Below are 230,686 nucleotides of genomic sequence, written 5' to 3'. Positions count from 1 at the left end.
GCGTCGGGATGGGTTCGGGGGCAGCCGAATCCGCAGGAGGTCCCGGCGGCGGGTCACCGGGCGGCGGTGCCGGAAGGGGTTCGCGGTACGGGTAGCGGGGGTCGCCGGGGTTACCGGTGATGGCGTCGGGCAACGTCAGGTGCGGTTCACCGCCCTGCCCGGTGCGTGGGTACGGCACCGGCAGAGCAGGGATGCCGGGCTGGCCGGTGGGCGGGTCGGTCAACTGTGATGGTGGCAGCACGTTGGGGTCCAACCCGAGGTCGGAGAACGCCGCGTCGACGAAGGGCTGCACGAACTGCCCAGGCAACAGGTTGGTGATGTAGGACTTGATGAACGGTCCCGAAGCCGTCGTCTCACCGATGTGCAACACGTAGTTGCCAAGAAGTTTGAGCGCCTTCTGAACTTGCTCCTTCCGACCGTCCACGATCGTCAGCACGCCGTTGAGTTTGTCAAGGGCCGGCCGCAGGGTCGTGCGGTTGTCGGCGATGAAACCCGACAGCTGCGTCGCCAACGCCGAGATGCTGTGAGCGAGCTCGTCCAACGCGCCACTCTGCGTTCGAAGTTGGGCAAGCAGCGCGTCGGTGTTCTTGATCAGGCCGACCACCTGATCGGCGCGTCCTGCCAATACGGTGGTCGCCTTGTTGGCGTTGGCGAGCAACGAGCGGAGCTCGGCGTCGCGCTTGTCGAGGGTTTCCGACAGGCGCGCCACTCCGTCGACCGCGACCTTCAGGTCCGGCGGGGTGTCTTGGAACGTTTGAGCCAGCGTGGCCAGCGAGTCCGACACCTGGTTGGTGTTGAGGCCCTCGACCGTGGTCGAAAGATCGCCAAGTGCGTCGGGAAGCTCATAGGCCGGCGTGCTTCGCTCGACTGGAATGGGCCCGGTCAGTGTCCCATCGCCACGAGAGGTGATGCTGAGGATCTTGGCTCCGAGCACGCTCTTGGTCTTGATGGCCGCTTCAGTCCGGTCGCCGAGGCGAACGTCCTTGTCCACCTTGAACGTCACCAGCACCCGCGACCCGTCCAGGTCGATCGAGGCGACGTCGCCCACCCGAAACCCCGACACCAGCACTGCTGCGCCGGTTTGCAGGCCACCGGCCTCGGCGAAGTACGCCGAGTACTCGCTGTCGGGGTTGAGGAGTGGCAGCTTGTCGTACTGCAACGCCGCGGCCACCGTTGCGGCGGTGACGGCCACGCCGGCGACACCGATGATCACGCGACTGCGCTCGGCGAACGGCTTCATCGCGGCGCACACCGACCTGAGGTCTGTCCGGCTATTTTGGTGTACACCGGCTGGCCGCCCTTTCCGTTGAACTTGAACACCAGATCGCAGAGATAGAAGCCGAGGAAGTCGCCGTATATCGCCTGCCTTCCGAGGATTTGGTAGGCGTCGGGCAGTGTGTTGAGCAGGTCGTCGAAGTACTCGTGATCGGCCACCACGATCCCCGCGGCCCGGTCGGTTTCGGCGACGACCTTCTGGGCCGGCGGACGGGCCTGCTGTAGCAGGTCGGCGACCGTGCCCGCGGCGGCGTTGGTATGGGCCACCGAATCACTGATGTCGGTCTTGCGGTCGGCGAGCCCTTGTACTAGCTCCGACAGCGATGTGACGGCTTTGTCCAACTGAGTGGTTTGATCGCCCAGCGATCCCAGTACGACATCCAGATTGCTGATGACCTGCCCGATCAACTCGTCACGATCAGCCAGTGTGCTTGTCACAGCCGCTGTTTGGGCGAGAAACGAGTTCACCGTCGTACCCTGGCCCTGGAAAGCCGCAATCAGTTGCCCGCTCAGCGCATTGACCTGCTCAGGATCCAGTGCCCGAAAGAGCGGGCGGAACCCCCCGATCAACGAGTCGAGATCCAAGGCGGGCAGCGTCCGATCGGTGGGAATCGTCTCTCCGGGTTTCAGCATTTTCACCCCGCCGGCGCCCTCCTCCAAGGACAGGTAGCGGCCACCGAAGACATCGGCCCACCGAACGGCGGCTCTGGTCCCCTCGGTGAGGGTCACCGAGTCGGCGGCGGAGAACTCGACCGACACAACGGAACTGTCTTCGATGGAGACACTCTTGACCTGTCCGACCTCCACCCCTGCGATCCGCACGAAGTCGTCCTTGGCCAGTCCCGACACATCTGTGAACGTCGCGCGGTACGTCCTTTCGTCTTGAAATCGCATCTGCGCGAAGATCAGCATCATCGCGAAGAAGCCCAACGCGCACACCAGAGTGAAGATCACCAGGCGCCCTACCGCTCCAGCCAGATTGTCCTTCATGGCTGTTCGCCTCCCGGCGCGGCGTCGGAGCCGGGGGGAGCCGGTGGTGTCGGCAGCCCGGGGTAGAGCGGCGTGCCGTCCGGTTCGTACAGCGGGGCCCCGTACGGCGGAGCCCCCGGATAGGGCACCGGCCCGATGGCCGGCGGTCCTTCGCCGCGCACGCTCGTTGGCTCTGGCACCCCGCGGGTCACAGGTAGGAAGTTGACCCACCAGGGATGCCCGATCCCCGGGTTGGGCCGGATGTCTGTGCCTGTGCCCCACCCTGTGTTCGTAACGAGTTGTCGCACAGGGAAGTTCTTGGTCGCGTCCGGAAGTGATCCGCAACTCGGCTTGCCGCCCGGGCCACCTTTCGCGGCGATGATCGGTAGGTTGTCCGGATATCGGTATGGGTCGTCGCCGAGCATGATGCCCGAATCCATGACCCAGGTGCGCCCGTTGCCGCCCATCTGTTCATAGCCACCGTTGTCCAGGAACCACTTCGCGCCCACCAGCATGCACGTGTAGACCGGGTCGTACTTCAACAGCAGATTGGTTGTCGGCGCCGCGGTGTTGACCGCCCGCACCACGTTGTCCTTGCTCGACGCCAGCACGTCACTGCCCGCCTGAGCCAGTCCGGTGGTGCTCAGCAGCAAGACCTCCAGATCTCTTGCTTGGTTCGTCACAGTGGTGCTGGTGGTGCTGGCCGAGCTGAGGATGGCCAGAATGTCCTGTGCCGCTGCGCCGTAGGCGTCACCGAACCCCTTGACGGAACGCCAGTCCTGCGCAAGGGTGTCACTTCGCGGATTGAGGGTCAGCAGAACTTGATTGGCGTCGGTGGTGGCCCGTCCGATCTGCTCGCCCCGACCCCCCACTCCTTCGGCTAGAGCACTCAACGTGGCATTCAGCTTGGCCGGGTCGATCTGCTTGATGATCCCGACCAAGTTCTCGAATACCGTGTTGACCTCGGTGCTGACGTTGGCTGACCGCAATACCGCGCCCGCCTTCAGCCGCTCGGGGCTGGGGTCGGGCGGCGGTATGAGTTCCACGTACTTGACGCCGAACACCGTCGTCGCCTTGATCTCGGCCACCACATTGGCTGGGATGCTGCCCATCTGGTCGGGAAAGAGCTCCAACGTCAGGCTCACCGGTCCGGATGTGCGTTTCAGCGAAGCGACCCGTCCGACCTCTACCCCGCGCATCTTGACCCGCGCACCGGGCTCCATGACCAGACCCGATCTGTCCGACGTCAGCGTGACTCGGTCATAGGAATTGAACGAACCGGCATACATCGCCGAGCAGACCATGACCAGGGCAACCACGGTGACGATCAGAAGGACTGTCCACCACCCTGGGTGGAGTTGGCGTGATCTGCGAACCGAGTCCATACCGCTACCCGGTCACGTGGAAGTTGCTGGATTGCCCGTAGAGGGCCAGCGATACGAACACGACGACGAAGCACGAACTGATCAGCGAGGTACGTACCGCACGCCCAACCGCCTCCCCTACGCCGGCAGGGCCGCCCGACGCCGTGAATCCGTAATAGGTGTGTACCAGCATGATTACGATCGTCATGCTGATCGCCATGACGAACGACCAGAGGATGTCGGTGGGGATCAGGAACGTGTTGAAGTAGTGGTCGTACACGCCAGTCGACTGGCCGTAGATCGCCGTCGTTGCCACCCGGGCGGACAGAAACGCCATCAGCACCGCAACGCAATACAACGGGATCACGACAAGTACTCCCGCCAGGACCCGCGTCGCCGACAAGTATGCGATCGAACGAATCCCCATGACCTCCAACGCATCGATTTCCTCGTTGATCCGCATGGCGCCCAGCTGTGCGGTCGCTCCCGCGCCGATGGTGGCGGACATGCCGAACGCAGCAGTCAACGGCGCGACGAGCCGCACATTGAACAGCGCAGAGCCGAAGCCGGTCAGCGCCTCGACTCCGACATCAGCGAACTGGTTGTACCCCAGTATTCCCGGCAGCGCGCCGGTGGCGATGTTCAGGAATGCGACGATGCCGATCGTTCCGCCCATTACCACCAAAGCACCGGTACCCAGACTCATTTGAGCTACCAGGCGCAGAGTCTCGACCCGATATCGGAGGGTTGCGTCGGCAAGCGATCCCATTGTGGTGAAGTAGAACTGGGCCTGGGTACCGACGCGGTTCCACCCACTCACCCAGCGCCGCAGCACCCGACGCACACGCGGCGCGCGCCTACTGGGGACGGCGATGCTCACAACGTCACCTTGAGGCCCACCGCGGTCGCGATGACGTTGATGACGAACAGTGCCATGAACGAGTACACGACCGTCTCGTTGACGGCATTGCCCACGCCGGCCGGCCCGCCTCCCACCGAAATGCCTTTGTAGCAAGCGATCAGCCCTGCCGACAGGCCGAACAACGCCGATTTGACGACGGAAACCACCACGTCGGTCGGCCCGACGAGCACGGTCAGGCTCGCCACGAATGCTCCGGCAGTGACGTGCTGGGCGAGCACGGAGAACAGGAGGGCACCGGTCAGCCCCACCAGGATCACCACCGACGTCAACGACAAGGCCACCACGGTGGCTGCGAGGACCCGCGGCACCACCAACGCTTGAATCGGATTGATGCCCAGCACGCGTAGAGCGTCGAGTTCCTCACGAATCGTGCGGGAGCCCAAGTCCGCACACATTGCGGTAGCGCCGGCACCGGCCACCACCAAGACCGTCACCATCGGGCCGACCTGCGTCACGGTTCCAAGAGCGGCTCCGGCACCGGTGTAGTCGGCGGCCCCGAACTCCATGAACATGGCGTTGAAGGTGAACACCATCAGTACCGAAAAGGGGATTGCCAGCATCAACGTCGGCAGAATCGACACTCGCGCCACAAACCACGTCTGCAACAGGAACTCTCGCCATGCGAACGGCCGCCGCGGGATCAAGACCAGTGTGTCGAGCGCCGTCGCGTAGAAGCCTCCCACGGCGGCAAATGGCTTGGCGACCACGCCCGCCGCCCCGCCGAACACGCTTCGATCTTCAACGGCCACAAGCCTGCTCCTGTCGAAACTGCGAACCGAGCCCGATCACAGTGCCACCCCATACGGGATGGGCCTGTCTTCGTTGGCCCACTGCCGTTCCATCTCGGAATTGGGCGGGGGCGGTACGAGTCCCTGGACGTGCCAGAGGTCCGTCGGGGTCTCGTTGATGTGGACGGCCCAGTCGAAGCCCCGCTCCTTGACGAAGGGTGCCAGCGTCTCTTCGATCGCCGCCATGCACGCTGCGCGTACCTCCGGGGTGTGCATCTGCCGGGCGATGTGGTCGATCCTGATTCGCACGAGGTTGTTCGTCGGCGGTCCACCGACGAATACCGAGTTGGTGCTGTTCTCGTGGAAGATGACGACGACATAGAACTTGGGCAGGCCCGCATAGTCCACGTAGATCGAGGTGATCGCCTCGGACAACTTCGCCTTGTCCCCGTCGCTGTACGCGTGCTCGGGGGCGAAGATCTCCCAGTAAGTCATTGGCCATCCCCCATAATTGACGCGAACGTAGCCACGATTTTCGGGGCGAAGACTTCGCTGGACATGAACCAAGCCCTCCTGTTGTGGTCTCGGCGACAACGGTAGGAAGGTGTGCGCGTCGTCTCATAGAACCGTCGCGCCACGTCCCGGTACAGGAGTGCCGCGGTATGCGCGGCGAGCGGCAATTCGCCTGCGCGCCCCATGTAGTCAGACACCCAGCGACGATGAACCGATACCGCTATGCCAAACCCTGTGCGTAGCAAGTCATCTCAACGACGACTGAGAGTGACCGCCCCGAATCGGGGTCGGGCAAATCCCGCGCCATTAACCAGGGCATCGTCGAAGTTGTGTTCGCCAAACCATCAATCGCTGGGATTGGCAGCAGCGCTACGAAGCTGCGAAGGCGACGTATCGAACCATCTGTGCACCGCACGTCCGAGGCTCGATTGTTCACGCAGCCCCACCCGCGACGCGATCTGCGAGAACGACAGGTCGGTCTTGGTTATCAGATTCAAGGTCTGCGTCTGCCGAACCTCATCGATGATCTCGTGGAACGTTCTGCCCTCTCTGGACAGGAGTCGCTGCAGGCTACGCGGATGGAGATTCAACAGACGCGCAACCTTGGCCAGATCGGGGCTCTCGTAGGCAAGGTTGTCGGCGACGATCTCTGCCACTACTTCGGAGACCGGTAATTGCTTGTGACCGAAGTGTGTCTCCAGGTAGTCGATCGCAATGTCCCGAAGCAACTCGCTGCCTCCGGTGACGGGCTCCGCGAGCAACCGACGCGGTATTCGGAGAACGGCGCTCGCGGCACCGAACCTCACCTGCGCCCCGAAGAAGTCCCTGTAGACGGCCTCGGATGCCAGCCGAGGATGAGGAAGTTGCACCGATCGCAGCCCGTACGGCCCGCCACCGTTTATCAGAACCATGACGCGATGCACGATCCCGATGCCGTAGTCGGTGGTTTGAGGCGAGGCGTTCGGCGTCGACAGCTGGAAGCGAAGCCCGATCACCTCCGCATCTCCTGACGGATCGTCGATCGGCTCGAGGGACATGGCCGGGCTGTGAACGAACAAATAGCGTTTCGCACAGTCGACGGCCTCGCCGATCGTTTGAGAGTTTTCCATTGCAATCGCAACAGGACCCAAGAAGTGCAGCTCCTGCTGTGCCGCCATACGCAAACCGAAGTCGGGGACCCCGAGTTCAGAAGCAGCGTCCTCGAGGAGGCGCTCGAGGAGCCGAACAGTGACAAACGTGTCACGCCGGGCGATCTCGTCCTCGTCCAAGCCGGTTGCGGCAAGAAGTTCTGGGCCAGGGCCACCCAAGGCGCTTACGAGAGCGGCAAACCCTCGGAGCGTAGTCGCCCGGATGGGCACCTCGGTGTCTCGCAAGACAAATCCTTGTCGTCTGAGGACAAGTAATGACTGATGTATCCGGGCAAACTACAGCATCTGAGACCCCGTCGAGGCCGACTCGCAAAGCCGGCCGATGCGACGACGCCCAGCCAGATCAGGAGCAGCACTCGGGAGGCGGCAGTCCGTGACACCAGCGCAAACGACCTTGCCCACTCGTGAGGGAGCGCCGCCCGAAGAGCAGGACTTTCATTGGCGGGCCGCCGTTCTTGACCGCATTGCCGGTATGGACGTGCGGCGCAAGGAATGGGTGTCGAACTTTGGCTCCTTCAGGATCCGCGACCTCGGCGACCTGCTCATCACCGATTGGGAGTGTCCCCAGATCGAGGGAGTTCGGGGCAACAATTTCGTGCGTCGCGACGATGATGCATTGCTGCTCTTCACAGCCTCCGCAGGCGAACAAATCATCGAATGCGTCGACCGGACCGTCGTGCTTCGACCCGGAGCGGTTCTCATCACCAGTACCCGCGTCCCGTGGCGATTCGTGATCCCGCATCACCTGACGAAACAAACGATCAAAGTGCCCATGGCAGCGCTTTCCTCCTTCGACACGGGGAGCCATGTACCCAGTTGCCTCCTCATGGAGACGGCGCAGAGCCCACTCGCCGGGATCTTCCAGGATTTCCTCATCGGCATCGACCATCAATACGGCCGCATGTCATCGACGGAGATCGAGGCGGCTCGCACCGCCCTACTCACCCTGATCGCCGGGATGATCCGCGCAAGTGAGTACTCGGATCTGGGCGACGGCGACCTCCAGCCGCTGCTGCGGCGACAGCTGGAGACCTGGATCGTGGACCACCTCTCAGCCGGCGCCGTCAAGGTCCAGGATCTGGCTGCGGCACACAACGTTGCGCCCAGAACCGTTCACCGCGCATTCGAAGCAACCGGCGACACCGTCGGATCCATCGTCCGAAAGCACCGCCTGGCCGCCGCCAGAGCCGATCTCGTCAACACGAACCTCTCGATCGCCGCGATCGCGCACCGCTGGGGATTCTGCGATGCCAGCCACCTCGGTCGAGAATTCCGGCGACACTTGTCGTCGTCGCCGGGCGACTACCGCGAAGCCCACGGGACTCGCCCCAACCTGAAGATGGTCAGGGCTTGAATGGTGTTGCGCGGCAGCCGATGACGGTCCCCGGCTGCGTCTCATCGGTATCCCACACCGAATACCTCTGAGTATCGTTGACTATACTCACCTGATGACCATCGTGCTGGTACATGGAGTCCCCGAGACGTCTTCGGTGTGGGACCTGCTCGTCCCTCATCTGTCGCGCGGCCCGATCATGCGGTTGACTCCCCCCGGCTTTGGTGCCCCGGTTCCAGTCGGCTTCGGTGCGACCGTCCGCGAATATCTGGACTGGCTGATCGGCGAGCTGCAGCCAATCGTGGCTGCCGACGGGCCCGTCGACCTCGTGGGACATGACTGGGGCGGCGTGCAAGCCCTGAACGTCGCCATGACGCGCCCGGATTTATTGCGCACCTGGGTTTCCGATGTTCCCGGGCTGCTCGACCAGGACTATGCCTGGCACGCGCGGGCGCAGACGTGGCAACAGGAGGGCGACGGCGAGGAACTACTTGCAGGTTGGCTGGCGGTCGGACCCGAGGCGTTCGCAGCGCAGCTGAGCGCGGTAGGGATGGACCCACGGGTAGCGCAGCACGTCGCAGTCGGGTTCGACGAGGTGATGGCCGATTCGATCCTGCGGCTCTACCGGTCGGCCGTCCAGCCGGCGATGGTGAAGCTTGGCGCGGATCTGGAGAAGGCCGCCGCGGTTCCCGGGCTGGCGTTGATACCCACCGAGGACCACATGGCCGGTCCCGTCGGCGATGCGCAGAGGGCAGCCGCCCGCAGTGGAGCCCGCATCGAGGTCCTCCATGGTCTCGGGCACTGGTGGATGACGCAGGACCCGGCGCGCGGCGCGGCCGCGCTGAACCACTTCTGGGAGAAGGTGTGATCACAAGGGCCCGCGTTGGCAAGCCTGACCGCAGCCCGACGGGCGGCTAACACCCGGCACTTGCGCGCGAGTCGGCGCCTGTAGCTACCGCTTGGCGCTTGGATACCACCGCCGGGCGCATGTGTTCTATTTCACAGTAGACGTTGGCCCCTACCGTGGGCTTGTGTCGCCGCAGTACGCGCGAAACGACGAAGTCCTTAGCAGGGACTGATTGAGGTGCACCGATGTGGATTGTCATCACCAATGACGGCCGACGACTGGCCGACATCCGCTCGGAGGCCGACGCGCGCCGTGCGGTCCACAGTTTGGGCGTGACGCAAAAGCGCGGCCCGTACTCCTGGGACGTTGTGGACCACCTCGGGAATCGGTTCGTCGCAGAGGTCAGGCGGCGAGGGCGAAGCTGATGCAATTCTGCCCCCACGCGACTGCCCCAGTCCTGACCGACCGCCACCGTGAGACGACAGAGCCTCGGTGACCGCAGTGCAAAACGAACGAGAAACGTACCTGGCGTGGGCACTCATCGAGGCCGCCAAGCCACACATGAGCGTCGGTGAACGCAATTTCGTGTTTGTGACCGTCGGCGCTGGCGACACGTTCGCAGCGATCCGCAGCCTCGTCAATCTTCTTGCTGCCAAGCGCATCCCGTTGCGTCCACAGGTCGTGCAGCTGTGTAGAACATGGCTCGATGGCTACACTGCCCACGACGAGCACGAACACCTTCGTGGCATTATCGAAGGCTTCTTGATGCCGCATGCCATTCAAGCCCATACAGCGCTCCGGCGACTGCCTGCGCGCCCGAAACACCTTCCGCTGCCGGTTGTTTCGCGCAACTAGCTGACGAATTACTAATTCGCCACCGGTCGGTATCCGGCAGACCCAGGTCGAGCAGCTTGCCTGAGAATGCGCACATCGAGCCGGCGGTGGAATAAACTTGTCGTCATACTTGATTTTCTTGTCTAGACTGTAGATGCGCCGTCGGTGCCCGAGAGGATGACCATGCCACGTGATGAGTTTCCAGACGCCACGTACACCACCACGTGGAGCAACGGCCGAGGCGAGGTTCGGTTCTTCACTCGGGCCGATGGCTCCCGGCTGCGCTACTACACCGCAGGCGCTGGTCCGGTCTTGGTCCTTACCCACACCGTTCGCACCCAACTGGACTACTTCCAGCGTGTGATTCCGCTGCTGTGGGACCACTACACGATCTATGCGGTGGACCTTCCAGGGATGGGATGGTCCGACATCGTCCCGGGGGCGTCTTACGAGGAGTCGGATCTGCGCTCCGCGCTGGTTGAATTCGTCGGTGGAATGGATCTTCAGAAGGCAACGCTTGCAGGTGAATCCCTCGGGGCAGCGCTCGCATTGTCCGCATCGATAGACCTGAAGGACCGGGTGAGTCGAGTCGTAGCGTTCAACAGCTACGACTACCCCAGCGGTCTCGAGCGCGGCAACTGGCTCGCCCGGTTCATCGTCTCCAGTGTGCGGATGCCTGGATTAGGGTCCGTGTTCGCCACGATCGAGCCACGGCCCATCATGCGGACAGTGATGCAAGGTGGCTACGTCGACAAGGCCAAGTTGCCCGAGGACTTCCTGGACGAACTGTTGAGAAGCGGTCGTCGCAAGGGATACTCGAAAGTGGCCCGCGGAATCTACCGCAGCCTCAAGAGCTTCAACCGGGCCCGCGGCCGGTATCCCCAAGCCTCCGCGCCAGTCACCCTGGTGTACAGCGAACGTGACTGGTCTCGGCCCACCGAGCGAGATCAAGTCGCCAGTGCATTGACGAACGTTCAACGGATCACTCTGCCGGAAACCGGTCACTTCTCCTCGATGGAGCGCCCCGATGACGTGGCGCGGATCTTGCTGGACGCCATGTCCGGGCGGCAGCCCGAGATTCATGGCAACGATCACCGAATCCCGTTGGGCGAGTGACATGACTCGGGCATCACGTACTTGATGGGCAACAACGTGATCGCGGAAACCATGCTCCGTCACCATCCCGGCATCATGCTGGATGCCCCACTGCGCATCGCGATCTACGAAGACGCCTCCGGCCGCGTCCACCTCAGCATGGATCAACCGTCGAGCAAATTGGCTCCGTTCGGCGACGCCCACATCGCCGAAGTCGGCGCCCAGCTGGACGCCAAAGTCGCTGAGCTGCTTCGACTCATGTCGCTGCCGGTGCCGCCCGAGCTGACCGCCAACTAGAACGCAACTCGGCCTAGAGCTTGCCCGTCCTCAAATCCGCACTGCCCTTGAGGATTGAGGAGTCCAGGCTCCAGTTCTCCGGTTGGACCCGCTCCCACAGGCTGCCCTTGCCGAGCTCTCTTCCCAGCTTGTCTTCTCGTCTGAACCACTCCTCGGCGCTCTTTATCCTGTTCGGGTGGATCTCGTCGAGCAGGGCATAGTCGCGGCTGATGAACCGCGCTTTCCACATGTTCCAGAACCCGGTGAAGTTGTCTCGGAAGCTCATGGTGCTCTTGTCATTGGGGTCGGCGTTGTAGCCTGCCGGCTGGTCCGCCACCCCGTTGAGTGAACCACCCCAATAGGTCTCGAGATCCGTGTCGATGTACTGGGCGCGACGTCCCGTCACCTTTTCGAATGCCGCTGCGACGTCGGTGTAGGTCATGTCGGCGATCGCGGTTTCGAGGTTCATGCCATTGGCGAGGCGGGGATGGTCGAAGAGCCAGCGAACGTAGAAGCCGCAATCGTCCAACGCCACGTGCGGAACCGCCCCTTGGCCCAAGGGAACTCGCCACGTGACCACACCGTCCTCGACGCTTGGGGTCATGGGCGTCAGCGGCGAGATGGCCATTTCGATGTAGGGTCCCGACGTGAAGATCGCCGCACCCATCCTGTTCCCGTTGGATTGGTTCTGCGACAAGATCCATTCGGCCATGCGGCCCTTGCCGTCGTAGTGGCCAGTGCGGAAAGTGGAGTCATAGCCTGATTTCTTGAGCGCGTAATCGAGGTTTCCGTAGACGAAGAACTTGATGCCCTCCTCGAGAGCGATCTCGTAGCTGCGGATGGCCCAATAGGTTTCGGTCTTCTCGCCGGTGTTGAACCCGTCGATGTTGACGAAGGCCCCGTCGCATCCACGGAACCCCTCGCGCAGGACGTCGTCATCCGCGAACGAACCTTCGACGATGGAGACGTTTCCGAGCGCGAGCAGGGCCTTGGCCCGAGACGAGGTGGCGTCACGGGTGAGGACTCGAACCGAGTACTTACCGTCGGCGACGAGGTCACGCACGATCGGCATGCCTTGAGCGCCGGTACCGCCGATGACGAAGATGGTGGACATGGTCTCTACAGACATCGCGGTCAACTCCAGAGGCTGGTGGCCGCGACGACCTCGGTCGCGGCATGCATTTTGAGTAGCTGCCAGCTGGCTCGCAAGCAGTTACTGAACCGATCGGTCCCAAAACCGATATTGGATCAATCGGTTCAGTAAGTCAAGTTTCCCGGTAGCATTGCCGTTGTGGGCCGGGTGAAGCAGTTCGACGACGTGACCGTGGTACGCGCCGCTCGCGACCTGTTTTGGCAGCGCGGCTACGCCTCAACCTCCTTGGCGGACCTGGAGGCGGCGACTGGACTCAGCCGTTCCAGCCTGTACCTGACCTACGGCAGCAAGCGAAGCCTGTTCGACCGCACGCTTCGGAACTACCTGGACGAAATGATCTGGCCGCTGCTTGCGCCCATGGAGGCCGCCGGAGCCGGCCGCGAGGAGATCGTCGGCTACTTCTTGGCCCAAGCCGCCAACCTTGCGGGTCCGCCGCAGTCCATCCTCACCCACGGCTGCCTGATGGCCAACACCTCAACGGAGCTGAATGCGCTCGACGCCGAGGCCGCCCAGGTCGTAGTTGAGTACCGTAACCGCGTGCGGGGGGCCATCTTCCACGCGTTGGGCGGGATGGCCGAAAGCGTCCACGACCGCGAAGCCAAAGCCGACATCCTGACTGCCACCCAAATCGGCGTCATGATCACTGCGCGGGTCAACCCGACCGCGGCAGCGAAGCTGGCCGAGACGATCGCGGCCGACGTCAAGAGTTGGTGAATCCAGCGAGCGCTCGGCTCAGTGAGGCGATGACTCCGGCAACACCGATGCCCCCAAGACGTCGCAACACGAGCAGGGCGGCGTGCAGTTCGGCGACCTTGCTCGTCGTGGGCCGGCCCATGCGCTCTTCGGCTCGATGCACCCTTTGCAGGACCGTGTTCTTGTGAATTCCCAAGGTGCGCGCCGCGGTCGTCAGACTCCCTTGCGCGTCGAGAACAGCCAAAAGGGTGGCGCGCTCGCTGCGCTCCTTCGCGTCGTCCCGTGCGAGATCGCCGAGCTGAGCGGCAACGAAGGCCCTCGCCGCATCCATGTCGCGTGAAATGGCATCCACCAACGCAACATCGCTGAACTCGGTGACGGACGGCGCCGTGCGCCCTGACAGTTCGATGACCCGGCGCGCGCGCAGAGCCTCGAGGTGGGAGGTGCGAAAGCCGGCAGCCCCCGGATGCGGCGAGCCCACCGCGATGTGAACGTTCTTGCGTTCACCGGGAAACTCCGTCGCCAGGTCCGTGAGTGAAGTCCGCACGTCCCCCGTGATCGATGCCCACCCCCACACTGCGAGTGGCCCCTCCGCCACGACGAGTGAATGACTCACCCCCAGATGCCGACCAACCTGCCTGGCGACTCCCTCGAGGTCGACGCCACGGTCTGCGGCCCAGCACACAAAACCGATCTGGCGACCGGTGAGCCGGTGACTGAGCACTCGTTCGGCCCGAGCGAGGTCGACGCGTTCGCTGGCGAGCAGCGCCCGCACGACGTCGTCGCGCTCGGCTCTTGCCTGGTTTTGGCGTCGGTCGAGCTCGGCGACGTACTCGGCTGCCACCAGACTGGAGATGCGGTCGATGTATCGAAACCCGTACCGCTCGAGATCGACGAAGGTTCTCAGCGCCGCAGCGGGGTCGTCGATCCTGTCACTGAGCCAGTCGGAAAGCTTCTCGGTGAAGTACTCATGACCCAACCGGTAGAACCGCAACATCACATCGACGCTGTGCCCTCGCGATGCCATTGCCCGCGCGTGTTCGAGCGCAGTCACAGGCGCCTGGGCAGCCGCGACGTCAATCCCATGACGGAACATCGAAAGTACCGCCTCGAGATTCGACGAACACGACCCCAGGGTCAGGCCGCGAAGCTCGGCATCTCCGCCGACCTCCGGGATCCGCTCGACGATGTACATCTGCATGTCCTCGGCCAAGCTGGACACATTCGCCAGCAGAGACGCAGCGAAACCCCTTCCCACGTCCGCGCCGCGGGCCGGCTCTTGCGCGTCCATGTCTGCACACTAACGACGACCACACCGGTAGACCTGACCATTCACCATTGCGCAACGTGCTGGCAGCCTCGGTAGTGGCGGAGTTCTTGCCTCAGGGGCGGGAGGCCGACCGAGTTGGATGTGCCGGCAGCACACGGAAGAGGGCTGCGAGGGCCTTGTTGACCGACACCGGTCCTTCGTACGTTGGCATCTCATCCCGAAGCGTGGAGGACTCCGATGTCGACGACGACTGAACACTCCCAACCCCCGGCAGCTGCCTCACCACATGCCTTGCCTGATCCCGGCGAACAGGTTCCTACGTTGTCCTGGCCGATCGTCGCCATCTTCATATTCGCGCTTGCGCTCTTCGGCGCATCGACGTGGGCTGCCCTCACCGACGCGCTGCCCGCGATCGCCACCATCGCCGCGAGCGCGGCAGCGATCTTCGTCCTGTTCACGGTCCTGCACGACGCGTCGCATTACTCGATCAGCTCACATCGGTGGGTCAACGTTGCCTTCGGCCGCGTGGCGATGTTCTTCGTCTCACCGCTGATCTCCTTCAAGTCGTTCGCGTTCATCCACATCGAGCATCACCGCAACACCAACGATGGCGACGCCGATCCCGACCACTTCGTCAGCGCCGCGCCCTGGTGGCAGCTGCCCATCCGCTTCCCGGCAATGGATCTGCCCTATATCGGTCTCTTGGTGCGCAACGTCCGTCGGCGCCCTCGTGGCGAGCTTGTCGAGACGACAGCGTTGATGACCCTTTCGGTGGCGGTGATCGTGGCGACCGCGTTCACCGGAGATCTGTGGACGCTCGCGCTGATCTACCTGATTCCCGAGCGGGTCGCCATGTTCGTGCTGGCGTGGTGGTTCGACTGGCTACCCCACCACGACCTGGAAGACACCCAACGCGAGAACCGCTACCGCGCGACGCGCAACCGCGTCGGCTCGGAGTGGATCCTGACTCCCCTGCTGTTGTCGCAGAACTATCACCTGGTCCACCACCTACACCCGTCCATCCCGTTCTACCGCTACGTCGCGGCCTGGCGACGCAACGAGGCGGCCTACCTCGAACGTGATTCGGCGATCAGCACCGTCTTCGGGCAGCAACTCGACGCCCCGCAGTACCGCGAGTGGAAACGTCTCAACGGCAAACTCGCTGCGCTGCTGCCAGTTCGAATGCCGCGTTGCTCCGCCGCGCGCCATGCCAGTACCTACCCGATCCCCGTCAAGAGCGTCGAGGCCTTGACTCCGGGCAGCGTCAAGGTCACCTTCGACGTCCCCGATCACCTCAACGGCGAGTTCGAGTTCCAAGCGGGCCAACACCTGACGGTCAAACACCGCATCGGCGGGAAGGAAGTGCGACGAAACTACTCGATTTGCACGTCGGCCACATCGGGGGATCTGGCGATTGGCGTGCGGCACATCGACGGTGGCGTCTTCTCGACCTTCGCGGTCGAAACACTGCGAGCCGGCGACGTCTTGGAGCTGATGACGCCAACGGGTAGCTTCGGCGCACCCCTTGACCCGCTCGCTCGGCGCGACTATGTCGCGGTGGCGGCCGGGAGCGGCATCACGCCCATCCTGTCGATCATGCGCACCACCATGGAGATCGAGACCGAGAGCCGATTCACCCTCTTCTACGGCAACCGCACCGCAGAGTCGACCATGTTCGCCACCGAACTCGACGAGCTCGAAGCTCGATACGCCGACCGGTTGCGCATCTTCCACATCCGCTCGGCCGAGGCGCACCACCCTGCCTCGCTGCGTGGCCGCATCGACCTGGCGATGGTTGAACGGCTGCTCGCCGGTGACTCCACCTCGATCGACCGGTGGTACCTGTGCGGCCCAGCCGATCTCGTCACGACGATGCGCGACGGGCTCGCGTCTGGCGGGGTTCCGGCGGAGCGGATCCATCTCGAATTATTCGGCGGGACCAAGCAATCCGCGCACGCCGATGACTACCCCAAGGCCGAAGTGACCATCACGCTGTCCGGCGCGGATCACACCGTCGAACTCTCGGCGGGTGAGACCGTGCTCGAATCGGCACTCAAAAACGACATCGACGCGCCGTACGCCTGTCTGGGCGGCGCATGTGGCACGTGCAAGGCCAAGGTCACAATCGGAGCGGTATCGATGGAACAGAACTTTGCACTCAACGCAGCCGAGCTAGAGGCGGGCTTCGTCCTGACGTGTCAATCCCATCCCACCACGCCGGCGGTCGCAGTCGATTACGACGGCTGAGCCGACGCGTTTGCATTGATCGAGTACTGCCAGGGGGACTGCGTCGCGATGAGTTTTGCCCTCTGGGGCAGTCTGATCTCCATGGGCACACTCATCTATGGCTTCAACGTGTCGGTGGACGGGTACATCGCCGACGCGCGAGGCAGCATCGACTGGTCCGAGCCGAGCGAAGAACTACATCAGTACTGGAACGACTACGAGCGGGAGACCGCGCTGTCCTTCTACGGTCGGCGGCTCTACGAACTGATGTCCGCGTACTGGCCGACCGCTGACAAGGATCCGGACGCCACCCCCATAATCGTCGACTACGCCCGCGTCTGGTGCGACATGCCGAAGGTCGTGTTCTCACGCACCCTGGAGTCCGTCGACTTCAATTCCCGCCTGGAACGCGGCGACCCCGTCGAGGTGGTGACGAAGTTGAAAGCCGAGACGGACGGCAGGCTGGAGGTGGCCGGTGCGACGCTGGCCGCACCGATCGTGCAGGCCGGACTGGTGGACGAATACCGGATCGTGGTCGCGCCCATCGCCGTGGGCGGCGGCATCCCGTTCTTCCCATCCCTGCCCTCATGGATCTCGCTGCGACTGTTGGAGAACCGCACCTTTTCGTGTGGCACGGTCCTGCTGCGCTACGCGGCGAAACACGACTGATCGGGCGTACGAAAGTACCGACTACCCAAAGAGTTCCGCGGCCGCGGCCGTCCGCACCGCATCGGTGATGCGGGTCACCACCGTGCTGTCGAGTTTCCAGCACTGCCAGAACAGCGGCACGTCCAAATGCACCTCGGAGATCCGCACGAATGATCCGTCGGCCAGCTGCGGGGCGGCCAAACTCACCGGGTACATGCCCCAACCCAAACCCGCCCGCACGGCGGCCCCAAAACCCTCCGCCGTGGGCACGTAGTGGACGGGCCGAACGATGTCGCGCCGAAATGCCCTACGCACCAACTGGTCCTGCAGCGCATCGTCGCGATTCCACGCCAGCGATGGCGCTGAAGACGCCGCCGAGGCGATGAAACCGTCGGGGAAATGGCGGTCGACGAACGACCCGCTCGCGACGGGCACGTAGCGCATCACGCCAAGCGGAAGCACGCGGCAGCCGGCGACAGGTGCGCGTTCAGTGGTCACCGCGCCCATCGCGACGCCCTCGCGCAGTAGCCGCGCCGAGTGGTCCTGGTCCTCGATCCGGATGTCGAACAGGATGTCGTCGAGCGAGCCGAGTACGGCGGTGAACCAGGTGGCCATCGAATCCGCGTTGACGGCGACGGCAATGCGCGTGGCTTGCCCGGCACCACCACCCATCTCGGCAAGTGCCTCGGACTCGAGCAGCGCGGTCTGTGCCGCCAGCCGAAGCAGTGGCACACCGACAGCCGTTGCAGTACACGGCTTCCCGCGGATCACCAGCACCTGCCCGGCGCGCTGTTCGAGCGCCTTGATGCGCTGGCTGATCGCCGACGGGGTGACGTGCAGCCGCTCGGCGGCCGCATCGAAGCTGCCGAGCTCCACCACCGCTGCAAACGCGGCTAGCTGCTGACCGTCCAACTCCACATTAGTGATGGTAATGGATGCTGGATCATCATTAGTGCATCTGCATCAAAGGCAACAGCCCCTGGGGCCCGCGCAAATGACGGGTATACCGGTCGGTGTACATCGTGAAAGCCAGATGCTACGGTCGCTCCAGTAGTAAACCAATCGGTATATAAAGGAAGCGATCATGGCAGACACCCTGCGCATCTCCCCCGACGCCGGCCGCGGCGGCATCTTCCAACGCTTCGTCCCCGAAGCCCTCGCCTTCCGGGAGGCGTGACACATGGCCGCCTCCAAGAAGACTGCCCTGCTGGATTCGGCGATAGCCACGGCGGTTACCCGGTACGCCAGCAAGGCGAACACTTGGTTCTATCGCCGCACCGGCGGACGAGTCGGCGGCAACTTGCGACTCGGCGCCGGATTCCGCAAACCGGCACCGACACTGCTGCTCGAACACCAGGGCCGCAAGTCTGGCAAGACCTTCGTCTCACCGCTGATCTACATCGCCGACGGCAACGACGTGATCGTCGTTGCGTCAGCTGGAGGACGGACGGAGAACCCGCAGTGGTACCGAAACCTGCTGGCACATCCCGATGTCTACGTCCAGATCGGCCCCGACCACCGGGCCGTTCGAGCCGTCGTCGCCAACGCAAGCGAACGGGCGCGGCTCTGGCCACGCCTGGTGGACGCCTACGCCGACTACGACTCGTATCAAAGTGGGACCGAGCGGGAGATCCCCGTGATCATCTTGCAGCCGCGCTATCGCTTCTCGAGCGTGGCGAGGGCGCGCTGAACCTTCGCGTCTCCCGCGAGTTTCGCGTCGGAGAGCGGCCCCGCCACGCCTCGAAGCGCGGCGACCGGCTTCCAGCGACCGGGAACCATGATGGAGGCTTTTCTGCGTTCCAGCCCGTCGACGATCGCGTCGGCCGCCGTAGTCGGTTGGATCCGCTTCAGGATGAACTTCGGCATCGCCGACAGCAGAGCCGATAGGTGGGGATCGGCGTCGATGCCCTGCCGGATCATGTCGGTCTCGATCAGCGAGAAGTACGCCGTCATGGCCGACGCTCCGTGGCTTGCCAGCTCGACGCGAAGGCCACGACCGAGCTGCTCGACCGCAGCCTTGCTCATCGCGTAGGGAATGGCACCCGCCCCGTTGAGGTAGGCGAACACCGAACTGATCAGCACGATCTGGCCACGGCAGCTGATCACCGACTCCAGCGTCGCAGCCACGGTATTGACGACTCCCGCGACGTTGACCGACATGACACCCGCCACTTGGTCGGGGGTGAGCGTGCGGAACGTGCCCCCACGGCCGAGAACACCGGCGTTGGCGATCGCGACGTCGACCCGACCGAACTCCTCGTGTGTTCGAGCCACCGCCTCATGGAGGGAATCCAGCTGGGTGACATCGCATTTCAGCGCCAACGCTTTGCCGCGTGGGAGCGTCGCCACTACCCCTTGCGCTGCGGCTGGATCGACGTCCGCCAGAACGACTCGGGCTCCGCGTCGGGTCAGTGCGGTGGCGGTTGCGGCGCCAAGGCCGCGACCGCCACCGGTGATGAAGACGACCTTGTCGGCGAGCGAATAGTTAGAGGCCACGTTTGCGCCCGATCGATACGGTGCCGTTGCGTCGCAGCATGGCGATCGTGGTGGCAATCCGTCCGCGACCGAGGTCGGGTGCGAGGCCCGCGCCGACGCGATGCAATTGGTCGGTGTGCCAGGAAATTTCGAGAATCCCGTCGACCGACTTGAGGTCCATGAACCGGCCCAGGACGCGCCGCATTCCGGCCCGCACGTGATGCGAGGGCAGAGACTCGGCGCGCCCGGCGAGAATGACGTCGGCGGCGTCGGTCGTGGTCGCAGCGGGCCGGCCCAGGCCGACGACGTCGCACTCGCCGCTGTCCACCGCGTCGTTCATGGCGACCCGGGACCGGAACCCGCCGGTGACTGCGAGCGGAATGTCACCGGCCACGCTGCGCACGGTGCGGGCATACTCCAAGAAGTAGGCCTCTCGTGCGCGGGTGCTGTCGGCGGCCTTGCCCATCATGGCGGGTTGTTCGTAACTGCCGCCGCTGACCTCGATCAGGTCGACGCCCTCGTTCGCCAACGCCGCGACCACTGCGCGGGATTCCTCTTCGGTGAATCCGCCCCGCTGGAAGTCGGCCGAGTTGAGTTTGATGCCCACGGCAAAGCTCGGTGACACTCTGGCGCGGATGCGCCGCACGACTTCGAGGACGAAGCGCATCCGCCGCTGCGGGTCGCCGCCCCACTCGTCGTCGCGCTGGTTGGACAACGGCGACAAGAACTGCGCGACCAGGTATCCGTGCGCGCCGTGGATCTGCACACCGTCGAAGCCCGCCGTCTCACACACCAACGCGGCGGTGGCGAAACGCTCGATGATGTCTTCGATCTCATCGGATGTCAGCTCCCGAGGGGTGGCCGCACCGGGGAAGTTCAGCGGCACGGGGCTGGGTGCCACCGGAGTATGCCCGATGTCGAGCGGATTGGACTGGCGCCCCGGGTGATTGAGCTGCACCCAAATCGGAACACCGGCGTCCTTCGTGGCCTTGGCCCAGCGGGATAGGGCGTCCAGGTTGCGTTCGTCCTCGATCACGACGTTGCCCGGCTCGCCGAGTTGCGTGTGATCGACCATGACGTTGCCCGTGACGATCAGCCCGTACCCGCCTTCGCTCCAGCTGGCGTAGAGCCGCTCGAGCCGCCGGTCGGGCGAGTTCTGCTTGTCGGCGAGCCCTTCGTTCAAGGCCGCCTTCATGATTCGGTTGGGCAACACCTGCCCACACGGCAGGGTCAGCGGGTCGTGCAGGGAAGTCATGAAGATGTTCCTCTCGGGTGTGCTGTGCGCAGCGGAGCCTTGTCCGTCTTGCCGACGGCGTTCTTGGGGATGGCGTCCATCACGGTGATCGACGTGGGGCGTTTGTAGCCGGCGAGCTTGCGCGCGCACAGTGCTTGCAGCGCTTCGGGATCGATGGTTCGGCCGTCTCGAGGTGCCACGTAGGCGGCGACTGTCTCGCCCCATTTGTCGTCGGGCACGCCGATCACGGCCGCCTCCAGCACAGCGGAGTCCTCGGTGAGGACGTCCTCGATTTCCTTGGGGTAGATGTTCTCCCCGCCGCGGATGATCATGTCCTTGGACCGGCCCACCAATGTCAGGTAGCCGTCGGCGTCGAGGTGGCCGACGTCGCCGGTGTGCAACCAGCCCCCGATGATGACGCGCGCGGTTTCATCGGGGCGGCCCAGATAGCCGCGCATGACGTTGGGGCCGGCGATGATCACCTCACCATCGACGCCGGTCGGTACATCGGCACCGCCTTCGTCGACGATGCGGATGCGCTGACCCGGGAACGCGACCCCCACCGTGCCGGTCCGGCGTTCGCCGGCGACCGGGTTGATGGTGGACGCACACGTTGCCTCCGAAAGACCGTAGCCCTCGATGAGGGGGAATCCGTACCGAGCCTCGAAGCGGCGCAACAATTCCGCGGAGGCAGGAGCCGCACCACAGATGCCGAACCGCACCGACGACATGTCGGGGCGAAAGTCGTCCGGCGACGCAGCGAGCAGGGTGTAGATCGTGGGCACCGCAGAGAAGAACGTCGGTCGGTGGTGCTCGACCGTGTCGAAGAACGTCTGCGGATCGAACCGCTCGGCGATGACGACACTCGCGCCGGCCAGCAGCGGCATCAGCACGCTGACCACGATGCCGTTGACGTGGAACAGCGGCAGGATCAGCAGCGACCGATCCGCACGCCCGATACCGAGCGCTTGGCATCCCATGTCGGCCATCGCATCGAGGTTGGCGTGATCGAGCATCACGCCCTTCGGCACGCCGGTGGTACCGCTGGTGAAGATCAACAGCGCCAGCGTCGACGGACCGACGTGCGGTGACAAGTCGGCCTCGAGACCTTGTTGACGCAAGTCACTCACGGTCAGGGTGTGCACGATGCCGGGACCGGGCGCGCCGTCCTCGGCGACGAGTACCTGCGCGCTCGCCGCCTCGAGCTGCCGGACGACCTCGGCCTCGGTGAGGCTCGGGTTGACCGGCGTGACCGTGGCACCCAACCGCCACGACGCGAACATCACCACCACGAACTCGACCCGGTTGCGCAACTTGATCGCAACGACGTCGCCGGGACCGATGCCAAGCTCGTGGAGCTGACCGGCCACGGCCCGCACCCGCCGCAACAGGACAGCGTTGGTCAACGACGCGGTCGCATCGGATACTGCAAGCCCATCGGGGTTCGCCTCGGCGCGCGCGTCCGGTAGTGAAGCAAGTGTCATCGCGCTGCCCCCACCGGCTGCAGTTGACGGCTGAGGAACTCGACTTGATCGCGCACCAACGCCTCGAATGGCTCGCCGAGATAGAAGTCGAAGTGACCGGCGTCGTAGCGTTTGATCTCGCCACGGGGGGCGGTGCGCGCGTATCGCAAGGTTTGGGCAGGAGGCGTCACGCTGTCGGTATTGCTGACACAGAACAGGATTGGGAACTCGATCTTCCTTGCCGCCCGTCCGGGCCGGTACGTCGTCCCCGTGGGAGCGAATCGCGCCGCGACCTCGTTCCGGAACGTCGACTCCGGCGGCACCAGCGCCTCGTAGCCAGGAAGGGCGTCCGGCGCATTCATCAGGGCCACGGAGCCAGGGGGCCCGGCGAGTGGAATCATCACCGGAGGCCTGCGCAGGACCATGGAAGCGAGGTCCTTCGCGACGACGGGCAAGGTCTTCAGCGATCCAGCGGGGCCCAGCGCCAGCGCGGAGGCAACCCCGTCGGTGAACGGGCACTGTGCCACCGCTGCCTTCAGCTCGGGATGACGGGACGCCACGGTGATGGCATGGCCGCCACCGAAGGAGCTGCCCCAGACGCCAATTCGGGTGCCGTCGACATCGGGGCGATGCTTCACCCAGTCGATGGCCGCGTCCCAGTCGGCGAGCTGCCGCTTGATTGACAGGAGCTGGCGCGGATGCCCGCCACTGTCGCCGAAGTGGCGGTACGTGAAGGCCAGGGCCGCGATGCCAGCCTGCGCGAACCGTTCGGCGAAGGCGTCCAGGCGCATCTCGCGGATGCCGCCGAGGCCGTGGCCGAGGATCACCACGGGCGGCGCCGTGACACCGGTGGGTAGGTAAAGCCAGGCAGCACAGCGGTCTTCGCCAGAAGTAAACGTGACGTCGAAACGGGTGAAGGGTGGCGCGGTGCTCACTTCTTCAGCGCCCCGTTGGTGCTACCGACCCTAGGCACCCGGCCCGCTTCGAGCGCCTGCGCGTAGGTGTCCGGGCGGTACAGGGGAAGCTCTCCGGTGGCGTCGGTATCCGAAAGGTATTGACGCATCAGCTCTTGACCGGCCTGGGACTGGTCCGCTGGGAAGAACTCGGTCCGCTCGACGTGCAAACCGTCGGCCAGCGCCATCGAACCACCGAAGTACACCGCCCTCTTGATGCCTTCGACCGATCCCTTGGTCCGCTTGCCGAAGTACTCGGCCAGCTCCGTCGCCCGCACAACCACCTCGTCAGGCGCTACCACGTCGTCGACGGCGCCGTTGGCCAGCGCCTGCGCGGGTGTAAACGGCTTGCCCTCGAGGATCGCGACCAACGACTTGTGGGTGCCGATCAGCCGCGTGAGTCGTTGGGTGCCGCCGCCCCCCGGCATGATGCCAAGCAGAACTTCCGGCTGGCCGATGAAGAAGTCACCGTCGGCCATGACGCGCAGATCGCATGCCCAAGCGAATTCGGCTCCCAGGCCCAGGGCGGAACCGTTCAGTGCCGCAACGAAGATCACGCCGCTGGCGTTCATCTTCAAGAAGGTCTCATGCAAGCGGTCGAGCTGACCCGCTCCGCTCAGTGGTGTTTTGTCCACCACAGGTCCCGGGATACCGGCGCGGTCGATACCCCTGGCCACCCGCAGAGCGGCCGCGGCGCCCCGTCGGCCCAGCTTTGGCTTCACGGCCCCGGCTTCCTGCAGCCAGCGCACGTCGGCATGGCTGACGAACCGCCCGGGGCGCGCGCCGGTGAACACGACGGCATGGACGCTTGAGTTGCGGCCGACGCGGTCCACCAATTCGTCGAGCTCATTGGCGATTTCGAAGCCGAACAGGCTGTGCGGGCCACCGTCGACCCGCACGATCAAGGTGGTTCCGCGATCCTCGATGTCGAGGTGATGTGTCATGGCTGCCGCCTTCGTGGAGTTCGTGAGTGGACTATGCGATAACGAAGTTATGCGGATACTATAACCAAGTTATCCCACCTGTGGCAAGGGTCACGTAGAGCGGAGTCACCGAGAACATGGCGTCGGACACGTCGGGACACTCGACACTCGACGGCGTGCCGGACCGGCTCGTTCAGGCCGCCATCGACCTCCTGGCGGAGCTGGGTCCGTCGGCAATCAAGGCGCGTTCGGTGGCGTCGGCCGCAGGACTCTCGACGATGGCCGTCTACCACCACTTCGGGGGGATCCCCGAGCTCACCCGCGCTGTCATCGACCGCGGATTCGACCACTTGAGTTCGGCGTTTTCCCAACTGCCCACGACGGATGACCCGATCGCGGATCTGGCCCTCCAGGCAGTGGTGTGCCTTCGGGTCGCCCGCGAGAACCCGCACCTCTACGACTTGATGTTCGGACTATCGACCCGTGCGACGTACCGACCGCTGACCGATCCGGACGTCCGAATGAGTGGAGGTGCACCGGCCTTCCAATGTGTCTTCACTCATGTCGCGCTGGCGTGCGCACGGCTGGTGAGCTCCGGACGGATCAGGCCGCAAGATCCCGACGTGGTGGCCGCTCAGTTGTGGAGTTTCGTGCACGGCTTCATCACCCTCGAACTCGGTGATCACTTCGTGCAATTCCCGGACACCGTCAGGCAGGTATTGCTGCCCCTCGGCGTGAATCTCTCGGTCGGACTAGGTGATACACGGGAGCGCGCCGAGGCCTCGCACGAAACCGCCGCGCGCCTCTACGAGACGATGACCTCAGGCGCGCAGTGACGTGAAGGCTCACGCGGAGCCCTTGGTCACCTGCTGTATCGCATCGATCGCCGCGGCATGAGAGGCGTTGGCGGCGTTCGGTTCACCGCCGAGTCCGACGAAGATGTTGACCATCATCGGCTGTAGAACCTGCCGGACGGGATCCGAGAACTGGACGAAGTGATCACCCAGTTCGAGCGTGATGAATCCGTGGACGGCGCTCCAGAATTGGGGGGCGATGGTTTCGGCATGTTCGTCGCTGCGGATGCGGCCACTGCTCACCAACTGGGTGCATGCCTCGACCAGGCTCGCGTAGATCGTTTGGAATTCCCCCGAACGTCCGCTCGGGACGGAGCGTGCGGTCTGTTGCGGCCGATAACTCCCGCGCGTCGACAATCCGAACATCAGGTCGTAGAGGTGGGGATTGTCCTGCGCGAATCTGCGATGCGCCAACGCCATCGCGAACAACGCGGTCACCGGGTCGTCGCTTGACGGTGCGTCGAGGAACGCGCGACCCAGGTCCTGGAACCCCTTGTCGACGACGGCTTGCAGGAGTTCGGGCAGTCCGCCGAGGTGGTAGTACACCGCCATCGTCGAAACCTGAGCGGCCTCGGCGACCGATCGGGCCTTTATCTCCGACGGGCCCTTCTCGGCGAGCAACGCCGTGGCCGCCTCGACCAATCGCTCCACGACCTGCTCCGGCGCCAGCCGTGCCACGGCCTCCTTGCGGGGTTTCGGCATGCGCCGCGCACCTCCCAGCTAGACGGCCCAGAACTCGTAAAACGAGGTTACAAGCACCGTCGCGAGGCCGTCCAATGGCACTCCGTGCCGAACCGCCGCTCCTTTCAGAACCAGCTAGCTTGGGCCTCGACGGTTGTGCGGTCAAGGCGGGCCAGCAGATCGAACTGAGGGCCGACCTTCGGTAGCTCGTAGGCGTAGAAATACTGCGCTGCCGCGCGCTTTCCGTCGTAGAAGTCGCCGTGATGGTCACTGGCGGCGATCAGCTGCTCGAGCCAGATCCATGCCATCACGACGTGCCCGGCCGCTTCGAGGTAGATCGTCGAGTTGGCCAGGGTGGTGGCGACATCGCCTGCTCCCCAGAGGGTTGCGGTGACGTCGACCAACCGCTGCACGGCGAGGCGCAAGTCGTTCGCGTACGCCGCGGTGTCGTCGGACTCCAGTGCCTTGTCGATGGTCTGGTTGATCCGCTCGGCAAGTAGGGTCAACCCGGCGCCGTCCTGCATCACGACCTTGCGGCCGAGCAGGTCGAGGCCGTGAATGCCGTGCGTGCCCTCGTGGATCGCGTTGAGCCGGTTGTCGCGGTAGTACTGCTCGACGTCGAATTCCTTGGTGTACCCGTACCCACCGTGTACCTGGATGGCCAGGCTGTTGGCCTCCACGCACCACTGCGAGGGCCAGCTCTTGGCGATCGGGGTGAGGACCTCCAGCAGCAGATGCGCGCGGTCGCGGTCGGCGCCCGTGGTGGTGCGCTCCTCGTCGACGAGCGTCGCGCAGTACAGCCCGAGCGCCAACGCGCCCTCCACATACGACTTCTGCGCCAACAGCATTCGCTTGACGTCGGCGTGCTCGATCAGCGCCACTGGCGGACGGCTCGGATCCTTGGCATCGACCGGCCGGCCCTGAGTGCGTTCCTTGGCGTAGGCAAGCGACGCCAGGTAACCGGCGTACCCGATCGCCATCGCCTGCATGCCCACCTGGTTTCGAGCCTCGTTCATCATGTGGAACATGTAGGCCAGGCCCTTGTGCTCCTCACCGACGAGGTAGCCGACGGCGCCGGGTTCGTCGGCGGCCGTGAAGCTGCCGTCGCCGAAGTTCAGCAACGCGTTGGTGGTGCCGTGGTTGCCCATCTTGTGGTTCAGGCTGACCAGGGCCACGTCGTTGCGAGTGCCGTCGGGCAGGATCTTCGGGACGATGAACAGCGAGATGCCCTTCACGCCCGGGCCGCCGCCTGGCGTCTTCGCGAGCACGAGGTGCACGATGTTCTCGGTCAGCTCGTGGTCGCCGCCGGTGATCCACATCTTCGTGCCCGTCACGCGGTAGGTCCCGTCGTCCGCGGTGACGGCCTTGGTCGTGATGTCCGCCAACGACGAGCCGGCGTCCGGTTCGGACAGGCACATGGTGCCGAAGTAGCGCCCCTCGAGCATCGGGCGTACCCAGGTGTCGATCTGTTCCTCGGTGCCATATTCGGCGAGCAGGTTGGCGTTGCCGATGGTCAGGTTCACATACGCCGTCGTGCTCGGGTTGGCCGCACGGAAGAACGACAGCGACGCCTGCGCCATCACCATCGGCAGCTGCATTCCGCCGATCTCCTCGTCGAAGGAGCCCGCCATCAGGCCGGCTTCGGTGAACGTGTCCAGCGCGCTCTTGACCTCGTCGATGATTACGACCTTGCCGTCGGGCCCGATCGTCGGCTGGTTCTGGTCACTCTTCTTGTTGTGTGGCGCAAAGCGTTTCGTCGCGATATCGGCCGAAAGGTCCAGCACGGCGTCGAACGTGTCCCGGGAGTGTTCGGCGAAGTGGTCGTGCTTGGTCAACGCGACGACGTCAAGCCACTCATAGAGCAGAAAGTCGACATCGCGGCGCGAGAGGAACTCAGCCATGTCGGTAAAGGCCTTCCGATTCGATATTAGCGATCGCTCATTTTATGAGCGCTCGCTAATAATGCACTTCGCGTCGGTAGGTGTCAAACTCGTGTAGGATCACCGACCGTCATGACCATCGATCGAGGCGCAGATTCCGCGGCGGCGGAGCGCATGCGGCGGGCCGCGATCGACGCGTTCGCGGAGTCGGGCTACGGCGGCACCTCGACGCGGCAGATCGCCAAACGCCTCAACATGAGCGCGACGGCCATGTACCCGCACTACCGCTCCAAAGAGGAACTCCTCTACGCCATCGCCCTCGAAGGCCACGGCAGCCTGCTGGCCGCGCTGAACGAGGCCGACTCCCCCACGGCGAGCTTCACCGATCGGTTGCGCGCGGTGGTGGCCGCGTTCGCCTCCTGGCACGCCGAGAACCACAAGCAGGCCCGCGTGGTGCAGTACGAACTGCATGGCTTGACGCCTGCCCACTACCGCAAGATTGCGCCGTTGCGTCATCAGGTGACCGACGTCATCACCGAAATCGTCGCCGGCGGTGTCGCCGCCGCCGAGTTCCACGTGGACACCGTCGACGAGGTCGTGATGGCCATCTCGTCGCTCTGCGTCGACGTCTGCCGGTGGTTTCCATCCAAACAACATCGCGACGCACACAAGCTCGGCGAGGTCTACGCGAGAATCGCCGAACGACTGGTGAGCTGAGCTCGAACGCGACGACCAAAACCGGCGAGGGTGGGGTAACTTCGTTATAGAGTCGGACCATGGAGTGGACCGGCGCGCGCTACGCGGACAAGCCGACTGCGGAAGTGCAAACATGGATCGACGCGCCACCAGATCGGGTGTGGCGCCTGGTCGCCGACATCTCTTTGATGCCCGAGCTCAGTGACGAGCTGCAGTCGGTCGAATGGGTCTGCGACGAGGGATCGCCCTCGGTTGGCGCGACGTTCCGCGGCCACAGCAAGCACGATGCCCTTGGCGAATGGTCCACCCTCTGCCACATCGTCGAATGCGAGCCGAATCGCGTATTTGCCTGGGCGGTAGAAGATCCCGACGAGCCGACCGCGACATGGCGGTTCACCCTCGTACCTGAACGCGGCGGAACCTCTCTTACTCAGTGGATGCAGATGGGCCCCGCCCGCTCCGGTCTCAGCTTTGCGATCGACGCGATGCCCGACAAGGAGCAGAAGATCGTCTTCGTCCGGATGCGCGAGTTCGAGCAGTCGATGACCCGCGTGGTGGCACAGATCAAGGCGATGGCCGAGGACCAATGATGCGCGTCGCAACCACGGTGGAAGCCAGCCAGCAGCCTTGGCAAGAAACCTGCGAGTTCGTCGTCGAGGCAGAGAAACTCGGCCTCGACATCTGCTGGGTCGCCGAAGCGTGGGGGTCCGACGCCCCGTCAGTTCTCGGCTTCCTCGCGGCTCGGACCGACCGACTGTTGCTGGGATCGGGAATCTTTCAGGTCGGCATCCGCACCCCGGTCGCGATTGCGATGACCGCCCTCACGCTGGCCCGAATCTCCGACGGGCGGTTTCTGCTCGGACTCGGCTCGTCGGGCCCCCAGGTCATCGAAGGTCTGCACGGCCAGCCCTTCGCCGCCCCGCTGACACGAATGCGGGAAACCATCGATGTCATCCGCCAAGCGTTCGCCGGAGACAAGATCGATTACAGCGGCAGCCAATTCACGATTCCCCGCCCCGGCGGCCACGGCCGTCCGATGCGCTTGTCACTTCCCCCCAATCGCGACATCCCCATCTACATCGCGTCGATGTCGCCCAAGATGCTGGAACTCACCGGCCAAGAGGCCGATGGCTGGCTTGGGACCAGCTTCGTGCCGGAGGGCTCCGATGCGTACTTCGCACACCTCGACGCCGGCCTGGCTGGCTCCGGCCGTACCCGCAGGGATCTCGACGTCTGCCAGGGCGCGGAAGTGGCGATCCTCCGCGACGACGACGCAGTCGCCGCGCACGTCGAAATACGCAAGAAGGAACTGGCTTTCAGCCTTGGTGGGATGGGATCGTCGGGCGTCAACTTCTACAACAACGCCTACAGCCGGCAAGGCTGGGCCGACGTCGCCGCCGAGATCCGCGAGCGCTGGCAAGCCGGTGATCGCGACGGCGCGAGTGCGCTCGTCACCGACGAGATGGTGCTCGGCACGACGCTGATCGGCACGGAGGCGATGGTTCGTGACCGCCTGCGGGTGTGGCGCGACGCCGGGGTGGACACCGTCCGGCTGTATCCGGCAGGTGACTCCACCCACGAGAAACTCGACACGCTGGCACGCGCCATCGAATTCGTTCGCGCCATTGGGTGAGTCGCTACCCGAGGAACTCCAGCGCCTGTGGGACGAACTTCTCGTGCCACTGAAAGACGCCACCGTGGCCGGAATCCGGGTAGATCCGCAGCGAGGCGTTCGGTAGACGGTGGGCAAGGTCGAACGAAGCCCTCGTCGGGAGCATCCGGTCGTCTTCACCGTTGGCGACGAGTACGGGATGGTCGATCGCGTCCAGGTCCATCGGGGCTTGCGCGCCCCAGCGGTGAATCGCGAGCAACTGCGCGGCAACTCCGCGTGGCGAGGTGGGATTGACGCGGTCCTGCGAGCGTTCCGCGAGCCGGCCCATGTAGGCCGTCGCCGCCGCCTTGCCGTTGGCCGTCCTGGTGAAGAAGAGGTACGGCTTGGGGTCGCTGTGGGTGAGCAGCCCGTGCGCCATGTCGCAGAGGAGCCGCCTCGAGAACTTGCCGACGCCATCGCCGCCGGCGGGGCCCGTGCCAGCGAGGATGAGCCTGCGGACCAGTGCGGGCCGCTTCGTCACGATGGCCTGCGCGATGAAGCCGCCCAGCGAGAAACCCATGAGGTCGACTTGCTCGAGGCCTAGTGCGTCGATGACGGCGATCGCGTCGTCGGCCATGGCCGAAACCGTTGTGGGCGTGCGGCCTTTGGTGCCGCCGACACCACGGTTGTCGAACGTGATCACGCGCCGCTCTGATGCGATCCCGTCGATGACGCGGGGGTCCCAGTCATCGATGACGGCCGTGAAGTGATGCAGGAAGATCACGGGCACCCCGGTGTTCGGCCCGAACTCGCGGTAGGCGAACCGTGTGCCGCCGACCTCGACGCCCTTCGTGGGCGACGTGTTCGCACTTCTGATTTCGGTGTGCTGACTCATAGCGTGACGACGACCTTTCCGGCCTTGACCTTGCCGCTCTCGACGTAGGCGAGCGCCTCGAGGGTCTGGTCGAACGGGAACGTTCTGTCGAGAATCGGGCGCAGGTCGCCGGAGTCGTACAGGGCGGCGAGCCTGCGGAGCTGCGAACCACTGGCCTTCATGAAGAAGAACGAGTACCGCACCCCGCGCTTCTTGGCCGCCCCGCGGACCTTGCGGCTCAGGAACGACAGCACGAATTCGAAGGGCTTGGGCGCGCGGAGCTGTTTGGCGAAGCCGGCATCCGGTGGGCCGGCGACGCCGATCGCCAGGCCGCCGGGCTTGAGGACCGTCAGGGACTTCATCAGGTTCTCCCCGCCGAGCGAGTCCAGCACGACGTCGTAACCCGAGAGGACCTGCGAGAAGTCCTGCTTCTTGAAGTCGATCACGACGTCCGCTCCGAGGTCGCGGACGAGCTGCTCGGTCTCGGCGGTCGTCGTGGTCGCCACGTGAGCGCCGAGGTACTTGGCGAGCTGAATCACGGTGGACCCCAGCCCTCCGGCGCCCGCGTGTACGAGGACCTTCTGCCCTGGCTTGACCTGAGCCTTCTCGACGAGGATCTGCCAGGCGGCCAACGCGACCAGCGGCACGGCGGCCGCCTCCTGCAGCGTGAGTGACGCCGGTTTGAGTGCCACGTCGTTCTGATCGATCGCGATGTACTCGGCGAAGGTTCCGATCCGCAGATCGCGGGGGCGCGCATACACTTCGTCACCGACCTTGAAGTCGCGGACGGTCGCACCGGCCTGGGTCACCACACCGGCGACGTCGTGACCAATCACGAAGGGCGGCTTGTACTTCAGCAGTTGCTTGAACTCGCCGTTGCGGACCATCTTGTCCAGTGGGTTGATGCTGGCCGCGCTCACCTTGACCAGGACGTCGTTGCTGCCAACCTTCGGTTCGGGAACCTCGGTGGCTTGGATGGTGTCCTTGCCGTACTGCGTGACGACGAATGCCTTCATGTCCGTTCACTTTCATCTTCAGATCGAGCGGAGGCATGGGCGGTGGTTCGGCGTCGAGCGCCGGCCCAGCCATCCCTCCATGGCCATAACTTCGTTATAGACAACTGTAACTTCGTTATGGCTATTCCGCAATGGGCCCCGGGGTTCGTCGACGAGCTGTGCGGAGCGCTATCGAGCAGCGGTTTCGATCGCCGCAGGGCTGGGCGCCGAGGTTGATGGGCGTTGCGCAACCGGCACGATCTGGTCATGCCTTCCCAATGCCGCGACCTCGCGCTCGAGGGTCGGCGTCACCTGAGCCGCGAAGCGCCGCATCCACGGCCATGCCACCGGTGAGTTCAAAGCAGCCTTCGCCCAGTTGGCCACCACGACGGCGCGCGGCACGTACACGCGGCTGCGCCGGCGCGCCAGGCCGTTGACGATCGCCTCGGCCGCGCGGTCCACGCTCGTCGTCACGTTGCCGGGGTATGGCAGCCGCGCCCGCAGGCCCTGGAATGAGGGGATGTCCGCCTCGGCGCCGCGGACGAGGTCGGTGTCGATCCACGAAGGGTGGACGAGCCCGACCGTGATGCCGAGGTGCGCCACTTCCTGGCGGTAGGCCAGGGCGAGCATTTCGACGCCGGCCTTGCTGGCGGCATAGGAGGCCAGCCCGGCGATCGGCGTGAAGGAGATCGCCGAGGCGATGACCATCGCATGACCCCGGCTGCGCTCCAGGTGAGGCGTCGCGTACTTCAGGGTGCGGAAGACGCCGTTGAGGTTGATGTCCAGGACACGCTCGAACGACGCCTCGTCGGCCTGCCGCACGGTTCCGTAGGCGGCGACACCGGCGTTGGCGACGACGAAGTCGATGCCCCCCATGACCTTTGCGCAATCGTCGATCGCCGCTCGCAACGAGGCGCCGTCGCGCACGTCGGCCTCTCGCCACGATGCGCCTGCGCCCAGGTCATCGGCGAGGGCGCGCAACCGATCGGGCTCGAGTCCGATGAGGGCCACGCGGGCACCTCTCGCGGCGGCAAGGCGCGCCACCTTCTCCCCGATGCCGCGTGCGGCTCCGGTGATGACCAGCTTTCGACCCGACAAGTTACGACGCATGAGACGAATATAACTTCGTTATAGACGAAGTGCAATAGCGCACAGCCGGTTCAGCGTGTAGTCGACCCATTGGGTCAGCCGGCGTTCGGCGTAAGCAGGAACTTCTCCCCCGTCGCCTGCTTCACGTAGGAGTTGAACGCGTCGGGGTGCAGCATGCCCGCCAACGACACCTCCTGGGTGTACGAGCTCGCGAACGTCGTGGTGAGTTCTGCCGCTACCCGGGAGCGGAGCCGGACCAACGTCTCCAGACCGGCGCTCGCGAGGAAGGACGAAACCAGCCACCCGCCGACACCCCACGCCAACCCGAAACCCTTACCGAGGGTGACCGGGCGGGGGTCGAGGCCGCCGTAGATGTAGACCTGCTTGTGGACGGACGAGCCGTATGGCGAGTAGTCCAGTTCCGTCGTCGCCTGGGTCGCCCGCTCCATGGCGCTGAGGATCTGATTCGCGAGTGGCCCGCCGCCCGTCGCGTCGAAGGCCAGCGTGGCCGACGTCGCCTTGATGGCCTCGGTGAGGTCGGTCGCGAACGACGATGACGACGAGTTGCAGACGTGCACCGCTCCGAGCGATCTCAGGAGTTCCTCCTGCTCCGGCTTGCGGACGATGTTGACGAGCGGCACACCATCCTTGAGGCAGACCTTGACGAGCATCTGACCGAGGTTCGACGCGGCCGCGGTGTGCACCAGACCCGAATGACCTTCGCGGCGCATGGTTTCCACCATGCCGAGAGCCGTCATCGGATTCACGAACGACGAGGCTCCATCCTTGGCCGAGGCACCGTCGGGCAACACCAGACACGAGGCAGCGTCCACCAGTCGGTACTGCGTGTACATGCCGCCGCCGACGACGCCAACGGTCTTGCCGATCAAGGCCTGTGCCGCGGGCGACGAGCCAGCGGCCACGATCGTGCCCGCCCCTTCGTTGCCGACGGGCAGCGATACGTCGACTCGCGAAGCCAATCCGCGCTGAGTGCCCTCGATCAGCGGTGCGGTAACGACCGGGCGCTCGGGCGTGCCCGCGACCGTCGCGGAGTCCATGTCCGCGGTGGCGACGAGCACTCCCAGATCGGAGGGATTGATCGGTGACGCCTCGATGCGCACCAGCACCTCATTGGCGGCCGGGGTCGGAACCGGGACGTCGTGCAAGGACAGTTCGAGTTGTCCCTGCGATGTCACCAGCGAACGCAATTCCAGTCCACTATCGGGTAGATCGACGGCCATGGTGGTTTCCTCAATGTCGTTGTGGGTTCAGAAACTGCTGTGTGCGCGAATCAGCCCATGCTCGCCACATGCGAGCGGTACCGCGGCGGGACGCGGAAACCGCCGAGGATTTCGGTGAGCAGTGCTGCGAATTCGACGGTGGTGCGGTCTCCCCCGGCAGGGCCCATCGCCTGGATGCCGATCGGCAGGCCGGCGGCATTTGTGGTGATGGGCATCGTGGTCGCCGGAGCGCCGGCGATGTTGGCTACAGCGCTCCACTTGGTCTGATCCCAATACGAGTGGGCGACGCCATCGACGTCGATGACGCGACCGAAGCGGTCGTGGTCCTTGCCGTGGTGACCTGGTGCGGCGGTGGGTGTGACGGGCAGCAGCAGCACGTCGAATTCCTTGAAGAATCCGACCCAGCGCTGTGCGATCTCCCGTCGCGCCGCATCGCGGAACAACCAGGCCCGGTGGCTTTGGATCGTCCCGCGCAGAGCGGCGGACGCGTCACCGCGCGGGCTCATCAGCGACCGCAGGGCAAGCGCGCCCGCGAACTGCGGACTCATCGTGGACCGGTCGACCGAGAATGCGGCCATCACCAAGCTCAGGAACAGGTCGTGTGAGGTCGTGAGATCTACAGGGAGACTCGCGGGTTGCTCGACGACCGAAGCGCCGGCGTCGCGCAACGCGGTGACGGCGTCGTGGATGGCTCGGTGGGTGTCCCTGTCGACGGGTCCGGCGGGGTCGTCAACCCATACCGCGACCCGGAAGTCCTTGAGTGCCGTCGCGCGTGGCGGGGCAAGCGTGTAGGTGAATCCGCCGTCGGGGTTCAGGGGGCCGACGGTGGCTTCCAGCGCGGGGATGATGTCGCGGGCGCCACGCGCCTGCACACCGGCACAGGCCATGTCAGGCTCACCCCACCGCCCGGGATCGCCAGGGCCGCCGGGGATGTGGCCGGCGAGCGGAACCGACTGCCACGTCGACTTGTGGCCGTAGAGACCACAGAAGTGCGACGGAATACGAGTGGAGCCGCCGATTTCGGAGCCGTAGTCGAAGCTCGCCAGGCCCGCTGCGGTCGCGGCGGCACCGCCTCCGGCCGATCCGCCGGAGGTCCGCGACAGGTCCCACGGGTTGTTCGTCCGGCCGAACACGGGATTACTGGCTTGGACGTCGGCATTGCCCGTTGGCATGTTGGTCTTGCCGAGGATGATCGCGCCGGCCCGGCGCAACCGGGCGACGGCCTCAGCATCCTGCGTCGGCACGTAGTCGGCGAGGTCGGGCCGACCGCAGACCGTGCGCATCCCCGCCGTTTCGTAGCTGTCCTTGATCGTGATCGGCAGCCCATGCAGCGGGCCGAGCGCATCCCCCCGGGCGCGGGCGGCATCGGCTTCTGCGGCCGCGCGGCGCGCGGCGTCCGGGTCGACGGTGACGATCGCGTTGAGCGGCGTGTTGTGTTCCTCGATGCGGGACACATAGAGGTCGACCAGTTCGGCGCTGGACACCTCCTTGGCGTCCAGCGCGGCCAGTTGGTCGGTAGACGGCAACCAAGCGAAGTCATCGGGGGTTGAGGAGGGCACGGCCATCCCTTTCTCGTGGATCAATAACGCGGGTATACCGTTCGGTATACTTGACTACTTCGGACCATAGTAGACCGACTGGTATATTGCAAGGTATGCGCGTACGCGATCGACTCACGTCAGCCACGGCCACGTTGATGCAGCGCCACGGAGTGGCGGGCACCGGCATTGCCGAAATCTTGGCGGCAAGCGGCGTGACTCGGCGGTCGATCTATCTCAATTTCCCCGGCGGCAAGGCCGAACTGGTTGCCGCGGCCACGCGTTCGGCGGGAGACGAGATGACGACCATGTTGCGGGACTTCGTCGCGCAACCGGATCCGATCGCGGCGTTCACGCGCATGTGGAACGAAGTCCTCCTCAGTACTGACTTCGAAGGCGGCTGTCCGATCGTGGCAGCAGCATCCGGTCGCGATGAATCTCCCGAGGCCGCCAGGACGGCCGCCGAGGTATTCGCGGAATGGGCTCAGCTGCTTGCCGAGAGGCTGACCGACGATGGCGTGAAACCTGCTGCAGCCCAGTCACTGTCGACGACGATCGTCGCCTCGCTCGAAGGCGCCGTCATTCTCTCCCGCGCTGCGCGCTCCACCGAGCCACTCGAGCAGGTCTCCCATCACCTCGATGAACTCATCGCCGCCCACCGTCCGACTCAACGAGGTCGGCGCACGCGCAATTGAACCTCGGGCGGCGGGCGCGTGACTCAACAGCGCGGCCTTGGTGCCCATCCGCCAGCTAGAGAGTCATGCCGGAAGTACACCGATAGGTTTACACGCCGCGCAGAGGCGTGTATCGTCGGCTTTCACGGGTAAACCGATCGGTTTATCTGGAGTGGCGACGTCGCGTTGAGGTGGCGGTCGACCTGGCAAGCAGCCTCGTTCTACCTGTAGATCGATCGGCTTAGCGATGGGAGCAAATCATGGTCAAGAGACAACCCGTAGTGCTAGTCACGGGAGCCTCCTCCGGCATCGGCTCGGCTGCGGCCGCGGCGTTCGCCGCCAAGGGCTACGAAGTATTCGGCACCGGCCGCAACATCGGTCGGATCCAACCGACCGCCGGTGTGGAGTTCGTCCAGCTCGACGTCACCGACGACGACTCGGTAGCGAAGGCGGTTCAGACGGTGATCGACCGCGCCGGCCGGATCGACGTGCTGGTCAACAACGCAGGAGCACTTCTACTCGGTGGCGCCGAAGAGACGTCGGCTGCGCAGGCACAAGACTTGTTCGACACGAACTTCTTCGGCGTCGTTCGCATGACCAACGCCGTCCTACCACACATGCGCGCACAGGGCGGCGGACGCATCGTCAACGTGGGTTCGGTCGTCGGCTTCGTGCCGACTCCGTACAGCGTCTTCTATTCCTCGTCCAAATATGCACTCGAGGGCTACTCCCAAGGACTCGATCACGAATTGCGGGAGTTCGGTATCCGCGTCACGCTCGTCGAACCCGGTTACACCAACACCGCGATCGACTCCGCAGTATGGATGGGTGATACGCCAATCCCTGCGTATGCGGCTCGTCGGGCGCAGGCTCACCAAGAGATGACCGAAAGCATTGCCAGCGCAGACTCTCCCGAAACCGTCGCGGCTGTGATCGTCAGAGCGGCGTCAGCGAGTTCGCCCAAGCTGCGGTACCCGGCTGGCGGCTTCGCGCGCGTGATGACGCGCGTTGTTCGATATGCCCCTGCGAGCCTCTTGGACAGCGCGATTCGTCGCGCCACCAAGCTGAACAAGGCTGCCGTTACTCCAGGCACCACCACTGCGAACACTGCTCGCTAGGCCAGCCAGCGCGGTTGGAGGACCATCACCGGTCATCCACGCCACCAACGCCGGAACCGAACGGCAACCCGTCGCACCCCACAACCCGTCGCGGTCGATCTCGGCGACGATCTGCACGAGCTGACCGTCGATCGCGTTGCGCTGACCGATCAACTCCGACACCTCGTCCAACAACACATCAATAGGCTTGGGAGCGTTCACCTCAGGAGCGAAAGACTCTGCCGGCGAAGACATAACACCAGCAAAGCAGAAGCCACCGACAAAAAACGGACGCCCAAACCACGCGCGATCCACCCCGCGACTGAGCGGCCGAACGGGCGGCAGAGAGGCGGCCAACAAGGATCTGTTGTTATTCCTCCAAGGCCTGTAATGAGGCCGGCGGCAAGAGTTACATTGTCGAGGCGAGCCATCGCAGGGAAGCGGGCACGCCATGGCAGATCACGATGCTCGGACCGAACACGCCGAAACCGAGCCACGCCCTGCGGCGGCACGTTCGTGACCACCGAGCACTTCGCCCTGCAGGGAGCGCGCTCGTCGATGGTCGCAGAGGCGACTGGTCGAGCAACGATGTTCATCGGCGCGGTCAGCGGGGGCTTGGTCGCTCTAGGCTTGATCGCCACTGCCGCCGGCGTCACCACGGCGTTCTACGCCTTTGCCCTCATCCTGTCCCCCACACTGGCCTTCGTGGGTCTGGCGACGTTCAACCGGACGCTGCAATCCGGTGTCGAGGACTTGGCCTACGCAATCCGAATCGCGCGGCTGCGCGGCTACTACTTTCAGCACGCGCCGGAACTCGTCGACTACCTGTTCAGCGTCCCGCCAGAGGAACGGCTGCGGTTGCAGGGAATTGGGGGTGGGCGCTGGCAGATGTTCCTGACCATCTCGGCAATGATCGGGCTTGTCACGGCCGTACTGGCCGGCTCAGCGGCCGGGTTGCTGGCAGCCATCATCTCGGATCGCTCGCTCCCCGCGGCGCTCACCGCCGGTGTGTTGATGGCCATCGTCGTGTTCGCCGCACTGCTCCGCTTCCAGGTCACGACCTGGAAGCGGGCGGGGGCGGTGCTGCGCGACGACGTGTGAGCGACGGCCGCTGGAGCGTGCTATCCCACCTGCTCAATGCGTGGCCTTGCCCAGATGGGTTTCGAACCAACGAGCTGCGGCGGCGGTGACGCGATCCCGGGAAAGGTGCGGCCAGTACACCGCATAGTGTCCCCCGGAAATCATCACGAGCTCCTTGGGCTCAAGCGCCGCCTCGTAGGCTTCCAGTGCGAGCGAAGGCGGAGTGGTCTGGTCGTCGCTCGCGACGACCATCAGCAAGGGTGTCGGGCTGATGCGGCGCATGAACGGACGCACGTCATATGCCAGCGTCCGTCCCGTCGATCTGACGGTCACGCTGTTGATCCATCCATCGGCGGGGCCTTGCGGACCACCCACGAGGTACTCGTAGTCCGCACGATCCTCGAACAGGACGGGATGGTCAGCCGGATCGGTTGGCATCCGCACCAGCGGCACCCGGCCTGGCTCCTCACCGTTGAGCCTTCCCTGCCTGTCCAGGTTCACGCTGTGGTTGATCGCGGCGAGCCCGCCGTGGCCGCTTCCCAGTACGAATTGTTCGTAGCCGGAGATGAACGGCACCTGGCTCACGACGGCTTTCACCCGGCGGTCCATGGCGGCCACGACGAGCACGCTTGCCCCGCTGAAGCTTGAGCCCCACAAGCCGATTCGGTCACTGTCGAGCGCTGGATGCCGCTCCACGAAGGACAGGGCCATCTGCATGTCTCGGTCTTGCGCGACCGGGTCGATGTCTTGGCGCGGCTCCCCGTCGCTGCTGGCACACGTCCGCTGGTCGTACAGCAGCACTCCGAATCCCCGAGCGACGAAGGCGTCAGCGACGGTTTCGAGGCGGGTGATCGACGAGGTGAATCCGGGACTCATCACGATCGTCGGATGCGGCCCCTCGGAGTCCGGGGTCTTCACCCAGCCACGCAACGTGACGCCGCTGTCGGCCCGAAACTCGATGTCTACCTTCACCGATGTGGCTACAGCTTGTTCGTTGAGACTCATTTCTTCATTCCTCCGTTGTCGAGAGCATCGATAGAACTATTCGGTTCCAGCGGGTTTCGGGTAGGGCCGTCATGTGGACAGGTCAACGAGAACCTTGCCGGTGATTCCGGATTCCACTGCGCTGTGGGCATCCGCTATGCGCTCAAGCCGATAGTGGTGAATGGGCAACCCCTTGGCTACACCCACGCCGATCACTCCGGCTGCGAGTGCCCTGTCGATGGATGCGACGGCGTTGTCGAGAGCGGCGTCGGTCATCGTGTAAAGCAACACGAATTGCCAAGTGACGCTTCGAGTCATCTGGGATCGGACCGGCATGACCACCTCGTCCCCACCGTTGTTGGCGTAGACGACGACCAGCCCGTGCGGCGCGAGGACCGCGAGGTCCAGGCCGACGTTCGTGGACGGCGAGACCTCGACGACGATGTCCACCCCACCCGGTACGAGCCGCCGTATCTCGGCGGCAGCGTCCTGCGTGCGGTAGTTCACGACCATGCGGGCACCGGCGGCCCTCGCGAGGCGGGCCTTGGCGTCGCTGCTGACGGTCGTGACCACGCTCGCTCCGGCCCACGTTGCCAGCTGGATCGCCGCATTGCCGACGGCACCAGCTCCCCCGGCGACGAGCACAGTGACCCCTGCGAGCACCCCCGGTCCAAGCCGAGTCGGCCCTCCGGCTTGGAGTGTCAGCGCGTGATGCGCGGTGATGAAGGGAACCCCGAGGCTCGCGCCCAACTCGAGCGACGCCGTGTCGGGGAGGGGGCGGACGTGTCGGGCCGGAACCGTGGCGTACTCCTGCGCGGTCCCCTCCAAGCGCTTGAAGGCGACGAGCCACAACCACACCCTGTCCCCGGGCGCGAGGTGCTCGACGCCCGGGCCGACGGCGTCCACGATTCCGGCACCGTCGAGGTGCGGAACCTGAACCTGCCCTTCGGGGATCGGCATGTGGATGCCGCCGGTGCGGGTCTTCCAGTCGGTCGGGTTGACGCCCGAGTAGTGGATCTTTACCCGAACCTCGCCAGGGCCCGGATCGCGTGTGTGTCGGTCGACGATGCGGAGCACTTCGCGACCTCCGGTGACTGCGTAACCGGCGGCTCTGTTCAATCGAGACATGCACCCTGATCCCTTCGGCCGGGCCAATGTGGGCGTGGGGTCAATTTAGGCCGCCGACGCCTGACGCCGCTCGTGCAGAAACGCCAATCGCCCTCTGCGCGCTTGTGACGAGGTAACAATCGCCCGTTGGGGACAGTCACTCGGTGTCGGAACGCCGTATCCTTGATATTGCTTTCCCCACAAGGCAATTGGAAGCGATTGAGCCGACGAACTACTTTGGTGTAAACCGACCAGTTCACATCCGGATTGTGATGGGCTAGCTTTTTGGTACACCGATCGGTATGGTTCGTTGCAGTACCTCACCATGACCTGAAGTTCGACACGAGAGAAGAGAAACATGCCTTCCGTATTGGTTACCGGCGCCGGCAGGGGCATCGGTCTAGCGATCACCGAACACATGAGCCAACGAGGGTGGGACGTCTACGCCACCGCTCGATCCGACAGCGCCCTGAATAGCCTCGATCGGTTGTCCAATGTCCATCCGATTGCCCTCGACATTGCCGACAGGGCCTCTATTGCAAAGCTTTCCGACCAACTACCTTCCGCGTTGAACGGCGTCGTCAACAGTGCCGGCATCATCGTGAACGGACCAGTCGAAGGACTGTCCCTCGACGACTTGTCCCGCCAGCTCGACGTGAACGTGACGGCGCAGATCGGCGTGACACAGGCCGTCCTTCCCAAGATTCGTGAGGCCCGTGGACGCATCGTGTTCATGTCGTCGCTCAGTGGGTTGATCACCACCCCTGGCACCGGTGCCTACTGCGCATCGAAGTACGCCGTCGAGTCCTTGGCCGACGCGCTGCGCATGGAACTGCGCCCGTGGAAGATCCCCGTCTCACTCATCGAGCCGGGGCCGATCCGCACCGACATGTGGGGCGACATGCTCGACGAGCACGATCGCATGGTTGCGAAACTGACCGACGAGCACCGGGCTCTGTACGCATCACACCTCGCAGGGTCGCGAAAGCTACTGGGCCGCCTGCAGAAACTCGCCGCCGACCCCAAGAAGGTCACCAAGGCCGTCGACCATGCATTGACGTCGAAGCGACCCAAGCGTCGCTACATTCTCGATGCCGCCAGCCGTGCGCAGAAGGCTCTGGTCGCCATCTCGCCCACCGCGATCAATGACGCTGTCCTGGCGGCGGCCACCACGTCGAAGTGAGCAACAGCTCAGGGACCTAGTCGCCGACTGCCAGGTCGATGAGCGTTTGGGCAGCCTTGCGGGCGTGCGTCCACGGCGACGGGTCGTCGAGTGAAGTGGACAGCGAAGCCGCGCCTTCGTAGAGCACGGCGAGCTGGTTGCCCAGCAGCTTCGGGTTGCTTGCCCCGGCCTGTCTGGCGATTTTCACGAGGCCGTTGATGTAGTTCTGCTTGTGTTCTTGGACGATGCCGTGAATCTCGGGCATGGCGTCGGCCGCCTCGACGGCCGCGTTGTGAAACGGGCAACCGCGCATCTGGCCGTCCGGCGATGGAGTGCTGAACAGGGAGAGTAGACGCGCGCGGGGTGTTCGATTGTCGGCGTCAGGTCCGGGTTGGATCGGGTCACCGACGGCCTGCTGAATTGTCCGCAGATACTCTTCCACCACGGCCGTCTTACTCGGGAAGTGCTGGTAAAGGGTTCGTTTGGAAACCGATGCCTCACTGGCCAACCGTTCGACCCCTGTGGCGTTGATCCCCTCGCGATAGAACAAGTCCATGGCAGCCTGCATGATCCGTGGGCGTGCACCACGGCCGCCACGGCCGTCTCCCCCGGTCGTCGGCTTTGCCTGACGTTGCGTAGTCATACGTGAAGCATACCGATAGGTGTACCTAACCCACAAAGCGTGCTCGCGCAAGGCGTGCCGGGCGATTGGGACCTGGTATTGCGGGTTGGGGACGATCCGTGACGCTGGGTTTGTTCAGGCCTTGATGCGAAGCACGCGTTTGCCGGTTACCCGCCGGGTGCCGACGTCGCGGTAGGCCTGCCGGACATGGTCGGTGGTGAATTGATACACCTCGGCGATGGGCACCTTGATGTCCCCGCCGGCGACCAGGTCGGCCAGGGCAGACCACACGTGCGGAGTGTCGGCCTGCTCCTGAGCATCGGAGTGCACGCCGAAGCGGCGGACCGCGTCGAAGTCGATCAGGGTGTTGATGCGATGAGGTTGAACTCCCAGATCGACTGCCATGGCGACGTTACCGGCGCCGAAGGTGTCGATGAAGCCGTCGATGCCACCCGGGGCAAGCGCGCGAAGCTGACGTGCGAGGTCCGGTCCGTACTGCACCGGACGGATGCCCAACGCGGCCAGCCCCTCGAAATTGGCTGCACTGCACGTTCCTATTACATCTGCACCCCGCAGTCGGGCGAGCTGGCCGGCATAGATACCGACTCCACCGGCCGCCGCGGATACCACGACAGTCTCGCCTGCCTGCGGATCTACCGCGGTCACCGACGCCCATGCGGTGGCGCCAGCTCCGGCGATGGTGGCGGCGGCTTCCCAAGTCAGACCGCTGGGCTTGAGGGTGACGCGCTGCGCTCCCAGTGCGACGTACTCTGCCTGTGCTCGGCGGGGAGCAAATCCGAGCACCTCATCACCGATCTTCAGATGTGTTTCGCCCCCGCCTAATTCGACGATCCGCCCGGCGAAGTCATTCCCCTGACCTTCAGGAAAGTGTGCCGGCCACCTGTCCGCGTAGTGTCCTTCGCGAATGCCGATCTCACCGGGGTTGGTGGCCGTGGCGACTACCTCGACCAGGACCTCCTCGGGTACTGGCACCGGGCGGGCAACGTCAGTGACCTCAAGCACTTCCGGGCCGCCGTAGCGGGTGAATCTGACTGCTTTCATGACAGCTGCCCAGCCTGCCCCGGGCTCTGGGAGAACATGTAGTTGCAGATGCGCCAACCCGCGGACGTGTTGCGGAGCACGAACAATTCGCGGAAATAGCTGGGGATGCGCGCGCCTTCGGCCACGGTCGTGACCATGACGGGCTGCTCGCTACGCACCACGGCGAATCCGTCGTGCACCTCAGCCGATTTCACTTTCAGCCTGACCTCCATGCTGATCTCGGTAAAGGTGTTCGTGTAGAAGGTGTCGATCGCCTGTGACCCGCGCAGGCTCGGCAAATTCTCGGGAATGATCTCGGCGTCCTCGGCATACAAGGACAGGATCGCGTCCTGGTCCTGAGCCACGAGCGCGCGCCCGTAGGCGTCGACCACGGCGACGGCGTCGGCGGTGTTGGTGTCGTTCGTCACGAGATGCTCCAGTCGGTATGCCCGCCGGCGGCGGGTCAGAAATTTGGTGGACATGGAAACCTTTTCAGATATTGGTTTCCATGTCAACCAACTGAGGTAGAGTGATAGCTGTGACGGACTGGCTCGATGAGGACGAACAGCGCGCCTGGCGCGGCTTCGTGAACATGTGGCTGCACCTCAACGGGGCGTTCGGCGAGGACTTCGCCGCGGCGGGGTTATCCCAGCCGGATCACGTGCTGCTCGTACCGCTGTCGGAGACCCCTGATGGTCGGATGCGCGCCCGCGACCTGGCCCGAGAAGTCGGCTGGGACAAGAGCCGACTGTCCAAGCACGTCGGCCGCATGCAGCGCCGCGGCCTAGTGCGAGCGGAAGGCTGCCCCACCGACGCGCGCGGCTCGGTCGTCGTGCTCACCGACGACGGGCGGGCCGCGATCGAACGGGCCGCGCCCCAACATGTGGCGACCGTGCGCAAGCTGTTCATCGACAAGCTATCCGCCGCGGATCTGCGCGCCCTGACCCGCATCTCAAGGAAAGTCCTCGACAACTAGGGATCCGGGCAAGTCAGCGGTCGGGGCGGTTGAGTCCGTCGAGGATGAGGTCGCCGAGTTCGGCGAACGCGTCTCCGGCAGACAGGCCGGTGGTGCGCAGGAGCTCGCCGGACTGGACGGCGTCGATGGCCACCGCGACGACTTGAGCGGCAAAGGGACCGTTGATATTTCGAAACGCGCCGGCCGTCACACCGTCGTCGATCATCTCGTGGACGCGGCGGGCGGCGGCTTCTGAGTTGCGGCGGTAGATCCGGGCCGTGGGTTCGTAGCTGACCATGTCGTCGTAGAACGCTGGGGAATGGCGGCGCATCGCATTACCCACCCCGGCCAGGTAGGTCCGAATGCGCTGTGCTGGGTCAGACTCGGCAGCGACAGCTTGTTCGATCTCCTCTGCCGCGGTGCTGAAGAAGTGCCGGGTGACGGTCTGAACCAGCTGGTCCTTCGTTCCTCCGACGCCGTAGAGGGTGGCCTTCGAGCAGCCGAGCCGCTGGGCCAACTGATCCATGGTGATCGAGGTGAAGCCTTCGGCCAGCACGATGTCACTGGCCTGAACCAGCAGTTCCTCCAGGCGGGCGGTGTCGACGTTGCGTCGGCGCGGACTGCTCCGCGGGGGCCGCCCTCGCGCCGCGGAGATCGCCATGGCCTCGAGTCTCGCACGAGCGAGCAGGCCCTTGAGATACGAAACACTGTCGGGTACGTTACATATGTCATTCGTACCCGACGACGTACCCAACGAGGGGATCTCATGGCCAGGGGCTCAAAGGTCGAGCTGCGCATCAGTGAGCTCGTCGATATCTTTTCCGCGCCCGACGCCGATCCGGCCTGGTTGCTGTGCGACCGGCACCCCGCGGAGTCGATTGCATTCACCCTGGTGGAGCCGGACGGATCGTGGTCCGATCTGACCTACGGCGAGCTGCGGAAGCGTTCCGAGCGGTTCGCCGGCGTCCTGACCGGCCTTGGCGTGGGCCGAGGCGACCGGGTGGCAACCCTGATGGGCAAGAGCGCCGATCTGGTGACGGTGCTGCTGGGAATCTGGCGCGTGGGCGCCGTCTACGTGCCGCTGTTCACGGCTTTCGCGGCTGACGCGGTGCGCTCACGCATGCAAGGTGCCGGAGTGAAGCTCGTCGTTGCCGACGCCGCACAGACCGCCAAGGTCCCCGACGGCGCCTGGAAGCTCCTGGTGGCCGGCGACGCCTCAGCCGAACCCGTGTCCTCGTTCGGCGTCGCAATGTCTGCGGCGTCTCCGTTCACGGCGAGCACCGCCATCGGGGGCGACACAGCGTTCGTGCACATGTTCACTTCCGGCACGACTGGAGCGCCGAAGGGCGTCGTGCACCCGCTGCGGTACGTGGCGGGGTGGCAGGCCTACCTCGAGTTCGGTCTCGGTGTCCGCGCCGATTCGGTGTACTGGTGCGGCGCGGACCCTGGTTGGGCTTACGGGCTCTACGCGGCGATCGTCGCGCCGATGGCGCTGGGCCTGCGCAGCGTCCTGCAGCGCGGCGGGTTCGACGCCGCCGCGACCTGGTCGACCATGACCACACTGGGGGTCACCGACTTCACCGCCGCACCAACGGTGTTCCGGGCGCTGCGCACCAGCGACATCCCCGTCCCGGATGGGTTGCGTCTGCAGCGGCTGTCCAGCGCGGGCGAGCCGTTGACCGCCGAAGTCAACGAATGGGCGCAGCCGACAATGGGTTTGACGGTGCACGACCACTACGGGCAGACCGAACTCGGGATGACGATCGGCTACCCACATCACCCCGATGTAGCGGTCCCGGTGGGGGCGCAATCCATGGGCGTCGCCTTCCCCGGCTGGACGGTCACCGTGCTGAAGGAAGGAACCAGCATCCCCGCCGAGGGCGGCGAACCCGGACTACTCGCGATTGACCTGGCCGCCAGCCCGCTGATGACGTTCACCGGCTACGCCGGCGGCCGCTCCAGCACTGATCGGTTCACCTCCGACGGCACGTTCTACCTGACAGGCGACCTCGCCGTCAGGTCGGCCGAGGGCACCCTGCGGTTTTCCTCGCGCGACGACGACGTGATCATCATGGCCGGATATCGGATCGGCCCCTTCGACGTCGAATCGGTCCTCGCCCAACATGATGCGGTCGCCGAATGCGCCGTCGTCGCCGCACCCGACCCGGTGCGTGGCGAGGTGATCGAGGCGTTCGTCGTCCTGCGTACCGGCGCCACTGCTTCCAACGACCTCGAACGGGAGCTGCAGGACCACGTCCGCACCCGCTACGCCGCCCACGCCTACCCACGCAAGGTGCACGTGGTGACCAGCCTGCCCAAGACACCCAGCGGCAAGATTCAGCGCGCCGAACTGCGCCGCCAGCTGCGCGACGCCGCGACCCAGGCCGCACCATGAGCGCCCAGACGGCAGAGGTGCTGCGCGTCGAGCAGCACGGCGCGGTCCGCACATTCCTGCTCAACCGGCCTCGACAACGCAACGCGCTCAACGCCGAACTGGTCGACGCACTGAGCGCCGCACTGACCGACGCCGAACACGACCCCGCCACCCAGGCGATACTGATCACCGGTGCCGGGCCCAGCTTCTGCGCCGGCGCCGACCTGCGCCACCTCCTGTCCCTGCACGACGCCGGCCAGACTCCCGTGCCGTTTCTGCGCACGGTGTCCACGCTGACCCGCCGACTCGAAACCAGCCCACTTCCGATCGTCGCGGCGCTGCACGGCCATGCCGTTGCCGGCGGCCTGGAGATCGCTCTAGCGTGCGACGTCGTCATCGCCGAGACCGGCACGTTGATCGGCGACGGGCACGTCCGCAACCACCTCGTCCCCGGCGCAGGGGCCAGCGTTCGGATGCGGGTGAGGCTCGGTGACGCCCTCGGCCGCTGGCTCGCCCTGACCGGCGAGCTGCTCCCCGCGGAGAGATTTCTCGCCGCAGGATGGTTACACGCCGTCGTCGACTCCGGGCACGGCGCGTCCGAGGGCCGGCGACTCGCCGAGATCCTCGGCGCGGCAGCCAATCCCGCGCAATCGGCGTACAAACTCCTGCTCGCCGACCTCGACGAAACGCCGCCCCTCGAAGCCGGCCTGGATCGTGAGCTCGACGCCTTCGACCGGCATTGGGCCCATCACGACGTGCCACATGCGCTGCGCAACTTCTTGATTCGACCGGCAGCCGGCTAACCACCCTCTGAAAGGCAACCCTCATGAACCGCTACGACGGACACGTCGTCCTGGTCACCGGCGCCGGCCAAGGCCTCGGCCGCGCCATGGCGCACCGCTTCGCGGCAGAAGGCGCCGCGGTGATGATCGGCGAGATCAACCCGACCACCGGTAACGAACTCGCCGCCGAATTGACCGCCGAACACGGCATCACCGCCCAGGCCCACGCACTCGACGTCACCCGCTCCGAGGACGTCGACGACTGGATCCGGCACGTCCATGTCGAGTACGGCCGCATCGACGCGCTGGTCAACAATGCCGGCATCATCCGCGACAACCGCATCACCGACATCAGCGACGCCGACTGGCACGCCGTCATCGATACCAGCCTGTCGGCCAGCTTCTTCACCATTCGCGCCGTGCTGCCGATCATGCGGGAGCGCCGCTACGGCCGCATCCTGTCCTTCTCCTCGATGAGCTGGCGGGGCAACTACGGACAAGCGAATTACGTTGCGGCCAAAGCCGGCATCGTCGGCCTCACCCGCACCGTCGCGCTCGAGGGAGCCCGCCACGGCATCACGGCCAATGCAATCGCACCTGGGCTGATCGAGACGCCGATGCTGGCATCCATGAACGGGCCTGCTCGCGACAAGCTCGTAGCCAAGGTCCCGCTCGGCCACACCGGCAGTCCAACCGACATCGCCGAAGCCGCCGCGTACCTCTGCTCGCCCGCAGCCGGTTACGTCACGGGCGTCGTCCTCGACGTCGACGGCGGCCTCGGTATCGGATCCTCGATACGCTGAGGTGCCGCGCCGCTCAGGCGGTCGCAGGAATGACCGGCAGCACGATGTGCGACGCACGCGAGCCGTCGTGGAAGATGCGCTGCTGGGCCGGGCGGAACGTCGTCGCCGTCTGCGGGGGCTCTCCGGTGTTGAGATTGCGGTCCCAGCGAGGGAAGTTGCTCGAAGTGACGTGGATCCGGATGCGGTGTCCCGCACGGAACAGGTTGCTCGTGGACCAGAGATCGATCTCGTACTCGCCGATCGTGCCCGGCTCGCCGTTGATGCGAAGGATGCCATCGGTGATATTGCGTGAAATACCTTGTGCATCAACGTCGCACAGCCGGACGACCCAGTCGGTGGAGGGCGCGTCGGTGGCCGCGAACAGCGTGGCTCGGACGCGTCCGGTCACCTCGACATCCTGCGCCAGCGGTTCGCTGGTGTAGACCAAGACGTCCGGGCGCTGCTCGGCGGTGGCCTGGTCGAACGGTCCCGCGGGAAATTCGGTGGCCATGACCAGGTTTCCTCCGCGAGTGAGGACGGGATCGGCGGGGTCATAGACGTAGGTGTCGTATTGCTCATTGGTCCCAGGTGCGTCGAGGCTCAGGGCTTCCTTGGCGCGCAGGTACCACGGGGTGTCCACCGCCCGGGCGGGCGGCCATTCGTTCTCGTCGCGCCACGTGTTGGCGCCCATCACGAAGATCTTGACCGGCGGCTCATCCATGAGGCCGGTGTCCTGTTCGCGCAACCAGTGATCGAACCACCGCGTCTCGAGATCGGTCAGCGAGTACTGGCCCCCGACCAACGCCGGGGAGGAGGCCAATCCGAAGTTGAGCTCGCCTATCGGGGACGGCAACTCGCTCAACACGTGCGACCACGGGCCGACGACGAGCTTCGTCGGCACACCGCGTTCTGCCATGGCCACGTGATTGTCGAGAGCCCCTTGCAGGAAGACGTCATACCAGCCGGATACGTTCAGGCTCGGCGCCGTAACCGCGTCGTGACGGCCGGCGACTCGCGAGAAACCAGAAGTGTCAGGATCATCGAGCGCGCGCTGCGTGCCGATGTCGGGGCCACCGTAACGATCGATCAGGGGCAGGCGACCCGCGGGCAATTCCCAATAGGTGCGCTCCGCCAGGCCGTCGAAGTCGGCGAGCAAGCCACCCAGTGCCTGGAGCAACTCCACGCCAGCCAGCCGCTTGGGGAGTTCGCCAAGGCCGGTGAACAGCGTCCACCACGCGTTGAGCCCGAGCTCGATCGCTCCCCCGCGCATGAACAGGCCGTCGTTTGGGTCCGACCACGTGTTCTGCGGAACGATCGCGCGCAATTCCGGTGGTCCGTCGACCGCCGCACTCCACGACGTGTTGCCGGTGTAGCTGACGCCGAACATCCCGACCGCACCACTGCTGCCGGGGAGCGTGGCAGCCCATCGCACCGTGTCGTGACCGTCGCTCTGCTCGTAGGTCCAGGGACTCCACTCCCCGTCCGAGGCGAACCGACCGCGGGTGTCCTGCTGCACCACGATGTAGCCGCGAGACACCGCGAGCAGGGTGTCCAAGGGGAGGACGCCTATGAGCCCGCGTTTGCCATAGGGAATGCGCTGCAGCAAAACCGGAAACGGACCCGCACCGGCCGGACGATAGACGTCTGCTCGCAGGATGGTGCCGTCCCGCATCGGAACCGGAACATCGAAGTCGATCTCCACATCGGCCACGGCAGTCTCTCCCTTGAGATAGGTGACTCACGGCATCAGCGGTTCGTTGAATCGCTGGGGCCCGCTCGACCAGACGACATCGCGTCGTCGGACCGTCATGGGTACGTTAACAGGTACGCTCGTACCCTGCAACGTCCTGTCGCCGGCGGAATCAAGAGGCTCGTTGCATCGATGGGCGTCAGCCGACGTGCCAGAGTCCGGTCGCCAGATCGAGTGTCTCCTCAGCCAGTGCTTGATCGGATCGTGCGAGCGAGCGCATCCATTCGACGGGCGCTCCGTCGGCATCGTGCAGACGCAGGACCACCATCAAGACCGGGCTGCCGACGCTGACTTCGAGGTGGTGGGCCGTCACCGGGGTGGCGCTGGTGGCAAGTACTTCCCGTCGCATGGTGGCAAGGTCGATGCCCTGGTTTCGGAGCATGGCGACCATGTGCTTGCTCTTGAGATCGGCCAACGTGTGTTGTTCACCGATCGCGGGCGGTTGTACGTGATGGGTTACCACGACTGTCTTTCGCCCGACGCTGATGGACCGCACGGCCTGCCACAGCAGCGCGCCGGGTTCGAGCCCGAAGAAGCGACACGCTTCCGCCGGGGCAATGTCGATACCCCGATTGATCAATTTGTGTTTCATCGCGATGGGTGAATCCTCGGGCGGCGGAAACATATTCAGGGTGCGGCCGCCTGGCCGCTCAGGGGCGATGAAGTTGGCCTTGCTGCGCCGGCCCCGTCCCCGCTCGACCAGACCCTCCCGGGCTAGCCTGTCTAGCGCCGCACGCGACGTGATGGCGCTGACCCCGAAGCGGTCTGCCAGTTCGCGCTCTCCTGGGAAGCCGTCGCGGCCGATCCACAGCCCATCGAGGATCTCGGCACGCAGTTGGCGATAGATCTGGACTTGCATGGGAATGTCGGCATCGAGAATCTCGGCACCGGTATCGACCTGCGAGGAGAAGGGGATCGTCGACATGACCTCATCCTCGCAGGCCGGGTGAAGTGCGGGTCTCACTCGTCAGCAGTCCCTACGTGTGGTCGCCGACCCATGCGTCGATCAGATCAGCCAACTCCGGCCGCGCTTCGGGTCGATCGGTGAAGTAGTGGTTGCCCTTGATCGTGTGGCGAGTCTTGTCCGGCGAGCCCAGTGAACTGAAGATCAGGTCGGTGTCGCTAGTGAAGACACCGGTGTCGCCGGATGCATCGATCACCAGCGCGGGGGTGGTGATCTTTGGCCCTTGAACCTGGATGCGGAACTGTGAGTCGTCGATACTCCACATCGATAGCCAGGTGCGCAGGGTGCTGACACATCCCAGCGCGAACGTCCCGTAATTGGCCCGCTTGGGATCTCCGATCCAGCATTCGGGCGTGTTGCGATCGGAGGGCTCGATGGCGCCGTCGACGAACCGCAGATCTGCCCACAACCTGGGCACAGTGAACAGACGATCGAAGGCGGGGCTCGATGGAGTGGACAACCGGTCGAGCTCGGCGCGAGCCCATGCACTGATCTTGCGGTTGCGCTCCAGTTGCGCTGCCCGATATAGGGATTGGAATTTGCGGCTATAGCTTGGGCCGTTGCGTTCGTCGTACATGTCGAGGTCGGGATTCACCGCCAAGGGATCGTTCTCGTCGGTGACGGACGGGTCGATGAAGGCGACGTTGAGGTCTGGCCGACCGGGGTGTGAGGCCACGGAGATGTAGAGGTCGCCGGCCGCCAGATCTTGGGCGGCAGCGCACGGGGGTGTGTTCGGGGCGGGACGCAGGTGCGGTTGCAGCGCTTGGGCCTGGTAGGCGGCCATGAGCGCGCCGCCGCCGGAGTTGCCGATCAGCACTACCCGCTCGACGCCGGCCTGCTCGCGTAGCCAGTTCACGCCGGCGCCGATCTCCGCGACGGCGTGGTCGAGGAGGAAGTGTTGTTCGTTGCCCCGGAATCTGGTGTTCCAGCCCAGGAACCCGTAGCCCCGTTCGGCCAGCAGCGGGCCCAGATAGTGCTCGGTGAAGTCGAGGTTCACGTGGGTGGCGATGAAGGCCGTGGTGGGACGCTTACCCGACGGGGCGACGTAGACCCCCTGCAGCGGATGTGCGCCGAAGGCGGTGGTGGGGAAACCGGTCGGCGAATCGAGGGTGACGAATTGACGATCGAGGGGCGGGCTGGGCATGACGGTGTACTTCCTATCGCGAAACGACGTGTGCAGGACGGCCATTGGGTTGTGCCGCTGACTCTTTGAGGTAGTCGTGGACGAGCGTGACCGGTGCGAGGGTGAGGTCGGTGAGGATGTGGCTCGCCGAAAGGACTTCGAGCACGGGGAGATCCGCCAACGGTGCGAGCGCATGTTGGAACAGCTGAAGCCGGGCGGGGCCGATCCATGCCTCCTTGACGGTCAGATCGGTGATCTGCGTGCGGATGAGATCGGCCACGCGTGGCCGATAGTCGTAGCCCGCAACGAGCTTGACCATGAAACTGGGTACCGTGATCTGGGCGGCTGCTTCGGCGGGATCCATCCGGTGGTGCTTGTAGCCCATCGTCGCGGTCGCCACCCGCAGTGAGCCGATGTCGAGGGTGCCGACCAGCGCACCGTGATCGACGTAGAGTCGTGGCGACCCGACAGTCTTGGGGTAGGCCGAGAGTTCGCGGCCGGCGGCGATGGCCGGGAAGTTGTCGAGGTACATGGCGTGCAGGTACTCCCCCCGCTCGCCGTCGAAGGTGACCTGCGGGGCTACGCCGGCCTCGGTGTAGGGGCCGAACCCGCCCACGTCCCCCATGTGCATGACCTCGAACCGGACGATCGGCTCGTTGACGATCAGCGGCTCGGGCACCGCCGCCCGTAGGACGTCGGGGTCGGTGCGGTAGAAGATGTTGAGGTACTCGCGGTTGTAGAACCTGTTGGCTGCCAATGGGTATGGTGGACTGCCCAGCGGGGTCGACAGGTGGTTCAGCACGTGGTGGGCCAGCATGGTCAGGCCCCGCGCCAACTGGATAGGTAGTCCGGCTCATCGCAGGCCAGTGCGCCTTCACCGACGGCGAGTGGGCGGAAGGTGTCGACCATGACGGCGTGCAGGGACTTGATGTCGACGAGGCCGCGGTTGTACGCCTTGACGGATCCCTCGAGTTCGCCGGTGTGGGGGCCGTGAATGAATCCCGCGGGATGCCACGTGACGGCGCCTTCGGTGATGCCGTGCCCGCCGCGTCCTCCTGGTGCCGCTAGCGGGTGGAACATCAATTCGTCGGAGTCGACGTTGGCATGGTTGTAGGGAACGATGACGGCGTCTGGGTGGTATTCGACCTTGTGCGGGACGAACGCGCAGACCACGAAGTGCGGACCTTCGAATGCCTGGAAGGTTGGTGGCGGCTGGTGGATGCGGCCGGTGATCGGCTCGAAGTCCGCGACGTTGAAGGCGTGTGGGTACAGGCTGCCGTCCCAGCCGACGACGTCGAACGGGTGGTTGGCATAGGTGTATCGGGTTCCGCCCGCACGGTGTCGGACCAGGACGTCGACATTCTGGTCCTCGACGATGTGCGGTTCGGTGGGCGCGCGCATGTCACGTTCGCAGTACGGCGCATGTTCGAGGAACTGCCCGCGTTCGGAGACATAGCGTTTCGGTGCGCGGATGGTGCCGGTGGACTCGACGATCAACAGCCGCAGCGGCTCATCGCCGGTGGGCACCCATCGGTGCGTGGCCGAGGTCGGCATGACGACGAAGTCGCCGGTACCGACCTCGAGCACACCGAAGACCGTCTCACAGCGCGCTGATCCGGATTCGACGTAGTACAACTCGTCACCGATCGCGTTGCGATACAGGGGGCTCGGCTTGTCGGCGGCGACATAGGAGACGCGAACGTCGGGGTTGACTGCCAGTAGGCGCCGGCCGGTGACCGGATCGCCACCCGCGTCGAGCTTGTGGGTCTGCAACAGCCGCGGCATCAGCGGGTAGTTCGGCTGGGTCTGCTCGGTCAGGTCCCAGGGGTGCACGGCGACGACGTCACAGGGTGAGTTGTGGTGATAGAGCAGCGCGGAATCGGAGGAAAACCCTTCGATTCCCATCAACTCCTCGCGGAACAGGCCGCCGTCGGGTTTGCGGAATTGGGTGTGGCGCTTGCGCGGGATGTCTCCCACGGCGCGGTAATGGGGCATGTCGTCTCCGTGGTCAGATGCGGGCGTCAAGCCAGGACGTCACGATGTCGCCGGCCTTCTCCCGCGGGTTGTAGTCGATCGGCGAGGTCGGTAGCAGGAACAGGTAGTGGTGTGCGTATTCGAGTTCGACGAATGTCTTGTCGCCTGAGGGGATGCGGGAGAAGATCTCCTGCTGTTCTTCGGGGTAGGCGTCGGTGTCCCCGAGTGGGGCCAGCACGAGTGTGGGCACCGTGATGTGTTCGGCGGCATGCGTCCACTCCGCTTGTGCAGAGAGCCCGCTCCACGTCGACAGCCACGCGCGCGCGGTGACCAACCGTCCCAGCGCGTGCGGACCGTACGATCCGCGCAACGGGTGGCCGGCCGAGAAGATCGACCCGGGCATCCGGTGATTGGGGTGGATGGTCGGGTCGAGATGCGCGGGGTTCGCGACGGTCCCGTAGACGCTCAGGTAGGGGGTCATCAGGGCACGCCGTGCCGTGGGCGTGCCCAACTCGTCGATGTCTGCGGCGGCGCGTGCCGCCTCGTAGTCGGCGATCATGGTCCGGGCGATGACATCGATGCGATGGGTGCGGGCGCGCTGTGCGTTCCAGTATTTGGCCAGCCAGTCGCGGTCGTAGCGGCTGGGTTCCGGGAAGGGTCGGTAGCCGTTGGCCGGATTGAACATGTCCAGCTCTGGGTCGATGGCCAGCGGGTTGGATTCGTCGACGATGGCCGGGTCGAGCATGGCGCGCATGATCATGCCTTCGCCGGCGTGCGGCGCGAGGGCGATGTAGAAGTCGGCCGCGGGCATCTCCTCGTCGGCGAAGCCCGTCGGCGTACCGTACGGCGCGAACTCGATTCGATCCTGCGGCGCCAGGGACGCCTGCCACTGGTAGTAGGACAACAGTGACGTGCCGCCGCTGCTGCCAATCAGCACGACGTTCTTGAAGCCGCGGTCTTTGAGCATCCGGATTCCCGCGGCGGTATCGCGCAGGACTTCCTCGTGCACCATGTCGGTGTCGTTGTTGAGTGCCCGGCTGGTCTGACCCCACACGGCATAGCCGGCATTCAGTAGATACGGGCTCAGGTACTGGCGGCTCTGGTTCTCCCGCGGATGCATGAACACCGCAACGGTTTCCGGCTGCGGGCCGGGCGGCAAGTGCAACAGCCCCCACGAGAACGCGCGGTCGGACGCGGTGATGTCGATGAACTCGCGTTGGGTGCCGGCGGGTAGCTGATCCATTCGGTAGGCGTTGATGCTGCCGCGCACAGCGCGTTCCGAATCCACGAAGAGCTGCGGTTGCGGAATGGACGCGGTGCGCGGTTTCGGCGCCGTCGTTGCGTGGGTCATGGTGTTCTCCGAATTCGATCGACGAAGCCGGCGGACACCTTGATGTCGTCCGATCCCGGCTAAATCACATATTCACATACGAAGTATTGCTTGTCAACGAATTTGTGGCTACCGTGAGCGACGCCCCGACCCCGGTGGCACGCAAGAGGAGATTTCAATGTCCAGTCATCGCATCGGGCTGCTGGTGCCAAGCTCCAACACCACGATGGAAACCGAGGTTCCCGAAGTGCTGAGGCGCGTCGGCGCGGCCACCGGAGAGCAATTCACCTTTCATTCGGCTCGCATGCGAATGAAGACCGTCGAGCCCAGCCAGCTCGCGGCGATGAACGCCGACGCCGATCGCGCGACAGCCGAGCTGGCCGACGCCGCCGTCGACGTGATGGCCTACGCCTGTCTCGTCGCGATCATGTCTGCCGGTCCCAGTGCGCACCGCGAGATCGAGTCCCGGCTGACCTGCATCGCAGCCGAGACGGACGACCCCATCGACGTCGTGTCCAGCGCGGGCGCACTCGTCGAAGGCCTGCATCAGCTCGGCGTGAAGAAGACCGCGATCATCACGCCATACGTCAAATCGCTCACCGCACAGGTCGTCGACTACATCGAGGCCGAAGGCATCGAAGTGCAGGACGCGATCAGCCTCGAAGTCGACGACAACCTCGCGGTGGGACGGCTTGACCCCACCCAACTCCCCGGCATCGCGCGCGATCTCGACACGCGCGGGGTGGATGCGGTGGTGCTGTCGGCGTGCGTCCAAATGCCCTCGCTGCCTGCGCTTCCCGCCGCTGAGAAGGTTCTCGGGCTGCCAGTCATCACCGCGGCGACGGCAACGTCGTGGAAGATCCTGCAGATCCTCGGACTGAGAGCGCTGGCTGACGGAGCAGGCGCGCTATTCCGCGGCAATTCACCAATCAAGGAGTCGTGACTCGTGTTCATCACCACAGTGGTCATCGGTGGTGCATTGGCCGCCGTTTACCTCGCGGCCGGATTGCTCAAGGCAATCGCGGCTCCTCGGACTGTCGCGCAGACTGCTGAGTTGAAGATCGCACCGGGCTCATACCGGCTCATCGGCGTTGTTGAACTTTTCGGCGGAGCCGGTGTCGTCATCGGACTCTGGCTGCCTTGGCTGGGGATTGCCGCCGGAGTCGGCCTGGGCCTCATGATGATTGGCGCCATCGCCGCGCACCTGCGGGTGGGTCAATCACCGAAGCAGGCGGTCCCCGCGTTGGTGGGCGCCGCGCTGGCCGTCAGCTACGTCGTTCTTCGGGTTCTCAGCGCCTGATGGTCAGCGACTGAGCGGCATGCGCCTGCCCGGAATCGACGTGCAGCGGCGGCCGCCGTATAGGACTGTTGGCGCCGCATCCTTGGTGCTGGTAATGGTTGCCGCTGCGTTGGTGTGGTTACAGTTCCGTGGCGTGCTGGCTTCGACGACGCGGGTGACACTGCTGACTAGCCGGGCAGGCTTGATGATGGATCCGGGATCCAAGGTCACCTATAACGGCGTGCAGATCGGCCGAGTTGCCGCCGTCGACCAGATCAGTGACGGCACGGTACGCGGAGCCAGGCTGACCCTCGCTGTGGATCCTAGATACCTCGAGTTGATTCCCGTGAACGTCGATGCTCACATCACCGCTTCGACCATCTTCGGTGCAAAGTACGTGTCGTTGTCTGCACCGACGGCGCCTGCGCCCCAGCGGCTCAAAGACCTCGACGTGATCGATGTGTCCTCCGTGACCACCGAAGTGGACACCCTGTTCGAGACGATCACCTCGATCTCGGAAAAGGTCGATCCGGTAAAGCTGAATCAGACCTTGTCCGCAACGGCGCAAGCACTCGACGGGCTAGGCCACCACTTCGGGCAGTCGATCCTCGACGGCAACGACATCCTCGCCGAGCTCAATCCTCAAATGCCCCAGATCCGGTACGACATCCATCGTTTGGCCGACGTGGACGATGAGTACGCGAAAGCGGCACCAGACCTGTTCGCCGGCCTTCAGAACGCGGTCAGCACCGCACGAACGCTCAATGACCAACGCGGAAACCTTGATCACGCGCTGATGGCCGCGATCGGTTTCGGCGCCACCGCCGGCGACCTTGTCGAGCGCAGTGGTCCCTACCTGGTCCGTGGCGCCGCTGACTCGGTAGCCACCTCGGGCCTGCTCGACGAGTACAGCCCGGAAATCTTCTGCACCATCCGCAACTACCACGACGTCGCACCGAAAGTAGCTGCCGCTTCCGGTGGTAACGGTTACTCGGGGATCGCCCGCGTCGAGTTGGTTGGGGCGGGAAACCCCTACGTCTACCCGGACAACCTGCCGCGGATCAACGCGCGCGGCGGCCCAGAAGGCCGGCCCGGCTGCTGGCAACCGGTCACGCGCGACCTCTGGCCGGCGCCGTATCTGGTGATGGACACCGGCGCCAGCATCGCGCCCTACAACCATCTCGGACTCGGTCAACCCATCCTGATCGACTACGTGTGGGGACGCCAAGTCGGAGAGAACACCATCAACCCATGAAGGACCCCACCGTGACTCGAACACCGGCCTCGCCCAACGTGTACATCCGCGAGGGTGGGTCGGGATCCCCCACACTGTTGCTGTTGCACGGGCTCGGCGCTACGGGCGACGTATGGACGGGCGTCACGGCACTATTGGAACAGCGATGGCCGGGCAGTTGGATGGTGCCAGACCTCCCTGGCCATGGCCGGTCGGGACGCCTTGACCGCTACACCTATTCGACGATGGCGCACGCGATCGCCGATGCGTTGGATGTTCGGGAACCGCTCTGCATCATGGGGCACTCCCTTGGCGGCGTACTGGCCATGATGCTCGCATCAGATGAGTTCGGTGTCGACGTACGTTCGGTGTGCGCACTCAGTGTCAAACCCGATGAGTGGCCTGAGGAAGCGATGTCCGCCGCGGTCGCCATCGCCGCCATGCCACACCCATCGTTCGCCACCAAATCCGAAGCGATCGATCACGTCCTGAGTTCACTCGGTGAAGTCGACGACCTGACAGCGTGGCCCGCCGAAGCACGGAATTGGTGGGCCTCCTGCGTGCTTGAAAACGAAGGCGGGTGGGCGCCGGCGATGGATCAAGGCGTTTACGCCGTGGGGCCGCACGAGATGGACGAACTCTTGGCGCGATGTCGCGCGGACCTTCTACTTGCCGCAGGAACGATGGATCCGCTCTGCCCTCCCAACGCACTGCGATCACTGCATCCGAACGTGGTGCTCCTCGACGGGGAAGGGCACTCCCCCCATGTTCGGGATGCCAACACGATGTGGCCCCTGCTTCAGCACTTTCTCGACGGCTCGTGCAAGTGACGGCCGGTCAGAACACGGTGGACGCGGCGGCGTGGGTGCGTGAGCACTATGCGACCGGCACTGATGCACTCAGCGTGGAAGGGTTCGTGCGCGACTTGGCCGATGACGTGCGAATGGTCAGCCCTGCAGGCGAACTAAGCGGACTTGCCGCCGTCCGCGCCAGCGCGCGGGCGCTCTTCTCCGTGCTCAGCGCACTGCGGCATGAAATCCACACCGTCGCAACGCCTTCACCCAGCACGATAGTCGTCGACGCCACCGTCACCTATTGGTTTCTATCGGGTCATCAGACGTCGTTGCCGGCGGTGACGACGTTTCAGATGCGGGACGGGCAGGTGGCAATCATTCACTTGGACATGGACATGACCGCCCTACGACCGGCCACATGAAGAATGACGTGTCACCCGGCGCTTGGTGCGTGAACTCGCGACCGTTCCGAGTCGGCTGGCGCAGTCCGTTCGGCATCGGCGAGGAAGGCCAGAACGCTGGCGGCGAATTCGTCCGGGCACTCGATCTGCGGCATGTGACCGACGCCCGGGAACAACCGAGTCTGTGCATGCGGGATGAGTCGACTGGCCGCGTCGAGGTGGTGGGCGGGCAGGATGCGGTCGCGGTCGCCCCACAGGATCAGCGTGGGCCGGACGTGACGCGTGGCCGCGTTGATCAGCTCGGCACGCCATTCGGCCTTGATGCCGCGTCGGGTGCCAAGGTGGCGGGCAATCTCGAGCGTGACGATGCCGGGGTCGGGTTGGCCGGCGATGGCCAACGCGTGTTCGATTCGCCCCTTGCTCGCCAAGGTTCGGTCGACGTAGAGGAGGCGTTCGGTGAGGGATGCGCCGCCGCGCGTGGTGCGTCGAGTCATGAGCTCGCCGACGGTGGGAATTGCCATCAGCCGCAACGGGATCGCGACGTCGGCGCCGAAGCCCGCGCCGTTGCTCAGCACCAGACTTGCCACCCGGTCCGGATCGAGACTCAGCAGTTGCAGCGCCACCGCGCCGCCCAGAGAGTTACCGATCACGTGCAGCGGGCGCCGTTCGCCCAGAACGTCGAGGGTGTCGAGTGCGCCGCGCGCGAGCACCTCGAGCGTGGTCGGTTCGGCCGTGCGGGCCGAGAATCCGAAGCCCGGCAGATCGAGCGCGATGATCCGATGGGCTCCGGACAGGCGCGGGTATTGAAGCACCCAGTCCTCGAGGCTGCGGCCGATTCCGTGCAACAGCAGGACCGGCGGGCTCGCCGGGTCGCCTTCGACACGGACGCGGGTGCGTCGGCCGTTGACCGAGACGATGACGGGGGCGCTCACCGGGCGGCCACTTCGAGCGGGGTCACCGTCGAGTTGACCGCGGACTCGGTGAAGCTCAGCACGGCGTCGTCGACCGGGCCGCGCCGCAACACCGAGCGATCCAGCGCGTACTTCGTGTGCGCGACCCACGGGGCAGCCGGGCCTTGGCGCGGCAGCATGTGCACTGCGCGAGCGAGATATCCCGATTCCATGTCGAGCAGGGGCCGCGTGTCAGCGGTCCCCGACTCGCTGACGGGGGTCACGGTCGCATAGCCGTGCCGGTCCATGTGGGCTAGCAGGCGGCACAGGTGGTCGGCAACCAGGTCAACCTTGAGAGTCCACGAATTGTTCGTGTACCCAAGGAGATACGCGAAGTTGGGCACTCCGCTGACCATCATCGACTTGTATGCCACCCGATCGTGAACGTCGACTTTTTGTCCATCGACGTGCAGGTCGATCTTTCCGAAGGGGACGACGTTCAGTCCCGTTGCGGTGACGATGATGTCGGCGTCGAGTTCATTGCCCGACTCGAGCAAGATTCCCCGCTCGGTGAACCGCACGATGCGGTCGGTGACGACCGACGCCGCGCCCCGGGAGATGGCGTTGAACATGTCGGAATCGGGCACCATGCACAGCCGCTGATCCCATGGGTCGTAGGCCGGTTTGAAGTGCGTGTCGACGGCATACCCCTCGGGCAGTGCGCGTGCGTTGACCCACCGGATCACCTTCCGCATCAAACCGGGGTAGCGCTTGCTGAGCGTGTAGATCAGATGCTGACGATTGACGTTGATCTTCCGCGTGATTGCGTATGCCACGGTGTCGGGCAGTAGTCGGCGCAGCCTGTTGGCAAGCGCGTCCTGGCGGGGTATCGGCAGGACATAGGACGGTGATCGCTGCAGCATCGTGACGTGCCTGGCGGTGTCGGCCATCGCCGGCAGCATGGTCACCGCCGTGGCGCCACTGCCGATGATGACGACCTCCTTGCCGGCATGGTCGAGGTCCTCGGGCCACTGTTGGGGGTGGACGATGTCGCCCCGGAAGTCTTCTCGGCCGTCGAAGTGGGGGGTGTATCCGCCGTCGTAGTCGTAATAGCCTGCAGCGGACACCAGCATGGCGCAGGTGACGTCGAACTGCTTACCGTCGCCGGCGCGCTCGAGCGTGACGGTCCAGCGCGCCTGCTCGCTCGAGAAGTCAGCGCGAAGCACCTTGTGGCCAAGATGGATGCGGCGATCGAGGTCGTACTCCGCAATGGTCTCGTTCAGGTAGCCGAGGATCTCGTGGGCGTCGGCAATCGCGTTGTCCCTCGCCCACGGTTTGAATTCGAAGCCGAAGGTGTGCAGGTCGGCGTCGGACCGGATGCCCGGGTAGCGGAACAGGTCCCAAGTGCCCCCGATCGCGTTGCGTCTGTCGACGATGGCGAACGTCCGGCCGGGCTGCTTCATGACCAGGTGACAGCCCAGCCCGATACCGGAGATGCCGGCACCGACGATCAGCACGTCAACGTGATCGAATGTCGTTGGGACGGAGCGCAATTTGCTCACTTCGGAATCCTGTTCCTCATCGGGTTGGCCGGCTACTACGGTGGACGCGCGAGACGACGTGTGGAACGATCGACATGTCGCCCACTGTGTCCGTGGGCACAATTTAGGGCGCCGATGAGGCCGCCCGCTCGTGCAGAAACGCCAATCTGGCGCCCCCCGCTTGTTACGCGGTCACAATCGGCCGTAGATTCGCCAGCATGGAGGTCGAGTGGCCACCGGTGCGCGAACCCGGCGCACAGCGCGTGTGGCGCGATGTGTTGCAGCCCATCGCCGCAGAGATGCGCCGTTCTGTCGCCGAACTCACCGCGCGAACGGTGTCTCACATTCAGGCCGAGGCGCCCGAGCTGTTGCCGGATGCCCAGATCGTCGAAGAGGCCCGTAACGGCACCGAGGAGAGCCTCACTCAGCTGGCACAGCTCATCGAACTCAGTGCAGACCCGAGACGGCTCGAGCCGCCGCCGTCAACCCTTGCCTTCATCCGCTCCGCGGTGTGGCGGCAAGTCCCGCTCGCCGACAACATGCGGTTCTATCGGTTGGCCCAGGAGCAGGTGTGGCAATGGTTCTTCGCACGTATCACCGAGACTTGTCCCGACCCGGGAGACCTGGCGACCGCGCTGGAGTTGACCACCCGATTCTTGTTCGCCTTCGTTGACGGTGCGACGGTCCGCGTCGACGAGGCCTACGAGATCGAGCGCGAGACCTGGTTACGAGGTGCCGCCGCAGCGCGAGCCGACGCGATCGACGACATTCTCGCCGATCGTGAGCACGACGGGCAGGCGGCATCGAAACGGTTGCGCTACGACGTGGGCCGCCACCACCTCGGCGTCATCGCCTGGGTTGACCATGTGCCCGCAACGGGTGATGCCCTAGCGCTGCTCAACGAGTCGCTGTCTCGTGTGGCCCGATCGTTCGCCGCGGAGAGCAGCCTCACCCAACCTACTGGGTCGCTGGTGGTTGCGGCTTGGTTCAGCAGTCCCCGCGCCTTCCCGACGGATGAAGTGGCGATCGTCGAAAGTGGCTGGGAGTCAAACTCTTTGCCCGACGGGCTCAGTATCGCGGTGGGTGAGCCCGGCCACGGTCTCGCGGGTTTTCGCCGCACTCACATTCAGGCCGGCCACGCGCGAAGGGTGGCATCGTTGGTCGCGCCCCACGGTGGGCCCGTCACTCGGTATCGAGACGTCGCGGTGGCGGCGCTCTGCACAGCGGACGGCAATCACGCCGCGGCCTTCGTCGGCAGTGTCTTGGGGCAGTTGGCCGCCGACGACGACGTCACATTTCGGCTGGCGACGACGCTCGCCACCTACCTACGCGAAAATCGAAGCCGCACCAGGACCGCCGCGCTGCTCGGCGTCCATCCCAACACCGTCAGCTACCGAGTCCGCCAAGCCGAGGAACTGTTAGGCCGTGACCTCGCCGGCGATCTTCTCGATCTCCAGGTGGCACTGGAACTCTTGCCCGCGCTGCGAAGACTCGAGTAGCCCCCGACCACACCGATTGGTTTACATCACCACGCAGAGTCATGTAGCGTCGTCGATCAACAGTACACCGATCGGTTTATTAGGAGTAATCGTGACGCAGCAACATGGTGGCAGTCGGCGAGGATTGCAGCGGACACTAGCGGTGCTCGCGGCGGTACCGATGGCCAGCGCGATCGGGGAAATCGTCCGTGGTGCACAGGGAGTTCCCGGCGGTTCGCCGGCTGTGGTGCCGACAGTGGACAGCTCGCTGCGCTATGCCAACGTGTTCAAACTGGCGGTCGGACCGGTCATGTGGTCTCAGCTCGCCCGCGTCGAGCAGTCGTCGACCGTGACTCTCGCATTGTCGACGATCTTCGTCGGCGGCCTCGTTCGAGTTCGGTCATGGCAACAGAGCGGGCGCCCGCATCCCATCACGGTGTCGGCGATTGTGCTCGAAACCGTTGGAGTTCCGATCCTGCTTGCCTGGAAGCGGCGCCTCTCTACGAACGCGGCTTGACGGCGGCCTGATCGATCAGCGCCTCGGCCGTCGCCCGAGCCCTCGCCCACGGCGCCGGGTCGTTCAGCGACGTGGACAGTCCGGCCGCCCCCTCGTAGAGCAGCGCGATCTGGTTGCCGAGCATGTCCGGGTCCGCCGCCCCGGCCGCTCGGGCCAGTTCGGTGAGGCCAACGATGTAGTCCCGCTTGTGCAGGTGGACGATATCCTCCACTCCGGGCATCACCCCAGCAGCTTCGACGGCGGCATTGTGGAATGGGCAGCCCCGCATCCTGCCGCCGTCGGCATCGGTGAGTTCGAACAGGGCAAGCAACTGCGCCCGGGGCGTGGCATCCGGCGTCTGCGCCGACGTTTCCTCACCCTCCCCCTGCTGCCGCAGCTGGCGCAGGTATTCCTCAACGAGGGCGGTCTTGCTCGGAAAGTGTTGATACAACGTCCGTTTGGACACGGACGCCCGATCGGCGATCAAGTCAACGCCTGTCGCGTTGATGCCCTCGAAGTAGAACAGCTGTGCCGCCGCAGCCAAGATTCGTCGACGCGCGCCCCGGCCTCCGCGGGTAGTCGATTCCTTCTCGGTGAGCGACGTCATAGTTCGAGTATACCGAACGGTTTACAAATAGGCGAGCGGCGTGCTAGCGTCATCGACAGAAGTACACCAATCGGTTTACCGCAAAGGAAGCGATCATGGCAGACAAACGAGTCACCCGGAACGACCCCGTCACTCACGTGCACCCAGCGTCCAGTCATTGGGGCGGCACCTCGTACAAGAACGCGCCGACCAAGTCGGTCTCGGTGGGCGGGACCCGCTTCGCCTACCGCGAGCTGGGCATCGATTCCGGTGTCCCGGTCATCTTCCTCAACCACTTGGCCGCCAACCTCGACAACTGGGACCCCCGCGTCGTCGACGGCATCGCCGCCAAACACCGCGTCATCACCTTCGACAACCGGGGCGTGGGCGCCTCTGAAGGCAAGACCCCCGACACCGTCGAAGCCATGGCACGAGACGCCATCGCCTTCATCAAGGCACTGGGCTTCCCCCAGGTCGACCTGCTCGGCTTCTCGCTAGGCGGCATGGTCACCCAGGCCATTGCCCAACAAGCCCCCACCCTGATCCGCAAGATCATCCTCGCCGGCACCGGACCCGCCGGAGGCGAAGGCATCGTCAACGTCACCAAGATCACCTACCTCGACACCGTGCACGCCCTCACCACGTTCAAGGACCCCAAGGAACTGCTGTTCTTCACCCGCACCCCGCACGGCAAGACCGAAGCCAAGGCGTTCATCAAGCGCTTGAAGGAACGCACCGCCGACCGCGACAAGGCTATCGCCATCCGCGCCTTCCGCACCCAACTCACCGCGATCCACAGCTGGGGCCTGGCCAAGCCCGCCGACCTCTCCGTCATTCAGCACCCCGTGCTGGTCGCCAACGGCGATGACGACCGCATGGTCCCCACCAGCAACAGCTACGACCTGGCGCGCCGGTTGCCGAACGCCACCCTGCGCATCTATCCCGACGCCGGACACGGCGGCATCTTCCAATTCCACGACCGCTTCGTCCCCGAGGCCCTCGCGTTCCTGGGATCGGTGAACGCATGACGTCGCTCGCCGGTCAGACGGTTCTGGTCACAGGCGCCAACCGCGGCATGGGGCGCGAATACGTCGCGCAGCTTCTCGACCGCGGAGTGGCGAAAGTGTATGCGGCTGCTCGTAATCCGCACACGATCGACGTGGTGGACCCGCGGGTGGTTCCGGTGCGGCTCGACGTCACCGATGCGGCTTCCGTCGCCGAAGTGGCTGCGGCCGCGTCCGACACGAGCGTGCTCATCAACAACGCGGGCATCGCCCGCGGCGCCTCGGTCCTATCACCGGACGCCACCAAGCTCCGCGAGGAGATGGAGACGAACCTGTTCGGTCCGCTGGCGATGGCCTCCGCCTTCGCCGATCGGATTGCCGAGCGGTCGGGGGCGATCGTCAACGTCTCGTCGGTGCTCGCGTGGTTACCCGTCGGCGCCAGCTACGGGGTCACGAAGGCCGCGATGTGGAGTGCGACGGATTCCATGCGCACCGAGCTCGCGTCGCGTGGCGTGCAGGTGGTCGGTGTCTACGTCGGCCTCGTCGACACCGACATGGCGTCGTTCGCGGATAGCCCCAAGTCCGACCCCGCCGACGTGGTTCGTCAAGTACTCGACGGCATCGAGTCCGGCGCCGACGAGGTGCTGGCCGACGAGATGAGCCGCGACGCGCGTGCCCGGATGAACAAGCCGATTCACGAGCGCTTCAGCGCGTGACGAAGACGGGACGATCATGAAGGCATTCGCGATCGATCGCTACAAGAGCAAGGACGGCGGTCGCTTCGTCGACATGCCGCAGCCTGCGGTCGGGGACGACGACGTCCTCGTTCAGGTGCATGCGGCCGGCGTGAATCTGCTCGACGCCAAGATCGCGTCGGGCGAGTTCAAACTCATGCTGCCGTACCGGTTCCCGCTCATTCTCGGCAACGACGTGGCCGGAGTCGTTGTTCAGGTCGGCCCCCGCGTACGGGGGTTCAAACCGGGCGATGAGGTCTACGCGCGGCCGGACAAGGACAGGATCGGCACCTTCGCGGAGTTCATCGCCATGCACGAACGCGACGTGGCGATCAAGCCGGTCCGACTCAGCATGGAGGAAGCGGCGTCCATTCCGCTGGTCGGTCTGACCGCGTGGCAGGCGCTCGTCGAGATGGCGGATCTGCAACCCGGACAGAAGGTCTTCATCCAGGCTGGCACCGGCGGTGTCGGCACGTTCGCCATCCAACTGGCGAAACACCTCGGCGCGACGGTGGCTACGACGGCGAGCTCCGCCAACTTCGAATTGGTGAAATCCCTTGGCGCGGACGTCATGATCGACTACAAGAAGGAAGACTTCGAGACCATGCTGCACGGCTACGACGTCGTGCTGCACAGCCAGGATTCCGAGACCCTCGACAAGTCGCTGCGCGTGCTCAAACCGGGCGGGATGCTCATCTCGATCTCCGGGCCACCCGACCCGGCCTTCGCGAAGGAACTCGGCTTGCCGTGGTACGTCAAGCAGATCATCCGCGTCTTGAGCTTCGGTGCGAGGCGAAAGGCCAAGCGGCTCAAGGCGGGTTTTCGGTTCCTCTTCATGAGGGCGGAGGGCGCTCAGCTGAGCGAGATCACGTCGCTCATCGATCGGGGCGTGATTCGTCCGGTCATGGACAGGGTGTTTTCGTTCGATGAGACCAAGGCGGCGGTGGACTACGTCGAAGCGGGACGCACCAAGGGCAAGGTCGTCGTCAAGGTGAGGTAAGCCGGCGCGCTGCCACGATCTGCGTGCTGGTTGCGCACCTATGAGCCACCTGTCACCCGCCGCCATGAGGCCAGATCGCCCCACTCATCGGGTTCGTCGGCCGGGTAGCGATCGTAGGCCGCGTAACTGGCGTCAACCTCTGTCGATCGATGACGGGCAAGTAATGCCCCGAGCGCCTCATCAATCAGGGCCGCATCGGTGCTCCCTGGACGCACGTTGCGCGCACGGTTCAGCAGCTGAGCATCAACCGTCGTGCTCAGACGTATGCGATCCACTTCGTCATTATGCGCTGGTCACCGGCCCTGTAGCAGGATGTAGCACATTTCGCTACAGTGGGGTTCATGGCCAAGACGATCGCACAGCGCGACCTACGCAACGAGAACGCGAAGGTGATCGACGCAGTCACTGGCGGCGAGACGTTCATCGTCACACGCAACGGCGAGCCGGTCGCCGAGCTTCGCCCGCTGCGTGCAGGCAGGCGCACCTTCATCACACGCGACGAAGTCGCGGGGTTGGCGACCGCCGCGGTGCGCATTGATCATCGGCGCTTCCGTGACGACCTCGACCGACTGATCGATCAAGGGCTGTAGGCGATGGCGGGCCTCCTGGACACGTCGGTGGTGATCGACTGGCACGACCCCGGGGTGATTGCCGCGTTACCCGACGAAATGGCCATCTCTGCCATCACGGCGGCCGAACTCGCGGCCGGTCCATTGCTCGCCTCGACGCCGCTCGAGGCGGCCAAACGCCAGGCCCGGCTTCAGGAGGTCGAGTCGAGGCTCGAGCCGATCCCGTTCGACGGTGCCGCTGTGCGCAGCTACGGACTCGTCGTTGCGGCCGTGGTGCGCCGAGGACGAAGACCGCGAAGCAGATTCGCCGATCTGTTGATCGCCGCAACGGCGCACGCAAACCAACTGGATCTCTACAGCCGCAATGCCGACGACTTCGCCGGCCTCGAGGAATTGATCCAAGTCGTGAGCGTCTAACACGGATGCCTAAGCCGCGTCATCGCCGCCAGAACAAGTGGTGGATCACACCGCTGGGGCTGGGCACGACGTCATGGTGGAACCGGTCGTTCAGCTCGTCGGGTGACTCCCAGAGTCGCGACCCCGAACCGAGTTCGACGTTCGGTGAGACTGCCACGTGCAGGGTGTCGACGAGGTCGGCGTCGAGGAACTCGCGAATGATGGTGGCCCCGCCGCCGAGGCGAACGTCCTTGCCCTGCGCAGCTTCCCGGGCTTGCTCGAGGACGGTGGCCGGGTCACCGTCGACGAAGTGGAATGTCGTGTCGGACAGGCTGAACGACGGACGCTCATGGTGCGTCATCACGAACACCGGGGTGTGGAACGGCGGCTCGTCACCCCACCAGCCCTTCCATTCGTCGTCGCGCCACGGGCCGCGCAGGGGGCTGAACTTGTTGCGCCCCATGATCTCGGCGCCGATGTTGTTGGCGAAGTCGCGGGTGAGGTAGTCGTCGAGGCCACGGCTGCCGCCAGGGTCGGTGCGGTTGGGCCAGCTGGCCGTGGCGCCCGCCCACGCGAACATGTCACCGGGGTCGGCGTGGCCGAAGGGCCGCTCGAAGCTCTGGTTCTCCCCCGCACCGAAACCGTCCCGCGAGACGTTGAAGTTCTGGACTTTGAGCAGCTGGGTCACGCGGGTTCCTCCGGGTTCGTCGACGGTCGATGAATTGGACCGCGCCGGCAGGCGGAACTCATCGCGGACGTGTCCGGCCCACCCAGCACCATGCCGTTTGCGGTCCTATGGGCGTTTTCTACACCAGGGCTGCGAGTTCCGGCCATGAGCCGGTATGCACGACCATGGCGTCGAAAATGCGCATAGGCCCGAAAAGGTCTATAGCGCGATGTGACGGCTGCGGCAGCCGGCCCTCTCGACCAGTCGGCGTCGACCTCCGTGACTTCATACAGGGTCCAATGCCACCAGGCTAGGGCGGCGTGGGACGCATCCGTCGTCACTACGATCAACCTGTATGAAACAGTCCCCCGCTGCGGAACTGCGACGCCGTGACCAGCTCAGCGACTTCCTGCGCACACGCCGTGCGCGGTTGACGCCTGCTGACGTCGGGATGGCAGCGGGCGGCCGGCGCCGAACCCCCGGCTTGCGGCGCGAGGAGGTCGCCGCACTGGCAGGGGTCGGGGTGTCGTGGTACACCTGGCTCGAGCAGGGCCGCGACATCACGGTCTCCACCGCGGTGCTCGACGCAATCTCCACGGCGCTGCGCATGAGCGAGCCGGAGCGTATCCATCTGTACATGCTGTCCGGCCTCAACCCTCCGCCACCCGGCGGACACCGCGGCTCCTCGGTGACGCCGGAGTTGCTGAATCTGATCGACGCGTGGCTACCGCGCCCGGCGATGCTGCAGGATCGGCATTGGAATCTGCTTGCGATCAACGACGCGACACGAAACGTGTTCGGCTACACCGACGCCGACCACAACTGCCTCATCTCGTTCTTCACCAATGCGCGCTACCGCTCCATGTATGCGCACTGGACGTCAGTCGCACCGGGCGTCGTCGCAGCCTTTCGAGCCGACGCGGCACGGTATCCCGACGACCCGGAGTTTGCGCGCGTCGTCGACGATCTCAGTGCCATCAGCCCCGACTTCGTGACACTGTGGGGGCGTCACGACGTTGGCCCCCACGTGCAGGCGGTGAAGGCCGTGCAACACCCCGACGCCGGAGACCTCGTGTTCGACAAGACGACGCTGGCCCTCGCGGATCGCCCCGACTGGCAGCTGGTCATGTACAACCCCCGCCCGGGTTCGGGTACGCAGGAGCGGATCGAGCGGCTGAACATGACCACGACTGCGGCCACGTCTACTCCTGGAACTTCTTGATGAGGGCTGCCAACTCGTCGAGGTAACGCAGCGCATCTGCCTCCTGCGCACCGGCATCGCGGAAGAACACACAGTGATCGATCCCGCCTTCGGCCAGGATGGCGAGCTCGCGCTCGCCCAGTGGGGCGACGGTGCGCAACTGCTCGGTGCCGAGAAAGCCTCGTTGGTCGGCTCCGATCAACGTGACGGGGATCCGTCCGCGGCCCTGCATGGCGGCCCGTTGACGAAGCTCCGCCACTCGAGTCACCAGATCCTCCGGACGGCCGACGAGATTCGGAGCCCAGCCGTCGCCGTACTCGAGCACCCGATCGAGGACCGTAGGGCCATTGCCACCGATCAGAACGGGGACGTGTGGCCGCTGGATCGGCTTCGGCCAGGAGTAGATGGGATCGAAGTCCACGAATTCGCCGTGGAATTCGGCTTGCTCGCTGGTCCAGATCTCCTTCATCGCAAGTACCCGTTCACGCATCAACGCCAGTCGGGTCTTCGGCTCGGTACCGTGGTTGCGCATCTCCTCGTGGATCCAGCCGGCGCCCACACCGAGCTGGAATCGACCTCCCGAAATGTTGTCGAGGCTCGCTGCCTCCTTCGCAAGGGTTATCGGGTCCCGTTGGACGACAAGCGCGATGCCCGTGCCCAGGACTAGCCGCGTGGTGACGGCCGCGGCCGCAGCCAGCGCTACGAACGGATCGAGGGAGCGGTAGTAGTCCCGCACTGGAAGGTCACTTTCCGGAGGGGTAGGCCCGTTCACCGGCATATGCGTGTGCTCGGCGACGAACAGTGAATCGAACCCGCGTTCCTCCAAGGCCTGCGCCAACGCGGTGGCTGGAAGGCCCTCGTCCGTGATGAACGTGCTGACTCCGAACTTCATCGCCGCCCCCGCCGGTGCCGCCTTCCAGCGTCGCGAGCATTGCTTTGCGTCATGCACTCAGCGTGCCGATCGCTGGGCGCCACCAACAGTGCGCAGTCATCATGGGACCGCCACCACCACGGTCCGCCAGCCTTGGTCTCGGAACTTGCGCCGACGCGTTTCAAATTCGGCGCACGAAGATCTACACTCTTAGTAAGGTGACTAACTCACGCCGCGACGCTGCTGCCCGGCCCGGTAAGCGAGACCGATTGGTCAGCGCAGCCTATGAACTGGTGTATCGCCAGGGCGTCGTACGAACCACGCTGGCGGACATCGCCGAGGCGGCCGACGTACCGCCGGGCAACGTGTACTACTACTTCAAGACCAAGGACGACATCGTCGAAGCAGTGGTGGACGCACACGTCCGGCAGATCGCATCCACGCTCGAGGAGCTCGAGCGTCGGCATCGCACCCCAAAGGCTCGGCTCAAGGGGCTGATTCGGTTCCTGGCGCACCATGCAGACTCGACCGCCCGCTACGGCTGCCCACATGGAACGCTGGCATCGGAGCTGGGCAAGCGAGACGTGGCAGTCGACCCGCTCGCGGCCAGCTTGATGCAGGTCCAGCTCGACTGGGCCGAGCGGCAGTTCACTTCCATCGGCCGACGGGACGCCCGCGACCTGGCCGTCGAGCTGCTGATCGCCTACCAAGGCAGCGCGGTCCTCGCCAACGCGCTGGGACGACCCGAACTGATGACGCGGCAAACCCGACGGCTCGAGAAATGGCTCGACGCACTCGACGCGTGAACAGGCCTGATCCACAGCACCTTTGACCAAGGAAAGAGGAAAGCACATGACCGACCTATCCGCCTTCAGCGAGGTCGCCGCCGCCGACCAGGGGCTGTGCGTATTCACCACGTTGCGCGGCGACGGCAGCGTGCAGGCGTCGGTGCTCAACGCCGGCGTGCTGCCTCATCCCCTAACGGGTGAGCAGGTGGTAGGACTCGTCGCTGCCGGACGCTCTCGCAAGCTGGACAACCTGCGCGCCGACCCGCGGGCCACGATCGTCGCCCGGGCGGGTTGGCAGTGGGCCGCCGTCGAAGGAACAGCGCAGTTGATCGGGCTCGACGACCCCCACCCCGAGGTCGCCGACGAGCGACTGCGCCTGTTGCTCCGCGAGATCTTCACTGCCGCAGGCGGAACCCACGACGACTGGGACACCTACGACCGGGTGATGCGCGAGGAGCGCAGGGCCGCCGTCCTCATCACACCCACCCGCACCTACTCCAACCCGGCGTGACCACCTCGTCTTCATGACGCGTGACGACGTGCTCGACCACTGCGGAGGCCTCCCCGCAGCCGTCGAGGACTATCCGTTCGGCGACGGCCTCGCCGTCTTCAAGGTCGGCGGCAAGATATTCGCGCTCATTCCACTCGCAGCCGACCCGCCCAGTGTCAGCCTCAAGTGCGACCCGGACCTCGCGCTCCATCTGCGTGACCGGCACCAAGCCGTTCGCCCCGGATACCACCTGAACAAGCGCCACTGGAACACCGTCGACCTGGACGGGTCGATCGACGACGACGAGTGCCGCGAGATGATCGACCACTCCTACGACCTCGTCGTCGGACGGCTGACGAGGGCGAAACGCGCCGAACTCTTCGGCTCGTAGGACCGTTTGCCACAGACGCGCGGGGGTATTTCCTCAAAGGGTGCGACTACTCAAGGAGGAAACATGGAAAGTCGTGCGAAGGCGCTGGGCCACGCCATTCACCCGATGCTGATTCCGTTCCCGCTCGGTTTGCTGGCCACCGCGGTGGTCTTCGACGTCATCTACCTGATCACCGACAAGCCCGGGTTCGCCATGGCTGCCGCGTACGCGATCGCGGCAGGCATCATCGGCGGCCTGATCGCCGCCCCGTTCGGCTGGATCGACTGGTTCAAGATCCCGCCCAATTCCCGGGCCAAGCGCATCGGTCTGGTGCACGGGCTCGGCAACATCGTCGTGGTCGTGCTGTTCGCGATCAGCTGGCTGCTGCGCGCCAACAACTTCGGGTGGGAGCCGAACGCCTGGGCGCTGGTCTGCAGTTTCGCCGCGGTGGTACTGGCTGTCGGTACCGCCTGGATGGGCGGCGAGCTGGTGGAACGCCTCGGTATCGGCGTCGACGAAGGAGCCAACGTCGACGCGCCGAGCTCACTGACCAACAAGCACGTGAGCGCCTGAAGCTTCCGCTTTGGCGAACTATGCGCAGCGCAGCCGGTTCACGTAGCCGCGCAGCTGAACCGGGTCCGTGCACGCGGTGGCGTCGTAGACCTCGAGCCATTCGTGCAGCCGCGCGATGATGTGGCCGGGCACCACACAGGCCCCGTGGAAAGCACCTCGAACCATGTCGTCGATAGCCATGTCGCATTCGCCGGCGCCCAACTCGAGGGCGATCACCCTCTGATCGCTCCACGGCAGATGGGGGCAGGTGCATTGCGCCAGCTCGTCCGCCAGCGCCGAGACATCACGATGATCCATGCCTTCAAACCGTAGGCATCGATGCTGAGAAGCCTCTGAACGACAGGTGATTTCGAGTTGAAGAGGGTTACCCATAGGCGCGGATGATCTGACCCGTTCCCGTTCCTTCGACGCATCCGACGTAGTGGTCGACGAGCACGGTCATGGGCACCGCCCGCAACCCCGGAAATAGGTGACCGAACTCATCGGCGGAATCCTCGACCATCGTCGGGCTCACCGCGTTGACGCGGTAGCGGCCCTGCAGTTCCATCGCCGCGGACAGGACGAAGCTGTGCAGCGCACCGCTGACCACGCCACCGGAGGTGACGCCCTTCGCCGCCTGGTCGGCGAAGACGCCCGACGTCAGCGTGAACGATCCACCAACGTTGACGTAGTGCTGGCCGATCAACACCACGTTCGCCTGGCCGAAGAACTTGCCGCGCATGTTGGCGAGCAACTGCTCTTCGGTGAGCGTGTCGAATACGTCGAGCGGCCCCGACGCGGCGATCCCGACCACCGCGTCGATGTCGGGCGTTTGTTCGAACATCGAACGGATCGAATCAGCGGAGGTGATGTCGACCCGAACGTCGCCCGAATTCCTCCCGGCGACGATGATGTCGTGCTCGCCAGCCAGTGCCGGCGCGAGTCGTCGTCCAATGGTTCCGGCTCCGCCGACCAGCAGGACTCGCATGGGTCGTTTCCTTCCGTCGATACAAATCTGTCTGACAGCTAGGCAGCCTGTGCTATACACGGAGTGGAGCTTGGTCAATGCCGCCGACCGGGCCGGCACTTTCGAGGAGGTCCCCGTGTCCGTCGTCGTGCTGACCACCGGTGGCACGATCGCCAGCGCCCGTGGCCTCGGTGACCGCATTGCCCCGATCAACCCCGGGCATCACGCGTTGCATTCCATCGTCGATTCCGACGCAGTGATCCGCGACGTCATGGCCGTCGATTCCTCGGCGATGTCCCTGCCGCGGATGGTCACCATCCGCGACGCAGTCACCGAAGCGTTCGACGATCCTCGAGTCGAGGGCGTCGTCGTGCTGCACGGCACGGACACGCTCGAGGAAACCGCTATGTTCCTCGACCTGTTTCATTCGGATCCCCGCCCCATCGTCGTCACCGGCGCCCAGCGTCCCGTCGACCATCCCGACCCCGACGGCCCGCACAACGTGCAGGCCGCCATCGCGACCGCGCGCCGGACCGACGCCCGCGACCGCGGCGTGCTCATCGTCTTCGGCAATCGGGTACTTCCGGCACGGGGAACGCGGAAGGCACACACCACTCGGCTCGACGGCTTCGAGCACTATCTACCGACCCCGGAGACCTCCCGGGCAATCCTGCGCTGGCATCCGGACGTCGCCCAGATCCGCGTCGACACGATCGCGCTGTATCCCGGCGCCGACCGCCTCCACATCGACGCGAGCATCGCCGCCGGTGCACGTGGAATCGTTCTGGACGCCATGGGATCCGGCAATGCCAACCCGAACGTCCTGGCGGCAGTCCGGCAATGCATGCACGAGGGCATCGCCGTCGTGGTCACCAGTCGCGTACCCCACGGTGTCGTCGAGCCGATCTACGGCGGCCATGGTGGCGGTCACGATCTGGCCGCGGCCGGTGCGGTCGTTTCGTCGTGGCTACGCGCCGAGCAAGCGCGAATCATGTTGATCGCCTTGCTCGCCGGCGGTGCCGATCATCGACGGATGCTCAGCGCATACGCCGATGTCGTCGGCATCGGTGATCAGCGTTCGGTCTGCAGCCTGCCCTAGAGGCGGAGCCCTGTTGACAGTCTGTGAACGCCACGGGCACTGTTGTGGCTGTGAACCTGCCTGATAGGTGGACAGATCGTCCCGGCTTGATCCAGCGGCGCAACGCCGCCGAGTCGGTATTCGAGGATCTGTGCACGGCCATCGAAAACGGCGACCTGCCGGTCGGGTTCAAACTTCCGCCCGAGGCCGCACTCGCCGAGCGCTACGGGGTGAGCCGCTCGGTGATCCGGGAGGCCCTGCGCTCCTGCCAGACCCTGGGACTGACGGCGACCAAGACCGGCTCGGGCACCGTCGTCGTTTCGTCGCACCCGTCGTCGCCGCGGTACGGCAAGTTCTCGGCCCGTGACCTCGTCGAGGCCCGGCCGTACATCGAGGTGCCCGCCGCCGGGTGGGCGGCACGTAGGCGCACCGACGCTCAGCTGGCCAACCTCACCCGCATCAACGACGAAATGCAGGCCGAAACCGATCCCGCGCGGTGGGTTCAACTCGACAGCCAGTTTCACCTCGGCATCGCCCAGGCCTCCGGGAACGAGGTCTTCGCAACCGTCGTCGCCGCCATCCGGGACGCGCTCACCGAGCAGTCCCGCATGCTCAACGCCAGCATCTCCCAGCGCCGCGCATCGTCCAACGTCGAACACGGCAAGATTCTCGACGCCATCGCGTCGGGCGACTTCGCCGATGCCAGCGACTGCATGCGCCAGCACCTCGACAAGGTCGAAGACGCCGTCACGAAGCTTTCGGGGCAGTCCACCAGGTCCTGACCGGTCCCCCTTGCGTGTGACCGCGATCAAGTCTTGACTCATTGAGTGACGAGTGACACACTCTCCGGTATAGCTGTCTGACAGCCAGGCAGCCAGTCCGCTTCTACCAACTTCTTCAGACGACGACGGGAACTCGATGGCCACGCTGCCCAGTACTTCCGATCCGACCCCACCCACGGCCGCCAGCGACCGTCTCACTCGCGAAGACGAGGGCTATCACAAGGGCCTCAAACCGCGGCAGCTGCAGATGATCGCGATCGGCGGCGCCATCGGGACCGGCCTGTTCCTCGGCGCAGGCGGCCGGCTCGCGTCCGCCGGGCCCGGCTTGTTCCTCGTCTACGGGGTCTGCGGCATCTTCGTGTTCCTCATCCTGCGGGCACTGGGCGAGCTGGTGCTGCACCGTCCGTCGTCGGGCTCATTCGTGTCGTATGCCCGCGAATTCTTCGGCGAGAAGGCAGCTTTCGCGGTCGGCTGGCTGTACTTCCTGAACTGGGCCATGACCTCGATCGTCGACACCACCGCGATCGCCACCTACTTCCACTTCTGGAAGGCGTTCAACGTCGTCCCGCAGTGGACACTCGCGCTGATCGCGTTGGTATTGGTGTTGTCGGTCAACATGATCTCGGTGAAGTGGTTCGGCGAGATGGAGTTCTGGGCGGCACTGATCAAGGTCGTTGCCCTGATGACGTTCCTGGTCGCCGGGACGATCTTCCTGGCCGGTCGTTACAAGATCGAGGGCCAGAGCACGGGATTGAGCATCTGGAACCAGCACGGCGGGTTGTTCCCGACCGGCGCGCTGCCACTGCTGATCGTGACGTCGGGAGTGGTATTCGCCTATGCCGCTGTCGAACTGGTCGGCACCGCGGCGGGTGAGACCGCCGAGCCGGAGAAGATCATGCCCCGGGCGATCAACTCGGTGGTCGCCCGGATCGCGATCTTCTACATCGGGTCCGTCGCCCTGCTGGCGCTGCTGCTGCCCTACACCGCCTACCACGCAGGCGAGAGCCCGTTCGTCACGTTCTTCTCCAAGATCGGCTTCAACGGCGCAGGCGACATCATGAACATCGTGGTCCTCACCGCCGCGTTCTCCAGCTTGAATGCCGGGCTGTATTCGACGGGGCGGATCCTTCGATCGATGGCGATGAACGGCAGCGCACCGAAGTTCACCGCCCGGATGTCGAAGAACGGTGTGCCGTACGGCGGAATTCTGCTGACGTGCTTGATCTGCCTGTTCGGCGTCGCGCTCAACGCATTTCAGCCGGGTGAGGCCTTCGAGATCGTGCTGAACATGGCGGCGCTGGGCATCATCGCCTCGTGGGGGACGATCGTCCTGTGCCAACTGCGGCTCGTCAAGATGAGCAAGGCGGGGCTCATGCAGCGACCGAAGTTCCGGATGCCCTTCACGCCCTACAGCAGCTACCTCACGCTGGCGTTCCTGGTCGCCGTGCTCGTACTGATGGCGTTCGACGCACCGGTCGGCACCTGGACGGTCGGAACGCTGGTGATCGTCATCCCGATGTTGATCGGCGGTTGGTACCTGGTGCGTGGCCGCGTGCTGGCGCTAGCGCACGAGCGCATGGGTTACACCGGCGAGTTCCCCGTCGTCGCCAACAGGCCCATCGACCCCGACAACATGCCAGGATGACGAACTACGTGAACACCCGCATCGAGCACGACCTGCTGGGGACCAAAGAACTACCTGCGCAAGCGTATTGGGGAGTGCACACCGCCCGCGCGGTCGAGAACTTCCCGATCACCGGTACCACGATCGGACGGTATTCGGACCTGATCGGCGCCCTCGCGGTGGTGAAGCAAGCCGCCGCGCGAACGAACGCGGACCTCGGCTTGCTCACCGCCGCGCAGGCTCAGGCGATCGAGGCGGCGTGCGAGGAGATCTGCGCCGGAGGTCTCGCCGACCAGTTCGTCGTCGACGTCATCCAGGGCGGCGCGGGCACGTCGACCAACATGAACGCCAACGAGGTCATCTGCAACCGGGCCCTCCAGATCATGGGCCACGATCCCGGCGAGTATCAGTACCTACACCCCGCCGATCACGTCAACATGGGTCAGTCCACCAACGACGTGTATCCGACCGCGCTGCGGCTGGCCACCATCACCGCGTGCGACGGGCTCGACGCCGCCCTGGGCGGACTGGTGGCGGCGTTCGAGGAAAAGGCGGTGGAATTCGAGCGGATCGTGAAGATCGGCCGCACGCAGCTTCAGGACGCCGTGCCGATGACGCTCGGTCAGGAAATGCTCGGCTACGCAGTCACTCTCGGCGAAGACCGCCTGCGCCTCGCCGAATCGACGGCACTGCTGCACGAGATCAACATGGGCGCCACGGCCATCGGCACCAGGCTCAACGCCCCGGCCGGCTACGTCGACGCGGTATGCCAGCACCTTCGCCTGATCACCGGCCGCCCCTTGACGACGTCGGTCAACCTCATCGAGGCGACGCAGGACACCGGCGCTTTCGTGCACGTGTCCGGCGTGCTCAAACGGATCGCGATCAAGCTGTCGAAGATCTGCAATGACTTGCGGCTGCTGTCATCTGGGCCGCGCGCCGGTCTGAACGAGATCAATCTTCCTGCGATGCAAGCGGGTTCGAGCATCATGCCGGGAAAGGTCAATCCGGTCATCCCCGAGGTGGTCACCCAGGTGTGCTACGCCGTGATCGGCAACGACCTGACGATCACCATGGCCGCAGAAGCGGGACAGCTGCAGCTCAACGCCTTCGAACCGATCATTGCGCGTTCCCTGTTCGACAGCGTCGCGCAGCTCACCGCGGCCAGCGGTGTGCTGGCCACCCGCTGCGTCAACGGCATCACCCCGAACGTCGAGGTCATGGCAGGCCACGTCGACGCATCCATCGGTCTCGCCACCGCGCTCAACCCATTCCTGGGGTATGCCAAGTCTTCCGAGATCGCCAGGGAGGCGCTGGCGACCGACCGCAACGTCGCCGACATTGCAATCGAGCGTGGTTACCTCTCCGAGGTGCAGTTGCGGCATATCCTGACTCCGGAACGCCTGGCCAACCTCTCTGTCGAAGTCGCCCCCGACTTCGCCGGTGTTGGCGACCACGCCGTCACGGAAACCGTTCGCAGAGAGGTGCTTCGATGAGTCGCAACCGATACGCCGCCAGGCCGCCGCTATACGGCATGGTGATGGTGTTCCTCGCCATGACCATCGTCGCGGTCACCGCCTACCTACACATCGGGTGGTGGTCGATCGTCGGGTATGCCGTGTCCGCAGTGATCGCCGTCGCGGGTTTCGCGCTGGCGTTCCGCGACTTGTCCTGAGCGACAACTCCCGACGCTCCGCGTCAGTTCGGGTCGGCAGGCCGCCAGGTTCGCATTGCCGTTTCGAGCTGTTCGTCGTCGAGCGCCTCGGCCTCTATCGGTCGCCGATCGTCTCGGCACCGCATGCCCTCGAGGAGCAGCGCAACGTACCGACGCCAGAGTTCGGCATCGACGTGACCGGCGTACTCGCTGACGGTCCCTGCGAGCAACCCCAGAATCGGCATGTCGGTGGCCGATATCTCCGGTCGTAGATAGCCGTCCTGCTGCGCTCGTTCGACGAGTTTGGACAGGGCTGGGACGAGTCGATCTCGCGCGGCGTCCACCCGATTGCCACCACATGTCTTGCAGAAGGCAACTTCCCGCATTCCGCGGTCGGTCGCCGTCATCTCACACAGTCGCGTGACGAACTGTTCGAAACCGTTCCATGAATCTGGCTCGCAGAGTGCTGATTCCGCCATGTCGGCGATTTGATTGATCGCGTCTTCGAAGATGGCCTCGAACAGTTCCTCCTTCGTGGGGAACCGTCGATACACCGTTCCCACACCGAGGCCGGCATGATGCGCGACGTCATTGAGCGTTGCTTCCAGACCGCGGGCGGCGAACAGGTCGCGGGCAGCCTCGATCACCCGTTGTCGATTACGTTCGGCGTCGCTCCGCAGTGGGCGACGGACCGTCTCACAGTCACGCATGTGGGCGAGTGTAGTGGCCGTCACACGTCAATTATATGGATTGACCCTATCCACTTTATTGGTTAGGTTCCCTAGAGACCTTTCCCGGCGCCGACGCCCAAGGGTCGCCTCCAACGCCGAAAGGGCTCCGACCAAGTGACCAAAGTGATTGGCCGCGTGTGGCTGCCCATACTGATCGTGGTGGCGGTTGCGGTAGGCGGCGTGGCCGTCGCCCAGCTGCGGTCCGTCTTCGGGTCGAACCCGGTCGTGGTGACACCCATCGGTTCGGACAGCGCGGCCGACTTCAACCCCAAGGTCGTGACGTACGAGGTGTCCGGCTCGGGCGGTACGGCCGTCATCAACTACCTGGACCTTGAGGGCAAGCCGCAGCGCGTCGCAAGCACGGCGTTGCCGTGGAGCTTGACGTTGACGACCACGTCGCCGTCCGCGTCGCCCAACATTTTGGCGCAAGGGGACGGCGACACCATCAGCTGCCGGATCTCCGTCGATCAGGAGATCAAGGACGAAAGGACCCGTACGGGCGTGAATGCCGAAACCTTCTGCTTGGTGAAATCGGCATGAGCGCACCCGTGGACGACACCCCCACTGACGCCATGCCGACGGCCCGCCATAGCGCGCGCCCGCGGATCCCACGCTTCATCCGGACGTTCGCGGTGCCGATCATCCTGGTGTGGATCGCGATCATCGCCATCCTCAACACCGTCGTGCCGCAGCTCGAAGAAGTCGGCAAGCTGCGCGCGGTGTCGATGAGTCCCAACGATGCACCGTCGATGATCGCGACCAAACGCGTCGGCGAAGTGTTCAAGGAGTACAAGACCAGTAGCTCGGTCATGATCGTGCTCGAAGGCGACGAGCCATTGGGCGCCGACGCACATCACTTCTACGACCAGATCGTTCAGAAGCTGCGGGCCGACACCACACACGTTCAGCACGTCCAGGACTTCTGGGGCGACTCGTTCACCGCTGCCGGCGCCCAAAGCGTCGACGGCAAGGCTGCCTACGTCCAGGTCTACATCGCGGGCGATCAAGGAGAGACGATCGCCAACGAGTCGGTGGACGCGGTGCGCCACATCGCCGCCGACACTCCCGCTCCAGCAGGCGTGAAGGCGTACGTGGCGGGCCCGGCAGCGACGTCCACCGACCAGAACGAGGTCGGCGACAAGAGCATGCAGCTGATCGAACTGGTGACCTTCGGCGTCATCATCATCATGCTGCTGCTCGTCTACCGGTCGATCATCACGACGCTCATCGTGATCGTGATGGTGGTGCTGGAGCTCTCCGGCGCTCGCGGCCTGGTGGCGTTCCTCGGCTACCACGACGTCTTCGGTCTGACCACGTTCGCCACGAACCTGTTGGTTACCTTGGCCATTGCCGCGGCCACCGACTACGCGATCTTCCTGATCGGTCGATATCAGGAGGCCCGAAGGCTTGGTGAGGACCGAGAATCGGCCTACTACACCATGTTCCACGGAACGGCGCACGTCGTGCTCGCGTCGGGGCTGACCATCGCCGGCGCGACCCTCTGCCTGCACTTCACCCGGCTGCCCTACTTCCAGTCCATGGGCATTCCGCTGTCGATCGGCATGGTGCTCGTCGTCGCGGCCGCCCTAACCCTTGGCCCCGCGGTCATTTCGGTGTTCAGTCGGTTCAGGCGCGTGCTGGAACCCCGACGCATGAAGCAAGCCAGGGGTTGGCGCCGGGTCGGTACCGCGACGGTCCGCTGGCCGGGCTTGATCCTGGTTGGCGCCATCGCCGTGTCCCTGGTGGGCCTGCTGACACTTCCCGGCTACCACACCACCTACAACGACCGCATCTATCTACCCGGCGACGTGCCGGCGAACGTTGGCTACGCGGCCGCGGACCGGCACTTCTCCCCGGCGAAGATGAATCCGGATCTGATGATGATCGAGACCGATCACGACCTGCGCAATCCGGCGGACTTCCTCGTCATCGACAAGATCGCCAAGGCTCTCGTGCGCGTGCACGGCATCGCTCAGGTCCAGACGATCACCCGGCCCGAGGGCAAGCCGATCGAGCACTCGACGATTCCGTACTCGATCAGCCAGAACAGCACTGGCCAGATCATGAACAACGACTACTTGCAGATGACGATGGCGAACACACTCAAACAGGCCGACGCCATGCAGGTGACCATCGACTCGATGACGATCATGCAGGGCATCACGCAGCAGATGGCCAACGTCACCCAAGCCATGGTCGACAAGATGAAGAAGACGTCGATCGACGTCGCCGAAGTACGGGACAACATCGCGAACTTCGACGACTTCTTCCGGCCGTTGCGCAATTACTTCTACTGGGAACCGCACTGTTTCGACATTCCGGTGTGCTGGTCGATGCGGTCGGTGTTCGACACCCTCGACGGCATCAGCACCATGTCGGACGACATCCAGGACCTGGTGCCCGACATGCAACGCCTGGCCGACCTGATGCCGCAGATGGTCGCCATCATGCCGACGATGATCCAGTCGATGAAGGATCAGAAGCAGATGATGCTGAACCAGTATCAGTCGCAGAAGGCGCAGCAGGATCTGACGATGGCCTCGCAGGACAACGCCACCGCGATGGGCGAGGCCTTCGACGACGCCAAGAACGACGATTCGTTCTACCTGCCGCCGGAAGCCTTCGAGAACGCCGACTTCAAGCGGGGCATCAAGCTGTTCCTGTCGCCTGACGGACATGCGGTGCGGTTCACCATCATTCACCAAGGTGATCCGTTGACGCAGGAAGGTACGTCTCGCATCGAGCCGCTCAAGACGGCGGCGGAAGACGCGATCAAGGGCACACCGCTCGAGGGCTCCTCGATCTATCTCGGTGGTAGCGCCGCCATGTACAAGGACATGCAACAGGGCGCCAACTACGACCTGCTCATCGCCGCAGTGGCCGCGCTCATCTTGATCTTCATCATCATGGTGGTTCTCACCCGGGCCGTCGTGGCTGCCGCAGTCATCGTCGGCACCGTCGTGTTGTCCCTGGCCGCATCCTTCGGGCTGTCCGTAATGCTGTGGCAGCACATCGTGGGGATCCCGTTGCACTGGATGGTGCTGCCGATGTCCGTCATCATCCTTCTGGCCGTCGGCGCCGACTACAACCTGCTGCTGGTGTCACGCATGAAGGAGGAGATCTACGCGGGACTCCACACCGGCATCATCCGGGCCATGGTCGGTACCGGATCCGTGGTCACCTCAGCAGGATTGGTGTTCGCCTTCACCATGATGTCCATGTCGGTCAGCAGTTTGATCGTCATCGGACAAGTCGGTACGACCATCGGCCTGGGCTTGCTCTTCGACACGCTCGTCGTCCGGTCGTTGATGACGCCGTCGATCGCCGCGCTGCTGGGCAAGTGGTTCTGGTGGCCAAGGCACGTCCGGCCTCGCCCGGTGCCGGCCCCGTGGCCCAAGCCGATCCAGTCCCGACCAGAGGAAGCAGCAGTCTGATGAGACGTCTTGCGGCGGCGATGATCGCCAGTGCGGCAATGGTTTTGGGTGCGTCTGGTATCGCGCACGCCGACCCGGACACCGACTTCACCAATCAACTGCACGTCTACGGCATCTACGGGCAGAAGGACTACAACGCCTGGATCGCCAAGATCGCCTGTAAGCGGCTGTACACCAACGTCGACCACGACGCCTTTCAGTCGGCGAAGTTCATCTCCGCGCAGTTGCAGACGGGCAGCACGACCGAGCAGTCCTGGCAGTTTCTCGGTGCGGCCATCGACTACTACTGTCCCGAGCAGCGCGTGGTCCTCGATAGGGCCGCAGCAACCCCACATACCTAGCCACGCAACCAACGGCTCGTTCAGGCGCGGCACCGGTGCTGGAGGGTCTTTCGTTGCGCGAGTGTGCATCTGACGAGAGAATCGGGGCTCAAATCTCGTCAGGTGCACAGTCGTGGCGTCGGCCGACGCCACCGGTGACCTTCTCGAGTGCAAGCGGCTTGTTCAGGCGCGATCGTAGATCGCTGCGTCATCGATGTTGACACGCGAACGGTCAGGCAGCGCAAGGCAACACAACACGGTGATGACCGCGGCCAATACGATGTAGCCCGAGATCGCATACGACGTCCCTGTCTCGTGCAGCAGCCACGTCGCTATGAGGGGAGCCGGTCCGCCCGCGAAGACCGACGCCAATTGGTAGCCGAGACCGGCGCCGCCATACCGCAAATGCGTCGGGAAGCTCTCGCCGATCAAAGCGGCCTGCGGGCCGTACATCATCGAGTGCACGATCATCGACAACACGACCGCGATGAAGATGGGTACCTGCCCGCCATGCGTCAGCACCGCGAAGTACGGAAACGCGAACAGACCGGCGATGACAGCGCCCGCGAGGTAGACCCGTTTTCTGCCCACTGAATCCGAGAGATGGGAGAAGAACGGGATCGTCGCGAGCTCGACGATTGCGCCGACCAGAACCGCGGTCAGCACGAATGTCTTGCTGTAGTGGTGGCGTTGCACGACGAAGGTCAACACGAACGTAGTGAACAGATAGAACGGCATCTGTTCGACGAAGCGCAGTCCGGCCGAGAGCAGGATTTCCCGCCAGTGACGGCGGATCACGTCTGCGACCGGGGCGCTCGCCGTCTTGCCTTGCTCCAGCACCCTGCTGAACATCGGAGTCTCGAGAATCTTCAGCCGGATCACCAGGCCGATGGCGACGAGTATCAGGCTGGCCAGGAAGGGCACCCGCCAACCCCAGGAGTCGAAGGTTTCGTCCGACATCGTCGCGGACAGCAGCGTCATGCCGCCGGTGCCCAGCACCAACCCCACGGGCACGCCGACCTGGGCGAAACTGCCGAGCAGACCGCGCCTCTTCTGGTCGCCCCATTCCATCGTGAGCAGCACCGAGCCGCTCCACTCGCCGCCGACCGCAATCCCCTGCAGCACACGCAACGTTACGAGCAGCAGCGGCGCGGCGACGCCGATGGTTGCGGTCCCGGGCAGGATGCCGATGACTGCGGACGAGACGCCCATGACCAGCAGCGTGATGATCAGCGTGGTCTTGCGGCCGATCCGGTCGCCCCAGTGCCCGAAGATGGCCGCGCCGATCGGTCGTGCCGCGAAGCCCACGAAGTAAGTCGCGAATGACTGCATCGCGCCTGCGTACGTGCTGGAGGCTGGGAAGAACAGGTGTGGAAAGACCAGCGCGGCGGCCGTGTTGTAGAGGAAGAAGTCGTACCACTCGATCGTCGTGCCGATCGAGCTCGCCAGCGCTGCACGCCGTACCTGTACGCGCTGCGATCCCGGCTCAAGTTGCTCCGTGCCCGTGACCCCACTGTCTCCAGTGACCATGAGCCGACCTCCTGTGACCGACGCCGGTTCATAGGGTTAGCCCCAGCGGCCGGTTTCAAACCTGAAGGCGAACTTGGGTTGGCGGACCCCACGACGAGGGGCCTGGGAAATCGCCATCAACACGCGGCTTGGACGCCTCGACGGCGCCGCATTGCTGTCCGCATGGAGCGACATCCTTGGCGGCATGAACACCACGGAGATGCGGATCGAATCGCCCGATGCGATTCTCGCCGGACAGCTGCCCTGGAACCACAAGGATCCCCGACCGCGTTATCGTCGCGCAGGCCCTACGCCGCGGCTTCACCGTCGCCACCCGTGACAGCAGGGTCCTCGACGCCGGCCCCGCTCCGACTCTCAAGGCTTGACGCGGTTGATTCCGGTCGTGCGAAATCGGCTGCGATACATACTTGGCGAGACGGCGAGATTGCGGCGGAAGGTGCGTCGCATCGTGTCCGCCGAACCAAACCCGGCCCGTCGCGCGACGGCTTCCTGACTCTGATCTCCCGCCGCGAGAAGCACTTTCGCGGCCTCCAGTCGTGCTTGTTCGACGAACCGGGCCGGCGTCATTCCGACCTGCACCCGGAACATGCGCACCAGATGCCGCTCGCTCACCGCCGCACGACCCGCCATGGCCGCGATCGAGTGATCCGCCCCCGGATCGCACACGACGGAGTCCAGGATCTCGCGAAGCCCCTTCGTGACCGGCAGTGCTGATTCGGTCCACACACTGAACTGCGCCTGCCCGCCAGGGCGTTGGAGGAAGACGACCATCCACCGCGCCACGCGTCGAGCCATGTCCGGTCCGTAATCACTTTCCACGAGCGCAAGCGCCAGGTCGACCCCGGCGCTGATCCCGGCACCGGTGATGAACCGGCCGTCTTGAACGAACAGTGAGTCGGCCTCGACCACGACCTTCGGATAGGTGCGAGCAAGTTCCTGGCAATGCGCCCAATGCGTGGTCGCACGACGGCCGTCCAGAAGTCCGAGGGCCGCGAGCACGAAGGCTCCCGTGCAGACCGACGCGACTCTGCGCGCCCGCGGCGCCAGCTCCCGCACCATCGTCAATGCCGGTTCGACGGCATCGGGCGTCTGTTCTTCGGGAATGTCGTGTTCGCCCGGGGTGAAGTTGAAGTCGGCGGGCACGCCACCGGGCACGACCAGGGTGTCGATCCGATCGGGTACCTCGGCGAGTGACACGTCGACGTTGAGGGCCACGAACGCCGTCGTCGCGACCGCCTCACCGGTTGGTGAAGCCAAGAGCACCTCGTAATGCGCCCCGAAGTCGTTCGCTCGGGCGAATATCTCGAGCGGCGCGGCGACGTCCTGCAACGTCACCTTGTCGTACAGCGCGAAGACGACGGTCCTGGGCGCATTCGAACGATTGGCACCGGCGGTCCGGCGCACCGTGCGCTTGTCCGGCCGATGCAGTCGTCGTTTGTCTTGCGTGGAGTGGTCTGACACGTCTCCACCACCTTTCGTGGCACCCGGTCGAGGACGCTACGCGTACGGCCCGGCATGCGACCCATGGTTGCACCCGGCTCGTGATCCCGCTTGCCGCCTCGTCCGGCGTCCGATCATGGCCATCGCGACCCGCACCCTCTTCGCCGTCATCGCAAGCCAGCTAGCGGGTGTCACAGTTGTTGCCACAGAATTGGATTCGCGCCATCTCCGTCAACGGACCCGCGAACCAAGCGGCTACCGAAGTCCGGAACTGTCTGATTCCTGTCCGGTCCTGATGGTTGAGGAAATGGCCGCGTAACGCGGGTGAAACCTCGCGACGTGAATCTGATTGCACCGTAGAAACCGCCGCGGCACCGAGCGAAACCCGTTGCGCTACCGGCGAACTCTAGTTCTCGATCAGGAAGGAAGGTTCAATGGATTCTCGATCAGCCCTGACGCTGAGTATCGGCGTCCTTGGCGGGGTGGCGGTCGCCGTGACCGCAACGATCATCACCGTGCCCATCTGGGTGGTGTTCTTGGCCTGGGCATCGTTCTTCTTCGTCGGCGGCGGCGTGGCCGGCTGGTCGCGGTCCGTGGCGTCCAATCTCGTCGGCGTGGCGATCGCCTCCGCCAGCCTCTATGCGGCTCACCTGATGGGCGGCAGCCTCTTGGTGACCGCCATCGCCGTAGGCGTCGGCAGTGCGGTGATGGTGCAGGCGTCGTGGGCGTCGCTGCTGTCGACCACACCCGCCGTCGTCGTCGGGTTCGCCTCCACGGTGTCGACGGTGGCGGGAACCGCGAACGACATCACGGTCACGACCATCTCCCATCCCGGCCTGGTCGCTGCGGTGGCCTGTGTACTCGGCGCCTCGTTCGGATTGCTCTCCGAGTACGCGGCCACTGCGATGACCACGAAATCCGCTGCAGCAAGCGCGGAGACAACGACCCCGGAAGGAAGCCCGGCCTGATGAAACTGCAGCACTACCTTGGGGGTCTCGAGGGCCTGCCCGAACCGTTGACGCTCGAACAGCGAGTCTTCGTCGAGGAGTGGGAGAAACGCATCTTCGGCATCCACGTCGCCATGATGGGTTTGTCCAACCACCTCGGTTCGGCACTGCCGGAGTACCCCATCGACGACGTGCCCACGGCATTGAAGGACGAATGGACATGGGCGAGCCTGCGCACCGGCGCTGAGGCGATGAATCCATTCGACTACTTCAAGTTTCGGTACTACGAGAAATGGCTGGGTGGGATCACCCAGTTCTTCATCGACAAGGGGTACGTCACCGAGGAGGAACTCGCCGACCGGATCGCCGACGGCACATCGACGGCCGGCGGTACGGGCGAGGCTGCGATCGATGACCAGGTGATCTCGTATCTGCGTTCCGGCGACAGCCCCCGCCGCGATGTCGCACACCCGAAGTTCGCGGTCGGCTCGCACGTCCGGATCGCAGATGTGCCCGCCGACGCGCACAGCCGGCTGCCCGGCTACCTGCGCGGCCGCGTCGGCACGGTGGAACGGGTCTTCGAAGGCGACTATGCCTACTTCTGCCACACCGGCGACGGCATCGGCGACCCGATGCCGATCTACATCGTCGAGTTCGAGCCGGCACAACTCTGGGGCCCGCGCGCCGAGGACGGCCCGCTGACGCTGTACGCCGAACTTTTCGAGGCCTATCTGGAACCGACCGAGGAGCAGTCATGACCGAACAGTTCGCCTACCCACCAGACCGTGAAGAGGCCAGCGCGGCGAAGGTCGCCGCGCTGGAGTCGCTGCTGATCGAGAAGGGTGTCATCACACCGCTGACGGTTGACAAGGTGCTCGCCTACTTCGAGACCGAGATGACACCGCTCAACGGCAAGAAGATCGTGGTGAAGGCCTGGACGGATCCCGAGTTCGCCGCCAAGATCGTCGTCGACACTCCTGCGGCCATCGCGGAACTCGACCTGCCCGACTGCATGGCGGGCGCCGAAGGCGAGCACCTGCAGGCGGTGGCCAATTCACCCGGCGTCCACAACCTGGTGATCTGCACACTGTGCTCATGCTTCCCCTGGCCCGTGCTCGGATTGCCGCCGTACTGGTACAAGGATCCGGTCTTTCGATCACGCGCCGCCCGCGAACCGCGCAAGGTACTCGCCGAAGTCGGGCTCGACCTACCAGCCGATACGGAGATCAAGGTGTGGGACTCCAGCGGTCACTCGCGGTGGTTCGTCATTCCTGAACGGCCCTCCGGCACCGAAGATTTCACCGACGAGATGCTGATGGACCTGGTGACCACCGAGTCGATGATCGGCGTCGCGCCGGCAGGGCCGACGTCATGAGGCTGCACGAAACCTGCACCACCGACCAGGCGGCACCACAGTTCGAACACGAATGGCAGCGCAGGGCATTCGGTTTGGCGCTGGCACTGTCGGAGTTCCGCCACTACGAGTGGAGCGAGTTTCAGCAGAGCCTCATCGCGACGATCGGCGACTGGGAGGGCACGCCCGAATCCGAACGCGGCGAATGGGAGTACTTCGACCATTGGGTCGCAGCGCTCGAAACGCTCGTCGACCGTCACCAACTACTCACCGCTCCCGTGCTCATCGACGCCAACGACCACGCCGTCGCGCACGACCACGACCACTAGCCCGGTCCCCACTACCGAAAGCAGAGGAATACCAGATGACCCACATCAATCCCGCCCTCGATCTGCCCCGCGTCAACCTGCCGGCGGTGGCAGCCTCCCTCGCCACCCCGGCCAAGCTGGCGGCACTGACGATGCTCGCGCTGATCGTCTACTACTTCGTGGGCTTCGACCAAGGCGCGGTGTCGGTGTTTGGTTCCGACACCCACATCCACGAGTTCCTCCACGACGGCCGCCACCTTCTCGGCTTCCCATGCCATTGAGCACCAAGCTGCCCGCAGCAACGCGATACGTACTGCCCGGCACGGTGGCCGGCATCGTCGGTTTCGCGTTCAGCCGCTTGCTCATTGCGCCCCTGACCGATCGCGCGGTGGAGTACGAGGCCGACCGCGAGCATGCCGAGGCGCAGCTTCTCGGTGGTGACCACGACCACGGTCACGAGTTGTTCAGTAGGGCGGTTCAGGAGAACTTCGGCGCTGCGGTCGCAGTCATCGCGTTCGGCATCGCCATGGGAGTTTTGTTCGCGGTCACCTTCACCGTCGTGCGTGCGGTTCTGACCCGGCGCGGGGTCAGAGCCGATCCCACCGGTCTGGCCCTGTTGGTCGCCGCGGGGATGTTTGTCGCCCTCGCGTTGATGCCGGCACTGAAGTACCCGGCGAACCCGCCCGGTGTCGGGTTGCACGACACCACAGCAGTACGAAGTTCGGCATTCCTGGCCATCACGGTGATCTCAGTGGTGACGGCAAGCGTGGCGTTGGCAGCCGGGCTGGCCTGGTCACGCCGGTGGGGTCGTTGGCCGGCCAGTCTGCTGGCCGTCGGCGGCTACCTCGCGGTGATGCTTGGCGCGATGGCAGTCCTGCCGAACGTCCATGAAGTTCCTGGACCGCTGGCGGGGCGCGATGGCCTGGTGCTCGACGGCTTTCCAGCCGAGGTGCTGGCCGAATTCAGGGTCTACTCGCTTTTGGCGCAGGCGCTGATGTGGCTGGTCATCGGCATCGTATTCGCTTGCGTTGTGGCGCAACGGAAGACGACCGTAGGCGGCCGCTTCGTACGCGCCGACCTCCCCGTCTAACGTTTCAGACGTCGAGCGATGAAGACGTCGCTACGCGGTCGTATTCCTCGCGGGCCGCGGCTACGTCGGCGCTGTGCGCGAAGGCCCAATCGGCCACTTGAGCCAGGGTGCGTTGCAGGCTTCGGCCGAGGTCGGTCAGTTCGTAGTCGACGCGAGGTGGGACGACGGGTTGGACGGTACGACTGATCAAGCCGTCGCGTTCCAGCGCCCGCAGTGTGCGGGTCAGCATCCGCTGTGAGACGAAGTCGATCGAGCGCTTCAACTCCATGAACCGCATCGGCCGCTCACCCAGCAGCGTGATGACCAACACCGACCACTTGTCGCCGATTCGATCCAAGACGTCGCGCACCGGGCAGGCCCCGAGGACTGTGGGTGGCATCACGGCAAGCCACTCGCTCAAGGGCGGTACCTGCGCGGTTACCGCGGTGTGCCTGACGGACGCCAAAGTGCCTTCTTGCATGCTCGCTCCTGGTTCCCCACGATGTGGTCAGTATCAAACAGTAACCGAACCACGCAATGGAGAAGAGCCCAATGGCAATCATCGGGATAACCGGCGCCTCGGGCGCATTGGGCCGACGCACCGCGCAGCTGGTTCTGCAGACGCATCCGCCGGAGAAGGTCGTGCTGTTCAGCCGCACCCCAGACTCGCTGGCCGATCTCACCGCACTCGGTGCGACGGCGCGACAGGCCGACTTCGACCAACCGGACTCGCTCATCGAGTCGTTCCGCGGGATCGACGTGCTGCTGCTCGTTTCCACCGATGCGGTCGGGCGTCGCGGCCCGCAGCAGCAAGCGGCGATCACCGCGGCCGCGGCCGCCGGTGTCGGGCGCATCGCCTACACCTCCACGGCCAACGCCGACAAGACGTTCCCTGCCCGGCTGCGCCCGCTGACCGACGATCACGCCGCCACCGAGAAGGCGTTGCGCACGGCCGGACCATCGTGGACGATCCTGCGCAATTCGCTCTACCTCGAAGCCATCTCCGGCGGGTGGGCGCAGGCTGCCGCTAGCGGAAAACTCGTCACCAACAACGGTTCTGGCCGTCACGCACCGATCGCGCGAGACGACTGCGCCGGTGCGGCGGCCGCGGTTCTGCTGGGTGACGGTCACGACGAGAAGGTCTACGAGATCGCCGGCGAGCGCCTGCTCGACGACGCCGCCGTCGCCGCGGCGTTGGCCAGCCACCACGGCCGGTCCGTCGACGTGGTCTCCGTACCCGACGTCGACTACGAGAACGGACTTCTCGCGGCCGGACTGCCCGCGGAACTCGCCAGCCTCCTGACCGGTTTCGGCGAGACCATTCGTGCCGGTCTCATGCAGGTTCCGCTGGGCGACACCGAGAAACTGATCGGACGGGCTCCGACGAGTATCGAGGCCTTCCTCGCGGCCGGTTCAGCCGTACGCGACGGGTAGATCCTTGACGCCGTTGAGCCAGCCGTGCCGCAGTCGGGCGGGGTCGCCGGTGCGCTGGATGCCCGGCGCGAGATCGGCGATCGCCTCGAAGATCACCCGAATCTCGGCCCGCGCCAGGCTGGCACCGATGCAGTAGTGCGCGCCGTGGCCCCCGAAGGCCAAGTGCGGGTTGGGATCACGGGTGATGTCGAAGGTGAACGGGTCGTCGAAGACGTCCTCGTCGTGGTTCGCGCTGGCGTAGAACAGTCCGACCCGTTGGCCGGCCCGGATCTGCACGCCGCCCAACTCGACGTCCTCCAACGCGGTGCGCTGAAACGACGTCACCGGCGTGGCCCACCGGATCAGTTCGTCGATTGTGGTCGAAGGACGTTCGTTCTTCCACAGGTCCCACTGGTCCGGGTTGTCGAAGAACGCGTTCATGCCGTGGGTGATGGCATTGCGGGTGGTCTCGTTGCCTGCGACGGCCAGGGCGATGACGAAGAAGCCGAACTCGTCGTCGGTGAGCCCGCGACCGTCCTTGTCGGCGTGAACGAGCTTGGTGACGATGTCGTCGCGCGGGTTCTCCTTGCGATCGGCGGACAGGCCCATCGAGTACATCAGGACCTCGACGGTGGCGGCCGCGGGATCACCCGCGTAGCCCGGATCCGTCGAGGCGGTCATCTGATTCGTCCACTCGAACAACTGCTTCCGGTCCTCGGCCGGAATTCCGAGCATGTCGGCGATGACCTCGAGAGGCAGCTGCGACGCGATCTGGTCGACGAAGTTGCCACTGCCCGTCACGACGGCTTCGCGGACGATCCGGCGCGCGCGTTCCTCGAGGATGTCGTGCAGCGCACCGATGACCCGTGGCGTGAATCCGCGGCTGATGATCGACCGAGTCTGGGTGTGCTCGGGCGCATCCTGGTTGATGATCACGACGCGCGTCATCTCCACCGTATCCAGTGTGACGCTCTCCGGATTGCGGATGATCGCCCCATTTTCGCGGCTGGAGAAGACTCGGTTGTTCTTCGAAACCGCCGCAACGTCAGCGTGTTTGGTCACAGCCCAGTACCCACCGCCGGCCTCGGCGGACATTCCTGCGCGGGCCGGCTCGGTCTGCTCCACCCAGTGGATCGGCGACGTGCTCCGCAGTGCGGCGAACTGCTCGTGCGGTACGCCGACCAGGTTGATGTCCGGGTCGGTCAAGTCGAAACCGTTGGGCAGGATGTCGCTGGTCATTTCACTCCTGGATTCGCCATTGAACCGGACAGCGGAAGACGTGACGGGTGAGCCGCTCGTGTACAGCAACTCGAGATGCTGACAATAACACTCAACACAACAGTGACAATGATATTGACAGAGAGTCTCATCTTCTGAAGACTGGTCCCGGACGCGGAGCCGTGACCGTGGCGAGAGGTGGCAAGCGAATGATCCTCGACAACTTCGCGGTCACGGACAAGGTCGCCATAGTCACTGGGGCGGGCCAGGGCATCGGGCGCAGCATTGCAATCGGGCTGGCCGAGGCAGGTGCCGACGTCGTCATCGCAGCGCGCACGACGTCAGACCTCGACGACGTCGCCGCGCGCATCGAGGAGACTGGCAGAAGGGCCTTGCCGGTCCCGACCGACGTGATGGAGTCCGATCACCTCGAACACCTGGTGGCCGAGACCTTGCGCGTGTTCGGCCGGCTCGACATCCTGATCAACAACGCCGGAGGTACGGCACCGCGACCGGCGATGATGACCTCGGAACGCTTCTTCCATTCCGCGGTCCACTTCAATGCCATCGCGCCTTTCCTCCTGACGAAGATCGCAGCGCAGGCGATGGTGGACACCACGGGAAGTGGCAGCGTCGTCAACATCTCCTCGCGCGCGGGCGACATGGCACTGACCTCGTTCGTCGCCCACGGAGTCGGGAAGGCCGCCCTGACGCACATGACCAAGAACCTTGCCGCGGAGTTCGCGCCAAGAGTGCGCATCAACGCCATCGGTACCGGCGCCGTCGACACGCGTGCCCTCGCGACCGTCATGCAAGATGAGCAGATGCACCGTGACCTCCTGGCCCGCACCCCCATGGGCCGCGCTGGCAGGCCCGAGGACATCGCCTGCGCTGCCCTGTATCTGGCCTCGCCCGCGTCGGCCTGGGTCACCGGCACGATCATGAACGTGGACGGAGGGTCCAGCGTCCCTGCCATTGAGATTCCGGCTCCCCCTCTCGAGCCGAGTGCAACGAGGTGAGCATGCCCATCACACAGAAGGAAGCCGATCAAACCGAGGGCAACGCATCGATTCCGCTACGCGAACGGCAGCGCATTGCGCTGCGCGCTGAAATTCAGCAAGCCGCCCTACGCTTGTTCGCCGCACAGGGTTTCGACAACGTCACCACGGAAGCGATCGCGGACGAGGTCGGCATTTCGCCGAGTACCTTCTTCCGGCACGTGCCGAGCAAGGAACACCTCCTGCTCGGAGCGACCCAGCGCGGGCGGGCACAAATCGTCGCCAACTTCCGCGCCCGCCCGGCGGACGAGGACGTCGCGGATTCCATCGCAGCGGCCATCCTCGCGCGCACCTCGCAGTTCGTGAACGACGACGAGACACTGGAACTGTGGCGGCGTGCAATGGCCTCGGCGCCCGCAGAGTTGCGGCGAGCCTCCCTGCTCAACCGCGCGGACTGCGACGAACTCATCGGCGCGGTCGCATCGCGCTTGGGCAACGCCGATCCCGCGGCTGACATGCGAGCCGGTGTACTGGTCCGCGCTGCGGTGGCCGCGGTTGAATACACCTACGAGTGGTGGCTCACCTACGGTCAGAGTGAATCCCTGCACGCCCTCACCGAACAGGCGCTCCAGCTGGTGACCCGCGGCGACGACGGGCCCATCCCCCCTCCGCGACGTCGGCGGCGACGATGAGCGTGATCACGACCGCCAGGCCCCTCGCCCGGCGTCCAATCGACTATCTCCTGTTGCCTGCCTTCGTGCTTGGCATCATCAACGCCGTCGCGCTGAGTCTGCCGGAGGGGCTGGGAGTGGCCATCGCGCCCGACAGCCCGTGGCCGGTGTTGCGTTGGTTGCACACCTGGGCCGTCGAGCAGGAGCCTCAGCATTTGGTCATGCCGCCTGCGTTGCAGGCGTCACTCCTCTACGACACCTTCGTACAGCTGCCGCTGCTCGTCGTGCTCACGGTCGCACTCTGGAAACTCAAGTCGTGGCCGTGGCTGGACGCCGTGGCCTTGGTCTATGCCGTCAGCGCGGTGATGAATATGTACTTCTACTTCATGCAGACGTTCCTCGGACCCGACAGCCCGCCGCACCTGTGGCTCTACCTGCCGATGAACCTGCCGTGGGCGATCGTGCCGATACTCGTGGCGTATCGCTTCTGGCCGTACGCAGCGATTTCTCAGGCCCGCCGAACGCCGCGGTAGAACCCGCGTCGGACGACCCACGGCAGCAGCACCCGGTTGATGACCCACGCCGGAATCTGGATCGTGCGACCGTCGGACGCGAAGAACAGCAGACCGTCGTCCTGGACGCCGAGCACGGACCCCCACCGGAAGCCGGCAGCGCGGTAGTCCTTGAGCGGGCCGCCCGCCAGGTAAGCGCGAATGTTCCTGGCCAGCAAGCCATCAGCGCGGTTGCGGGCGGAGGAACGCAACGGATCGGTGGCGGCAACGTCGCCGATGGCGAAAACCTCTGGGCAGGATAGTGTTTGGAGGGTGGGACCGACCTTCACGAAGCCGTGCTCGTCGAGGAGCGAGTCGGGCAGCCAGCCGGTGTTGGGTCGCACCCGGCCGATGGCCCACACGACGGCGTCGGCCTCGCTTGCGGGTTGCCCGGTACTCCACTGCACCTGCTGGTGGGTGATTTCGTCGCACGCGAAGCCGTCCGGCACCACCGCGCGGTGCCCGGGATGGAGACCGATGCCGAGGTCGACGAGGCGGCGGCGCACCTGCTCCCAGGCGCGTGGATGGTGCTGCGGCAAGGCGCGCTCGCCGGGATAGTAGAGGTCGATCATCTTGTGCGGCCATCTGATCCGTAGATTGGCGGCGGCGCTGACTGCTGCGGCTCCGCCACCGATGACGATCACCGACCTTGCGTCGGCAACGGTCTGGTGATGGATTTGGATCGCGGCATCGATCTCCTCCCGTGACTGCAAGGCGGGGGTGCGCCAGAATCCGTTCGTCACACCGGTCGACACCACCAGCACGTCGTACGCCTCGGCCGCGACGCTGCCGTCGGCCAGGCGGACGGTGACCTCGCGCGCTTCCAGGTCGAGGCCAGTCAGCGTCCCATGCACGCGGCGCACGCGATCGAGCCGCCGGTAGCGTTCGAAGGCGACTCGGTTGTCACGCGCCCAGTCGTCCGGTCTCGCCAACCGCACGCCCAGTTCCTGGCCGGTCACCAGTTCGGGCTTCGCGGAGACGCCGACCACGTTGGCATGACGGGAGAGGTGGATCGCGGTGAGGAGCCCGACGTCACCCAAGCCTGCGACGAGAACCGTTGGCATTCCAGCGTTCACGCGTCAGCGACTCGGACGCAACCGCGGCACCGGGACGTCCATCGCGGGCTGCTCGCAGCCGCCGTCGACGTGCAGCAGCTTGCCGGTGACCCAGGATGACGCAGGGGACGCCAAATAGAGCGCGGCACAGGCGATGTCCCTCGGCGTTCCCGGCCGCCCCATCGGGGTGTTGGCTTCGAACTGGGCGCGCAACTCGTCGTTGGTGAGAACGACTTCGAGACCCTGGGTCGCAACGCCGCCGACGACGATCGCGTTCACCCGGACAAAGGGTGCGAACTCCCCGGCAAGGTTGCGCGTCATCTGATTGAGCGCGGCCTTCCCCGCGCCGTACGCGACGAACGCGCTCAGCACCATGTCGGAGGACCGCGAGGAGATGTTGACGATCGCTCCGCTGCCCGCGGTGTCCACCATCGCCTGAGCCGCAAGCTGACTCATGAGGAACGGCGCGGTGACGTTGAACTTCATCGCCATGTCGAAGAACCGCTCCGAGGTCGCCATCGCGGGCCGTGGACCCGTACCGCCTGCGTTGTTGACGAGGACGTCGAGACGGCCGAATCGATCGACCGCAGAGTCGATGAGCCGGCGCCGTTGCTCTTCCACGAGGACGTCCGTGACCACGGCGAGAGCACTACCGCCAGCCTCCTCGACGCACGCGACCACGTCGTCGAGGTCGGCCTGGGTACGCGCGCCGATCACGACGGTGGCCCCCGCCTCGGCCAGCCCGAGCGCAATCCCGCGACCGATACCCTGACCGGCGCCGGTGATGACCGCGACGCGTCCGTCGAGCCGAAAGTCGTCGAGGATCACTTCGTCCGGCCCAGCCCGAATTGCGGCGCCGCGCGGCCGGCCAATAACGGCAGATCGAGATAGGTCTTGATGCCCGGTTCGGCGGCGACGACGTAGGGGATCGCGCTGACGCAGTGGTTGGCCGTGACCACGATGCCGGGGTTGCGCACTAGCCCCTCTTCGATGGTTTCGGGTTGTAGGCCCTTGAACGTGAGCTTTACGTCGGGTTCACCGCTGATCTCGACCTCGAACCGCTCCCCCTCGGGCCCGAAACTCCAGGCGGGGTCGAAGTGCTCCTCCCCCATGAACCAGTTGACGCTTGCGGTGACGACCGGTGTTCCGTCGACGAGCGCGCGCCAGTGGAACTTTCGCGCGGCGACTTGGCCCGGCTCGATGACGCCGACCGGCGTATCGATCGGCACGGTGGCGACGGCAACCTCCTGCACCGTCTCGAGCTCGGGATCGACGTCGAAACCCATCTCCGTGACGATCATGCGAACCGACGCCTTGAAGCCCGCGGCCAGCAGGTCGACGATCGGTCCGGCCATCGCCGCCTCCGGCGTCACGCCGAACCCCATGATGTGGCGGACGACGTCGGGTGCGTTGTACGTGCGGATGTCGCTGAACTCCTCCGAACGCACATGCGTGACCCCCGAGGTCAGAGCGGAGACCATCAGTGGGAACCGCTCAGTGATGCCACCCGGGTGAATGCCGGTGCCGTGCAACGTACTTCCACCCTCGGCGCAAGCGTCGAGGATGGCCTTGCAGTTCTCCAGGTCGGGATAGACCCAACCGACGGGCGTGACGACGCTCTTGCCCGACCGAAGGAGCGCGACCACCTCGTCCTCGTTCGGCAGCAGCGGGCTGTAGACCACGCAGTCAGCGTCGAGGGCGAGGATGTCGTCCATGCTGGTCGTCGCGGTCACCCCGACCGGGTCGAGGCCGACGAGTTCGCCGACGTCCTTGCCGTGCTTGCTCTCCGAGTGCACCCATGCGCCCACCAACTCGAGGTCGGGATGCGCCAGCACCCCCTCGATCGCCGCCTTGCCAACGCCACCCGTCGCCCACTGCACCACTCGAATCGCCATGGGAGTCATTCAAGCCGCGATTGAGAGTCACTGTCAAGATTAGAGTGACTACCATTCAAGGTGAGCGCCCTCATCCGCCGAGGATGATGCTCGCGGCCTTCTCGCCGATCATGATCGCCGGGGCGTTGGTGTTGCCGCCGGTGATCGACGGCATGATCGAGGCGTCCGCCACCCGAAGCCCTTCGACGCCACGCACCTTCAGGCTCGGGTCCACGACGGACAGTTCGTCGACGCCCATCCGGCAGGTGCCGACACCGTGGTAGACCGAGTTCACCCGGTTGAGCATCGCCCGCCGCAGCTCGCTGCCCTGCAGGTCGACGCCGGGATGGATCTCTTCCAGCACGGAGCCGGCGAAGGCGTCGTGCGCCATGATCTCGCGGATCATGGCCGTGCCCTCGACGAGCAGCTCGAAGTCGACGTCGTCGGTCAGATAGCCGTAGTCGATGAGCGGCGACGCGGTCGGGTCGGCCGAAGCCAGGCGCAGCGTGCCGCGGCTCTTCGGGTAGATCAAGGTCGCGAAGACCGTCATCGCAGTGCGCGGGTCCACGTCGTGCATGATCGGCTCGTCCTGGTTCGGCGAGACGTAAGCCCACGGCAGCATGTGCAGCTGAAGATCCGGAATGCCGTTCGTGGCCTGCGAGGTCTGCACGAAGCCAACCGACTCGAAGACGGAATTGGCCAGGAACGTCGTCCCGGGCCGGAGGACCTCCCTGGCAATGCCACGGGCGAAGAAGCCCGCGCTGCCCCTCATCTTGGTCGAGGTGGTGTGGAACGTCATCGCATGGAACAGATGATCGTGCAGGTTGTCGCCGACCGGCAGATCCGCGATGACCTGGATGCCATGGTCGCGCAGGTGCTGGGCGTGCCCGACACCCGAGAGCATCAGTAGCTGCGCCGAGCCGACGAAGCCCGCCGAGAGGATGACCTCCTTGCCCGCGCGGATCGTTCGCCTGGAACCGTTCTTGTCGGTCACCTCGACGCCGACGGCCCGGCCGTTGTCGATGTTGACCTTGTTCACCATCACCCGGCTTTGCAGGCTCAACGTGGCCGGGGCGAGGTGATGGACGTAGCCGCGCGATGCGCTGTACCGGAGGCCGTCGGCGGCGTTCTGCTGCATCCGGGAGATGCCCTCCTGGCGCTCCCCGTTTGTAGTCCTCGTTGATCGGCACACCCAGCGCGGCGGCGGTGGCCTCGAGGAATCGCCAGGTTCCCTCTTGCGGAAACTTGTTACGGGTGATGCGAATTGGACCGCCTGCTCCGCGGTAGGCGTCCTCGCCACCCTCGTAGTCCTCCATGCGCTTGTACGCCGCGTTGACCGAATCGGCGTCCCAGCCCTCGTTGCCCTCGGCGGCCCAGGCGTCGAAGTTGGCGCGGTTGCCACGCACGTAGACCATGCCGTTGATCGAGCTCGAGCCGCCGACGATCTTGCCGCGCGGGGCCGGCATCTTGCGGTCGAGGAGGTGCTTCTGCGGGGTCGAGTAGAAGCCCCAGTCGACGGTCTTCTTGAGCTGCGGCACGGCGTGCATCGGGCCGATCATGCCGGGCTTCTTGATCAGGAACTTCTCGTCGCTCTTGCCCGCTTCGAGCAGGATGACGGAGTGACCGGCTTGGGCGAGCCGCCCGGCGACCGCACTACCGGAGCTTCCCGATCCGACGACGACGTAGTCGGCCTCGCTCGCCCGTTGTCTTGCCATGGCTTCTCCCCGTTCATCCGATCGCGCGTGTCTGGGCCCAGCGATAGTCGGCCTTGCCGGACGGCGATCGTTCGACGCGAGCGCAGCGCACGATCGCCTTCGGCACCTTGTAGCGAGCGACGTGACGGCCGCACTCCGCCAAGAGGTCTTCATCGCTGACGCTGACGCCCTCGGCGATCTGCACGACGGCGACTGCCTCGCTACCCCACCGCTCGGACGGCCGGCCCACCACCACGACGTCGCGCACCGCGGGATGTGCGGCGATCGCGCGTTCGACCTCCTCGACGAAGATCTTCTCGCCACCGGAGTTGATGGTGACGCTGTCTCGACCGAGCAGGACGATCCGACCGTCCTCGAGCAGTTCGGCCCGGTCGCCGGGGATCGCGTAGCGGACGCCGTCGATGACGGGGAAGGTGCGGGCGGTCTTGTCCGGGTCTCCGAGGTAGCCGATGGGCACGCGGCCGCGCTGGGCCAGCCAGCCGCTGCCTTCCCCCGGTCCCATTGTGCGCGTGAACTGTTCGTCGACGACGGTCGTGGTGGGTACCGGGGTGAACGTCGCGGTGTCGGCCTCCATCCCCTTGATGGACATCGTGCTCATCTGAAGGCCGGTTTCGGATGCCCCTGCAACGTCGGTCACGACGATGTGCGGCACTGCGTCGAGTAGTTGCGCACGCACCCCGGGCGTCAGTGGCGCGCTGCCGTTGTTGATGGCGGTAAGTCCGGACAGGTCGTAGGTGCCGCGCCGGATCTCGTCGAGCAGCGGGCGGGCGACCGCGTCACCGACGATGGGGATGCTGATGACCTTCTCGCGTATCGCGAGTGTCAGGGCATCGGCCGGGTCGAAGTGCTCGACGTTGTCGAGGAGTACGACCTTTCCGCCGAGGGTGATCATGTGGAAGGCCGACCACTGTGCGGCCCCGTGCATGAACGGCGGGACCATGAGCATCGATACGCCGCCCTTGGCGTTCACGGCCGATGCCGCGATCTCGGCGTAGGACGTCATCGGGTTTGACGTGCCGTACGGGGTGCCACCCATGGACGTGATGAACACGTCGTCCTGGCGCCACAGCACGCCCTTGGGCATCCCGGTCGTGCCCCCGGTGTAGAGAATGAACAGGTCGTCACCAGTCGGCGTGGGCATGCCTGCCGCGGGGGCGGTTGTACCGACGATCGCGTCGTAATCAACTGCGCCAGAAAGCAACTCGTTGCCGCTGTCGTCGGAGACCTGGATGAGGACGCCGAGTTCGGGAAGACGGTCGCGGATCGCGGCCACCCACGGTGCGAATTCTGCGTGATAGACCAGTGCCTTCGTCTGCGCATCGCGGAGTAGGTAGAGCAACTCCACCTCGACGTAGCGGTAGTTGACGTTGAACGGTGCGACCCGTGCACGGAAGCCGGCCACCATGGATTCGAGGTACTGGTTGCAATTTCGCAGGTATAGCCCGACGTGGTCCTGTCCTGAGAGGTGACCGGCCAGGCCGGCGCGCTCGGTGTGGCAGCCGAGGCCGCGCTGCACCAGGTAGTGCGCCACGCCGTCGACGCGGGTGTTCATTTCGCGGTAGGTGAACCTGCGGTCACGCCAGACCAGTACATCTTGGTCGGGGACGGCGCGGGCGACCGTGTCGACGACGGCGGACAGGTTGAACCCTGCGTCGGAGGCCATGCCGGTCAGGGTTTTTCGAGGCGTGGTGGGGTGATGTTGCGGTCGGGGTGCGGTCCTGGGACGGACATCCCTGCACCCGGCATCCAGGCAGACTCCACTACCAGCTCACCGACCTCGGCGATGTTCATCAGATCCAGCTCGTAGTCGAACAGGCCGTCGCCTGCGTAGTGGAGCAGGGAGAACGCCGGGGCTTGATAGTGGGACCCGTCCGCGCGGGTCCCGGGCAGGCGATTCCACCAGTAGGTGACGAGGCGGTCGCCGTCGACCATCGTCCACTCTTCGGGGAAGCTCCACCCCTCGAATCCGGTCATCGAGTGGTCGAGGTATCGGGTGATCACGTCGCGGCCTTCCACCCGACCCCAGGCCGGGTCGATGAAGACCGCGTCCTCGGTGAACCACTGGCCGATCGTCGACCACGGCGCGTCTCCCGCCACGCATCGTTCGCGTTGTGCGACGTAGCGGCGATACGACTCCAGGGCTTCGGCTTCGCGCTCGTTGAGTTCTGACATCGTTGTCTCCCTTGGGTTTCGTGCATCAAGGCACTATGCGAAGAACGATCCGCCGCCGTCCACTGACAGCGTGCAGCCGGTGATGAACGAGGCGTCCGGTCCGGCGAGGAAGACGGCGGCTCGTCCCACGTCGGCCTCGACGTCGCCGGAACGCGGAATCGACAACTGCCGATAGACGGCTTCGAGCCGGCCGGGCTGGCCAGCAAGGTCCGCTTCGGCGCTGGGGCTGAGCGCGAACGGTGCGAGGGCATTGACCGTGATGCCATGGCGTCCCCATTCACGAGCCGCCGCGCGAGTCAGGCCGCCGACAGCGGCTTTGGCCGCCACATAGGCGCCGTAGCCCACCATCGACTGATTCTCGGTTCCCGACCGCAGATTGATGACTCGCCCACCGCCCTTGAGGTACGGGAAGCACGCCCGCATGAACCAGAACGAGGCGAATGGTCCACTGGCAAAGGAAATCAGGAACTGCTCGTCATCGACGTCTTGCAGTGGAATGCCAACTGCGGCGTCGACGGCGTTGTTCACCAGGATGTCCACCGTGCCGGTGGCCTCGACGATTGCGGCGACACAGGTGTTCGCCTCGTCCGAGCTGCTGACGTCGCAGATGCGGCAGAGCGCTTGGCCGCCCAGTGCCTCGATGAGAGCGGTTGTCTCTGCGCCCGTTTCGCCGTTGCGGTCGACGACGGCGACGATGGCGCCCTCTTTTGCCATTGCCAGGGCGATGCCACGGCCGACGCCCTGCCCGGCGCCCGTGACGAGAGCCACCTTGCCGTCGAGAATGCCCACACTCAGAACGTACCCATTGTGACAGTCACTATCAAGATCCGAGTCCCGGTCATTTATCTAGACCCTTTCAATGGACGGTCGTTGGCAGGCGCGCCGTCGCCAGGCGGCGACGTCTAGAACGCGCGAATTACTGCCGAGCCCTCAGATTGTTCCGGAAGAAGTTGGCCAGCGTGTCGAACGGGATGAGGTCGACGCGGTCGTAGAGGTCGACGTGACCGGCACCGGGGACGATCACCAGTTGCTTGGGCTCGGCGGCAAGCTGATACGCCTCTTCGCTGAACTCTCGCGAGTGGGCCTGGTCGCCGGCGATGAACAGCATCGGACGCGGAGAGATCGTCTCGATGTCCTCGAAGGGATAGAAGTTCATGAATCGCACGTTGCTGCTCAGCGTGGGGTGCGTCGACGTGTCCGGGCTATGCCCCCTCGCCGTGCGGTAGAAGTCGTAGAATTCGCGGTCGATCGGGGTTGACTGATCGGTGAGTTCTTCGGGCGTACCTCCGGTGAATTCCGTTTCACCACCGGCGAATTCGACGTCCCGCTGCTGCGCGGCCCGGGCCAGGACTTCTCGACGCTGTTCGGGGGTGACCGAATGACGCAGCCCGTTGCGGGTGACACCGCCCATGTCGTACATGCTGACGGTGGCCACGGCCTTGATGCGCGGATCGATCTTGGCGGCACTGACGACGAAGCTGCCACTGCCGCAGACGCCGAGCGCGCCGATCCGCTCGGTGTCGACGAACGACTGGGTGCGTAGGTAATCCACGGCGGCACTGAAGTCTTCGGTGTAGACATCGGGTGCCACCAAGTTGCGTGGTTGACCCTCGCTCTCACCCCAGAAGGACAGGTCCAGGGACATGGTGACGAATCCCTGCTCGGCCAGCTTGGTGGCGTACAGGTTGGCGCTCTGCTCCTTGACCGCACCCATGGGATGTCCCACCACCATCGCCGCGTTCTTGGCGTTGCGGTCCATGTCGTTGGGGACGAACAGGTTTCCGGTCACATTCATCTGATACTGATTCTTGAACGTCACCTTCTGCACGGTGACACGGTCACTGGTGTAGAAGTTGTCGGCTCCGCGGGACGTATCGCCGGTGGGCAAGTTCGCCGCGGGCTGCGTCGAGGTGGGCGCGGATGACGAGTCCCGTTCAGAGGGTGCGCATCCCGCCGTGGCCAGGACGCCAAGGACTGCTGCGCCGCTGGCCAGCTTCAACAAGCCGTGGCGCCGGCGGTTATCGAGTGTCGTATTCATGATGGGATCTCCTTTTGGTCGCGGCGGTCCCACGTTGTGTGGATTCGCCATGCAATTGATAGGGTTAGGGCGTCGAATGGGTTGGCGCGCAATATGCGTGGGTCCGCTCGTACCGACGGTCATCGTTGAGGTCTCTGGGTGCGGCGCGCTGGCTGCGACTGCGGTGCGCGAATGCGAGTGCTGCGAGAGGCGCCAGTGTGAGCATCGCGACGACCGTGCCGACGATGGGCGGCCCGAGTTCGCGTAGCGGAGAGGCCAGGGCGCCTCCGGCGATCCAGGATCCGACGGCCGTGCCGAGGTTGAACGCCGAGGTGCTCAGCGCCGAGGCAAGGGTCGGGGCTCGGTTGGCGAAGCGGACCGCCAGGGCGATCAGGATGGGGTTGACTGTCATGGACGTCAGCCCCAGCACGGCGATGAGGATGACCGTCGGCAAGGTGTGCTGAGACAGCAGGCAGATGGCGAGCAGGGTGGCGGCGGTGGCACCCGCCGCGATGATCGTGGTGGCGTACGGGCGGGTGTCGCCGAGTCTGCCGCCGAGAAAGGAACCCGCGAGGGCCCCGACGCCGAACCCCACCAGCGCCAGAGGGACGAGATTGGCAGGCAGCCCGGCGCGGTTCGTCAATAGCGGCGCGATGAAACTGTAGGTGGCGAGTGTGCCGCCCATGATCATGGTGGCCGACGCCAGCACGAGCCACACCCGCCCAGAACGCAGGCTGGCGAGCTCGGACCGCACCGAAGGCGGCGACTGCGCGGGGTCGTCCCGTGGGACGTACCGCACGACGAGGACGATGGCGACGACGGCCAGAACAGCAAGCACCCAGAAGGGCCCGCGCCACCCGATCAGCTGACCGGCGGATGCGCCGAGCGGGACGCCGATGACGTTGGCGAGCATGCCGCCGCCCAGCACGACCCCGACGGCGCGTGAACTCGCTGCCGGGCCGGAGACACGGCTCGCGACGACGGCGGCGACCGCCCAGAACGCGCCGGTGGCCAAAGCAGTGACGAACCGGGCGATGAGTAACACGGTGAAGCCCGAGCCGAGTGCAACCACGACGTGCCCGACGACGAACACGCTCAGTGCCAAGGCCAGCGTCGTCCGGCGGGGCAGGCTCAAGGTCAGGATCGCCATGCCGGGCGTTCCCACGATCATCCCGACCGCGAAGACGGTGATGAGCAGACCCGCCCGCGCTGGTGTGACGTCGAGGTCGTTGGCGATCTCGGGGAGCAGGCCGGCAATGATGAATTCCGTCGTGCCCATCAGGAAGGTGCCGATCGCCAGGACGTAGGTGACGAATGGCAGCCGAGTGGTCGGGCGGGTGTCCATGTCTTCGAGGAAACACCGGCGCAAACGGTGCTGGGAGTCCCTGACGATGGGTGTATCGACAGTGCATCCCACGGGGAGCAAAGCCCTCGTACCGTGACTGGCATGGACAACCGCGCCGAGGTTCGCGAATTCCTGATGTCGCGGCGAGCCAAGATCACGCCGCAGCAGGCCGGCGTACCCGTGTTCGGCAACCGACGGGTACCTGGACTGCGCCGCGGTGAAGTGGCATCACTCGCCGGAGTCAGCATCGAGTACTACAGCAAGCTCGAACGCGGCAGCCTGGCCGGTGTCTCGGCCTCGATCCTCGACGCGATCGCCAGAGCCCTACAACTCGACGACGCCGAACGCGCCCACCTGTTCCACCTCGCGCACGCCGCCGACGGCACCAGCGCCGGCATGCGCCCCCGACGTCGGCCGGCGAAGAAGTGGACTCCGCGGCCCAGCTTGCAGTGGGCCCTCGACAAGTTCAACGCACCCGCGATCATCCGCAATGGACGGATGGACCTGTTGGCCGTCAACCACCTCGGTAGGGGCATGCATGCGGCGCTGTACGACAGCGATCCCAGCAGGCCCCCGAACTTCGCCAGGTTCACCTTCCTGCACGAGGATTCGCGCACCTTCTATCCGCACTGGGATGAGGCGGCGGACATCTGCGTGGCCATTCTGCGTACCGAGGCCGGCCGTGACCCGCACGACGACCTGCTTCAGGATCTCGTCGGCGAACTGTCCACCCGCAGCATCGACTTCCGCCGTCGGTGGGGGGCCCACGACGTCCGGACACACGGAGCCGGGGCGAAGACGTTTCACCACGACGTCGTCGGCGACCTCGAACTGTTCTACGAGAGCGTCGACATGATCTCCGATCCGGGGCTGACCCTGACGCTGTACGTCGCCGAACCCGCCTCCCCGACGGCGCACGCACTCGACCTGCTGGCGTCCTGGACCGCGAATCAAGCGGCGGAAACGGCCGAACAGCCCCTGACATGAGCGGACAGCGGATGTACACGGCGCGGTGGCTGGCCGGTCTCGTACACACCGCATCCGTCGCGCTGCTCTTGATGGCATGCGCTGCGGGCGAAAGCAGCCAACCCAGCTCGCCCGCCAAGACGTCAGGCGGTTCGACCGCGGCCACCGGGACGCCCTTTCGCGTCGTCATCGGTGACGTCGTGCTGACGGGTCGTCTGTTCGACAACGCCACGGCCGACGACCTCGCCTCAATGCTGCCGCTGACCTTGACCTTCCGCGACCTGAACGGCAAGGAGAAGACGTCTCCACTGCCTCGCAAGTTGTCGACTGCCGGTATGCCGGCAGGCAATGATGCCCGCTCGGGCCACCTTGGATACTGGGCGCCCGACGGAGACTTGGTGCTGTACTACGGCGACGTCGGCTACTGGACGGGCATCATGCGCATCGGTGAGATCGACGGCGACATGCAGGCCCTGGTCCAACGGTCCGGCGACTTCACCGCGACCGTGGAACTGGCTCGGTAAGCACACGAATAACCGTGGTGCCCTGCATATCTGGCGCACCCCCAACAGAAAGGATGCACATGCCAACGATGGAGATCTCCCGCAGCGACGCACGCCCGGCCGTTGCCGGACCGGGTACTACCTTCACCGGCGAGGTGAGCGTCAAACCGCTCTTCGACCCCTACGATGTCCGTCAATTCGGGTCGGCCGAAGTGTCGTTCAGCCCGTGCGCGCGAACGGCCTGGCACACCCACCCCGCCGGGCAGACGCTCGTCGTCACGTCGGGAAGCGGATGGATACAGCAGTGGGACGGGGTGAAGCAACCCATCAACCCCGGGGACGTGATCTGGACACCACCGGGAGTCAAGCATTGGCACGGGGCCACGGACAGCGCCGCGATGACGCACATCGCCATTCAAGGCACCGTCGATGGCAACGCCGTCGAGTGGCTGGAACACGTCACCGATGAGGACTACCGCCGCTAAATCCTAGGTGTCCGTGGTGGTTCGGTGCGCCTCGTGCCGGTGGCCTCGAACGCCGCGGCCAGTGCCAGGAGCGCGTTGTCGGCGTATGCGCGGCCAGCGAACGTGATACCGGCAGGCATGCCGATGTCGGCCATGGTGCCCATCGGCACGCTGACCGTCGGGATCCCGAGGTGCCTGGGCACGAGGTTGCCGTTGGCGACCCACACCCCGTTGCGCCAGCCAAGGTCGGCCGACGCTTCAGTGACGTCCATGTCGGCGGGGCCCACGTCGGCGACGGTGGGAAAGAGCACCGCATCGAGCCCAAGCTCGTCCATCCATTCCTCGAAGTCGAGGTGCCGGGTCTGCTCGAGTCCGCGCAAACCTTCTGCGAGATGGGGTATTTCGACCAGGGCCCCGATGGGATGCTCGCGAATGAATGCCGGGTAGGCGGTGATGTCGTCGCCGAAGCCCGCGGCGCGGTCGGGCAGTGCGCCGGGCGGATCCACCCAGATCAAGCTGCCGTCGACGGCGGCGAGCCGGTTCAGCGCCGGGTCGTCGTTGGCTCGCAGGAAGTCGTCCCACGACCAGGCCGCGAGGTCCATGATCTCGCGGTCCAGGAACTCCGCGCTGACCAGTCCGCGCGTGCGGATCGTCGGGGCGCCGGGGCGATCACCTTCGTAGTTGGACACCACGGGGAAGTCGACCAGCACGACTTCGGCACCGGCGGCTTCGAGGTCGGCCGTCGCCGCCCAGAACAGGTCCAGCATCGATGGCCGGGTCTCGATGCGCTGGCCGGTGGCCCCGCCGATGCCCGGATGCTCGGCGGTCCCGGCGTCGGGATCGGCGTTGACGTACATCCTCGGCACGCCGAATCGCCTTCCCGACAAGGCATTTGCGGTCTCTGCCAGCGCGGGATAGGAGTGCGGGCGCACGGTGGAGGCCTTGGGGACGTCAATCCACGGCTGCACGCGCCAGAAGTCCCCGCGGGTCTGCGGATCGTCGGCAACGATGACGTCGAGCACCTCGAACATGTCGGCCATGGTGCGGGTGTGCGGGACGACGACGTCCATCGTGGGAACGAGCGGCCAGTTGCCTCGGACCGAGATCACCCCGCGCGACGGGGTGTAGGCGCACAGGCCGTTGTTCGCGGCCGGGGCTCGCCCGCTCGACCAGGTCTCCTCACCGAGCCCGAAGGCGGCGAAGCTCGCGGCGGTCGCCGTCCCCGATCCGTTCGAGGAACCCGAACCGAACGCCGACGTCAGATAGTCGGCGTTGTAGGGACTTTCCGCGCGGCCGTACAGACCACGCTGCATGCCGCCGTTGGCCATCGGGGGCATGTTCGTCAGACCGATGAGGATCGCACCGCCGGCACGTAGCCGTTCAATGGCGAACGCGTCGCGCTGCGCGACGAGGTGCTCGAATGCGTGTGAACCCGCGGCTGCGGTCAAGCCCGCGGCGAGGAAGCTGTCCTTGGCCGTGTAGGGAATCCCGTCGAGAGGGCCGAGCGGGCGTCCCCGGGACCGCCGTTCGTCGGACGCCAGTGCCTCGTCTCGCGCACGCGGGTTCATCACCACCACGGCATTCAACTGCGGGCCATGCCGATCGAAGGCATCGATACGGGCGAGGTAGGCGTCGACGAGGCCGACGCTCGTCACCAGTCCCGCTTCCAGTGCTCCCCGCAGTTCCGCGATCCCCGCCTCGACGACATCGAACCGACTCAAGGGACACCCTTCCTTTCCTGCCGCCCGCCAAGACCCAGCGGCGACGCCGTCATGACTCTGCCAGCATCTGGTGTTTGAGACCGCTCGGAGCGGGCATGTGTCGACCTGCCCTCCGACGGAAAGCGATACATGCCCACAGTCAACGACCCCGTTCCGCCACAAGATCTGTCCGGCATCGTCGGGCATCGGTTCATCTACACCTACGCCAACGGTTGGCAGTACGAGATGTACGTCAAGAACGAGCGCACGATCGACTACCGCATCCACTCCGGACACGTCGGCGGGCGTTGGGTCAAGGGCCAAGAGGTCGACCTCGTTCAACTGGACGACGACAGCTTCAAGGTGTCCTGGACCGAGCCCACCGGCACGTCGGTGGCCGTCAACGTGATGCCGGCCAAGCGCCGGCTGCACGGCGTGATCTTCTTCCCGCAGTGGATCCGCGAACACGGTGAGCGCACGGTGTGCTTCCAGAACGACCACCTCGACGAGATGCAGGCCTACCGCGACGAAGGCCCGACCTATCCGATCTACGTCGTCCCGGAGTTCGCCTACATCACGCTCTTCGAACACGTCGGTGCCGACGACGAATCGGTCATCGACGTGGCACCCGGCGAGCTACCGCCGGGCTGGGCCGACCGAACGAACTGAGGTCGGGACTAGCCGCGCGGTCCGCCGCCGTGCAGGAGCGTGTCGATGACGAGCGTGGCCAGGGCGTCGAGGTCTTCTGAATCCTGCTTTGCGCCAGGCCTGTTCAGCGCTTCGGTCATCAGGGCGTAGTACACCTGTCGCATCCACTCCAGGTCGGTGGTCGGCGCGATGAGCCCCTCGCGTTGCGCGCGGGCCATGAGGTCGATGGTGTGGGCATCGATGTCGGCCCAGAGCGCGGCCGCCGCTTCGCTGAGGGAAGCGTTGTGGCTGAGGGTGAATCGCCACGCGCTCTTGACCCGCAGCACGTTCGCGGTGACCCGGTACATTGCGACGAGCGCGGGTGCGGAATTGGGCCGGGCCTCTTCGATGGCGTCCAGCAGCTGCTGCATCGCGGAGACGGATAGCGCCTCTAGCAGCGCCTGCCGGTTCGCGAACCGGCGATGCACCGTGATCCGGGTCAGCCCGGCCGCCTCGGCGATCTGCTCCATCGAGGCGCCTGCGTCGTCGGCCAGTACACGCTCGGCCGCTTCCAGGATGGCGCGCACACTTCGCTCGGCATCTGCACGCAGTGCTCGAGCCATGGCGCCTCCTCACGTCTGTGGACCACCTTCCATAAAGGTTACGCCACCGTTACTAATACCGCGGAAATAGATTCGGATATGTCACGGTTGATGAGCTAAGTGATACACATATGTATCCGCGCCGACGCCGAGCGGCGCCGCGCAACCCACTCAGTAAGGAGCTCATGATTACCGCGAAACGACCGATAGCCCTCGTAACCGGCGCGTCCTCCGGCATTGGAAAGACGGCCGCGACCGCCCTGGTCCAGGCAGGATTCGAGGTGATCGGAACCAGCCGCAACACCGCACGCGTGACGCCCGTCAACGGTGTGACCTTCCTCGACCTCGACGTCGCCAGCGACGAGTCGGTCACCGCCGCTGTCGGGCAGGTGATCCAACGCTTCGGGCGCATCGACGTGCTGGTCAACAACGCCGGCATCGGGTCGGCAGGCGCCGCCGAGGAGAACTCCATTGCCGCGGCACAAAACGTCTTCGGCATCAACGTCTTCGGCGTCATCCGCATGACGAACGCCGTCTTGCCGCACATGCGCGCCCAGGGAAGCGGACGCATCATCAACATCTCGTCGGTCCTCGGGTTGATACCTCAGCCCTACATGGCGACATACGTCGCCTCCAAGCACGCAGTCGAGGGCTACACGGAATCCGTCGACCACGAGGTCCGCCAGTACGGCGTGCGGGCCCTGCTCGTCGAACCCGCATATACAAATACGGCTTTCGAAGCCAACAGCGTCCGCGCAGACATGCCCCTGAACGTCTACGCCAAGCAGCGTGAGGTCTTCGAGCAGAACATGGTGGACCAGATCAAGGGCGGCGACGACCCAGCCCTCGTGGCCAAGGCGATCGTCGCCGCGTCGACCGATTCCAAGCCGAAGATGCGCTATCCCGTCGGCATGGCACGGCGCGTCAGCATCATGCGCCGCTTGGTCCCGTGGCGCATTTTCGACCGCCAGGTGCGCAAGCTCAACCGACTGCCCGCCTGAACGCCGAGGTCGTCCCGATGTGAGGGATGTGGTCGTGGCGTCGATGATTTGCAGCTCCGCGCCCGGTCAACACATCAGACGACATTCCGGGCCAAAGCAATAGGAGTGAATGATGGGAGCGACGCCGTCACACAGTGGCCACCTGCCGATCAACGGCTTGAACCTCTACTACGAGGTGCACGGTGAGCTCGGTACGTCGAAAACGCTCCCGTTGCTGCTCATCCCTGGTGCGTTCATGGCCACCGGCTCGATGGCGTCGTGGGTGTCCGCCTTCGTGGGCGAGCGTGCTGTGATCGTCTTCGATCAACAGGGGCACGGCCGCACCCCGGATACCTCACGTGCGATGTCGTACGAGCAGTTCGCCGACGATGCGGCGGAGTTGTTGCGCGCCTTGATGGTTGAGCGCGCGGACGTGATGGGTTACTCGCAGGGCGGCGGCGTCGCGCTGCAGCTCGCAATCCGTCACCCAACACTCGTCGACAAGCTGGTCTCACTGTCCGCCACCTACCGCAAGGACGGCTGGTACCCGTCGGTGTTCGACGCCATCGGAGGTCTCAGCGCCGACGCGTTCGCCGGTACACCCGTCGAGAAGGCGTTCAAGGAGCACACCGCGGACGCCAAGGCGTTCGACACCTATGTCGAGAAGATGAAGGTGTTGAACATCGACGACCAGAACATCAGCGACGACGAGATGCGCTCGATCACCGCGAAGACGATGGTGATCGTCGGAGATGCGGATGGCGTGAAGCCCGAGCATGCGCTGGCGATGTTCGCGCTGCGCGGTGGCGGCGACGAGGAAGCGGCAGCTACGGGGATGCTGCAGGGGGTTCCAGCCGCCCGCCTCATGATCCTGCCGGCGACGTCGCACATCGGCATTTCTGGGCAGTCGGCAGTACTGGTGCCGATGGTGACTGCTTTTCTCGACGACGTGCCGCCGTCAACGCCGGACCTGTTCTGAGAGCGTTTCGAAGCGTGTCGTGGAACGGTTCAGGACACCGTCAACGTCCGCAACCGCGGCCAGATCGCGTCCCACGGCTGTCGTTGCCCCGTCAGCAGATATGCGTGCATTTCGTCGCCGACGTCACCGACGGTGCGTACGTCCTTGAAGTACGGCCGTAGCTCGTCGGGATCGCGTCCAACGTAAAGCACCGCGTCATGGTCGGGAGGTGGTGGCGGGAAGTACCCGTAGCTGCGGTTGGCGCTGTAGGCGTGCGGCAGTTGGTAGCGCCCAGAGTAGCCGTCGAGATAGGCGGCGATGATGTAGGAATCGCCGAAAACCACAGTGCGGTCACGTCTTCCCTGGGGCAGCGCGTGATACGCAGCTGCGGTTCGTTGGGCGATCTGCTCGCCGACATCGGAACGCACGATCGACACCGAGAGGATCAGCGTCCCGACGGCCACCGCCACGCTCAGGGCCAAGCCGGGCCAGACGAACCACCGCAGCCTGCTCGGGCCGGTCTGTCGGCGCCGCTGCAACCCAAGCGCACCTGCTGCGGCCAACGGTGCGTAGAGGCCCGCGAGGTAGTACGGGCGACCGGCGGTGGCCACGAACACCGCATACAGCATCACGAACGCGACGCCGATGAAGCGGTAGTCACGCAGTTCGTCGTTGCGGAATAGTCGCCAGAGGCCGTACAACACCAAGGCTGCTCCGAGCACGCCCGCGGATGCGATCAGCTGCACCGCGATGCCGGGGCGCCCACCGTAGAGAGCCTCGGCTTCGCCTGCGACGACCGGCACCATACGCACTTGCGGCCATCCATGCCGCTGTTGCCACACCAGCGTCGGCGCCGCGATCACCACGGCGACGCCCGCGCCCGCCCACAGCATCGGCCTCCGCAGCAATTCGCGCGGCCCAACAGCGGCAATCGCAACCGCCAGCACGGCACACAGCAACAGCGCCTGAAACTTGTTCAATGCCGCGATACCGGCAATGGCGCCGAGCGCGAGCAGCAGACGGTCGTCGCGCACCCGAACCCACCGCATCAGCAACCAGATCATTAACAGCCACTGGGCGGGCTCCAGAGTGTAGGGCGTCAGCCAGTGGCCGAACAGCGTGGTCCAGATTCCCGTCGCCTGCGCTACAGCGGTCAATCCCTGTGCACACCGGTCACATCCGAGTTCACGGGCGATGACGCCGGCAAGCACGACGCCTCCGGCAGTCGAGAGCACGGCGGAGATGCGCAGCACGACCAGCGAACCCGGTGCGACTGCGTCGGCCAACGAGGCCAGCGCCGGCGCCATGGGTGGTTGATCGGCCGATCCCCAGTCGAGGTGAAAGCGGCCGATGGCCAGCATGTAAACCTCGTCGAACCAGTAGCCGTCCACCAAGACGCCTGCGACACAATGCAATACGGCGGTAACCGCAGCAATGGGCAATACTGCGCCAGCGGCGAACGGTGAGATGCGCTGGCTACCAGAGGTGGTCCGCAGGCTCGTCACGCCCGACCACGTTACTTCGACACGTCAGATCCGGTACTGGAGGTTCTCAATTCCAATCGTCCGCGGGAGACGTCAGTCAACAAATCACTCGTCGGGGTTAGCCAGGTTCGCGCGCAGTCGCCGGTCGGGCTCAAAGGTTACGTGGCCAACCGGCCTATCTCAGAGATGTCGTCCGCCGAGTGATCGCCAAGCACCACGACCTGTGGACGTCGAGAGTCGTCTCGCACGCCATCCAAGCCCGCTGGGATCCCCAGCCGGCATCATCCTGGCTGAGCTTTTTTGATTCCTGGCTCGTCCGAAGGCAAATCGATCCATTCGAGCGCCCATCCGTTCAACTGCAGGAGGACCTCGCCCAACGCGGTCCCCATGTCGCTGAGCCGGTACTCGACTCGGACCGGTGTCGTCGGATGCACTATCCGGGTGACGAGACCCCCGGACTCCAGCTCCTTGAGACGCTTGGACAGGGTGCTGTCGGTGATTCCTGGGATGGCCGCGGACATATCGCTAAAGCGCATGGGTCCTGCCACGAGCGTTCGTAGCACGGTGACCGTCCAGCGTTGATCCAGCAAGCGCATACCTGCGGCGAAGTAGGGGCAATACGGCTCTATCGCGACTTCCTCGCCGTCCTTCGACTTCCCCACGTTCCATCACATCCCTTCGTACGAAACGACGGCCGACCGAAGCCCGTTGTCGACTAGCATACCACTAGTTGCTAGTAATTCACTAGTGAGGTACGTTCGTGTTCGCCGTTGGCGTCCGCCATCGACAAGGCACCTCGTGCGATCGCCCCCGAGACCGATCGACTCCAAACACTCGACCGGTAGGCGAGAAGGAGAGCTCTCTTGCCCGACAACGACTCTGACGTGTTCAAGTCATCCATTCCGCTGAAGATGTTGATCGCTGGGCGCATCGTCGTCGCCGCAACTCACCTCTTCACGCCAACGCTCGTGGCCCGCATCTTCGGTTTGAGGACAGCGGGCACTCCGGCGGTCGCCTACGGACGGATGTTCGGTATCCGCAACGCCGCCCTCGCACTTGGACTGACAAAGCTCGACAGCTTCCCTTCCCCAGCGGATTTCCTCCGACTCAACATCCTGATGGATGCGGTCGACGCCGCAGCATGGATCGCGGCTGGTCGACGGAAGGAAGTAACCGGCTTGACGACGGTGATGGCCCCAGGAGTGGCGTTGTCGGCCGTCGCCGCCGGTACGTCCGCACTCTTACTCGGGCGGACGGATCGCTGAGACAACGAGAGGCGACGACCGTGCGTGAAGAGAACACCAATTTCAAACACACCACAGATAGGGAAGGGCCTGACAATGCCGAATACAAATGACAACAAGACGCTTCGGAAGTTCCGCAGAGAACGGCTCATGGGCCGCTACCTGCTCAACCCGGCGGTTAAGGGGTTGAGCAAGCTGGGGGTGCGCACTGCCATGGCCACCGAACTGGAAACCATCGGTCGCAAGACCGGCAAGGCGCGGCGAGTACCCGTGTCGGTGCAGTTCGACAGCACCGGGGCGTGGCTGATCAGCCAACACGGCACCCGCTCCGGATGGGGTAGCAACATCGTCGACAACCCGAAGATCCGTGTGCGACAGGGCAGCCAGTGGCGCTCCGGAACTGCGACGTTGCGGCCCGATGACGACGTCGTTGCCAGGGGTCGCAAGTTTGGCAGGCTCGGGTACAAGATGACGCAAGCACTCGAAACCACGCCCATATCGGTACGGATTGAGTTCACCGACTAGCTGCACTGCTCGCACCAGACTGCTCGACCAACTGGTGCACGGTGACGACCGTGTGCCGGTATCAGATTCCCTCATGGAGCGCATATGGGGGCGGGCGTAGGAACGGTTTTGCAATTGACGCGTCCGCGCGACACGAAAGCTGAAGCCAGATGCACCAATTCACCGGCTGAGTCGCGGTCATCACCGGAGCCGGGTCCGGCATGGCAGAGCCCTCGCGCTGAATGTCGCGGCGAAAGGCGCACGTCTTGCGCTCTCGACATCGACGTCGTCGCCCACTACGGCGTGGGGCATCAGGTCTACAACAGCGCAGGCATCACTCACAACGGCGACGTGGAGATATCCGATTTCAAGGACATCGGGTTCATATAACGACGTGCGTACACCCGGGCGGTATCAAGACCGCCTTCGTGCGCAACGCCACCGCCGCCGACGGCCAGGGTGCCCAGGGCATCGCCGAGTAGCGGACCTACTGCAAGCACATGCCCGGCATGGCGCTAGTCGAGGTCTACGCGAATGGTGAGCGGCTTGATGCCCATCGCGCGCACGATGGAGCTGTTCATTCGCGGCAGCTGCTTGAGCCGCGAGACAGTGTCGTCGTCTGGCAACAAGACGGCGGTTCCCCCATGCCAGCGCCCCCTGATGCGTACGCGAATCGCTTCGTTGGCCTTGATGTTTCGCACGTAGGCGGACTCGCCATCGCCGGCGACCATCCAGAACTGACGATCGACCACCTTACCGCCGACCGGTGTGCGTCGAGGTAGGCCGGATTTTCGGCCGGTGGTCTCGAGCACTACCTGAGTGGGTAGGCGCACGGTGATCGGGTTGAGGACGTGCCGTCGAATCCAATCGATGCGGCGCTTGCGCTGGATGCTCGTGGGGGGCATGGGAACCAGTTTTGTCGGAACTACTAGTCTTGTCAAACGTGGACCCCGATACTGATGGCATGAAGGCACGTCAGCACACCGGGCGTCGTCGTAATGAAGCGGCGCGACAAGCAATCCTGGATTCCGCAGTGGATCAACTGCAGTCGAACGACACTTCCGCCATCAGTGTTGATTCGATAGCCCAGGGAGCCGGCGTGAGCAAACAGACGATCTACCGGTGGTGGCCATCGAAGGGCGCGGTGCTGCTGGACGCGCTTGTCAGCGTTGCGGAGGTGATCTCGCCGACTCCCGACACGGGCGACCTTGAAAAGGATCTGCGGATCTTTCTCACCGACACGTTCAAGGGTGCCGGACGCGGGCGTGCCGTGATGCTCGGCGTGCTGCGTGAGGCTCTTGCCGACGCGGATGCGATGACTTTGTTGGGCGAGTTCTCCGCGAGCCGCCGCGCGGCGGTGACGCAGATCTTCGCGCAGGCTCGTCAACGCGGGGAGATGATCGACAAGACAGCGGAGACCTTGGCGATCGATCAATTATTCGGCCTGCTCTGGTACCGACAAATCTTCGGCAACGCTGCTGTCGACAAGCGCGCAGCCACCTTGCTCGCCCGCGCCGCGGTTGTCCAGCTTCGCGCGTAATACCTTGGAGTCCCCAGTGATCGCAAGGATGGCTTAGGGGTTGATGGTGCGCTCTCCGACCTGGCGTCCCCATACGTACTCTGTCATTGATGGCTGGCCGAGGCCCAAGTGGTTGTACGGTGCGATGGACGCGCCGGTGTCCACGACCAGATACGGCATTGGCCACAGGTCACGGGTGACGGGCTGCCAGCAGCCGGGTCGGCCCTCGGGACCGCCCCGGGCGTTCACGCGGGGAAGATTGTCGGGATAGACATAGGGGTTTCCGGCGCCCACGAGTTCGGTGTGGGCGATGCCCGAGTAGCCATTACCTCCGCCAGCCGCAGCGGATTTGGGCTCGACGTCGTGGTAGTTGCGGATGGTGCAGAATATTTCCGGGCTGTACTCGTCGAGTAATTGGCTGGTGGGCAGGAAGTCACTCGCGCCTCGCGCAATGTACAGCCCTGCGCGCGCGATCGGTTCCTTACTGGTGTTACTGAAACCCAGTGTTGCGACCAGTGCCGCGTCTAGATTGCGCTCCTGATCTGTCAGTGTGCCGGCGGTGGTGGCTGCGTCGTCCAGGCCGTCGAAGAGATCGGGCGCCGCCCGCGTGTAGACCTCGCTGAGGTCGGCGAGTCGCTGGATGTCGCTGCGGATCTGCGGCATCTGGGGATTGACGTCGGCAAGAATGTCGTTGCCGTTGACGATCGAGCGCCCGAACCGATCACCGAAACCGTCGAGCGCCTCGCTGACCGAGGTGAGCGTCTGGTTCAGCTTGACCGGATCAACCTTCTCAGCGATGGACACCATCGTGTCGAACAGCGAGTTGAACTCGGTGGTGACCGAGCTGACATCGATCACGTCAGATGGTTCGAGCCGTTCCGGCACAGGGTCCTTCGGGATGGAGAAGGTCACGAACTTGTTCCCAAACAACGTCGAGGCGGCGATATCGACGTTGACGTTGGCTGGCATCAGACTCAAATAGCGCGGCTCGACGTCAAGGGTCAGCTTGGCCCTCGGCTTGCCGGATACGTCGATTGCCTCAACCTTGACGACACGGCCGACGTGGACTCCGTTGAGCGTGACCTGCGAGCCAGCCACCAGCGATAGCCCTCCGCGGGCGCTGATGAGTGTCAATCGGGCGCTGGGCGTCAGATCGCCTCGAAACTGCAGACCGAGCAGGACGAGGCATCCGACGACCAACACCATCGTCACCGCACCGTAGGCGGTGTATCGGCGGCTTGGTGGCCGCGTCGTCCCCGGACTGCTCATGCCGGTAAGCCGCACCAATGAGCGCTACGTGAAGGCCGGCGGAGCGATCGATCCGCTTCATCGAGGACGGGCATGCCGGCAACTATTACATGCGACTTGCGCGCAAGCAACGAGACGTACGTTGCGGTAGGTGATAGGCAGCGGGTGGGCGCACAGTGCGGACCAACAAGCTCTATGCAGTTCATCGCCTTGGACGGCCGATCGGTCCACTCGGCGAGCATCCTTTGCGCTCCAGGTCTAGATGACGTACCTTGCTTACAAGCAAGCAAGTCGGCCTTTGAAGGTCTGCCGCTTGAGTGAGTAACCCTTCGTGGGTTCGGCAACCGCAGCTACAGGCCGAAAGGAGACGCCGGAAGTGGCAAGGATGGTTTTCGTCAACGGCGTCGGTATGACGGGGCGGCTGCGCTACCAGGTACAGCGGGTGCCGGAGACATGAACCACGGTGAGATACGTTCGCGTCTGCGCTCGGTTCTAAACGGCCGCCCCGACATGACAAACCAAGTCCAGGCAGAACATTCGGAGCTCCAGACCGCTCGCGGCTATCAGGGTGCGCTGTTCGAGGAGGCCGCCGAGCTGGCGCTGCAGCTGTCGGGGGACGACGGCATTGCAGACGCGCGAATGGTGGTCTGGGCCTTCGCTATTCGTTGCAATGCCATCGATATTCAGTTGGACGCGCCCGGCGAACACCACTTCGGTCTGCCCCGCGACCGACATGCCTAGTCAGCTCGTCGTGCCGGTCAACGAGCGTCGTGATCTTCCGCGCCACCCACGAAAGGATTCTCGCTATGCCGCAGGCTGCCCCGCCCACCGCCTTCTCCTACTTCCGCAACATTGACACCGATCGCGGTCGCAAGCTCAAACGACGTCTGGAACACATCGCGGGCGCCGACATGTCCCTCCCCGAGAACGTCATCCACGGGTACGGGGCCGCGATGAACGAGGGTGACGTGCTGTCGGACGCGTACATCAACGCCGCGTTCTCCGGGCCGGATCGCAAGCGGGCGCGCGAATTCGTCGAGCAAGCGCTCAACGACGGGATCGACAGCGTGACCGACGCACCCGTGGAGCTGGCGGCTCTGTTCAAGGACTTGGACACTGAACCCGACTGGCTCGACTGGGATCTCGTGGAGCACGGGGCGGAAGTGTTCCGCCGCTACGGCCACGGGCTTTACGAGTTCTTCGGCATGATCACGTTCAACGGCTACCGCACGCCGACCGTCGCCAAGCCACTGATCCTCACCGGCGCCTATACCGGCGGAAGCGCCTTCGGCCGATTTCTGGAAACCAGTCGGTTTTGTGTCGACGTCTCCGAGCCCGGGGCGCTTCGCGCTGGCGGCATCGGCCGCCGCTCGGCGGTCATGGTCCGCATTCTGCATTCCATCATCCGCCGCACCCTGTTGCCGCATCCCGAATGGGACAGCGCGTGGCTGGGCATGCCGCTGAGCCAGGCTGACTCGTTCTCGACCTTGCTGGCGAGCTCGTTCGTTCCGGGACAGACGCTGAAACTGCTCGGCTACCGCCCCACCGACCACGACATCCTCGCGATGATGCACCAATGGCGGTACATCGGTCATCTCATGGGTGTCCAACCGGCCTGGTATCCGGAAACCGTGGCGGACGGTTTCCGGGCGCAGTTGCTCATCCTGTTGTCCGCCGACAAAGAGGACAGCGCGGACTTCCGTCACCTCACCCAGTCATTCATGAGCAACTACCAGCCCAAGCAGGACTCACACGGACTACGCCGACTGGCTGGTGAGCTGAACTACCGGGTGAAGTTGGGGCTGGCCGCGTACTACGTTCCCACCGACACCTATCGGGCCGCCGGCCTTCCCGACCCAGGTCTGTGGCGCTACATCCCGTTGGCCAGCTTCGTGCCGAACTACCTCCGCGAGACCGCGCGGCGGCGGATTCCCGGCGTCGCCGGGTTGATCGATCGCCGCCGGCGAGCCGCCCGTGAGCGGTGGCTGCACGAGCACCTCGACGGCGGTGAAGCGAAGTTCGCGCCCGTGGAAAAACTCACCCGATGACTTCTTCGACCGCGGACGTCGTACAGTAGCTTCGCCTACTTGCGGGCAAGCAGTTTGTCGCGTCTCACCCGAAGCCGGAAGGGTATGCCAGTGTTCGTGGCCGATGCTCGAGAAGAGCGGCGCCGTCGCGGCACGAAAGCGGTCGCCCCGTCCGTTGACCCGGGCGACAAGCGCGAACAGATCTTGCAGGCTGCGCAGAAGTTGTTCGCGGAGCAAGGATTTCGTGAAACCAATCTGAATGACGTCGCCGAGCAGCTGGGTTTTCGTCGTCAGGCCGTGTATCACTACTTCAAGTCCAAAGACGACATTCTCTACGAGTTGATCTGGCGTGCCGGCCAGGCGGTCAAGGAAGGCTCGGACGCGATGTTCGGCGCCGATTTGGCGCCCGACGTCTCCCTGCCCGAGGTCATTCGCAACCACGTCCGCCAACTCTTGTCCAACGTCGATGTCTTCCGTATTCAATTCGCCGAGCTGGGCAAGCTCAGCGGGCCGCGCGCTGATCAGTTGCGTGCCGAGCAGACCGACTACATTCGGAGGGTCGCCGATATCCTCTCGGCCGGCCAGAAAGCCGGCTTGTTCCGGGAAGTTCCGGTGATCCCTCACGCGCTGCTGATCATTGGCATGTGCAGTTGGACGACGGAGTGGTACAGCGAAGCCCGGTCGCAGCTGACCATCGACGAGGTTGCCGAGTACGCGGTGCAGCTCACGATGTCCGGAATCGCCAAGCGCTAGGCGGCATTATTCAACCTCCTACCCTTGTCCTGGCTGCGGTCATCGTTGCGTTGGTGAACGATGTATGCCCCGAAGGTCGCATTAGCGATACTTAACAGACATCAGAATCATTAGCTGTACTGCGGCTCTGCCCACCCATAGCGTCGAACCCATGAACTCGCCCCTCCTCGTCGGATTCCTCGCGTCCTTCACCCTGATCGCCGCCATCGGCGCGCAGAACGCCTTCGTCCTGCGCCAGGGCATCCGCCGCGAGCACGTCCTACCCGTGGTGGCCATGTGCACGCTCTCCGACATCGTGCTGATCTCGGCAGGCATCTTCGGTTTCGGAGCGCTGGTAGCCGCGCATCCCAGCGCGATCGACGTCGCGAAGTTCGGCGGCGCCGCGTTCCTCGTGGGCTACGGCCTACTGGCGGCGCGACGCGCATGGCGGCCGTCGTCCCTGAATCCGTCGGATGCCGCGCCGACACGGCTGGGCGCGGTACTCCTGACGGGCGCAGCACTGACCTTCCTCAACCCACACGTCTACCTCGACACCGTCGTGCTGCTCGGCGCCCTGGCCAACCAGCAGCAGGGTGGCCGCTGGCTGTTCGGCGTCGGTGCGGTGACGGCCAGCGCGGTGTGGTTCGTCGGCCTCGGGTTCGGTGCTCGACGGCTGGCCGGGCTGTTCGCCACGCCACTGACCTGGCGGATCCTCGACGGCGTCATCGCCGTCACGATGATCGGCCTCGGGGCCTCGCTGGCGGTGACCTAGACCCCCTACGGCCCGAGAATGACAGACACCCCGCCGCCGTAGCAGAGGTATCCGCAGCCGTACCCGAACGCATACGGGTAGGCGGGCCTGGCCGGCGGCCTGGCGTGCGTGCCCCGGATGTCACCCTGCGCGCAGACGGTCGTTGCGCTCGAGTTGTTGCAGTCGGCGAGGGCCGCGGGCGCGGTCATCAATCCGGCCCATCCGAGGACGGCTAGAAGACCTGGTAGCGCTAGGCGCACGAGAATTCCCATGACCACTCCTTCGGTGCCCCTCAAGCATGCACCCGCACGAGACATCATGACCCCATGAACAACGAGAAGTCGGTCTTCATTACCGGCGCCGCCGCGGGAATCGGGCGGGCGACCGCGCTGACCTTCGCCAGGAACGGCTACACCGTGGGGGCATACGACATCGACGAGGTCGGCCTGAAGTCGTTGGCGGCGGAATCGGAGCAGCTCGGAAGGGTAATTACCGGTCATCTCGACGTCACCGACGCCGACGAGATGGCGCAGCGCGTCGCCGAGTTCGTGGAGGCCGCCGGCGGTCGGTTGGACGTGATGATCAACAACGCGGGCATCCTGCTCGCCGGGCGCTTCGAGGACATCGCGGTCACGGCGCACCACAAGGAGATCGACATCAACGCGAAGGGCGTCGTCAACGGCCTGCACGCCGCGTTCCCCTACCTGAAGTCCACGCCCCGCTCCGTGGTGGTGAACCTGTCGTCCGCGTCGGCGATCTACGGACAGGCCGAGCTCGCGAACTACAGCGCGACGAAGTTCTTCGTGCGGGCCATCACCGAGGCGCTTGACATCGAGTGGAACAGGTACGGCATCCGCGTCGTCGCGATGTGGCCGTTGTACGTGCAGACCGCGATGACCGATGACATCAAGACCGGGACGACGGACTCGCTGGGCATCCGCCTGACCGCGCAGGACGTCGCCGACGACATCTTCAAGGCCGTCGACCCGTCGCGGCCGCGCCGGCTGCTGCACCAGGTGCACTTCCCGGTCGGTACGCAAGCCAAGGCCATGGCGACGGCCGCCAGGTTCTCCCCGGCGTGGCTGACCCGGTTGGCGAACAAGCGACTCGCCCACTCCTGACACTGGCAGTTCGCCGAGTAGCAACCCAACGTTCAACGGCGCCAACCGCTTACGCCCCGCCGGCTGCGGGACCATGAACACGTGGCCGACTTCTCGCTGCTCGACGTACCCCGCGAGACGCCGCCCGCCGATGCGGACGCCTTCCTGCGCGCGGCGATCGCGTGGCACTTCGGCGCCGACACCGGGTCGCCGTTCTGGTTGCGTGCCGCAAAGGACCTCGGCTTCGACCCCGTGACCGACGTCCGCACGTTCGACGATCTGCGGCTGTTCCCGAACCTGACTGACCAATTGCGAAGCGTGCCAGTCGAAGACCTCGTCCCCCGCGGCTACGGATCGCCGCTGCCGATGCCGCGGATCTACGAATCCGGCGGCACGACAGGTGCCCCTAAGCGCACGGCGCAACTGCCCGACTGGCTCGAACAGGTCACCCGCTGGCAAGTCGAGGACTTCACCGCCGGCGGCTTCGTACCGGGCCACGGCCTGCTGTGCATGATGCCCAGTGGTCCGCACGGTGTCGGCCACTTCGACCGCGAGGTCGCCGAGCGGCTGGGCTCGACCTTCCACCCGATCGACCTCGATCCGCGCTGGGTCAAGAAGCTCACCGCCCGCGGCGCGACTACCGAGGTGGACGCCTACGTCGATCACCTCCTCGAGCAGGCACGCTTCATCCTCGAAACCCAGTTGGTCGCCAACCTGCACACGACCCCTCCGCTCTTGGAGGCAATGGCCCGCGACGACCACGTGGTCGCGCTTGTCAACGAGCGGATCCGATACGTGTTGCTCAGCGGCGCGCACGTCGACCTGGATACGCTCGACGTGCTCCGTGACGTGTTCCCGGACACCACCTTTGGCACCGTGTTCGGCAGCACGATGATCCTGTCGCAGGCCGCCACCCGCGTCACCGACGACCAGTCCTTCGTCTTCGACCCGAGAACTCCGTACGTGGTGTTCTGGGTGATCGACCCGGCCACGGGCGCTCGGGTGCCGTACGGCGAGCGCGGCCAGGTCGTGATGAACCACGTCAGCAAGGGCATGTTCGTTCCGAACAATCTGGAGCGCGACACCGCGATTCGGGTACCGGGACCCGCCGGGCACGTCGGAGACTCGATCAGCGACGTCGCACCGGTCGCGGTGTTCGGCGGCGAGCCCGTCATCGAGGGCGTGTACTGATCGTGGACATCGTCGCGCTCGACGCCCTCGGTCCCGATGGCGAATACCGCACGCGCAAACGCGAACTCATCCGTGACACGGCGGGAACTCCGGTCGCCGAGATGAGCCTGGTGCCGCGACTCTTCGTCACCCGCGCGATCGGTGCGCAACGCATGGTGCCACCGCTGCCGCTGCCCGAACGAGAGGGGCGGTTGGCCGACGCCGCCGGCATCTTCGTCACGTCGTCGATCGCCGGCCTGACCCTCGACGACTTCGTCGCACTCACGTGCCGGGTGTCGGGGCTGCCGATGGCCGTGGCCCGGGCTGGCGCCCAGGTGGTCGCGGACTCCCTGGCCACCACGTTCGACGCAGTCCGGCCGGCCCGCCCGACCGGCGCCGCCCTGGACTGGCGGCAGCTACCCAGCCGGATCGGTGGCGCGGTGTGGGCGCGGCGCGGCGAGGTGCTGGCCGTCCACGCCCCCGGCAATGCCCCCGGTGTGCACGGCCTGTGGCCGCAGGCCCTCGCCCTGGGTTATCGGGTGGCCGTTCGGCCGTCACGTCGTGAGCCGTTCACCGCCCACCGGCTCGTCATGGCGTTGCGCGAAGCGGGATTTCGCGACGAAGACGCGTTGTTCCTGCCCACCGACCACGACACCGCCGACGAACTCGTCCGCGCCGCAGACCTCGCCCTGGTGTACGGCGGGCAGGACGTGGCCGACCGCTACGCCGACGATCCGACGGTGCTGATCAATGGGCCGGGCCGCACGAAGATCCTGATCACCGCCGAGCAGGACTGGCGCGAACACCTCGACGTGATCATCGACTCGGTCGCCGCGTTGGGCGGCATGGCCTGCGTCAACGCCACCGCCGTGCTCTACGAGGGCGACGCCGAACCGCTCGCCCACGCGATCGCCGAACGGCTGTCGGCGCAGACACCGCTACCCCACACCGACGAAAAGGCGGTCCTTCCAACCACTCCCGTGCCGACCGCCCAGGCACTTGCGAAATATCTCGCCGAGACGGCTGGTGGGTCGGTGCCGGTGCTCGGGGCCGACCAGGTGGTCGCCGACCTCGGCGACGGCTACGCCGCACTGCGCCCGGCCGTGCACCTGCTGCGACGGCCCGACCCGCACGTCATCAACGTCGAACTGCCGTTTCCCTGCGTCTGGGTGTCGAGCTGGGTACGCGATGACGGCCTGGTCCCGCTGCGAAACTCTCTGGTGGTCAACGCAATCACCATCGACGACGACATCGTGGAGCGACTGCTTGCCGAGCCGACCGTCACCAACGTCTTCCGCGGTCCGATCCCCACTCACCATGCGGCGCCGCACATTCCGCACGACGGCTACCTTGCGGACTTCCTGATGCGCACCAAGGGCTTCATCCAGGCCGGCGGCGCCACGGAGTGACCTGGGCCACGCCGGCGTCGGTTTAGCTTCCCGCCGCAGCCGGGTAGCCGAACCACTGGTGCAGCCCGCGCCGACAAAATCCGCACAGCCGAAACGGGGAAACACCATGACCAAAACACAGACGACCAAAACACAGACGACCAAGACACAGACGACGACGCTGGTCGCGCAGTTGCGCGCCGCTCTCGAACTGACCAACACCGAGATCCAGGTTGCGCAGACCCGCATTGCGCAGGCCAGGACGGACGCCGTCCGCCGTGAACTCACTGAGAACGCTGCCAACGCCCGCGAGCGCGCGGAGGCCATCGAGTCGGCCATCCGCCAGCTGGGCGGGCTTCCCGACGTGATCGGGCCGTTCATCGGCCGGGCCGCGGCGGCAGTGAAGGCACTGACCGAGCAGGCTCAGCCGTTCGACGAGGCGCTGCTCGGGGACCTGGCGCTCGAACACCAACTCCTCGACCGTGCCCGCTACATCAAGGCTCTCGCCGTTTCCGCCGGTGAGGGCGACGTCGAGAAGCTCGCGACCCGGTTGATCGACGCGCACTCGGCGACCGTGACCTGGTTGACGACCGTGCTGGCCGAGGACGCGCTCGGCGGTCCGGCCGCACTGCGACGCACGCCGCTGCAGGCAGCGGCAGGAACCGCGATCAAGCTGGTCAACGTGCCGGCGTCGTGGTCCGCACGTCGAATCGACCGGGCCGTCGACACGGTCCGCTCGGCGCCGCCGGCGCTCAGCGAGCTGCTCAGCCGCGGCGCGCATGCCGGCGAAGTGGCCGTCAAGACGCTCACGTCGTCACGAGACGCCGCGTTGGAGGCGGCCGAGGCGACGTCGCGGGACCAGGGCGCGAATGACGCCGCCGACGCTATCCACTCCGTGCGTAGCGGTACCGGTGTTCTGAACGTCACCGAGCTCCCGATCGCCGACTACGACGACCTGAACGTCTCCGAAGCGGTCGCGGCGGTCAAGGAACTCGCCGCTCCTGCCGACGTCCGCGCGATCATCGCGTACGAGGAGGCCCACAAGAACCGCCACGGCATCGTGTCCGCCGCTCAAACCCGCATTGCGGCCATTGCGCAGGAAGTCGTCGGCGTCAGCTGATATCGCAACACGGGGTTCACGCGCGCTTGATCGGCTCGCCAACTGCGAGTCGATCAAGCCGTGTGAACTGGCCGGGTTCTGAACGACGCGATCGCAACGGAGGAACCTGATGCCAGACCAAGAGACCATCGTCGAAGAAGCCGACGCAGCCGCGGAGGTCATCGAGCTCGAGCCGACCGACATGACCGCAGAGGTCGTCCGCACCGAGGACGACTCGGACGAGCCCGAATCGACGCGCGGCATCGTCATCCGCCACGTTCTGGAACGGCAGCTCGTCGCCGGCCAGGGCTTGAGCACACAACTGGTCGACGCCGCCACCGACGTATCCGTCGCCGTCGCGCACGCTCCGGCCACGGTCATCAGCGAGATTCGCGGCGGCGCAACGCTGCCCACGGCGTTCACGCGCACGGGGACCTCGGTTCGCGACGTCGTGACCGAGGCTGGCGGCCGGGTGCGCACCGCGGTCGGTGAATACGTCGGCCAGCAGGCCACGCTGCCGAATGCCGTCGTCGTCGGCGCCGCCGATGTCGCTGAGACCGTCGCGCGCGCTCAGGGCGCCGTGACGGCCTCGGCGTTCAACGCGGCATTCGCGGTCGCGACGGTCGCCACGCAGGGCGGCGACGTGCGCGACACCTTCGGCCGGGAACGCCGCGACGTCGGTGCCGTGGCGAAAGAGGCCCGCGAGCGCGTCGGCGAGGCCGTGAGCCGCGCCCGCGAGGAGATCCGGAGCGGCATCAAGGACGTCGACGACGAGGTCTGACCGCCGAAACCTCGACTGCCACAGGCGTCCCGGGGCGCAAGTGGGATTCCGATTGCCCACCTTTGCGCGACTTTTTCGTGATTGGCGTCCGCGACCGCGAAAAAGTCGCGCGGAGGTGGGCAATCTCGGTGGTGACCCGGGCGGGTGACCGCGGCGACTCCAGTGTCTCCAGCGTCCAGAGGGGCTGCCGTGACTCGGCCTCGCCCCGGTCTTGTTCGGCAGCTTCACCATCGGTTAGCGGTTACGCTCGCCGCGTGCGCTCAACGTGGTCCCGGCGAAGTTTCCTGGCGATGACCGCGGGCCTGGCGGTTACGGCCGTGGCCTGCAGTCCGGACAAGCCCGGCGAGGTAGCCAAGGACGGCTCCGTCACCATCAAGCACGCCTTCGGCGAGACGAAGATCGCCGGGCCACCCAAGCGGGTCGTCAGCGCGGGATACACCGATCAGGACGACCTGCTGGCAGTCGGCGTCGTTCCGGTTGCCGTGACGAGCTGGTTCGGCGACCAACCATTCGGCGTATGGCCTTGGGCGCAGCCACAACTCGGCTCCGCGCAGCCCGTGGTGCTGGATCTGTCCAACGGCCTGCAGATCGACCAGATCGCCACACTCAAACCGGATCTCATCGTCGCCACCAACGCCGGCCTGGACGCCGACAGCTACGCCAAACTGTCGGCGATCGCCCCGACCGTCGCGCAATCCGGCCAGAACGCCTTCTTCGAACCCTGGAAGGAGCAGGCCGCCGTCATCGGCCAAGCCGTGTTCAAGGACGCCGAGATGCGCAAGCTCATCTCCGACCTCGACGACAAGTTCGTCAACGCAGGCAAGAACAACCCCTCGTTCACCGGCACGAAGGTCTTCGTGGTGCGCGGCGCGTTGACCGGCGATGCGGCCGAGATCACCGCAGCCGGATGGCGCACCGAGTTCCTCACGCAGATGGGGTTCGTCATCGGGGACGGCATCGCCAGTTACGTCAAGGGCGACCACGCCCTGGTCCCGCGTGACCGAGCGGTGTCGGTGCTGAACCAAGCCGACGTGCTGATCTGGACCACCGAAAGCGACGAGGAGCAGGCGGCACTGCTGGCCGACCCGACGTTCGCGCAGTTGAAGGCGACGAAGACGAATCGCAACGTACTCACCGGCAAGGACCTGGCCGGCGCCATCACGTTCGCCACCGTGCTGTCCTACGCCATGGTGGCCGACCGTCTGCCGCCGATGATCGCCAAGGTCCTCGCCTGACAAGATGACCGGGTGACAGAACTCGACGACACCCGAGAAGAACATGCCAGCTTCGCTCGGGTCGGATCCACCTACTACCCGATCCTCGTCGCGGTCTTCACCGCACTGGTGATCATCTCCAACGTGACTGCCACCAAGGGCGTCGCGTTCGGCCCGATCATCACCGACGGTGGGTTCATCGTCTTTCCGCTGACGTACGTGATCGGCGACGTGCTGTCCGAGGTGTACGGGTTCAAGGCCGCCCGCCGCGCGATCTTCCTTGGCTTCTCGATGAACGTGCTCGCCGCCGCCGCGTTCTGGGTGACGATCTACCTTCCCGCGGCCGACTTCTACGAGAACCAGGCGGCGTTCGAGAACGTCGTGCACGCCTACACGCAGCTGATCGTCGCCGGGCTCGCCGGTTTCATCGTGGGCCAGACGATCAATGCGTGGGTCGTGGTGGCGATCAAGGAGCGCACCAAGGAGAAGCATCTGTGGGCCCGACTGGTCGGCTCGACGTTCGCCGGCCAACTCGGTGACACGCTGGTGTTCTGCACCATCGCGGCAAGCGCCATCGGCATCACCACGTTCAAGGACTTGGCCGTCTACACCGCGTTGGGCTGGTTCTACAAGACCGCCGTCGAAGTGGTGATGTTGCCCATCACCTACCGGGTCATCGCGGCCATCAAGCGCCGCGAACCCACCTATCAACCTGCCGTATGAGCCTTTGCTAAGGCTCCTCTGGCGAGGTACTAAGGCCGCGGATAATGCTCCCTACTCGTGGGTAGCTTATGCACATGACCATGACAGCCGAATTGATGGTTATCGGTTCAGTCCGTGACTACGGTGACCAGGCGCTGCTGCTCGAGTTCGAAAGCACTGCCGAAGTTCTGGCGTGGAACGACGCGCTGCGTGACGCGGACCTGCTCGGCGTCCTCGACGTCGTACCCGCGTCGCGAACCGTGCTGCTCAAGCTCGCCGGTCCCCGCTACCGGGAACCGATCCGGCAGCGGCTCGGCAAACTGCGCATCGACCACGTCGCCGTCGACGAGATCACCGCACCGATCGACCGGCGCGCCGACGTGGAGATCGACGTGGTCTACGACGGCCCAGACCTCGACGAGGTCGCCCGGCTCTCCGGACTCACCCCCGACGAGGTGGTGGCCGCCCACACCTCCACCCCGCTGCGCGTCGGATTCGGTGGCTTCGCACCGGGTTTCGCATACCTCATCGGCGGTGACGAGCGCCTCAACGTCCCGCGTCGGGCCGAGCCGCGGACCCGCGTGCCGGTCGGGGCGGTTGGCTTGGCCGGCGAGTTCAGCGGTATCTATCCGCGGGAATCACCCGGCGGCTGGCAGCTCATCGGGCACACCGACGCCGTGCTCTGGGACCTCGACCGCGACCCACCGGCGCTGCTCACCCCCGGTTTGACCGTCCGCTTCCGGGCGATCGGGTAGGAGGCCAGTCATGAGTCCAACCCTGGAAATCATGCGGACCGGCCCGCTGGCCCTCGTCGAGGACCTCGGCAGGCCGGGCCTGGCGCACATGGGCGTCACCCGTTCGGGTGCCGCCGACCGTCGCGCGCACACGCTGGCCAACCGACTGGTCGCCAACCCCGACGACCGCGCCACCGTCGAGGTGACGTTCGGCGGCTTCTCCGCCAGGGTCCGGGGCGGCGACGTCGCGATCGCCGTGACGGGTGCCGACACCGATCCGTCCGTCAACGGAGTTCCGTTCGGCACCAACAGCATTCACTACGCCCACGACGGACAGGTGATCTCGCTGGGCGCACCGCACTCCGGGCTGCGCAGCTACCTGGCCGTCCGCGGTGGCATCGACGTCGAACCGGTGCTCGGGTCGCGCAGCTACGACGTAATGTCGGCGATCGGCCCGCAGCCCCTGCAACCCGGCGACGTCCTGCACGTCGGCGACCACACCGCCGACTTCCCCGAACTGGAACAGGCGCCGGTCGCCGCCATCGCACAGGGCGGCCTGCTCGAACTGATGGTGGTCCCCGGCCCGCGCGACGACTGGTTCACCGACCCCGACGCGCTGGTGCACACCATCTGGGTCGCGACCGACCGCAGCGACCGGGTGGGCATGCGCCTGGAGGGCAGGCCGCTGCAGCACCGGTGGCCCGACCGCCAGCTGCCCAGCGAGGGCGCCACCCGCGGCGCAATCCAGGTGCCGCCGAACGGGTTACCGGTGATCCTTGGCCCCGATCATCCGGTGACGGGCGGATATCCCGTCATCGGCGTGGTGGCCGACGAGGACATCGACAAGCTGGCCCAGATCCGACCGGGTCAGTACGTGCGGCTGCACTGGTCGCGGCCACGCCGCCCGATTGTGGAGTGAGCGCGACGCGCATCGGCTCCGCCTGGTAGGAACGACGTGTGCACACCCAGGTCCACACCGCACGCCTGGTTCACACCTCCGATCTCGACGGCGAGACCCGTGAGGGCGCCCGCCGGATGGTCATCGACGCGTTCGGCGGCAGCGAGTTCGACTTCACCGACGCCGATTGGGAGCACGCTCTCGGCGGCATGCACGCCCTGATCTGCTATCACGGCGCATTGGTGGCGCACGGCGCGGTGGTGCAGCGCAGGATGATCTACGAGGACACCGCGCTGCGGTGCGGCTACCTCGAAGCCGTCGCGGTGCGGGAGGACTGGCGCGGTCAGGGCCTGGCGATCGCCGTGATGGATGCCCTCGAGCAGGTGCTGCGCGGCGCGTACCAAATCGGCGCGCTCAGCTCGACGGAAGCGGGCAGGAACCTGTACGTCTCGCGCGGCTGGTTGCAGTGGCAGGGCACGACGTCGGTGCTGGCGCCGGCGGGCATCACCCCTACCCCCGAGGACGACGAGTCGACGTTCGTCCTGCCGATCGACCTACCGGACGGCATCACCCTCGACACCTCCGCCGAGATCACGTGCGACTGGCGCAACGGCGAGGTGTGGTGACCTCCCGGTTCACGACCGGTCGCTGATCCCCAACCGGTCGGCGAGCACGAGGAAGGCGACGGCGAAGTCGTTGTCGGCCGTGGCCTCACGAAGCCGCGACCAGTCGATCCGCTCACGCACCGCGCGGAACGCCGGCAGAAGCGGCTGGAAGTCGCAGTGATGTTCGTTGAGCGACAACAGCTTCTGCGTCACCACGAACATCGGTGGCAACACCGGCATCGCGATCGCGAGCACGTCGTGCACCTCGGCGGCGTCGAGCATCGCCGCGTCGACCGGCACCCCGTTGTGCCGGTGCAGAACGTCGACGAGCGCGCCGTCCAGATACGCCTTGAACAGCCAGTCCTCGACGGGCCGTTCGATCGTGAACCCGGCGTCGGCGAGGGTGGTCACCGCCAGTTCCACGTCCGACTCCGCGACGGCGAGGTCGACGTCGTGGACGGGCTCGGGCGCACCGTGCACCCACAGCGCGTAGCTGCCGCCGAGAGCGAACCGCGGTCCGTTGGCCTTGAGGGCGGAGGCCGCGCGCCGCAGCGCCTCACGCAGCCCATCAACGGGGTGGAGGTGATCAGGTGCTAGGGCGTCGCTCATCGTGGGTACCTGGTACCCATGCGGATGGCCACGTTCAACATCTTGCACGCCCACAAGGTCGACGACGGCGTCGACATCGACCGTTTCCGCCAGGTAATCGCCGATCTCGACGTCGACCTGCTTGCGCTGCAGGAAGTCGATTGCGACCAGCCCAGGTCGGGGATGGCGGATCTGACGGCCGTCGCCGCCGACGCCATGCAGGCGACCAGTCACCGCTTCGTCGCCGCCATCGCCGGCACCCCGGGCGCCACGTGGATGGCGGCAACGGGAACCGAGGCCCCAGGCACCGGTGGCTACGGCGTCGCGCTGCTCTCGCGCCACCCGGCGACCAGCTGGCAGGTGGTCCGATTGCCGCGGATTCCGACGAGGTTTCCGATGTACCTGCCAGGGCCGAAACGGGTGCTGATCGTCGACGAGGAACCGCGGGCGGCGGTCATCGGTCGCTTCGACACGCCGCTCGGCGTGCTCACGGTGGCCAACACGCATCTGTCGTTCGTGCCGGGCTGGAACCGACGCCAACTCCTGCGGCTGGTCCGCGACCTGCGTGGCCTGCCCGGCCCGCGCGTGTTGACGGGTGACCTGAACATGAACCCGGCGTCGGTGCGCCGCTGGTCGCGGCTGCGCTCACTCGTTTCTGCCCCCACCTTCCCCGCCGATTCGCCGGAGCGTCAGCTGGACTACGTGCTGACCGACGACCCCGGTCTCGTCGCGGTGCGCTCGAGCACACCCACGATGCCCATTTCGGATCACCGGCCGCTCGTCGTGGAGCTGGATCGCGCAGGCCGCTGAGGGTTCGACCGGTAGCTCACACGTCGGTCGCGGTGTGCGTGAGCCGAATTTCACCAATGAGTCATGCCCTCCCAGCCGCGACACGCTTCGGCAATGGCCGGGTAACCGCTCGGAAACATCGGGTGCCTTCACTGGAGGCATGGCTCAGCCCGACTGGGCACCGCTCACCGGCTTCCGTGTGGCGGTGACCTCCGCACGACGCTCCGAAGAACTGAGCGCCCTGCTGCAACGGCGTGGCGCGTCCGTGACCTGCGCCGCGGCGATAGCCATGGTGCCGCTGCCCGACGACGACGAGCTGCACGAGCACACCAAGGCACTGATCGCCGACCCGCCGGACGTGGTGATCGCCACCACCGGCATCGGTCTGCGCGGCTGGATGGCTGCCGCCGACGGCTGGGGGCTGGCCGGCGAGCTGACCAACGCGCTGGGCAAGGCGCGCGTCGTCTCCCGTGGGCCCAAGGCCACCGGTGCGCTGCGCGCGGCCGGGCTGCCCGAGGAGTGGTCGCCAGACTCGGAGTCTTCCCGCGAGGTGGTGCACTACCTGGTCGAAGGTGGCATTCAGGGGTTGCGGATCGCGGTGCAACTGCACGGCGCCACCGACGAATGGGACCCCTTCCCCGAGTTCCTCGACGAGTTGCGGGCGGCGGGCGCCGAGGTGGTCCCCATCCGGGTCTACCGCTGGCATCCCGCGCCGCGCGACGGCGCCTTCGACCAGTTGGTGGCAGGCATCGCGGACCACAAGTTCGACGCCGTCAGTTTCACGTCCGCACCCGCCGTCGCCGCCATGCTGATGCGCGCCGCCGAACTCGGCATCGAGGACGAGGTGCTGTCCGCGCTGCGGACCGACGTGCATGCCATGTGTGTCGGACCGGTGACGGCGCGGCCCCTCGTGCGCCTCGGCGTGCCGACGTCGGCTCCGGAGCGGATGCGGCTCGGCGCGCTGGCCCGCCACATCACCGACGAACTGCCGCTGCTGCAGTCGCGGACCGTGAAGGTGGCCGGTCACGTGCTGGAGATCCGCGGCACCTGCGTGCTGGTCGACGGCGTGGTCAAGGAACTCTCGCCGGCGGCCATGGCGACCATCCGCGCGCTGGCCCACCGGCCGGGCATCGTGGTGTCCCGCCACGACCTCCTCAGCGCACTCCCGGGCTGCGGCACCGACACGCATGCCGTCGAGACCGCCGTGCTGCGCTTGCGAACGGCGTTGGGCGACAAGCAGATCGTCTCGACCGTGGTGAAGCGCGGCTACCGGCTTGCCGTCGACGAGTTCCCGGTGGGCGCGTGAACCCCATCCTCGTCGCGCACGGCACGCGCAAGACGCATGGCGTGACGATGATCGGCGATCTCGCCGACCGCGTCAGCGGCAGTCTCGGCGTCCGGGTGCGCACCGCGTTCGTCGACGTGCTCGGCCCGTCGCCGAGCGACGTGCTGCGCTCGCTGGACGGCCCGGCAGTCGTGGTGCCTGCCTTCCTCGCTGGTGGGTACCACGTGCGCGCCGACATCCCGGCACACGTCGCGGCAAGCGGACATCCCGACGTCGTCGTGACGGACCCGCTGGGGCCGTCGGCACAGGTCGTTCGGGTGATGACGGACCGCATGATCGAGTCCGGCTGGCGGCCTTCGGATTCCGTCGTGATGGCCGCCGCCGGTACGTCCGATCTGGGCGCGCAGCGCGACCTGCGCGTGACCGCGGCACTGCTGTCCGCGGCGATCGGCAAGCGCGTCGAACTGGCCTTCGCCGCCACCGGCGAACCCCGCGTCGCCGACGCCGTCGCCGAACTCCGGGCACGCGGCGCAGGCCGCGTCGTCGTCGCGTCGTACCTGTTGGCGGACGGCCTGTTTCAGGACCGTCTGCGGGCGTCGGGCGCCGACGTGGTGACCGAACCCCTCGGTATTCATCCCGGCATCGTCCGGCTGATCACAAACCGGTTTCGCCGGGCCAGGCTTCCGCTGGCCGCCTGACATACTCGCTGTCGTGGCGAAGGCGCTCGACACCTACCGGTACCTGCGCGGCGGCATCCCGGTCATGCTGGTCATGCTCGGCGTGGCGCTGTCCATCGAACGTGCCAACGCGACGTGCTGGCAGACCTCGATCAGCGCGTACTACTTCACCGCTGCGCGCGGCGTGTTCGTCGGCGCAGTGTGCGCGATTGGCACGTTGCTCATCGTCTACAAGGGCAGCAAGGACACCGAGGACGTCCTGCTCAACCTGGCGGGGATCCTGGCGTTCGTCGTCGCGTTCGTGCCGACCTCCCGGCCGGTGCTGCTGTGCGGCGACGCCCCCGTGGACGCCGGAGCCGTGTCCCGTGGCGCGGTGCTCGGCAACGTGTGGGCGTTGGTCGTCGCACTCGTGGTCGCGCGCGTCGCGTCGTGGTGGATGTACCGCCGCACCGGGACGGGCCGGGATCGCAGTCCGCTCGCCGAGGTCGCGGTGTGGGTGCAGCGGGCCGTGCTGGCGGTCGGCCTCGTCACGCTGATCGTGGTTCCCGACTGGTTCGTCGCCAACGCGCACGGCGTGGCCGCGGTGACGATGTTCGTCGCCTTCATCGGCACCGTGCTGATCAACGCGTTCCTGGCGGGCAGGCAGGACGACGACAAGTGTCCGCATCGGAAGGCGTATCACCGGTTCTACCAAGCGATTTCGCTGGCGATGGTGCTGACCCTGGTCGCGGCGGTGGTGTCGCACCTGGTGCTCAGCGGGTTCAACCACACGGTGCTCGTCGTCGAAGTGGCGTTGATCGTCGAGTTCGGTGCCTACTGGCTGGTGCAGACCGTCGAACTCTGGAACACCGCGACCCGCGACGAACTCGTCGGCGCCGACTGCGGGCCGCGGGAGGAACGGCTCATGCGCGCGCTGTAGGGCGCGATCGACAGTTCGCACCGCCTAGCCCCCTCCGGCACCGGGGATGATGGACAACGGAATTGCCCAGCTATCAGCGACATTTCGAAACGGGCCTCGTGTCGGCTGCGACGTGGCACGCCGCGATGGCCAAAAGTCGCGGATAGCTGGGCAAAAACCTGCCCACCTACCCCAGCGACACCTGAGTTCCCGGCGTGAAGCGGCGCTCGAGTTGCCGGTGTGGAGCAACGCGCGAGTTCCCGGCGTGACGGCCGCCCGGCGACGCGGCGTGGGACTATACGGCCACCTGCACGTCGCCGTCGGCGGTCAGCCGGGTCCGGTAGACGGGCAGCCTCACCGCGGGGTCGTCGAGGCACTGGCCGTCGTCGAAGGCGAAGGCCTGCTTCTTGATCGGCGTCTGCACGCAGACCCGACCGGACCGGTCACCGACGATGCCGCGCGACATCACGGCGGCACCCGAGAAGGGGTCGATGTTGTCGACGGCGTGCAGCGAGCCGTCGTCGAGGCGGAAGAGCGCCACCTGCGTGCCGTTGGCCAGCAGCACGCCGACACCGCGGCACGGCTTCAGCCGGTCGTAGGCACAAGCCGTCGTCCACTCCGTGTCGCCCTGCAGGTCGACGGTGTCGAGATGGTCATTGAGAAGGGTCACGTGGTCTCCTGAAGCGGACGGAACTTGGGCATGCCGATCGGTACCTTGCGCCCGGAGCGCTCGGTGAAGGCGACGGTGGGGTCAGCGGTCTCGGGGGCATTCACGAATGACACGAAGTGCGAGAGCTTTTCGGGATCGTCGAGCACTCCCTTCCATTCGCACGCGTAACCCTCGACGTGGCGGGCCACCGCTTCCTCGAACTCGGCGGCCAGCCCGAGCGAGTCGTTGCAGATGACGTCACGCAGGTGCGTGATACCACCCTCGAGGGCTTCGACCCACGGCGCGGTGCGCTGCAACCGGTCCGCGGTGCGGATGTAGAACATCAGGAACCGGTCGATGTAGCTGACCAGCGTCGCATCGTCGAGATCGCTGGCCAGCAGTTCCGCGTGGCGGGGCGTCATGCCGCCGTTACCACCGACGTAGAGGTTCCAGCCGGTTTCGGTGGCGATGACGCCGACGTCCTTGCCGCGGGCCTCCGCGCATTCGCGGGCGCAGCCCGACACCCCCATCTTGATCTTGTGCGGGGCGCGCAGCCCGCGATAGCGCAGTTCGAGGTCGATGGCCATCTGCACCGAATCCTGTTGGCCGTAGCGGCACCAGTCGCTACCCACGCAGCTCTTCACGGTCCGCAGCGCCTTGCCGTAGGCGTGGCCGGACTCCATGCCGCCGTCGACCAGGCGCTGCCAGATCTCCGGAAGCTGGTCGACCCTCGCGCCGAACATGTCGATCCGCTGGCCGCCGGTGATCTTCGTGTACAGCCCGAAGTCCCGGGCGATCTCACCGATCAGGATCAGCTGCTCGGGAGTGATGTCGCCGCCGGGCACCCGCGGCACCACCGAGTAGCTGCCGTTCTTCTGGATGTTGGCCAGGAAGTGGTCGTTGGAATCCTGCAGGGAAGCCTGCTCGCCATCGAGGATGTGCTCGCTGCTCGTCGAGGCCAGGATCGACGCGACGACGGGTTTGCAGATGTCGCAACCACGCCCGGTGCCGAACTTCTCGACCAGACCCGAGAACGTGCGGATCGACGTGGCCGAGATGATCTCGAACAGTTCGGCCCGCGACTGGCTGAAGTGCTCGCACAGCGACTTCGACTGCTCGACACCCTCGGCCTCGAGGAGCTGCTTCAGCAGCGGCACGCACGACCCGCACGACGTGCCCGCCTTGGTGCAACTCTTCAAGGCGGGCACGTCCGCGCATCCTCCGGCGATCGCGTCGGTGAGATCGCCCTTGGTCACGTTGTTGCAAGAACAAATCTGTGCGGCGGCCGGCAACGCGCCGACGCCGAGTTGTGCACCGCCGGAACCGCTTCCGCTGGGCGCGATGATGGCGAGCGGGTCGCCGGGCAGCCGTTCGCCGACCATCGGCCGCAGCACGCCGTACGCCGAGGCGTCGCCCACCAGGATGCCGCCGAGCAGTGTCGAGGCGTCATCCGAGAGCACCAGCTTGGCGTAGGTCTGCTTGACCGCGTCGTTGATCACGACCTCGAGGGAGTCGGGCGTGGTGCCCATCGCGTCGCCGAAGCTTGCGACGTCGACGCCGAGGAGCTTGAGCTTGGTCGACAGGTCGGCCTCGGGGAACTCCGCGACGCCGCCGAGCAACCGGTCGGCGACGACCTCCGCGCTGGTGTAGCCGGGGCCCACCAGCCCGTAGCAGCGACCGTCGATCGCGGCCACCTCACCGATCGCGAACACGTTGGGATCCACGGTGGCGCAGGACAAGTCGGTCAGCACGCCACCACGGTCGGCCAGCGGGAGTCCGGCCGAACGGGCCAGCTCGTCGCGCGGTCGCACGCCGGCCGCGAACACCACCACGCCTGCGTCGATCAGGGTGCCGTCACCGAGCAGGACGCGCACCGCGTCGTCCCCGAGCCGTTCGATCGAGTCGGTACCGACGTCGAGATGCACCGAGATACCGAGTTCACCGACGATCCGGGACAGCAGCGCCCCACCGGGCTCGTCCAGCTGCTGATTCATCAGGCGCGGTGCGCGCTCCACGATGTGCGCCTGTAAGCCGAACTGACGCAACGCATTCGCGGCCTCCAGGCCGAGCAGGCCGCCGCCGATCACCACGCCGGCGGTCGTTCCCGCCGCCAGGGCACGCGTCGCGTAGGCGCGGATTTCGTCGAGATCGTCCATCGTGCGGTAGACGTGGCAGTTCGGCAGGTCGTGTCCGGGAATCGGCGGCACGAAGGCATACGAGCCGGTAGCCAGCACCAGCGCGTCGTACGAGATGCGTCGCCCGAGCGCCGTCGTCACGTGCTTCGCGGACCGGTCGATGCGGGTGGCGCGGTCGCGCAGGAACAGTTCGACGTGCTCGTCGCCCGCGTAGTCGTTGCCGGGCAGGGCGAGCAGGTTGCGGTCCCAGTGGTCGGTGTAGCTGGTGAGGCCGACGCGGTCGTAGGCGGCGTCGGCCTCTTCGGCAAGGACCACCACCCGCCAGCCGCCGGCCTCGTCGCGTGACCGCAGGGCCTCGACGAACCGGTGTCCGACCATGCCGTGTCCGACCAGGACGACGGTCTTCGCAGAATGCATGGTCAGAACGGTAGGGAGCCGATATTGCCGTCATGTCGCGTCGTGTGAAGCGCCCATCACGGTGTGCTCACGTCCGCTCGGGAGTGCGTGTGAGCAGCCTCAGACGTGGCCCGCATTCGTCGGGGTCGTCGTGCCGTAGGGGTTGGACGTCGTCGTCGAGGTGGTCGCGGATTCGGGGTCATCGGATCCAGGGTCGTCATCGGTCGACGGGACGGTCGCCGGCGGCCCGGTGTCCTCGCTGGTCTGGACGCTCGGGACCGTGTAACTGGTGCTCGTCGAGGTGGATTTGGTCGCAGACGTACTGGCATAGGTCGGGGCCGGTGGCGCGTCGCCAGGCAACAGCGACGAGCCACCCGACACCCGAATCACCGCGAACACCAGCAGTCCCAGCAGGGCGACCGCGGCCACGCCCGCAGCCCAGACCACGCCAGGATGGTCGTGCCAGTCCGGCTGCCGGTCCTCGTCGATCACCGGCGGATGGTAGACCGACGATTCGAACGACTGGGAAACGCGCCGTTAGCTCCAGCGCGCCAGGAGTTCGTTCGCCCTGGCCGACAGCGCCCGTTGGAAGAACGGGCCGAAGCTGATGCGGCCGACGCCGAGCGGGCCGAACGATGCCGGGTCGTCCTTTTCGGGAAACGCGATCGCATTGACCGGCAACGGCAGCTCGGCGGTCAGGCGCTGCAACGTCTCCGGGGTATGGAATCCCACCGGATAGAGGCTGTCCGCGCCGGCCTCGGCGGCCAGCTTCAACCGGGCCACCGCACGCTCGACGCGGTCGGCCTCGTCGCCGTCCTGACGCAGGAACAGATCGGTGCGGGCGTTGATCACCACGTGGACGCCCGCGGCGCCTGCGGCCGCCCGGAGCTCGCCGACCAGAGCGGCGTGCTCCTCAGGGCTGCGCAGCCGCTTGTCCTCCTTGTGCACGGTGTCCTCGATGTTGAGGCCCACCGCGCCCGCCGCGAGCAGACCGTCGATCAGGCGCTGCGGCGGTTCGCCGTAGCCGGATTCGATGTCGACCGAGATCGGCACGTCGACGGCAGCGGTGATCTGGGCGACGCGGTCAGTCAGGTCGTCGAACGCCATCCCCTCGCCGTCCTCCTTCCCGACCGAGTCGGCGACGGGATGACTGCCGACGGTGAGCGCGGCAAACCCGGCGTCGACGGCGAGCTTCGCCGACCACGCGTCCCACACCGTCGGCAGGATCACCGGGTCGCCGGGCACGTGCAGGGCCAGTAACGCCTCGGCCCGTTCCTCTAGAACCTGCTTGGACAACTCCTCAACCTCCACTCTTGAACGTGACCTGTGTCACGCTGAACTGGTGATGTGGCTAGCATCGATTGTCGTACTGTGATTCCTGACACCCTTCAGCCCAAGGAGGTCGATCTTCTTGTCCACCACTACCGAACTCGCCCAGCTACACGAATTGATCGGTGGCTTACGGCGCTGCGTGACCTCTCTCGCTTCACGCTACGGCGACACCGCTGCGATGCGTCGCATCGTCAATGATGCCGAGCGCATTCTCAACGACATCGATCGGCTCGACATCGACGCCGAGGAACTCGAAGTCACCAGGGGGACTGCACACCACCACCACGTGGGTGAGAAGATCGCGATCCCGGACACGCAGTACGACACCACCTTCTGGGGCGAAGTCGACGACGGGGGCATCGCGGGCTAACGCCGCGACCGACGTCCCGGGACAACCACCATCTAAAGGGGAACAGTGAGCGCACCCACCGCCGACCGCAAAGCGACCGGCGTCTTCTCACCGAGCCGTGCCCAGATCCCGCAGCGCACGCTGCGCACAGACCGATGGTGGCAGTCGCCGCTGATCGTCGACCTCGGCTTCGCCGCCTTCGTCATCTACGCGACGGTGCGGGCGTTCCTGCAGAACAACTACTACGTCGCCGCATACCACTACCTGACGCCGTTCTACTCGCCATGTATCAGCAAGGGCTGCACACCGGAGGCCAGCCACTTCTGGCCGCAGATCCTGCCCGACGTGTGGTGGCTGCCGTTCGCGGCGGCGTCGCTGCCGTTCCTGCTGCTGTTCCGGTTGACCTGCTACTACTACCGCGGCGCCTACTACCGCTCGGTGTGGCAGGCGCCGACCGCCTGCGCGGTGGCCGAGCCGCACGCGAAGTACACCGGTGAGACGCGTTTCCCGCTGATCATCCAGAACACGCATCGGTACTTCTTCTACATCGCCGGAATCATCTCGGTGATCAACACCTACGACGCGATCGTGGCGTTCCATTCGCCGAGCGGCTTCGGATTCGGTTTGGGCAACGTCATTCTCGTCGTGAACGTGGTGATGCTCTGGGTGTACACGTTGTCCTGCCACTCCTGCCGCCACGTCGTCGGCGGCAAGCTCAAGCACTTCTCGAAACATCCGGTGCGGTACTGGTTCTGGACTCAGGTAAGCAAGCTCAACACCCGGCACAAGCTGTACGCCTGGATCACCCTCGGCACCCTGATGCTCACCGACTTCTACATCATGCTGGTGGCCAGCGGCACCATCTCAGACCTGAGATTCATTGGCTGACAAGGTTATTCACATTCCTATTTTCCAAACGACGGGTGAGTTAGATGGCTGAGCTGGAACGGCACGAATACGACGTGGTCGTGATCGGTGCCGGCGGCGCAGGGTTGCGAGCGGTAATCGAGGCACGTGAACGGGGTCTGCGCGTCGCGGTGGTGACCAAGTCCCTGTTCGGGAAGGCGCACACGGTGATGGCGGAGGGCGGCTGCGCCGCCGCCATGAAGAACGCCAACTCCAAGGACACCTGGCAGATCCACTTCGCCGACACCATGCGGGGCGGAAAGTTCCTCAACAACTGGCGGATGGCCGAACTGCACGCGCAGGAGGCTCCTGATCGGGTGTGGGAGCTGGAGACCTACGGCGCGCTCTTCGACCGCACCAAGGACGGCCGGATCAGTCAGCGCAACTTCGGCGGGCACACCTACCCGCGGCTCGCGCACGTCGGCGACCGCACCGGCCTGGAGATCATCCGGACCATGCAGCAGAAGATCGTCTCGCTGCAGCAGGAGGACAAGGCCGAACTCGGCGACTACGAGGCCCGGATCCGGGTCTTCCACGAGTGCAGCATCACCGAGCTGATCAAGGACGGCGACAGGATCGCCGGTGCCTTCGGCTACTGGCGCGAAACCGGCAACTTCATCCTGTTCGACGCGCCCGCCGTGGTGTTGGCGACCGGCGGCATCGGCAAGTCGTTCAAGGTGTCGTCGAACTCGTGGGAGTACACCGGCGACGGGCACGCCCTGGCCCTGCGCGCAGGCGCCTCGCTGATCAACATGGAGTTCATCCAGTTCCACCCGACCGGCATGGTCTGGCCGCTGTCCGTGAAGGGCATCCTCGTCACCGAGGGCGTCCGCGGCGACGGTGGGGTGCTGAAGAACTCCGAGGGCAAGCGGTTCATGTTCGACTACATCCCCTCGGTCTTCAAGGGCCAGTACGCCGAGACCGAGGAGGAAGCCGACCAGTGGCTGAAGGACAACGACTCCGCACGCCGCACGCCTGACCTGCTCCCCCGCGACGAGGTGGCCCGCGCCATCAACTCCGAGGTCAAGGCCGGCCGCGGCTCGCCGCACGGCGGCGTCTACCTCGACATCGCCTCCCGCATCCCGGTCGAGGAGATCAAGCGCCGGCTGCCGTCGATGTACCACCAGTTCATGGAGCTGGCCGAGGTCGACATCACCAAGGACGAGATGGAGGTCGGTCCCACCTGCCACTACGTCATGGGTGGCATCGAGGTCGATCCCGACACCGGTGCCGCGACCACACCGGGACTGTTCGCGGCGGGCGAGTGCTCGGGCGGCATGCACGGCTCCAACCGGCTGGGTGGCAACTCACTGTCGGACCTCTTGGTGTTCGGCAGGCGCGCCGGGATGGGCGCCTCCGACTACGTGGTCGGCCTGGCCGATCGGCCCAAGGTCCTGGAGTCGGCCGTCGAGGCGGCGACCAAGATGGCGCTGTCCCCGTACGACGAACATCCCCACCCGGAGAACCCGTACACGCTGCACGCCGAACTCCAGCAGACCATGAACGACCTGGTCGGCATCATCCGCAAGGAAGACGAGATCCAGGCGGCGCTCGACAAGCTCAACGAGCTGAAGGAGCGCATCCACAACGTCACCGTCGAGGGCACTCGGCTGTTCAACCCCGGCTGGCACCTGGCCGTCGACATGCGCAACATGCTGCTGGTCAGCGAGTGCGTGGCGAAGGCTGCTCTGCAGCGCACGGAGAGTCGGGGCGGCCACACCCGCGACGACTACCCCGAGATGGACGCCAACTGGCGCAACACGCTGTTGGTGTGCCGTGCTCCCGGCGGCGACGAGGTCGTACCCGAGGTGACGGTCACGCCCGAGCAGCAGACGCCGATGCGCGAGGACCTTCTCGGCTGTTTCGAGCTGTCCGAACTCGAGAAGTACTACACCGACGCCGAACTGGCCGATCACCCGGAACGGAGCAGCTGAGATGGCTAGCTATCAAGCGAGCATGCGGGTCTGGCGCGGTGACGACACCGGCGGCGGACTGCAGGACTACACCGTCGAGGTGAACGAGGGCGAGGTCGTCCTCGACATCATCCACCGGATCCAGGCCACCCAGGCCGGCGACCTGGCCGTGCGATGGAACTGCAAGGCAGGCAAGTGCGGCTCCTGCTCGGCGGAGATCAACGGCCGCCCGCGGCTGCTCTGCATGACGCGGATGTCGACGTTCGCCGAGAACGAGACCGTCACGGTGACGCCGCTGCGCGCGTTCCCCGTCATGCGCGACCTGGTCACCGACGTCAGCTTCAACTACACCAAGGCCCGCGAGATCCCCTCGTTCGCACCGCCCAAGGATCTGCAGCCGGGTGATTACCGGATGCAGCAGGTCGACGTGGAGCGGTCGCAGGAGTTCCGCAAGTGCATCGAGTGCTTCCTGTGCCAGAACACCTGCCACGTGGTGCGCGACCACGAGGAGAACAAGGAGGCGTTCGCCGGTCCGCGCTACCTCATGCGCGTCGCCGAGTTGGACATGCATCCGCTGGACACGCTGGACCGCAAGGACATGGCGCAGGAGGAATTCGGCCTCGGCCTGTGCAACATCACCAAGTGCTGCACCGAGGTCTGCCCTGAGAACATCAAGATCACCGACAATGCGTTGATCCCGATGAAGGAGCGCGTCGCCGACCGCAAGTACGACCCGATCGTCTGGCTCGGAAACAAGCTCTTTCGACGGTAGCGGCGCTGGGCGCTCTGGTCGGCGTATCCTCGGGGAAGCAGCCGATCAACGACGAAGGGCGGCCCATGAAACCTGGAGAAACCAAGAGCGTCAACGACATTCGCACCGCTATCCGGGAACTCTCCGCACGCGCCGAACTCGCCCACAAGGAGGGCAGGCCGGACGACGCGGCCGAGATCGAGCGACGCATCGACGGCTATCGCGAGGAACTGGGCCAACGCCCCTGATGCCGCGCGGCTAATCGCCCAGACGGCGGAACGCGCTGCGGTGGAAGACGATGGGCGCGACGTCGTCGTGCACGGTGATCTCGCTGACCCGTAGGACGACGATCGTGTGATCGCCCGCCGGCACCAGCTGTTCGATGGCGCTCTCCAGCCAGACGCTGGTGCCGTCGATGAAGACCGCGCCGCTTTCCCGCGAGACCGTCTCGAGCCCGGCGAACCTGTCGCCGGTCTTCGCGGCGAGGGTCTTCACGGCCGCATCGTGCGACTCACCGAGCACGCTGATACCCAGTGCGGGCAGGTCCTTGAGCTTCGGCCACGTGGTCGAGGTGTTCTGCACGCAGAACGAGACCAACGGCGGATCCAGCGAGACGGGGACGAACGTGCTCGCCGCGAGCCCGACGCGCGTGCCGTCGACCTCTGCCGCGATTGCGATGACGCCCGAGGGAAAGTGGCCAAACGCCTCGCGCAGCGATGCGGGCGTGAGATTTGTGCTCGTCATGACGCAGTCCATCTTCACACGTAACGGTGTGCGGTTGCCACGTTCGGAATCGTCGTGAATTCAAGCCCGGGCGGGCCGGTAACGTGAGCCCATCATGTGGATCACGCTCCTGGTGATGGCGGTGGCAGTCAGCCTCGAGCCGTTCCGGATCGGCATGACGGTCGTGATGATCAATCGGCCCCGGCCGCTGCGCCAGCTGCTCGCCTTCCTCGCAGGCGGTTTCGCGATGGGGCTCACAGTGGGCATGGTCGTGCTCTTTGCGCTGCGGCCGGCGCTGGACTCAGCGCACTTCACCGTTCCGAGGGCTCAGGTCGTGGCCGGCGCTTTGGTACTGGTGACGGCTGCGGTCGTGGCCGCCAGCGCGCTACGGGGTAAACGCGCCGACGAGGCGCCTACCCGAGCGGACCGCATCACCGGACCGCTCGCGACGCGCACGCGGCGATTGATCGACGGTCAGTCGCTGTGGACGGCGAGCGCGGTCGGCCTCGGCATCGCGCTGCCGTCGGTCGACTACCTCGCCGCGCTGGCCGTCATCGTCGCCTCCGGCGCCCCGGCGTCGACACAGGTCGGCGCACTGCTGCTGTTCCATGTGGTGGCCTTCGGGCTGGTGGAGCTGCCGCTGTTCGCCTATCTGGTGGCTCCAGCCCGCACCCGTCGAACCCTCTCGGCACTGCACGACTGGTTGCGATCACGCGGCCGCCTCGAAATCGCCGCACTGCTGGCCGCGGTCGGGTGCGTGCTGCTCGGCGTGGGGCTCGTCGGACTCTAGGTACGACCTCAGGCGTCCAAACGCGTGAACTGGTCCTGGCGGTACTGCTCGACACAGGCCGCGCGCCGAATCTTGCCGCTCGTCGTCGTCGGAATCGATCCCGGCGGCACCAGGACGAGATCTCCGACGCTCAAGCCGTGCGCGTTGGAGATCGCCGAGGTGACGTCGCTCTTGATACCGGCGAGCCAGCGCGTCGCCTCCTCGTCGGAATCACCGCGCTTCTTGAGCTCGATGATCGTGACGAGATTCTCGGTACTGTCCACCGGCACCGCTATCGCCGCGACCCGCCCACCCGTGATCTCTTGGACGGTCACCTCGATGTCCTCGGGATAGTGATTGCGTCCACGAATGATGAGCAGATCCTTGATGCGGCCGACGATGAACAGCTCACCACCGGAGATGAAGCCCAAGTCACCGGTTCTCAGCCAGGGCCCGGCAGACGTCCCCGGCGACGGGTCCGCCAGCACTGCACCGAAGCACTGCTGCTCCTCCGGTGGCCTACCCCAGTAGCCCGACGCGACGTTGTCGCCGTTGACCCAGATCTCACCGACCAGGTCCGGTGGGCACTCGCGGTTCGTGTCGGGATCGACGATGCGCACGCTAGGTGCATGCGGCACTTTGTAATTCACCAACGCCGTGGCACTGCCTGCCACACTCGGCTGAACGCGTCCCGCGGACAGCTCGTCGGGGTCGAAGCGCACCGCAGGCGATGATTCAGTCCAGGTGCCTGCCGCCACGAAGACGGTGGCCTCGGCCAAGCCGTAGCACGGGCGCATCATCCGGTCGCGAAAGTTGAAGTGGGAGAAGCGGTCGACGAAGCGGTCCAAGGTGGCAGGCTCGACACGTTCGGCACCGCTGATGATGCCAAGCACCCCGCCGAGGTCGAGTCCGGCCAGGTCGGCGTCGGTCGTCTTGCGGGCGGCCAGTTCGAACGCGAAGTTGGGTGCCGCCGAGAAGGATCGGTTGTTCTGGGCGAGCGCGCGCATCCACCGTGCCGGCTTCTCCAGGAACGCCACCGGGCTGGTCAGATCACCGCGGAAGCCGCCAAGGATCGGGGCGCAGATGCCCAGCACCAAACCCATGTCGTGGTAGAAGGGCAACCACGACACGATCGTCATGTCCGATGTGGTGACGCCGAAGTCCGCGAAGATGCCGCGCATCAATTGCTCGAAGTTCGACTGCAGGTTGCGATGCGACAGCATCACACCGGTCGGCAGCCGGGTGGATCCCGAGCTGTACTGCAGGTACGCCGTGGTGGGGAAATCCGTTGTCTCGATGCTGAATCCGAGGTCGACGTCGAGGTCCAACGCATCGACTTCGACGATCTTGGGCACACTCGTCAGGCGCGCTTGATCGACGTAATCGCCGACGTCGCCGGCCACCGCGGAGGTGGTGAGCACGACCGAGGGCGACGTGTCGGTGAAGACCGCACTCACCCGGTCGTGATTCGAACCGCGGTGCGGCAACGGCAGCGGCACCGCGATCAGCCCGGCCTGCATGGCTCCGAGGAAGGCCAGCACGTAGTCGAGGCTCTGTGGCGCCAGAATCACCGCACGCCCGCCGACCGAGGCATTGGTGCTGAGCTCACGCGCGAGACTCATTGTGCGGCGCGACAATTGCGCCCACGTGATGCTCTCGCTGACTCCCGCCGGGCTCTGGCCGTAGTCGGTGAAGGTGAACGCCACGTCGTTGGGGCGCAGGCTGGCACGTCCGTGCAGCATCGAGAGAATGGTTGACTGGGGCTTACCCAGATCTGCAGGCGTCACGTCACGTCCGTATTGACTCGTCGAATCCGTCGGTTCGGATTTCGTTATGGGTGTGCGCCGCTGGACAACATCGACGTGACCCCGTTGACGAGCGTCGAGATGGGGTCGCCTCCGCCGCCGAACGTCGCATCGTTGGCCGGAGCGGTCACCTCCAGGGGGTCGAAGCCGTGTACCGGGTCCACCTGCACCGGGGCGGTCGCCGGATCGTCGTTTCGCGAATAGCCCGCGTTCACCCTGGGCATCAGTATCGCGTCCAGCTGATTCAGCGTGCCCTCGTCGTACCCGAGGTACTTGAAGGGCAACACCAGCGGAAGGTGCTGCTCGGGAACCAAGTACGTCGTCGTCGTGGCACCCTTCGAGTTCACCGTCGTTCTAATGTTCTGCGGCGGAACGTTAGTCGGGTTGGTGAACGCAATCGCAGTGTGACCGGTGGCCAGGCCCGCGATCGAGTTGGCAAGGGCGAACAGGTTGTCCGGCCGGTCGGGGAAGTCCGCGATGCTGTCGTAGGCCGAGATGAACTGGTCGGTGTGGTACTGGCTTTCCACCGGAGGGGGGACGCGGTAGTCCATCGCGGGCACGACGCTGCCGACGGGGAACATCTGGGTCAGGAAGCTCTCGCCGAAGGGATGGATGGCGATCGGGTCGCCGAACGTCGCGAAGCTCAGTTGATCGGGCGCCGGAGCGGTCGGATCGTTGGCCATCTGCGCCTTCACGGCGTTGAGCACCAGCGCCCCCTCGGACAATCCGATCGCAGTCCCGTGGCCACCGGTGCGGATCGCCGTTTCCAGATTGCCCTCGCCCTCGTCGACCGACTCGCCGATGCTGGGGCCGTCGAGCCCGATGCCGGGATAGATCTCCTCACCCACGCGGCCGATGCCGGGGAACAACCGCTCCAGGACGTGGCCTTGGACCTGTCCTGCGGGATAGTCGACCTTGACCCGATTCATCCCCGGGAACCAGTCGGCGCCGGTGCGCCGGATGTACTCGTCGTATGGGATGCCGAGCACGTGAGCGCCACCGAGCGCGTACGCGGTCCCGGGGTCCGACGGCGCGGGGTTGGGCGCGCCGGGGACCACTGGACCCGGCCGCGGGGAGTCATCCGCTGTCGCGCTCCCGACACCGAAACACCCTGTGCCAGTAAGGGTTACCAGCACCGTGAGTCCCGCGAGGAGTCTTCTCATCGCCACTCCTGACCGCTCGGCTTGTCTAGTTTCACATACATGACGGGCCATCGCTAACTCGGCTGACCGGCAGGTTCGACCGGTGGCCGCGACGGCGTGCGCCGCATGCTCGCCTGCGACGGCCACCAGTTCGCCCGCCCCACCAACGCCGCGATGGCAGGCACCGTGATGGTCCGCACCACGAAGGTATCCAGCAGAATTCCCACACCGATCACGAAGCCGCCTTGGGCCACGATGCCGATGCTGGAGAAGAGCAGACCGCCCATCGACGCAGCGAAGATCAGACCCGCAGCGGTGATGACACCGCCCGTCGACCCCAAGGTACGGATGATGCCGTAACGAATGCTGTGCGGAGACTCGTCCCGCATTCGCGACGCGAAGAGCATGTTGTAGTCGGCGCCCACGGCCACCAACACCACGAAGGCCAGCGGAGGCACGCTCCAATGCAGCTGTTCGCCGAGTAGGAACTGGAAGGTGAGCACGCCGATGCCGATGGCCGCGAAGTACGAGATCACCACGGAACCGACGAGATACAGCGGCGCGATCACCGAACGCAGCAGGATCATTAGGGTCAGCAGGACGACGATGAGGGTCGCGGTGATGATGAATCGGATGTCGTGCTGGTAGTAGTCGCGGGTGTCGCGCAGCGCGGCGGGGAAGCCGCCCATCGATATCGTCGCGTCGGCCAGCGCGGTGTTCGGCTGGGCACCCCTTGCGACGTCACTGATCCGATTGACCTGATCCATCGCCTCGGAGCTGAACGGGTTGAGCTTGGTCTGCACCAAATACCGCACCGAGTGGCCGTCCGGGGAGATGAACGCCTTGGCGGCCTTCTTGAAGTCCGGCAGATTCAGCACCTCGGCTGGAATGTTGAACCCCGCCTGGGAGGGGTCCGCGGCGTTGTTCTTCATCGTCAGCAGAAATGCCGATGCCTCGTCGAGTCCGGACGCCACCAGCTTGATCTGATCGATGAGTTGATCGACCCCGCCGGCCACTTGCTGGCTTCCGCTGGCGAGGCGGTCGGCGTTCTGCCTCAGCTGGGTCAGGCCAGCCTGCGGACCACCGGGCTTGTCCAGGCCCATGGCGTTGACCGCCTTGGCGACGTTGTTGAGCGTCCCATTGAGCTTGTTGACCGTCGCATTGAGCGTCTGCTTGTCACCGAAGCCCTGAAGCTGGCCGGCCAGGTCGTTGATCTGGTTGAGGTTTCCGCTGTTGCTCGGGTCGACCAGTTTCCGAAACTGCGTGCGGGTGTCGCTGCAAGAGGGATTGGCGTCGCAGATCGCGTTGCCGTCCAGCGCAAGCAGAACCGGGCCAATCCAGGCGAAGAAGTTCTTGGTGGCGGTGAAGTTCACGCCCATGGAGTTGCCGAGCGCGTTGATGCTGTCGACGAGCTTGGCGGCGGTATCGACGTCGCGCACCAGCTTGTCGCCACCGTATTGGGTCCGCATCGAGCTGAACTCGGTGACCAGACTCTGGATGCTCGGCACGATCTTGTTGATCTGCCCACGCACGTCAACGAGGCTGTCTGCCAGCGTGTTGGCCCCGGCCGCCAGTCGGTTGAGGTCGCCGGTGCGCTGGCCGATCTGGGTCGAGCCGTCGGCCAGCCGGGTGCCGACGAGGCCCGCCTGATACGTGGCCCGGAATTCCGGCGGCACGTCGCCGAGGGGTCGGGTGATGCCGCTGACCCTGGCGACGTCCGGCAGCTGGGCGATGCGCGACGCCATCTGCTCCAGGTCCGCCAGCGCCTGCGGGGTGCGCAGGTCACGCGGCGACTGGACGAGCACGTATTCGGGGATGGACTGGCTGATGGGGAAGTGGCGTTCCAGCGCGGCGTACCCGACCGAGCTCGGTGCCGACGACGCGACGGCCTTGCGGTCGTCGTAGTTGTAGTGCGCGAAGATCGCGCAGCTGGCCAGTAGGCCCAACACCAGCACGCTGGCCACCAGATGCGCGACCGGCCTGCGCACGATGCGGATGCCGGACCGTCGCCAGAACCGAGCCGTCAGCTCGCGCCGTGGCTTGACCCAGCCGCGCGGCCCTGCGAGCACCAGGATTGCGGGCAGCAGCGTCACGCCGGCGAGGTAGGCCACCCCGATCCCGATCGCCGACGACACCCCGACCGTCTTGAACACGCCCATTTTGGCGAAGCTCAGCAGGAGGAAGGTGATCCCCACCGTGGTCGCCGATGCGGTGATCACCTTCCCGATCGAGACCATCGCGGACTTGACCGCCTCGTCGAAGCCCGCGCCCGACCGTAGATAGTCGTGATATCGGCTGATCAGGAAGACCGCGTAGTCGGTCCCCGCGCCGGCCAGGATCGCGCTCAGGAACACGATGGATTGATTCGAGACGCCCGAGCCGGTCAGCTCGGAGTAGCCCGCCACCACCGCCTGTGCGATCACCAGTGATGCCCCGATCGTCACCAGGGGCAGCAGCATCGTCAGCGGGCTGCGATAGACGAGCAACAGCACCGCGAGGACCAGGATGGCGATCGCCAACTCGATGGGCAGGCGGTCCTGTTGTCCTGCCACGGTGAGGTCCGCGACGGTGGCCGCGGGGCCGGTGACGTGGACCGTGAGTGCACCGCCGGTCGGGACGTTGTGTTCGACGATGTCGGCAACGCGGTTGAACGCCTCATAGGCCCGCGGCGTGCCCAGCTCACCCTCGAGGCTGACCGGCAATACCCAGGTCGTCTTGTCCTCGCTGGTCAGGAACTGTCGCAGTTGTGGCGTGTTGACGAAGTCCTGCACCGACACGACGTCGGTGACGTCGTCGCGCAGCGCGTCCACCAGCTTGCGGTAGGCAGCCTCGTCGGCGGGCTTGAGCCCGGTTTCGTCGATGAGCGCGATGACGAGGAGGTTGTCCGAACCCGGTTCCTGAAACGCCTCGGTCATCTTCATGGCGGTGACGCTCGACGGCGCATCGCTCGGCAGGATGGCGAGCGGATGCTTCTCGGACATCTCACCCAGCGACGGCAGCGCCAGCGGTAGGGCGATCGCCAGCGCGAGCCAGACCCCAATCACCGCCAGGGGCCACCGCACCACGAGATCGGCTAGCCGTCGCATGTCGCCCTCACCCTCGCCCCGAAGTCGCGTCCCCGCGATGAATCACAGCCATCGAAATGCTCGCCGCTACGCGACGCGCCCCCAGTGTCCGCTGTCGGCGACCCGTACGGCCACCGACTGCATCGCCTCCATGTAGCGGGTCGCCGATTTCTTGGCCACCGGATTGTCGGGATGCATGATCGCCATCACCGTGCCCTCGCCGTACCGGAAGATGTACATCGTCAACTGATACGAGAACCGGTCGTCGGGATAGATGCCGATGTTTTCCGCAAGCCCCATGTCGGCCGCCGCGAGGACGGCGTTGAGCGGAGCGGCGCCACCGTGCAAGAAGTTCACCACCGGAAAGTTCGGCCGCGGCCAGTTCAACCACGGAGCCAACTCCAGCACCCGGTAATACGGCACTCTCGCCATGTCCAGACCCGAATCGAAGGAGGCCTGGGCCGCGTATGCCGCGTCGTTGAAGGAGGTGGCCGCTATTGGGACGACGAGCGGAATGAGGCCGGTGAACCAACCCTGCGTCATGAAGTTGTCGCTGGCCGTCCGCGAATCCCTCGGCGTCAGCCCGTAATACGTGAGGGCACCGGTGAACTCGTGCTCCACCAGGCCGAGGCACGCGAACAAACCGCCGACGAAGCGCGCTCCCGCCGCCGTGCAAGCGGCCTCGAACCGTTCCGTTTGTGCGGGGTTCAGCAGGATCTCGGTGGTCATGTCACTGCTGGTCGACGCCGAGGGGTCACCCAGCGGAAGCGGGAACTCGGGAAAGCCATCACCGTTTTCCTCGGCGAAGTCGATCCAGGCCCGCACGCGTGGCGAATCAGCAGTCAATTCACGCGTGTATTCGCGCTCACGAATGCAGAAGTCATCGAAACTGCCGGCGTCGGGCAATGCGAGTGTTTGACCGCCCGCGCTCATCGCCGAATACATTCCGTTGGCTTCCATCATCGTTGTACCGATCAATGTCGCGTCCCCGTGGACGTGATCAATTGCGGCGAAGAAGGAGAAGTGACTTTCGTGCTGGATGATCCCGAAGGTGAAACAGCCCCACTCCAGCGGATTCGGGATGTTCACGACATGAGCACGTATTTGGTCGGCGGTCATGTGGCCGTGATCGACCGGTGCGAATTCGATGAGCGCCGGATCGCTGATGGCATGCCTGACGAACTCGCCGTCGTCGGTGCGTTCGAACCAACTGCGGAAGGTGTCGTGGCGACGTAGGTACGCGTTGACGGCGTGGTCCATGGCTGCGATGTCACACTGGCCCGCCACGTCACAGCTGGCGATGATCTGACGCGAAAAGTTGAGGCCGGCGTCCGTCCGCTCGCTGTAGTTGCGCAGGTGCTGGCCCTGCATGTAACTGACAGGTACCGGGCTCACCGGCGCTTGGCTGACGTTTGCCTGCGAGGCTGCCGTCGGGTGCCACGACGTCACCGCGCCGGGGGTCAGCGCCCACTCTTCGAGTGCACCGATCGTGATCTTCCCGATCCGCAAGACTTGGTCCTCTCCTGGACTCCCGGCTACCGTCGCTACGGTCCGGCGTCACTAGTGGCTCAACATACCTTCGGTTTCGACTGCGGTCCCCGGGCACAGGGGCGCACCCTGGGACGGACGCCGCGCATGCCACAGGTGAACATGCAATAGTTTCGTCGGCGCCTATTGGGCCCGTCAGATCTCTCCACGAGCAAATCTGACAGCCGAGTGAGTTAATCTTACTCCCGAGTAAGTTAACCATATCGCCAGCAACGGAGGACAACGTATGGGACCCGCCGAACTTCCGATCGACCCGGGCCCTCGTTTCGCCATCGTCGGCTACGCAGCGCGTTTTCCAGGTGCGCAGGACGCCGACGCGTACTGGGACGTTCTGCGCGAGGGTCGGGACGCGATATCGGACGTGCCCAAGGACCGCTGGGATGCCGACGAATTCTTCGACCCGGAACCCGGTGTACCCGGCAAGATCGTGACCCGACGCGCGGGCTTCGTCGACGACGTGACCGGGTTCGACGCGCCGTTCTTCGGCATGTCGACGCGCGAGGTCAGGTCGATGGACCCGCAGCATCGACTGTTGCTGGAGACGGCGTGGCGAGCGGTGGAACATTCCGGCACCGCCCCGTCGGCCCTGGCCAATACCAACACCGGTGTCTTCGTGGGTTTGGCCACCCACGACTACCTGGGCATGGAATCGGACGAGCTGACTCACCCCGAGATCGAGGCCTACATGGCCATCGGGACGTCGAACGCGGCGGCAGCCGGCCGGATTAGCTACCGGCTTGGTCTGCAGGGCCCAGCGGTCGCGGTCGACACGGCGTGCAGCTCGTCGCTGGTGGCCATCCATCAGGCGTGCCAGGCACTGCAGTTGGGCGAATGCAATCTCGCGCTGGCGGGCGGTGCGAACGTCCTGCTTTCCCCGGCGACCATGATCACTTTCTCCAGCGCGCACATGCTCGCGCCCGACGGCCGGTGCAAGACGTTCGATGCGGCCGCCGACGGCTACGTCCGCGGCGAGGGATGCGGCGTCATCGTCATCAAGCGCCTCGAGGACGCGATTGCCGACGGCGACCGGATTCGGGCCGTCATCCGCGGCAGCGCAATCAATCAGGACGGCGCCTCGGGTGGACTGACGGTTCCGAACGGCGTTGCCCAGCAAAGGGTTATCGCGGACGCGTTGAAGCGCGCCAACCTGGAGCCCAGCGACGTCGGGTACCTGGAAGCACATGGCACGGGGACGTCGCTCGGCGACCCGATCGAGGCGCAGGCCGCGGGCGCTGCGCTCGGTATCGGACGCGAGCCCGGCAGGCCACTGTTGATCGGCTCGGCGAAGACGAACATCGGGCACCTGGAGGCGGCCGCGGGGATCGCGGGCGTCATCAAGGTCATCCTGTCGCTCGAGCACGAGACTTTGCCCAAGCACCTCCACTTCGAGAACCCGTCGCCCCACATTCCGTGGGATCGGCTCGCTGTGGAGGTGGTGAAGGAAACCATCCCCTGGGCGCGCAACGGCCGCCCGCGGATCGCGGGCGTCAGCTCGTTCGGGTTCGCAGGGACCAACGCCCACGTCATCCTCGAGGAAGCGCCGGTAGCACCCTCGCCTGCAGAGCCGCAGCCGGAGCAGGGTCGGTACAGCCTGCTTCCCCTCTCGGCGCGGACGCCCGCCGCGTTGACGCAGATCGCCGATCGCTACCGCACCTGGCTGAACGCCCACCCGGAGGCCACGTTGGCCGACGTGTGCTTCACCGCGGGCACGGCGCGAGCCCATCTCGAGCACCGGGCCGGCCTGGTGGTCGATTCGAGGGAATCCGCAATCGACCTACTCGGCGCGCTCGCCGACGACCGCCCCGCGCCCGGTTTGGTTCGGGGCGAATCTCATGACACCCCCAAGACCGCGTGGCTCTTCACCGGTCAGGGCAGCCAGTACCCGGGCATGGCCAGGGAGTTGTACGACACCGAGCCGGTGTTCGCCGAGACGCTGGATCGGTGCGCGGCAGTGGTCGCCGACGTTCTCGAAAAGCCGTTGCTGGACGTCATTTTCGCGATTGACGGTGCGGCAGGCGAAGAGACGCTGCGGCAGACCACCTACGCGCAGCCGGCCCTGTTCGCGGTGGAGCTGGGGCTGGCCCGGCTCTGGCAGTCGTGGGGATTCGAGCCCGACGTGGTCGTGGGTCACAGCGTCGGCCAGTACTCGGCTGCCTGCGTCGCGGGCGTCTTCAGGCTCGAGGACGGCGCGCTGCTGATGGCCGAACGCGGTCGGCTCTTCGGCAGCCTGCCCGCGGGTGGCCGGATGGTGGCGGTCTCCGCCGCCGCCGAGCGCGTCGAGAGCCTGACCGACGAGTTCCCGACGTTGTCGGTCGCCGCCTACAACGGTGCGAACACCGTATTGTCCGGGCCTGCAGCAGATCTGGAGAAGGCCGTCGCCGGGCTGGCGGCCGACGGCGTCCGATGCGACTGGCTGGACACCAGCCACGCGTTCCACTCGGCGCTGCTGGATCCGATCCTCGACGAGTTCGAGACGTATGCGGACCGGTTCACCTTCAATACGCCACAACGCATTCTGATCGACAACCGCACCGGCGCCGCGCTCGGTTGGACCGTGAAACTCGACGGCGCCTATTGGCGCCGCCACGCGCGTCAACCGGTGGAATTCGCCAAGAGCGTCCGCACCCTGGCCGAGCTGAATTGCAAGGTGCTGCTCGAGATCGGCCCGCGGCCGGTGCTCACCGCAGCTGCCATGCGCGCATGGCCAGACCCGGCCACGGCACCCCGCGCGATCGCGTCCCTGCGCCCAACGGCCGGCGACCAGCGACAGATCACCGAGGCCGTCGCCGACGCGTACGTGCTGGGCCACCTGCCCGAATTCGCCGCCTTCCGGCAGGCGCACGCGCGCAAGCTCGACCTACCCACCTATCCGTTCGAGCACCGCCAGTACTCGTTCCGCGACAACCGCGAAGCCACAGGCCAGCCGGAGCAGGCGGGTCCGCGCACCCAGGCGATCCGTCTTCTCGAGGCCGGTCGGATCGAAGAACTCGCGGCCCTGCTCGACGGTTCGAGCGGCGACGACCAGACCTTCAATGTGCTGACCAAGCTTGCGGCACAACACAACCAGCAACGCACGACGCAATCGATCGAGACCGACCGCTACGAGATCCGCTGGGAGAAGTCCCCCACCTCGGCTGCGCATGCGGGCGGCGGATCCACCTGGATTCTGATCGGTGACGATTCCCCGGCGATTCGGCCGCTGGTCGACACACTGACCGCGCGGGGACAGCAGCACCGGATCATCGGGTTGCCGCAGTCCGACACCGACGCCGAACAGCTCGCCGACACGTTGCGCGCTGCAGCAGCGGGCGATTCGACGCTACGCATCGTGCACGTCGCGGCACTCGACTCCGATCCGGACTCCAAGACCGGGATGCGGTCACTGCTGCGGATGCAACATCGAATCCTTGGCGGAACCCGGCGCCTGTTCCGCGCCGCGATCGCGGCCGAACTGCGTAGCCACATCTGGGTGGTGACCCGGGGCGCACAGCGAGTAACCGAAACCGATGCCGTCGCACCGGATCAGAGTTGCCTGTGGGGATTCGGGCGCGCCGCAGCGCTGGAGCTGCCCAACGTATGGGGCGGACTGGTGGATCTGGGCGAGGCATCCGACCAGGAATGGGCTCGGCTCGTCGACCGGATCGATGCGCCGCACAGCTCGACCGTGCGGGAAGACCAAGTCGCACTGCGTGATCAAGACGTCTACGTTCCCCGGCTGGTTCGCCGGACCGGGCAGCCCAGCAGCACGCCACTGGAATTGCGTTCGGATGCAACGTACTTGGTGACCGGCGGGCTGGGCTCAATCGGGCTTGAGATCGCCGGATATCTGGCCGCGCACGGCGCCAAGCATCTGGTACTGACCAGCCGACGCGACCCCAGCGATGCCGTTCGACAGCGCATCGACGCGCTGCACGAACAGCACGGCTGCGAGTTCCGGATCGTCGCCGCCGACGTCGCCGATGCCCACGACGTCGCGCGCCTGCTGGCCGGAGTGCGGGCCGACATGGCGCCCCTGGCCGGCATCGTCCACGCCGCAGGCGAGCTCGGGACCACCCCGCTGAGCAACCTCGACGATGCTGAAATCGACCGTGTCTTCGCCGGCAAGGTCTGGGGCGCCTGGCATTTGAGCGAGGCCGCCGCCGAGATGACGCTCGACTTCTTCATCAGCACCTCGTCGATCGCGTCGGTGTGGGGCGGCTTCGGTCAAACCGCCTACGGCGCGGCCAACGCCTTCCTCGACGGGCTGGCCTGGCGCCTGCGCGAGCAAGGCATCCCCGGGATCAGCGTCAACTTCGGCCCCTGGTCGGCGGGCATGGCCGACGCGGAGTCGCGGGCGCGACTGGATCGGCGCGGGGTCGCAACGTTGTCACCTGCCGACGCATTGGCGGGCCTGGCCGACGTCGCGGCGTCTTCGGCGCAGGGAGTCGTTGCCCGGATCGACTGGGCCCGTTTCCTGCCGCTCTACCAGCAGGCCGGCAGGCGGGCATTCCTGGCCGAATTGGAGCGCGAGGTGCCTGCCGAGGCGACCGCGACGGCGCCGGTCACGACGGCATCGGGGAAGACCCCGTTCGTCGAGCTGCTCACCAACGCCCCAGTGCAGCAACGCAAGAAGCTCGTCACGAACTATCTGCGCGACGCGGTGGCAGAGGTGACCCGGGTGGACTCCGCGGAGATCCGCGAGGACGCCGGCTTCTTCGACCTCGGCATGGATTCGCTGATGGCCGTCGAGTTGCGGCGCCGCCTCGAACAGGCCGTTGCCAAGGAGATACCCGTCACCCTGGTGATGGACCACCCCCGGCTATCCGATGCGGCCGACTACCTGCTGGGCGAGGTGCTCGGCCTCAGCGGGCAGGCGACCGTCACACCAGAGGCATCGGTGGTGCGGACGCGCACGGACGAACCGATCGCAATCGTCGCCGTGTCGTGCCGTTTTCCCGGCGCGCCCGATCCGGAGGCCTTCTGGGACTTGCTGTCCGGTGGTGTGGACGCGATCCGGGAGGTCCCCGAGGACCGTTTCGACATCGACGAGTTCTACGACCCGGACCCGGAAACCCCCGGCAAGACCTACACCCGTTTCGGCGGATTCCTGGACGCCGTCGACGGATTCGATCCCGAGTTCTTCGGCATCTCGCCGCGCGAGGCGGTCTGGATCGAACCGCAGCAGCGGCTGATGCTCGAAATGGCCTGGGAGGGCCTGGAACGCGCCGGGTACGCGCCGGCCACCCTGCGCGGCAGCCGAACCGGCATCTTCACGGGGGTTGCGGCCAACGAGTACGCGCATCTGCTGTCGTCGGAGTCGGTCGACAAGATCGAGCCGTACTTCATCACCGGCAATGCGCTCAACGCCATCTCCGGTCGCGTTGCCTTCGCGCTCGGACTCGAGGGGCCGGCAGTCGCGGTGGATACCGCATGCAGCTCGGCCCTGGTGGCCGTCCATCAGGCCTGCCAGGCATTGCATTCCGGTGACTGCGACCTGGCGTTGGCAGGCGGCGTGAACGTCTTGCTGAGCCCCGTCACGACCATTGCCGCCTCCCGCGCGAGGATGCTGTCCCCGGCAGGCAGGTGCAAGACGTTCGACGCTTCCGCCGACGGCTACGTGCGCAGTGAGGGCGCCGGGATTCTGGTGCTCAAGCGGCTGAGCGACGCAGAGCGCGACGGCGACCGGATCTGTGCCGTCATCTCCGGCAGTGGCGTCAACCAGGACGGCGCGTCCAGCGGTCTGACGGTGCCCAATGGTGGTGCACAGCAACGACTCATCGGTGGCGTGCTCGCGCGGGCCGGCCTGGTGGGCGGCGACGTCGACTACCTCGAAGCACACGGGACGGGGACCCCGCTGGGCGATCCGATCGAGGTGCAGGCCGCCGCGGCTGCCTACGGTGCCTCGCGCGACGCGGACCGGCCGTTGCTCATGGGTTCGGTGAAGACCAACATCGGTCACCTCGAGTCGGCATCGGGCGTGGCCGGTCTGATCAAGGTGGTGCTGTCGCTGCAGCACGAGGTGCTGCCGCAGACCCTGCACTTCGACACGCCGTCCCCGCACATTCCGTGGGACACGCTGCCCGTGCGGGTCGTGGACGAGGCGACGCCCTGGCAGGCGAACGGCAGGCCACGGCGCGCAGGCGTGAGTTCCTTCGGATTCACCGGAACGAACGCGCACGTCCTCATCGAGGAGACGCCGACGCGACCCGCCGTGGAAGTCTCGGGCGACATCACGGAGACCCCTGAGGCAGACGCGCCCGAACAGGCCTTCAACGTGCTGGCACTGTCCGCGCGGTCGCCGGAAGCACTGGTGGCGGTGGCGCAGCGGTACGAAGCCTGGTTGGCCGCCCACCCCGAGGCCGACGTCGCCGACGTGTGCCTCACCGCAGGCGAGGGTCGTTCTCACTTCGAGCATCGCGCGGCGCTGGTCGTCGACTCGGTCGAGACCGCGCGCGACGGACTGGCCGAGCTGGCCGAGGGCCGGTTGCGACCCGGCGTCGTCCGCGGCGAGCACACGCACCAGCCGACGACGGCGTGGCTGTTCACCGGTCAGGGCAGTCAGTATCCGGGGATGGCGCGTGAATTGTTCGACGCCGAACCGGTTTTCGCCGAGACCGTGACGCGTTGCGCGGACGCGGTCAGTGACCTACTGCCCCGCCCGTTGCTGGAAGTACTGTTCGCGACCGATCGTGAAGCGGGACAGGCCTTGCGGCACACGTCATTTGCGCAGCCCGCACTGTTCGCCGTCGAGATGGGCCTGGCCCGGCTGTGGCAGTCGTGGGGCATCCAACCCGACGTCGTCCTTGGCCACAGCGTGGGCCAGTACGCGGCGGCATGCGTGGCCGGCGTGTTCAGCATCGAAGACGGCGCACGACTGATGGCCGAGCGTGGCCGGCTGTTCGGCAGCCTGCCCGAGGGTGGGCGAATGGTGGCGGTGTTCGCCGACGCCAATCACGTCGAGGAAGTCGCAAGCGAATTCCCGCGCGTCTCGGTCGGCGCCTACAACGGACCCAACACCGTGCTCTCGGGCCCGGCTGAGGATCTGGACCAGATCGTCGCCAGATTCGGTGACGAGGCGATCCGCTGCACCTGGCTGGAGACCAGCCACGCCTTCCATTCGGAGCTGCTGGATCCTGTGCTCGGTGAATTCGAGTCGTACGCAGCGCAGTTGCAGTTCGCCGCCCCGACGCTGCCGCTGGTCTGCAATCGCACCGGCGCTGTGCTCACGGGTCAAACCCCGATCGATGCCCAGTACTGGCGTCGGCATTCCCGCCAGCCCGTGCAATTCGCCGAGAGCGTGCGCACCGTGGCGGCGCTGGGATGCTCGGTGTTGATGGAGATCGGTCCACAGCCGGTGCTGACCGGTGCCGCGGTACAGATCTGGCCGGAACACCTGGCAGCGCCGCGGGCGATCGTGTCATTGCGCAAGGGCGTCGGCGACCGGCGTCAGATCGCCGACGCGCTGGCCGCGGCCTACGTCGGCGGCCACCGGCCCGATTTCGCCGCCGGCCTGGCGCGTCAACCCCGGCGCAGACTCGAATTGCCCACGTATCCGTTCCAGCGGCGTCGCTTCTGGCCCAAGACGTCCGGCATGGCCATGGAAGGAGGGGCCGGCTCGGCGGTGTCCGGAATCCTGGGCAGTGCGAAGGATCTCGCCTCCGGTGACTCGGTCTACACCAGCAGGTTGTCCGTCAAATCGCAGCCGTGGCTTTCCGACCACGTCATCTATGGCACCGTCGTCGTTCCCGGAGCGACGTACGCGGCGATGGCGTTGGCCGCGATCGGCGCACCGGCCCGGGTGACCGACGTCTTCTTCTACGAGCCGATCATCCTGCCCGAGAAGAGTTCTCGCGAAGTACAGCTGACGTTGCATCCGCTCGAGGACGGCACGGGGTCGAGTTTCACGGTGCACAGCCGCCCGTACGGCGAACCCGGCGCCGAATGGTCGCTGAACGCCGAGGGCACCGTCATGGCCGGCGTTTCCGAGGACGAGCCCGAGAGGGTGGATCCCGTCGACGCGGCAATCGAGCGGTGCAACCGCATGCGTCCGCAGGACTTGTTCGAGACCTTCGCCGACATGGAGCTGGCGTGGGGGCCGACCTGGTCCGGTTCCCTGAAGTCGCTGTGGCTCGGTGAAGGCGAAGCGGTCGGCGACATCGTGGTCGGCGAAGAGCTCGCCGAACATCTCGCAACCGAGCCCATGCACCCGGTTCTGATGGATCTGTGCACCGGCGTTGCCTTCCCGGCGTTCCCGGCACTCCTCGCGGCCGAACAGGGCGTAAGCGATCTGTTCCTGCCGTTGCGGTACGGGCAGGTGACGCTGCGGGAGAAGATGCCGCGGCGGTTCTACTGCCGCGCGACGTGGCACGCAGCCGCCCTCGACAACGAGACGCAGGTCTTCGATCTCGACTTCGTCGACCGGGATGGCCGCCTACTGGGCGGGATTCGCGAGTTCACGGTGAAACGCGCACCGCGCGAGGCCTTGTTGCGCGGACTCGGTGGCGATGCCACCCGGCTGCTCTACACCCTCGGCTGGCACGAGGTACCACCGCCCGCGACGAGCGATGTTGCCGAGGACGCCGGCAACGGCACCTGGCTGATCGCCGGGTTCGACGAACTGGCCGCCAACGTGCCCGGCTGCATTCCGTTCGACCGGAGCACCGATTCGGAGTCCTTGGGACAGGTGTTGGCGCAGGCGCACGAGAGCGGTGTGCCGTTCGCCGGCATCGTCTGGCGCGGCACCGCGCCGAGCCGAGCCGAATCGAGTGTCGACGTCGCCGCGCGGCTCGAGACCGAGCTCGCCAACCTGCTCAGTGCGGTGCACACCGTGCAGGGCGGTTCACGAAACGGTGACGTGAGGCTGCCCGGCGGACTGTGGATCGTCACCGAGCACGCCGTGGCGTGCGAATCCGGCGAACCGGTCGACCCGGTGCAGGCGGCGCTGTGGGGATTCGGTCGCACCACGATCAACGAGGAACCGGCGCTGCACTGCAAGCTGGTCGATTGCGACGGGTCCGACGAAGCAGTGCAGATCCTGGCCAATCTGCGGACCACTCCCGTCGACGAGCCGGAACTCGCTCTGCGACAAGGAAAGCTGCTGGCGTCGCGGTTGCTGCCGTGGGCGCGCAGCGGTCACCTCACGGTGCCGCGCTCGGCCGACTTCGTCCTGGCCCCCACCGAACGTGGAGCGATCGACAACCTGCGTCTGACCGAGACGAACGTGCCGGCACCGGACGAGGGTTACGTGCAGGTCCGGGTCGAAGCCGCGGGCCTGAACTTCCGGGACGTGCTCAACGTGCTCGGCCTCTACCCGGGTGATCCCGGACCGATCGGCGGGGACTTCGCCGGCATCGTCACCCAGTTGGGAAGCGGCGTAACCGGACTCGAGGTCGGCCAGCGCGTCTACGGCTTCATGCAGGGCGCGTTCTCCAGCCGGTTCAACGTGCCGGCCCAGCTGGTGGCGCCGGTGCCCGAAGGGCTTGGCCCGGTCGCGGCGGCCACCATTCCGGCCGCAGCGCTCACGGTGCGGCTCGCGTTCGACTGGGCGCAGCTGCAGCCCGGTGATCGGGTGCTGATTCACGCCGCCAGCGGCGGCGTCGGGTTGGCCGCGATCCAGATGGCTCAGCAGCAGGGCGCCACCGTGTTCGCGACCGCCAGCACCTTCAAGCGCGCGACGCTGCGCAAGATGGGCGTCAAGTACGTCTACGACTCGCGCACAACGGATTTCGCCGACGAGATCCTCGCCGACACCGACGGCGCTGGGGTCGACGTGGTGCTCAACAGCCTGACGAACGAGGGATTCCTCGAGGCGACCGTGCGGGCGACCGCCCAGAATGGCCGTTTCGCCGAGATCGCCAAGCGGGACATCTGGACGCCCGAGCAGATGGCGGCGGTCCGTCCCGACATCGCCTACGAGATCGTCGCGCTGGACGTCACCACGCTGCAGCGCCCCGATGAGATCAAGCGCTTGCTGACCGAGGTGTCGGACGGCATGGCGCGCGGCGAGTGGACACCACTGCCCGCCGAGATCTATCCGATCACGGAGGCGCGGGCCGCGTTCCGCCGGATGCAGCAGGCGCGGCACATCGGAAAGATCGTGCTGCAGACGCCCAACCCGCTGCAGCCGCGTGCCGATCGGAGCTATCTGATCACCGGTGGACTCGGTGCGATCGGACTGCACACGGCGGCGTACTTGGCCCAACTCGGAGCCGGCGACATCGTGTTGACCAGCCGGCGGGCGCCCGACGCGGACGCCCAACGGGCGATCGAGGACATCACCGAGCGGTACCGGTGCCGCATCCATACCTTTGCGGCCGACGTCGGCGACGAGTCCGCGGTCAACGAGCTGCTGGAGCGAATCCGCACCGAGCTGCCGCCGCTCGCGGGAGTGGTGCACTTGGCCGGTGTGCTCGACGATGGGCTGCTGGCGCAGCAGAACCTGGAGCGGTTCCGAACGACGTTGGCGCCCAAGGCCTATGGCGCCTGCCATCTCGACCGGCTGACGAGGGACGACGAGCTGGACTTCTTCATCGTGTCCTCGTCGGTGTCCAGCCTGTTCGGTTCGCCAGGCCAGTCCAACTACGCGACGGCCAACGCATTGCTCGACGGCCTGGTCGCGCAGCGAAGGGCGCAGGGCCTGCCCGCCACCGGCGTGAACTTCGGCCCGTGGGGTCAGGGTGGCATGGCCTCTTCCGAGGCCGCGCGCGCCAACATCGGCGCGCAGGGCCTGATTCCGCTGGAACCCTCGGCAGCGCTTGGCGCACTCGCCGAGGCCGTCGCCAACGGAACCGCCCAGGCCACCGTCATCAAGGCCAACTGGCAGCGGGCGGCCAAGGTGCTGGGCAGTTCGCGTCCACCGATGCTCGACCTGGTGTTGCCGAGTGCCGTCGGGGAGGTGACCGGCGACAGTGAGCTGCTTCGCCAACTGCAGGAGATCCCGGTGGCGCAGCGCGCAGGCTTCGTGACCGAGTTCCTGCAGCGCGAGGTGCAGAACTTCCTGCGGCTCGCTTCGCCGCCGGCCGCCACCAACCGGTTCCTGGACCTGGGTACGGACTCACTGATGGCGATCGAACTGCGCAACCGGTTGCACAGTCAGTTCGGCGGCGCGTTCACGATCAACGCGACCGCGGTGTTCGACTACCCGACCATCGGAGGGCTTGCGGAGTATCTGGTCGGTCAGCTGCCCGATGCGGAATCCTCGCCGACTGACGACTGACCGACACCTCGAAGCTGCTGTCAGATCGTACTTATCGCGCAAATCGCGATCTGTCAGCAGTCTCGGCGAAATCAATCAGCCCAGCGAGTCGCCTCGACTTCGGCGGGCAGCGGCGTGTGCAGCGGCACGTCGAGCCCGTCGTAGATGCCGGGCTTCTGGGTGGCCAGCCACTCGATCGCGCCGAGCAGCCGGTTGGCGGCGGTGGTGTTGCCGCCGTCGGCCCTGGTGCCGCCCGGCACGTCGGCCCGGCTGACGATGGTGAGCTGCGGATCGCCGTCCACAATGACGCGGTGGTCGCCGACGCCTTCGTCGGGCAGCGGCCAGTGCGGCGCGCACGACGGGTCGATGCGGGTGATGTGTTCGACGACGATGCGCTCCTTGCCGCCCGCCCAGCCGATCACCTTGAGGAAGAACGCGCCCTGGGTGCCCGCCTCGAAGTGGCCCATGACGTTGTCGACCGATGCCTCCAGCGGCAAGCGCTCGACGACCTCGGTGATCTCGTCGATCTCCAGTCCGAGGCCGCGTCCGATGAGCCGAATGTTGCCGCCCCACACCATGGTTGGGATGGACGGCAGCAGCATCATCGGCACCTCCTCCATCGATCCGCCGAACCCGCACGACACCCGGACCGCATGCGGCTGGTCGTAGGTGGAGTAGTCGAAGATCTCCTGGCACCGGATGGTCCGGATGCGGGTGCACAGTCCCGCGGCCATCACGGCCAGCGCGTCGTTGGCCCAGCCCGGGTCCACGCCGCTGACCAACAGCGTGGCGCCGCCCTCCTCCGCCGCGGCGGAAAGGCGGTCGACCCATTCCCGCGGCGCCGAGCGCGGGTCGTACAGCGAGTACAGCGAGGGGGTCACGACGTGGACGCCCGCGCGTAGGCAGCGCTCGATGTCGTTCACCGCCTCGTCAGGCCGGATGTCACCGGAGGCCATGTACGCGACGGCGTCGCAGACCGCGAGTGCGGCGTCGACGTCGGTGGTGGCGGAGACCCCGGTCGGTGCGGCCAACCCGGCGAACGTCGCAGCGTCGGCGCCCTCCTTGGCCGGCGAGGAGGTGATCACGGCGGCCAGCTGCAGACCGGGGAACCCCGTCGCCGACCGGATCGCCGTCGACCCCATATTGCCTGTTCCCCACACCGCTACGCGCCGCATTCGACACACCCTAACGGCCGTGCTGGAGGCTCTAGTGGCGGATCTCACATCCCGCCGAAACGGCAGGTCAGACATGCACGTAGGCGCCTGGCCAGGCCCAATCAACCACCGGGTTGGTTAGCTGGTAGAAATTTGCTCGCAGGGGCTTTGCGTTGAAGTTACTGAACGGTATAGTTGGCCGCAGTTACTGGTGGGTAACTTATCGTGAGTACCCAACCGAAGACGGAATCTCATCGAGGAGAATCGTGAGCCACTACAAGAGCAACGTCCGTGACCAGGTGTTCAACCTGTTCGAGGTATTCGGTATCGACAAGGCGCTCGGCGAAGGTCAGTTCAGCGACCTGGACGTCGACACCGCCCGCGAGATGCTCGAGGAAATGAGCCGGCTGGCCGCAGGTCCCATCGCCGAATCATTCGCCGAGGGTGACCGCAACCCCCCGACCTTCGACCCCAACACCTTCTCGGTGACGCTGCCCGAGGCCTTCAAGAAGTCCGTGCGCGCCGTGCTCGACGCCGGCTGGGACCGGGTCGGTCTCGACGAGGCGCTCGGCGGTACGCCGACGCCAAAGGCCTTGATGTGGGCGCTCAACGAGCACATCCTCGGCGCCAACCCGGCGGTCTGGATGTACGCAGGCGGTGCCGGTTTCGCGAACATCTTCTACCACCTCGCCACCGAGGAGCAGAAGAAGTGGGCCGTGCTGGCCGCCGAGCGTGGCTGGGGCTCCACCATGGTGCTGACCGAGCCCGACGCGGGCTCCGACGTCGGCGCCGGCCGCACCAAAGCCGTCAAGCAGGAGGACGGCTCCTGGCACATCGAGGGCGTGAAGCGCTTCATCACCTCCGGTGACTCCGGAGATCTGTTCGAGAACATCTTCCACCTGGTGCTGGCCCGCCCCGAGGGCGCAGGCCCCGGCACCAAGGGTCTTTCGCTGTTCTTCGTGCCCAAGTTCCTGTTCGACTTCGAGACCGGCGAGCCCGGCGAGCGCAACGGCGTGTACGTCACCAACGTCGAGCACAAGATGGGCCTCAAGGTCTCCGCGACCTGCGAGCTGTCGCTCGGCCAGCACGACAAGCCCGCCGTCGGCTGGTTGGTCGGCGAGGTGCACGAGGGCATTGCCCAGATGTTCGACGTCATCGAGCAGGCCCGGATGATGGTGGGCACCAAGGCAATCGCCACCCTGTCGACCGGCTACCTCAACGCGCTTGAGTACGCCAAGGAGCGCGTCCAGGGTGCCGACCTGACCCAGATGACGGACAAGACCGCGCCGCGTGTGACCATCACGCACCACCCGGACGTTCGTCGCAGCCTGCTGACCCAGAAGTCCTACGCCGAGGGTCTGCGTGCGCTGTACATCTACACCGCGACGTTCCAGGATCCCGAGGTGGCCAAGGCCGTCTACGGCATCGACGCCGACCTGGCCGTCAAGGTCAACGACCTGCTGCTGCCCATCGTCAAGGGCGTCGGGTCCGAGCAGGCCTACGCCAAGCTCACCGAGAGCCTGCAGACCTTCGGCGGCTCGGGCTTCCTGCAGGACTACCCGATCGAGCAGTACATCCGCGACGCGAAGATCGACTCGCTCTACGAGGGCACCACGGCCATCCAGGCGCAGGACTTCTTCTTCCGGAAGATCGTGCGCGACAAGGGCGTTGCCCTCGGCTACGTTGCGAATGAGATCGAGCAGTTCATCAAGAACGAGTCCGGCAACGGGCGTCTGAAGGCCGAGCGCGAGCTGCTGGCGACCGCGCTCGCGGACGTGCAGGGCATGGCGGCGACGCTGACCGGCTACCTGATGTCGGCGCAGGAGGACGCGGCGAACATCTACAAGGTGGGTCTCGGCTCGGTGCGCTTCCTGATGAGCGTCGGCGACCTGGTGCTCGGCTGGCTCCTGCTGAAGCAGTCGGCCGTCGCCATCGAAGCGCTCGACAACGGTGCAGCCGGTGACGATCGCAACTTCTACGACGGCAAGATCGCGACGGCGTCGTTCTTCGCGAAGAACTTCCTGCCGCTGCTGACCAGCACCCGCCTGGTGATCGACACCATCGACAACGAGGTGATGGAGCTCGACGAGGCTGCCTTCTAAGCCGTCGCGACACTTCACACACGCAAAGGGCCTCCGGGAAACCGGGGGCCCTTTGCGTTGTCAGGCAAACTGGACCGGTGAACAATGCCCCGCGCGTCGTTCTGGTGTTCGCGCTGGTGGCAACGACCCTGCTGACGTCCGTGCTGGGCATCACCGACCCTGCCGCACCGCGCTCGTACCCGACGTTGTTTCTGATCTGGAATCTGGCGCTGGCCTGGATTCCCGTCTTCTTCGCGGCCGGGTTCGCCGCAGTCCGTCGACGGGTGTGGCTGCTGCCGCTGGGCCTGGGCTGGCTGGCGTTCCTGCCGAACTCGCCGTATCTGGTCACCGATCTGGTGCACCTCGGCGAGGGCGTCGAGCTCTGGCGGCACGTCCTGCAGTACGGGTTCGCGGCGTGGACCGGCATCATGCTCGGCGTGGTGTCGTTGCGGCTGATCCATCAGCGCATCGAACGGGAGTGGGGTTCGGTGTTGGGGTGGCTGGCCGTCGTCGTGTCGATCGGGCTGTGTTCGATCGGAGTCATCATCGGGCGGTTCCAGCGGTGGAATTCGTGGGACCTGGTGACGCGGCCCGACGCGGTCGTGGCGTCGACGTTCGAATGGGTGCGGTCCCCGTTCGCCTACGTGCAGTCGACCGGGGTGGCTGTGGCCGTGGCGACGTTCTTCGGCCTGGCATACCTGACCGTCTGGTCGCTGTCCGGCCTCGTCACACAAAAAAGGCGGGTTCGGGAGGACAATTGAGGGCGTCTCTTTACATCAAACGCGCGGCCGGCTCTTCACCTCATTGCACCGGCTCTTTGGATTAGTCACTCCCGAACCCGTCGTGCAGACGATGTTACGCCGATGATGGCCCTCGGGAAAGGGGCGATTCGAAGTCTTCTTCGTCTGTGCCGCATCAGGAATTGAGGTAGGTCACCACCGCCAGGACGCGGCGGTGGTGCGCCTGTGACGGTGGCAGTTCGAGCTTGGCGAAGATGCTGGAGACGTGCTTCTCCACCGCCCGCTCGGTGACCGAGAGCTGACTCGCCAGCGCGCTGTTGGAGTGACCCGCGGCCATCAACGCCAGGACTTCGCGCTCACGCGGCGTGAGCCGGTCGAGGGTGTTCGCACCCCGCTGGGAGCCCATCAGCTGCCGCACCACCTCGGGATCGAGTGCCGTTCCGCCGGCGGCCACGCGGTTGAGCGCATCGATGAACTCGTGGATGTCGGCCACCCGGTCCTTGAGGAGATAGCCGACTCCCGACGGTCGGCCCGCCAGTAGTTCAGCGGCATAACGCTTTTCGATCCATTGCGAGAAGACGAGCACGCCGACGTCGGGATGGGTATGGCGCAGGCGCACGGCGGCGACGAGCCCCTCATCGGTGAACGTCGGCGGCATGCGGATGTCGATGATCGCCACGTCGGGCCGATGCGCGTCGACGGCATCGAGGAGGTCGTCGGCGTTGCCCACCTTGGCGACCACGTCGTGGTCCCGTTCGACCAGCAACTGCGCCAATCCATCGCGGAGGATGACGCTGTCCTCGGCGACGACGAGGCGCATCACTCCGCCTGCCCGGTCGGCATGACGACCGTCACCGTCGTGGGACCGCCCGCCGGACTGTCCACGGTCAGTTGACCGTCCACGGTCTCGACGCGATCGCGCAGGCCGGTCAGCCCGGATCCGCCGCCAAGCTCGGCACCGCCGGTGCCGTTGTCGACGACGACGATCCGCAGCGATTCGGCGTCCGAGCGAATGGTCACCGAGGCCTGGGCGGCGCCGGAGTGCCGGGACACGTTGGCCAGCAGCTCCGCGATGCAGAAGTAGGCGAGCGTCTCGATGCCCAGCGACGGGCGCGCCGCGATGTCGGTCGACACCTCGACCGGGATCGGGTTGCGCGCGGCCAACGTCTGGACCGCGGCATCCAGGCCCAAATCCAGTGCGGGGGGCCGGATTCCACGCACCACCTCACGCAGCTCGGCCAGCGCGTCCTTGGTGTTGGCCAACGCGTTCGACACCAGCGCGCGCGCCCCGGCGGTCTCGGTGTCGTCGGTGAGGTGCTCCTCCGCGCGCACCAGTGCCATCGCCACCGTGATCAGGCGCGCCTGAGTGCCGTCGTGCAGCTCGCGTTCCACCCTGCGCAGGGTCGCAGCGGAGTCCTCGACGGCGGCGGCTCTGGTGCGTTCCAGCTGTGTCACCCGGCGCGACTGGCCGCTGGGACCGAGCAGCGCGGTGGCCAGCCGGGTGTGGACGCGGGCGATGCCGATCATGACCCAGCCCAGCAGGTACAGCGCCACCAGGCCACCGACCGCCAACGCGAGGTAGGCGCCCAGCGAGTCGATCGGCTCGCCGAGGGTGACGAACGGCTCATCCATCACCAGCCACGCCACTGGCGAGATGACCAACGCGCCGGCCATCGCCACGCCAACGAGCACCCAGTAGCCGACGACGAGCATCACCAACGCCTGCAGTGCAAGGAAGCCGAGCGCCCGCCAGCCGACCGCGTCGGTCAGCGCCGCCCGCAGCGTCAGCCACCAGCCGGTGGGACGCCCGAACGGCGGCGGCGTCTCGATCGTGGTGCCGGCCAGCCGGGCCAACGACCGGTACAGCCGGCTCCAGGCGCGGCCACTGAGCACCACCAACGCCAGCAGCGGGACGCCGATCAGGGTGACCATCAGCAGGCCCGTGGCGAGTACGACGGCGAACAGGTACGCCATCACGACCGCCGCCAGCAGCGTCACCGCAACGACGTAGCCGTAGGCCCGCCAGGCCTGCGCACGGATGGGCGTCGACAACAGCCGCGGCCAGTCGGTCCGGCCGTCGGTGGCGGTGTCGGCTTCGGTGATCGTCGGGGTCATGGCACTAGTCATGGCGACCATAGTGGAACCGGATCGGCCGCCGAGCCATGGTGCTGCCCGACCAGTCGGGGTGTGGCCAGCACCCGTGCAACGGGCCTACGCGTCCAGCTGGCGCAGCACCGCGCGAGTGCGGGCACGCCCCTCGGACGACGCGTCGAAGGTGGCCGCCACGTACTCGTCGACGCCCGCCGCGCGCAGCTCGTCGAGGCGCTGCCGCACGGTGTTCTCGTCGCCGATGATCGCGGCGTCCTCGGGACCGGCGTACCCCTCGCGATCGAGCATCGCCCGATACGACGGCAGCACTCCGTACATCTTGAACTGCTCGGCGGCCTGCTTGCGCGCGCCGTCCACGTCGTCGGTGACGCTCACGGGTAGGCACGCCACCACCCGCACCGCCGTCTCGTCACGCCCGGCATCGGCCGCCGCCTGGCGCAACGTCGGAACGACGTGGTCGGCCAAGGTCTTCGGTCCCGTCATCCAGGTGACGGTCCCCGCCGTGCGTCGGCCTGCGATCTTCAACAGCTGCGGGCCCAGCGCTGCGACGTACACGTCCGGCCGCGGTGCGCCGGGGACCATCAACGCACCCCGCGTCGTCACCGTCTCGCCCTGCGCTTCGGCTGGCTCACCCGCCAGCAGCGGCAGCAGGCCGTCGAGGAACTCGTTGAGCCGTCGCACCGGCTTGTCCCACGGGATGCCCCACATGCCCTCGGTGACGGCCTGGTGCGTCATGCCAAGCCCGAGCAGGAACCTGCCACCCGAGAGCAGGCTCAGTGCGAGTGCCTGCTGCGCCAGCTTCATCGGGTGCTGATTCTGGATCGGGACGACGCCGCTGCCCACCTCGATGGTGTCGACTTCGCGGAAGGCCACGGCGAGAATGGTGAGAAGGTCTGGCTCGTAAGGCAATTGGCTCATCCACAACCGCCCGAAGCCCTCGTCGCGCAGCTGCGCGAGATTCGCCACACATGCGTCGATCGGCGATTCCTTGCCCGCGCCGCTGAGCTGCCCGAACATACTGACCTGCATGACCCTCACGCTCCTATGCGGTTACGACGTCTGCCCCGTCAGTATCGAACCATGACAGTCGTGGCTGCCCGACTGGGGAACTTCGGGCCGAACTGGTTCGCGTCGGTGATGGGCACCGGCATCGTCGCGACGGCCGGAGCGACCCTACCGATCCACGTCCCAGGGCTGCACGTGTTCTCGAGGATCGTCTGGCTCGTCGCGGCGGTGCTGCTGGTCGTCCTCCTCGTCGCGGTGACGGTGCAGTGGTTCCGGCATCCGACGGTGGCCCGCAGCTATGCCCACAACCCGCAGATGGCCCACTTCTACGGGGCGGCGCCGATGGCACTGCTCACGGTCGGGACGGGCGCGATCCTGGTCGGCAGGGACTTCATCGGCATGCGGCTGGCCGTGGACCTCGATTGGGTGCTGTGGACGGCCGGGACCGTAGGCGGCCTGTTCACGGCGATGACCATTCCGTACCTGATGTTCACCCAGCTGAACGTCGGGCCCGACGCCGCGTTCGGCGGGTGGCTGATGCCGGTCGTGCCACCGATGGTGTCGGCAGCCGCGGGCGCGCTGCTCATCCCGCACATGCAGCCCGGCACGGGACGCACCACGATGCTCTACGGCTGCTACGCGATGTTCGGGTTGTCGTTGATCGCGGCGCTGATCATCATCTCGATGATCTGGAGCAGGCTGGCGCACTACGGCACCTCCGGCACGGCAAGGGTGCCGACCCTGTGGATCGTGCTCGGCCCACTCGGTCAGGGCATGACCGCCGCCGGGCTGCTCGGGACGCAGGCCGCGCTGGCGGTGCCACCGGATCTGGCGGCAGGCATGGGGATCTTCGCGATCCTGTTCGGCATCCCGGTGTGGGGGTTCAGCGTGTTGTGGATCTCGCTGGCCACTGCGTTGACGGTCCGCACGATGCGGCGGGGCATGCCGTTCGCGCTGACGTGGTGGAGCCTGACGTTTCCGGTCGGCACGTTCGTCACCGGGACAACGCAGCTGGCCATCCATACGGGCCTGCCGGCATTCCGGGTCGCGGCCGTCATCGCCTACGCGGGGCTGCTGGGCACATGGGGGCTGGTCGCGGTTCGCACCGCGAGGGGAAGCCTGGCAGGCAGCCTGTTCCAGCCGCCCGCGACGTCGGCTCCGATCACGGCGAAGAAGGATCAACCCGCCGCGGGCTAGCGCTCAAAAGTTAGTGCCCCGTGTTGCCGTCGGGTCGGGGGGTCAGACGGCAACACGGAGCTACAGGTTCTATCGACGGCCCCCGCCGGGGCGTTACACCCGTCGCCGAGAAATTTTTCTAGGCCTCCAGAATCGCCGTGACACCCTGTCCACCTGCGGCGCAGATGGAGATCAGGCCGCGCACCGGCTGGCCGGTCTGCTGCTTCTTCTCCGCGAGCTGCTTGGCCAGCTGCGCCACGATCCGGCCGCCGGTCGCGGCGAACGGGTGGCCGGCCGCCAACGACGAACCGTTGACGTTGAGCTTGGACCTGTCGATGGATCCGAGGGCGCTGTCCAGGCCGAGCCGCTCCTTGCAGTACTCCTCGGACTCCCAGGCGGCCAGCGTCGCCAGCACCACCGACGCGAACGCCTCGTGGATCTCGTAGTAGTCGAAGTCCTGCAGCGTCAGGCCGTTGCGGGCGAGCAGGCGCGGCACCGCGTAGGTGGGCGCCATCAGCAGTCCGTCGTTGCCGTTGACATAGTCCACCGCGGCGGTCTCGCCGTCGACGAAGTACGCCAGCACGGGCAGCGAGTGGTCGGCTGCCCACTCGTCGCTGGACAGCAGGACGATCGAGGCGCCATCGGTCAGCGGCGTCGAATTGCCCGCCGTCATCGTGGCGTCGCCGTTCTTGACACCGAACACGGGCTTGAGCTTGGCCAGCTTCTCGGCCGACGAGTCGGCGCGCAGGTTGTTGTCGCGGTAGACCCCGAGGAACGGGGTGACGAGGTCGTCGAAGAACCCGCGGTCGTAGGCGGCGGCCATGTTGCGGTGGCTCGCGGCCGCCAGCTCGTCCTGGTCGACGCGCTTGACGCGCATCTGCTTGGCCGTGATGGCGGCGTGCTCCCCCATCGACAGCCCGGTGCGGGGCTCGCCGTTGGTGGGGATTTCGACGCCGAGCGCCGCGGGCAGCTTGCCGACGAGCTTGAGCCGGTCGACGTTCGACTTGGCGCGCCGCAGACCCAGGAGCACTTTGCGCAGGTCGTCGCCGAACGCGATCGGTGCGTCGGACGTGGTGTCCACGCCACCAGCGGCACCCGAGTCGTACTGGCCGAGGGCGATGCCGTTGGCCACCGCGATGGTCGCCTGCAGACCCGTCCCGCAGGCCTGCTGCAGGTCGTAGGCCGGCGTGTACGGCGACAGCGCGCTGCCGAGCACGCACTCGCGCATGAGGTTGAAGTCGCGGCTGTGCTTGAGCACCGCGCCACCGACCACCGCACCGAGCCGCTCGCCGTCGAGGTGGAACCGGTCGATCAGCCCGCCCAGAGCGGCGGTGAACATGTCCTGGTTGGACGCGTGCGCGTAGGCGCCGTCCGACCGTGCGAACGGAATCCGGTTGCCGCCGAGGATGGCGACCCGGCGGGCAGTCTTGTTGTCGGCCACTTCATACCTCCATGCATGGCAGGGGGACGTCAGGGGTAATGAGAGTCATACTACCCACCGTTCTTACTCTGGAGTAAGTTCGGTAGGCAATACGACAATGTCCACAGCCCGTTTACCCGTTTTTCGAAAGGCAGTGCAGTGGCTACCGACCTGCTCTCGCAAGTCCTCAACTCCGGCCCCGGATCCTTCCTGGCCAAGCAACTCGGCGTTCCCCAGCCGCAAGAGTTGCGCCGCTACCGGGCGGGCGAACCGCCGCTGGCCGGGTCCCTGTTGATCGGTGGCGATGGGCGCGTCGCCGAACCGTTGCGCGCCGCGCTGGCCGAGGACTACGACCTGGTCGGCGACAACATCGGCGGCCGGTGGGCCGACTCGTTCGGCGGGCTGCTCTTCGACGCCACCGGCATCACCACCCCCGAGGGACTCAAGGCGCTGCACGACTTCTTCACCCCGCTGCTGCGCAACCTTACGGCCTGCGCGCGGATCGTCGTCGTCGGCACCACGCCGGACGAGGCGGGCAGCGTCGACGAGCGAATCGCCCAGCGCGCGCTCGAGGGCTTCACCCGCTCGCTCGGCAAGGAGTTGCAGCGTGGCTCCACCATCGGGCTGGTGTACCTGTCCCCCGACGCGAAGCCCGCCGCGACCGGTCTGGAGTCCACCGTGCGGTTCCTGCTGTCGGCCAAGTCGGCGTACGTCGACGCGCAGGTGTTCTACGTCGGCGCCGCCGATTCGGTGCCGCCCGCGGACTGGGACAAGCCACTGGACGGCAAGGTCGCGCTGGTGACCGGCGCGGCCCGCGGCATCGGCGCCGAGATCGCCAAGGTGTTCGCCCGCGACGGCGCACGGGTCGTGCTCATCGACGTCGAGCAGGCCGCCGAGGCGCTCGCCGAGACCGCGACCAAGGTCGGTGGCACCGCGCTGACCCTCGACGTCACCGCCGACGATGCGGTCGATCGCATCGTCGAGCACCTCACCGAGCACTACGGCGGCAAGGCCGACATTCTGGTCAACAACGCGGGCATCACCCGCGACAAGCTGCTGGCCAACATGGACGACGCACGCTGGAATTCGGTCGTCGCCGTGAATCTGCTTGCGCCGCAACGCCTGGCGCAGGGACTGGTGGAGAAGGGCATCCTCGGCGACGGCGGCCGCGTCGTCGGCTTGTCGTCGATGGCGGGCATCGCGGGCAACCGCGGCCAGACCAACTACGCCACCACCAAGGCGGGCATGATCGGCATGACGCAGGCACTCGCGCCGGTGTTCGCCGAGAAGGGCGTCACCATCAACGCCGTCGCACCCGGCTTCATCGAGACCAAGATGACCGAAGCCATCCCGCTTGGCACGCGCGAGGCGGGCCGGCGGCTCAACTCGCTGTTCCAGGGCGGTCAGCCCGTCGACGTCGCCGAGGCCATCGCCTACTTCGCCAGCCCCGCGTCCAATGCGGTGACCGGCAACACGATCCGGGTCTGCGGCCAGGCCCTGCTGGGAGCCTAGGCATATGGTGAGCACCGTGGCGAAGGGCGGCGAGGGACAACCGAACGGACTGCTGAACCTGGTGCGGGCGGCAGCCGGGGCCCTGCCGTTCATTCCGCGTGGCGACGGTCTGCCCAACCGCACGGTGACCGTCGAGGAGCTGGCCATCGACCCGGCCAACGTCGCCGCCTACGCCGCGGTCACCGGGTTGCGGTTCGGCGACGCGGTACCGCTGACGTATCCGTTCGCGCTGACGTTCCCGACCATGATGTCACTGGTCGCCGGGTTCGACTTCCCGTTCGCCGCAATGGGTTCGGTGCACGTGGAGAATCACATCACGCAGTACCGCCCGATCGCGGTCAGCGACGTCGTCGGGGTCGCGGTGCATGCCGAGAATCTGCGTGAGCACCGGCGCGGCTTGCTGGTCGACCTGGTCACCGACGTCAAGGTCGGCAACGACACGGCGTGGCACCAGGTGACGACGTTCCTGCATCAGCAGAAGACCAGCCTGTCCGACGAGCCCAAACCGGAGCAGAAGAAGCAGGCGAAGCTGCCGCCGCCGAACGCGGTGCTGCGCATCACGCCGGGCCAGATCCGGCACTACGCCTCGGTCGGAGGGGATCACAATCCGATCCACACCAATTCGATCGGCGCCAAGCTGTTCGGCTTCCCGCGCGTGATCGCGCACGGAATGTTCACTGCCGCAGCCGTTCTGGCCAACATCGAGGGTCAGTTGCCCGATGCGGTGAAGTACTCGGTGCGGTTCGGCAAGCCGGTGGTGCTGCCGGCGCGGGCAGGTCTCTACGTCGAGCGGACCGCCGACGGTTGGGAGTTGGCGCTGCGCAACCTGTCGAAGGGCTACCCGCACCTGACGGGGACGGTCACCGCGCTGTAGCTCGGCGAACGGGGTGCTTCTGGCGTCGGTTGGCGCGTCCCGATCAGGCGTCGGGAGGGGTGCCGTTTGCGGTGCTATGGCCGATTTCCACGCCAGGGTAGTGATCGACGGGCAGTCCTCGGAGATCGCAGCCGTGGGGTGGAAAACGCGCATAGGACCGTGGTGGCCTACTACCGACGAACCCCCGCCCTCGCCGCCACCCCCTTCGTCTCGCCGAGTTGTCTCGTCGAGTGTGCGGTGTCGTACGCGACACGCCGGTTTCGCGTACGAATCCGCACAGTCGCGGCGGTGGGGTGATCGTCACGACGTTCCCGGGTAGACCAGATCGGGGTCGACGTTCTGCGCCTCGTACAGCCTCTTGTAGAGGCCACCTTCGGCGAGCAGCTCGCGATGGCTACCCGACTGGGCGATGCGGCCGTGCTCGAGGACGAGTATCCGATCCGCAACCGCCGCAATGAAATCCATGTCATGGCTGATGACCATGCACGTGCGATCCCTGGCATAACCGCGGATCACGCCCGTCAGCCTGGCGCGCTGGTCGGCGTCGAGGTTTTCGGTCGGCTCGTCGAGCAGCAAGACCTCGGGTCTGCGCAGCAGGCAGCGTGCGAGCGCGATGAGGCGCTTCTGCCCGCCGGAGGGCACCTGGACGTCCACCACGGTGTCGTATCCGTCGTGCATCCTCACCGGATCGGTGATGACGGTGTGGATGTGCGCCCACTCGCACGCCTCCTCGACGTCCGCGTCGCTGGCGTCGGGCCGCGCCAACCGGACGTTCTCCCGGATGGTGTCCTTGGTGAAGAACGGGAACTGGGCGAGCTTCGACACCTGGTCGCGCAGCGAGGCGATGGTGACCGCGGTGACGTCGTGGCCGTCGAGCAGGATCCGGCCCCGCTGCGGGTCGAGGAACCGCAGCACGAGGTTGAACACCGTCGACTTGCCCGACCCGATGCCGCCGACCAAGGCCACCGTCTCGCCTTCGACGATCGAGAACGTCAACCCGTCGAGAACGGGCTGCTCCTGCGTGTAACCGAACGTCACGTCTTCGAAGACGAGGTTGCCGTGTACGTCGCCGAGCGCGACGGCGTCCGCAGGCTCGCGGACCGACGGTCGGGTGTCGAGCAACTCGTAGGTCGATGCGGCGTTCGGCGCCACCGAGTGATACGTGGTGTAGGCGCCCATCACCCGCTGCGCCGCGCCGAACATCGTCGGCACCATGCCCGCGAACACCAGGAGACCGGCGAACGTCAGGCCGAAGGCCGAGCTGAACCCGATGCCCACCAGCAGCACGACGACGGTGCTGAGCGCGACGAACACCTGGGATCCGTTGGCGGTCGCCTGCATCCACACCACGGACGTCGCGTCACTCTTCGCGGCGTTCTCTGAAACCTCTCGAAATCGACTGCTGCGCAACGGCTGTGCGTTGAGCAGCTGAATTTCGGCGATCCCGTTCACCGTCTGCTCGAGCTCGGCGGCCATCGCACGGTCGGCGTTCATCACCCGCCGCACCGCCGCCTGGACGTGGCCGCCCGCGAATCTCAGCGTGATCAAGGCCAGCGGCGTGAGGACCAAGGCGGCGACCGTCATCTGCCAGGAGATCATCAACAGGTAGGCGACGGCCACGGTCAGCACGACAGCGTCGATGAGTGGGGGCAGCAGACAGTCGGTCAAAAGTCGTTGTACGCCAGCGGATTCGGCGGTCACACGTTGAATGAGCTCCCCCGTGCGCGACCCGGCGAAGAAGTCCAGCGACAGCGACTGCATGTGGTCGTGGACGCGTTGCCGGATGTCCACCACGAGGAGCCGGTCGACCTTCGCACTGACCCATCCGTTGACGAAGTACATCAGCTGAGTCAGCAGAAGTGCACCGGCCCAGGTCATCAGAAGCACCCCGAAGGACACCGGACCCGCCAGTGCGCGCAGCAGACCGTCGTCGCGGGCGACCAGCGGTCCGTGCAAATCCCAGACGCCGCTGAGATTTCCGCTTCTGCCCGCGTCGGCGACGACCTGCATCATCGGCCCGAACGCAGCAGCCGAGACGTACGGCAACGCCGACGCGACGACACCGAGCAGCAGCGAGACCCCGATGAGACCCCGCACCGCGCGGAGCATGGACAGGCTGCGCCAGATCAGCCGTGGGGGTGGCGGCGGTTCGGTCTCGCTCATGGGCACCAGCTTCGCCGCACTCAGCGGCCAGCGTGCGGTTTCGTACGCAACGCGCCGTGCGGTCGTACGAATCCGCACGTTCGCGGTCGATCAGGTGGCAGGCGCCTCGGTCGGTTGATCCGACGGCCGGCCCTTCAAGCCGCGCCAGAACAGGTTGATCATCAACTCCGCCGCCTCGTGCACGTCGGCGTCGCCCGTACTCACCCGGTTGGCGACGGCTTCGCCCGCACCCACCAGCGCGACGGCCATCATGTCGAAGTCGGTGTCCGGCTCGGGGTGTCGCGTACCCGAGAGCAGCAGCCTGCCGACGAGCTCGATGATCCGCTCGCGACCCTCCCGCACCGTGTGCGCGAACGCCTGCGAGCTGGTGGCCTGCGTGTAGAGCACGATCCACGACGCCCGGTTCTCGTCGATGTAGCTGAGGAACGACACCACCGCGGTGCGGAGCAACTCCTTCGCCGGTTGGGTGAAGTCGATGTCGGCGCGCACCACGTCGACGAAGCGGGTGAGCTCACGGTCCAGGCACGCGCCGAACAGCTCCTCCTTGGAGCCGTAGTACAGGTACAGCATCGGTTTCGAGATCTCGGCCTGCGCGGCGATCGCGTCCATCGAGGTCTCGTGATAGCCGTTCACGGAGAACATCTGGACAGCGGCGTCGAGCATTTGCTGCTCACGAACGGCACGCGGCAGCCGCTTGGTTCCACCAGCCATCAGGTCAGACTAGGCAATCGCCGACCGGTCGGCGTCCAGAGTCCTGCTTTACGGCAGCAGCTCCTCGCGCCGTTGCTCCTCCCAGAGCGCCATCCTGGTGCGCGCCGGTTCCCCGACCGCATCCATCACCAGCGGGACGAGCAGCTCGGTGAGCAGGAATCCGGCCGCCATGCTCTGGTAGGCGGTGGCCACGGTGCTCGACGCGGTCAGCACCACCTCGGCGTCCGGCGCGACCGGGCAGGCCAAGTCGTCGGTGATGAGCAGGACAGTCGCGCCGGCGCGGTGCACGCGCTGCGCGAGGTCGGCTGCACTGCGCTGATAGCGCTCGTAGTCGAAGAGGACGACGACGTCGGTGCGGGACATCTCGAGCGTCGCACCGAGATCGCGGCCGCTGGGGTCCAGCAGCACCCGCACCCCCGGCCGCAGCTGCTCGAGGTGAGCCGCCAGGTGCACGGCCAGCAGGTGCGAGAACCGGCCCCCATGCAGGTACAGCGTCCGGCTGGTGTCGGCCATCAGGGCCACCGCGGCCTCCAGCGCCGAGGCCGGCAACAGAGCCAGCGTCTCCTCGGTCTTGCGGTTCTGGGCCCGCCCCTGCTGCAGCACCCGTTCGAGCAGGCTCCCGGCAGGCGGCGCATCGGCCAGCCGCGTGATGGGGCCGTTCGATCTGGCGGACAGCTCCGCGCGCAGCGCGACCTGCAGATCGGTGAAGCCGTCGTAGCCCAGCGACTGGGCGAACCGCAGCACGGTCGGCGGGCTCACCTCGGCGCGTTCGGCGAGCCTGGCGGCACTGGTGAGGCCTGCGCTGGGGTAGTCGGCCAGCAGCGCGCGGCCCACTCTCCGCTCCGCCTTGCTCAGCGTCGGCAGGGCGGCGGTTGCGCGCTTCTCCACGGTCGCCACCGGCTCATCGGCCACGGACGTCAACCTGCCACGACGGGAAGCGATGTCATCGACAAGTCCCGCAACGAGATCGTGGTGACGCTCTCCGGCGGCAGCGGCTGCCAGCCGAGGTCGCCGAAACCGGTCGACCCGATCACCACGGTGGCGTCATCGGGCCGGGCCCAGCGCAACCCGAAGTAGTCCTCCAGGTGCTCGCTCGGCAGGTCGGCGGCGGTTATCTCCGCGATGTCCTCGGCGACCAACTGGCTGCTGGCGGCCGCGTGCACGGCGACGAGCTGCTCTTCACCGAGCAGCAGGGCGTTGAGGCTCGCGGCGGGATAGAGCTGCCGCAGCTGCGCCACGGCGCGGCGGACGGCCTCGGCCAGATCGGGCGCGGTGCGACGGTGCTGACGGATCACACCGAAGTACCGCTCACTGTCCGTGGTACCGCGCAGCGACGCGGCGATGCCCGGGTCGAGTAGCTCGTCGAGGGGCTCCGTCGGCTTGATGGAACCGTTGTGCGCCATGGCAATCCGGTCCTCGATGAAGGGATGGGAGTTCTGCGGTTGCACCGCAAGGCCGCTGGTGGCCCAGCGCAGATGAACCAAGCTGGCCACCGACCGCCGATCCGTGGCCGCGGTGAACGCGGGGTCGTCCAAGGCGCTGCCCGCCGACACCTCGACGCGGGGATTCTGCGCCTGATGATCGACGTGGGCGACTCCCCAGCCGTCGCCATGGATCTTGGTCAGCGCGACGAAATCCTTCAAAACCCCAGTTCCGACGGCATCAGCCACGGAAATGGGTACTGCGGAGACCACACCCAATAGCCGGCACACGAGTGCATCCTCCGATCTCGGATTTTATGAATCAATCCTAACCCGCCGAATTTAAAGTTTTTGAAACATATATGACATAGCTTTCTCGCAGGCGAGAAAATCGAAGGAGGTGGCATGCCGAAGTCGATCGACGATCGCATCGCGGAACTGCGCGCCGAGGGCGTCGAACTGGTGGCTGGTTCGGTGACCGATCTGGCCGGCGTCACCCGGGCGAAGTACGTGCCGCTGCGAAGGCTCGGCGACTTCCAGCGCTCCGGTATGGGCGTCTCGCCGTCCTGGAGCGTCTTCTGCGTCGACAGCGGCATCGCCTTCACCCCGACGCTCGGGGTCGCCGGCGACCTGCGGATCCGCATCGATCCCGCCGACGTCCGGCTCATCGAGCCCGGAATAGCCTGGGCGCCAGGCAACTTGGACGACCAGCACGGCGCTGCAACCCCGTTGTGCCTGCGTTCGCTCCTCGCGCGCACCGAACAGGCGGCGGCCGAACGGGGTCTGACCGTCCGCCTCGGCGCCGAACTCGAGTGCACGATGCTGGCGCCCGACGCCAACCCGGCGTCGACCGAACCGTGGTCGCCCTACGGCGTGCGCACCTCGCTGGACCGCTCGGCGTTTCTGGTCGACCTGGCCGTCACCGCCGAGCGTGCCGGGCTGAGCATCGAGCAGATTCACACCGAGTACGGCCACGACCAACTCGAGGTCTCCCTCGCCCCGGACAGCGCCGTGGCCGTCGCCGACGCCGTGATCCTGGCGCGGATCGTGATCGGGAGGGCGGCGGCTCGGCACGGCCTGAAGATCTCGTTCTCGCCCGTGCCGTTCGAGGGCGCGGCGGGCAACGGAGCTCACCTGCACCTGTCGCTGGCCGACGACCGGGGGCCGCTGTTCTCCGGCGGCGACGGTCCGTACGGCATCCGCCCGACAGGCGGGTCCGCGATGGCGGGGGTCATCGACGCCCTGCCGGATCTGCTCGGCGTGTACGCCGGATCGGCGCTGTCGGCCCTACGGCTCAAGCCGGGCAACTGGGCAGGCGCCGCCGCGGCCTGGGGACTGGAGCACCGCGAGGCCGCCGTCCGGTTCATCGCCGCGACGCCGGGAAGCCCGCACGGAGCCAACGCCGAACTCAAGCTCATCGACCCGAGCGCCAACCCGTACCTGGCCGCGACGGCGTTCCTCGGCAGCGCGCTGCTCGGCATCGACCGGGCGCTGGACCTGCCCCCCGAGCTACCCGCAACGCCTGCCGACGCCGACCCCGCCCCGATCCCGTTGCCGACGGGGCAGCGCGCCGCGATCGACGCATTGGAGAGCTCCGCGACCGCAGCTGAGTTGCTCACGCCCGAGGTCGTCGAAGCACTCGTCGCGGTACGCCGGTACGAGACAACCACTTTCGGTGATCTCTCGCCGGCCGAGACCACCCAGGCGCTGCGCCTCGCCTGGAGCTGTTGAACCCCACCCATTGAAGGAGACATCGATGACTGCGAGCACGTCGCCGGCCAGCCCGTCGGAGGGAGTCGACCAACTTCCGCACCGCCGCCTGCCGTTCTGGGTGGCACTGGCTCTGTCCGTCGCCCTGGTCGGCCCGACGCTGGCGATGTCCGGCAACGGGCAGGGCCTCATCGGCACGGTCGGCAAGGCCATCCCGCTGGTGTTCGTGATCGGCCTCGTCGGGGTGTCGCTGGTCGGCTACAGCTTCGTGCGACTGACCCGCCACCTCAATCACGCCGGGTCGGCGTACGGGTTGGTCGGCGGAACCATCGGGCCGCGGGTCGGATTCTTCTCCGGCTTCGCGATGCTCGGTGCCTACGTCGGTTTCTCGATCGGCACGCTGGCCCTGACCGCAGCCTTCGTCAACGCCTTCGTCGCGCAACTCCAGCCCGGCAACGACGATCCCTATCAGCTGCCGTGGCTGGCCGTCGTGGCGGTGGGTGCGGCGATCTCGTTCCTGCTGTCCGGCCGCGACGTTCGGCTCCTTGGCAAGATCCTGCTCGCCATCGAGGGCATCGGCATCCTGTCCATGGTGGTGCTCGTCGCGGTGATCTTCGCCAAGGGCGGCGCACCGACCACCGGCGTGGACTTCAGCGTCTTCACCTTCGACGGCGTCTCCTCCTCCGCAGTGATCAGCGGCGTCGTCGCGGCGTTCCTGTCCTGGGCGGGATTCGAGGCGTGCGCATCGATGGGCGAGGAGACCGACAACCCCGGCCGCAACATTCCCCGCGCCCTGGCAGGAACTCTGATCCTCACCGGCGTGCTCTTCGTCGTGGTGATGTTCGCCCAGGTGATCGGCTTCGGCACCGACGCAGCAGGCCTCGACGCATTTGCTAGTTCGGGTAACACGTTGGGCGACTTGGGCAGTAGCTACATCGGCCAGTGGTTCAGCCTCCTGATCATCTTCACGGCGATCGTGTCGGCGTTCGGCTGCCACCTGGCGACGTCGGCGACCTCGGGACGCATGCTCTACGCGTTCGGCCGCGACGGTTTCGGCCCGAAGGCGTTGGCGCAGATCCACGAAGCCACCGGCGGCCCGCGGTTCGCCACCTGGTTGGTGGTCGGCGTCGCGCTGGTGGTCGACCTGATCTGCGGCGCCATCGGATGGCCCGACATGGGTACCGGCAATCCGGCGATCGACACCTACTTCCTGTTCGCCGTGGCGGGCTCGGTATGCCTGATGGTGTGCTATCTGCTGGTCGAGATCGCCGCGGCGTGGTTCGTCGGTGCCCCGAAGTTCGTCGACGTGCACGGCGGCAAGGGCAAGGTCCCCGGCCTAGTGCTGCCGCTGCTGGGCGCCGTGGTGATCCTGGTGGTGCTGTGGTTCAACGTCAAGGATGCCGAAACCTGGTCCGCTGCACCGTTGCTCGGCCTGTACTGGTGCGCGGCCGGATTGGTGATCGCCATCGCCGCGTCCGGCATCGCCAAGCGCGTCGGCGAGTCCCTGACGCACGAGCTCGAGTCGACGCCACCCGTGGAGTCGGGTGCTCAATGAGCACGCTCTACGCGCGCGACGAAGCGGCCATCGCAGGCATCGAGAAGCTGCGCTTCTTTCCGCTGGAAGTCGTGTCGGGCCACGGCTCGACCCTGGTCACGCCCGACGGCCGCGAACTGCTGGACCTGTCGGCGACGTGGACGGCGAGCGGGCTTGGCCATGGCCATCCAGCCATCGTCGAGGCGGTGAGCCGAGCCGTGCGTACCGCGCCAGGATCGGGCGGATTGTCGGCAGTCCATCCCGATTCGGTGGGCCTCGCCGAGGATCTGCTGGCGTTGGTGCCGGGCGGCGGCGAGCGCCGCGTCTACCTCGGCCACGCCGGTTCGGATGCCAACGACGTTGCCCTGCGGGCGTGCAGGCACGCCACCGGTCGCCGCACGGTGGTGGCGTTCGAGCACAGCTATCACGGCGGTGTCGGCGTCGCCATGGGCGTTTCGGGCGTCCACGTCGATGCCGGCGCCCCGCCCGACGCCGACGTGGTATTCCTGCCCTACCCCAACCCCTTTCGGCCGGCCAGCGATGACGTCGACGCGGACGTCGTCGACTGCCTCGACCTCGCCGAGCAACATCTGGCGACCGGTGCCATCGCCTGCCTGATCGTCGAACCGATCCTGTCCGACGGCGGCCTGGTGGTGCCGCCGAACGGCTTCCTCGCGCAACTGCACGCCGTGTGCCGCCGCCACGGCGTGCCGATGATCTGCGACGAGGTCAAGATGGGGCTGGGTAGACCCGGCACCCTGCACGCGTTCGAGCACGACGGCGTGGTGCCCGAGATCGTCACGTTCGGCAAGGTACTTGGCGGCGGACTGCCGCTGTCGGCAGCCGTCGGGCCTGCGGAGTTGCTCGACGAACCGCCAGCCGCGGCCCTCCTGACCACTGCCGGGAACCCCGTGTGCACGGCGGCCGGCCGCGCCGTGCTGGCCACCATCGTCGGCGACCACCTGGTCGAGCGCGCCGCGAAAGTCGGTGCGGTACTGCAGGATGCCTTGCGTTCCGTCGACTCCGACCGAATCGGCGAGGTGCGCGGCCGTGGGTTGGCGATCGGCCTCGAGCTCGTCGACCCCGCAACCGGGGACCGTGATCCGCGGCTCGCCGCGCAGGTCGTCTACCGCGCATGGGAGCTGGGCGCGGTGGTGTACTACGTGGGCGGCAACGTTCTGGAGATCACGCCACCGCTGGTGCTGACCGAAGCAGAAGCAGCCAGGGCGGCAGAGATTCTCGGCTCGGCGATCGCCGACGCGGCCGCCGGGAAGGTCGACGACGAGGAGGTTGCGCGGTATGCCGGATGGTGAACTCGCCGACGTGTTCTCCGGCGTCGACGTGCCCGACGCGCTCGCCGATCACCTGCGCTCCATCCAACTGATCGATCACCACGTACACGGAACGTTCGACCAGCCCATCGACCGGGCGGGCTTCGAGGCGTCGATCAACGAGGGCTCGACCGACCCGGTGCCCGCGTTCATGAGTCAGTTCGATTCACCGCTGGGCTTATCGATCCGGCGTTGGTGCGCACCGGTTCTGGGGCTGGAGGCGCACGCGGACGCCGACACCTACTGGAAGCGTCGCAGCGAGTTCACGCCGGAGGAGTTGGACCAGTTGCTGCTGCCGGCGGCGGGCGTCGCGCGCTGGGTCGTCGACACCGGGTTCAAGGGCGACGTCATCACCACGCCCGAGCGGCTCACCGAGCTCAGCGGCGTCCCCTCCTCCGAGATTCTCCGGCTGGAACGGCTCGCCGAAGACCTGCTCGAGTCGGGCACCACCCCGGAGTCCTTCCCCGACGCCTTCCGGTCGGCCCTGGTCCACGCGGCGGACTCGCCGGACATCGTGGGCACCAAGACGATTGCCGCCTACCGCACCGGCTTCGGCGTCGACTGGACCCGGCCGACCGACGCCGACGTCGTCGCCCACGCCCGCGAATTGGTAGGCCGGCCGCTACCGCTGCGCGTCGACAGCCCGGTGCTGATCGCGTTCGGCGTGCACGAGGCAGCCGCGCACGGCCTGCCGATCCAGGTGCACGTTGGCTTCGGCGACCGGGATCTGGACCTACACCGCACCGATCCTATGCTGCTGCTTCCGCTGCTGCGGACGATGATTCCCGTGCCCCTACTGCTGTTGCACTGCTACCCCTTTCACCGGCAGGCCGGCTATCTGGCGCAGGCGTTCGATCACGTGCACTTCGACGTGGGGCTGGCCATCAACTACCTGGGGGCACGTTCGACGGCGCTGGTCGCCGAGGCGATGGAGACCGCACCGTTCGCCAAGCAGCTGTATTCGTCGGACGCCTTCGGCCCACCCGAGCTGCACCTGCTCGGTTCGGTGTTGTGGCGGCGCGCCATGGGAGTGGTCCTCGGCGGCTGGGTACGCGCGGGTGACTGCGCCGAGCAGGACGCCATCAGGATCGTCGACATGATCGGCGTGCACAACGCCGAACGGGTGTATGGGCTGTGATGCACACTGCTGCACCGCTCTTCGACGCGCTGCGCCACTTCGTCGAGCGGAAGCAGGCGCCGTTCTACAGTCCCGGCCACAAGGGCGGCCGCACCCTCGACCCGTGGTTTCGTGACCACATCGCGGCGGTCGACCTCAACAACCTGCCCGATACCGACACTCTGCACTGCCCCGAGGGGCCGATCCTCGAAGCCGAGCGCCTGATCGCCGACGCCTGGGGCGTCGGGCAGAGCTTCATCCTGGTACAGGGATCGACGAGTGGCAATGTCGCCGTTGCCCTTTCAGCGCTGCGCCCCGACGAGCCGGTGCTGGTGGCGCGCAACGCCCACAAGTCGGTGCTGGCCGGTCTGGTCCAGGTCGGTGCCCGTCCGGTCTGGCTCGAACCTCGGTGGGACGAACGCTTCGGCGTCGCACACGGTTTGGACACCGCGGTGGTCGAGCGGGGGTTCGGCGAGTCCGGCGCCAAGGCACTGTGGGTGCTGCACCCGACGTACTACGGCACCACCGGCGACATCACGGCGCTCTCCGAGGCGTGCCGCCGGCACGACGCCCGGCTCCTCGTGGACGGCGCGCACTCGCCGCACTTCGCCTTCCATCCCGACCTGCCGACTCCCGGCGAGAAGGCCGGCGCCGCGGCGACCGTGCAGTCGGTACACAAGATCTTGTCGGGCCTCAGCCAGGCAGCCGTGCTGCACGTCGACCCGGCGGTGCTCGATCCCGCATCGGTACGAAGGGCCCTGCAGCTGGTCCAGACCACCAGCCCGCACTTCGCGATCATGGCGTCGATCGACCTCGCCCGGCGCGAGATGATGCTCGACGGCCGCGACATGCTAGAGACGACACTCGAGCGCGCCCGACGGGCGGCCGATCGGCTCGCCGCCATCCCTGGCCTTCGGGTCTTGCGTTCCGAGCATCTCACCGGCTCGGGAACCGGCCTGCACCAGCTCGACGAGACCAAACTGCTCGTCGGGACCGCCGACCTCGCAGCCGATGCTCGCGACGTCGTCGAGCGGCTCAACCGGGTGCACGGTGTCCAGCCGGAGCTGAGCGGCACCGGCCACGTGCTGTGCATCACCACGATCGGCAACACCGACGACGACATGGAGCGGCTGGTCGCGGGATTCGAGGAAGTCGCGAGCCACGTCGGCCGACGGCCCGTCGGGACGACGACGGGCTTGATCGCCGATCTGCTCGCGGTGCGCCCCGAACCGGTGCTCACGCCGCGCGAGGCCTTCTTCGCGGTCGACGAGGCGGTGCCGCTGTCGCGGGCGTCCGGCCGGGTTGCCGCGGAGGCCATCACGCCCTACCCGCCCGGCATCCCACTGGTGATGCCCGGTGAACGGCTCGGCACCGCCGTCATCGACCTACTGAAGGCACTGCGGGCGGCGGGCACGCCGATCAGCGCATCGGACCCGACGATGGACCTCGTCAAGGTCGTGCGCTGAGGATCAGCCTCCGCAGCTCGACCCCTTTGCGGCGGCGACCCGCTGCACCGACGCGTCGACCGTCGACATGTTGAGTTCGCCTGCGGCCACTGCCTTTTCGAGGCGGTCCAGAACGGCGGGCACCTCATCGGTGGTGATCCACAGGCCGACGTCCGCGCCTGCCTGAAGGGCGCGCAACACTGCCTCGCCAACGCCGTAACGCTCGTTGATCGCGGCCATGCTGGACAGGTCGTCGGTGAACACCAGCCCGCCGAACGGCGGTCCGCCGTAACCACCCGACCGCAGCAGTGCGTACGCCGCCGGACTGAGACTGGCCGGGTCGGTGCCGGTGAGGCCCGGCACCTCCATGTGTCCGACCATCACGGCGACGGGACCTTCCGTCGTCAGCGTGCGGTACGGCACCAGGTCGTCGTTCTGCAGATCGGCCAGGGGCGGCGTCGTCACCGCACCGGTGTGCGAGTCGCCCGAGCCGTGGCCGTGCCCGGGGAAGTGCTTGAGCACGGGCAGGAGGCCGGCGTCGCGCAGACCGCGGGCATACGCGCCGGCGTACTGCGTCACCGCGGCCGGGTCCGCGCCGAAGGAACGGTCGCCGATGACGGTGTCGTCGGGGTCCGAGGTGACGTCGGCGACGGGCGCGAAGTCGACCGTGATGCCAAGGCCCCGCATCTGGTGGCCCCGCTCGAGCGCGATCGAGTACACCTCGTCGGGGGTCTTCGTCGCCGCTAGCACCCGCGGCGAGGGCTGCGCCCCGATCAGGCTCGCCAGCCGGGACACCCGGCCGCCTTCCTCGTCGACGCTGACCGCGAGCGGCAGCGGCGCGGCCGAAGCGGCGATGCCGGCGAGCGACCCGTCGGTCAGCATCGACAGATCCGTCCAGCTGCCGATCATGATGCCGCCAACGTGCTGACTGGCGACGATCGCGCGAGCATCGTCGGCTCCGGTGACCCCGACCATGAGTAATTGGGCCAGCTTGTCGCGGACGGGCAGAGTCGCGATGTCGCACACCTGCGGCGCCGCGGCGGGCGATGGTGTCGCGGGGGACGAGTCGGTCGATGGCGTCGACGCAGAGGGCCCAGCGGCGGTCGAGCAGGCCACCAGCAGCCCGGACAACACCGTCATGGCACACAGAGCGCGGGGCATGGGCATGACTCCCGAGACTAGCGGGGACGGTCGGCGAGCTGCCGGGGTGATCTTCGGCAGCGGACTCCTCGCTTCATTGAGCGCCTCACAGTGCGGCGGCCGTCGTACGCTCGTGGCGATGTTCGACAAGTCCGAGATCCGCTTCCTGCCACTGGGCGCCCGCCGCCTGGCGTACGAGGTGCGCGGGGACGGCCCACCCCTCGTCGCTCCCGCCTGGTGGGTCAGTCATCTCGAGCTCGACTGGCAGAGCCCGAGCGTGCGGCGATTCTGGGAAGGGATCGCGCAGGACTACACGCTGATCCGCTACGACCGGCTCGGCGTCGGCATGTCGGACCGCACCGTGGACGCCTCCGATCTGACGCTCGAGGGCGAGGTCGCGACATTGCGTGCGCTGCTCGACGAACTCGAGCTCGATCGCGTATCACTCGTCGGTGGCTCGTCTGGGAGCTGCACGGCCATCGCCTTTGCCGCGGCGTTCCCCGAGCGCGTCGAGCGCCTCGTGCTGTACGGCTCGTACCCCCGGGGCGATGCGCTGACACCTCCCGGCGTGGCAGACGCGATCGTGACGGCGGTGCAAGCTCATTGGGGGCTCGGCTCGCGCCTGCTCGGTGACATCTTCCTCAGCGGTGCCGACGCCGCGGAACACGAACGCTTCTCGCGGTTGCAACGCGAGTCCGCCAGCGCGGAGACCGCCGCGGCGCTGTTGCGCCTCGTCTACCTCCTCGACGTCCGCTCCTGTTTTCCCCACATCCGCCAGCCCGCCACGGTCGTGCACCGTCGCGACGACCGTGCCGTGCCGTACGAACTCGGGCGTGAGGTCGCGGCCGCGATCCCGGGCGCGACATTCATTCCGCTGCAAGGCACCTCGCACTTCCCTTGGCACGGTGACGTCGATTCCGTCGTCCGTGCATGCCGCCGAGGCCTGGCACCGCAGCAGCCGGCTGGGTTCGAGACGGGCGCGTCCGAATCCGTTGTGCTGTCAGGTCGGGAACGCGAGATCCTCGCCTGCGTTGCACGTGGTCTCGGCGACCGCGAGATCGCACAGCAACTCCAGCTGAGCGCGCATACCGTCCACCGCCACGTCGCGAACATTCGCCGCAAGCTCGGTAGCCCGTCCCGGACGGCGGCCGTCGCCGAAGCCGCGCGTCTCGGATTCTTGTGAGATAGCCGAAACCGGCCATCGCCAGAAGATGGCCGGGTTGAGCGATGCGCGCGTCACCCGCTCGCTCGTAGGTTCGTGGCGTGACCGAGACCGCGCGCGACGAACCATGCACCGAACCAACAGCCGAATCGGCGTACGCGACGTGGCTACGGATGATGGCCGTGCTGTACGACCCGTTTCTGTGGCTGAGCGAGATCGCAGGCATGCGGCGCAGGCGGCACACGTTGGTGCGCGAGGCTCGTGGGCGCGTCGTCGAAATCGGCGCAGGCACTGGGCTGAACGTCGCGCACTATTCCGACGCCGTCGAGGACATCGTGCTCACCGAGCCGGAGCCCGGCATGCGCCGCAAACTCGCTCGACGCCTCGAACGGCACGGCCTGGCCGCGGTCGTGTCCGACGCGCCCGCGGAGCGTTTGCCCTTCGCCGATGGGTCCGTGGACACCGTCGTCGCGACCCTCGTCCTGTGCACCGTCGACGACCCTGAACGTGCGCTTCGCGAGATCGCACGCATCCTGCGCCCCGACGGGCAGCTGCTGTTCATCGAACACGTCCGGGCGAGCTCCCGGTTCCTCGCCGCCTGTCAGAAGGCGCTCGTCCGACCCTGGCGCGGCTTTGCCGGCGGATGCGTGTGCAACCGGCCGACGCTCGAGCTGATGCGCGCCTGTGGTTTCACCGTTGAGGCCGACGACGAGGTGTGGCGCGGGATGCCGGCGATCGTCCATCCGCTCGCAGTGGGCCGGGCGACTCGGTGACCTAGGCATGGACATCGACAAGTACGCACTCATCGCATCGGTTGTTGAAAACCTCGCGAACACTGCGTTTCTCGCGGCTTTCGGCCTGTGGATGCTGCTGATCGCCTACGGGACGATCGTAAAGAACAAATGGGGCATCAACTTCTACGGCGTCGTGTGCCCGGACTGCGGAGTCGAGATGAGTCGGGTGCGGATGCCGAACTCGTTCAAGCAGGTGATCTGGGGTGGCCATACCTGCCCAAACTGCCAGTGCGAGATGGACAAATGGGGCCGACGCGATGGCACGACGGCGATGAGGAAGGGCTCCGCAACTTCAGATGTACAGACTCGAATTTAGGTACGCCAACGGCCGTTCGGCGTCCTTCGACGAGCAGCGGACACTGCGGATCGGCCGCAGCCACGACAACGACATCATCCTGGACAGTCCGAGTGTCTCGCGTCGGCATGCCGAACTGCGGCCGACGGCGACCGGATGGGATCTCCACGACATCGGCAGCGCCGGTGGCACCTGGATCAACGATCAGCGTGTCTCGCGCGTCTCGCTCGGCGTGGCGACGACGGTGCGCTTCGGCGCCGTACGCGACGGCGTTGCGGCTTACATCACCGTCGACCTACCTCGTGTCTCAGCGGACGGACCGCCCGATCTTGGACGCACCGTCCTGCTCTCCGATCAGCAGCACACCTACATCTACGGCGACGGTCAATCCTCCACGGGCCCCGGCATCGACGAGCTGTTGATTCGCACCCGGGACGGCGACAAGCGGTTCGGCGCGGACACCCCGGTGCGAATCGGCCGCGACGCGCGGTCGGATGTGGTCGTCGACGAGGCTGCCGTGTCGCGCCAGCACGCGAACGTTGGCCGCCGATCCGACGGCTGGTGGTTCGTCGACCATTCCAACTCGGGTTCGTTCATCGATGGCGAACGCGTCAAGGAGAAGAAGATCACCGAGCAGACGGTGGTGCAGCTCGGCCACCCGGACGCCGGGTATCAGCTCGTGCTGGTGCCGGTGGCCGACGTCGCCTCGGCGCAGAGGGCGATCGTCGGCAAGAGGCGGCGCAGGACGGCCACCCGCTGGGCAGCCGCCGGCGCAGTGGTGGCGGTGGTGGCCGGCGGTGTCGCGACGACCGTGCTGTTGACGGGCGGAAGTGCGCACGAGAACGCCCTGAGCACAGCCAATTTGGAGCGGGCGAAGCGGGCCAGCGTGCAGATCGTCGCGTTGGACGCGGACGGCATCCCCGAGTGGACGGGTTCGGGGACGGTCATCGATTCCGCCGGCCTGATCCTGACCAATGCGCACGTGGCGAAGCCGACGGCGAAGGGCCTGGCGGGCGGCGACATACCCGATCACGATCCATCGGTTTTGCAGGTGGCATTCGCCAAAGACGACAACACACCGGCGGTGACCAAATACCGTGCCACACCGCTAGTTTCAGACGGCTACCTCGATCTGTCGGTGATCAAGATCGACGCCAACGCCGACGGTACGCCGCTGAGCGCCGGCAAGCCGACCCTGCCGGAGCCCGTGCCGATCGGGAACAGCGACGCGTTGCAGACCGGCGACCACATCACGGCCCTCGGATACCCGGCGCTGACCGGTGACCAGCACGTCGGCGGTCCGCGGACGGTCACCAGCGGTGACGTGTCCGCCTTCAAGCGTGATTACGGCACGAACACCGAACGGTTCTGGATCGACACGACCGAGCGGATCGCGCACGGCAACTCCGGCGGCGCCTCGATCAACACCGCCGGGGAATTGATCGCCGTCAACACCCGGTTCCGCAAGGGACAGGAGAACGAACCGGCCGCGTCGTATCTGGTCAGGCCGATCGCGCTCGCCGCCGACGTCATCAAGATCGCCCGCGACGGCGGCGACCCAACCTATGTGTCGCCCTACCTCGCCAAGATCCAGCATCTGCCCGATGAAGTGAGCGCGAAGTCGGCCGGATGGAGCATGGTTGGGACCGAGAAGGGTGACCCTTCCGAGTGCGGGCCGACGCGCAATGAAGACAACCTCAACCAACTGACTGGCGTCCAGTCCGGCGACGTCGTCTACGCAAAGTTCTCGGTCACCGGCATCCCCGATGACACGCCGTTCGCAGTCGGCTTCTTCGACCCGACGACGAACGACATCATCGATTCACTTGACTCCGTGTGGATTTACGGTAAGTCCTCGAGGTGCATCAGCCCGGCCTTCCAGATTCCGGCGGGCATCAGCCAGGTCGTCGCAGTTATCGACATCGGCTATCAAGACGACTTGCAGGTGACCAATGCCGTCGACTTCAGTTGAGCTGTCCGGCAACGTCACCACGGCCACCGACCCGGTGGGGCGGGCGTGGGGCTGACTCCCGGTGGCGTCTTCGGCGGGTATCTGATCGAGCGTCGGCTGGGCGTAGGTGGCATGGGCGCGGTGTACGCGGCGCGACATCCGCGGCTGCCACGGCGCGTTGCCTTGAAGGTCCTTGGCGAGCACCTGAGTTCCGACCCCGAATTCCGGGCGCGGTTCGAGCGCGAGGCCGAACTGGCCGCGCGGGTTGACCACCCCAACGTGGTGTCGGTGTACGACCGCGGCAGCGAAGGGGATCGCCTGTGGATCGCCATGCAATACGTCGATGGTGTCGATGCAGAGCGGTTGACCAAGCGGGGTAGGTCGGTACTTCCGTCAAGCCGGGCAGTCTTCATTCTCGCCGAGGCGGCGAAGGGCCTCGACAGCGCCCATCGGCGCGGTCTGTTGCATCGGGACGTGAAACCGTCGAATATCCTGGTCGCCGAGGACTCCGATGAGGGCGACCACGTTCTCGTAACGGATTTCGGCATCGCACGGGCGCTGGACCAGACGTCGGCCCTGACGAACGCGGGCTCAATAGCGGCGACGTTGCCGTTCGCATCACCGGAGCAGATCGCCGGGCGGGAACTCGATCACCGCAGCGACGTCTATTCGCTGGGATGCACCTTGTACGTGATGTTGAGCGGTTCCGTTCCATTTCCCAGGGATTCGCAAATCGCGGTGATGCACGCGCATTTGGCTGACCCGCCGCCCCAGGTGACCTTGGCGAATCCGTCGTTGCCGATGGAGATGGACGACGTGATCGCACGGGCCATGGCCAAAGACCCAGACCACCGGTATCGGTCGTGCCGCGAACTCGCATTCGCGGCTCAGACGGCGCTGTCACGAATCGGAGGTGAGGAAGGGCCGGGGCGGGCGGCGACCGGCGACCGGGACTCTTCGCCCTCGTATCCGAATACACCGAATACCCTTGCTTCCCACACAAACCCGCGGTCTCGTCCAGATCATGCGGCGAATGCCGCCGACACCGTGTTTCCTGCTTCCGCGCATGCACGTCGGATGCCGAGGAGGACGCGTGCCGTGATCTTGGGCGCAGCAGTCCTGGCCGGCGCGATCGGGCTCGTGGTTGCCGGGCGTCTGGTGTTCGGGGGTGCGCGGTCGGATCCCAGTCCTGCCGCCGCGACGTCAACCGCATCTGCTGAGCCAACCGAGACCCATACCGGCCCGTGGCAGGCCTACGACTTCGTGGCCACTGCCCTGCCGGATCTGGTGCCCGACACCCCTTCGGGCACTTCCTATCTGAACGGCAGTTGTCAGGCGATCAATGCCCGCTTCGAACCCGTCGACCAGCTTGGTACGCCAGTTCCCGTCGCACGAATACTGTGCACGCCTGCCGAAACCGTACAGCCCAGCTACGTCGACAACTACGTCCTCATCTGTAGTAGTGACCGCACTCCCCAAACGCTCGCAGGTGTCGCCGATGGGCTCACTGCCGTGCGCAACGAATCGTGGTCGCGCGCAGGCGAGTCAGGCCAGACCGTTTACGGCGATCACGGCGGCGCCGGAGCACTAGCCGTCAGCTTCGACAGCCCGTCGCGAAACTTCTGCTTGATCGTCGTCAACGGACGCAACGGCACCCGCGGACAAGACGTTCATGACCATTGGTTTCGGGACGCTCCGCTGTGAGGTCCGCCGGTGCACGGTGCCGACGACACGAGTCTCGACTAAAGGGAGCAACGAAATGTACGGACCGATATCGCGGCTTGCCGTTGCGGCTGGCCTCTCGGCAGTGCTGCTGTCGGCCTGCGGCCACGACGTCGGGGGGACGGCCTCGCCTCCGGCTACGCCGTCGAAACCGGCGGCGGTTGATCTGTCGACGCTCGACACCGGCACGTATTTGACGTTGCCCCGCAAGCTCGGTCAGGTCGCCTCCGAAGGCGAGGGTCGGATGGCGGAGGCGATCCGGATGGCCGAGGCGATTGCCGATCCGATGAGCGTCGACCCGACTTTGGCCGTACAGACCTTCTTTGGGCCACTCGTCACCCCGTCGGACGTCGCGTCGAACATCTCGCTGACCGGTCAGGCCGTCGTGGCACCCGTCCTGTCCAAGTACGGAATGATCGCTGGGCGCCTGCTCATGGTGAACAACACCGACATCGCCCCATCGGACTCGCAGCGGCCAGAAGAAGACGTGAAGACGGTGATGATAATGCTGCTGCGGTTTCCGGATACCGCGGCGGCCAAGAACGCCGCGGTTGAGATGGATGCGGCGGACTTCGCGGTCAGCCCCGAGAACGTTCCGGTGCCGGTAACGAAATATCCTACGGCACACGGGCATTGGCGAACGAACTATGCATCGCTGGCGTCCACACTTGCACACGACGACTTCGTCATTCATGTGCTGGTCACCAATCCGACCCCGAATCTGGAGACGCTGACGGGAATGGTGGAGAAGACGTTCGACCAGGAGATCCCGGTGCTGGACCGCTTTCAGCCCACCCCGGTTGGACGGATCGCGAAGCTTCCCAAGGATCCGGACGGGGTTCTCGGCCGGTTGGTCGACCTCACCCCTGGGACAGATCCAGCACTGTCGGCCGCCGTCGCCAGCTATGGACCCAACGGTGCCCGACAGGTTCAGAACGAACGCGAGAGAAAGAACAGGACGTATGAGAATGCCGGAGTCGACCAGGTGGGAGTGTGGATCGACCCGACCCTGGGCGGCTCGACGCTACTACGCGCGCGTGATCGCGACGCCGCGACGCAGTTGACGGCTGAGGAGGTAGCCACGGATTCGGACATCGACCATCCCGTCGACGGTGTGCCAGGCCTTGCGGACTCGAAGTGCTTCGCAATGACGCCCGAGTCCTGGAAGGACACGCCGGGCCTCAAGTTCGAGTGCTACGTGCGGTACGACCGATATGTCGCGGGCACGTACAGCAGCGATGAGGCGGACGCCCGACAACGCGCCGCCGCGCAGTACGCACTGCTGGTGACGCCGTAGGTGGCAAACGTGCGTTTCCGCGCGCCCGCGTGTGGAGGGGCACACACGTCGCCGTGCTAGTTTGGCCCGATGGACCGCTTCGTCTTGCCCGCCGCCGCGAGCATCGTGGTCGGCCTGTTGCTCGGTGCAGCCGCCATCTTCGGGTTGACGCTGATGGTTCAGCAGGACACGAAGCCTCCCGTCCAGGCCGGTGACCCAGGCTCGTCGGTGCTCAACAGGGTCGAGTACGGCGACAGAGGTTAGCTCCGGGGCCGTGCCGATGGCGCGGCGCTGGCTGTGGGTGGTCGCTGCGGCGGCATTGGCCCTGACGTTCTCGCAGTCTCCCGGACGGATCTCTCCCGACACCAAGCTCGACCTCACCGCCAACCCGCTGCGCTTCCTGGCGCGCGCGGCGAACCTGTGGAACAGCGATCTGCCGTTCGGTCAGGCGCAGAATCAGGCCTACGGCTACCTCTTCCCGCACGGCGCCTTCTTCCTCGCCGGTGACGTGCTCGGTGTCCCCGGCTGGGTGACGCAGCGGCTGTGGTGGGCGCTGCTGCTCGTCGTCGGGTTCTGGGGCGTGCTGCGCGTCGCGGAAGCGCTCGGCATCGGCAGCCCCTCGTCCCGGGTGATCGCCGGGGTGGCGTTCGCGTTGTCGCCGCGGGTGTTGACCACGGTCGGCGCCATCTCGTCGGAGACCCTGCCGATGATGCTCGCCCCCTGGGTGCTGCTGCCGGTGATCCTGGCTTTACGAGGTCAGGGCTCCGTGCGGGTGCTGGCCGCGCGGTCTGCCGGGGCCGTCGCCCTGATGGGCGCGGTGAATGCCGTCGCCACGCTGACCGGCTGTCTGGCCGCCCTGGTCTGGTGGGCGGCGCACCGGCCGAACAAGCTCTGGTGGCGGTTCACCGCGTGGTGGGCACTGTGCGCGGTGCTCGCGGTGACGTGGTGGGTGGTCGCGCTCGTCATGCTCGGCCGGATCAGCCCGCCGTTCCTGGACTTCATCGAATCGTCCGGGGTGACGACGCAGTGGCTGTCGCTGACCGAGGTGCTGCGGGGCACCTACAGTTGGACGCCGTTCGTGGCGCCGACGGCGACGGCGGGTTCCTCCCTGGTGACGGGCTCGGTTGCCGTGCTGGCCACGACGCTGGTGGCCGCGGCAGGTCTCGTTGGCCTGGCGCTGCGGACCATGCCCGCGCGGTGTCGGTTGATCGCGATGCTGCTGCTCGGTCTGGCGTTGCTGGCGGTGGGCTACCCCGGTGGACTCGGGTCGCCGGTGGCCCACCAGGTGCAGGCCTTCCTGGACGCGGCGGGCACGCCTGTGCGCAACGTGCACAAGCTCGAGCCACTGATCCGGCTGCCGCTCGTGCTCGGACTGGCCCATCTGCTCGGCCGCATCCCGTTGCCGGGCACCGTGTCCCGAAGAGAGTGGGTGCTCGCGTTCGCCCATCCCGAACGCGACAAGCGGGTGGCCGTCGGCATCGTCGTGCTGGTCGCGCTCGCCGCGGGAACAGCCCTGGCCTGGACCGGAAGGCTCACCCCGCCCGGCACTTTCACGGCGATCCCGCAGTACTGGCACGACACAGCGGACTGGCTCGACGAACACAACGGGTCGGACGGGCAAGCTGCGGGGCGGGTCCTGGTGGTACCCGGAGCCCCGTTCGCCACCCAGACGTGGGGCAACAGTCACGACGAACCGCTGCAGGTGCTCGGCGACAGCCCGTGGGGGGTGCGCGACTCGATTCCCCTGACGCCGCCGCAGACCATCCGGGCGCTGGACTCGGTGCAACGCCTGTTCGCTGCGGGGCGGCCGTCCGCCGGGTTGGCCGACACTCTTGCGCGACAAGGGATTTCGTACGTCGTGGTGCGCAATGACCTGGATCCGGAAACGTCGCGTTCGGCGCGACCAATTCTGGTGCACCGCACCATGAATCTCTCACCCGGACTGGCGAAGGTCGCTCAGTTCGGTGAGTCGGTGGGCCCCGGGACGCTGCGGGGATTCATCACCGACAGTGGGCTTCGCCCCCTCTACCCGGCCGTGGAGATCTATCGCGTGGACGCGGGACCGACGTCCATTCCCACCCGCCCGTACGTCGCCGACACCGATGCGATGGCCCGCGTCGACGGCGGCCCCGAGGCGCTGCTGCGACTCGACGAGCGCCGACGCTTGCTCGGGCAGCCGCCGCTCGGACCGATGCTGCTCACCTCCGACGCGGAACGCGCGGGGCTGCCCGCACCGATCGTCACCGTCACCGACACCCCGGTGGCGCGGGAGACCGACTATGGGCGCGTCGACGATCACTCGTCGGCGATCCGCGCTCCCAACGACATTCGGCACACCTTCAACCGGGTGATGGATTACCCGGCCGGTGGCGCCGACACCGTCTACGGTCAGTGGCCCGGCGGCCGGCTCTCGGTGTCCAGCTCGGCGGCGGACTCGACGGCGCTGCCCAACGTCGCGACGGCGCTCGGTCCCGCCGCGGCGATCGACGGTGACACGTCGACCAGTTGGGTCTCCAACGCCCTGCAGGCGGCCGTCGGTCAGTGGTTGCAGGTCGACTTCGACCACCCCATCAACAATGCGACGGTCACCATCACCCCCAGCGCCACCGCGGTCGGGGCACAGGTCCGTCGCATCGAGGTGGCCACCGCCAACGGCACCAGCACGCTGCGGTTCGACGAGCCCGGCAAGGCGCTCACGGCCGCCCTGCCCTACGGCGAGACTCCCTGGGTCCGGTTCACGGCGGTCGGGACCAACGACGGCTCGCCGGGCGTGCAGTTCGGCATCACCGACTTCTCCGTCACCCAATACGACGCGTCCGGGTACGCGCAGCCGGTGAGCTTGCGGCACACCGTCGTGGTGCCGGGGCCGCCGTCCGGTTCGGCTGTGGCGCAATGGGATCTGGGCTCCGAGCTGCTCGGCCGCCCGGGATGTGCGGACGGCCCCACCGGGGTGCTGTGCGCGGCGGCGATGGCGTCGTCACCGGAGGAGCCGGTCAACCTGAGCCGCACGCTGACCGTGCCGAAGACCACCGACGTGACGCCGACGGTGTGGCTGCGCGCGCGGCAGGGGCCCAACCTCGCCGACCTCATCGCGGCGCCAGGCGCCACGCGCTCAGTAGGCGATGCCGACCCGATCGACGTGCTCGGCTCGGCGTACGCCGCCGCCGACGGCGACCCGCGCACCGCGTGGACCGCGCCGCAGAACGTGGTCCAGCACCGCACGGCGCCCAACCTTCAACTGCACCTGCCCGCGCCGACCAACGTCGCGGCCCTGCGCCTGACGCCGAGCACGTCGGCACTGCCCGCCCACCCGACCATGGTGGCCATCGATCTGGGTGACGGGCCGCAGGTTCGTGCTCTGGACCCCGACGGTCGAACGCAGACCGTGCCGCTGCACCCCCGCGTGACGGACACCGTCACGTTGTCGATTCTCGACTGGGACGACGTAATCGACCGCACCTCACTGGGTTTCGACCAGGTTAAGCCGCCGGGCCTTGCCGAGGTCACCGCGCTGGACGGCCGCGGAGTACCCATTGCTCCCGCAGACCCGGCCCGCAACCGCGCCCGCACCATCCAGTTGCCGTGCGGAAGCGGGCCGATCATCGGTGTCGCCGGGCAATTCGTGCAGACGTCGGTCACCACGACCGTCGGCGCCCTACTTGACGGCCAACCGATTCCCGCGAAATCCTGTCAGCCAGGACCGATCTCGCTGCCCGCCGGGGAGCAGGAGCTGCTCATCAGTCCGGGCCGCGCATTCGTGGTCGACGGCGTGCAGTTGGCCGGCCCGCTCGCCGCGCAATTGCGGGGCGCCGCCGCGACGCCGGTGCACACCGGCCGATGGACGGCCGATCACCGCGAGGTCGACGTGACCGCGTCGCCCACGTCGCGCGTGTTGGTGGTGCCCGAGAGCATCAATCCCGGCTGGGTGGCGCACGCGGGCGACGGCGCCGCGTTGACGCCCGTGACGGTCAACGGGTGGCAGCAGGGCTGGATCATCCCGGCGGGCACGTCCGGCACGATCACCCTGGACTTCCCCGCGAACACCCCGTACCGCATCGGGTTGTTCGGCGGCCTGGCGCTGCTGCCGCTGCTCGCACTGTTGGCCTTGCTGCCCGTCCGTCGGACACCGAGAACGGATCAACCACCCAGGACGTGGCAGCCGGGCGTGGTGGTCGCGGGCCTTGGCGTCCTCTTGATCGGTTTCATCGTCTCCGGCCCGGCCGGAGCCGTCGTGGTGGGCGCATGTCTGGCGCTGCGCCGACTGCTGCCGCCCAAGTGGACGGAACGCGTGACGATCGGCGCCACCGCGGGTGGGTTGATCCTGGCCGGCGCGGTGCTCAGCCAGTACCCGTGGCGGTCGGTCGACGGCTACCTCGGGCACTCCTGGGGACTGCAGTTGTTGGCGTTGATCAGCGTCGGCATGGTGGCGGCGTCGGCGGTACCGGTGAGGGAACGCCGCCGAGAGTGAAGAAGATTGCGAAGAATCGGCGAAAGTTGAGCAATACCTTCACATTCGGCGGAAAGGGTCCGTAGCCTCGCACAGTTCGCCAATGCGCGCGATCACGGCGTCGGTCTTTGGGTCCACCCACGCCGGCTGGTCGTCGATGATCTGCGGGACCAAGATGCGGCGGTCCACGATGGGCCATTCCACGAACTCATACCCCGTTAGTTCGTACTGCACGTCGTCGGCCATCCACACCGTCGCCTGTGCCGGGGTCGTGTCCAGGCGATACTCAAGACACCGCTGATAGGCGCCGACGTCGGCGTCACCGGCCACCGCGAAGCCCACGCACACGGACCCGTCGTCGGCCGAAATCCACCACATCACGTTTGAGAAGCCGATGGACCGACCGTGCCGGCCACAGCCAAGGTCGCGCGTGACGGCGCGAGTGGCCGACGCCCACTCGGCGGGAAGGTCATTCGGCGGGTCATCCCCGACGGGGAACTGCCAGCACAGTTCCGGAGCATCCCATGACATTCGTCGACCGTCTCACAGGGAGTCCACCGACGTCGACAGGATTTAGCGACACCCAAGGCCCGACGATCCTTCCAACGTGCCGCCGAGAGTGCGGAAGATTGCGAAGAATCAGCGAAAGTTGGCCAACAACTTCACGTTCGGCGGTGAGGGGTGCGCCGACGTCACCGCGCGACGATGGGCTCCGGCGAATCGGTCACCGAACTGTCCAGCGGCGGCGGAGATGCCTCGCCGCGTCGCGCCTGCCGGTACTCCCAGCGCCGCAACGCTTCCCGGCACGGCGACTCCACCAGCGCGTAACTCACCGCCGCGATCGCGAAGCCGAAGATCACCGTCAACACCAACACCACCGGCATGTGCCCGTTGAACGGGAACTCGCCGATCACCGGGAACACCATGGCCAGCGCTGCGAGATGCCAGACGAACAGGCCGTAGGACCACCGGCCCAGCGTCACCATCGTGGCGCTGGCGAGGATGCGGTGACTCGTGTCGGGGCGGTCCAGCGCCAAGGGCGCCAGCAGCGCGGCGGCCACCACCGCACCCATCGCCGTCTTCACGACGAACTGGCCCAGGTTTCCCGGAATGAGGCCCTCCGGGCCGGCGAGCGGCGACGCGGCCACACCGAAGGCAGCCGCGGCGATCAACGCCATCAACACGCGGCGACGCGCCAATCGGTGCGCCCACCCCACCGGGCTGACCGTCAGCTCCGCCAGCACCATGCCCGCGGCGAACCAGGAGAAGAAGGCCGGTGGCCAGGTCAGCGAGTTCACGCCGAACGGCACGTCGAACGGGATCAGCCCCCAGCCAAAGCTGGCCAGCGCCAACGCCACGATCACCGGGATGCGCGCTCGCACCGGCAGCCTGCGCGCCAGCAAGGCCAGAAACGGCAACGCCAGATAGAACGTGACCTCGACCGACAGGCTCCACATCTGGGTGAGGCCCGCCGTCAACGTCAACGGCACGTAGATCTGGGTCAGCGACAGGTTGGCCAGCCACACCACCAGATCGGCGTTGGCGTCGGGCAACAGTGTGAGGATCACCACGACGGCCACCAGATAGCCCGGCATGATGCGCACGATCCTGGATCGCAGGTAGTGCCCCGTCGCGGGGACGTGACGCAGTCCACGCGCGGCAGCGGCATGTCCGCGCCACAACAGAAATCCCGACAGCGCGAAGAACACCGCAACGGCGAGGTCGAACCGGCCGAGCAGCCGACCGGTGGCCCAGGTGGTGTGCCCCGTCTGGAAGGCGACGTGGGTGATGACGACGCCCACCGCCGCACAGGCGCGCATACCCTCGACGGCAGGAAGGAAGCCACGCTCCTGCCCGCCGGTCTCGATGCCCACGGCGCCCAGTCTGCCGGATGCCGCTGCGGCACGCGTCGCCCCTAACCTGAGACTGTTAGGGTCGACAGGGTTTGCCTCCACTGCCTGGTCGGGGCATGTGGCGGCATCTGACATCGAATGGTGTCGTCGCCACGAAGACGAGGAGGCACGGTTTGAACCGCGCTGTGGCGCTGCGTATCGCAGCGTGCGGGCTCATGGGATTGGGCGCCGCCCTCCTGATTGCCGCGCTTCTACTGTCCACCTACACCAAGGGCAAGATCGCCAAGATTCCACTCAACCTGGACACGACGCTGGTCAGCGACGGCACGGGCGTCGCATTCGACCCGGCATCGCTGCTGCAGGAGAAGTTCGTCGTCAGCAAGAACGTGCCGGTCTCGCTGCAGCAGCAGCTCAGTGTCGAGGCGCCGTCCAATGCGGATGTCGTCACCCTGCAGGTGGGTAGCACGCTGAAGCGCACCGACAAGCAACAGGACAACGGCCTGCTGCTGGCGCTCGTCGACACCGTCACGCTCGACCGCAAGACCGCCATGGCCGTGTCCAGCGACACCAACCCGGGTGGCGCGGTGCAGAAGCCACGCAGCATCGAAGACTCCAGCCCGCCGACCAACGTCGCACTGCCGCACGAGGGGCTGTCCTACCGCTTCCCGTTCGACACGGAGAAGAAGACCTATCCGTACTTCGACCCGATCGCGCAGAAGCCGTTCGACGCGAACTACGAGGCCGAAGAGGACGTCAACGGCCTCACCACGTACCGGTTCACGCAGCACATCGGTTACGACGGCAGCGGCGACGACGCCAAGCTCGTCGACCCGGTGAAGTACGCGTCGCTGTACGACAACGACGAGGACAGCCAGGTCACCGCCCGCGCCGAGTTGTGGGGCCTGCCGGGTGACCCGGCCGAGCCGATCACGATGACGCGCTACTACGCGGCGCAGCGCACGTTCTGGGTGGACCCCGTCTCGGGCACCATCGTGAAGGCCAAGGAGCACGGCTTTCACTACTACGCCCGCGACGCGCTCAAGCCGGAGGTGACGTTCGCCGACTACAACGTCACCTCGACCGAGCAGACCGTCGAGTCGCAGGTGGCCAGCGCCCGCGACGAGCGGGACGAGGTGGCGCTGTGGGGCCGCATCCTGCCGATCACGTTCACCGGGCTGGGCCTGGTCTTCCTGGTGGGTGGGGTGCTGCTGGGATCGTTCACGTTGCGCGCCGAGTCGGCACTGATCGATCCGGGGCTCGACGATGCCGACCACGGTTTCTTCTCCAGACGCGGCGCCGACGACTCCGGTCCGATGCCGGCCGCCGAGGCGCAGACCGAGAAGCTGCCCACCCAGAGACCATCAGACCTGCCTCCGGACAGACCGGTCTGACACCGGCTCTGATTCGACGCCCGGCCGTCCGCTGGGCGGTGCCCGCGTACGCGCTGGCGCTGGCGTTGTTGGTGACGGCACCGCTGCTGGCGCCGGGATACCTGCTGCTGCGCGACGCGGTGTCGACGCCGCGCTCGTATCTGTCCGATGCGGCGCTGGGATTGTCCGAGGCTGCGCCGCGCGCGCTGCCGCAGGACTTCGCCGTCGCGGTGGCGTCCCACGTGGTCGACGGTGGAGTGGTGGTCAAGGCGCTGCTCATCGCGGGGCTGTGGCTGGCGGGCTGGGGTGCGGCCCGGTTGGCCGCCGTCGTTCTGCCCGATGCGGGTCTGTCCGGCCAGTTCGTCGCCGCCACGCTGGCCGTGTGGAATCCGTACGTCGCCGAACGGTTGTTGCAGGGGCACTGGAGCCTGCTGGTCGGCTATGGCTGTCTGCCGTGGATGGCGGTGGCGATTCTGCGGCTGCGCGGGATCGGTGGCGCCTGGTGGCAGGCGGTGTTCTGGATGGCTTTGGCCGGCTTGACCCCGACTGGGTTGATGCTCGCCGCGACCGTCGCGTTGACGTGCTGCCTGGCACCGGGACTCGGCCGGACGCGGTGGGCTTGCGCGGCGGTCAGCTTGGGCGCGGCGGTGGTGGCCGCGCTGCCCTGGCTCGTCGCGTCGATGGTGGCCGGCTCGCTGTCGTCGTCGCAGGCGTCGGGTGTGAGTGCGTTCGCCGCGCGCGCCGAACCGGGGCTCGGCACGTTGTTCAGCCTGGCCGGGCTGGGCGGCATCTGGAACGCGCAGGCCGTACCATCCTCGCGCACAACGCTTTTCGCCGTGGTGGCCACCGTGGTGTTGCTCGCCGTCGTGGCCGTTGGCCTGCCGACTGCGCTGCGCCGCTCCCCCGCGGTGCCAATGCTCGCCCTGGCGGCCGTCGCCGTCGTCGTGCCTGCGTTGATGGCGACCGGACCCGGCCTGGCCGTCGTCGAGGCGACCGTGCGGACGCTGCCCGGCCTCGGGGTGCTGCGGGACGCACAGAAATGGGTGGCGCTGGCGATGCCCGGCTATGCGCTCGCCGGCGCTGCTGCGGTCGTCACGATGCGTCACCGAGTGCCCGCCGCCGCCACCGCCGCCGCCTGCTGCCTGGCATTGCTGGCGGTCCTGCCGGATTTGGCCTGGGGCGTGGGGGGCAAGGTCACCTCGGTCCGGTACCCGCCGAGTTGGGCGGAGGCGGCCGCGCTCATCAACGCCGACCCCCGCCCCGTGGTGATGCTTCCGCCGGACAGCTTGCGCGAGTTCGCCTGGGCCGGACCGGCGCCCGTGCTCGATCCGCTGCCGCGCTGGGTGTCGGCCGACGTGCTGACCACGGGTGACCTGGTGATCGGCGGCAAGGTGGTCCCCGGCGAGGGCGAGCGGGCCCGCTCGGTGCAGCAGTTGGTGAGTTCCGGCGCCAACGCCGACGACGTGGCGCGCGCGGGTGTCGGCTGGGTGGTCGTGGAGTCGGCGGGCGCGACGCTGCCCCTACCCGTGGCGTATCGCGGTGACGACCTGACGGTGTACCGGGTGGGTGGCGATCATCCGGCGGCAGCGCACCGCGAGGTGCTGATCGCCGCGCACCTGGTGTGGCTGGCGGCGTTGATCACCAGCGCGATCGGCTCGGTCGTCACCCGTCGGCGTGCTGGTTAGACGATGCCGCTGACCATCCGGCCGGCGAGCACGGCGGTCAGCACGTCGTGCATCGCGTCGGCGCTTTGGCCCCAAGAGAATTCGCCACTGCGCACCTGAGCCTTGGCGCCGAGCTGCTCGCGCAGCACGTCGTCGGCCAGCAGCCGCTCCAGGCCGGCCACCAACTCGGCGCGGTCGTCGACCAGCAGCCCGGTGACGCCGTCGACGATCGAATCGGTGAGCCCGCCGGAGGACCGGTAGCCGATGGTCGGCACGGCGTGCTGGGCCGCCTCCGTCACCGCGAGACCCCAGCCCTCCTTGCACGACGGCATCAGGTGCACCCAACTACGCTGCAGCAGTTGATGTTTCGCGTATTCGTCGACGTGTCCGTGGAACGTCACCGCATCGGAGATGCCGAGGCCGGCGGCATGGGCGACCAGACGGTCTTCCCACCAGCCGCCGCCGACGACGTCGAGGTGCAGGCCGGGCACCTTGGGCGACAGCAGGGCAACGGCGTCCAGCGCGTCCTCGATTTGCTTGTGCGGCACCAGTCTCGACAGCACGACGACGCGCGGTGTCGCAGACCTCGGCAGCTCGAGGGTGTCCGCGGGCGCCTCGTCGAGCCCGTTGCGCACCACCGCGACGTGATCGGGGTTCACCCCGAGGTCGGCCAGGTCGCGCGCCGACGGCAGCGACACCGTCACGTACTGGTTGCGGCGGTGCAGCCACGGCGAGAGCGTCGACTCGACGAACCAGCCCACGCGGCTGAAGACCCGGCCAGCCACGGGCCACAGCTCGCGGTGGCAGTGGTGCACCAGCACGGCGGTTCGGCGACCGAACGCCAGCCGGGCCAGGAACGGCAGCCCGTTCTGGGTGTCGACCACCACGTCCGGACGTCGCCTGCCCAGCGGCCCGATGCCGACGCGGGCACCGAGCAGCGCCAGCCCCGCCCAGAGATAGACGGTGTAGGGCCCGCCTGCGCGGCTGATCGTCACGCCGTCGACGACTTCGCGTCGCAGCGCCCCCGGATAGCGAGCGGTCCGCAGGGTGACGTTCACGCCGCGAGCGGCCAGCTGGGCGCCGATCCGTTGCAGGTAGGTTTCGCTGCCCCCACCCTGCGGGTGACCGGTGTCGCGCCAACACAGCAGCAACACGGAGCGGATCGGGGGGCCAGACATCGCCGACCAGCCTAACCGCTGGCTAGGGTGGCCGGCGTGGACGGCTGCTCGCACACGCGCTCGTCGGCCGTGCCCGCCGGCAACGACTTCGCGCGCCGCGCCACCCTGGCTCGGTCGGTTCGGCTGCTCGGCGAGTTCCGGTTCGAGCAACGCGACCCGGCGCGGTTCTACGGCGCCCTGGCCGACGACACCGTCTCGCTCGTCAGCTCGTTGTGGACCACATTCCAGGCCACCTCGACCACCGGTCGCACCCTGCTCGACGTCGGCGGTGGCCCCGGCTACTTCGCGACGGCGTTCACCGAGGCCGGGTTGACCTACGTGGGCGTCGAACCGGACCCGAAGGAGATGCATTCCGGCCCGGCCGGGGAGCCGGGCGCGGGCGTCTTCGTCCGGGCCTCCGGGACGGCGCTTCCGTTCGCCGACGACAGCGTCGACATCTGCCTGTCGTCGAACGTCGCCGAGCACGTCGCGCAGCCCTGGCGCCTCGGCAGCGAAATGCTGCGCGTCACCAAACCGGGCGGGCTGGTGGTGCTGTCGTACACCGTGTGGCTGGGCCCGTTCGGCGGGCACGAGATGGGGTTGACGCATTACTTCGGCGGGGCGCGCGCCGCCGACCGGTACACCCGCAAGCATGGCCACCGGCCGAAGAACGACTACGGATCGTCGTTGTTCGCGGTGTCCGCCGCCGACGGCTTGGACTGGGCGGCCAGCACCGGCGCGCTAGTCGCCGCATTCCCCCGCTACCACCCACGATGGGCCTGGTGGATGACGCGCGTCCCGGTGCTGCGGGAGTTTCTGGTCAGCAATCTGGTGCTGGTGTTGCAGCCGCACTGAACCAGTGAACTGCAACAGGTTCTCGTTTTGGGATTCGATGGGTAATGTGACCCTCATGACACAGAGCACTGCCTTCAAGACCGAGTGGGACAAGCTGTTCATCGGCGGCAAGTGGGTCGAGCCGGCCACGTCCGAGGTCATCGAAGTGCATTCGCCGGCCACCGGCGAACTGGTCGGCAAGGTGCCGCTGGCATCGGAGGCCGACGTCAACGCGGCCTGCGCCGCCGCCCGCAAGGCGTTCGACGAGGGCCCGTGGCCGCACATGTCGCCCGCAGAGCGTGCCGCCGTGCTTGGCGCCGCCGTCAAGCTGATGGAGGAGCGCGGCGACGAGCTGAAGTTCCTGCTGGCCGCCGAGACGGGGCAGCCGCCCACGATCGTCGACATGATGCAGTACGGCGCCGCGATGTCGTCGTTCAACTACTACGTCGGCGCCGCGGACAAGTTCACCTGGCAGGACATCCGCGACGGTGTCTACGGCCAGACGCTGGTGCTCAAGGAGCCGATCGGCGTCGTCGGCGCCGTCACCGCGTGGAACGTGCCGTTCTTTCTGGCCGCCAACAAGCTCGGCCCCGCGCTGTTGGCCGGCTGCACCGTGGTGCTGAAGCCCGCCGCGGAGACGCCGCTGTCGGTGTTCGCGATGGCCGAGATGTTCGCCGAGGCCGGACTGCCCGAGGGCGTGCTGTCGATCGTGCCCGGCGGTGCCGAGACCGGGCGCGCGCTGACCGCCAATCCGGAGTTGGACAAGTTCACCTTCACCGGCAGCTCGGGGGTCGGCAAGGAGGTCGCCAAGATCGCGGCCGAGAAGCTGAAGGCCTGCACGCTGGAGCTCGGCGGCAAGTCCGCGGCCATCATCCTCGAGGACGCCGACCTCGATTCGACGCTGCCGATGCTGGTGTTCTCCGGCCTGATGAACTGTGGGCAGGCCTGCGTGGGTCAGACCCGGATCCTGGCGCCGCGGTCGCGCTACGACGAGGTCGTTGAGAAGCTGTCCGCCGCCGTCGCCGCCATGCCGATCGGGCTGCCCGACGACGCTGGCGCCATGATCGGGCCGCTGATCTCCGAGAAGCAGCGCGAACGCGTCGAAGGCTACATCCGCAAGGGCGTCGAGGAGGGTGCGCGGATCGTCACCGGCGGCGGCCGTCCCGAGGGGTTGGACAGCGGCTGGTTCGTGCAGCCCACCGTCTTTGCCGACGTCGACAACTCGATGACCATCGCCCAGGAGGAAATCTTCGGCCCGGTGCTTGCCGTGATTCCCTTCGACACCGAGGACGACGCGGTGCGCATCGCGAACGACTCGGCGTACGGGCTCGCAGGCAGCGTGTACACCACCGACTTCCCGAAGGCGCTCGAGATCGCGAAGAAGATCCGCACCGGCACCTATGCGGTGAACATGTACGCCTTCGATCCGGGTGCGCCGTTCGGTGGCTACAAGAATTCCGGCATCGGCCGCGAGAACGGGCCGGAGGGCATCGAGCAGTACACCGAGGCCAAGAGCGTGCTGCTGCCGTTCGGCTACACGCCGTAGGGGTCAGCTGCGGCTCGCCGTGACGATCCAGGCCCGCGAGTCGAAGTAGACGCCGTCGCCGGTGTCGTGGGCGTCGAGCATCGCGCGTAGCCGCGCGCGTGCGTCTTCGGCGGCCGCGGCGTCGAGGTCGGCGATCAGGTCCTTGAATTTCAGCAGCCGGTACACGGCGTCGAAGGCGGTCGCCCCGTCCGCGCCGTAGTAGACGGGCTCGTGCACGTCGGTGAAGTTGGCGTCCGTGAAGCCGGCCGCCGTCAGGATGCCCTCCGTGACGGTCGGGTCGGCGAGTGCGAACGCGTTGGGGCCGCCGGTGGGAGCCCCTGCCGCAGTGAGGGTTTCGCGGATCGCGGTGGCCCACTCGTTGCGGTCGCGCTCTTGCCAAACCAACATCACCAGGCGCGCCTGCGGCCGCAGTGCGCGGCCGATGTTGGTGAATGCTGCGACCGGGTCGGCGAAGAACATCGTTCCGAACCTGCTGATGCACAGCTCGAAACGCGCCGGCGGAAACGGATGATCCTGGGCGTCGGCCTGCTCGAAGGTGACGTTGGTCAATCCGTCGGCGGCACTGAGCCGACGGGCTTGTTCGAGCATCGCCGCGGAGACGTCGACACCCAAGGCGCTGCCTTCGACCGCGGCACGGGCGGCTTCACGCGTCGATAGTCCTGTACCACAGCCGATGTCGAGCACGTGGTCGCGAGGGCCGACGCGGGCGGCGGCGCGGAAGAGTTCGTTGTGCAGGCGCAGCTCTGCGTCGTAGTCGAACACGTCGGCCATCAGATCGGCCCTCCTAGAAGGACTCCTCGGCAAGGTCCATGGCAGACAGGTCAACCGAGTCGGTGATTTTGCGTTCGGCGGCCAGGCGCGGTAACACGTTGCGGACGAAGAACTTCGCCGCCCCGATCTTGCCTTCGTAGAACGCGCGATCCCGGTCGGAAGGGCCCGCATCGAGCGCGCCGAGCGCGACCTCGGCGTTGCGCAGGAGCAACCAGCCGATCACCACGTCACCGACGGCCAGCAGGAACGGGACCGACTGCAGGCCCAGCTTGTACAACTGTCGCGGATTCTCCTGCGATGCCATCAGGTAGCCGGTCATCGTGGCCAGCATCCCCTGCAGATCGGCCAGCGCATCGGCCAGCGACTTGCGGCAATCCGCGAGTTCCGGTCGCGCGGAATCGCTTTCGAGGAACGCTTGGATCTGCCCTGCAACGTGCCCCAGTGCGCCACCGTGGTCGCGCGCGATCTTGCGGAAGAAGAAGTCCTGCGCCTGGATCGCCGTGGTGCCCTCGTAGAGCGAGTCGATCTTGGCGTCGCGGATGTACTGCTCGACGGGATAGTCCTGCAGGAACCCCGATCCGCCGAACGTCTGCAGCGATTCCGTGAGGCACTGGTAGGCCCGCTCGGAGCCAACACCCTTCACGATCGGCAGCAGCAGGTCGTTCACGCGTCCGGCCATCCCGGCGTCGGCACCCGACACGATCGCCGCGGCAGCGACGTCCTGGTGCGCCGCGGTGTACAGATACAGCGCGCGCAGCCCCTCTGCGTACGACTTCTGCACCAGCAATGCGCGACGCACGTCGGGGTGGTGCAGGATCGTGACCCGAGGGGCCGCCTTGTCGGTCATCTGGGTCATGTCGGCGCCCTGGATGCGGGTCTTGGCATAGTCGAGGGCGTTCAGGTATCCGGTCGACAGCGTGGCGATGGCCTTGGTACCCACCATCATTCGCGCGTACTCGATGATCTTGAACATCTGGACGATGCCGTTGTGGGCATCACCGACCAGCCACCCGACGGCAGGTGTGCCGTGTTGGCCGAGCGTCAGCTCGCACGTTGCCGAAACCTTCAGCCCCATCTTGTGTTCGAGCCCGGTGACGAACACGCCGTTGCGCTCGCCGGGTTCGCCAGTCTCGGCGTCGGGCAGGAACTTCGGGACGAGGAACAGGCTCAGGCCCTTGGTACCGGGCCCGGCGCCCTCCGGCCGCGCCAGCACCATGTGCAGGATGTTCTCGAACAGATCGTCGGAGTCGCCGTTGGTGATGAAGCGCTTCACGCCGTCGAGATGCCATGTGCCGTCCGGCTGTTGGATGGCCTTGGTGCGGCCTGCTCCGACATCGGAGCCGGCGTCGGGCTCGGTGAGCACCATGGTGGCGCCCCAGTTCCTGTCGATGGCCATGGCGGCCCAGTGCTTCTGCTGTTCGTTGCCGACGTGGTAGAGGATGTCGGCGAGGATCGGACCGGCGAGGTACATGAACGCCGCCGGTTGAGCGCCGAGCGGAAGCTCGTTGATCGCCCACGTCACCATGGCGGGTGCTGGGACGCCGCCGATGTCCTCGGACAGGCCGATCCGGAACCACTCCCCCTGCTGCCAGGCGCGGAACGACTTCTTGAACGGTTCGGGGAGCGTGACGGTGTGCGTGTTCGGGTCGAACGTCGGCGGGTGGCGGTCGGACTCGGCGAACGCCTCCGCGAGCGGCCCCTCGGCCAGCCGGGCGGCCTCGTCGAGCATCTGTCGCACCGAGTCGGGGTCGAGATCCCCGAACTCGCCGGTCGCCAGAACCTTCTCCAAGTCGAGCACCTCGTAGAGGTTGAACTCGAGATCACGCACGTTGCTCTTGTAGTGCCCCACGCCTCGCGCCTTTCACTCAGCGAATAGCGCTTCCGAGCCTAATCCGACTCCGGGCTGACAGCCCGGAAATCGCACCGACCTGCCCTGGTCGACCCGCCGCGCCGAACTATGCGGGCAGGCATAGTTCCGCAGTCGTACCCTGTGCCGCTGCTCACCTGCCGCAGCTTCTACCAGCACTGACGAGCGGCCTCGTGTGACCGGGAATACATCCACTGCACCGATGTGTTGTGAGTTTTAAGCCTGAACCCATAGACAGGAGCCGCCATGTGGATCGTCGAGGTCAACGTGCTGGGCCGCAGATTCACCTACCGCGCTCGCGACCATCGCGGACTCCGGTTCAGCGTCCGCAGGGTGCCGGCGCGCCTGGCGCAACGGGTGCATGCGCGGGCCACGGCCTGATGCCGGCCATCGCCACCAAGACAACCAAGACCACCAACAAGCGGGGCGCCACCAGACGCCAGATGCTGCTGACCGCCGCCGAGGTGCTGCGCGAGCGCGGGGCCGCGGGCGTCACGATCGACGAGGTGCTCACCCGCAGCGGCGCGCCCCGCGGATCGGTGTACTACCACTTTCCCGAAGGCAGAACCCAACTGCTCACCGAGGCCCTCCGGTTCGCCGGTGACGCCATCACGGCCATCATGGACGACGAGGTGGAACACGGCGGGATTCCCTTGGTGCGCAAGTTCGTCGAGTTCTGGGAGCGCACGCTGGCGGGCAGCGACTTCACCGCCGGATGTCCCGTGGTCGCCGCCGCGATCGGCTCGGCCGACGACGATCCCGCGCTGACCGCCGTCGCCGGAGAGATCTTCGACCGCTGGCGCGCGGCACTCACCCGCGCGTTCGTGGCCGATGGGTTCGATCAGGCCGACGCGGGCTCGCTGGCGGTGACCTGCATCGCCGCCCTGGAGGGCGCGGTAGTGCTCTGCCGGTCCACCCGTGGCGGCGATCCGCTGCATGACGTCGCCCAGCAGCTCGAATTCCTGATCAAGTCAAGGGAATTCGTGCGCCGCTACGGTCTTCCCGGCGCCGAGCGTTAAGCGACCATCCACCGGGCGCAGACGAACTCACCATTGATCCCGGACTCCTGCACACGCCATTCCGATCGAACCGGCAGCACGCGCGCACCAGAGCCCAGCGTGCACGGCGCGTAGCTGACGATCATCTCGTCGATCAGGCCCGCCGTCACGAACTGTGCAGCCACCTGGCCGCCGCCGACCACCCAGACGTCCCGTCCCGCCGCGGCCGACACCAGCTTGGCGTGCAGTTCGGTGACGTCGCCGTCGAACGTCTGCACCGGATGCCCCGCCTCGATGATCTCCGGCCGGCTGGTCAGCACCCACGACGGTTGCTCGTACATCCAGTCACCCGGGTGGTTCTTCACGATCCAGAGGTAGGTAGCCGAGCCCATCACCAGCGCGCCAACGGATTTCGCGAAGGCGTCGTACCCGAATGGCCCATCCGGGTCGATGTTTCGAGACGTCAGCCAGTCCAGGCTGTCGGCCTCGTCGACGATGAACCCGTCCAGGCTCGATGCGGTGTAGTACACGGTTGCCATTTCAGTTTCCTCTCATCCAGTCCAATGGATCGCCCATCTTGGTGCGGATGCCGTGCCGGGCCAACATCTTTCGGGCAAGCTCGCGTCGGTGCGCTGCGTATGTCAGCACGTGCGCGACGATGCCGTAGAGCTGGAACGACTCCGGCGGATCGCACAGCGCGTCGATCACCGTGTCCGCCAGCCGGCCCTGCGCGGCATAGTCGACGACCATGGCGGTCCACCGCGTCGCGATGTCGTCGTGATCGGCGGCGAGCCGATCCGGCGGCCGCACTGCTGGCCGGGTGGGCAGATCCCGGCCCTCGATGCTGGCCAGCCACACTTCCTTGGACCACACGATGGCGTCGAGCACCGCACCGACGCTCGGTTCCTCACCGTCCCAGTCGAGAATCACCTGGCCCGGCGAAAGCCGTTCGACCCATTGCTCTTCCGTCAGACTCATCGCACGCGAAATGAGGTAGGCGGTGTCGGCGACGTCGTGCGCCATCATCAACCGTGAGACGTCGGGTTGCTCGGCGTCGCCGTCGGCGTCCAGCCACAACGACTGCGGCGGATGGAAGTGCACGCCGTTGGGCGCCGGCAGGCGGAACCCGACCTCGGCGGCCTGTGAGGGTGGGACGCCGAAGGTCCGCCGGAACGCACGGGAGAACACCTCGGGCGAGGACCACCCCTCGTCGATGGCGACGGCCGCGACGCCCTCACCGCGTTGCAGTCGCCACGCCGCGCGTTCGAGCATCACCCTCCTGCGCAGCGCCGCGGGTGGTTCTCCGGTGAGCCGGCTGACCTCGCGGGAGAAGTGGAATTCCGAGGCGTAACTGCTACGCGCCATTCCGGCGACGCTCGAGTTGTCACCGTCGACGACCGCGTCGAGCAGTTCCCGCAACCGATCACGCCGCGGCCCAGGAGAAGTCGGTTGAGCACTCACGGTTGCCGAGTATTCTCCTGCGCCAACTCCGACGACATGACTTTTCCTGCTGCGTCCCGCCCCGAGACGCGGACAGTAGACTCAGCAGCCCAGTGAGCGAATTCGACGGGCTGTGCGCCAACGACGCCGAACTGGCCGAACTACGGTCGGCCGTCCGGGACTTCCTCGACGCAGACCGAAAGCAGTTCGGGTGGAAACCCGCCGTCGACTGCTGGCTGTCGCGGTGGGACGCCGACTTCAGCGTCCGCCTCGCCGACGCCGGATTCGTCGGGCTGACCATCCCCGCCGAATATGGCGGCCGGGGACTGGGATACCTGCATCGCTATGTCGTCACCGAGGAACTTCTCGTCCAGGGCGCCCCCGTGGCCGCGCACTGGATCGCCGACCGGCAGGTGGCACCCGCGTTGCTGACCTACGGCACCGAAGACCAACGCCGTCGTCTGCTGCCGCGGATCGCGGCGGGCCGGTTGTATTCGGCGATCGGGATGAGCGAGCACGGTGCGGGCTCCGACCTCGCCGCCGTGACCACCAGAGCCACCCGCACCGACGGCGGCTGGGTGCTGAACGGAACGAAGGTGTGGACCAGCGGTGCGCACCTCGCGCATCAGGTCGTGGTCCTCGCCAGGACCAGCCCGCTCGATCCGGCCCATCGCCACGCCGGCTTCAGCCAGTTCATCGTGCCGACCGACGCGGCAGGGGTGACCGTCAGCCCGATAGTCCTGATGGACGGCGAGCACCACTTCAACGAGGTGCTGTACGACGACGTCGCACTGTCCGATGCCGACGTGCTCGGTGAGATCGGCGCCGGTTGGCACCAGGTGACCGCCGAGCTGGGCTTCGAGCGCAGCGGCCCCGAGCGGATCCTGTCCACCGCCACGCTGCTCTTCGACGTCATCGGTGCCCTCGCCCGGCAGGGCGGGACCGAGGACGCGACCGCCGCGCAGATCGGTGACCTGGTGGGTCGGATGATCTCGCTGCGCCAACTGTCGGTGTCCGTGGCGCGGGCGCTGACCGCCGGCGAGGATGCCGCCACCCGCGCCGCCCTCGTGAAGGATCTCGGCACCCGGTTCGAGCAGGAGTCCGTCGACGTGGCGGCCGACCTGATCGACCGCGTCGATGGCACCTCTCCTGCCGCCGCGCCGCTGCGCGCGATGCTGGCCACCGCGCGCGTGCACGCGCCGCTGTTCACGCTGCGGGGCGGTACCAACGAGGTGCTGCGGGGCGTGGTGGCCAAGAGCCGGGAAACGCCGCGCAGCGCACCGCGCGACGAGATCGGCCAGCTCGTCGACGACGTCGGTCGGCGCTCATTCGATGCCCGGCTCGGACGCCGCGGCCTCCCCGACGAATTCGACGCGCAGCTGTGGCGCACGCTCGAGGACACCGGCCTCAGCAGGCTGACCACGGCCCAAGGCGCGACACTGAGCGAGTCGGCGGTGGTCCTTGGCGGGCTCGCACGCTGGGCGGCGGCCGTGCCGGTGGCCGAAACCGACGTCCTCGCAGCGTGGTTGGCGCAGCAGGCGGGCCTGGACGTGCCCGAGGACGGTCCGATGTCGGTCGCGATCGCCGAGGTCCAACGGATCGGCGGCAGGATCACCGGTACCGCGGTGGACGTGCCGTGGCCCCGATCCGGTCCGGTGCTGCTGGCCGCTCTTGGCGACGACGCCATCTTCGTCACCGTCCTCGACGGCGCCGAGATCACCGATTCGCACAACTTGGCGGGTGAGCCCCGCGGGTCGATCGGCTTCGACGTGCCGGAGTCCGACGCCGTGCGGCTACCGCGGACGGTCGGCGACGAGTTGATGCGGCGCGGCGCCTGGGCGCGATGCGCGCAGATCATGGGCGCCTTCACCGCAGCCGCCGACCTCACGGCCGGGCACGTCGCCGAGCGGATTCAGTTCGGGCGTCCGCTGGCCAAGTTCCAGGCCGTCCAGCACGCGTTGGCGGGGATGCTCGGTGAGATCGAACGAGCCGGGGCCGCAACGGATCTGGCAACCGCCGCGGCCGAAGAACTCGGGTTCGGCAGCCCGAGCGCGGAGTACGCGGTGACGGCGGCCAAGGTGGCGGTGGGGCGCGCGGTCAGTCCCGTCACCACCATCGCGCACCAATTGCACGGTGCCATCGGTGTGACGATCGAGCATCCGCTGTGGCTGGCCACCATGCGCGCCCGCAGCTGGTCCGACGAGTTCGGCACGACGGGGTCTTACGCGAGAAGGCTTGGCCGGATGGTTCTTTCGGGTGAGCCCTGGGATCTGGTGGTCGGCGCCCGTAGCTAGCTGTCCAGTACCGCCGCGATGCGCCGCTCGACGACGGCCCGGTCACCGAGGTCGGCCACGTCGATCCCGAACCGGTCGGCCAGGGCGTCGAGTACCTGCCCGGCGGTGTCGAAGCGTTTCCGCTCGGTGTGTCCTTCCCGGTGAATGGCCAGGTTCCGGCCGCGCAGGTTCCAGCGTTCGTCATCGGTGACCAGCGCCACCGTCAGCCCCGTGACGAAGAACGACGCGGGATGCGTTGACACATACCAGCTTCCGACCTCGAGGTCGATCCGCGGCCGCGGCTCGGTGGTAAACAGGTAGAGCCGTTGCCACTCACCGCGAACCTGCGCCTCCAGCGTCAGCCCATCCTCACCGGCGACCAACCGGTACGGCTCGTGGCGCGTTCGTTGGACGGGGCCCGGTTCCAGACGCAGCGGCGACGACGCGGTCTGGCCGCCGAATCCGACGTCCACCAGGAACCGACCGTCGGTTCCCGGCACCGTCACCGACAGCACGTTGTGCGTCTGTGCGGGCAACGGCGCGTCCGGCTCTCGCATCCAGACCACCCGACCGGCAAGTCGATCGACGCCGTATCCCAGCGCCTCCAACACGTACCCCATCAGCCCGTTGTGCTCGTAGCAGTAGCCGCCGCGGCGCCGGTGGACGAGCTTGGCGGTCAACGCTCCAGGGCCGAGGTCGGCGACCGGCACACCGAGCAGCGGATCGAGGTTCTCGAAGGGGATCGACCGGTTGTGGGCGGCCACGAGGCCGTGCAGCGTGTCGAGCGTCGGGTCCGTCGATCGCCCGTATCCCACGCGGTCGAGATACCCGGCCAGATCCAAACCCGTTGCGACGCTCGTCATGACTCCATCGTGCGGCCTCGGCCCCAGTGGTAGTCGAATATCACGTTCTGCCTGTGATTTGGGCAACTGCACAACACGGGGCAGCAAGGCAAAATTGCCACATGCTGAAATTAACGCGCACGGCATTAGTTGCCGCTGCGGCGTCGCTGATGATCGCCAGCCCCGCGATCGCCTCGGCCACCCCGACCGACGGCGCCGTCATGCCGCTGCAGAGCAAGTGGCGGGCCTGCGACTTCACCCTGGAGAAGTGGGTGAACGCCGTCGGCGACGGCCGGGGCATCGCCCACCTCGGCACCTCCGGATCGAGCGTCGTAACCACCGTCGAGATGGCGACCGCCGAGCCCAACATGCGCTACGACGTGCGGATCATTCAGACCCCGCGACCGTCCATCGGCTGCGCGCCCGGCGCCCCCGGCGTCATCACCGGCAGTCTTCAGACCGACGCCGTGGGTGCTGGCAGCACCACGATCCAGGGTCCCGTCGCCCCGGGAGCCACCGGCGCGTGGGTGATCGTCGAGCGACCGGCGGCCAACTCCCAGACGCCCGCGGAGTTCTACACCTCCGGGTTCGTCGCCGCGATCTAGTCACGCGCCCCGGGCCGCCGACTGTGCGGTGTCGTACGCGACGCGCCGTTCCGGCGTCAAAATCCGCACGGTCACCGTGTGCGCGGCGGCCATCCGACACAAAGGCGCTGGCCAGGCCGGGTACTCGGTCGACGGGTCCCGGGAATTGACCGCCCCGGTACGATCAAAACTAGAACACGTTCCAATTCGTCAAGGGGGACTCGTGAACGCCACCGACGCCGAACCGTCAGAGATCACCAAGTGGGATCCCGGCCTCACCGAACGGGTGATGGGTTTCATCCGGCCGCTGATCAAGGGCTATCACCGCGCTGAGGTGCGGGGACTCGACGACTTCCCGCCCGGTGGCGTCCTGGTCGTGGCCAACCACTCGGGTGGGTTGTTCGCGATGGACGTGCCGGTGTTCGCCACCGACTTCTACGACAAGTTCGGCTACGACCGGCCGGTGTACACGCTCGGCTTCGACCTGATCTTCACCGGTCCCACCTCCGACTTCTTCAAGAAGACCGGCTTCATCCCGGCCAGCCACCGCAATGCCGACGAAGCGCTGCACTCCGGCGGCGTGGTCATCGTCTTCCCCGGCGGCGACTACGACGTCTACCGGCCGACGACGGAACGCAACAAGATCGACTTCGACGGCCGCACCGGCTACGTCCGCGCGGCGCTCAACGCCGGCGTGCCGATCGTGCCCGCCGTCTCGATCGGTGGCCAGGAGAGCCAGCTTTACCTGTCCCGCGGCACCTGGCTGGCCAAGACCCTGCGCCTGGACAAGCTGCTGCGCGCCAAGATCCTGCCGGTGTCCTTCGGATTTCCCTTCGGCTTGTCGGCCGTCCTCCCGGTGAACGTGCCCCTGCCCACGAAGATCGTCACGCAGGTGCTGCCGAAGATCGACATCGTCGCGGAATTCGGCGAGGACCCCGACATCGACGAGGTCGACGCCCACGTCCGGCACGTCATGCAGCGGGCCCTCGACGAACTGGCCAAGGAACGCCGACTCCCCGTGCTTGGCTGACCAGTGGCGCTGACCGACCGAATCACCGGCACGCTCGGCCTGGTGTCCACCATGGCGAGAGCTGGCGTGCTCGCACCGCTGCGGCCCGACAAGTACCTCCGCATCGCTGCGGCGATGGCGCGCGAAAACATGAGCATCACTTCGGGTTTCGCGGGCGCGGCGCAGCGGTCCCCCGACCGGCCCGGGCTGATCGACGAACTCGGCACGCTGACGTGGCGGCAGATCGACCAGCGCAGTGACGCATTGGCAGCCGCGCTGCAGGGCCTGCCCGGCGGCCAGCCCACCGTCGTCGCGATCATGGCCCGCAACCACCGCGGCTTCGTCGAGTCGCTGATCGCGGCCAACCGGATCGGTGCCGACGTCCTGCTGCTGAACACGTCGTTCGCCGGCCCCGCCCTGGCCGAAGTCGTGGAGCGGGAGTCGGCCGATCAGCGCCTCGCGGTCATCTACGACGAGGAATTCACCCCGACCGTCGAGCGGGCGCTGGCCGACAAGCCCGGCACGGCGCGCATCGTCGCGTGGACGGACGGCGCCGCAGGAAAAGGTCTCACCGTCGAGGGCCTGATCGACGCGTGGGCCGGTAACCAACCGAAACGCGCCACCGCCAAGAGCAAGGTCATCCTGCTGACGTCGGGCACCACCGGATCTCCCAAGGGCGCCAAGCACTCTGGCGGTGGTCCCGAAACGCTCAAGGCGATTCTCGACCGCACCCCATGGCACGCCGGGGAGGTGACGGTCATCGTGGCGCCGATGTTCCATGCGTGGGGCTTCTCGCAACTGGCGTTCGCCGCGTCGATGTCGTGCACCATCGTCACGCGGCGCAAGTTCGACCCCGAAGCCACCCTCGCGCTGGTCGACGAGCATCAGGCCACCGGCCTGTGCGTCGTCCCGGTGATGTTCGACCGGATCATGGACCTGCCCGACGAGGTCCGCGCCCGCTACAGCGGCCGGTCGCTGCGGTTCGCCGCGGCGTCGGGCTCGAGGATGCGCCCCGACGTCGTCACCAGGTTCATGGATCAGTTCGGCGACGTGATCTACAACAACTACAACGCCACCGAGGCCGGCATGATCGCCACCGCGACGCCCGCCGACCTGCGCGCCGCGCCCGACACCGCGGGCAGGCCCGCCGAGGGCACCGACATCCGCATCCTCGACGCCGAGCGCAGGGAGCTGCCGACCGGCGAGGTGGGCACCATCTACGTCCGCAACTCGACGCAGTTCGACGGCTATACCTCGGGAGCCACCAAGGACTTTCACGGCGATTACATGTCGTCCGGCGACGTCGGTTACCTCGACGAAGCGGGCCGGTTGTTCGTCGTGGGCCGTGACGACGAGATGATCGTGTCCGGCGGCGAGAACGTCTATCCGATCGAGGTGGAGAAGACGCTGGCCGCTCATCCCGAGGTCGCCGAGGCCGCGGTGATGGGCGTCGACGACGAGGACTACGGCCAGCGCCTGGCGGCGTTCGTCGTGCTCGCACCCGGCGCGGCGGCGACACCGGACACCCTCAAGGCCCACGTCCGCGAGAACCTCGCGAACTACAAGGTGCCGCGGCAGGTCGTCGTGCTCGACGAATTGCCCCGCGGCAACACTGGCAAGATTGGTCGTCGTGAACTCAAGGCACTCCTCGACGCGGACGGCGATGAGGCGTAGACGGCGTTTCCCGCTGCTGCGCGCGATCGCCGAACTGGTCAACGCCGCCAACGCAGTGCGTCCGCTGGGCCGCGAAGGCTACGTCACCCTGCCGGTGTTCGCGTTCGGCTGGCCGACCGCCGAGGCCGCCCCGGTGGTGGCGGGTGCGTCGATGCTGGACGCCGCCCGCCGTGGCCTGCGCGGCGACTTCAAGGGGCCCCGCGGCCGCATCGCCCTGGCGCTGACGGTGCTGGCGTGGGGTCTGCTCGGGTTCGTCTACCGCCGTGCCGCGAAGTCGCAGCATTACTTCGAGGCTCCGCTGCGGGAGACACTCGGCGAGAACTACGACGCTGTCGCCGCACAGGAACGCCGACGACGCCGCGGCGGGGTGATCCGCACGTCGTGGATCAGGCGCCGGTACGTGCAGAAGACGAGCGTCGTGCACTACGGACCGCACCGGGCCAACGTCGCCGACGTGTGGCGGCGCGCCGACCTGCCGCGCGACGGCCGCGCGCCCGTGCTGCTGCAGGTGCCCGGTGGGGCATGGGCGATCGGGATGCGACGACCGCAGGGCTATCCGATGATGAGCGAACTGGCCGAACGAGGCTGGGTGTGCGTGTCGATGGCGTACCGGGTCAGCCCGCGCAACACCTGGCCCGCCCACATCGTGGACGTGAAGCGGGCGCTGGCCTGGGTCAAGGAAAACATCGCCGAGTACGGCGGCGATCCCGACTTCGTGGCGATCACCGGCGGCTCGGCGGGCGGCCACCTGGCCGCATTGGCCGCGCTGACGCCCAACGAGCCGCAGTGGCAGCCCGGTTTCGAGGACGCCGACACGTCGGTGGTGGCGGCTGTGCCCATCTACGGGCGCTATGACTGGTTCACCCGCAACGGGTCGGGTCGTCCGGAGTTCATTGCGGTCCTGCAGCGCTTCATCGTCAAGAAGCGCTACGCGCAGAACCTGCAGGACTACCTGGACGCGTCGCCGATCACCAAGGTTCGCCCGGACGCTCCACCGTTCTTCGTGCTGCACGGCACCGACGACTCCATCATCCCGGTCCAGGAGGGCCGCGCCTTCGCCGAGGCGCTGAAGGACAAGTCGGACAATCCGGTCGCCTACGCGGAGATTCCGCACGCCCAGCACGCCTTCGACTTCTTCGGCTCGCCGCACGGCCACTACACCGCCGCGGCGGTGGCCCGCTTCCTGGACTGGGTGAAGGCGACCCGCGGCTGAGCGTCGACGTCGGCATGTCAGGCTGATGCGCGATGAGGGGGATCGTGTCCAAGCGAAGCAGTCACGGATCGACCGACGAGGCCGACGGGGGCCCGGCCGGGAACGGCTCGGGCGTCGAGCCTGCCGTCGCGCCGAAGGTGCGTCGGACGTTCGCGTTACTGGAGCGCCTTGCTCCCGCACTTGGCGCGCGGTGGGCCGTCGAACTGTGGTGCACTCCGCCCGCCGTCGAGATGAGTCTGCGCATGCCGCCCGGCGTCGCGGCGGGCGCACCCGTCGAGGCGCACTGGAACGGCCACCGGGTCGCCGGTGAGTCGTGGGGCGACGGTCCGCCGGTCTACCTGGTGCACGGCTGGGGCGGCTGTCGCGCACACCTGGCGGTCTTCGTCAAACCGCTCGTCGAGAGCGGGCATCGGGTCATCGCGTTCGACCTGCCAAGCCACAATGATTCCGACGCAGGCGAACTCGCGCCGGGACGCACCACGATCGCCGAATGTGCCGAAGCGGTTCGGGCGATGATCCGCACACACGGGCCGGCCCGCGCCGTCGTCGCCCACTCCCTCGGCGCGAAGGCCGCCGCGTTGGCCATGGCGCGCGGTGCTCGGGTCGAACGTCTGGTGTTCTTGGCACCCATGGCGGGCTTCTCGTTGTACCTGGACCTCTTCGCCGATCGCCACGGCTTCGGGCCCCGCATCCGGACCGGGCTGCACCGTCGCCTCGACCGACGGCTGGGAATGCCGTTGTTGGACACCGACATCGCCGCGGTGGCCGCTCACACGGGCGGTCCTCCACTGCTCGTCGTCCATGATCCCGACGATCCCGACAGCCCCTACGAAGCGAGCAAGCACATCGTCGACGTGTGGCCCGGCGCGCGACTGGTCACCACGCGCGGGCTGGGACGCCTCGCGCACTACCGCATCCTCCGGCACCGGCCCGCCATCAACGCCGGCATCGAGTTCATCGGCGATGGGTGCGCGGGGTAGACGTTTAGTAGCCGGTGCTGCTGGCGAGCGCGTCGACCGCCGCGTCGATGCTGGGCACGACGCTCTCCCCGAACTGCGCGGCGATCTGGCCGAGCGCCCTGGCGATGTGTGGTCCGACTGCGGCCGCGTCGAGGGTTTCCTCGGCCAGGACGACGCCGTGTACGACGTGCGCGGCGCGCAGCCGACCGTCGCGGGCGACTTCGTAACGCCAGTCGGCGATTTGGATGCGTTCGGGTGCGGATTTGAAGAAGCCACGCTGCGCGGGCGTGTGGATGACACCCGGTAGGGCGGCGAACACGTTCACCACGAGTGCGACACCGCCGGGCCCCGACAATGCCGTGCCGACGGTGCGGGCGACCCGCTCGTGATCGAGGCCCGGCATCAGCCACTCATCGGAAGGACGAACGACGGCGCGATCGTGTCGGTGTGGCCGGTGGGACGCACGGCGGTCCCGGCAGCGTAGAACTCGACGGTGTGCAACCCCCAGGTGTAGTTGGAGATCGCGAGGTTCACGCCGACGACTCCGTTGGCGCCGTCGCGTTGCGCCTCGGCCTGCATCCGCGACATCGCCAGTTCGCGCGCCTCGTAGTTCCCCTGTGTCCATTGCGGCATCTCGGTGTTCTGCCCGATCTGACGCAGCGTCTGGAGGAATCCCTGCACGGCGATGTGGAACACGCAGTTGCCCATGACGAACGCGACCGGGGTGTATCCGGAACGCAGCAAGGTGACCATGTCCTGGCCGGTGAGATGACTGGAGAACGCCTGCCCGGAGGGACGACGGTACGCGCCGGGCTTCGCCGTGTACTTCACTGCCGTGCCGATGGCGATGAACTCCAGGTGTTCGCCGGACTCACCCTGGTTGCGCCAATCCAGGCGTACTCCGACGATTCCGTCGGCGTTGAGTGCGTCGGCCTCGGCCTGCATGCGACCCATCGCGTTCCAGCGCGCCCGATAGGTCGCCTCGGTCAGCACGGGCAGTTCCATCTGCTGCTTGAGACCGCTGAACTGATACCCGACGTGATAGACCGAGACGCCCATCACCAGTTCGATCGGCTCGAACCCGGCACCGTGCAGCAGCGCGAACTCGTTGATCGACAAGTCGGAGGTGAACACCTGGCCGGCGTGCGAGAGCCGTTCGCCCGCGACCGGATCGAGCTGACTGGGCTGCATGGAGCACCTACTCTCTGCGGGTTTGGGCACAGAGTAGAGAACGAACCTGGGATTTCGGCGCTATGGCGTGTGCGGCCCTCTTCGCGTCGTGCGCGACGTGCCGGCCTCGCTCAGGCCATCACGTTGTCGACCACGGTGAGCGTCTCGGAAAGCCCTGCGGCCCGCCGGATTTCGATGAACGCCTCCACCATGGCATCGGTCAGCTCGTGCGGATCCTCGAGCGTGGCGCCGTCGGAGAGCACCGAGATGTTCAGCTGGTCGACGTAGCTCCACACGGTGATGTTCAGTCCGCTGCCCGTGGTGAGCGGCCCCACCGAGTAGATCTCGGTCACCAGCGCGCCGCCGACCCGACCGTGCTCGCGCGGACCCGGCACGTTGGAGATCGGAAGGTTGAGCACCTTGTTCTGCCCGTCCTTGTTGGCCAGCCATCGGAACAGCGCCTCGGCGCCCGCCGGTGGGAAGTACGCCGACCACCGGCTCACCAGTTCCGGGCCGATCAGGTGATGGCCCTCCTTGGCCAACACCGCGGCGTCGTGCGCGGCCTGGACCCGCTGCAACGGATCCTCGACCTCCACCGGCAGCGCCACCAACACGCCGGTGAAGTAGTTGCCGGAGATGCGGTCCGGTGAGAAGTCGAAACTCACTGGCACGGAAGCCAACAACGGATGGTCGGCGTGGCCGTCGTAACGCAGCAACAGCTTGCGCAGCGCACCGGCCGACATCGCGAGCACCATGTCGTTGATGGTGGCGCCCAGCTGCTTGCCGGTCTCCTTGACGTCGGCGAGCGGCAGCGTGGCCGTCGCGAACTTCCGCGTTCCGTCGACCATGTGGTTCATGAACGTCGGCGGCGGGGTGAACGGCCGGGTCAGCTCGGGCGACAATTTGCGTGAGCTCTTCCGGACCCGGCCGACGCCCTGCGCGGTGTAGCGCAGCACGCTCGGCAACCGCCCCAGCTGGCGCAGGTGGTCGGCGAACGCCGTGCGCACCAACTCCGGGCGGGTTGGCGCGGGATCGATTGCGTACCCGTCCCGGTCGGTCTGCGGCCCCGACGAGAGATCCATGCCGCGCGCCATCAGGTTGGCCGACGCCACCCCGTCGGCCAGTGCGTGGTGAATCTTGCCGAGCACCGCGATCTTGCCGTCGGCGAGGCCCTCGATGAAGTACATCTCCCACAGCGGCCTACTGCGGTCCAGTGGCGTGCTGGCGATCTTGCCGACCGCCTCGTCCAGCTCACGCCGACCGCCCGGGCTGTCCACCCGGTAGGGCCGCACGTGGTAGTCGAGATCGACCTCGCAGTTCTCCCGCCACATCGGGTGGTGGAACTTGAAGGGGATGTCGACCAGTTCGTAGCAGAACGGCTCGAGTTTGTAGAGCCGCCCGTGGATGACCTTGCGAAACTCGTCGATGCCGAACGACCGGCCCTTGAGGTCGTCGAGCGCGATCACCGCGAGCTTCAAGGTGTGCATGTGTACGGTCGGCGTTTCGCTGTACAGCAGCACAGCGTCCCAACCGCGAAGCCTCTTCACGTCAACCTCCCTGCCCGGAAGGCTATATAACCTGCTTCTGTCCGACCATCGCCTGGTTTCGACGAACTTCGTTGAGGAACAAGCCGATTGCCATGGCCATCGACCCGGTGCGGGCGCCGTCGGTCATGTCGAAGGCATGTCCGGCGCCCGGCAGCTCGACGTAGCCGACGAGGGCCCGCGACACCGACCGCAGCTTCTCGACGAAGTCGCGTGCCTGCTGCACGGGGATGACCGTGTCACCGCTGCCGTGGATGACGAGGAACGGTGGCGCATCGGCGTGCGTGCGCGCGATGGGCGAGGCGTCACGGAAGATCTCGGGATGCCTGGCGATGGTGTGCTTGACGACGACGCGCTCCAGGAAGTCGACGAAGCGGGCCCGCTCGGCAGTGGAGCGGTCCTCCCAGTCGTAGCGGCCGTAGATCCCGATGACCGCGTCGACGGCGGTGTCGGAGCCCTCGGGCAGATCGCGCTGCATTTCGGGATCGTTTCCGGTCAGCCCGGCGAGAGCCGCGAGGTGACCGCCTGCCGACGTGCCGGCCAGCGCGACGAAGTCGCGGTCGCCACCGAACTTGTCCACGTTGGCGCGCGCCCAGGCGACGGCCGTCTTCACGTCGGTGATGTGCTGGGGCCAGCGGTGATTCGGCGCCACCCGGTAGTCGATGGATAGGCACACCCAGCCCATCTCGGCCAGGTGCGACATCAACGCGTAGCCCTGCAGCATGCGGCTGCCGTGCACCCATGCACCGCCGGGAACGAACAGCAGCACCGGCGCCGGATGGCTCGGCAGTTCCTTGGGTCGCCACACGTCCAGCACCTGTGACGGGTGGTCGCCGTAGCGCACGGAGGACTTGTGCACGTTCTTGCGGTGCTCGAACGCCTTCCACACCGGTGGCGTGCGGTCCGGCGCGGGCCACGCGAACTCGAGATCCTTGGCGGACAGGACACCTCGCAGCGCGGCCTCGGTCACGGCGTTCGTCGCGTCGCGCTCGAGCTTGCGTACCTCGCCGATGCCCGGCGTGAACCAGGACTTCACCGCGGCAGAGAGGAAGTCCGGCGCATGACGAACACCCCAGATGCCCATGGCCGTAGCGCCGCCGAGCGGCTCGAGGTGCTTGCCGATCACGGGCAACGACGCCGAGGCGACGCTCATCGCCAGCATGTAGTCAGCGGGTCCCGCCTTCATCAGCCAACGCATACGCGTGGTCCAGCTTGGTCCGGGGTACCGGGTCTCCGGTCGAGCCGCCATTTCGCGACTGTACCCCGCAGATTCGGCGTTAAACGACAACTATCCGAAGTTGTCTACCGACGGCACTTTGCGCATCTGTGTGACCTGTATCACAGACACGGACGAGACTTGCCAGTGGTTAAGTCGATCGGTGGGCAAATCTGCGTTAGCGATCACCGATGACCACCGCGACCTCGCCGACGCGGCGAACGGCCTGCTCAGCAGGCTGAATAGCCGCGCCGCCGCCCGGGCCACGCTCGACGCGGCGGGCGCCGCTCACCCGGCCGGCCTGTGGTCGGCCGCCGCCGACCTCGGCTGGCAGGGCTTGGCCATCGCCGAGGAATACGGCGGATCGGGGTTCGGCGTGTCCGAGTTGGCGGTGGTGTTGGAAGCGCAGGGCCGCGAGTTGTGCCCCGGACCCTTCCTTCCCACCGTGGCAGCCGCGGTGGTGATCGACCGCTGTGCACCCAATGATGTTGCGGTGCAACTACTTCCCGGCATCGGCGACGGCAGTGTGGTAGCCGCCCTCGGCCTGTCGGGCAACGTCACCGTCGGCTCGGACGGGCTCGTCACGGGTGAGAGTCCGGCCGTTCTGGGTGCTCCCGACGCGGGCGTGCTGGTGGTCGTGGCCGGCGACGACGTCGTCGTGCTTGACGCGGCCGCCGACGGGGTGACGGTGACCGCCCTGGAATCGATGGACACCACGCGCAGCATCGGTTCGGTGGCGCTGCACGACGTCGCCGTCGACCAGGAACGCGTGCTGCGCGGCGCGGCACGGCGCGCCAGGACCGTGTTCCGCATTCTGGCCTCCGCCGAGGCGGTCGGAATCAGTTGGGCCGCTTTGGAGATGGCGGTGGAGTATGCCAAGGTGCGCGAGCAGTTCGGCCGCACCATCGGCACCTTCCAGGCCGTCAAGCATCACGCGGCGAACATGCTCGTCAACGCCGAGCAGACCACCGCGGCAACCTGGGACGCCGCGCGGGCTGACGACCTGGACAGCGCCTGGTTCGCGGGCGCCGTCGCGGCGTCGCACGCCATCCGCACTCAAATCTTCAACGCGCAGTGCAACATTCAGCTGCACGGGGGCATCGGGTACACCTGGGAGCACGATGCGCACATGTACCTGCGCCGGGCCCGCACGCTCGCGGCGGTCATGAGCGACGGTGCCGACCCGCTGCTCGACGTCGTCGAGGGCCAGCGCAGCGGCCAGGCCCACGGCGCCTCGTTCACCCTGCCCGACGAAGCCGAGGAGTACCGCACCGCCGCCAGGGAGGCGGTCGCCACGTGGACGTCGCTTCCGCCGGAGGAGCGGCGCGACTTCCTCGTCGACTCCGGCTATCTGGTGCCGCACTGGCCCAAGCCGTGGGGTCGCGGCGCGGGCGTGCTGGAGCAGTTGGTGATCGAGGAGGAGTTTTCGGCTTCGGCGGGCAGGAGCGGAGCGACCCGGGGAGAGAAACGGGTAGATCGTCCCGACATGGGCATCACCGGGTGGGTGACGCTGACGATCGCCCAGGCGGGCAACGACGACCAGCGTGAGCGGTGGGTCGAGCCGGTGCTGCGCGGCCAGGTGATGTGGTGTCAGCTGTTCTCCGAACCGGGCGCGGGATCCGACGCCGCCGCGGTGCGTACGGCCGCCAAGAAGGTCGACGGCGGCTGGCGCGTCACCGGGCAGAAGGTGTGGACCAGCCTGGCGCAGATGTGTCAGTGGGGGCTGGCGACGGTGCGCACCGATCCCGACGCCCCGAAGCATGCCGGTGTGACGATGATGGCGATCGACATGTCCTCGCCAGGGGTGACGGTGAACCCGCTGCGGGGGATGACGGGTCACGCCCACTTCAACGAGGTGTTCTTCGACGACGTGTTCGTCCCCGACGGCGACGTGGTCGGCGACGTCAACCGCGGCTGGCTGGTCGCCCGCGCCACGTTGGGCAATGAGCGAATCTCGATCGGCGGAGGATCGTCGGCGCCGACCGGCTTCACCGCGGACGACCTCATCAAGCTGCTGGACAGCGCACCTGCCGACACCGCCACCAGCTACGTTCGTCGGGCCGGCGAGGTGATTGCCGAAGGCCACACCCTGCGGTTGCTGAATCTGCGCCGGGTGACGCGTGCGATCGCGGGCGCCGAACCGGGCCCGGAGGGAAACGTGACTAAACTTTTGCTCGCCGAGCAGTCGCAGCACCTCACCGAACTCGGTATGGACCTTGCCGGGCCTGCCGCCGTAGTGGGCCTCACGCCCCAGCTCTCGACGGCCTACCTGGGCAACCGTGCCATGACGATCGCGGGCGGCACGTCGGAGATCACCCGCAACACCATTGCTGAGCGGATTCTCGGGCTGCCGCGGGATCCGCTGCTGAAGTAACGGAGAGGCCACCGGAGAGGTAACGAAAGGGCCCGGACCAGGCGCGACGGCGGGGATTGTGCCAAGCTTCACTACCGTGGCTAGCAAACTCGGCTCGCCGTCAGAGCCGCCGTCGCCGAAAAATGGCGCGGAACCCGACCTCGCCTCGGTGCTTGCCGCACTGGAGCGTGAACGGTCGACGGCCGACGACGCGCACTGCTCGACCAGGGCGAGCCGACGCGGCTTCCTGACCCTGGTGCTGATCGGCCTGCTCCTCGGCGGCGTGATCCAGCTGGCGACGTCGACGCCCGACCCGGACCGGACCGCCAAGGGCGAGACCCGATCCGACGTGGTCTTCGGCAGCGCGAAGAGCGGCACGTGCCTCAATTGGCCCGTCGACGCACCGGACAAGCCGTCGTTCGTCTGGTGCACCGACGATCACATGTTCGAAGTGGCGAAGCCCGTCGACATGACCAACTTCGGCGAGCCGTGTCAGCTCGCGGTGCGCCAGTACCTGGGTGACCGGTACGACCCGAGCAGCAGATTCACCATCGCCGTCGTCTGGCCGGGTGACGCCGTGGGGGCGCCGCCGGGCCAGCGAAACCTGTTGTGCGGGCTGCAACTCGTCGGCCCCGGAGGCCGTCCGGTTCCGTTCAAGGGCAAGATCGCCGAGCTCGACCAGTCCAGGGTGTGGCCGGTCGGCACGTGCCTCGGCATCGACCAGGGCACCCGCCGATCGACAGACGTGCCCACGGAATGCTCGTCGCCGCACGCATTGGAGGTGACCGGTGCGGTGAACCTCGGCGAACGGTTCGCCGATGGCCTGCCCGCCGAGGCCGACCAGCACGCCTTCCTCACCGACGCGTGCACGCGCGCCGCCGACGCTTACCTCGCCCCGCGGACGGTGTCCTCCGCCGGCCTGGCCATCAGCTACGACACCGTCTCGGCGGAGAGCTGGTCTGCAGGCAGCCGGCAGGTGTCGTGCGGGGTGGGCGACCGTCGGGCGAACGGCTGGGCTCCGCTGGTGGGGAACCTCAGGGCGCCGCAGCCGGCCGATGTCCCTCCTGCCGCGCCACCACCCCCACCGCCGCCGCCTCAGACCACGTCGGACGAACCACCGCCGCCGGTCTATGAGGAGCCGCTTCTGCCGGTGGCTCCCGAAACGGCGGTCGTGGCGCCGACGACCACCAGCGCAGCGCCGACGACCACTGCGACGACGACGCCCCCGCTGGGGCCACCGCCGGGTCCGCCTCCAGGGGCAGAACCGACCACGACGCAGCCGCAGCCGGGGGTGTTCGAGATCCCGGGCATGGCGCCCATCACGTTGCCGTGGATGGTGCCGCCACCACCCGCACCGCCGCCGCCCGCGGCCTGACCGTCCACTGGCGACCACCCCTGCCGATTCGTGCGCGGGGACCGTCGCGGCGCGAACGTTTGCGCGCGCAATTAGCTCGGCTAAGGTCGGCTGGTGCCTGACTTTCACCCCGAACTGGAGCGCGCCGCCCGCTTCCTCCCCCGCACGCTGATCGGCCCGTACACGTTGCCCCTGATCCGGGGTGCGTCACGGCTGCTGGTTCGCGGTGGCGCCCCTGCCGGCGTCGAGGTGCTGACGCTCGCCTCGGGCGTCGACGTCCGCCTGCACCGACCGCCCGGCGCGACGGAAGCCGGGCCCGGCCTGTTGTGGATCCACGGCGGGGGCTACGTGATCGGCACCGCGTCACAGGACGACGTCGTGTGCAGCCGGTTTGCGCGGGACCTCGGCATCACCGTCGTCGCGGTCGACTACCGGCTGGCACCCGAACATCCGTATCCGACCCCGCTCGAGGACTGCTATTCGGCGCTGAGCTGGCTGGCCGGGCTGCCCGCCGTCGACCCCACGCAGGTGGCGATCGGCGGGGCCAGCGCGGGTGGTGGCCTTGCCGCCGCACTGGCGCTGCTGACGCGCGACCGCGGCGAGATCGACCTCGCGGCCCAAC

217 protein-coding genes and 3 pseudogenes (2 of these 220 cut by a window edge) are annotated in these 230,686 nt (G+C 66.5%); 124 read left to right on the top strand and 96 right to left on the bottom strand.

Features of this window, described 5'->3' with window-relative positions; all coding sequences use genetic code 11:
• The 7 genes from N536_RS0101670 to N536_RS0101640 form a co-directional block, all read right to left on the bottom strand.
• Positions 1-1,240, bottom strand: the 5' portion of a protein-coding gene (locus tag N536_RS0101670; RefSeq protein ID WP_029112019.1) for an MCE family protein. 56 nt of this gene lie to the left of the window's left edge; 1,240 of the gene's 1,296 nt are visible here — the first part of the coding sequence; it begins with the start codon at positions 1,238-1,240; the stop codon falls past the left edge of the window.
• Positions 1,237-2,265, bottom strand: a complete 1,029-nt coding sequence (locus tag N536_RS0101665; RefSeq protein WP_029112018.1) for an MCE family protein — start codon at positions 2,263-2,265, stop codon at positions 1,237-1,239. The genes N536_RS0101670 and N536_RS0101665 overlap by 4 nt, the downstream gene beginning before the upstream one ends.
• Positions 2,262-3,629 carry an MCE family protein gene (locus N536_RS37095; protein ID WP_036434962.1) on the bottom strand — a complete coding sequence of 456 codons (1,368 nt, stop codon included), beginning with the start codon at positions 3,627-3,629 and terminating at the stop codon, positions 2,262-2,264. The genes N536_RS0101665 and N536_RS37095 overlap by 4 nt, the downstream gene beginning before the upstream one ends.
• A 4-nt stretch (positions 3,630-3,633) precedes the next feature.
• Entirely contained in the window at positions 3,634-4,488 is an 855-nt protein-coding gene (locus tag N536_RS0101655; RefSeq protein WP_029112017.1) for an ABC transporter permease, read from the bottom strand.
• Positions 4,485-5,279, bottom strand: coding sequence for an ABC transporter permease (locus N536_RS0101650; protein WP_081809001.1), 795 nt, complete (start codon positions 5,277-5,279; stop codon positions 4,485-4,487). Before N536_RS0101650 ends, N536_RS0101655 begins: the two co-directional genes overlap by 4 nt.
• A 36-nt stretch (positions 5,280-5,315) precedes the next feature.
• Positions 5,316-5,753, bottom strand: a complete 438-nt coding sequence (locus tag N536_RS0101645; protein WP_029112015.1) for a tautomerase family protein — start codon at positions 5,751-5,753, stop codon at positions 5,316-5,318.
• 362 nt (positions 5,754-6,115) lie between these two features.
• Entirely contained in the window at positions 6,116-7,129 is a 1,014-nt protein-coding gene (locus tag N536_RS0101640; protein ID WP_036434961.1) for an AraC family transcriptional regulator, read from the bottom strand.
• A 163-nt stretch (positions 7,130-7,292) separates the two neighbouring features.
• On the opposite strand from N536_RS0101640, the gene N536_RS0101635 reads away from it, so the two are divergent.
• From N536_RS0101635 to N536_RS37080, 5 genes are all read left to right on the top strand, one after another.
• Complete coding sequence (locus N536_RS0101635; RefSeq protein WP_029112013.1) at positions 7,293-8,273, top strand: AraC family transcriptional regulator; 981 nt, start codon at positions 7,293-7,295, stop codon at positions 8,271-8,273.
• A gap of 94 nt (positions 8,274-8,367) precedes the next feature.
• The gene (locus N536_RS0101630; protein ID WP_029112012.1) at positions 8,368-9,120 is read left to right on the top strand and encodes an alpha/beta fold hydrolase; all 753 of its coding nucleotides are present in this window, start codon (positions 8,368-8,370) and stop codon (positions 9,118-9,120) included.
• Positions 9,121-9,591: 471 nt separating this feature from the next.
• A complete protein-coding gene (locus N536_RS37090) occupies positions 9,592-9,954 on the top strand; it encodes a hypothetical protein (RefSeq protein ID WP_051574146.1) in 363 nt (120 codons plus the stop codon).
• Between the two features lie 162 nt (positions 9,955-10,116).
• Positions 10,117-11,049: an alpha/beta fold hydrolase gene (locus tag N536_RS37085; RefSeq protein WP_051574222.1), complete on the top strand. Its 933-nt coding sequence runs from the start codon at positions 10,117-10,119 to the stop codon at positions 11,047-11,049.
• A gap of 24 nt (positions 11,050-11,073) precedes the next feature.
• On the top strand, positions 11,074-11,325 hold the full coding sequence (locus N536_RS37080; RefSeq protein WP_081808998.1) for a DUF302 domain-containing protein: 252 nt from the start codon (positions 11,074-11,076) through the stop codon (positions 11,323-11,325).
• Positions 11,326-11,338: 13 nt separating this feature from the next.
• Here the strand turns inward: N536_RS37080 and N536_RS0101605 are convergent, their stop codons facing one another.
• Positions 11,339-12,433 carry an NmrA family NAD(P)-binding protein gene (locus N536_RS0101605; RefSeq protein ID WP_029112010.1) on the bottom strand — a complete coding sequence of 365 codons (1,095 nt, stop codon included), beginning with the start codon at positions 12,431-12,433 and terminating at the stop codon, positions 11,339-11,341.
• Positions 12,434-12,595: 162 nt separating this feature from the next.
• Here N536_RS0101605 and N536_RS0101600 point away from each other — a divergent pair, with 162 nt between their 5' ends.
• Positions 12,596-13,171, top strand: coding sequence for a TetR/AcrR family transcriptional regulator (locus N536_RS0101600; protein WP_029112009.1), 576 nt, complete (start codon positions 12,596-12,598; stop codon positions 13,169-13,171).
• On the opposite strand, the gene N536_RS37075 is transcribed toward N536_RS0101600, so the two are convergent.
• Positions 13,158-14,441 carry a CdaR family transcriptional regulator gene (locus N536_RS37075; protein ID WP_231514378.1) on the bottom strand — a complete coding sequence of 428 codons (1,284 nt, stop codon included), beginning with the start codon at positions 14,439-14,441 and terminating at the stop codon, positions 13,158-13,160. The two genes, N536_RS0101600 and N536_RS37075, sit on opposite strands and share 14 nt — an antisense overlap.
• A 216-nt stretch (positions 14,442-14,657) precedes the next feature.
• On the opposite strand from N536_RS37075, the gene N536_RS0101590 reads away from it, so the two are divergent.
• Together N536_RS0101590 and N536_RS0101585 are read left to right on the top strand one after the other, a co-directional pair.
• Positions 14,658-16,667 (top strand): fatty acid desaturase, encoded by a 2,010-nt coding sequence (locus N536_RS0101590; RefSeq protein WP_029112008.1) that lies wholly within the window; start codon positions 14,658-14,660, stop codon positions 16,665-16,667.
• An 81-nt stretch (positions 16,668-16,748) separates the two neighbouring features.
• The gene (locus N536_RS0101585) at positions 16,749-17,315 is read left to right on the top strand and encodes a dihydrofolate reductase family protein (protein WP_029112007.1); all 567 of its coding nucleotides are present in this window, start codon (positions 16,749-16,751) and stop codon (positions 17,313-17,315) included.
• 21 nt (positions 17,316-17,336) lie between these two features.
• Here the strand turns inward: N536_RS0101585 and N536_RS0101580 are convergent, their stop codons facing one another.
• A complete protein-coding gene (locus N536_RS0101580; RefSeq protein ID WP_036434960.1) occupies positions 17,337-18,212 on the bottom strand; it encodes a LysR family transcriptional regulator ArgP in 876 nt (291 codons plus the stop codon).
• A gap of 262 nt (positions 18,213-18,474) precedes the next feature.
• On the opposite strand from N536_RS0101580, the gene N536_RS0101570 reads away from it, so the two are divergent.
• Entirely contained in the window at positions 18,475-18,984 is a 510-nt protein-coding gene (locus tag N536_RS0101570) for a nitroreductase family deazaflavin-dependent oxidoreductase (protein WP_029112005.1), read from the top strand.
• On the opposite strand, the gene N536_RS0101565 is transcribed toward N536_RS0101570, so the two are convergent.
• From N536_RS0101565 to N536_RS0101545, 5 genes are read right to left on the bottom strand one after another with little or no spacing between them, the layout of a single operon-like run.
• Positions 18,951-19,790, bottom strand: a complete 840-nt coding sequence (locus N536_RS0101565; RefSeq protein ID WP_029112004.1) for an SDR family NAD(P)-dependent oxidoreductase — start codon at positions 19,788-19,790, stop codon at positions 18,951-18,953. The genes N536_RS0101570 and N536_RS0101565 overlap by 34 nt on opposite strands.
• Positions 19,780-21,024, bottom strand: a complete 1,245-nt coding sequence (locus tag N536_RS0101560; protein WP_029112003.1) for an NADH:flavin oxidoreductase/NADH oxidase family protein — start codon at positions 21,022-21,024, stop codon at positions 19,780-19,782. Before N536_RS0101560 ends, N536_RS0101565 begins: the two co-directional genes overlap by 11 nt.
• Positions 21,021-22,487 carry a class I adenylate-forming enzyme family protein gene (locus N536_RS0101555; RefSeq protein WP_029112002.1) on the bottom strand — a complete coding sequence of 489 codons (1,467 nt, stop codon included), beginning with the start codon at positions 22,485-22,487 and terminating at the stop codon, positions 21,021-21,023. Before N536_RS0101555 ends, N536_RS0101560 begins: the two co-directional genes overlap by 4 nt.
• Positions 22,484-23,401, bottom strand: coding sequence for an alpha/beta hydrolase (locus tag N536_RS0101550; protein WP_029112001.1), 918 nt, complete (start codon positions 23,399-23,401; stop codon positions 22,484-22,486). Before N536_RS0101550 ends, N536_RS0101555 begins: the two co-directional genes overlap by 4 nt.
• On the bottom strand, positions 23,398-24,363 hold the full coding sequence (locus N536_RS0101545) for an enoyl-CoA hydratase/isomerase family protein (protein WP_029112000.1): 966 nt from the start codon (positions 24,361-24,363) through the stop codon (positions 23,398-23,400). The genes N536_RS0101550 and N536_RS0101545 overlap by 4 nt, the downstream gene beginning before the upstream one ends.
• 116 nt (positions 24,364-24,479) lie before the next feature.
• Here N536_RS0101545 and N536_RS0101540 point away from each other — a divergent pair, with 116 nt between their 5' ends.
• Positions 24,480-25,178, top strand: coding sequence for a TetR/AcrR family transcriptional regulator (locus N536_RS0101540; protein ID WP_029111999.1), 699 nt, complete (start codon positions 24,480-24,482; stop codon positions 25,176-25,178).
• A 9-nt stretch (positions 25,179-25,187) separates the two neighbouring features.
• Here N536_RS0101540 and N536_RS0101535 read toward each other — a convergent pair whose 3' ends face one another.
• Together N536_RS0101535 and N536_RS0101530 are read right to left on the bottom strand one after the other, a co-directional pair.
• Positions 25,188-25,898 (bottom strand): TetR/AcrR family transcriptional regulator, encoded by a 711-nt coding sequence (locus tag N536_RS0101535; RefSeq protein ID WP_029111998.1) that lies wholly within the window; start codon positions 25,896-25,898, stop codon positions 25,188-25,190.
• Between the two features lie 104 nt (positions 25,899-26,002).
• Complete coding sequence (locus N536_RS0101530; protein WP_029111997.1) at positions 26,003-27,778, bottom strand: acyl-CoA dehydrogenase; 1,776 nt, start codon at positions 27,776-27,778, stop codon at positions 26,003-26,005.
• A gap of 111 nt (positions 27,779-27,889) precedes the next feature.
• Between N536_RS0101530 and N536_RS0101525 the strand changes: the two genes are divergently transcribed.
• Genes N536_RS0101525 through N536_RS0101515 form a run of 3 tightly spaced genes read left to right on the top strand, consistent with a single transcriptional unit; the run spans position 27,890 to position 30,086 of the window.
• Positions 27,890-28,474, top strand: coding sequence for a TetR/AcrR family transcriptional regulator (locus tag N536_RS0101525; protein ID WP_029111996.1), 585 nt, complete (start codon positions 27,890-27,892; stop codon positions 28,472-28,474).
• A gap of 59 nt (positions 28,475-28,533) precedes the next feature.
• Positions 28,534-29,043: an SRPBCC family protein gene (locus N536_RS0101520; RefSeq protein WP_029111995.1), complete on the top strand. Its 510-nt coding sequence runs from the start codon at positions 28,534-28,536 to the stop codon at positions 29,041-29,043.
• Positions 29,043-30,086, top strand: a complete 1,044-nt coding sequence (locus N536_RS0101515) for an LLM class flavin-dependent oxidoreductase (RefSeq protein WP_029111994.1) — start codon at positions 29,043-29,045, stop codon at positions 30,084-30,086. The genes N536_RS0101520 and N536_RS0101515 overlap by 1 nt, the downstream gene beginning before the upstream one ends.
• 4 nt (positions 30,087-30,090) lie before the next feature.
• On the opposite strand, the gene N536_RS0101510 is transcribed toward N536_RS0101515, so the two are convergent.
• The 5 genes from N536_RS0101510 to N536_RS0101490 all read right to left on the bottom strand — a co-directional run bounded on the left by N536_RS0101510 (position 30,091) and on the right by N536_RS0101490 (position 35,802).
• Positions 30,091-30,939, bottom strand: coding sequence for an alpha/beta fold hydrolase (locus N536_RS0101510; protein ID WP_051574145.1), 849 nt, complete (start codon positions 30,937-30,939; stop codon positions 30,091-30,093).
• Positions 30,936-31,934, bottom strand: a complete 999-nt coding sequence (locus N536_RS0101505) for an NADP-dependent oxidoreductase (RefSeq protein WP_029111992.1) — start codon at positions 31,932-31,934, stop codon at positions 30,936-30,938. Before N536_RS0101505 ends, N536_RS0101510 begins: the two co-directional genes overlap by 4 nt.
• 168 nt (positions 31,935-32,102) lie before the next feature.
• Positions 32,103-33,023: a short-chain dehydrogenase/reductase gene (locus tag N536_RS0101500; RefSeq protein ID WP_029111991.1), complete on the bottom strand. Its 921-nt coding sequence runs from the start codon at positions 33,021-33,023 to the stop codon at positions 32,103-32,105.
• Between the two features lie 74 nt (positions 33,024-33,097).
• On the bottom strand, positions 33,098-34,243 hold the full coding sequence (locus tag N536_RS0101495; protein WP_029111990.1) for a zinc-binding dehydrogenase: 1,146 nt from the start codon (positions 34,241-34,243) through the stop codon (positions 33,098-33,100).
• Positions 34,244-34,293: 50 nt separating this feature from the next.
• A complete protein-coding gene (locus tag N536_RS0101490; protein ID WP_369798361.1) occupies positions 34,294-35,802 on the bottom strand; it encodes an amidase in 1,509 nt (502 codons plus the stop codon).
• A 95-nt stretch (positions 35,803-35,897) separates the two neighbouring features.
• Here N536_RS0101490 and N536_RS0101485 point away from each other — a divergent pair, with 95 nt between their 5' ends.
• The 3 genes from N536_RS0101485 to N536_RS0101475 all read left to right on the top strand — a co-directional run bounded on the left by N536_RS0101485 (position 35,898) and on the right by N536_RS0101475 (position 38,653).
• Positions 35,898-36,476 (top strand): TetR/AcrR family transcriptional regulator, encoded by a 579-nt coding sequence (locus N536_RS0101485; protein ID WP_029111988.1) that lies wholly within the window; start codon positions 35,898-35,900, stop codon positions 36,474-36,476.
• 239 nt (positions 36,477-36,715) lie between these two features.
• Positions 36,716-37,573 carry an oxidoreductase gene (locus tag N536_RS37070; protein WP_051574144.1) on the top strand — a complete coding sequence of 286 codons (858 nt, stop codon included), beginning with the start codon at positions 36,716-36,718 and terminating at the stop codon, positions 37,571-37,573.
• Positions 37,574-38,068: 495 nt separating this feature from the next.
• Positions 38,069-38,653 (top strand): hypothetical protein, encoded by a 585-nt coding sequence (locus tag N536_RS0101475; RefSeq protein ID WP_029111987.1) that lies wholly within the window; start codon positions 38,069-38,071, stop codon positions 38,651-38,653.
• 33 nt (positions 38,654-38,686) lie between these two features.
• Here N536_RS0101475 and N536_RS0101470 read toward each other — a convergent pair whose 3' ends face one another.
• Both N536_RS0101470 and N536_RS0101465 read right to left on the bottom strand, forming a co-directional pair.
• Positions 38,687-39,637, bottom strand: coding sequence for an alpha/beta hydrolase (locus tag N536_RS0101470; RefSeq protein WP_051574143.1), 951 nt, complete (start codon positions 39,635-39,637; stop codon positions 38,687-38,689).
• 69 nt (positions 39,638-39,706) lie between these two features.
• Positions 39,707-40,744, bottom strand: coding sequence for an NADPH:quinone reductase (locus N536_RS0101465; protein WP_036434956.1), 1,038 nt, complete (start codon positions 40,742-40,744; stop codon positions 39,707-39,709).
• Between the two features lie 337 nt (positions 40,745-41,081).
• On the opposite strand from N536_RS0101465, the gene N536_RS0101460 reads away from it, so the two are divergent.
• Positions 41,082-41,906, top strand: a complete 825-nt coding sequence (locus tag N536_RS0101460; RefSeq protein WP_029111984.1) for an SDR family oxidoreductase — start codon at positions 41,082-41,084, stop codon at positions 41,904-41,906.
• 16 nt (positions 41,907-41,922) lie between these two features.
• On the opposite strand, the gene N536_RS0101455 is transcribed toward N536_RS0101460, so the two are convergent.
• The 3 genes from N536_RS0101455 to N536_RS0101445 all read right to left on the bottom strand — a co-directional run bounded on the left by N536_RS0101455 (position 41,923) and on the right by N536_RS0101445 (position 44,030).
• Complete coding sequence (locus N536_RS0101455) at positions 41,923-42,528, bottom strand: TetR/AcrR family transcriptional regulator (protein WP_029111983.1); 606 nt, start codon at positions 42,526-42,528, stop codon at positions 41,923-41,925.
• A 114-nt stretch (positions 42,529-42,642) separates the two neighbouring features.
• Positions 42,643-43,569 carry an NADP-dependent oxidoreductase gene (locus N536_RS0101450; protein ID WP_029111982.1) on the bottom strand — a complete coding sequence of 309 codons (927 nt, stop codon included), beginning with the start codon at positions 43,567-43,569 and terminating at the stop codon, positions 42,643-42,645.
• The gene (locus N536_RS0101445; RefSeq protein ID WP_029111981.1) at positions 43,566-44,030 is read right to left on the bottom strand and encodes an SgcJ/EcaC family oxidoreductase; all 465 of its coding nucleotides are present in this window, start codon (positions 44,028-44,030) and stop codon (positions 43,566-43,568) included. The genes N536_RS0101450 and N536_RS0101445 overlap by 4 nt, the downstream gene beginning before the upstream one ends.
• Before the next feature lie 56 nt (positions 44,031-44,086).
• Here N536_RS0101445 and N536_RS0101440 point away from each other — a divergent pair, with 56 nt between their 5' ends.
• The gene (locus tag N536_RS0101440; protein WP_029111980.1) at positions 44,087-44,524 is read left to right on the top strand and encodes a MarR family winged helix-turn-helix transcriptional regulator; all 438 of its coding nucleotides are present in this window, start codon (positions 44,087-44,089) and stop codon (positions 44,522-44,524) included.
• 13 nt (positions 44,525-44,537) lie between these two features.
• Here N536_RS0101440 and N536_RS0101435 read toward each other — a convergent pair whose 3' ends face one another.
• On the bottom strand, positions 44,538-45,164 hold the full coding sequence (locus N536_RS0101435; RefSeq protein WP_036434953.1) for a TetR/AcrR family transcriptional regulator: 627 nt from the start codon (positions 45,162-45,164) through the stop codon (positions 44,538-44,540).
• 105 nt (positions 45,165-45,269) lie between these two features.
• Here N536_RS0101435 and N536_RS0101430 point away from each other — a divergent pair, with 105 nt between their 5' ends.
• Genes N536_RS0101430 through N536_RS0101420 form a run of 3 tightly spaced genes read left to right on the top strand, consistent with a single transcriptional unit; the run spans position 45,270 to position 48,462 of the window.
• Complete coding sequence (locus N536_RS0101430) at positions 45,270-46,898, top strand: AMP-binding protein (protein ID WP_036434951.1); 1,629 nt, start codon at positions 45,270-45,272, stop codon at positions 46,896-46,898.
• On the top strand, positions 46,895-47,680 hold the full coding sequence (locus tag N536_RS0101425; protein WP_036434949.1) for an enoyl-CoA hydratase/isomerase family protein: 786 nt from the start codon (positions 46,895-46,897) through the stop codon (positions 47,678-47,680). The genes N536_RS0101430 and N536_RS0101425 overlap by 4 nt, the downstream gene beginning before the upstream one ends.
• A 23-nt stretch (positions 47,681-47,703) precedes the next feature.
• Complete coding sequence (locus tag N536_RS0101420; RefSeq protein WP_029111976.1) at positions 47,704-48,462, top strand: SDR family NAD(P)-dependent oxidoreductase; 759 nt, start codon at positions 47,704-47,706, stop codon at positions 48,460-48,462.
• Positions 48,463-48,475: 13 nt separating this feature from the next.
• Here N536_RS0101420 and N536_RS0101415 read toward each other — a convergent pair whose 3' ends face one another.
• The 6 genes from N536_RS0101415 to N536_RS37060 all read right to left on the bottom strand — a co-directional run bounded on the left by N536_RS0101415 (position 48,476) and on the right by N536_RS37060 (position 55,603).
• A complete protein-coding gene (locus N536_RS0101415; RefSeq protein WP_029111975.1) occupies positions 48,476-50,152 on the bottom strand; it encodes a CocE/NonD family hydrolase in 1,677 nt (558 codons plus the stop codon).
• A gap of 178 nt (positions 50,153-50,330) precedes the next feature.
• Entirely contained in the window at positions 50,331-51,116 is a 786-nt protein-coding gene (locus tag N536_RS0101410; protein WP_029111974.1) for a GntR family transcriptional regulator, read from the bottom strand.
• Positions 51,117-51,168: 52 nt separating this feature from the next.
• Complete coding sequence (locus N536_RS0101405; protein ID WP_029111973.1) at positions 51,169-52,299, bottom strand: alpha/beta hydrolase; 1,131 nt, start codon at positions 52,297-52,299, stop codon at positions 51,169-51,171.
• 13 nt (positions 52,300-52,312) lie between these two features.
• On the bottom strand, positions 52,313-53,095 hold the full coding sequence (locus N536_RS37065) for an acetoacetate decarboxylase (RefSeq protein ID WP_051574142.1): 783 nt from the start codon (positions 53,093-53,095) through the stop codon (positions 52,313-52,315).
• Positions 53,096-53,097: 2 nt separating this feature from the next.
• Positions 53,098-54,273 carry a homogentisate 1,2-dioxygenase gene (locus tag N536_RS0101395; protein WP_029111972.1) on the bottom strand — a complete coding sequence of 392 codons (1,176 nt, stop codon included), beginning with the start codon at positions 54,271-54,273 and terminating at the stop codon, positions 53,098-53,100.
• Positions 54,274-54,286: 13 nt separating this feature from the next.
• Positions 54,287-55,603, bottom strand: coding sequence for a hypothetical protein (locus N536_RS37060; protein ID WP_051574141.1), 1,317 nt, complete (start codon positions 55,601-55,603; stop codon positions 54,287-54,289).
• 157 nt (positions 55,604-55,760) lie between these two features.
• Between N536_RS37060 and N536_RS0101385 the strand changes: the two genes are divergently transcribed.
• Genes N536_RS0101385 through N536_RS0101365 form a run of 5 tightly spaced genes read left to right on the top strand, consistent with a single transcriptional unit; the run spans position 55,761 to position 59,311 of the window.
• Entirely contained in the window at positions 55,761-56,525 is a 765-nt protein-coding gene (locus tag N536_RS0101385; protein WP_029111971.1) for an Asp/Glu racemase, read from the top strand.
• Positions 56,526-56,528: 3 nt separating this feature from the next.
• Complete coding sequence (locus N536_RS0101380) at positions 56,529-56,882, top strand: DoxX family protein (protein WP_029111970.1); 354 nt, start codon at positions 56,529-56,531, stop codon at positions 56,880-56,882.
• A 19-nt stretch (positions 56,883-56,901) separates the two neighbouring features.
• The gene (locus tag N536_RS0101375; RefSeq protein ID WP_029111969.1) at positions 56,902-58,116 is read left to right on the top strand and encodes an MCE family protein; all 1,215 of its coding nucleotides are present in this window, start codon (positions 56,902-56,904) and stop codon (positions 58,114-58,116) included.
• Entirely contained in the window at positions 58,113-58,925 is an 813-nt protein-coding gene (locus tag N536_RS0101370; RefSeq protein ID WP_064751501.1) for an alpha/beta fold hydrolase, read from the top strand. Before N536_RS0101375 ends, N536_RS0101370 begins: the two co-directional genes overlap by 4 nt.
• Entirely contained in the window at positions 58,922-59,311 is a 390-nt protein-coding gene (locus tag N536_RS0101365; protein WP_029111967.1) for a nuclear transport factor 2 family protein, read from the top strand. Before N536_RS0101370 ends, N536_RS0101365 begins: the two co-directional genes overlap by 4 nt.
• A gap of 11 nt (positions 59,312-59,322) precedes the next feature.
• Here N536_RS0101365 and N536_RS37055 read toward each other — a convergent pair whose 3' ends face one another.
• Together N536_RS37055 and N536_RS0101355 are read right to left on the bottom strand one after the other, a co-directional pair.
• On the bottom strand, positions 59,323-60,222 hold the full coding sequence (locus N536_RS37055) for an alpha/beta fold hydrolase (RefSeq protein ID WP_036434943.1): 900 nt from the start codon (positions 60,220-60,222) through the stop codon (positions 59,323-59,325).
• On the bottom strand, positions 60,219-61,742 hold the full coding sequence (locus N536_RS0101355) for an NAD(P)/FAD-dependent oxidoreductase (protein ID WP_051574139.1): 1,524 nt from the start codon (positions 61,740-61,742) through the stop codon (positions 60,219-60,221). Before N536_RS0101355 ends, N536_RS37055 begins: the two co-directional genes overlap by 4 nt.
• Before the next feature lie 197 nt (positions 61,743-61,939).
• Between N536_RS0101355 and N536_RS0101350 the strand changes: the two genes are divergently transcribed.
• Positions 61,940-63,220, top strand: coding sequence for a CdaR family transcriptional regulator (locus N536_RS0101350; RefSeq protein WP_029111965.1), 1,281 nt, complete (start codon positions 61,940-61,942; stop codon positions 63,218-63,220).
• The gene (locus tag N536_RS0101345) at positions 63,147-63,716 is read left to right on the top strand and encodes a DUF4345 domain-containing protein (RefSeq protein WP_369798359.1); all 570 of its coding nucleotides are present in this window, start codon (positions 63,147-63,149) and stop codon (positions 63,714-63,716) included. The genes N536_RS0101350 and N536_RS0101345 overlap by 74 nt, the downstream gene beginning before the upstream one ends.
• Here the strand turns inward: N536_RS0101345 and N536_RS0101340 are convergent.
• Positions 63,700-64,302 carry a TetR/AcrR family transcriptional regulator gene (locus N536_RS0101340; RefSeq protein WP_029111963.1) on the bottom strand — a complete coding sequence of 201 codons (603 nt, stop codon included), beginning with the start codon at positions 64,300-64,302 and terminating at the stop codon, positions 63,700-63,702. The genes N536_RS0101345 and N536_RS0101340 overlap by 17 nt on opposite strands.
• A gap of 95 nt (positions 64,303-64,397) precedes the next feature.
• Between N536_RS0101340 and N536_RS0101335 the strand changes: the two genes are divergently transcribed.
• The 3 genes from N536_RS0101335 to N536_RS0101325 are packed head-to-tail and all read left to right on the top strand — an operon-like array spanning position 64,398 to position 67,019.
• Positions 64,398-65,309: an alpha/beta fold hydrolase gene (locus N536_RS0101335; RefSeq protein WP_081808995.1), complete on the top strand. Its 912-nt coding sequence runs from the start codon at positions 64,398-64,400 to the stop codon at positions 65,307-65,309.
• The gene (locus N536_RS0101330; RefSeq protein WP_029111961.1) at positions 65,306-66,001 is read left to right on the top strand and encodes an SDR family oxidoreductase; all 696 of its coding nucleotides are present in this window, start codon (positions 65,306-65,308) and stop codon (positions 65,999-66,001) included. Before N536_RS0101335 ends, N536_RS0101330 begins: the two co-directional genes overlap by 4 nt.
• Positions 66,002-66,017: 16 nt before the next feature.
• The gene (locus N536_RS0101325) at positions 66,018-67,019 is read left to right on the top strand and encodes an NADP-dependent oxidoreductase (RefSeq protein ID WP_029111960.1); all 1,002 of its coding nucleotides are present in this window, start codon (positions 66,018-66,020) and stop codon (positions 67,017-67,019) included.
• Between the two features lie 38 nt (positions 67,020-67,057).
• On the opposite strand, the pseudogene N536_RS41170 reads toward N536_RS0101325, so the two are convergent.
• Positions 67,058-67,291, bottom strand: a pseudogene (locus N536_RS41170) (antitoxin); the annotation flags it as partial.
• A 69-nt stretch (positions 67,292-67,360) separates the two neighbouring features.
• On the opposite strand from N536_RS41170, the gene N536_RS0101320 reads away from it, so the two are divergent.
• Both N536_RS0101320 and N536_RS0101315 read left to right on the top strand, forming a co-directional pair.
• Positions 67,361-67,609: a type II toxin-antitoxin system Phd/YefM family antitoxin gene (locus tag N536_RS0101320; RefSeq protein ID WP_029111959.1), complete on the top strand. Its 249-nt coding sequence runs from the start codon at positions 67,361-67,363 to the stop codon at positions 67,607-67,609.
• A 3-nt stretch (positions 67,610-67,612) separates the two neighbouring features.
• The gene (locus N536_RS0101315) at positions 67,613-68,005 is read left to right on the top strand and encodes a type II toxin-antitoxin system VapC family toxin (RefSeq protein WP_029111958.1); all 393 of its coding nucleotides are present in this window, start codon (positions 67,613-67,615) and stop codon (positions 68,003-68,005) included.
• A 19-nt stretch (positions 68,006-68,024) separates the two neighbouring features.
• Here the strand turns inward: N536_RS0101315 and N536_RS0101310 are convergent, their stop codons facing one another.
• Positions 68,025-68,672: a dihydrofolate reductase family protein gene (locus N536_RS0101310; RefSeq protein ID WP_029111957.1), complete on the bottom strand. Its 648-nt coding sequence runs from the start codon at positions 68,670-68,672 to the stop codon at positions 68,025-68,027.
• A 334-nt stretch (positions 68,673-69,006) separates the two neighbouring features.
• Between N536_RS0101310 and N536_RS0101305 the strand changes: the two genes are divergently transcribed.
• Positions 69,007-69,873, top strand: coding sequence for a helix-turn-helix transcriptional regulator (locus N536_RS0101305; protein ID WP_029111956.1), 867 nt, complete (start codon positions 69,007-69,009; stop codon positions 69,871-69,873).
• Here the strand turns inward: N536_RS0101305 and N536_RS0101300 are convergent.
• Positions 69,854-70,744, bottom strand: coding sequence for an LLM class F420-dependent oxidoreductase (locus N536_RS0101300; RefSeq protein WP_029111955.1), 891 nt, complete (start codon positions 70,742-70,744; stop codon positions 69,854-69,856). The genes N536_RS0101305 and N536_RS0101300 overlap by 20 nt on opposite strands.
• 197 nt (positions 70,745-70,941) lie before the next feature.
• Here N536_RS0101300 and N536_RS0101295 point away from each other — a divergent pair, with 197 nt between their 5' ends.
• The 4 genes from N536_RS0101295 to N536_RS0101280 all read left to right on the top strand — a co-directional run bounded on the left by N536_RS0101295 (position 70,942) and on the right by N536_RS0101280 (position 72,944).
• Positions 70,942-71,529, top strand: a complete 588-nt coding sequence (locus tag N536_RS0101295; protein WP_029111954.1) for a TetR/AcrR family transcriptional regulator — start codon at positions 70,942-70,944, stop codon at positions 71,527-71,529.
• A gap of 46 nt (positions 71,530-71,575) precedes the next feature.
• Entirely contained in the window at positions 71,576-72,022 is a 447-nt protein-coding gene (locus N536_RS0101290) for a TIGR03618 family F420-dependent PPOX class oxidoreductase (protein WP_029111953.1), read from the top strand.
• A 13-nt stretch (positions 72,023-72,035) separates the two neighbouring features.
• Positions 72,036-72,392 carry an MmcQ/YjbR family DNA-binding protein gene (locus tag N536_RS0101285; protein ID WP_029111952.1) on the top strand — a complete coding sequence of 119 codons (357 nt, stop codon included), beginning with the start codon at positions 72,036-72,038 and terminating at the stop codon, positions 72,390-72,392.
• A 63-nt stretch (positions 72,393-72,455) separates the two neighbouring features.
• Complete coding sequence (locus tag N536_RS0101280) at positions 72,456-72,944, top strand: DUF2231 domain-containing protein (protein WP_029111951.1); 489 nt, start codon at positions 72,456-72,458, stop codon at positions 72,942-72,944.
• Positions 72,945-72,962: 18 nt separating this feature from the next.
• Here N536_RS0101280 and N536_RS0101275 read toward each other — a convergent pair whose 3' ends face one another.
• Together N536_RS0101275 and N536_RS0101270 are read right to left on the bottom strand one after the other, a co-directional pair.
• A complete protein-coding gene (locus tag N536_RS0101275; protein WP_029111950.1) occupies positions 72,963-73,241 on the bottom strand; it encodes a hypothetical protein in 279 nt (92 codons plus the stop codon).
• A gap of 67 nt (positions 73,242-73,308) precedes the next feature.
• Complete coding sequence (locus tag N536_RS0101270) at positions 73,309-73,911, bottom strand: short chain dehydrogenase (RefSeq protein WP_029111949.1); 603 nt, start codon at positions 73,909-73,911, stop codon at positions 73,309-73,311.
• Positions 73,912-74,026: 115 nt separating this feature from the next.
• Here N536_RS0101270 and N536_RS37050 point away from each other — a divergent pair, with 115 nt between their 5' ends.
• The 5 genes from N536_RS37050 (at position 74,027) to N536_RS0101245 (ending at position 79,049) form a co-directional block, all read left to right on the top strand.
• Complete coding sequence (locus N536_RS37050) at positions 74,027-74,989, top strand: asparaginase (protein ID WP_231514377.1); 963 nt, start codon at positions 74,027-74,029, stop codon at positions 74,987-74,989.
• Positions 74,990-75,075: 86 nt separating this feature from the next.
• Positions 75,076-75,750: a FadR/GntR family transcriptional regulator gene (locus N536_RS0101260; protein WP_231514376.1), complete on the top strand. Its 675-nt coding sequence runs from the start codon at positions 75,076-75,078 to the stop codon at positions 75,748-75,750.
• Positions 75,751-75,886: 136 nt separating this feature from the next.
• Positions 75,887-77,395: an amino acid permease gene (locus N536_RS0101255; RefSeq protein ID WP_036434940.1), complete on the top strand. Its 1,509-nt coding sequence runs from the start codon at positions 75,887-75,889 to the stop codon at positions 77,393-77,395.
• Positions 77,392-78,870, top strand: coding sequence for an aspartate ammonia-lyase (locus N536_RS37045; protein WP_081808991.1), 1,479 nt, complete (start codon positions 77,392-77,394; stop codon positions 78,868-78,870). The genes N536_RS0101255 and N536_RS37045 overlap by 4 nt, the downstream gene beginning before the upstream one ends.
• Positions 78,867-79,049, top strand: a complete 183-nt coding sequence (locus N536_RS0101245; protein ID WP_029111946.1) for a hypothetical protein — start codon at positions 78,867-78,869, stop codon at positions 79,047-79,049. Before N536_RS37045 ends, N536_RS0101245 begins: the two co-directional genes overlap by 4 nt.
• Before the next feature lie 23 nt (positions 79,050-79,072).
• Here N536_RS0101245 and N536_RS0101240 read toward each other — a convergent pair whose 3' ends face one another.
• The gene (locus N536_RS0101240; RefSeq protein ID WP_029111945.1) at positions 79,073-79,738 is read right to left on the bottom strand and encodes a TetR/AcrR family transcriptional regulator; all 666 of its coding nucleotides are present in this window, start codon (positions 79,736-79,738) and stop codon (positions 79,073-79,075) included.
• 135 nt (positions 79,739-79,873) lie between these two features.
• Between N536_RS0101240 and N536_RS0101235 the strand changes: the two genes are divergently transcribed.
• From N536_RS0101235 to N536_RS0101225, 3 genes are read left to right on the top strand one after another with little or no spacing between them, the layout of a single operon-like run.
• Complete coding sequence (locus N536_RS0101235; protein WP_029111944.1) at positions 79,874-80,299, top strand: MmpS family transport accessory protein; 426 nt, start codon at positions 79,874-79,876, stop codon at positions 80,297-80,299.
• Entirely contained in the window at positions 80,296-83,193 is a 2,898-nt protein-coding gene (locus tag N536_RS0101230; RefSeq protein WP_029111943.1) for an RND family transporter, read from the top strand. The genes N536_RS0101235 and N536_RS0101230 overlap by 4 nt, the downstream gene beginning before the upstream one ends.
• Entirely contained in the window at positions 83,193-83,534 is a 342-nt protein-coding gene (locus tag N536_RS0101225; protein ID WP_029111942.1) for a DUF732 domain-containing protein, read from the top strand. Before N536_RS0101230 ends, N536_RS0101225 begins: the two co-directional genes overlap by 1 nt.
• Before the next feature lie 162 nt (positions 83,535-83,696).
• Here N536_RS0101225 and N536_RS0101220 read toward each other — a convergent pair whose 3' ends face one another.
• Both N536_RS0101220 and N536_RS0101215 read right to left on the bottom strand, forming a co-directional pair.
• Complete coding sequence (locus tag N536_RS0101220; protein ID WP_029111941.1) at positions 83,697-85,043, bottom strand: MFS transporter; 1,347 nt, start codon at positions 85,041-85,043, stop codon at positions 83,697-83,699.
• Positions 85,044-85,397: 354 nt separating this feature from the next.
• Positions 85,398-86,447: a GlxA family transcriptional regulator gene (locus N536_RS0101215; protein ID WP_029111940.1), complete on the bottom strand. Its 1,050-nt coding sequence runs from the start codon at positions 86,445-86,447 to the stop codon at positions 85,398-85,400.
• Positions 86,448-86,917: 470 nt separating this feature from the next.
• On the opposite strand from N536_RS0101215, the gene N536_RS0101210 reads away from it, so the two are divergent.
• The 6 genes from N536_RS0101210 to N536_RS0101185 are packed head-to-tail and all read left to right on the top strand — an operon-like array spanning position 86,918 to position 90,182.
• Positions 86,918-87,451 carry a DUF1097 domain-containing protein gene (locus N536_RS0101210; RefSeq protein WP_029111939.1) on the top strand — a complete coding sequence of 178 codons (534 nt, stop codon included), beginning with the start codon at positions 86,918-86,920 and terminating at the stop codon, positions 87,449-87,451.
• Complete coding sequence (nthB, locus tag N536_RS0101205) at positions 87,451-88,188, top strand: nitrile hydratase subunit beta (RefSeq protein WP_029111938.1); 738 nt, start codon at positions 87,451-87,453, stop codon at positions 88,186-88,188. Before N536_RS0101210 ends, nthB begins: the two co-directional genes overlap by 1 nt.
• A complete protein-coding gene (gene nthA / locus N536_RS0101200; RefSeq protein ID WP_029111937.1) occupies positions 88,185-88,805 on the top strand; it encodes a nitrile hydratase subunit alpha in 621 nt (206 codons plus the stop codon). The genes nthB and nthA overlap by 4 nt, the downstream gene beginning before the upstream one ends.
• On the top strand, positions 88,802-89,113 hold the full coding sequence (locus tag N536_RS0101195; RefSeq protein ID WP_029111936.1) for a nitrile hydratase accessory protein: 312 nt from the start codon (positions 88,802-88,804) through the stop codon (positions 89,111-89,113). Before nthA ends, N536_RS0101195 begins: the two co-directional genes overlap by 4 nt.
• A gap of 35 nt (positions 89,114-89,148) precedes the next feature.
• The gene (locus N536_RS0101190) at positions 89,149-89,373 is read left to right on the top strand and encodes a CbtB domain-containing protein (protein ID WP_029111935.1); all 225 of its coding nucleotides are present in this window, start codon (positions 89,149-89,151) and stop codon (positions 89,371-89,373) included.
• Positions 89,364-90,182 (top strand): CbtA family protein, encoded by an 819-nt coding sequence (locus N536_RS0101185; protein ID WP_051574137.1) that lies wholly within the window; start codon positions 89,364-89,366, stop codon positions 90,180-90,182. Before N536_RS0101190 ends, N536_RS0101185 begins: the two co-directional genes overlap by 10 nt.
• A 4-nt stretch (positions 90,183-90,186) precedes the next feature.
• On the opposite strand, the gene N536_RS0101180 is transcribed toward N536_RS0101185, so the two are convergent.
• Positions 90,187-90,561, bottom strand: coding sequence for a helix-turn-helix domain-containing protein (locus N536_RS0101180; protein ID WP_036435181.1), 375 nt, complete (start codon positions 90,559-90,561; stop codon positions 90,187-90,189).
• Positions 90,562-90,713: 152 nt separating this feature from the next.
• Here N536_RS0101180 and N536_RS0101175 point away from each other — a divergent pair, with 152 nt between their 5' ends.
• Positions 90,714-91,595 carry an NAD(P)H-binding protein gene (locus N536_RS0101175; RefSeq protein ID WP_036434938.1) on the top strand — a complete coding sequence of 294 codons (882 nt, stop codon included), beginning with the start codon at positions 90,714-90,716 and terminating at the stop codon, positions 91,593-91,595.
• Here N536_RS0101175 and N536_RS0101170 read toward each other — a convergent pair.
• Positions 91,575-92,813 carry a cytochrome P450 gene (locus N536_RS0101170; RefSeq protein WP_029111931.1) on the bottom strand — a complete coding sequence of 413 codons (1,239 nt, stop codon included), beginning with the start codon at positions 92,811-92,813 and terminating at the stop codon, positions 91,575-91,577. The genes N536_RS0101175 and N536_RS0101170 overlap by 21 nt on opposite strands.
• A gap of 188 nt (positions 92,814-93,001) precedes the next feature.
• On the opposite strand from N536_RS0101170, the gene N536_RS0101165 reads away from it, so the two are divergent.
• The 3 genes from N536_RS0101165 to N536_RS0101155 are packed head-to-tail and all read left to right on the top strand — an operon-like array spanning position 93,002 to position 94,994.
• Entirely contained in the window at positions 93,002-93,811 is an 810-nt protein-coding gene (locus tag N536_RS0101165) for a glucose 1-dehydrogenase (RefSeq protein WP_029111930.1), read from the top strand.
• A 2-nt stretch (positions 93,812-93,813) separates the two neighbouring features.
• Entirely contained in the window at positions 93,814-94,482 is a 669-nt protein-coding gene (locus N536_RS0101160; protein ID WP_051574136.1) for a TetR family transcriptional regulator, read from the top strand.
• On the top strand, positions 94,479-94,994 hold the full coding sequence (locus tag N536_RS0101155; RefSeq protein ID WP_029111928.1) for an emopamil-binding family protein: 516 nt from the start codon (positions 94,479-94,481) through the stop codon (positions 94,992-94,994). The genes N536_RS0101160 and N536_RS0101155 overlap by 4 nt, the downstream gene beginning before the upstream one ends.
• Here the strand turns inward: N536_RS0101155 and N536_RS0101150 are convergent.
• The 10 genes and pseudogenes from N536_RS0101150 to N536_RS37035 form a co-directional block, all read right to left on the bottom strand.
• The gene (locus tag N536_RS0101150; RefSeq protein WP_036434936.1) at positions 94,970-96,076 is read right to left on the bottom strand and encodes an FAD-dependent oxidoreductase; all 1,107 of its coding nucleotides are present in this window, start codon (positions 96,074-96,076) and stop codon (positions 94,970-94,972) included. The two genes, N536_RS0101155 and N536_RS0101150, sit on opposite strands and share 25 nt — an antisense overlap.
• Positions 96,077-96,091: 15 nt before the next feature.
• On the bottom strand, positions 96,092-96,895 hold the full coding sequence (locus N536_RS0101145) for a glucose 1-dehydrogenase (RefSeq protein ID WP_029111926.1): 804 nt from the start codon (positions 96,893-96,895) through the stop codon (positions 96,092-96,094).
• Positions 96,892-97,971, bottom strand: coding sequence for a dihydrodipicolinate reductase (locus N536_RS0101140; protein ID WP_029111925.1), 1,080 nt, complete (start codon positions 97,969-97,971; stop codon positions 96,892-96,894). The genes N536_RS0101145 and N536_RS0101140 overlap by 4 nt, the downstream gene beginning before the upstream one ends.
• Before the next feature lie 61 nt (positions 97,972-98,032).
• Positions 98,033-99,079 carry a GMC family oxidoreductase gene (locus N536_RS43285; protein ID WP_255358387.1) on the bottom strand — a complete coding sequence of 349 codons (1,047 nt, stop codon included), beginning with the start codon at positions 99,077-99,079 and terminating at the stop codon, positions 98,033-98,035.
• 103 nt (positions 99,080-99,182) lie between these two features.
• A pseudogene (locus N536_RS43280) lies at positions 99,183-99,656 on the bottom strand (GMC family oxidoreductase N-terminal domain-containing protein); the annotation flags it as partial.
• A gap of 13 nt (positions 99,657-99,669) precedes the next feature.
• Positions 99,670-101,319 carry an acyl-CoA synthetase gene (locus tag N536_RS0101130; protein WP_029111924.1) on the bottom strand — a complete coding sequence of 550 codons (1,650 nt, stop codon included), beginning with the start codon at positions 101,317-101,319 and terminating at the stop codon, positions 99,670-99,672.
• 5 nt (positions 101,320-101,324) lie between these two features.
• A complete protein-coding gene (locus N536_RS0101125; protein WP_029111923.1) occupies positions 101,325-101,828 on the bottom strand; it encodes a nuclear transport factor 2 family protein in 504 nt (167 codons plus the stop codon).
• Positions 101,829-101,861: 33 nt separating this feature from the next.
• Positions 101,862-102,617, bottom strand: a complete 756-nt coding sequence (locus N536_RS0101120; protein ID WP_029111922.1) for an SDR family NAD(P)-dependent oxidoreductase — start codon at positions 102,615-102,617, stop codon at positions 101,862-101,864.
• A gap of 127 nt (positions 102,618-102,744) precedes the next feature.
• On the bottom strand, positions 102,745-103,866 hold the full coding sequence (locus N536_RS0101115; protein WP_029111921.1) for an alpha/beta hydrolase: 1,122 nt from the start codon (positions 103,864-103,866) through the stop codon (positions 102,745-102,747).
• 64 nt (positions 103,867-103,930) lie between these two features.
• Positions 103,931-105,190, bottom strand: coding sequence for an MFS transporter (locus N536_RS37035; protein ID WP_051574135.1), 1,260 nt, complete (start codon positions 105,188-105,190; stop codon positions 103,931-103,933).
• A 102-nt stretch (positions 105,191-105,292) separates the two neighbouring features.
• Between N536_RS37035 and N536_RS0101105 the strand changes: the two genes are divergently transcribed.
• Genes N536_RS0101105 through N536_RS0101095 form a run of 3 tightly spaced genes read left to right on the top strand, consistent with a single transcriptional unit; the run spans position 105,293 to position 107,144 of the window.
• Entirely contained in the window at positions 105,293-106,177 is an 885-nt protein-coding gene (locus N536_RS0101105; protein WP_029111920.1) for a helix-turn-helix transcriptional regulator, read from the top strand.
• On the top strand, positions 106,174-106,680 hold the full coding sequence (locus N536_RS37030) for a cyclophilin-like fold protein (RefSeq protein WP_155948367.1): 507 nt from the start codon (positions 106,174-106,176) through the stop codon (positions 106,678-106,680). Before N536_RS0101105 ends, N536_RS37030 begins: the two co-directional genes overlap by 4 nt.
• Positions 106,681-106,739: 59 nt before the next feature.
• Positions 106,740-107,144 (top strand): cupin domain-containing protein, encoded by a 405-nt coding sequence (locus N536_RS0101095; RefSeq protein ID WP_197040039.1) that lies wholly within the window; start codon positions 106,740-106,742, stop codon positions 107,142-107,144.
• Here N536_RS0101095 and N536_RS0101090 read toward each other — a convergent pair.
• Positions 107,141-108,844, bottom strand: coding sequence for an amidase (locus tag N536_RS0101090; RefSeq protein WP_029111917.1), 1,704 nt, complete (start codon positions 108,842-108,844; stop codon positions 107,141-107,143). The two genes, N536_RS0101095 and N536_RS0101090, sit on opposite strands and share 4 nt — an antisense overlap.
• Before the next feature lie 129 nt (positions 108,845-108,973).
• Between N536_RS0101090 and N536_RS0101085 the strand changes: the two genes are divergently transcribed.
• The gene (locus N536_RS0101085) at positions 108,974-109,492 is read left to right on the top strand and encodes a phenolic acid decarboxylase (protein ID WP_029111916.1); all 519 of its coding nucleotides are present in this window, start codon (positions 108,974-108,976) and stop codon (positions 109,490-109,492) included.
• A gap of 8 nt (positions 109,493-109,500) precedes the next feature.
• On the opposite strand, the gene N536_RS0101080 is transcribed toward N536_RS0101085, so the two are convergent.
• A complete protein-coding gene (locus tag N536_RS0101080; protein ID WP_029111915.1) occupies positions 109,501-110,073 on the bottom strand; it encodes a TetR/AcrR family transcriptional regulator in 573 nt (190 codons plus the stop codon).
• A 164-nt stretch (positions 110,074-110,237) separates the two neighbouring features.
• Between N536_RS0101080 and N536_RS0101075 the strand changes: the two genes are divergently transcribed.
• Both N536_RS0101075 and N536_RS0101070 read left to right on the top strand, forming a co-directional pair.
• Positions 110,238-111,053, top strand: a complete 816-nt coding sequence (locus N536_RS0101075) for an oxidoreductase (RefSeq protein WP_029111914.1) — start codon at positions 110,238-110,240, stop codon at positions 111,051-111,053.
• 112 nt (positions 111,054-111,165) lie between these two features.
• Positions 111,166-112,011, top strand: coding sequence for an alpha/beta fold hydrolase (locus N536_RS0101070; protein ID WP_029111913.1), 846 nt, complete (start codon positions 111,166-111,168; stop codon positions 112,009-112,011).
• A gap of 29 nt (positions 112,012-112,040) precedes the next feature.
• Here N536_RS0101070 and N536_RS0101065 read toward each other — a convergent pair whose 3' ends face one another.
• Positions 112,041-113,495: a glycosyltransferase family 39 protein gene (locus N536_RS0101065; RefSeq protein WP_029111912.1), complete on the bottom strand. Its 1,455-nt coding sequence runs from the start codon at positions 113,493-113,495 to the stop codon at positions 112,041-112,043.
• A 260-nt stretch (positions 113,496-113,755) separates the two neighbouring features.
• Entirely contained in the window at positions 113,756-114,136 is a 381-nt protein-coding gene (locus tag N536_RS37025) for a helix-turn-helix domain-containing protein (RefSeq protein ID WP_051574133.1), read from the bottom strand.
• A 201-nt stretch (positions 114,137-114,337) separates the two neighbouring features.
• Between N536_RS37025 and N536_RS0101055 the strand changes: the two genes are divergently transcribed.
• Entirely contained in the window at positions 114,338-114,739 is a 402-nt protein-coding gene (locus N536_RS0101055; protein WP_029111911.1) for a hypothetical protein, read from the top strand.
• A 75-nt stretch (positions 114,740-114,814) separates the two neighbouring features.
• Complete coding sequence (locus tag N536_RS0101050) at positions 114,815-115,243, top strand: nitroreductase family deazaflavin-dependent oxidoreductase (RefSeq protein ID WP_029111910.1); 429 nt, start codon at positions 114,815-114,817, stop codon at positions 115,241-115,243.
• Positions 115,244-115,737: 494 nt separating this feature from the next.
• Here the strand turns inward: N536_RS0101050 and N536_RS0101040 are convergent, their stop codons facing one another.
• On the bottom strand, positions 115,738-116,127 hold the full coding sequence (locus N536_RS0101040) for a nitroreductase/quinone reductase family protein (RefSeq protein WP_029111909.1): 390 nt from the start codon (positions 116,125-116,127) through the stop codon (positions 115,738-115,740).
• Between the two features lie 59 nt (positions 116,128-116,186).
• On the opposite strand from N536_RS0101040, the gene N536_RS0101035 reads away from it, so the two are divergent.
• Positions 116,187-116,762, top strand: a complete 576-nt coding sequence (locus N536_RS0101035; protein WP_029111908.1) for a TetR/AcrR family transcriptional regulator — start codon at positions 116,187-116,189, stop codon at positions 116,760-116,762.
• A 33-nt stretch (positions 116,763-116,795) separates the two neighbouring features.
• Here N536_RS0101035 and N536_RS0101030 read toward each other — a convergent pair whose 3' ends face one another.
• Positions 116,796-118,010, bottom strand: a complete 1,215-nt coding sequence (locus N536_RS0101030) for an MCE family protein (protein WP_029111907.1) — start codon at positions 118,008-118,010, stop codon at positions 116,796-116,798.
• 432 nt (positions 118,011-118,442) lie between these two features.
• Here N536_RS0101030 and N536_RS0101025 point away from each other — a divergent pair, with 432 nt between their 5' ends.
• The 4 genes from N536_RS0101025 to lysE all read left to right on the top strand — a co-directional run bounded on the left by N536_RS0101025 (position 118,443) and on the right by lysE (position 121,520).
• Positions 118,443-118,730: a hypothetical protein gene (locus N536_RS0101025; protein ID WP_155948366.1), complete on the top strand. Its 288-nt coding sequence runs from the start codon at positions 118,443-118,445 to the stop codon at positions 118,728-118,730.
• A 65-nt stretch (positions 118,731-118,795) separates the two neighbouring features.
• Positions 118,796-120,037: an oxygenase MpaB family protein gene (locus N536_RS37020; protein WP_051574132.1), complete on the top strand. Its 1,242-nt coding sequence runs from the start codon at positions 118,796-118,798 to the stop codon at positions 120,035-120,037.
• Between the two features lie 90 nt (positions 120,038-120,127).
• Positions 120,128-120,769, top strand: coding sequence for a TetR/AcrR family transcriptional regulator (locus tag N536_RS0101015; protein ID WP_197040038.1), 642 nt, complete (start codon positions 120,128-120,130; stop codon positions 120,767-120,769).
• 151 nt (positions 120,770-120,920) lie between these two features.
• Complete coding sequence (gene lysE / locus N536_RS0101010; protein WP_029111904.1) at positions 120,921-121,520, top strand: L-lysine exporter; 600 nt, start codon at positions 120,921-120,923, stop codon at positions 121,518-121,520.
• Positions 121,521-121,525: 5 nt separating this feature from the next.
• On the opposite strand, the gene N536_RS37015 is transcribed toward lysE, so the two are convergent.
• Positions 121,526-121,771 carry a hypothetical protein gene (locus tag N536_RS37015; RefSeq protein WP_155948365.1) on the bottom strand — a complete coding sequence of 82 codons (246 nt, stop codon included), beginning with the start codon at positions 121,769-121,771 and terminating at the stop codon, positions 121,526-121,528.
• Between the two features lie 54 nt (positions 121,772-121,825).
• On the opposite strand from N536_RS37015, the gene N536_RS0101000 reads away from it, so the two are divergent.
• The 10 genes from N536_RS0101000 to N536_RS0100955 all read left to right on the top strand — a co-directional run bounded on the left by N536_RS0101000 (position 121,826) and on the right by N536_RS0100955 (position 131,211).
• On the top strand, positions 121,826-122,620 hold the full coding sequence (locus tag N536_RS0101000; RefSeq protein WP_029111903.1) for an SDR family oxidoreductase: 795 nt from the start codon (positions 121,826-121,828) through the stop codon (positions 122,618-122,620).
• A gap of 81 nt (positions 122,621-122,701) precedes the next feature.
• The gene (locus N536_RS0100995; RefSeq protein WP_029111902.1) at positions 122,702-123,790 is read left to right on the top strand and encodes an AMP-binding protein; all 1,089 of its coding nucleotides are present in this window, start codon (positions 122,702-122,704) and stop codon (positions 123,788-123,790) included.
• 8 nt (positions 123,791-123,798) lie between these two features.
• Positions 123,799-125,178: an aldehyde dehydrogenase family protein gene (locus N536_RS0100990; RefSeq protein ID WP_029111901.1), complete on the top strand. Its 1,380-nt coding sequence runs from the start codon at positions 123,799-123,801 to the stop codon at positions 125,176-125,178.
• A 106-nt stretch (positions 125,179-125,284) separates the two neighbouring features.
• Positions 125,285-126,277, top strand: coding sequence for a hypothetical protein (locus N536_RS0100985; protein ID WP_036434925.1), 993 nt, complete (start codon positions 125,285-125,287; stop codon positions 126,275-126,277).
• Between the two features lie 109 nt (positions 126,278-126,386).
• Positions 126,387-127,037, top strand: coding sequence for a hypothetical protein (locus N536_RS0100980; RefSeq protein ID WP_029111899.1), 651 nt, complete (start codon positions 126,387-126,389; stop codon positions 127,035-127,037).
• 254 nt (positions 127,038-127,291) lie between these two features.
• A complete protein-coding gene (locus N536_RS0100975; RefSeq protein WP_029111898.1) occupies positions 127,292-128,272 on the top strand; it encodes an ABC transporter substrate-binding protein in 981 nt (326 codons plus the stop codon).
• A 12-nt stretch (positions 128,273-128,284) separates the two neighbouring features.
• Positions 128,285-128,974: a queuosine precursor transporter gene (locus tag N536_RS0100970; protein ID WP_029111897.1), complete on the top strand. Its 690-nt coding sequence runs from the start codon at positions 128,285-128,287 to the stop codon at positions 128,972-128,974.
• Positions 128,975-129,048: 74 nt separating this feature from the next.
• Positions 129,049-129,708, top strand: a complete 660-nt coding sequence (locus tag N536_RS0100965) for an allophanate hydrolase subunit 1 (protein ID WP_029111896.1) — start codon at positions 129,049-129,051, stop codon at positions 129,706-129,708.
• A gap of 10 nt (positions 129,709-129,718) precedes the next feature.
• The gene (locus N536_RS0100960; RefSeq protein ID WP_029111895.1) at positions 129,719-130,606 is read left to right on the top strand and encodes a 5-oxoprolinase/urea amidolyase family protein; all 888 of its coding nucleotides are present in this window, start codon (positions 129,719-129,721) and stop codon (positions 130,604-130,606) included.
• 38 nt (positions 130,607-130,644) lie between these two features.
• Positions 130,645-131,211 carry a GNAT family N-acetyltransferase gene (locus N536_RS0100955; protein ID WP_029111894.1) on the top strand — a complete coding sequence of 189 codons (567 nt, stop codon included), beginning with the start codon at positions 130,645-130,647 and terminating at the stop codon, positions 131,209-131,211.
• 9 nt (positions 131,212-131,220) lie between these two features.
• Here N536_RS0100955 and N536_RS0100950 read toward each other — a convergent pair whose 3' ends face one another.
• The gene (locus N536_RS0100950) at positions 131,221-131,799 is read right to left on the bottom strand and encodes a hypothetical protein (protein WP_051574131.1); all 579 of its coding nucleotides are present in this window, start codon (positions 131,797-131,799) and stop codon (positions 131,221-131,223) included.
• A gap of 18 nt (positions 131,800-131,817) precedes the next feature.
• Between N536_RS0100950 and N536_RS0100945 the strand changes: the two genes are divergently transcribed.
• From N536_RS0100945 to N536_RS37010, 4 genes are all read left to right on the top strand, one after another.
• Complete coding sequence (locus tag N536_RS0100945; protein WP_029111892.1) at positions 131,818-132,588, top strand: endonuclease/exonuclease/phosphatase family protein; 771 nt, start codon at positions 131,818-131,820, stop codon at positions 132,586-132,588.
• A 139-nt stretch (positions 132,589-132,727) separates the two neighbouring features.
• The gene (locus tag N536_RS0100940; RefSeq protein ID WP_029111891.1) at positions 132,728-133,873 is read left to right on the top strand and encodes a uroporphyrinogen-III synthase; all 1,146 of its coding nucleotides are present in this window, start codon (positions 132,728-132,730) and stop codon (positions 133,871-133,873) included.
• A complete protein-coding gene (locus N536_RS0100935) occupies positions 133,870-134,550 on the top strand; it encodes a sirohydrochlorin chelatase (protein ID WP_029111890.1) in 681 nt (226 codons plus the stop codon). Before N536_RS0100940 ends, N536_RS0100935 begins: the two co-directional genes overlap by 4 nt.
• Positions 134,551-134,563: 13 nt before the next feature.
• Positions 134,564-135,448 carry a hypothetical protein gene (locus tag N536_RS37010; protein WP_051574130.1) on the top strand — a complete coding sequence of 295 codons (885 nt, stop codon included), beginning with the start codon at positions 134,564-134,566 and terminating at the stop codon, positions 135,446-135,448.
• 274 nt (positions 135,449-135,722) lie between these two features.
• Here the strand turns inward: N536_RS37010 and nirD are convergent, their stop codons facing one another.
• From nirD to N536_RS0100910, 4 genes are all read right to left on the bottom strand, one after another.
• Complete coding sequence (nirD, locus tag N536_RS0100925; protein ID WP_029111889.1) at positions 135,723-136,097, bottom strand: nitrite reductase small subunit NirD; 375 nt, start codon at positions 136,095-136,097, stop codon at positions 135,723-135,725.
• Positions 136,094-138,628 carry a nitrite reductase large subunit NirB gene (nirB, locus tag N536_RS0100920; RefSeq protein WP_029111888.1) on the bottom strand — a complete coding sequence of 845 codons (2,535 nt, stop codon included), beginning with the start codon at positions 138,626-138,628 and terminating at the stop codon, positions 136,094-136,096. Before nirB ends, nirD begins: the two co-directional genes overlap by 4 nt.
• A gap of 99 nt (positions 138,629-138,727) precedes the next feature.
• Positions 138,728-139,099 (bottom strand): hypothetical protein, encoded by a 372-nt coding sequence (locus N536_RS37005; protein WP_051574129.1) that lies wholly within the window; start codon positions 139,097-139,099, stop codon positions 138,728-138,730.
• Positions 139,100-139,144: 45 nt separating this feature from the next.
• On the bottom strand, positions 139,145-139,903 hold the full coding sequence (locus N536_RS0100910) for an isocitrate lyase/phosphoenolpyruvate mutase family protein (protein ID WP_029111887.1): 759 nt from the start codon (positions 139,901-139,903) through the stop codon (positions 139,145-139,147).
• Between the two features lie 115 nt (positions 139,904-140,018).
• Here N536_RS0100910 and N536_RS0100905 point away from each other — a divergent pair, with 115 nt between their 5' ends.
• The 5 genes from N536_RS0100905 (at position 140,019) to N536_RS42510 (ending at position 144,106) form a co-directional block, all read left to right on the top strand.
• A complete protein-coding gene (locus N536_RS0100905) occupies positions 140,019-140,309 on the top strand; it encodes a hypothetical protein (RefSeq protein WP_029111886.1) in 291 nt (96 codons plus the stop codon).
• A 45-nt stretch (positions 140,310-140,354) separates the two neighbouring features.
• The gene (locus N536_RS0100900; protein ID WP_029111885.1) at positions 140,355-141,176 is read left to right on the top strand and encodes a hypothetical protein; all 822 of its coding nucleotides are present in this window, start codon (positions 140,355-140,357) and stop codon (positions 141,174-141,176) included.
• Positions 141,177-141,220: 44 nt separating this feature from the next.
• Positions 141,221-143,128 carry a fumarate reductase/succinate dehydrogenase flavoprotein subunit gene (locus N536_RS0100895; protein ID WP_029111884.1) on the top strand — a complete coding sequence of 636 codons (1,908 nt, stop codon included), beginning with the start codon at positions 141,221-141,223 and terminating at the stop codon, positions 143,126-143,128.
• A 1-nt stretch (position 143,129) separates the two neighbouring features.
• A complete protein-coding gene (locus N536_RS0100890; RefSeq protein WP_029111883.1) occupies positions 143,130-143,879 on the top strand; it encodes a succinate dehydrogenase/fumarate reductase iron-sulfur subunit in 750 nt (249 codons plus the stop codon).
• A 65-nt stretch (positions 143,880-143,944) separates the two neighbouring features.
• Positions 143,945-144,106 carry a hypothetical protein gene (locus N536_RS42510; protein ID WP_197040037.1) on the top strand — a complete coding sequence of 54 codons (162 nt, stop codon included), beginning with the start codon at positions 143,945-143,947 and terminating at the stop codon, positions 144,104-144,106.
• A 10-nt stretch (positions 144,107-144,116) separates the two neighbouring features.
• On the opposite strand, the gene N536_RS0100880 is transcribed toward N536_RS42510, so the two are convergent.
• Positions 144,117-144,602: a flavin reductase family protein gene (locus N536_RS0100880; protein WP_029111882.1), complete on the bottom strand. Its 486-nt coding sequence runs from the start codon at positions 144,600-144,602 to the stop codon at positions 144,117-144,119.
• Positions 144,603-144,696: 94 nt separating this feature from the next.
• On the opposite strand from N536_RS0100880, the gene N536_RS0100875 reads away from it, so the two are divergent.
• Complete coding sequence (locus N536_RS0100875) at positions 144,697-145,371, top strand: GAP family protein (protein ID WP_029111881.1); 675 nt, start codon at positions 144,697-144,699, stop codon at positions 145,369-145,371.
• Between the two features lie 8 nt (positions 145,372-145,379).
• Here N536_RS0100875 and N536_RS0100870 read toward each other — a convergent pair whose 3' ends face one another.
• The 4 genes from N536_RS0100870 to N536_RS0100855 form a co-directional block, all read right to left on the bottom strand.
• A complete protein-coding gene (locus N536_RS0100870) occupies positions 145,380-147,122 on the bottom strand; it encodes an AMP-binding protein (RefSeq protein WP_155948402.1) in 1,743 nt (580 codons plus the stop codon).
• A gap of 59 nt (positions 147,123-147,181) precedes the next feature.
• On the bottom strand, positions 147,182-148,318 hold the full coding sequence (gene pe / locus N536_RS0100865; RefSeq protein ID WP_051574127.1) for an acyltransferase PE: 1,137 nt from the start codon (positions 148,316-148,318) through the stop codon (positions 147,182-147,184).
• A gap of 53 nt (positions 148,319-148,371) precedes the next feature.
• Positions 148,372-151,383, bottom strand: a complete 3,012-nt coding sequence (locus tag N536_RS0100860; RefSeq protein WP_029111878.1) for an RND family transporter — start codon at positions 151,381-151,383, stop codon at positions 148,372-148,374.
• Between the two features lie 66 nt (positions 151,384-151,449).
• On the bottom strand, positions 151,450-152,871 hold the full coding sequence (locus tag N536_RS0100855; RefSeq protein ID WP_029111877.1) for a condensation domain-containing protein: 1,422 nt from the start codon (positions 152,869-152,871) through the stop codon (positions 151,450-151,452).
• A gap of 265 nt (positions 152,872-153,136) precedes the next feature.
• Here N536_RS0100855 and N536_RS0100850 point away from each other — a divergent pair, with 265 nt between their 5' ends.
• On the top strand, positions 153,137-164,104 hold the full coding sequence (locus tag N536_RS0100850; protein ID WP_029111876.1) for a type I polyketide synthase: 10,968 nt from the start codon (positions 153,137-153,139) through the stop codon (positions 164,102-164,104).
• Between the two features lie 71 nt (positions 164,105-164,175).
• Here the strand turns inward: N536_RS0100850 and N536_RS0100845 are convergent, their stop codons facing one another.
• A complete protein-coding gene (locus N536_RS0100845) occupies positions 164,176-165,258 on the bottom strand; it encodes a dihydrodipicolinate reductase (protein WP_029111875.1) in 1,083 nt (360 codons plus the stop codon).
• Between the two features lie 245 nt (positions 165,259-165,503).
• Here N536_RS0100845 and N536_RS0100840 point away from each other — a divergent pair, with 245 nt between their 5' ends.
• Both N536_RS0100840 and N536_RS37000 read left to right on the top strand, forming a co-directional pair.
• Positions 165,504-167,339 (top strand): acyl-CoA dehydrogenase, encoded by a 1,836-nt coding sequence (locus N536_RS0100840; protein ID WP_029111874.1) that lies wholly within the window; start codon positions 165,504-165,506, stop codon positions 167,337-167,339.
• Positions 167,340-167,416: 77 nt separating this feature from the next.
• Positions 167,417-168,079: a DUF1361 domain-containing protein gene (locus tag N536_RS37000; protein ID WP_036434921.1), complete on the top strand. Its 663-nt coding sequence runs from the start codon at positions 167,417-167,419 to the stop codon at positions 168,077-168,079.
• Between the two features lie 154 nt (positions 168,080-168,233).
• Here the strand turns inward: N536_RS37000 and N536_RS0100830 are convergent, their stop codons facing one another.
• The 3 genes from N536_RS0100830 to N536_RS0100820 form a co-directional block, all read right to left on the bottom strand.
• Positions 168,234-168,878: a response regulator transcription factor gene (locus tag N536_RS0100830; protein ID WP_036434918.1), complete on the bottom strand. Its 645-nt coding sequence runs from the start codon at positions 168,876-168,878 to the stop codon at positions 168,234-168,236.
• The gene (locus N536_RS0100825; RefSeq protein WP_231514375.1) at positions 168,878-170,185 is read right to left on the bottom strand and encodes a sensor domain-containing protein; all 1,308 of its coding nucleotides are present in this window, start codon (positions 170,183-170,185) and stop codon (positions 168,878-168,880) included. Before N536_RS0100825 ends, N536_RS0100830 begins: the two co-directional genes overlap by 1 nt.
• Before the next feature lie 84 nt (positions 170,186-170,269).
• Positions 170,270-171,196: a TIGR03564 family F420-dependent LLM class oxidoreductase gene (locus N536_RS0100820; protein WP_029111871.1), complete on the bottom strand. Its 927-nt coding sequence runs from the start codon at positions 171,194-171,196 to the stop codon at positions 170,270-170,272.
• Positions 171,197-171,247: 51 nt separating this feature from the next.
• Here N536_RS0100820 and N536_RS0100815 point away from each other — a divergent pair, with 51 nt between their 5' ends.
• Positions 171,248-172,369 (top strand): TDT family transporter, encoded by a 1,122-nt coding sequence (locus N536_RS0100815; RefSeq protein ID WP_029111870.1) that lies wholly within the window; start codon positions 171,248-171,250, stop codon positions 172,367-172,369.
• A gap of 118 nt (positions 172,370-172,487) precedes the next feature.
• On the opposite strand, the gene N536_RS0100810 is transcribed toward N536_RS0100815, so the two are convergent.
• Positions 172,488-173,789, bottom strand: a complete 1,302-nt coding sequence (locus N536_RS0100810; protein ID WP_029111869.1) for an acetyl-CoA C-acetyltransferase — start codon at positions 173,787-173,789, stop codon at positions 172,488-172,490.
• Positions 173,790-173,927: 138 nt separating this feature from the next.
• Here N536_RS0100810 and N536_RS0100805 point away from each other — a divergent pair, with 138 nt between their 5' ends.
• The gene (locus tag N536_RS0100805) at positions 173,928-175,280 is read left to right on the top strand and encodes a 3-oxoacyl-ACP reductase (RefSeq protein ID WP_029111868.1); all 1,353 of its coding nucleotides are present in this window, start codon (positions 173,928-173,930) and stop codon (positions 175,278-175,280) included.
• Between the two features lie 4 nt (positions 175,281-175,284).
• The gene (locus tag N536_RS0100800) at positions 175,285-176,154 is read left to right on the top strand and encodes a MaoC/PaaZ C-terminal domain-containing protein (protein WP_036434909.1); all 870 of its coding nucleotides are present in this window, start codon (positions 175,285-175,287) and stop codon (positions 176,152-176,154) included.
• Between the two features lie 300 nt (positions 176,155-176,454).
• Here the strand turns inward: N536_RS0100800 and N536_RS0100795 are convergent, their stop codons facing one another.
• The 4 genes from N536_RS0100795 to N536_RS0100780 all read right to left on the bottom strand — a co-directional run bounded on the left by N536_RS0100795 (position 176,455) and on the right by N536_RS0100780 (position 180,740).
• Positions 176,455-178,317, bottom strand: coding sequence for an ABC transporter ATP-binding protein (locus N536_RS0100795; protein ID WP_051574219.1), 1,863 nt, complete (start codon positions 178,315-178,317; stop codon positions 176,455-176,457).
• 90 nt (positions 178,318-178,407) lie between these two features.
• Positions 178,408-179,028 (bottom strand): TetR/AcrR family transcriptional regulator, encoded by a 621-nt coding sequence (locus N536_RS0100790; protein ID WP_029111865.1) that lies wholly within the window; start codon positions 179,026-179,028, stop codon positions 178,408-178,410.
• A 48-nt stretch (positions 179,029-179,076) separates the two neighbouring features.
• The gene (locus N536_RS0100785; protein WP_155948364.1) at positions 179,077-179,940 is read right to left on the bottom strand and encodes a MurR/RpiR family transcriptional regulator; all 864 of its coding nucleotides are present in this window, start codon (positions 179,938-179,940) and stop codon (positions 179,077-179,079) included.
• A gap of 5 nt (positions 179,941-179,945) precedes the next feature.
• Positions 179,946-180,740 (bottom strand): class II glutamine amidotransferase, encoded by a 795-nt coding sequence (locus N536_RS0100780; RefSeq protein WP_029111863.1) that lies wholly within the window; start codon positions 180,738-180,740, stop codon positions 179,946-179,948.
• 114 nt (positions 180,741-180,854) lie between these two features.
• Here N536_RS0100780 and N536_RS0100775 point away from each other — a divergent pair, with 114 nt between their 5' ends.
• Genes N536_RS0100775 through N536_RS0100755 form a run of 5 tightly spaced genes read left to right on the top strand, consistent with a single transcriptional unit; the run spans position 180,855 to position 187,607 of the window.
• Positions 180,855-182,180 (top strand): glutamine synthetase family protein, encoded by a 1,326-nt coding sequence (locus N536_RS0100775; RefSeq protein ID WP_029111862.1) that lies wholly within the window; start codon positions 180,855-180,857, stop codon positions 182,178-182,180.
• A 25-nt stretch (positions 182,181-182,205) separates the two neighbouring features.
• On the top strand, positions 182,206-183,714 hold the full coding sequence (locus tag N536_RS0100770) for an APC family permease (RefSeq protein ID WP_029111861.1): 1,509 nt from the start codon (positions 182,206-182,208) through the stop codon (positions 183,712-183,714).
• Entirely contained in the window at positions 183,711-185,006 is a 1,296-nt protein-coding gene (locus tag N536_RS0100765) for an aspartate aminotransferase family protein (RefSeq protein WP_029111860.1), read from the top strand. Before N536_RS0100770 ends, N536_RS0100765 begins: the two co-directional genes overlap by 4 nt.
• Complete coding sequence (locus tag N536_RS0100760; protein ID WP_029111859.1) at positions 184,993-186,162, top strand: amidohydrolase family protein; 1,170 nt, start codon at positions 184,993-184,995, stop codon at positions 186,160-186,162. Before N536_RS0100765 ends, N536_RS0100760 begins: the two co-directional genes overlap by 14 nt.
• A complete protein-coding gene (locus N536_RS0100755; RefSeq protein ID WP_036434906.1) occupies positions 186,162-187,607 on the top strand; it encodes an aminotransferase class I/II-fold pyridoxal phosphate-dependent enzyme in 1,446 nt (481 codons plus the stop codon). Before N536_RS0100760 ends, N536_RS0100755 begins: the two co-directional genes overlap by 1 nt.
• A 3-nt stretch (positions 187,608-187,610) precedes the next feature.
• On the opposite strand, the gene N536_RS0100750 is transcribed toward N536_RS0100755, so the two are convergent.
• Positions 187,611-188,753: a glycoside hydrolase family 3 N-terminal domain-containing protein gene (locus N536_RS0100750; protein ID WP_051574125.1), complete on the bottom strand. Its 1,143-nt coding sequence runs from the start codon at positions 188,751-188,753 to the stop codon at positions 187,611-187,613.
• Positions 188,754-188,865: 112 nt separating this feature from the next.
• Between N536_RS0100750 and N536_RS0100745 the strand changes: the two genes are divergently transcribed.
• From N536_RS0100745 to N536_RS0100710, 8 genes are all read left to right on the top strand, one after another.
• Complete coding sequence (locus tag N536_RS0100745; RefSeq protein ID WP_029111856.1) at positions 188,866-189,909, top strand: alpha/beta fold hydrolase; 1,044 nt, start codon at positions 188,866-188,868, stop codon at positions 189,907-189,909.
• 80 nt (positions 189,910-189,989) lie between these two features.
• Entirely contained in the window at positions 189,990-190,661 is a 672-nt protein-coding gene (locus tag N536_RS0100740) for a class I SAM-dependent methyltransferase (protein WP_029111855.1), read from the top strand.
• 7 nt (positions 190,662-190,668) lie between these two features.
• Positions 190,669-190,998 carry a hypothetical protein gene (locus N536_RS0100735; RefSeq protein WP_029111854.1) on the top strand — a complete coding sequence of 110 codons (330 nt, stop codon included), beginning with the start codon at positions 190,669-190,671 and terminating at the stop codon, positions 190,996-190,998.
• On the top strand, positions 190,979-192,949 hold the full coding sequence (locus tag N536_RS0100730) for an FHA domain-containing protein (protein ID WP_029111853.1): 1,971 nt from the start codon (positions 190,979-190,981) through the stop codon (positions 192,947-192,949). Before N536_RS0100735 ends, N536_RS0100730 begins: the two co-directional genes overlap by 20 nt.
• A 45-nt stretch (positions 192,950-192,994) precedes the next feature.
• Complete coding sequence (locus tag N536_RS36995) at positions 192,995-194,632, top strand: serine/threonine-protein kinase (RefSeq protein ID WP_036434901.1); 1,638 nt, start codon at positions 192,995-192,997, stop codon at positions 194,630-194,632.
• Between the two features lie 55 nt (positions 194,633-194,687).
• Entirely contained in the window at positions 194,688-195,947 is a 1,260-nt protein-coding gene (locus N536_RS0100720) for a hypothetical protein (protein ID WP_029111852.1), read from the top strand.
• A gap of 69 nt (positions 195,948-196,016) precedes the next feature.
• Positions 196,017-196,190 carry a DUF2613 domain-containing protein gene (locus N536_RS41155; protein ID WP_081808988.1) on the top strand — a complete coding sequence of 58 codons (174 nt, stop codon included), beginning with the start codon at positions 196,017-196,019 and terminating at the stop codon, positions 196,188-196,190.
• Between the two features lie 16 nt (positions 196,191-196,206).
• A complete protein-coding gene (locus N536_RS0100710; RefSeq protein ID WP_081808987.1) occupies positions 196,207-200,394 on the top strand; it encodes an alpha-(1->3)-arabinofuranosyltransferase in 4,188 nt (1,395 codons plus the stop codon).
• Between the two features lie 39 nt (positions 200,395-200,433).
• On the opposite strand, the gene N536_RS0100705 is transcribed toward N536_RS0100710, so the two are convergent.
• Together N536_RS0100705 and N536_RS0100700 are read right to left on the bottom strand one after the other, a co-directional pair.
• On the bottom strand, positions 200,434-200,904 hold the full coding sequence (locus tag N536_RS0100705; protein ID WP_029111850.1) for a hypothetical protein: 471 nt from the start codon (positions 200,902-200,904) through the stop codon (positions 200,434-200,436).
• 161 nt (positions 200,905-201,065) lie between these two features.
• Positions 201,066-202,193, bottom strand: coding sequence for an acyltransferase (locus tag N536_RS0100700; RefSeq protein ID WP_231514409.1), 1,128 nt, complete (start codon positions 202,191-202,193; stop codon positions 201,066-201,068).
• Between the two features lie 206 nt (positions 202,194-202,399).
• Here N536_RS0100700 and N536_RS0100695 point away from each other — a divergent pair, with 206 nt between their 5' ends.
• Together N536_RS0100695 and N536_RS0100690 are read left to right on the top strand one after the other, a co-directional pair.
• Positions 202,400-203,617: a DUF3068 domain-containing protein gene (locus N536_RS0100695; RefSeq protein ID WP_029111848.1), complete on the top strand. Its 1,218-nt coding sequence runs from the start codon at positions 202,400-202,402 to the stop codon at positions 203,615-203,617.
• Positions 203,618-203,655: 38 nt separating this feature from the next.
• Positions 203,656-205,281, top strand: a complete 1,626-nt coding sequence (locus N536_RS0100690; protein ID WP_197040036.1) for a hypothetical protein — start codon at positions 203,656-203,658, stop codon at positions 205,279-205,281.
• Here N536_RS0100690 and N536_RS0100685 read toward each other — a convergent pair.
• Positions 205,278-206,438: a glycosyltransferase family 4 protein gene (locus N536_RS0100685; RefSeq protein ID WP_029111846.1), complete on the bottom strand. Its 1,161-nt coding sequence runs from the start codon at positions 206,436-206,438 to the stop codon at positions 205,278-205,280. The genes N536_RS0100690 and N536_RS0100685 overlap by 4 nt on opposite strands.
• A gap of 69 nt (positions 206,439-206,507) precedes the next feature.
• Between N536_RS0100685 and N536_RS0100680 the strand changes: the two genes are divergently transcribed.
• Together N536_RS0100680 and N536_RS0100675 are read left to right on the top strand one after the other, a co-directional pair.
• Entirely contained in the window at positions 206,508-207,272 is a 765-nt protein-coding gene (locus N536_RS0100680) for a class I SAM-dependent methyltransferase (protein WP_029111845.1), read from the top strand.
• Between the two features lie 55 nt (positions 207,273-207,327).
• Positions 207,328-208,797, top strand: coding sequence for an aldehyde dehydrogenase (locus N536_RS0100675; protein ID WP_029111844.1), 1,470 nt, complete (start codon positions 207,328-207,330; stop codon positions 208,795-208,797).
• A 3-nt stretch (positions 208,798-208,800) separates the two neighbouring features.
• On the opposite strand, the gene N536_RS0100670 is transcribed toward N536_RS0100675, so the two are convergent.
• Together N536_RS0100670 and N536_RS0100665 are read right to left on the bottom strand one after the other, a co-directional pair.
• The gene (locus N536_RS0100670; protein WP_255358385.1) at positions 208,801-209,601 is read right to left on the bottom strand and encodes a class I SAM-dependent methyltransferase; all 801 of its coding nucleotides are present in this window, start codon (positions 209,599-209,601) and stop codon (positions 208,801-208,803) included.
• Positions 209,582-211,417 carry an acyl-CoA dehydrogenase gene (locus N536_RS0100665; RefSeq protein WP_029111842.1) on the bottom strand — a complete coding sequence of 612 codons (1,836 nt, stop codon included), beginning with the start codon at positions 211,415-211,417 and terminating at the stop codon, positions 209,582-209,584. Before N536_RS0100665 ends, N536_RS0100670 begins: the two co-directional genes overlap by 20 nt.
• Positions 211,418-211,681: 264 nt before the next feature.
• Between N536_RS0100665 and N536_RS43275 the strand changes: the two genes are divergently transcribed.
• Both N536_RS43275 and N536_RS0100655 read left to right on the top strand, forming a co-directional pair.
• A complete protein-coding gene (locus N536_RS43275; protein ID WP_255358384.1) occupies positions 211,682-211,816 on the top strand; it encodes a hypothetical protein in 135 nt (44 codons plus the stop codon).
• Positions 211,816-212,454, top strand: coding sequence for a TetR/AcrR family transcriptional regulator (locus N536_RS0100655; protein WP_051574124.1), 639 nt, complete (start codon positions 211,816-211,818; stop codon positions 212,452-212,454). The genes N536_RS43275 and N536_RS0100655 overlap by 1 nt, the downstream gene beginning before the upstream one ends.
• On the opposite strand, the gene N536_RS0100650 is transcribed toward N536_RS0100655, so the two are convergent.
• Entirely contained in the window at positions 212,451-212,972 is a 522-nt protein-coding gene (locus N536_RS0100650; protein ID WP_029111840.1) for a dihydrofolate reductase family protein, read from the bottom strand. The genes N536_RS0100655 and N536_RS0100650 overlap by 4 nt on opposite strands.
• A 1-nt stretch (position 212,973) precedes the next feature.
• On the bottom strand, positions 212,974-213,894 hold the full coding sequence (locus tag N536_RS0100645; protein WP_029111839.1) for a helix-turn-helix domain-containing protein: 921 nt from the start codon (positions 213,892-213,894) through the stop codon (positions 212,974-212,976).
• A 92-nt stretch (positions 213,895-213,986) separates the two neighbouring features.
• On the opposite strand from N536_RS0100645, the pseudogene N536_RS36990 reads away from it, so the two are divergent.
• Both N536_RS36990 and N536_RS42800 read left to right on the top strand, forming a co-directional pair.
• Positions 213,987-215,129: pseudogene (locus N536_RS36990) on the top strand (acyl-CoA dehydrogenase family protein); the annotation flags it as partial.
• Entirely contained in the window at positions 215,109-216,167 is a 1,059-nt protein-coding gene (locus N536_RS42800; protein ID WP_231514408.1) for an acyl-CoA dehydrogenase family protein, read from the top strand. The pseudogene N536_RS36990 and the gene N536_RS42800, both read left to right, overlap by 21 nt.
• Here the strand turns inward: N536_RS42800 and N536_RS0100635 are convergent.
• A complete protein-coding gene (locus tag N536_RS0100635; protein WP_029111838.1) occupies positions 216,164-217,009 on the bottom strand; it encodes an arylamine N-acetyltransferase in 846 nt (281 codons plus the stop codon). The two genes, N536_RS42800 and N536_RS0100635, sit on opposite strands and share 4 nt — an antisense overlap.
• Positions 217,010-217,110: 101 nt before the next feature.
• On the opposite strand from N536_RS0100635, the gene N536_RS0100630 reads away from it, so the two are divergent.
• The 5 genes from N536_RS0100630 (at position 217,111) to N536_RS36985 (ending at position 222,448) form a co-directional block, all read left to right on the top strand.
• The gene (locus N536_RS0100630) at positions 217,111-217,593 is read left to right on the top strand and encodes a hypothetical protein (RefSeq protein WP_036434890.1); all 483 of its coding nucleotides are present in this window, start codon (positions 217,111-217,113) and stop codon (positions 217,591-217,593) included.
• A gap of 202 nt (positions 217,594-217,795) precedes the next feature.
• On the top strand, positions 217,796-218,602 hold the full coding sequence (locus N536_RS0100620; RefSeq protein WP_029111836.1) for a lysophospholipid acyltransferase family protein: 807 nt from the start codon (positions 217,796-217,798) through the stop codon (positions 218,600-218,602).
• A 21-nt stretch (positions 218,603-218,623) separates the two neighbouring features.
• The gene (gene fadD12, locus N536_RS0100615; RefSeq protein ID WP_255358396.1) at positions 218,624-220,255 is read left to right on the top strand and encodes an acyl-CoA ligase FadD12; all 1,632 of its coding nucleotides are present in this window, start codon (positions 218,624-218,626) and stop codon (positions 220,253-220,255) included.
• Complete coding sequence (locus N536_RS0100610) at positions 220,245-221,468, top strand: alpha/beta hydrolase (RefSeq protein WP_029111834.1); 1,224 nt, start codon at positions 220,245-220,247, stop codon at positions 221,466-221,468. The genes fadD12 and N536_RS0100610 overlap by 11 nt, the downstream gene beginning before the upstream one ends.
• A 44-nt stretch (positions 221,469-221,512) precedes the next feature.
• On the top strand, positions 221,513-222,448 hold the full coding sequence (locus N536_RS36985; protein WP_051574216.1) for an alpha/beta fold hydrolase: 936 nt from the start codon (positions 221,513-221,515) through the stop codon (positions 222,446-222,448).
• Between the two features lie 4 nt (positions 222,449-222,452).
• Here the strand turns inward: N536_RS36985 and N536_RS0100600 are convergent, their stop codons facing one another.
• From N536_RS0100600 to N536_RS0100585, 4 genes are all read right to left on the bottom strand, one after another.
• Positions 222,453-222,830 carry a DUF5073 family protein gene (locus tag N536_RS0100600; RefSeq protein WP_029111833.1) on the bottom strand — a complete coding sequence of 126 codons (378 nt, stop codon included), beginning with the start codon at positions 222,828-222,830 and terminating at the stop codon, positions 222,453-222,455.
• Entirely contained in the window at positions 222,830-223,618 is a 789-nt protein-coding gene (locus tag N536_RS0100595) for a heavy metal-binding domain-containing protein (RefSeq protein WP_029111832.1), read from the bottom strand. The genes N536_RS0100600 and N536_RS0100595 overlap by 1 nt, the downstream gene beginning before the upstream one ends.
• Positions 223,619-223,728: 110 nt before the next feature.
• Positions 223,729-225,144, bottom strand: coding sequence for a wax ester/triacylglycerol synthase family O-acyltransferase (locus N536_RS0100590; RefSeq protein ID WP_029111831.1), 1,416 nt, complete (start codon positions 225,142-225,144; stop codon positions 223,729-223,731).
• 22 nt (positions 225,145-225,166) lie between these two features.
• A complete protein-coding gene (locus N536_RS0100585; protein WP_029111830.1) occupies positions 225,167-226,390 on the bottom strand; it encodes an alpha/beta hydrolase in 1,224 nt (407 codons plus the stop codon).
• A 130-nt stretch (positions 226,391-226,520) separates the two neighbouring features.
• Here N536_RS0100585 and N536_RS0100580 point away from each other — a divergent pair, with 130 nt between their 5' ends.
• From N536_RS0100580 to N536_RS0100570, 3 genes are all read left to right on the top strand, one after another.
• Positions 226,521-228,731 (top strand): acyl-CoA dehydrogenase, encoded by a 2,211-nt coding sequence (locus tag N536_RS0100580; RefSeq protein ID WP_029111829.1) that lies wholly within the window; start codon positions 226,521-226,523, stop codon positions 228,729-228,731.
• Between the two features lie 76 nt (positions 228,732-228,807).
• On the top strand, positions 228,808-230,085 hold the full coding sequence (locus tag N536_RS36980; protein ID WP_081808983.1) for a septum formation family protein: 1,278 nt from the start codon (positions 228,808-228,810) through the stop codon (positions 230,083-230,085).
• 93 nt (positions 230,086-230,178) lie between these two features.
• Positions 230,179-230,686, top strand: the 5' portion of a protein-coding gene (locus N536_RS0100570; protein ID WP_029111828.1) for an alpha/beta hydrolase. The gene runs 401 nt beyond the window's last position; only the first 508 of its 909 coding nucleotides appear in the window; its start codon is at positions 230,179-230,181; its stop codon lies off the right edge, out of view.

Source organism: Mycobacterium sp. URHB0044 (genome assembly GCF_000620625.1).
GTDB lineage: Bacteria > Actinomycetota > Actinomycetes > Mycobacteriales > Mycobacteriaceae > Mycobacterium.
This window is presented reverse-complemented; position numbering and strand designations above follow the sequence as displayed.

Coding starts and splice junctions, on each gene's coding strand:
- N536_RS0101255 (WP_036434940.1), top strand. CDS start 75,887: ATGGCCACGCTGCCCAGTACTTCCGATCCGACCCCACCCACGGCCGCC.
- N536_RS0100675 (WP_029111844.1), top strand. CDS start 207,328: ATGACACAGAGCACTGCCTTCAAGACCGAGTGGGACAAGCTGTTCATC.
- N536_RS0101165 (WP_029111930.1), top strand. CDS start 93,002: ATGATCCTCGACAACTTCGCGGTCACGGACAAGGTCGCCATAGTCACT.
- N536_RS0101170 (WP_029111931.1), bottom strand. CDS start 92,813: ATGACCAGCGACATCCTGCCCAACGGTTTCGACTTGACCGACCCGGAC.
- N536_RS0101115 (WP_029111921.1), bottom strand. CDS start 103,866: ATGAATACGACACTCGATAACCGCCGGCGCCACGGCTTGTTGAAGCTG.
- N536_RS0101335 (WP_081808995.1), top strand. CDS start 64,398: ATGGCAGACAAACGAGTCACCCGGAACGACCCCGTCACTCACGTGCAC.
- N536_RS0101040 (WP_029111909.1), bottom strand. CDS start 116,127: ATGCCCCCCACGAGCATCCAGCGCAAGCGCCGCATCGATTGGATTCGA.
- N536_RS0101285 (WP_029111952.1), top strand. CDS start 72,036: ATGACGCGTGACGACGTGCTCGACCACTGCGGAGGCCTCCCCGCAGCC.
- N536_RS0101605 (WP_029112010.1), bottom strand. CDS start 12,433: ATGTCTGTAGAGACCATGTCCACCATCTTCGTCATCGGCGGTACCGGC.
- N536_RS0100850 (WP_029111876.1), top strand. CDS start 153,137: ATGGGACCCGCCGAACTTCCGATCGACCCGGGCCCTCGTTTCGCCATC.
- N536_RS0100650 (WP_029111840.1), bottom strand. CDS start 212,972: ATGGCAACCGTGTACTACACCGCATCGAGCCTGGACGGGTTCATCGTC.
- N536_RS0100880 (WP_029111882.1), bottom strand. CDS start 144,602: ATGACGAGCACAAATCTCACGCCCGCATCGCTGCGCGAGGCGTTTGGC.
- N536_RS0101140 (WP_029111925.1), bottom strand. CDS start 97,971: ATGACTCCCATGGCGATTCGAGTGGTGCAGTGGGCGACGGGTGGCGTT.
- N536_RS0101425 (WP_036434949.1), top strand. CDS start 46,895: ATGAGCGCCCAGACGGCAGAGGTGCTGCGCGTCGAGCAGCACGGCGCG.
- N536_RS37035 (WP_051574135.1), bottom strand. CDS start 105,190: ATGGACACCCGCCCGACCACTCGGCTGCCATTCGTCACCTACGTCCTG.
- N536_RS0100585 (WP_029111830.1), bottom strand. CDS start 226,390: ATGGCGGCTCGACCGGAGACCCGGTACCCCGGACCAAGCTGGACCACG.
- N536_RS0101515 (WP_029111994.1), top strand. CDS start 29,043: ATGCGCGTCGCAACCACGGTGGAAGCCAGCCAGCAGCCTTGGCAAGAA.
- N536_RS0100595 (WP_029111832.1), bottom strand. CDS start 223,618: ATGCAGCCCAGTCAGCTCGATCCGGTCGCGGGCGAACGGCTCTCGCAC.
- N536_RS0101455 (WP_029111983.1), bottom strand. CDS start 42,528: ATGACTACGCAACGTCAGGCAAAGCCGACGACCGGGGGAGACGGCCGT.
- nthA (WP_029111937.1), top strand. CDS start 88,185: ATGACCGAACAGTTCGCCTACCCACCAGACCGTGAAGAGGCCAGCGCG.
- N536_RS0100875 (WP_029111881.1), top strand. CDS start 144,697: ATGTGGATCACGCTCCTGGTGATGGCGGTGGCAGTCAGCCTCGAGCCG.
- N536_RS0101240 (WP_029111945.1), bottom strand. CDS start 79,738: ATGCGTGACTGTGAGACGGTCCGTCGCCCACTGCGGAGCGACGCCGAA.
- N536_RS0101645 (WP_029112015.1), bottom strand. CDS start 5,753: ATGACTTACTGGGAGATCTTCGCCCCCGAGCACGCGTACAGCGACGGG.
- N536_RS37045 (WP_081808991.1), top strand. CDS start 77,392: ATGACGAACTACGTGAACACCCGCATCGAGCACGACCTGCTGGGGACC.
- N536_RS0101230 (WP_029111943.1), top strand. CDS start 80,296: ATGAGCGCACCCGTGGACGACACCCCCACTGACGCCATGCCGACGGCC.
- N536_RS0101405 (WP_029111973.1), bottom strand. CDS start 52,299: ATGCCCAGCCCGCCCCTCGATCGTCAATTCGTCACCCTCGATTCGCCG.
- N536_RS37080 (WP_081808998.1), top strand. CDS start 11,074: ATGGGCAACAACGTGATCGCGGAAACCATGCTCCGTCACCATCCCGGC.
- N536_RS0101075 (WP_029111914.1), top strand. CDS start 110,238: ATGATTACCGCGAAACGACCGATAGCCCTCGTAACCGGCGCGTCCTCC.
- N536_RS0100895 (WP_029111884.1), top strand. CDS start 141,221: ATGGCTGAGCTGGAACGGCACGAATACGACGTGGTCGTGATCGGTGCC.
- N536_RS0101130 (WP_029111924.1), bottom strand. CDS start 101,319: ATGGCCTCCGACGCAGGGTTCAACCTGTCCGCCGTCGTCGACACGGTC.
- N536_RS0101125 (WP_029111923.1), bottom strand. CDS start 101,828: ATGTCAGAACTCAACGAGCGCGAAGCCGAAGCCCTGGAGTCGTATCGC.
- N536_RS0101485 (WP_029111988.1), top strand. CDS start 35,898: ATGCGCGTACGCGATCGACTCACGTCAGCCACGGCCACGTTGATGCAG.
- N536_RS0101225 (WP_029111942.1), top strand. CDS start 83,193: ATGAGACGTCTTGCGGCGGCGATGATCGCCAGTGCGGCAATGGTTTTG.
- N536_RS0101275 (WP_029111950.1), bottom strand. CDS start 73,241: ATGGATCATCGTGATGTCTCGGCGCTGGCGGACGAGCTGGCGCAATGC.
- N536_RS0101000 (WP_029111903.1), top strand. CDS start 121,826: ATGAACAACGAGAAGTCGGTCTTCATTACCGGCGCCGCCGCGGGAATC.
- N536_RS0100960 (WP_029111895.1), top strand. CDS start 129,719: ATGAGTCCAACCCTGGAAATCATGCGGACCGGCCCGCTGGCCCTCGTC.
- N536_RS37015 (WP_155948365.1), bottom strand. CDS start 121,771: ATGGGAATTCTCGTGCGCCTAGCGCTACCAGGTCTTCTAGCCGTCCTC.
- N536_RS0101525 (WP_029111996.1), top strand. CDS start 27,890: ATGACCATCGATCGAGGCGCAGATTCCGCGGCGGCGGAGCGCATGCGG.
- N536_RS0101025 (WP_155948366.1), top strand. CDS start 118,443: ATGAACCACGGTGAGATACGTTCGCGTCTGCGCTCGGTTCTAAACGGC.
- N536_RS0101270 (WP_029111949.1), bottom strand. CDS start 73,911: ATGCGAGTCCTGCTGGTCGGCGGAGCCGGAACCATTGGACGACGACTC.
- N536_RS0101035 (WP_029111908.1), top strand. CDS start 116,187: ATGAAGGCACGTCAGCACACCGGGCGTCGTCGTAATGAAGCGGCGCGA.
- N536_RS0100985 (WP_036434925.1), top strand. CDS start 125,285: ATGACCAAAACACAGACGACCAAAACACAGACGACCAAGACACAGACG.
- N536_RS0101385 (WP_029111971.1), top strand. CDS start 55,761: ATGTCCAGTCATCGCATCGGGCTGCTGGTGCCAAGCTCCAACACCACG.
- N536_RS0100965 (WP_029111896.1), top strand. CDS start 129,049: ATGACCATGACAGCCGAATTGATGGTTATCGGTTCAGTCCGTGACTAC.
- N536_RS0100710 (WP_081808987.1), top strand. CDS start 196,207: ATGGCGCGGCGCTGGCTGTGGGTGGTCGCTGCGGCGGCATTGGCCCTG.
- N536_RS0101500 (WP_029111991.1), bottom strand. CDS start 33,023: ATGCGTCGTAACTTGTCGGGTCGAAAGCTGGTCATCACCGGAGCCGCA.
- N536_RS0101450 (WP_029111982.1), bottom strand. CDS start 43,569: ATGAAAGCAGTCAGATTCACCCGCTACGGCGGCCCGGAAGTGCTTGAG.
- N536_RS0101070 (WP_029111913.1), top strand. CDS start 111,166: ATGGGAGCGACGCCGTCACACAGTGGCCACCTGCCGATCAACGGCTTG.
- N536_RS37075 (WP_231514378.1), bottom strand. CDS start 14,441: ATGGACGCGCAAGAGCCGGCCCGCGGCGCGGACGTGGGAAGGGGTTTC.
- N536_RS0100630 (WP_036434890.1), top strand. CDS start 217,111: ATGCTGAAATTAACGCGCACGGCATTAGTTGCCGCTGCGGCGTCGCTG.
- N536_RS0101330 (WP_029111961.1), top strand. CDS start 65,306: ATGACGTCGCTCGCCGGTCAGACGGTTCTGGTCACAGGCGCCAACCGC.
- N536_RS0101465 (WP_036434956.1), bottom strand. CDS start 40,744: ATGTCTCGATTGAACAGAGCCGCCGGTTACGCAGTCACCGGAGGTCGC.
- N536_RS0100720 (WP_029111852.1), top strand. CDS start 194,688: ATGTACGGACCGATATCGCGGCTTGCCGTTGCGGCTGGCCTCTCGGCA.
- N536_RS0101395 (WP_029111972.1), bottom strand. CDS start 54,273: ATGCCCCATTACCGCGCCGTGGGAGACATCCCGCGCAAGCGCCACACC.
- N536_RS0100735 (WP_029111854.1), top strand. CDS start 190,669: ATGGACATCGACAAGTACGCACTCATCGCATCGGTTGTTGAAAACCTC.
- N536_RS0101540 (WP_029111999.1), top strand. CDS start 24,480: ATGGCGTCGGACACGTCGGGACACTCGACACTCGACGGCGTGCCGGAC.
- N536_RS37070 (WP_051574144.1), top strand. CDS start 36,716: ATGGTCAAGAGACAACCCGTAGTGCTAGTCACGGGAGCCTCCTCCGGC.
- lysE (WP_029111904.1), top strand. CDS start 120,921: ATGAACTCGCCCCTCCTCGTCGGATTCCTCGCGTCCTTCACCCTGATC.
- N536_RS0100610 (WP_029111834.1), top strand. CDS start 220,245: ATGAGGCGTAGACGGCGTTTCCCGCTGCTGCGCGCGATCGCCGAACTG.
- N536_RS0101665 (WP_029112018.1), bottom strand. CDS start 2,265: ATGAAGGACAATCTGGCTGGAGCGGTAGGGCGCCTGGTGATCTTCACT.
- N536_RS0101315 (WP_029111958.1), top strand. CDS start 67,613: ATGGCGGGCCTCCTGGACACGTCGGTGGTGATCGACTGGCACGACCCC.
- N536_RS0100940 (WP_029111891.1), top strand. CDS start 132,728: ATGGCTCAGCCCGACTGGGCACCGCTCACCGGCTTCCGTGTGGCGGTG.
- N536_RS0101435 (WP_036434953.1), bottom strand. CDS start 45,164: ATGGCGATCTCCGCGGCGCGAGGGCGGCCCCCGCGGAGCAGTCCGCGC.
- N536_RS0101460 (WP_029111984.1), top strand. CDS start 41,082: ATGCCTTCCGTATTGGTTACCGGCGCCGGCAGGGGCATCGGTCTAGCG.
- N536_RS0100700 (WP_231514409.1), bottom strand. CDS start 202,193: ATGCGCGCCTGTGCGGCGGTGGGCGTCGTCATCACCCACGTCGCCTTC.
- N536_RS0101445 (WP_029111981.1), bottom strand. CDS start 44,030: ATGTCCACCAAATTTCTGACCCGCCGCCGGCGGGCATACCGACTGGAG.
- N536_RS0101585 (WP_029112007.1), top strand. CDS start 16,749: ATGGGCACACTCATCTATGGCTTCAACGTGTCGGTGGACGGGTACATC.
- N536_RS0100745 (WP_029111856.1), top strand. CDS start 188,866: ATGTTCGACAAGTCCGAGATCCGCTTCCTGCCACTGGGCGCCCGCCGC.
- N536_RS0100750 (WP_051574125.1), bottom strand. CDS start 188,753: ATGCCCATGCCCCGCGCTCTGTGTGCCATGACGGTGTTGTCCGGGCTG.
- N536_RS0101305 (WP_029111956.1), top strand. CDS start 69,007: ATGAAACAGTCCCCCGCTGCGGAACTGCGACGCCGTGACCAGCTCAGC.
- N536_RS0101555 (WP_029112002.1), bottom strand. CDS start 22,487: ATGACACTTGCTTCACTACCGGACGCGCGCGCCGAGGCGAACCCCGAT.
- N536_RS0101505 (WP_029111992.1), bottom strand. CDS start 31,934: ATGAAGGCATTCGTCGTCACGCAGTACGGCAAGGACACCATCCAAGCC.
- N536_RS0100770 (WP_029111861.1), top strand. CDS start 182,206: ATGACTGCGAGCACGTCGCCGGCCAGCCCGTCGGAGGGAGTCGACCAA.
- N536_RS41155 (WP_081808988.1), top strand. CDS start 196,017: ATGGACCGCTTCGTCTTGCCCGCCGCCGCGAGCATCGTGGTCGGCCTG.
- N536_RS0101325 (WP_029111960.1), top strand. CDS start 66,018: ATGAAGGCATTCGCGATCGATCGCTACAAGAGCAAGGACGGCGGTCGC.
- N536_RS0101350 (WP_029111965.1), top strand. CDS start 61,940: ATGGAGGTCGAGTGGCCACCGGTGCGCGAACCCGGCGCACAGCGCGTG.
- N536_RS0100655 (WP_051574124.1), top strand. CDS start 211,816: ATGCCGGCCATCGCCACCAAGACAACCAAGACCACCAACAAGCGGGGC.
- N536_RS0101150 (WP_036434936.1), bottom strand. CDS start 96,076: ATGCCAACGGTTCTCGTCGCAGGCTTGGGTGACGTCGGGCTCCTCACC.
- N536_RS0101300 (WP_029111955.1), bottom strand. CDS start 70,744: ATGAAGTTCGGAGTCAGCACGTTCATCACGGACGAGGGCCTTCCAGCC.
- nirB (WP_029111888.1), bottom strand. CDS start 138,628: ATGCATTCTGCGAAGACCGTCGTCCTGGTCGGACACGGCATGGTCGGA.
- N536_RS0101420 (WP_029111976.1), top strand. CDS start 47,704: ATGAACCGCTACGACGGACACGTCGTCCTGGTCACCGGCGCCGGCCAA.
- N536_RS0101290 (WP_029111953.1), top strand. CDS start 71,576: ATGACCGACCTATCCGCCTTCAGCGAGGTCGCCGCCGCCGACCAGGGG.
- N536_RS43285 (WP_255358387.1), bottom strand. CDS start 99,079: ATGCAGCAGAACGCCGCCGACGGCCTCCGGTACAGCGCATCGCGCGGC.
- N536_RS0101085 (WP_029111916.1), top strand. CDS start 108,974: ATGCCCACAGTCAACGACCCCGTTCCGCCACAAGATCTGTCCGGCATC.
- N536_RS0100890 (WP_029111883.1), top strand. CDS start 143,130: ATGGCTAGCTATCAAGCGAGCATGCGGGTCTGGCGCGGTGACGACACC.
- N536_RS0101195 (WP_029111936.1), top strand. CDS start 88,802: ATGAGGCTGCACGAAACCTGCACCACCGACCAGGCGGCACCACAGTTC.
- N536_RS0100950 (WP_051574131.1), bottom strand. CDS start 131,799: ATGAGCGACGCCCTAGCACCTGATCACCTCCACCCCGTTGATGGGCTG.
- N536_RS0101470 (WP_051574143.1), bottom strand. CDS start 39,637: ATGAGTCTCAACGAACAAGCTGTAGCCACATCGGTGAAGGTAGACATC.
- N536_RS0100830 (WP_036434918.1), bottom strand. CDS start 168,878: ATGCGCCTCGTCGTCGCCGAGGACAGCGTCATCCTCCGCGATGGATTG.
- N536_RS0101320 (WP_029111959.1), top strand. CDS start 67,361: ATGGCCAAGACGATCGCACAGCGCGACCTACGCAACGAGAACGCGAAG.
- N536_RS0101590 (WP_029112008.1), top strand. CDS start 14,658: ATGTCGACGACGACTGAACACTCCCAACCCCCGGCAGCTGCCTCACCA.
- N536_RS0100635 (WP_029111838.1), bottom strand. CDS start 217,009: ATGACGAGCGTCGCAACGGGTTTGGATCTGGCCGGGTATCTCGACCGC.
- N536_RS0101030 (WP_029111907.1), bottom strand. CDS start 118,010: ATGAGCAGTCCGGGGACGACGCGGCCACCAAGCCGCCGATACACCGCC.
- N536_RS0101340 (WP_029111963.1), bottom strand. CDS start 64,302: ATGACGTCGCTCACCGAGAAGGAATCGACTACCCGCGGAGGCCGGGGC.
- N536_RS0101095 (WP_197040039.1), top strand. CDS start 106,740: ATGCCAACGATGGAGATCTCCCGCAGCGACGCACGCCCGGCCGTTGCC.
- N536_RS0101080 (WP_029111915.1), bottom strand. CDS start 110,073: ATGGCTCGAGCACTGCGTGCAGATGCCGAGCGAAGTGTGCGCGCCATC.
- N536_RS0101050 (WP_029111910.1), top strand. CDS start 114,815: ATGCCGAATACAAATGACAACAAGACGCTTCGGAAGTTCCGCAGAGAA.
- N536_RS0101280 (WP_029111951.1), top strand. CDS start 72,456: ATGGAAAGTCGTGCGAAGGCGCTGGGCCACGCCATTCACCCGATGCTG.
- N536_RS37065 (WP_051574142.1), bottom strand. CDS start 53,095: ATGCTGGCCCACCACGTGCTGAACCACCTGTCGACCCCGCTGGGCAGT.
- N536_RS0100795 (WP_051574219.1), bottom strand. CDS start 178,317: ATGAGCGAGACCGAACCGCCGCCACCCCCACGGCTGATCTGGCGCAGC.
- N536_RS0100600 (WP_029111833.1), bottom strand. CDS start 222,830: ATGCCGGGCCTCGATCACGAGCGGGTCGCCCGCACCGTCGGCACGGCA.
- N536_RS0101155 (WP_029111928.1), top strand. CDS start 94,479: ATGAGCGTGATCACGACCGCCAGGCCCCTCGCCCGGCGTCCAATCGAC.
- N536_RS0101630 (WP_029112012.1), top strand. CDS start 8,368: ATGACCATCGTGCTGGTACATGGAGTCCCCGAGACGTCTTCGGTGTGG.
- N536_RS0101545 (WP_029112000.1), bottom strand. CDS start 24,363: ATGACACATCACCTCGACATCGAGGATCGCGGAACCACCTTGATCGTG.
- N536_RS37095 (WP_036434962.1), bottom strand. CDS start 3,629: ATGGACTCGGTTCGCAGATCACGCCAACTCCACCCAGGGTGGTGGACA.
- N536_RS0101410 (WP_029111974.1), bottom strand. CDS start 51,116: ATGTCGACGATCCCCTTCTCCTCGCAGGTCGATACCGGTGCCGAGATT.
- N536_RS0100730 (WP_029111853.1), top strand. CDS start 190,979: ATGTACAGACTCGAATTTAGGTACGCCAACGGCCGTTCGGCGTCCTTC.
- N536_RS0101190 (WP_029111935.1), top strand. CDS start 89,149: ATGACCCACATCAATCCCGCCCTCGATCTGCCCCGCGTCAACCTGCCG.
- N536_RS0101185 (WP_051574137.1), top strand. CDS start 89,364: ATGCCATTGAGCACCAAGCTGCCCGCAGCAACGCGATACGTACTGCCC.
- N536_RS0101430 (WP_036434951.1), top strand. CDS start 45,270: ATGGCCAGGGGCTCAAAGGTCGAGCTGCGCATCAGTGAGCTCGTCGAT.
- N536_RS0100685 (WP_029111846.1), bottom strand. CDS start 206,438: ATGTCTGGCCCCCCGATCCGCTCCGTGTTGCTGCTGTGTTGGCGCGAC.
- N536_RS0101570 (WP_029112005.1), top strand. CDS start 18,475: ATGGCCGCCTCCAAGAAGACTGCCCTGCTGGATTCGGCGATAGCCACG.
- N536_RS0100765 (WP_029111860.1), top strand. CDS start 183,711: ATGAGCACGCTCTACGCGCGCGACGAAGCGGCCATCGCAGGCATCGAG.
- N536_RS0100775 (WP_029111862.1), top strand. CDS start 180,855: ATGCCGAAGTCGATCGACGATCGCATCGCGGAACTGCGCGCCGAGGGC.
- N536_RS43275 (WP_255358384.1), top strand. CDS start 211,682: ATGTGGATCGTCGAGGTCAACGTGCTGGGCCGCAGATTCACCTACCGC.
- N536_RS42510 (WP_197040037.1), top strand. CDS start 143,945: ATGAAACCTGGAGAAACCAAGAGCGTCAACGACATTCGCACCGCTATC.
- pe (WP_051574127.1), bottom strand. CDS start 148,318: ATGAGAAGACTCCTCGCGGGACTCACGGTGCTGGTAACCCTTACTGGC.
- N536_RS0100760 (WP_029111859.1), top strand. CDS start 184,993: ATGCCGGATGGTGAACTCGCCGACGTGTTCTCCGGCGTCGACGTGCCC.
- N536_RS0101520 (WP_029111995.1), top strand. CDS start 28,534: ATGGAGTGGACCGGCGCGCGCTACGCGGACAAGCCGACTGCGGAAGTG.
- N536_RS0101535 (WP_029111998.1), bottom strand. CDS start 25,898: ATGCCGAAACCCCGCAAGGAGGCCGTGGCACGGCTGGCGCCGGAGCAG.
- N536_RS0100845 (WP_029111875.1), bottom strand. CDS start 165,258: ATGCGGCGCGTAGCGGTGTGGGGAACAGGCAATATGGGGTCGACGGCG.
- N536_RS0100860 (WP_029111878.1), bottom strand. CDS start 151,383: ATGCGACGGCTAGCCGATCTCGTGGTGCGGTGGCCCCTGGCGGTGATT.
- N536_RS0101370 (WP_064751501.1), top strand. CDS start 58,113: ATGAAGGACCCCACCGTGACTCGAACACCGGCCTCGCCCAACGTGTAC.
- N536_RS0101245 (WP_029111946.1), top strand. CDS start 78,867: ATGAGTCGCAACCGATACGCCGCCAGGCCGCCGCTATACGGCATGGTG.
- N536_RS0100820 (WP_029111871.1), bottom strand. CDS start 171,196: ATGCAGGTCAGTATGTTCGGGCAGCTCAGCGGCGCGGGCAAGGAATCG.
- N536_RS37020 (WP_051574132.1), top strand. CDS start 118,796: ATGCCGCAGGCTGCCCCGCCCACCGCCTTCTCCTACTTCCGCAACATT.
- N536_RS0101495 (WP_029111990.1), bottom strand. CDS start 34,243: ATGGCCGTCGATCTACCCGATAGTGGACTGGAATTGCGTTCGCTGGTG.
- N536_RS0100705 (WP_029111850.1), bottom strand. CDS start 200,904: ATGTCATGGGATGCTCCGGAACTGTGCTGGCAGTTCCCCGTCGGGGAT.
- N536_RS0100825 (WP_231514375.1), bottom strand. CDS start 170,185: ATGACTAGTGCCATGACCCCGACGATCACCGAAGCCGACACCGCCACC.
- N536_RS0101510 (WP_051574145.1), bottom strand. CDS start 30,939: ATGAGTCAGCACACCGAAATCAGAAGTGCGAACACGTCGCCCACGAAG.
- nthB (WP_029111938.1), top strand. CDS start 87,451: ATGAAACTGCAGCACTACCTTGGGGGTCTCGAGGGCCTGCCCGAACCG.
- N536_RS0101375 (WP_029111969.1), top strand. CDS start 56,902: ATGCGCCTGCCCGGAATCGACGTGCAGCGGCGGCCGCCGTATAGGACT.
- N536_RS0100945 (WP_029111892.1), top strand. CDS start 131,818: ATGCGGATGGCCACGTTCAACATCTTGCACGCCCACAAGGTCGACGAC.
- N536_RS0100755 (WP_036434906.1), top strand. CDS start 186,162: ATGCACACTGCTGCACCGCTCTTCGACGCGCTGCGCCACTTCGTCGAG.
- N536_RS0100980 (WP_029111899.1), top strand. CDS start 126,387: ATGCCAGACCAAGAGACCATCGTCGAAGAAGCCGACGCAGCCGCGGAG.
- N536_RS0101210 (WP_029111939.1), top strand. CDS start 86,918: ATGGATTCTCGATCAGCCCTGACGCTGAGTATCGGCGTCCTTGGCGGG.
- N536_RS0101175 (WP_036434938.1), top strand. CDS start 90,714: ATGGCAATCATCGGGATAACCGGCGCCTCGGGCGCATTGGGCCGACGC.
- N536_RS0101220 (WP_029111941.1), bottom strand. CDS start 85,043: ATGGTCACTGGAGACAGTGGGGTCACGGGCACGGAGCAACTTGAGCCG.
- N536_RS0101530 (WP_029111997.1), bottom strand. CDS start 27,778: ATGGCTGAGTTCCTCTCGCGCCGCGATGTCGACTTTCTGCTCTATGAG.
- N536_RS0100800 (WP_036434909.1), top strand. CDS start 175,285: ATGGTGAGCACCGTGGCGAAGGGCGGCGAGGGACAACCGAACGGACTG.
- N536_RS0101105 (WP_029111920.1), top strand. CDS start 105,293: ATGGACAACCGCGCCGAGGTTCGCGAATTCCTGATGTCGCGGCGAGCC.
- N536_RS37085 (WP_051574222.1), top strand. CDS start 10,117: ATGCCACGTGATGAGTTTCCAGACGCCACGTACACCACCACGTGGAGC.
- N536_RS0101180 (WP_036435181.1), bottom strand. CDS start 90,561: ATGCCACCCACAGTCCTCGGGGCCTGCCCGGTGCGCGACGTCTTGGAT.
- N536_RS0100815 (WP_029111870.1), top strand. CDS start 171,248: ATGACAGTCGTGGCTGCCCGACTGGGGAACTTCGGGCCGAACTGGTTC.
- N536_RS0101160 (WP_051574136.1), top strand. CDS start 93,814: ATGCCCATCACACAGAAGGAAGCCGATCAAACCGAGGGCAACGCATCG.
- N536_RS37030 (WP_155948367.1), top strand. CDS start 106,174: ATGAGCGGACAGCGGATGTACACGGCGCGGTGGCTGGCCGGTCTCGTA.
- N536_RS0100790 (WP_029111865.1), bottom strand. CDS start 179,028: ATGGCTGGTGGAACCAAGCGGCTGCCGCGTGCCGTTCGTGAGCAGCAA.
- N536_RS37060 (WP_051574141.1), bottom strand. CDS start 55,603: ATGACCCACGCAACGACGGCGCCGAAACCGCGCACCGCGTCCATTCCG.
- N536_RS0101560 (WP_029112003.1), bottom strand. CDS start 21,024: ATGACTTCCCTGCACGACCCGCTGACCCTGCCGTGTGGGCAGGTGTTG.